This is a genomic window from Enterobacter sp. JBIWA008 (genome assembly GCF_019968765.1).
Classification (GTDB): domain Bacteria; phylum Pseudomonadota; class Gammaproteobacteria; order Enterobacterales; family Enterobacteriaceae; genus Enterobacter.
The window spans coordinates 3,546,871-3,772,822 of sequence record NZ_CP074149.1; the positions used below are offsets into that span (position 1 = coordinate 3,546,871).

General features: G+C 54.2%; 234 protein-coding genes, 6 tRNA genes, 3 rRNA genes, 1 other RNA gene, 7 pseudogenes and 1 other annotated feature (2 of these 252 running past the window's edge). Of the genes and pseudogenes, 76 read left to right on the top strand and 175 right to left on the bottom strand.

Going from position 1 to position 225,952, the window contains the following annotated elements; genetic code table 11:
- From pepB to trmJ, 10 genes are all read right to left on the bottom strand, one after another.
- Positions 1 to 151, bottom strand: partial view of an aminopeptidase PepB gene (pepB, locus tag KGP24_RS16950; protein WP_223561218.1) — the 5' portion only. 1,136 nt of this gene lie to the left of the window's left edge; the window shows 151 of its 1,287 coding nt (coding positions 1-151); it begins with the start codon at positions 149 to 151; its stop codon lies off the left edge, out of view.
- A gap of 53 nt (positions 152 to 204) precedes the next feature.
- The gene (iscX, locus tag KGP24_RS16955) at positions 205 to 405 is read right to left on the bottom strand and encodes a Fe-S cluster assembly protein IscX (protein WP_003860650.1); all 201 of its coding nucleotides are present in this window, start codon (positions 403 to 405) and stop codon (positions 205 to 207) included.
- Between the two features lies 1 nt (position 406).
- Positions 407 to 742: an ISC system 2Fe-2S type ferredoxin gene (gene fdx / locus KGP24_RS16960; RefSeq protein WP_003860652.1), complete on the bottom strand. Its 336-nt coding sequence runs from the start codon at positions 740 to 742 to the stop codon at positions 407 to 409.
- Between the two features lies 1 nt (position 743).
- Entirely contained in the window at positions 744 to 2,594 is a 1,851-nt protein-coding gene (gene hscA, locus KGP24_RS16965; protein ID WP_223561219.1) for a Fe-S protein assembly chaperone HscA, read from the bottom strand.
- A gap of 14 nt (positions 2,595 to 2,608) precedes the next feature.
- Entirely contained in the window at positions 2,609 to 3,124 is a 516-nt protein-coding gene (gene hscB / locus KGP24_RS16970; RefSeq protein WP_223561220.1) for a co-chaperone HscB, read from the bottom strand.
- 79 nt (positions 3,125 to 3,203) lie between these two features.
- A complete protein-coding gene (gene iscA / locus KGP24_RS16975) occupies positions 3,204 to 3,527 on the bottom strand; it encodes an iron-sulfur cluster assembly protein IscA (RefSeq protein ID WP_003860659.1) in 324 nt (107 codons plus the stop codon).
- 13 nt (positions 3,528 to 3,540) lie between these two features.
- Positions 3,541 to 3,927, bottom strand: a complete 387-nt coding sequence (gene iscU, locus KGP24_RS16980) for a Fe-S cluster assembly scaffold IscU (RefSeq protein WP_003860661.1) — start codon at positions 3,925 to 3,927, stop codon at positions 3,541 to 3,543.
- A gap of 24 nt (positions 3,928 to 3,951) precedes the next feature.
- Positions 3,952 to 5,166: a cysteine desulfurase gene (gene iscS / locus KGP24_RS16985; RefSeq protein WP_223561221.1), complete on the bottom strand. Its 1,215-nt coding sequence runs from the start codon at positions 5,164 to 5,166 to the stop codon at positions 3,952 to 3,954.
- Positions 5,167 to 5,283: 117 nt separating this feature from the next.
- Complete coding sequence (iscR, locus tag KGP24_RS16990) at positions 5,284 to 5,775, bottom strand: Fe-S cluster assembly transcriptional regulator IscR (protein WP_023308826.1); 492 nt, start codon at positions 5,773 to 5,775, stop codon at positions 5,284 to 5,286.
- Between the two features lie 215 nt (positions 5,776 to 5,990).
- A complete protein-coding gene (gene trmJ / locus KGP24_RS16995; RefSeq protein WP_223561222.1) occupies positions 5,991 to 6,716 on the bottom strand; it encodes a tRNA (cytosine(32)/uridine(32)-2'-O)-methyltransferase TrmJ in 726 nt (241 codons plus the stop codon).
- A gap of 131 nt (positions 6,717 to 6,847) precedes the next feature.
- Between trmJ and suhB the strand changes: the two genes are divergently transcribed.
- Positions 6,848 to 7,651, top strand: coding sequence for an inositol-1-monophosphatase (gene suhB, locus KGP24_RS17000; protein ID WP_003860668.1), 804 nt, complete (start codon positions 6,848 to 6,850; stop codon positions 7,649 to 7,651).
- A 5-nt stretch (positions 7,652 to 7,656) separates the two neighbouring features.
- On the opposite strand, the gene KGP24_RS17005 is transcribed toward suhB, so the two are convergent.
- Together KGP24_RS17005 and KGP24_RS17010 are read right to left on the bottom strand one after the other, a co-directional pair.
- Positions 7,657 to 8,649: a nickel/cobalt transporter gene (locus KGP24_RS17005; RefSeq protein WP_223561223.1), complete on the bottom strand. Its 993-nt coding sequence runs from the start codon at positions 8,647 to 8,649 to the stop codon at positions 7,657 to 7,659.
- Positions 8,640 to 9,278, bottom strand: coding sequence for a DUF1007 family protein (locus KGP24_RS17010; protein ID WP_223561224.1), 639 nt, complete (start codon positions 9,276 to 9,278; stop codon positions 8,640 to 8,642). The genes KGP24_RS17005 and KGP24_RS17010 overlap by 10 nt, the downstream gene beginning before the upstream one ends.
- A gap of 125 nt (positions 9,279 to 9,403) precedes the next feature.
- Here KGP24_RS17010 and csiE point away from each other — a divergent pair, with 125 nt between their 5' ends.
- Positions 9,404 to 10,681, top strand: a complete 1,278-nt coding sequence (csiE, locus tag KGP24_RS17015; protein ID WP_223561225.1) for a stationary phase inducible protein CsiE — start codon at positions 9,404 to 9,406, stop codon at positions 10,679 to 10,681.
- On the opposite strand, the gene KGP24_RS17020 is transcribed toward csiE, so the two are convergent.
- Positions 10,676 to 11,821, bottom strand: coding sequence for a 3-phenylpropionate MFS transporter (locus KGP24_RS17020; protein WP_223561226.1), 1,146 nt, complete (start codon positions 11,819 to 11,821; stop codon positions 10,676 to 10,678). The two genes, csiE and KGP24_RS17020, sit on opposite strands and share 6 nt — an antisense overlap.
- Before the next feature lie 173 nt (positions 11,822 to 11,994).
- On the opposite strand from KGP24_RS17020, the gene KGP24_RS17025 reads away from it, so the two are divergent.
- Positions 11,995 to 12,417 carry a DoxX family protein gene (locus tag KGP24_RS17025; RefSeq protein WP_029741147.1) on the top strand — a complete coding sequence of 141 codons (423 nt, stop codon included), beginning with the start codon at positions 11,995 to 11,997 and terminating at the stop codon, positions 12,415 to 12,417.
- Between the two features lie 54 nt (positions 12,418 to 12,471).
- On the opposite strand, the gene glyA is transcribed toward KGP24_RS17025, so the two are convergent.
- The gene (gene glyA / locus KGP24_RS17030; protein WP_008502165.1) at positions 12,472 to 13,725 is read right to left on the bottom strand and encodes a serine hydroxymethyltransferase; all 1,254 of its coding nucleotides are present in this window, start codon (positions 13,723 to 13,725) and stop codon (positions 12,472 to 12,474) included.
- A 304-nt stretch (positions 13,726 to 14,029) separates the two neighbouring features.
- Between glyA and hmpA the strand changes: the two genes are divergently transcribed.
- Positions 14,030 to 15,220, top strand: a complete 1,191-nt coding sequence (gene hmpA / locus KGP24_RS17035; protein ID WP_223561227.1) for an NO-inducible flavohemoprotein — start codon at positions 14,030 to 14,032, stop codon at positions 15,218 to 15,220.
- Between the two features lie 81 nt (positions 15,221 to 15,301).
- Here the strand turns inward: hmpA and glnB are convergent, their stop codons facing one another.
- The 5 genes from glnB to purL all read right to left on the bottom strand — a co-directional run bounded on the left by glnB (position 15,302) and on the right by purL (position 23,633).
- Positions 15,302 to 15,640, bottom strand: a complete 339-nt coding sequence (gene glnB, locus KGP24_RS17040; protein ID WP_003860685.1) for a nitrogen regulatory protein P-II — start codon at positions 15,638 to 15,640, stop codon at positions 15,302 to 15,304.
- An 80-nt stretch (positions 15,641 to 15,720) separates the two neighbouring features.
- Positions 15,721 to 17,058 carry a two-component system response regulator GlrR gene (gene glrR / locus KGP24_RS17045; protein ID WP_223561228.1) on the bottom strand — a complete coding sequence of 446 codons (1,338 nt, stop codon included), beginning with the start codon at positions 17,056 to 17,058 and terminating at the stop codon, positions 15,721 to 15,723.
- On the bottom strand, positions 17,045 to 17,782 hold the full coding sequence (qseG, locus tag KGP24_RS17050) for a two-component system QseEF-associated lipoprotein QseG (protein ID WP_223561229.1): 738 nt from the start codon (positions 17,780 to 17,782) through the stop codon (positions 17,045 to 17,047). The genes glrR and qseG overlap by 14 nt, the downstream gene beginning before the upstream one ends.
- Before the next feature lies 1 nt (position 17,783).
- Complete coding sequence (gene qseE, locus KGP24_RS17055; RefSeq protein WP_223561230.1) at positions 17,784 to 19,211, bottom strand: two component system sensor histidine kinase QseE/GlrK; 1,428 nt, start codon at positions 19,209 to 19,211, stop codon at positions 17,784 to 17,786.
- A gap of 534 nt (positions 19,212 to 19,745) precedes the next feature.
- Entirely contained in the window at positions 19,746 to 23,633 is a 3,888-nt protein-coding gene (purL, locus tag KGP24_RS17060) for a phosphoribosylformylglycinamidine synthase (RefSeq protein WP_223561231.1), read from the bottom strand.
- A 267-nt stretch (positions 23,634 to 23,900) separates the two neighbouring features.
- Here purL and mltF point away from each other — a divergent pair, with 267 nt between their 5' ends.
- On the top strand, positions 23,901 to 25,451 hold the full coding sequence (gene mltF / locus KGP24_RS17065) for a membrane-bound lytic murein transglycosylase MltF (protein WP_223561232.1): 1,551 nt from the start codon (positions 23,901 to 23,903) through the stop codon (positions 25,449 to 25,451).
- On the opposite strand, the gene tadA is transcribed toward mltF, so the two are convergent.
- The 4 genes from tadA to murQ are packed head-to-tail and all read right to left on the bottom strand — an operon-like array spanning position 25,339 to position 28,808.
- Complete coding sequence (gene tadA, locus KGP24_RS17070; RefSeq protein WP_223561233.1) at positions 25,339 to 25,878, bottom strand: tRNA adenosine(34) deaminase TadA; 540 nt, start codon at positions 25,876 to 25,878, stop codon at positions 25,339 to 25,341. The genes mltF and tadA overlap by 113 nt on opposite strands.
- Positions 25,879 to 25,902: 24 nt before the next feature.
- Complete coding sequence (gene yfhb, locus KGP24_RS17075; protein WP_090420230.1) at positions 25,903 to 26,538, bottom strand: phosphatidylglycerophosphatase C; 636 nt, start codon at positions 26,536 to 26,538, stop codon at positions 25,903 to 25,905.
- Positions 26,539 to 26,541: 3 nt separating this feature from the next.
- Positions 26,542 to 27,903, bottom strand: coding sequence for a PTS transporter subunit EIIC (locus tag KGP24_RS17080; RefSeq protein ID WP_223561234.1), 1,362 nt, complete (start codon positions 27,901 to 27,903; stop codon positions 26,542 to 26,544).
- Positions 27,904 to 27,914: 11 nt separating this feature from the next.
- Positions 27,915 to 28,808: an N-acetylmuramic acid 6-phosphate etherase gene (gene murQ, locus KGP24_RS17085; protein WP_223561235.1), complete on the bottom strand. Its 894-nt coding sequence runs from the start codon at positions 28,806 to 28,808 to the stop codon at positions 27,915 to 27,917.
- 117 nt (positions 28,809 to 28,925) lie between these two features.
- On the opposite strand from murQ, the gene KGP24_RS17090 reads away from it, so the two are divergent.
- Positions 28,926 to 29,774 carry a MurR/RpiR family transcriptional regulator gene (locus KGP24_RS17090; protein WP_058841745.1) on the top strand — a complete coding sequence of 283 codons (849 nt, stop codon included), beginning with the start codon at positions 28,926 to 28,928 and terminating at the stop codon, positions 29,772 to 29,774.
- 46 nt (positions 29,775 to 29,820) lie between these two features.
- Positions 29,821 to 30,081 carry a YfhL family 4Fe-4S dicluster ferredoxin gene (locus KGP24_RS17095; protein ID WP_008502177.1) on the top strand — a complete coding sequence of 87 codons (261 nt, stop codon included), beginning with the start codon at positions 29,821 to 29,823 and terminating at the stop codon, positions 30,079 to 30,081.
- Here the strand turns inward: KGP24_RS17095 and acpS are convergent.
- The 11 genes from acpS to rpoE form a co-directional block, all read right to left on the bottom strand.
- Entirely contained in the window at positions 30,078 to 30,458 is a 381-nt protein-coding gene (gene acpS, locus KGP24_RS17100; protein WP_080328395.1) for a holo-ACP synthase, read from the bottom strand. The genes KGP24_RS17095 and acpS overlap by 4 nt on opposite strands.
- Positions 30,458 to 31,189: a pyridoxine 5'-phosphate synthase gene (pdxJ, locus tag KGP24_RS17105; RefSeq protein ID WP_032659491.1), complete on the bottom strand. Its 732-nt coding sequence runs from the start codon at positions 31,187 to 31,189 to the stop codon at positions 30,458 to 30,460. Before pdxJ ends, acpS begins: the two co-directional genes overlap by 1 nt.
- Before the next feature lie 33 nt (positions 31,190 to 31,222).
- Entirely contained in the window at positions 31,223 to 31,930 is a 708-nt protein-coding gene (gene recO, locus KGP24_RS17110) for a DNA repair protein RecO (RefSeq protein WP_223561236.1), read from the bottom strand.
- A 17-nt stretch (positions 31,931 to 31,947) separates the two neighbouring features.
- Positions 31,948 to 32,853 (bottom strand): GTPase Era, encoded by a 906-nt coding sequence (gene era / locus KGP24_RS17115; RefSeq protein WP_006176722.1) that lies wholly within the window; start codon positions 32,851 to 32,853, stop codon positions 31,948 to 31,950.
- On the bottom strand, positions 32,850 to 33,530 hold the full coding sequence (gene rnc, locus KGP24_RS17120) for a ribonuclease III (protein ID WP_003860711.1): 681 nt from the start codon (positions 33,528 to 33,530) through the stop codon (positions 32,850 to 32,852). Before rnc ends, era begins: the two co-directional genes overlap by 4 nt.
- A gap of 222 nt (positions 33,531 to 33,752) precedes the next feature.
- Positions 33,753 to 34,727 carry a signal peptidase I gene (lepB, locus tag KGP24_RS17125; RefSeq protein ID WP_223561237.1) on the bottom strand — a complete coding sequence of 325 codons (975 nt, stop codon included), beginning with the start codon at positions 34,725 to 34,727 and terminating at the stop codon, positions 33,753 to 33,755.
- Between the two features lie 15 nt (positions 34,728 to 34,742).
- Entirely contained in the window at positions 34,743 to 36,542 is a 1,800-nt protein-coding gene (gene lepA / locus KGP24_RS17130; RefSeq protein WP_032659499.1) for a translation elongation factor 4, read from the bottom strand.
- A gap of 185 nt (positions 36,543 to 36,727) precedes the next feature.
- Entirely contained in the window at positions 36,728 to 37,204 is a 477-nt protein-coding gene (rseC, locus tag KGP24_RS17135) for a SoxR-reducing system protein RseC (RefSeq protein ID WP_223561238.1), read from the bottom strand.
- Entirely contained in the window at positions 37,201 to 38,154 is a 954-nt protein-coding gene (gene rseB / locus KGP24_RS17140) for a sigma-E factor regulatory protein RseB (RefSeq protein ID WP_023308851.1), read from the bottom strand. Before rseB ends, rseC begins: the two co-directional genes overlap by 4 nt.
- Entirely contained in the window at positions 38,154 to 38,804 is a 651-nt protein-coding gene (gene rseA / locus KGP24_RS17145; protein ID WP_008502186.1) for an anti-sigma-E factor RseA, read from the bottom strand. The genes rseB and rseA overlap by 1 nt, the downstream gene beginning before the upstream one ends.
- A gap of 31 nt (positions 38,805 to 38,835) precedes the next feature.
- Positions 38,836 to 39,411, bottom strand: coding sequence for an RNA polymerase sigma factor RpoE (gene rpoE / locus KGP24_RS17150; RefSeq protein WP_006176728.1), 576 nt, complete (start codon positions 39,409 to 39,411; stop codon positions 38,836 to 38,838).
- A gap of 423 nt (positions 39,412 to 39,834) precedes the next feature.
- Here rpoE and nadB point away from each other — a divergent pair, with 423 nt between their 5' ends.
- Positions 39,835 to 41,454, top strand: a complete 1,620-nt coding sequence (gene nadB, locus KGP24_RS17160) for an L-aspartate oxidase (protein WP_223561240.1) — start codon at positions 39,835 to 39,837, stop codon at positions 41,452 to 41,454.
- Here the strand turns inward: nadB and KGP24_RS17165 are convergent.
- Positions 41,439 to 42,176, bottom strand: a complete 738-nt coding sequence (locus KGP24_RS17165; protein ID WP_023308853.1) for a tRNA1(Val) (adenine(37)-N6)-methyltransferase — start codon at positions 42,174 to 42,176, stop codon at positions 41,439 to 41,441. The genes nadB and KGP24_RS17165 overlap by 16 nt on opposite strands.
- A 132-nt stretch (positions 42,177 to 42,308) precedes the next feature.
- Here KGP24_RS17165 and srmB point away from each other — a divergent pair, with 132 nt between their 5' ends.
- Positions 42,309 to 43,637, top strand: coding sequence for an ATP-dependent RNA helicase SrmB (gene srmB / locus KGP24_RS17170; protein ID WP_023308854.1), 1,329 nt, complete (start codon positions 42,309 to 42,311; stop codon positions 43,635 to 43,637).
- A gap of 50 nt (positions 43,638 to 43,687) precedes the next feature.
- Here srmB and grcA read toward each other — a convergent pair whose 3' ends face one another.
- Positions 43,688 to 44,071, bottom strand: coding sequence for an autonomous glycyl radical cofactor GrcA (gene grcA / locus KGP24_RS17175; protein WP_008502190.1), 384 nt, complete (start codon positions 44,069 to 44,071; stop codon positions 43,688 to 43,690).
- Between the two features lie 313 nt (positions 44,072 to 44,384).
- Between grcA and ung the strand changes: the two genes are divergently transcribed.
- Complete coding sequence (ung, locus tag KGP24_RS17180; protein ID WP_223561241.1) at positions 44,385 to 45,074, top strand: uracil-DNA glycosylase; 690 nt, start codon at positions 44,385 to 44,387, stop codon at positions 45,072 to 45,074.
- A gap of 38 nt (positions 45,075 to 45,112) precedes the next feature.
- Here the strand turns inward: ung and KGP24_RS17185 are convergent, their stop codons facing one another.
- Entirely contained in the window at positions 45,113 to 46,243 is a 1,131-nt protein-coding gene (locus KGP24_RS17185) for a tRNA/rRNA methyltransferase (RefSeq protein ID WP_023308857.1), read from the bottom strand.
- A gap of 204 nt (positions 46,244 to 46,447) precedes the next feature.
- On the opposite strand from KGP24_RS17185, the gene trxC reads away from it, so the two are divergent.
- The 5 genes from trxC (at position 46,448) to KGP24_RS17215 (ending at position 52,169) form a co-directional block, all read left to right on the top strand.
- Complete coding sequence (gene trxC / locus KGP24_RS17190) at positions 46,448 to 46,867, top strand: thioredoxin TrxC (protein ID WP_023308858.1); 420 nt, start codon at positions 46,448 to 46,450, stop codon at positions 46,865 to 46,867.
- 69 nt (positions 46,868 to 46,936) lie between these two features.
- Entirely contained in the window at positions 46,937 to 47,635 is a 699-nt protein-coding gene (tapT, locus tag KGP24_RS17195; RefSeq protein ID WP_223561242.1) for a tRNA-uridine aminocarboxypropyltransferase, read from the top strand.
- Positions 47,636 to 47,670: 35 nt separating this feature from the next.
- On the top strand, positions 47,671 to 50,334 hold the full coding sequence (gene pat, locus KGP24_RS17200) for a protein lysine acetyltransferase (protein WP_223561243.1): 2,664 nt from the start codon (positions 47,671 to 47,673) through the stop codon (positions 50,332 to 50,334).
- A gap of 110 nt (positions 50,335 to 50,444) precedes the next feature.
- Positions 50,445 to 51,800 (top strand): CDP-diacylglycerol--serine O-phosphatidyltransferase, encoded by a 1,356-nt coding sequence (pssA, locus tag KGP24_RS17210; RefSeq protein WP_223563517.1) that lies wholly within the window; start codon positions 50,445 to 50,447, stop codon positions 51,798 to 51,800.
- A gap of 45 nt (positions 51,801 to 51,845) precedes the next feature.
- Positions 51,846 to 52,169 carry a YfiM family lipoprotein gene (locus KGP24_RS17215; RefSeq protein ID WP_223561244.1) on the top strand — a complete coding sequence of 108 codons (324 nt, stop codon included), beginning with the start codon at positions 51,846 to 51,848 and terminating at the stop codon, positions 52,167 to 52,169.
- Here KGP24_RS17215 and KGP24_RS17220 read toward each other — a convergent pair.
- From KGP24_RS17220 to rluD, 8 genes are all read right to left on the bottom strand, one after another.
- On the bottom strand, positions 52,166 to 53,461 hold the full coding sequence (locus KGP24_RS17220; protein ID WP_223561245.1) for an MFS transporter: 1,296 nt from the start codon (positions 53,459 to 53,461) through the stop codon (positions 52,166 to 52,168). The two genes, KGP24_RS17215 and KGP24_RS17220, sit on opposite strands and share 4 nt — an antisense overlap.
- Positions 53,462 to 53,671: 210 nt before the next feature.
- Positions 53,672 to 53,787: ribosomal RNA gene (gene rrf / locus KGP24_RS17225) — 5S ribosomal RNA — on the bottom strand.
- Positions 53,788 to 53,858: 71 nt separating this feature from the next.
- Positions 53,859 to 56,764: ribosomal RNA gene (locus tag KGP24_RS17230) — 23S ribosomal RNA — on the bottom strand.
- A 191-nt stretch (positions 56,765 to 56,955) separates the two neighbouring features.
- Positions 56,956 to 57,031: transfer RNA gene (locus tag KGP24_RS17235), tRNA-Glu, on the bottom strand.
- Positions 57,032 to 57,116: 85 nt separating this feature from the next.
- Positions 57,117 to 58,656: ribosomal RNA gene (locus KGP24_RS17240) — 16S ribosomal RNA — on the bottom strand.
- The 16S, 23S and 5S rRNA genes sit together here with 1 tRNA gene alongside, the layout of an rRNA operon.
- A gap of 430 nt (positions 58,657 to 59,086) precedes the next feature.
- The gene (gene clpB, locus KGP24_RS17245; protein WP_223561246.1) at positions 59,087 to 61,660 is read right to left on the bottom strand and encodes an ATP-dependent chaperone ClpB; all 2,574 of its coding nucleotides are present in this window, start codon (positions 61,658 to 61,660) and stop codon (positions 59,087 to 59,089) included.
- A 129-nt stretch (positions 61,661 to 61,789) separates the two neighbouring features.
- On the bottom strand, positions 61,790 to 62,521 hold the full coding sequence (gene yfiH, locus KGP24_RS17250) for a purine nucleoside phosphorylase YfiH (protein WP_223561247.1): 732 nt from the start codon (positions 62,519 to 62,521) through the stop codon (positions 61,790 to 61,792).
- The gene (rluD, locus tag KGP24_RS17255; RefSeq protein WP_023308866.1) at positions 62,518 to 63,498 is read right to left on the bottom strand and encodes a 23S rRNA pseudouridine(1911/1915/1917) synthase RluD; all 981 of its coding nucleotides are present in this window, start codon (positions 63,496 to 63,498) and stop codon (positions 62,518 to 62,520) included. Before rluD ends, yfiH begins: the two co-directional genes overlap by 4 nt.
- A gap of 131 nt (positions 63,499 to 63,629) precedes the next feature.
- Between rluD and bamD the strand changes: the two genes are divergently transcribed.
- The 4 genes from bamD to pheA all read left to right on the top strand — a co-directional run bounded on the left by bamD (position 63,630) and on the right by pheA (position 66,403).
- Positions 63,630 to 64,367 carry an outer membrane protein assembly factor BamD gene (gene bamD, locus KGP24_RS17260; protein WP_023308867.1) on the top strand — a complete coding sequence of 246 codons (738 nt, stop codon included), beginning with the start codon at positions 63,630 to 63,632 and terminating at the stop codon, positions 64,365 to 64,367.
- A 268-nt stretch (positions 64,368 to 64,635) separates the two neighbouring features.
- Positions 64,636 to 64,977, top strand: coding sequence for a ribosome-associated translation inhibitor RaiA (raiA, locus tag KGP24_RS17265; protein ID WP_003863162.1), 342 nt, complete (start codon positions 64,636 to 64,638; stop codon positions 64,975 to 64,977).
- A 110-nt stretch (positions 64,978 to 65,087) separates the two neighbouring features.
- Positions 65,088 to 65,213, top strand: a sequence feature (Phe leader region).
- Complete coding sequence (gene pheL, locus KGP24_RS17270; RefSeq protein WP_100249759.1) at positions 65,089 to 65,136, top strand: pheA operon leader peptide PheL; 48 nt, start codon at positions 65,089 to 65,091, stop codon at positions 65,134 to 65,136. (Overlaps the previous feature by 48 nt.)
- A gap of 29 nt (positions 65,214 to 65,242) precedes the next feature.
- Entirely contained in the window at positions 65,243 to 66,403 is a 1,161-nt protein-coding gene (gene pheA / locus KGP24_RS17275) for a bifunctional chorismate mutase/prephenate dehydratase (RefSeq protein WP_223561248.1), read from the top strand.
- On the opposite strand, the gene KGP24_RS17280 is transcribed toward pheA, so the two are convergent.
- The 3 genes from KGP24_RS17280 to aroF are packed head-to-tail and all read right to left on the bottom strand — an operon-like array spanning position 66,400 to position 69,535.
- The gene (locus KGP24_RS17280; protein ID WP_223561249.1) at positions 66,400 to 67,272 is read right to left on the bottom strand and encodes an SMP-30/gluconolactonase/LRE family protein; all 873 of its coding nucleotides are present in this window, start codon (positions 67,270 to 67,272) and stop codon (positions 66,400 to 66,402) included. The two genes, pheA and KGP24_RS17280, sit on opposite strands and share 4 nt — an antisense overlap.
- A gap of 60 nt (positions 67,273 to 67,332) precedes the next feature.
- On the bottom strand, positions 67,333 to 68,454 hold the full coding sequence (gene tyrA / locus KGP24_RS17285) for a bifunctional chorismate mutase/prephenate dehydrogenase (protein ID WP_223561250.1): 1,122 nt from the start codon (positions 68,452 to 68,454) through the stop codon (positions 67,333 to 67,335).
- Positions 68,455 to 68,464: 10 nt separating this feature from the next.
- Positions 68,465 to 69,535 (bottom strand): 3-deoxy-7-phosphoheptulonate synthase AroF, encoded by a 1,071-nt coding sequence (gene aroF / locus KGP24_RS17290; RefSeq protein ID WP_223561251.1) that lies wholly within the window; start codon positions 69,533 to 69,535, stop codon positions 68,465 to 68,467.
- A gap of 213 nt (positions 69,536 to 69,748) precedes the next feature.
- Between aroF and KGP24_RS17295 the strand changes: the two genes are divergently transcribed.
- From KGP24_RS17295 to KGP24_RS17310, 4 genes are all read left to right on the top strand, one after another.
- On the top strand, positions 69,749 to 70,123 hold the full coding sequence (locus tag KGP24_RS17295) for a DUF2799 domain-containing protein (protein WP_223561252.1): 375 nt from the start codon (positions 69,749 to 69,751) through the stop codon (positions 70,121 to 70,123).
- Between the two features lie 138 nt (positions 70,124 to 70,261).
- Positions 70,262 to 70,813: a YfiR family protein gene (locus KGP24_RS17300; protein ID WP_223561253.1), complete on the top strand. Its 552-nt coding sequence runs from the start codon at positions 70,262 to 70,264 to the stop codon at positions 70,811 to 70,813.
- On the top strand, positions 70,806 to 72,026 hold the full coding sequence (dgcN, locus tag KGP24_RS17305) for a diguanylate cyclase DgcN (protein ID WP_223561254.1): 1,221 nt from the start codon (positions 70,806 to 70,808) through the stop codon (positions 72,024 to 72,026). The genes KGP24_RS17300 and dgcN overlap by 8 nt, the downstream gene beginning before the upstream one ends.
- Before the next feature lie 12 nt (positions 72,027 to 72,038).
- Positions 72,039 to 72,524 carry an OmpA family protein gene (locus KGP24_RS17310; RefSeq protein WP_223561255.1) on the top strand — a complete coding sequence of 162 codons (486 nt, stop codon included), beginning with the start codon at positions 72,039 to 72,041 and terminating at the stop codon, positions 72,522 to 72,524.
- A 2-nt stretch (positions 72,525 to 72,526) separates the two neighbouring features.
- Here KGP24_RS17310 and KGP24_RS17315 read toward each other — a convergent pair whose 3' ends face one another.
- The 7 genes from KGP24_RS17315 to ffh all read right to left on the bottom strand — a co-directional run bounded on the left by KGP24_RS17315 (position 72,527) and on the right by ffh (position 77,963).
- Positions 72,527 to 73,897 carry a PepSY-associated TM helix domain-containing protein gene (locus tag KGP24_RS17315; RefSeq protein WP_223561256.1) on the bottom strand — a complete coding sequence of 457 codons (1,371 nt, stop codon included), beginning with the start codon at positions 73,895 to 73,897 and terminating at the stop codon, positions 72,527 to 72,529.
- Positions 73,898 to 73,934: 37 nt separating this feature from the next.
- Entirely contained in the window at positions 73,935 to 74,339 is a 405-nt protein-coding gene (locus KGP24_RS17320) for a DUF2946 domain-containing protein (RefSeq protein WP_223561257.1), read from the bottom strand.
- A gap of 132 nt (positions 74,340 to 74,471) precedes the next feature.
- The gene (rplS, locus tag KGP24_RS17325; RefSeq protein WP_002914145.1) at positions 74,472 to 74,819 is read right to left on the bottom strand and encodes a 50S ribosomal protein L19; all 348 of its coding nucleotides are present in this window, start codon (positions 74,817 to 74,819) and stop codon (positions 74,472 to 74,474) included.
- A gap of 43 nt (positions 74,820 to 74,862) precedes the next feature.
- Entirely contained in the window at positions 74,863 to 75,630 is a 768-nt protein-coding gene (trmD, locus tag KGP24_RS17330) for a tRNA (guanosine(37)-N1)-methyltransferase TrmD (RefSeq protein ID WP_014832949.1), read from the bottom strand.
- Positions 75,631 to 75,661: 31 nt separating this feature from the next.
- A complete protein-coding gene (rimM, locus tag KGP24_RS17335; RefSeq protein ID WP_223561258.1) occupies positions 75,662 to 76,201 on the bottom strand; it encodes a ribosome maturation factor RimM in 540 nt (179 codons plus the stop codon).
- A 15-nt stretch (positions 76,202 to 76,216) separates the two neighbouring features.
- Positions 76,217 to 76,465, bottom strand: a complete 249-nt coding sequence (rpsP, locus tag KGP24_RS17340; protein WP_003863133.1) for a 30S ribosomal protein S16 — start codon at positions 76,463 to 76,465, stop codon at positions 76,217 to 76,219.
- A 136-nt stretch (positions 76,466 to 76,601) separates the two neighbouring features.
- Entirely contained in the window at positions 76,602 to 77,963 is a 1,362-nt protein-coding gene (gene ffh, locus KGP24_RS17345; RefSeq protein ID WP_223561259.1) for a signal recognition particle protein, read from the bottom strand.
- Positions 77,964 to 78,129: 166 nt separating this feature from the next.
- Here ffh and KGP24_RS17350 point away from each other — a divergent pair, with 166 nt between their 5' ends.
- Both KGP24_RS17350 and KGP24_RS17355 read left to right on the top strand, forming a co-directional pair.
- Complete coding sequence (locus tag KGP24_RS17350; protein ID WP_032623031.1) at positions 78,130 to 78,921, top strand: inner membrane protein YpjD; 792 nt, start codon at positions 78,130 to 78,132, stop codon at positions 78,919 to 78,921.
- 19 nt (positions 78,922 to 78,940) lie between these two features.
- Positions 78,941 to 80,227 (top strand): HlyC/CorC family transporter, encoded by a 1,287-nt coding sequence (locus KGP24_RS17355; RefSeq protein WP_039263458.1) that lies wholly within the window; start codon positions 78,941 to 78,943, stop codon positions 80,225 to 80,227.
- A 52-nt stretch (positions 80,228 to 80,279) separates the two neighbouring features.
- On the opposite strand, the gene grpE is transcribed toward KGP24_RS17355, so the two are convergent.
- A complete protein-coding gene (gene grpE / locus KGP24_RS17360) occupies positions 80,280 to 80,873 on the bottom strand; it encodes a nucleotide exchange factor GrpE (protein WP_223561260.1) in 594 nt (197 codons plus the stop codon).
- Positions 80,874 to 80,995: 122 nt separating this feature from the next.
- Here grpE and nadK point away from each other — a divergent pair, with 122 nt between their 5' ends.
- The 3 genes from nadK to bamE all read left to right on the top strand — a co-directional run bounded on the left by nadK (position 80,996) and on the right by bamE (position 84,099).
- Entirely contained in the window at positions 80,996 to 81,874 is an 879-nt protein-coding gene (gene nadK / locus KGP24_RS17365; protein ID WP_223561261.1) for an NAD(+) kinase, read from the top strand.
- An 86-nt stretch (positions 81,875 to 81,960) separates the two neighbouring features.
- On the top strand, positions 81,961 to 83,622 hold the full coding sequence (gene recN, locus KGP24_RS17370; RefSeq protein WP_223561262.1) for a DNA repair protein RecN: 1,662 nt from the start codon (positions 81,961 to 81,963) through the stop codon (positions 83,620 to 83,622).
- Positions 83,623 to 83,760: 138 nt separating this feature from the next.
- On the top strand, positions 83,761 to 84,099 hold the full coding sequence (bamE, locus tag KGP24_RS17375; protein ID WP_008502502.1) for an outer membrane protein assembly factor BamE: 339 nt from the start codon (positions 83,761 to 83,763) through the stop codon (positions 84,097 to 84,099).
- Between the two features lie 102 nt (positions 84,100 to 84,201).
- On the opposite strand, the gene KGP24_RS17380 is transcribed toward bamE, so the two are convergent.
- The gene (locus tag KGP24_RS17380; RefSeq protein WP_023333124.1) at positions 84,202 to 84,489 is read right to left on the bottom strand and encodes an RnfH family protein; all 288 of its coding nucleotides are present in this window, start codon (positions 84,487 to 84,489) and stop codon (positions 84,202 to 84,204) included.
- On the bottom strand, positions 84,479 to 84,916 hold the full coding sequence (locus KGP24_RS17385; RefSeq protein ID WP_024908332.1) for a type II toxin-antitoxin system RatA family toxin: 438 nt from the start codon (positions 84,914 to 84,916) through the stop codon (positions 84,479 to 84,481). Before KGP24_RS17385 ends, KGP24_RS17380 begins: the two co-directional genes overlap by 11 nt.
- Positions 84,917 to 85,072: 156 nt before the next feature.
- Here KGP24_RS17385 and smpB point away from each other — a divergent pair, with 156 nt between their 5' ends.
- The 4 genes from smpB to KGP24_RS17405 all read left to right on the top strand — a co-directional run bounded on the left by smpB (position 85,073) and on the right by KGP24_RS17405 (position 87,495).
- Positions 85,073 to 85,555 carry an SsrA-binding protein SmpB gene (gene smpB / locus KGP24_RS17390; RefSeq protein WP_008502505.1) on the top strand — a complete coding sequence of 161 codons (483 nt, stop codon included), beginning with the start codon at positions 85,073 to 85,075 and terminating at the stop codon, positions 85,553 to 85,555.
- Between the two features lie 89 nt (positions 85,556 to 85,644).
- Positions 85,645 to 86,008: a transfer-messenger RNA gene (gene ssrA / locus KGP24_RS17395) on the top strand.
- A gap of 270 nt (positions 86,009 to 86,278) precedes the next feature.
- Positions 86,279 to 86,545, top strand: a complete 267-nt coding sequence (locus KGP24_RS17400) for a DinI family protein (protein ID WP_223561263.1) — start codon at positions 86,279 to 86,281, stop codon at positions 86,543 to 86,545.
- A 263-nt stretch (positions 86,546 to 86,808) separates the two neighbouring features.
- Positions 86,809 to 87,495, top strand: a complete 687-nt coding sequence (locus KGP24_RS17405) for a hypothetical protein (protein ID WP_223561264.1) — start codon at positions 86,809 to 86,811, stop codon at positions 87,493 to 87,495.
- A gap of 49 nt (positions 87,496 to 87,544) precedes the next feature.
- Here the strand turns inward: KGP24_RS17405 and KGP24_RS17410 are convergent, their stop codons facing one another.
- The 63 genes and pseudogenes from KGP24_RS17410 to KGP24_RS17720 all read right to left on the bottom strand — a co-directional run bounded on the left by KGP24_RS17410 (position 87,545) and on the right by KGP24_RS17720 (position 133,252).
- Entirely contained in the window at positions 87,545 to 87,970 is a 426-nt protein-coding gene (locus KGP24_RS17410) for a tail fiber assembly protein (protein WP_223561265.1), read from the bottom strand.
- Between the two features lies 1 nt (position 87,971).
- Positions 87,972 to 88,886: a phage tail protein gene (locus KGP24_RS17415; protein ID WP_223561266.1), complete on the bottom strand. Its 915-nt coding sequence runs from the start codon at positions 88,884 to 88,886 to the stop codon at positions 87,972 to 87,974.
- On the bottom strand, positions 88,886 to 89,566 hold the full coding sequence (locus KGP24_RS17420; RefSeq protein ID WP_223561267.1) for a DUF2612 domain-containing protein: 681 nt from the start codon (positions 89,564 to 89,566) through the stop codon (positions 88,886 to 88,888). Before KGP24_RS17420 ends, KGP24_RS17415 begins: the two co-directional genes overlap by 1 nt.
- A complete protein-coding gene (locus KGP24_RS17425; protein WP_223563518.1) occupies positions 89,563 to 90,708 on the bottom strand; it encodes a baseplate J/gp47 family protein in 1,146 nt (381 codons plus the stop codon). The genes KGP24_RS17420 and KGP24_RS17425 overlap by 4 nt, the downstream gene beginning before the upstream one ends.
- Positions 90,709 to 90,801: 93 nt before the next feature.
- Positions 90,802 to 90,990, bottom strand: a complete 189-nt coding sequence (locus KGP24_RS17430; protein ID WP_072025531.1) for a hypothetical protein — start codon at positions 90,988 to 90,990, stop codon at positions 90,802 to 90,804.
- 52 nt (positions 90,991 to 91,042) lie between these two features.
- Positions 91,043 to 91,567, bottom strand: coding sequence for a hypothetical protein (locus KGP24_RS17435; RefSeq protein ID WP_223539412.1), 525 nt, complete (start codon positions 91,565 to 91,567; stop codon positions 91,043 to 91,045).
- Between the two features lie 270 nt (positions 91,568 to 91,837).
- Positions 91,838 to 92,863 (bottom strand): tyrosine-type recombinase/integrase, encoded by a 1,026-nt coding sequence (locus KGP24_RS17440; protein WP_223561268.1) that lies wholly within the window; start codon positions 92,861 to 92,863, stop codon positions 91,838 to 91,840.
- Positions 92,864 to 92,871: 8 nt separating this feature from the next.
- Positions 92,872 to 93,456, bottom strand: a complete 585-nt coding sequence (locus tag KGP24_RS17445) for a hypothetical protein (protein WP_223561269.1) — start codon at positions 93,454 to 93,456, stop codon at positions 92,872 to 92,874.
- A 321-nt stretch (positions 93,457 to 93,777) separates the two neighbouring features.
- Positions 93,778 to 93,942, bottom strand: a complete 165-nt coding sequence (locus KGP24_RS17450) for a hypothetical protein (protein ID WP_181884090.1) — start codon at positions 93,940 to 93,942, stop codon at positions 93,778 to 93,780.
- A complete protein-coding gene (locus KGP24_RS17455) occupies positions 93,939 to 94,601 on the bottom strand; it encodes a Gp138 family membrane-puncturing spike protein (RefSeq protein WP_115455386.1) in 663 nt (220 codons plus the stop codon). The genes KGP24_RS17450 and KGP24_RS17455 overlap by 4 nt, the downstream gene beginning before the upstream one ends.
- 8 nt (positions 94,602 to 94,609) lie before the next feature.
- A complete protein-coding gene (locus KGP24_RS17460) occupies positions 94,610 to 94,954 on the bottom strand; it encodes a hypothetical protein (protein WP_115455387.1) in 345 nt (114 codons plus the stop codon).
- Positions 94,951 to 96,018 carry a hypothetical protein gene (locus tag KGP24_RS17465; RefSeq protein ID WP_223561270.1) on the bottom strand — a complete coding sequence of 356 codons (1,068 nt, stop codon included), beginning with the start codon at positions 96,016 to 96,018 and terminating at the stop codon, positions 94,951 to 94,953. The genes KGP24_RS17460 and KGP24_RS17465 overlap by 4 nt, the downstream gene beginning before the upstream one ends.
- A gap of 237 nt (positions 96,019 to 96,255) precedes the next feature.
- Positions 96,256 to 96,810, bottom strand: a complete 555-nt coding sequence (locus KGP24_RS17470; RefSeq protein WP_003826355.1) for a hypothetical protein — start codon at positions 96,808 to 96,810, stop codon at positions 96,256 to 96,258.
- Between the two features lie 217 nt (positions 96,811 to 97,027).
- Positions 97,028 to 99,370, bottom strand: coding sequence for a toprim domain-containing protein (locus KGP24_RS17475; RefSeq protein WP_223561271.1), 2,343 nt, complete (start codon positions 99,368 to 99,370; stop codon positions 97,028 to 97,030).
- Positions 99,367 to 99,585 (bottom strand): DUF4222 domain-containing protein, encoded by a 219-nt coding sequence (locus tag KGP24_RS17480; protein WP_223561272.1) that lies wholly within the window; start codon positions 99,583 to 99,585, stop codon positions 99,367 to 99,369. Before KGP24_RS17480 ends, KGP24_RS17475 begins: the two co-directional genes overlap by 4 nt.
- 3 nt (positions 99,586 to 99,588) lie before the next feature.
- Positions 99,589 to 99,810, bottom strand: a complete 222-nt coding sequence (locus tag KGP24_RS17485) for a hypothetical protein (protein ID WP_223561273.1) — start codon at positions 99,808 to 99,810, stop codon at positions 99,589 to 99,591.
- Positions 99,807 to 100,001, bottom strand: coding sequence for a hypothetical protein (locus KGP24_RS17490; RefSeq protein ID WP_223561274.1), 195 nt, complete (start codon positions 99,999 to 100,001; stop codon positions 99,807 to 99,809). Before KGP24_RS17490 ends, KGP24_RS17485 begins: the two co-directional genes overlap by 4 nt.
- On the bottom strand, positions 99,994 to 100,176 hold the full coding sequence (locus KGP24_RS17495; protein WP_223561275.1) for a hypothetical protein: 183 nt from the start codon (positions 100,174 to 100,176) through the stop codon (positions 99,994 to 99,996). The genes KGP24_RS17490 and KGP24_RS17495 overlap by 8 nt, the downstream gene beginning before the upstream one ends.
- Entirely contained in the window at positions 100,169 to 101,047 is an 879-nt protein-coding gene (locus KGP24_RS17500) for a tyrosine-type recombinase/integrase (RefSeq protein WP_063157400.1), read from the bottom strand. The genes KGP24_RS17495 and KGP24_RS17500 overlap by 8 nt, the downstream gene beginning before the upstream one ends.
- On the bottom strand, positions 101,040 to 101,285 hold the full coding sequence (locus KGP24_RS17505; protein WP_151571662.1) for a host cell division inhibitor Icd-like protein: 246 nt from the start codon (positions 101,283 to 101,285) through the stop codon (positions 101,040 to 101,042). The genes KGP24_RS17500 and KGP24_RS17505 overlap by 8 nt, the downstream gene beginning before the upstream one ends.
- Positions 101,286 to 101,856: 571 nt before the next feature.
- A complete protein-coding gene (locus KGP24_RS17510; RefSeq protein ID WP_151571663.1) occupies positions 101,857 to 102,069 on the bottom strand; it encodes an AlpA family phage regulatory protein in 213 nt (70 codons plus the stop codon).
- 120 nt (positions 102,070 to 102,189) lie between these two features.
- A complete protein-coding gene (locus KGP24_RS17515; RefSeq protein WP_223561276.1) occupies positions 102,190 to 103,422 on the bottom strand; it encodes an integrase arm-type DNA-binding domain-containing protein in 1,233 nt (410 codons plus the stop codon).
- Between the two features lie 148 nt (positions 103,423 to 103,570).
- Positions 103,571 to 103,663, bottom strand: a pseudogene (locus tag KGP24_RS17520) (hypothetical protein); the annotation flags it as partial.
- Complete coding sequence (locus tag KGP24_RS17525; protein ID WP_223561277.1) at positions 103,664 to 104,017, bottom strand: hypothetical protein; 354 nt, start codon at positions 104,015 to 104,017, stop codon at positions 103,664 to 103,666.
- Positions 104,017 to 104,769 carry a Gp138 family membrane-puncturing spike protein gene (locus tag KGP24_RS17530; RefSeq protein ID WP_223561278.1) on the bottom strand — a complete coding sequence of 251 codons (753 nt, stop codon included), beginning with the start codon at positions 104,767 to 104,769 and terminating at the stop codon, positions 104,017 to 104,019. Before KGP24_RS17530 ends, KGP24_RS17525 begins: the two co-directional genes overlap by 1 nt.
- 54 nt (positions 104,770 to 104,823) lie before the next feature.
- The gene (locus KGP24_RS17535; protein ID WP_047748147.1) at positions 104,824 to 105,201 is read right to left on the bottom strand and encodes a hypothetical protein; all 378 of its coding nucleotides are present in this window, start codon (positions 105,199 to 105,201) and stop codon (positions 104,824 to 104,826) included.
- A 2-nt stretch (positions 105,202 to 105,203) separates the two neighbouring features.
- Complete coding sequence (locus KGP24_RS17540; RefSeq protein ID WP_223561279.1) at positions 105,204 to 105,818, bottom strand: hypothetical protein; 615 nt, start codon at positions 105,816 to 105,818, stop codon at positions 105,204 to 105,206.
- A 72-nt stretch (positions 105,819 to 105,890) separates the two neighbouring features.
- On the bottom strand, positions 105,891 to 106,244 hold the full coding sequence (locus tag KGP24_RS17545) for a hypothetical protein (RefSeq protein WP_048214524.1): 354 nt from the start codon (positions 106,242 to 106,244) through the stop codon (positions 105,891 to 105,893).
- A 2-nt stretch (positions 106,245 to 106,246) separates the two neighbouring features.
- A complete protein-coding gene (locus KGP24_RS17550) occupies positions 106,247 to 107,311 on the bottom strand; it encodes a hypothetical protein (protein WP_223561280.1) in 1,065 nt (354 codons plus the stop codon).
- A gap of 2 nt (positions 107,312 to 107,313) precedes the next feature.
- Positions 107,314 to 107,616 carry a hypothetical protein gene (locus KGP24_RS17555; RefSeq protein WP_223561281.1) on the bottom strand — a complete coding sequence of 101 codons (303 nt, stop codon included), beginning with the start codon at positions 107,614 to 107,616 and terminating at the stop codon, positions 107,314 to 107,316.
- Positions 107,616 to 108,203: a phage baseplate protein gene (locus tag KGP24_RS17560; RefSeq protein ID WP_032625709.1), complete on the bottom strand. Its 588-nt coding sequence runs from the start codon at positions 108,201 to 108,203 to the stop codon at positions 107,616 to 107,618. Before KGP24_RS17560 ends, KGP24_RS17555 begins: the two co-directional genes overlap by 1 nt.
- Positions 108,203 to 110,212, bottom strand: coding sequence for a transglycosylase SLT domain-containing protein (locus tag KGP24_RS17565; protein ID WP_223561282.1), 2,010 nt, complete (start codon positions 110,210 to 110,212; stop codon positions 108,203 to 108,205). Before KGP24_RS17565 ends, KGP24_RS17560 begins: the two co-directional genes overlap by 1 nt.
- Positions 110,202 to 110,378 (bottom strand): NTP pyrophosphohydrolase, encoded by a 177-nt coding sequence (locus KGP24_RS17570; protein ID WP_223563519.1) that lies wholly within the window; start codon positions 110,376 to 110,378, stop codon positions 110,202 to 110,204. Before KGP24_RS17570 ends, KGP24_RS17565 begins: the two co-directional genes overlap by 11 nt.
- An 11-nt stretch (positions 110,379 to 110,389) precedes the next feature.
- Complete coding sequence (locus KGP24_RS17575; RefSeq protein ID WP_223561283.1) at positions 110,390 to 110,842, bottom strand: phage tail assembly chaperone; 453 nt, start codon at positions 110,840 to 110,842, stop codon at positions 110,390 to 110,392.
- Between the two features lie 3 nt (positions 110,843 to 110,845).
- Entirely contained in the window at positions 110,846 to 111,286 is a 441-nt protein-coding gene (locus KGP24_RS17580) for a DUF3277 family protein (protein WP_223561284.1), read from the bottom strand.
- Positions 111,287 to 111,297: 11 nt separating this feature from the next.
- The gene (locus KGP24_RS17585; protein ID WP_023344726.1) at positions 111,298 to 112,443 is read right to left on the bottom strand and encodes a DUF3383 family protein; all 1,146 of its coding nucleotides are present in this window, start codon (positions 112,441 to 112,443) and stop codon (positions 111,298 to 111,300) included.
- A gap of 3 nt (positions 112,444 to 112,446) precedes the next feature.
- On the bottom strand, positions 112,447 to 112,992 hold the full coding sequence (locus KGP24_RS17590; protein WP_223561285.1) for a hypothetical protein: 546 nt from the start codon (positions 112,990 to 112,992) through the stop codon (positions 112,447 to 112,449).
- The gene (locus KGP24_RS17595) at positions 112,985 to 113,389 is read right to left on the bottom strand and encodes a hypothetical protein (protein ID WP_032625723.1); all 405 of its coding nucleotides are present in this window, start codon (positions 113,387 to 113,389) and stop codon (positions 112,985 to 112,987) included. Before KGP24_RS17595 ends, KGP24_RS17590 begins: the two co-directional genes overlap by 8 nt.
- Positions 113,389 to 113,895 (bottom strand): hypothetical protein, encoded by a 507-nt coding sequence (locus KGP24_RS17600; protein WP_223561286.1) that lies wholly within the window; start codon positions 113,893 to 113,895, stop codon positions 113,389 to 113,391. The genes KGP24_RS17595 and KGP24_RS17600 overlap by 1 nt, the downstream gene beginning before the upstream one ends.
- Positions 113,892 to 114,323 carry an HNH endonuclease gene (locus tag KGP24_RS17605; RefSeq protein ID WP_223561287.1) on the bottom strand — a complete coding sequence of 144 codons (432 nt, stop codon included), beginning with the start codon at positions 114,321 to 114,323 and terminating at the stop codon, positions 113,892 to 113,894. Before KGP24_RS17605 ends, KGP24_RS17600 begins: the two co-directional genes overlap by 4 nt.
- 10 nt (positions 114,324 to 114,333) lie before the next feature.
- Positions 114,334 to 114,744, bottom strand: a complete 411-nt coding sequence (locus KGP24_RS17610; protein WP_223561288.1) for a DUF4054 domain-containing protein — start codon at positions 114,742 to 114,744, stop codon at positions 114,334 to 114,336.
- The gene (locus KGP24_RS17615) at positions 114,716 to 115,126 is read right to left on the bottom strand and encodes a hypothetical protein (RefSeq protein WP_223561289.1); all 411 of its coding nucleotides are present in this window, start codon (positions 115,124 to 115,126) and stop codon (positions 114,716 to 114,718) included. The genes KGP24_RS17610 and KGP24_RS17615 overlap by 29 nt, the downstream gene beginning before the upstream one ends.
- Positions 115,127 to 115,172: 46 nt before the next feature.
- Positions 115,173 to 116,120, bottom strand: a complete 948-nt coding sequence (locus KGP24_RS17620; RefSeq protein ID WP_061069928.1) for a DUF2184 domain-containing protein — start codon at positions 116,118 to 116,120, stop codon at positions 115,173 to 115,175.
- Positions 116,121 to 116,131: 11 nt separating this feature from the next.
- Positions 116,132 to 116,635 carry a hypothetical protein gene (locus KGP24_RS17625; protein ID WP_088127192.1) on the bottom strand — a complete coding sequence of 168 codons (504 nt, stop codon included), beginning with the start codon at positions 116,633 to 116,635 and terminating at the stop codon, positions 116,132 to 116,134.
- Between the two features lie 11 nt (positions 116,636 to 116,646).
- Positions 116,647 to 117,918 carry a DUF2213 domain-containing protein gene (locus KGP24_RS17630; protein ID WP_223561290.1) on the bottom strand — a complete coding sequence of 424 codons (1,272 nt, stop codon included), beginning with the start codon at positions 117,916 to 117,918 and terminating at the stop codon, positions 116,647 to 116,649.
- 261 nt (positions 117,919 to 118,179) lie between these two features.
- Entirely contained in the window at positions 118,180 to 118,713 is a 534-nt protein-coding gene (locus KGP24_RS17635; protein WP_316045617.1) for a phage minor head protein, read from the bottom strand.
- Between the two features lie 70 nt (positions 118,714 to 118,783).
- A complete protein-coding gene (locus tag KGP24_RS17640; RefSeq protein WP_172751141.1) occupies positions 118,784 to 120,253 on the bottom strand; it encodes a DUF1073 domain-containing protein in 1,470 nt (489 codons plus the stop codon).
- A gap of 1 nt (position 120,254) precedes the next feature.
- Positions 120,255 to 121,871: a TerL protein gene (locus KGP24_RS17645; RefSeq protein ID WP_223561291.1), complete on the bottom strand. Its 1,617-nt coding sequence runs from the start codon at positions 121,869 to 121,871 to the stop codon at positions 120,255 to 120,257.
- Between the two features lie 198 nt (positions 121,872 to 122,069).
- On the bottom strand, positions 122,070 to 122,672 hold the full coding sequence (locus KGP24_RS17650; protein WP_032625746.1) for a hypothetical protein: 603 nt from the start codon (positions 122,670 to 122,672) through the stop codon (positions 122,070 to 122,072).
- Between the two features lie 244 nt (positions 122,673 to 122,916).
- Positions 122,917 to 123,921: a tyrosine-type recombinase/integrase gene (locus tag KGP24_RS17655; RefSeq protein ID WP_048214540.1), complete on the bottom strand. Its 1,005-nt coding sequence runs from the start codon at positions 123,919 to 123,921 to the stop codon at positions 122,917 to 122,919.
- Between the two features lie 76 nt (positions 123,922 to 123,997).
- A complete protein-coding gene (locus KGP24_RS17660) occupies positions 123,998 to 124,543 on the bottom strand; it encodes a hypothetical protein (RefSeq protein WP_223561292.1) in 546 nt (181 codons plus the stop codon).
- Positions 124,540 to 124,980, bottom strand: coding sequence for a lysozyme (locus KGP24_RS17665; RefSeq protein ID WP_223561293.1), 441 nt, complete (start codon positions 124,978 to 124,980; stop codon positions 124,540 to 124,542). Before KGP24_RS17665 ends, KGP24_RS17660 begins: the two co-directional genes overlap by 4 nt.
- Positions 124,980 to 125,255 (bottom strand): phage holin family protein, encoded by a 276-nt coding sequence (locus tag KGP24_RS17670; protein ID WP_223561294.1) that lies wholly within the window; start codon positions 125,253 to 125,255, stop codon positions 124,980 to 124,982. The genes KGP24_RS17665 and KGP24_RS17670 overlap by 1 nt, the downstream gene beginning before the upstream one ends.
- A complete protein-coding gene (locus tag KGP24_RS17675) occupies positions 125,252 to 125,650 on the bottom strand; it encodes a putative holin (RefSeq protein WP_032666047.1) in 399 nt (132 codons plus the stop codon). Before KGP24_RS17675 ends, KGP24_RS17670 begins: the two co-directional genes overlap by 4 nt.
- A 116-nt stretch (positions 125,651 to 125,766) precedes the next feature.
- Positions 125,767 to 126,381: a methyltransferase domain-containing protein gene (locus tag KGP24_RS17680; RefSeq protein WP_223561295.1), complete on the bottom strand. Its 615-nt coding sequence runs from the start codon at positions 126,379 to 126,381 to the stop codon at positions 125,767 to 125,769.
- Positions 126,287 to 127,228 (bottom strand): hypothetical protein, encoded by a 942-nt coding sequence (locus KGP24_RS17685; protein WP_223561296.1) that lies wholly within the window; start codon positions 127,226 to 127,228, stop codon positions 126,287 to 126,289. Before KGP24_RS17685 ends, KGP24_RS17680 begins: the two co-directional genes overlap by 95 nt.
- The gene (locus KGP24_RS17690; RefSeq protein WP_103142039.1) at positions 127,222 to 127,773 is read right to left on the bottom strand and encodes a hypothetical protein; all 552 of its coding nucleotides are present in this window, start codon (positions 127,771 to 127,773) and stop codon (positions 127,222 to 127,224) included. The genes KGP24_RS17685 and KGP24_RS17690 overlap by 7 nt, the downstream gene beginning before the upstream one ends.
- Positions 127,774 to 128,076: 303 nt before the next feature.
- Positions 128,077 to 128,880, bottom strand: a complete 804-nt coding sequence (locus tag KGP24_RS17695; RefSeq protein WP_060569209.1) for an antitermination protein — start codon at positions 128,878 to 128,880, stop codon at positions 128,077 to 128,079.
- Positions 128,877 to 129,737, bottom strand: coding sequence for a helix-turn-helix domain-containing protein (locus KGP24_RS17700; RefSeq protein WP_223561297.1), 861 nt, complete (start codon positions 129,735 to 129,737; stop codon positions 128,877 to 128,879). The genes KGP24_RS17695 and KGP24_RS17700 overlap by 4 nt, the downstream gene beginning before the upstream one ends.
- Positions 129,737 to 130,711, bottom strand: a complete 975-nt coding sequence (locus KGP24_RS17705; protein WP_223539445.1) for a toprim domain-containing protein — start codon at positions 130,709 to 130,711, stop codon at positions 129,737 to 129,739. Before KGP24_RS17705 ends, KGP24_RS17700 begins: the two co-directional genes overlap by 1 nt.
- Positions 130,708 to 132,324 carry a DEAD/DEAH box helicase gene (locus KGP24_RS17710; RefSeq protein WP_223561298.1) on the bottom strand — a complete coding sequence of 539 codons (1,617 nt, stop codon included), beginning with the start codon at positions 132,322 to 132,324 and terminating at the stop codon, positions 130,708 to 130,710. The genes KGP24_RS17705 and KGP24_RS17710 overlap by 4 nt, the downstream gene beginning before the upstream one ends.
- 414 nt (positions 132,325 to 132,738) lie before the next feature.
- Positions 132,739 to 133,056 carry a hypothetical protein gene (locus KGP24_RS17715; RefSeq protein ID WP_135942630.1) on the bottom strand — a complete coding sequence of 106 codons (318 nt, stop codon included), beginning with the start codon at positions 133,054 to 133,056 and terminating at the stop codon, positions 132,739 to 132,741.
- Positions 133,028 to 133,252 carry a helix-turn-helix transcriptional regulator gene (locus KGP24_RS17720; RefSeq protein WP_032625779.1) on the bottom strand — a complete coding sequence of 75 codons (225 nt, stop codon included), beginning with the start codon at positions 133,250 to 133,252 and terminating at the stop codon, positions 133,028 to 133,030. The genes KGP24_RS17715 and KGP24_RS17720 overlap by 29 nt, the downstream gene beginning before the upstream one ends.
- Before the next feature lie 98 nt (positions 133,253 to 133,350).
- On the opposite strand from KGP24_RS17720, the gene KGP24_RS17725 reads away from it, so the two are divergent.
- The 13 genes and pseudogenes from KGP24_RS17725 to KGP24_RS17785 all read left to right on the top strand — a co-directional run.
- Complete coding sequence (locus KGP24_RS17725) at positions 133,351 to 134,019, top strand: LexA family transcriptional regulator (protein WP_032625781.1); 669 nt, start codon at positions 133,351 to 133,353, stop codon at positions 134,017 to 134,019.
- A gap of 171 nt (positions 134,020 to 134,190) precedes the next feature.
- The gene (locus KGP24_RS17730) at positions 134,191 to 134,406 is read left to right on the top strand and encodes a hypothetical protein (protein WP_063927978.1); all 216 of its coding nucleotides are present in this window, start codon (positions 134,191 to 134,193) and stop codon (positions 134,404 to 134,406) included.
- Positions 134,403 to 134,621 carry a hypothetical protein gene (locus KGP24_RS17735; protein WP_047667549.1) on the top strand — a complete coding sequence of 73 codons (219 nt, stop codon included), beginning with the start codon at positions 134,403 to 134,405 and terminating at the stop codon, positions 134,619 to 134,621. The genes KGP24_RS17730 and KGP24_RS17735 overlap by 4 nt, the downstream gene beginning before the upstream one ends.
- Positions 134,622 to 134,682: 61 nt before the next feature.
- Entirely contained in the window at positions 134,683 to 135,069 is a 387-nt protein-coding gene (locus tag KGP24_RS17740; RefSeq protein ID WP_223561299.1) for a S24 family peptidase, read from the top strand.
- A gap of 107 nt (positions 135,070 to 135,176) precedes the next feature.
- Complete coding sequence (locus KGP24_RS17745; protein ID WP_223561300.1) at positions 135,177 to 135,401, top strand: hypothetical protein; 225 nt, start codon at positions 135,177 to 135,179, stop codon at positions 135,399 to 135,401.
- Positions 135,402 to 135,767, top strand: coding sequence for a hypothetical protein (locus KGP24_RS17750; RefSeq protein ID WP_182384039.1), 366 nt, complete (start codon positions 135,402 to 135,404; stop codon positions 135,765 to 135,767).
- Positions 135,760 to 135,972 carry a hypothetical protein gene (locus KGP24_RS17755; RefSeq protein WP_223561301.1) on the top strand — a complete coding sequence of 71 codons (213 nt, stop codon included), beginning with the start codon at positions 135,760 to 135,762 and terminating at the stop codon, positions 135,970 to 135,972. The genes KGP24_RS17750 and KGP24_RS17755 overlap by 8 nt, the downstream gene beginning before the upstream one ends.
- Entirely contained in the window at positions 135,944 to 136,165 is a 222-nt protein-coding gene (locus tag KGP24_RS17760; RefSeq protein ID WP_023325729.1) for a hypothetical protein, read from the top strand. The genes KGP24_RS17755 and KGP24_RS17760 overlap by 29 nt, the downstream gene beginning before the upstream one ends.
- A complete protein-coding gene (locus KGP24_RS17765; RefSeq protein WP_023325730.1) occupies positions 136,162 to 136,386 on the top strand; it encodes a hypothetical protein in 225 nt (74 codons plus the stop codon). The genes KGP24_RS17760 and KGP24_RS17765 overlap by 4 nt, the downstream gene beginning before the upstream one ends.
- 100 nt (positions 136,387 to 136,486) lie before the next feature.
- Positions 136,487 to 136,798, top strand: a complete 312-nt coding sequence (locus KGP24_RS17770; RefSeq protein WP_223561302.1) for a hypothetical protein — start codon at positions 136,487 to 136,489, stop codon at positions 136,796 to 136,798.
- Positions 136,788 to 136,997 (top strand): hypothetical protein, encoded by a 210-nt coding sequence (locus KGP24_RS17775; RefSeq protein WP_000050710.1) that lies wholly within the window; start codon positions 136,788 to 136,790, stop codon positions 136,995 to 136,997. Before KGP24_RS17770 ends, KGP24_RS17775 begins: the two co-directional genes overlap by 11 nt.
- The gene (locus KGP24_RS17780) at positions 136,952 to 138,124 is read left to right on the top strand and encodes a DUF3596 domain-containing protein (protein ID WP_223561303.1); all 1,173 of its coding nucleotides are present in this window, start codon (positions 136,952 to 136,954) and stop codon (positions 138,122 to 138,124) included. The genes KGP24_RS17775 and KGP24_RS17780 overlap by 46 nt, the downstream gene beginning before the upstream one ends.
- A gap of 361 nt (positions 138,125 to 138,485) precedes the next feature.
- Positions 138,486 to 139,226 (top strand): annotated as a pseudogene (locus KGP24_RS17785) (integrase domain-containing protein); the annotation flags it as partial.
- A 29-nt stretch (positions 139,227 to 139,255) separates the two neighbouring features.
- On the opposite strand, the pseudogene KGP24_RS17790 reads toward KGP24_RS17785, so the two are convergent.
- From KGP24_RS17790 to KGP24_RS17815, 6 genes and pseudogenes are all read right to left on the bottom strand, one after another.
- Positions 139,256 to 139,560: pseudogene (locus tag KGP24_RS17790) on the bottom strand (transposase); the annotation flags it as partial.
- Positions 139,561 to 139,596: 36 nt separating this feature from the next.
- Positions 139,597 to 141,135, bottom strand: coding sequence for an IS66 family transposase (locus tag KGP24_RS17795; protein WP_112920514.1), 1,539 nt, complete (start codon positions 141,133 to 141,135; stop codon positions 139,597 to 139,599).
- Between the two features lie 49 nt (positions 141,136 to 141,184).
- Positions 141,185 to 141,532, bottom strand: a complete 348-nt coding sequence (tnpB, locus tag KGP24_RS17800) for an IS66 family insertion sequence element accessory protein TnpB (protein ID WP_112920513.1) — start codon at positions 141,530 to 141,532, stop codon at positions 141,185 to 141,187.
- A complete protein-coding gene (locus KGP24_RS17805) occupies positions 141,529 to 141,909 on the bottom strand; it encodes a transposase (RefSeq protein ID WP_112920520.1) in 381 nt (126 codons plus the stop codon). The genes tnpB and KGP24_RS17805 overlap by 4 nt, the downstream gene beginning before the upstream one ends.
- 92 nt (positions 141,910 to 142,001) lie before the next feature.
- Positions 142,002 to 142,825: pseudogene (locus KGP24_RS17810) on the bottom strand (IS3 family transposase); the annotation flags it as partial.
- A 77-nt stretch (positions 142,826 to 142,902) separates the two neighbouring features.
- Positions 142,903 to 143,127 (bottom strand): hypothetical protein, encoded by a 225-nt coding sequence (locus KGP24_RS17815; protein WP_060683392.1) that lies wholly within the window; start codon positions 143,125 to 143,127, stop codon positions 142,903 to 142,905.
- A gap of 368 nt (positions 143,128 to 143,495) precedes the next feature.
- Here KGP24_RS17815 and KGP24_RS17820 point away from each other — a divergent pair, with 368 nt between their 5' ends.
- Positions 143,496 to 143,993: a hypothetical protein gene (locus KGP24_RS17820; RefSeq protein ID WP_223561304.1), complete on the top strand. Its 498-nt coding sequence runs from the start codon at positions 143,496 to 143,498 to the stop codon at positions 143,991 to 143,993.
- A gap of 463 nt (positions 143,994 to 144,456) precedes the next feature.
- On the opposite strand, the gene KGP24_RS17825 is transcribed toward KGP24_RS17820, so the two are convergent.
- The 17 genes and pseudogenes from KGP24_RS17825 to KGP24_RS17905 all read right to left on the bottom strand — a co-directional run.
- Positions 144,457 to 145,599 carry a hypothetical protein gene (locus tag KGP24_RS17825; RefSeq protein WP_050862390.1) on the bottom strand — a complete coding sequence of 381 codons (1,143 nt, stop codon included), beginning with the start codon at positions 145,597 to 145,599 and terminating at the stop codon, positions 144,457 to 144,459.
- 612 nt (positions 145,600 to 146,211) lie between these two features.
- A complete protein-coding gene (locus KGP24_RS17830; RefSeq protein ID WP_223561305.1) occupies positions 146,212 to 147,246 on the bottom strand; it encodes a hypothetical protein in 1,035 nt (344 codons plus the stop codon).
- Between the two features lie 10 nt (positions 147,247 to 147,256).
- On the bottom strand, positions 147,257 to 148,795 hold the full coding sequence (locus tag KGP24_RS17835) for a hypothetical protein (protein ID WP_223561306.1): 1,539 nt from the start codon (positions 148,793 to 148,795) through the stop codon (positions 147,257 to 147,259).
- 37 nt (positions 148,796 to 148,832) lie between these two features.
- Positions 148,833 to 149,336, bottom strand: a complete 504-nt coding sequence (locus tag KGP24_RS17840) for an SMI1/KNR4 family protein (protein WP_032636512.1) — start codon at positions 149,334 to 149,336, stop codon at positions 148,833 to 148,835.
- A 930-nt stretch (positions 149,337 to 150,266) separates the two neighbouring features.
- Positions 150,267 to 151,293: pseudogene (locus KGP24_RS17845) on the bottom strand (IS3 family transposase).
- A gap of 273 nt (positions 151,294 to 151,566) precedes the next feature.
- Positions 151,567 to 152,211: a helix-turn-helix domain-containing protein gene (locus tag KGP24_RS17850; RefSeq protein WP_223561307.1), complete on the bottom strand. Its 645-nt coding sequence runs from the start codon at positions 152,209 to 152,211 to the stop codon at positions 151,567 to 151,569.
- Positions 152,212 to 152,633: 422 nt separating this feature from the next.
- Positions 152,634 to 154,379 carry a PglL family O-oligosaccharyltransferase gene (locus KGP24_RS17855; RefSeq protein WP_223561308.1) on the bottom strand — a complete coding sequence of 582 codons (1,746 nt, stop codon included), beginning with the start codon at positions 154,377 to 154,379 and terminating at the stop codon, positions 152,634 to 152,636.
- A 71-nt stretch (positions 154,380 to 154,450) separates the two neighbouring features.
- Entirely contained in the window at positions 154,451 to 155,374 is a 924-nt protein-coding gene (locus KGP24_RS17860; protein WP_223561309.1) for a fimbrial protein, read from the bottom strand.
- A gap of 19 nt (positions 155,375 to 155,393) precedes the next feature.
- Complete coding sequence (locus tag KGP24_RS17865) at positions 155,394 to 155,921, bottom strand: fimbrial protein (RefSeq protein WP_223561310.1); 528 nt, start codon at positions 155,919 to 155,921, stop codon at positions 155,394 to 155,396.
- A complete protein-coding gene (locus KGP24_RS17870) occupies positions 155,918 to 156,421 on the bottom strand; it encodes a fimbrial protein (RefSeq protein ID WP_223561311.1) in 504 nt (167 codons plus the stop codon). Before KGP24_RS17870 ends, KGP24_RS17865 begins: the two co-directional genes overlap by 4 nt.
- A 12-nt stretch (positions 156,422 to 156,433) precedes the next feature.
- Entirely contained in the window at positions 156,434 to 156,994 is a 561-nt protein-coding gene (locus tag KGP24_RS17875) for an MrfF (protein WP_223561312.1), read from the bottom strand.
- Between the two features lie 151 nt (positions 156,995 to 157,145).
- A complete protein-coding gene (locus KGP24_RS17880) occupies positions 157,146 to 157,883 on the bottom strand; it encodes a fimbria/pilus periplasmic chaperone (RefSeq protein WP_223561313.1) in 738 nt (245 codons plus the stop codon).
- 116 nt (positions 157,884 to 157,999) lie between these two features.
- On the bottom strand, positions 158,000 to 160,543 hold the full coding sequence (locus KGP24_RS17885; RefSeq protein ID WP_223561314.1) for an outer membrane usher protein: 2,544 nt from the start codon (positions 160,541 to 160,543) through the stop codon (positions 158,000 to 158,002).
- A gap of 11 nt (positions 160,544 to 160,554) precedes the next feature.
- On the bottom strand, positions 160,555 to 161,103 hold the full coding sequence (locus tag KGP24_RS17890; protein ID WP_223561315.1) for a fimbrial protein: 549 nt from the start codon (positions 161,101 to 161,103) through the stop codon (positions 160,555 to 160,557).
- A 119-nt stretch (positions 161,104 to 161,222) separates the two neighbouring features.
- Complete coding sequence (locus KGP24_RS17895; RefSeq protein ID WP_223561316.1) at positions 161,223 to 161,753, bottom strand: fimbrial protein; 531 nt, start codon at positions 161,751 to 161,753, stop codon at positions 161,223 to 161,225.
- A gap of 1,514 nt (positions 161,754 to 163,267) precedes the next feature.
- Positions 163,268 to 163,990: a hypothetical protein gene (locus tag KGP24_RS17900; protein ID WP_223561317.1), complete on the bottom strand. Its 723-nt coding sequence runs from the start codon at positions 163,988 to 163,990 to the stop codon at positions 163,268 to 163,270.
- Between the two features lie 459 nt (positions 163,991 to 164,449).
- A pseudogene (locus KGP24_RS17905) lies at positions 164,450 to 164,572 on the bottom strand (IS3 family transposase); the annotation flags it as partial.
- Between the two features lie 241 nt (positions 164,573 to 164,813).
- Between KGP24_RS17905 and KGP24_RS17910 the strand changes: the two are divergent.
- Positions 164,814 to 165,170: a hypothetical protein gene (locus tag KGP24_RS17910; RefSeq protein ID WP_023333137.1), complete on the top strand. Its 357-nt coding sequence runs from the start codon at positions 164,814 to 164,816 to the stop codon at positions 165,168 to 165,170.
- Between the two features lie 193 nt (positions 165,171 to 165,363).
- Complete coding sequence (locus KGP24_RS17915; RefSeq protein ID WP_223561318.1) at positions 165,364 to 165,921, top strand: YceI family protein; 558 nt, start codon at positions 165,364 to 165,366, stop codon at positions 165,919 to 165,921.
- Here the strand turns inward: KGP24_RS17915 and KGP24_RS17920 are convergent.
- Genes KGP24_RS17920 through KGP24_RS17930 form a run of 3 tightly spaced genes read right to left on the bottom strand, consistent with a single transcriptional unit; the run spans position 165,913 to position 167,766 of the window.
- On the bottom strand, positions 165,913 to 166,704 hold the full coding sequence (locus KGP24_RS17920) for a hypothetical protein (protein WP_223561319.1): 792 nt from the start codon (positions 166,702 to 166,704) through the stop codon (positions 165,913 to 165,915). The genes KGP24_RS17915 and KGP24_RS17920 overlap by 9 nt on opposite strands.
- On the bottom strand, positions 166,701 to 167,231 hold the full coding sequence (locus KGP24_RS17925; RefSeq protein WP_223561320.1) for a sigma-70 family RNA polymerase sigma factor: 531 nt from the start codon (positions 167,229 to 167,231) through the stop codon (positions 166,701 to 166,703). Before KGP24_RS17925 ends, KGP24_RS17920 begins: the two co-directional genes overlap by 4 nt.
- Positions 167,232 to 167,238: 7 nt before the next feature.
- On the bottom strand, positions 167,239 to 167,766 hold the full coding sequence (locus tag KGP24_RS17930) for a tetratricopeptide repeat protein (RefSeq protein WP_223561321.1): 528 nt from the start codon (positions 167,764 to 167,766) through the stop codon (positions 167,239 to 167,241).
- Positions 167,767 to 168,525: 759 nt separating this feature from the next.
- On the opposite strand from KGP24_RS17930, the gene KGP24_RS17935 reads away from it, so the two are divergent.
- From KGP24_RS17935 to nudI, 7 genes are all read left to right on the top strand, one after another.
- On the top strand, positions 168,526 to 178,626 hold the full coding sequence (locus tag KGP24_RS17935; protein WP_223561322.1) for a BapA/Bap/LapF family large adhesin: 10,101 nt from the start codon (positions 168,526 to 168,528) through the stop codon (positions 178,624 to 178,626).
- A gap of 80 nt (positions 178,627 to 178,706) precedes the next feature.
- Complete coding sequence (locus tag KGP24_RS17940) at positions 178,707 to 180,110, top strand: TolC family outer membrane protein (protein ID WP_223561323.1); 1,404 nt, start codon at positions 178,707 to 178,709, stop codon at positions 180,108 to 180,110.
- Positions 180,107 to 182,305: a type I secretion system permease/ATPase gene (locus KGP24_RS17945; RefSeq protein WP_223561324.1), complete on the top strand. Its 2,199-nt coding sequence runs from the start codon at positions 180,107 to 180,109 to the stop codon at positions 182,303 to 182,305. Before KGP24_RS17940 ends, KGP24_RS17945 begins: the two co-directional genes overlap by 4 nt.
- A 10-nt stretch (positions 182,306 to 182,315) precedes the next feature.
- Positions 182,316 to 183,485 (top strand): HlyD family efflux transporter periplasmic adaptor subunit, encoded by a 1,170-nt coding sequence (locus KGP24_RS17950; protein ID WP_086374946.1) that lies wholly within the window; start codon positions 182,316 to 182,318, stop codon positions 183,483 to 183,485.
- A 250-nt stretch (positions 183,486 to 183,735) separates the two neighbouring features.
- Positions 183,736 to 184,035, top strand: coding sequence for a type II toxin-antitoxin system RelE/ParE family toxin (locus KGP24_RS17955; RefSeq protein WP_063408809.1), 300 nt, complete (start codon positions 183,736 to 183,738; stop codon positions 184,033 to 184,035).
- 10 nt (positions 184,036 to 184,045) lie between these two features.
- Positions 184,046 to 184,393, top strand: a complete 348-nt coding sequence (locus tag KGP24_RS17960; protein ID WP_214577165.1) for a HigA family addiction module antitoxin — start codon at positions 184,046 to 184,048, stop codon at positions 184,391 to 184,393.
- A 44-nt stretch (positions 184,394 to 184,437) separates the two neighbouring features.
- Complete coding sequence (gene nudI, locus KGP24_RS17965; RefSeq protein ID WP_223561325.1) at positions 184,438 to 184,863, top strand: nucleoside triphosphatase NudI; 426 nt, start codon at positions 184,438 to 184,440, stop codon at positions 184,861 to 184,863.
- Here nudI and KGP24_RS17970 read toward each other — a convergent pair.
- A complete protein-coding gene (locus tag KGP24_RS17970; RefSeq protein ID WP_223561326.1) occupies positions 184,835 to 185,566 on the bottom strand; it encodes a helix-turn-helix transcriptional regulator in 732 nt (243 codons plus the stop codon). The genes nudI and KGP24_RS17970 overlap by 29 nt on opposite strands.
- Positions 185,567 to 185,663: 97 nt before the next feature.
- Here KGP24_RS17970 and KGP24_RS17975 point away from each other — a divergent pair, with 97 nt between their 5' ends.
- Complete coding sequence (locus KGP24_RS17975) at positions 185,664 to 186,083, top strand: nuclear transport factor 2 family protein (protein WP_223561327.1); 420 nt, start codon at positions 185,664 to 185,666, stop codon at positions 186,081 to 186,083.
- A 106-nt stretch (positions 186,084 to 186,189) separates the two neighbouring features.
- Here the strand turns inward: KGP24_RS17975 and KGP24_RS17980 are convergent, their stop codons facing one another.
- Positions 186,190 to 187,371 (bottom strand): PLP-dependent aminotransferase family protein, encoded by a 1,182-nt coding sequence (locus KGP24_RS17980; RefSeq protein ID WP_223561328.1) that lies wholly within the window; start codon positions 187,369 to 187,371, stop codon positions 186,190 to 186,192.
- Between the two features lie 20 nt (positions 187,372 to 187,391).
- Positions 187,392 to 188,279, bottom strand: a complete 888-nt coding sequence (locus tag KGP24_RS17985) for a LysR family transcriptional regulator (protein ID WP_223561329.1) — start codon at positions 188,277 to 188,279, stop codon at positions 187,392 to 187,394.
- Positions 188,280 to 188,376: 97 nt separating this feature from the next.
- Here KGP24_RS17985 and KGP24_RS17990 point away from each other — a divergent pair, with 97 nt between their 5' ends.
- Positions 188,377 to 188,979, top strand: a complete 603-nt coding sequence (locus KGP24_RS17990; RefSeq protein ID WP_223561330.1) for a short chain dehydrogenase — start codon at positions 188,377 to 188,379, stop codon at positions 188,977 to 188,979.
- Here KGP24_RS17990 and KGP24_RS17995 read toward each other — a convergent pair.
- From KGP24_RS17995 to KGP24_RS18015, 5 genes are all read right to left on the bottom strand, one after another.
- Positions 188,973 to 189,707, bottom strand: a complete 735-nt coding sequence (locus KGP24_RS17995; protein WP_223561331.1) for a class I SAM-dependent methyltransferase — start codon at positions 189,705 to 189,707, stop codon at positions 188,973 to 188,975. The two genes, KGP24_RS17990 and KGP24_RS17995, sit on opposite strands and share 7 nt — an antisense overlap.
- A 74-nt stretch (positions 189,708 to 189,781) precedes the next feature.
- The gene (locus tag KGP24_RS18000; protein ID WP_223561332.1) at positions 189,782 to 190,780 is read right to left on the bottom strand and encodes a transketolase family protein; all 999 of its coding nucleotides are present in this window, start codon (positions 190,778 to 190,780) and stop codon (positions 189,782 to 189,784) included.
- The gene (locus KGP24_RS18005; RefSeq protein WP_223561333.1) at positions 190,780 to 191,625 is read right to left on the bottom strand and encodes a transketolase; all 846 of its coding nucleotides are present in this window, start codon (positions 191,623 to 191,625) and stop codon (positions 190,780 to 190,782) included. Before KGP24_RS18005 ends, KGP24_RS18000 begins: the two co-directional genes overlap by 1 nt.
- A gap of 12 nt (positions 191,626 to 191,637) precedes the next feature.
- Positions 191,638 to 192,387: a glucose 1-dehydrogenase gene (locus KGP24_RS18010; RefSeq protein WP_223561334.1), complete on the bottom strand. Its 750-nt coding sequence runs from the start codon at positions 192,385 to 192,387 to the stop codon at positions 191,638 to 191,640.
- A 36-nt stretch (positions 192,388 to 192,423) separates the two neighbouring features.
- On the bottom strand, positions 192,424 to 193,755 hold the full coding sequence (locus tag KGP24_RS18015; RefSeq protein ID WP_223561335.1) for an MFS transporter: 1,332 nt from the start codon (positions 193,753 to 193,755) through the stop codon (positions 192,424 to 192,426).
- A gap of 216 nt (positions 193,756 to 193,971) precedes the next feature.
- Between KGP24_RS18015 and KGP24_RS18020 the strand changes: the two genes are divergently transcribed.
- A complete protein-coding gene (locus tag KGP24_RS18020; RefSeq protein WP_223561336.1) occupies positions 193,972 to 194,892 on the top strand; it encodes a LysR substrate-binding domain-containing protein in 921 nt (306 codons plus the stop codon).
- 18 nt (positions 194,893 to 194,910) lie between these two features.
- Here the strand turns inward: KGP24_RS18020 and KGP24_RS18025 are convergent, their stop codons facing one another.
- From KGP24_RS18025 to KGP24_RS18050, 6 genes are all read right to left on the bottom strand, one after another.
- Positions 194,911 to 196,290 carry an amidohydrolase family protein gene (locus KGP24_RS18025; RefSeq protein WP_223561337.1) on the bottom strand — a complete coding sequence of 460 codons (1,380 nt, stop codon included), beginning with the start codon at positions 196,288 to 196,290 and terminating at the stop codon, positions 194,911 to 194,913.
- A gap of 1 nt (position 196,291) precedes the next feature.
- Positions 196,292 to 197,248 (bottom strand): carbamate kinase family protein, encoded by a 957-nt coding sequence (locus KGP24_RS18030; RefSeq protein WP_223561338.1) that lies wholly within the window; start codon positions 197,246 to 197,248, stop codon positions 196,292 to 196,294.
- Positions 197,245 to 198,795, bottom strand: a complete 1,551-nt coding sequence (locus tag KGP24_RS18035; RefSeq protein ID WP_223561339.1) for a xanthine permease — start codon at positions 198,793 to 198,795, stop codon at positions 197,245 to 197,247. The genes KGP24_RS18030 and KGP24_RS18035 overlap by 4 nt, the downstream gene beginning before the upstream one ends.
- 11 nt (positions 198,796 to 198,806) lie before the next feature.
- On the bottom strand, positions 198,807 to 200,222 hold the full coding sequence (locus tag KGP24_RS18040; protein WP_223561340.1) for a DUF1116 domain-containing protein: 1,416 nt from the start codon (positions 200,220 to 200,222) through the stop codon (positions 198,807 to 198,809).
- Positions 200,222 to 201,763, bottom strand: coding sequence for an acyl-CoA synthetase FdrA (gene fdrA, locus KGP24_RS18045; protein ID WP_223561341.1), 1,542 nt, complete (start codon positions 201,761 to 201,763; stop codon positions 200,222 to 200,224). The genes KGP24_RS18040 and fdrA overlap by 1 nt, the downstream gene beginning before the upstream one ends.
- Positions 201,764 to 201,871: 108 nt before the next feature.
- Positions 201,872 to 202,477 (bottom strand): ankyrin repeat domain-containing protein, encoded by a 606-nt coding sequence (locus tag KGP24_RS18050; protein ID WP_223561342.1) that lies wholly within the window; start codon positions 202,475 to 202,477, stop codon positions 201,872 to 201,874.
- Between the two features lie 320 nt (positions 202,478 to 202,797).
- Here KGP24_RS18050 and KGP24_RS18055 point away from each other — a divergent pair, with 320 nt between their 5' ends.
- Positions 202,798 to 203,727 (top strand): LysR substrate-binding domain-containing protein, encoded by a 930-nt coding sequence (locus KGP24_RS18055; RefSeq protein WP_223561343.1) that lies wholly within the window; start codon positions 202,798 to 202,800, stop codon positions 203,725 to 203,727.
- Here the strand turns inward: KGP24_RS18055 and KGP24_RS18060 are convergent.
- A complete protein-coding gene (locus tag KGP24_RS18060; protein ID WP_032645235.1) occupies positions 203,724 to 203,882 on the bottom strand; it encodes a YqaE/Pmp3 family membrane protein in 159 nt (52 codons plus the stop codon). The genes KGP24_RS18055 and KGP24_RS18060 overlap by 4 nt on opposite strands.
- A 181-nt stretch (positions 203,883 to 204,063) precedes the next feature.
- On the opposite strand from KGP24_RS18060, the gene KGP24_RS18065 reads away from it, so the two are divergent.
- From KGP24_RS18065 to KGP24_RS18075, 3 genes are all read left to right on the top strand, one after another.
- A complete protein-coding gene (locus KGP24_RS18065; protein WP_121424485.1) occupies positions 204,064 to 204,363 on the top strand; it encodes a metalloregulator ArsR/SmtB family transcription factor in 300 nt (99 codons plus the stop codon).
- Positions 204,364 to 204,372: 9 nt separating this feature from the next.
- Positions 204,373 to 204,894 carry a rhodanese family protein gene (locus tag KGP24_RS18070; RefSeq protein ID WP_223561344.1) on the top strand — a complete coding sequence of 174 codons (522 nt, stop codon included), beginning with the start codon at positions 204,373 to 204,375 and terminating at the stop codon, positions 204,892 to 204,894.
- Positions 204,895 to 204,973: 79 nt separating this feature from the next.
- Positions 204,974 to 205,153, top strand: coding sequence for a hypothetical protein (locus KGP24_RS18075; RefSeq protein ID WP_223561345.1), 180 nt, complete (start codon positions 204,974 to 204,976; stop codon positions 205,151 to 205,153).
- Positions 205,154 to 205,191: 38 nt separating this feature from the next.
- On the opposite strand, the gene stpA is transcribed toward KGP24_RS18075, so the two are convergent.
- Entirely contained in the window at positions 205,192 to 205,596 is a 405-nt protein-coding gene (stpA, locus tag KGP24_RS18080; protein WP_223561346.1) for a DNA-binding protein StpA, read from the bottom strand.
- Between the two features lie 495 nt (positions 205,597 to 206,091).
- Here stpA and alaE point away from each other — a divergent pair, with 495 nt between their 5' ends.
- Positions 206,092 to 206,541 carry an L-alanine exporter AlaE gene (alaE, locus tag KGP24_RS18085; protein ID WP_008502567.1) on the top strand — a complete coding sequence of 150 codons (450 nt, stop codon included), beginning with the start codon at positions 206,092 to 206,094 and terminating at the stop codon, positions 206,539 to 206,541.
- 32 nt (positions 206,542 to 206,573) lie between these two features.
- Here alaE and KGP24_RS18090 read toward each other — a convergent pair whose 3' ends face one another.
- Positions 206,574 to 206,918 (bottom strand): DUF2002 family protein, encoded by a 345-nt coding sequence (locus KGP24_RS18090; RefSeq protein ID WP_223561347.1) that lies wholly within the window; start codon positions 206,916 to 206,918, stop codon positions 206,574 to 206,576.
- Between the two features lie 160 nt (positions 206,919 to 207,078).
- Between KGP24_RS18090 and KGP24_RS18095 the strand changes: the two genes are divergently transcribed.
- From KGP24_RS18095 to KGP24_RS18155, 13 genes and pseudogenes are all read left to right on the top strand, one after another.
- A complete protein-coding gene (locus KGP24_RS18095; protein ID WP_223561348.1) occupies positions 207,079 to 207,405 on the top strand; it encodes a DUF883 domain-containing protein in 327 nt (108 codons plus the stop codon).
- Positions 207,406 to 207,644: 239 nt separating this feature from the next.
- Positions 207,645 to 207,884: a glutaredoxin-like protein NrdH gene (gene nrdH / locus KGP24_RS18100; protein WP_223561349.1), complete on the top strand. Its 240-nt coding sequence runs from the start codon at positions 207,645 to 207,647 to the stop codon at positions 207,882 to 207,884.
- Positions 207,881 to 208,291, top strand: coding sequence for a class Ib ribonucleoside-diphosphate reductase assembly flavoprotein NrdI (nrdI, locus tag KGP24_RS18105; RefSeq protein ID WP_223561350.1), 411 nt, complete (start codon positions 207,881 to 207,883; stop codon positions 208,289 to 208,291). The genes nrdH and nrdI overlap by 4 nt, the downstream gene beginning before the upstream one ends.
- Complete coding sequence (nrdE, locus tag KGP24_RS18110; protein WP_223561351.1) at positions 208,264 to 210,408, top strand: class 1b ribonucleoside-diphosphate reductase subunit alpha; 2,145 nt, start codon at positions 208,264 to 208,266, stop codon at positions 210,406 to 210,408. Before nrdI ends, nrdE begins: the two co-directional genes overlap by 28 nt.
- A gap of 9 nt (positions 210,409 to 210,417) precedes the next feature.
- Positions 210,418 to 211,377 carry a class 1b ribonucleoside-diphosphate reductase subunit beta gene (gene nrdF / locus KGP24_RS18115; RefSeq protein WP_223561352.1) on the top strand — a complete coding sequence of 320 codons (960 nt, stop codon included), beginning with the start codon at positions 210,418 to 210,420 and terminating at the stop codon, positions 211,375 to 211,377.
- Between the two features lie 331 nt (positions 211,378 to 211,708).
- The gene (gene proV / locus KGP24_RS18120; RefSeq protein WP_223561353.1) at positions 211,709 to 212,920 is read left to right on the top strand and encodes a glycine betaine/L-proline ABC transporter ATP-binding protein ProV; all 1,212 of its coding nucleotides are present in this window, start codon (positions 211,709 to 211,711) and stop codon (positions 212,918 to 212,920) included.
- Positions 212,904 to 213,974: a glycine betaine/L-proline ABC transporter permease ProW gene (gene proW / locus KGP24_RS18125; protein WP_223561354.1), complete on the top strand. Its 1,071-nt coding sequence runs from the start codon at positions 212,904 to 212,906 to the stop codon at positions 213,972 to 213,974. Before proV ends, proW begins: the two co-directional genes overlap by 17 nt.
- Positions 213,975 to 213,983: 9 nt before the next feature.
- Positions 213,984 to 214,979 carry a glycine betaine/L-proline ABC transporter substrate-binding protein ProX gene (proX, locus tag KGP24_RS18130; RefSeq protein ID WP_223561355.1) on the top strand — a complete coding sequence of 332 codons (996 nt, stop codon included), beginning with the start codon at positions 213,984 to 213,986 and terminating at the stop codon, positions 214,977 to 214,979.
- A gap of 178 nt (positions 214,980 to 215,157) precedes the next feature.
- Entirely contained in the window at positions 215,158 to 216,342 is a 1,185-nt protein-coding gene (locus tag KGP24_RS18135) for an MFS transporter (RefSeq protein WP_223561356.1), read from the top strand.
- Positions 216,343 to 216,655: 313 nt separating this feature from the next.
- Positions 216,656 to 217,186: a transcriptional repressor MprA gene (gene mprA, locus KGP24_RS18140; protein ID WP_023308933.1), complete on the top strand. Its 531-nt coding sequence runs from the start codon at positions 216,656 to 216,658 to the stop codon at positions 217,184 to 217,186.
- 126 nt (positions 217,187 to 217,312) lie between these two features.
- Positions 217,313 to 218,485: a multidrug efflux MFS transporter periplasmic adaptor subunit EmrA gene (gene emrA / locus KGP24_RS18145; protein WP_223561357.1), complete on the top strand. Its 1,173-nt coding sequence runs from the start codon at positions 217,313 to 217,315 to the stop codon at positions 218,483 to 218,485.
- Positions 218,486 to 218,501: 16 nt separating this feature from the next.
- Positions 218,502 to 220,049 (top strand): multidrug efflux MFS transporter permease subunit EmrB, encoded by a 1,548-nt coding sequence (gene emrB / locus KGP24_RS18150; protein WP_223561358.1) that lies wholly within the window; start codon positions 218,502 to 218,504, stop codon positions 220,047 to 220,049.
- An 85-nt stretch (positions 220,050 to 220,134) separates the two neighbouring features.
- A pseudogene (locus KGP24_RS18155) lies at positions 220,135 to 220,331 on the top strand (2-isopropylmalate synthase); the annotation flags it as partial.
- A gap of 34 nt (positions 220,332 to 220,365) precedes the next feature.
- On the opposite strand, the gene luxS reads toward KGP24_RS18155, so the two are convergent.
- The 11 genes from luxS to alaS form a co-directional block, all read right to left on the bottom strand.
- The gene (luxS, locus tag KGP24_RS18160) at positions 220,366 to 220,881 is read right to left on the bottom strand and encodes an S-ribosylhomocysteine lyase (protein ID WP_008499539.1); all 516 of its coding nucleotides are present in this window, start codon (positions 220,879 to 220,881) and stop codon (positions 220,366 to 220,368) included.
- 153 nt (positions 220,882 to 221,034) lie between these two features.
- Complete coding sequence (gshA, locus tag KGP24_RS18165; RefSeq protein ID WP_223561359.1) at positions 221,035 to 222,579, bottom strand: glutamate--cysteine ligase; 1,545 nt, start codon at positions 222,577 to 222,579, stop codon at positions 221,035 to 221,037.
- Between the two features lie 83 nt (positions 222,580 to 222,662).
- Positions 222,663 to 223,091, bottom strand: coding sequence for a YqaA family protein (locus KGP24_RS18170; protein WP_008499541.1), 429 nt, complete (start codon positions 223,089 to 223,091; stop codon positions 222,663 to 222,665).
- Complete coding sequence (yqaB, locus tag KGP24_RS18175) at positions 223,088 to 223,654, bottom strand: fructose-1-phosphate/6-phosphogluconate phosphatase (protein ID WP_223561360.1); 567 nt, start codon at positions 223,652 to 223,654, stop codon at positions 223,088 to 223,090. Before yqaB ends, KGP24_RS18170 begins: the two co-directional genes overlap by 4 nt.
- Positions 223,655 to 223,780: 126 nt before the next feature.
- Positions 223,781 to 223,857, bottom strand: a tRNA-Arg gene (locus tag KGP24_RS18180).
- Between the two features lie 28 nt (positions 223,858 to 223,885).
- Positions 223,886 to 223,962: transfer RNA gene (locus tag KGP24_RS18185), tRNA-Arg, on the bottom strand.
- A gap of 29 nt (positions 223,963 to 223,991) precedes the next feature.
- Positions 223,992 to 224,068: transfer RNA gene (locus KGP24_RS18190), tRNA-Arg, on the bottom strand.
- A 64-nt stretch (positions 224,069 to 224,132) separates the two neighbouring features.
- Positions 224,133 to 224,209: transfer RNA gene (locus tag KGP24_RS18195), tRNA-Arg, on the bottom strand.
- A gap of 4 nt (positions 224,210 to 224,213) precedes the next feature.
- A tRNA-Ser gene (locus KGP24_RS18200) sits at positions 224,214 to 224,306 on the bottom strand.
- A 342-nt stretch (positions 224,307 to 224,648) separates the two neighbouring features.
- Complete coding sequence (csrA, locus tag KGP24_RS18205) at positions 224,649 to 224,834, bottom strand: carbon storage regulator CsrA (RefSeq protein ID WP_000906486.1); 186 nt, start codon at positions 224,832 to 224,834, stop codon at positions 224,649 to 224,651.
- A 241-nt stretch (positions 224,835 to 225,075) separates the two neighbouring features.
- Positions 225,076 to 225,952, bottom strand: the final stretch of a protein-coding gene (gene alaS / locus KGP24_RS18210) for an alanine--tRNA ligase (protein ID WP_223561361.1). The gene runs 1,751 nt beyond the window's last position; only the last 877 of its 2,628 coding nucleotides appear in the window; its start codon lies beyond the right edge, outside the window; the stop codon is at positions 225,076 to 225,078.

Consider the following 225,952-nt stretch of genomic DNA (forward strand, 5'->3'; position numbering starts at 1 on the left):
TTTTACGCGCGGCGCGCTGGATCAGGCCCAAATCATCGTTGCCCGTCAGGTGCAGGGTAATACCGTCGTTGTTGATGCTGTACGTGGCTTTCTCGCCCCAGCGCGCATCGGCTGGCTGCGTAGAGAGCGTAATCTTCATCGCTTCGGTCATTTTATTTATCCTTATTAGCAAACGGGCCGCCAGAAGGCAGCCCGTTAAGTGATTTACTCTGCTTCATCTAACCAGACTAACAGAATCGCCTCCAGAATTTTTTCATTGGATGCGTTTGGATCGTCATCGAAATCCTCTAAATCGCAGATCCACTGATGCATGTCGGTGAATCGTACGGTCTTAGGATCGAGATCCGGGTTCGCGTCGTAGAGCGCTTCGCCAATTTCACGGCTGTCTGTCCACTTCAGTCCCATATCAATGCTCGCGTGCGTGGTTGATGGTGTAGCGGGGGAATTCCACGACCAGATCTTCATCGGTCACCGCGGCCTGGCAGCTCAGGCGGCTGTCTGGCTCCAGACCCCATGCTTTATCCAGCATGTCGTCTTCGTCTTCGGTGCTCTCGGCGAGAGAGTCAAAACCTTCACGCACGATGCAGTGGCAGGTGGTGCAGGCACAGGATTTTTCACAGGCGTGTTCCACTTCGATACCTGCACGCAGGGCAACATCGAGAATGGTTTCACCGGTCTTCGCTTCCAGAACAGCGCCATCCGGACAGAGGTCCGCATGAGGCAAAATTACAATCTTTGGCATATTAAACCTCGTCCACGGACTGGCCTTTCAGCGCGACGCGGACAGATTTGTCCATGCGGCGAGCAGCAAAGTCCTGGGTTTGTTTATCAACGTTTTTAATGGCTTCTTCTATTGCGTCAGCGTCATCGCCTACTGCCACAGCGCTTAAGTGCGCGGCAGCATCGTCAATCACCTGGCGCTCAGCGGCGCTTAACAGCGCGGCATCGGCAGCAAGCGCGCCGTTCAGGCTTTCCAGCACGCGGGCGGCTTCAACTTTCTGTTCAGCCAGCATACGCGCCTTCACATCCTGCTCGGCGTAGCTCATTGAGTCCTGAATCATGGAGGCGATTTCGCCATCGGTCAGGCCGTAGGACGGCTTCACCTGAATAGACGATTCCACGCCGGTGGATTTTTCCATCGCCGTGACGCTCAGCAGGCCGTCCGCATCCACCTGGAAGGTGACGCGAATATGCGCCCCGCCCGCAGGCAGCGCTGGAATTCCGCGCAGCGCAAAGCGCGCCAGCGAGCGGCAGTCCTGCACCAGCTCGCGTTCGCCCTGCATCACGTGAATAGACATCGCGGTCTGGCCGTCTTTGAAGGTGGTGAACTCCTGCGCGCGCGCCACCGGAATGGTGGTGTTACGCGGGATCACTTTCTCCACCAGGCCGCCCATGGTTTCTAAACCCAGCGACAGCGGGATGACGTCCAGCAGCAGCATTTCGCTGTCCGGCTTGTTGCCGACCAGGATATCGGCCTGGATTGCGGCGCCAACGGCAACCACTTTGTCCGGGTCGATGGAGGTCAGCGGCGTGCGGCCAAAGAATTCACCCACGCGCTCGCGCACCAGCGGCACGCGGGTCGAACCGCCCACCATGACCACTTCCAGCACCTCGCTGGCCTCTACGCCCGCATCTTTCAATGCGCGACGGCAGGCCAGAAGCGTGCGCTTCACCAGCGGGGCAATCAGATCGCTGAACTGGTCGCGGGTGATCTCACCCTGCCAGCCCGCAACGTTGACGGTAACCGTCTGCGCGTCGCTCAGGGCGATTTTGGCGTCAATGGCCGCATCCAGCAGCTCACGCTGCACGCGCGCGTCGCTGCGATCGCTGATGCCCGCCTGCTCGCGGATGTAATCCGCCAGCAGATGGTCGAAGTCATCGCCGCCCAGCGCGGAATCCCCGCCGGTCGCCAGCACTTCAAACACCCCGCGGCTTAAGCGCAGGATCGAGATATCAAAGGTACCGCCGCCGAGATCGTAAACCGCAATGACCCCTTCCTGACCGGAGTCGAGGCCGTAGGCAATCGCCGCCGCCGTAGGTTCGTTCAGCAGGCGTAGCACGTGCAGGCCCGCCAGACGCGCGGCGTCTTTGGTGCCCTGGCGCTGTGCATCATCAAAATAGGCCGGAACGGTGATGACTACGCCGTCCAGATCGCCGCCGAGCGTCGCCGTGGCGCGCGCCGCCAGCGCTTTGAGGATGTCGGAGGAAACGCGAATCGGGTTCAGCAGTCCGGCCGCAGTCGCGATCATCGGCAGGCCGTTTTCACTTGCCTGCAGCTGATACGGCAGATGCGGATAGCGGGTCTGAATATCGGTCAGCGAGCGGCCCATCATGCGCTTCACGGAGCTGATGGTATTGGCCGGATCGCGCGAGGCGTTAGCGCGGGCATCAAACCCGACAGCGTGACCCTGCTGCTGGTAGTGGACTACGGAAGGCAGCAGATGGCGGCCCTGCTCGTCGGCCAGCGTTTCCGCCTGGCCGCTGCGCACGGTCGCCACGAGGGAATTGGTGGTGCCCAGATCGATACCCACCGCCAGACGACGCTGGTGCGGTGCGGCACTTAAGCCAGGCTCACTAATTTGTAATAAGGCCATAATTGCTTCCGAAATTAAAAATCGAGCAGCTTTTCTTCGAGTTGTTCAGCACTGCTTCGCAGTTTATCGAGAAAACGGAGTTTGCGCACAGTGTCTGCCGCCACGTCCCAGGTCTCGTTGTTCAGTTGCTCCACCATCTGCTGATGGCGTGTATCGAACATGCCCTTCACGCGCGTGATAAAGCTTTCCAGACGCGCTTCGTCTTTGGCCTGTTCAATCTCATCCAGCTCTTCACGAAGCTCCAGCTGCTCCATCAGAAACGCGGTGTCGCGCACGGTGTGCTGTTCGCTCGCCAGATCGAAACCGTGGAGCGAGAGCAGATATTCTGCACGCGCCAGCGGGTGACGCAGCGTCTGCCAGGCCTGGTTGATGGTCGCAGAATGCGATACCGCAGCCAGCTGTTCTGCCTGAGTACCACTCGCGAATTTATCCGGATGATACTGACGCTGAAGATCCTGAAAACGGATCGTCAGCACCTGCAGATCGATCGGGTATTGAGCGGGTAGTCCGAAGAGAGTGAAGTAATCCATAACAATCTCAGGGGTAGCCTGTTAGAACAAACCCCACGCGCAGCAGGTAAGCCACGGTGGGGTTTCGGATGACGCGCGGTTAAACGTGGAAGCTTTCGCCGCAACCACACTCGTCTTTGACGTTCGGGTTCGTGAACTTGAACCCTTCGTTCAGGCCTTCTTTAACGAAGTCCAGCTGAGTGCCGTTGAGGAATTGCAGGCTTTTGCCATCGACCACCACCTTCACGCCCTTGTCTTCAAACACGGTGTCGTCAGACGCCGGCTCGTCAACAAACTCCAGTACGTAAGCCATACCAGAACAGCCGGAGGTACGTACGCCCAGTCGCAGGCCAAAGCCTTTACCACGGTTCGCCAGAAAAGAGCTTACTCGCGCGGCAGCGCTGTCGCTAAGGGTAATCGACATACTCAAACCTCAATTATTTTGCTTCACGTTTGCTTTTGTAATCCGCAATGGCGGCTTTGATCGCGTCTTCTGCCAGAATTGAACAGTGAATTTTCACCGGTGGCAGTTCGAGTTCTTCAGCAATATCCGTGTTCTTGATTGCCTGTGCTTCGTCCAGAGACTTGCCCTTCACCCATTCGGTAACCAGGGAGCTGGACGCGATAGCAGAACCGCAGCCGTAGGTCTTGAAGCGCGCGTCTTCAATGATACCTTCATTGTTGACTTTAATCTGCAACTTCATCACGTCGCCACACGCCGGTGCACCGACCATGCCGCTACCGACAGATTCGTCGCTGTTGTCAAAAGAGCCAACGTTGCGCGGGTTCTCGTAATGATCGATGACTTTTTCGCTGTATGCCATGATTGAATTCTCCTTATGTACCGATTAGTGATGTGACCATTCAATGCTGTTCAGATCCACGCCCTGCTTGAACATTTCCCACAGTGGAGAAAGGTCGCGCAGACGGCCAATGGAGTTGCGAACCAGCTTGATGGTGTAGTCAATCTCTTCTTCGGTAGTGAAACGACCTAAAGAGAAACGGATAGAGCTGTGTGCCAGCTCGTCGGTCATACCCAGCGCGCGCAGCACGTAGGATGGCTCCAGGCTAGCAGACGTACAGGCAGAACCGGAAGAAACGGCCAGGTCTTTCAGGGCCATGATCAGCGATTCGCCTTCAACATAGTTGAAGCTAACGTTGAGAATGTTTGGTGCGCCCTGCTCGAGATCGCCGTTCAGATACACTTCTTCCATATCCTTCACGCCGTCCCACAGACGGTTACGCAGCGTACGCAGGCGTGCCATCTCGGTTTCCATCTCTTCTTTTGCAATGCGGTACGCTTCGCCCATGCCCACGATCTGGTGAACAGGCAGCGTACCGGAACGCATGCCGCGCTCGTGACCGCCGCCGTGCATCTGAGCTTCGATACGGATACGTGGCTTACGACGAACGTACAGCGCGCCGATCCCTTTCGGGCCATAGATTTTGTGGCCGGAGAAGGACATCAGGTCCACTTTCAGCTGGCTCAGGTCGATAGGCAGTTTGCCCACGCTCTGGGTCGCGTCCACGTGGTAGATGATACCGCGCGCACGGCACATTTCGCCGATGGTCGCGATGTCCTGAACGACGCCGATTTCGTTGTTAACGTGCATGATGGAAACCAGAATGGTGTCATCGCGCATGGCCGCTTCGAGCTCTTTCAGGGCGATGATCCCGTTACTCTGTGGGGCCAGATAGGTTACTTCGAACCCTTCACGCTCCAGCTGACGACAGGTGTCCAGCACGGCTTTGTGTTCGGTTTTGCTGGTGATAATGTGCTTGCCTTTTTTCTGATAAAAGTTGGCTGCACCTTTGATCGCCAGGTTGTCGGATTCGGTCGCACCGGAGGTGAAAACAATCTCACGCGGATCGGCACCCACCAGGTCAGCAATCTGATTACGGGCGATATCAACCGCCTCTTCAGCATGCCAGCCAAAACGGTGTGAACGGGAAGCTGGGTTACCAAAGTTTCCGTCCAGAGTCAGACACTGCATCATTTTCTCGGCAACACGCGGGTCCACCGGCGTGGTTGCGGAGTAATCGAGATAAATCGGTAATTTCATTGCTCTTTAAACTCCGTACATCGCTTCAATGCAAGGAATCAGGCAACCGGCTGGATGTACGACCGAGTACGCGGGGCGTGACCGCCCCGGCCTGATTCTGAAATCTTTATCGTTTTATTACGCGCGCAGTTTGACGTCGATAGCGTCCTGCGCGCGGGTGCTGCGTTGGGAATCCTGACCGTGCTGACGACCAGAGACATCCAGAACTTCCTGGTTATTGACCAGTTCACCCAGGGTGATGTTGTTCAGGAAGCCGGTGAGACGGTCGCTCAGATCGCGCCACAGCGCATGGGTCAGGCATTTATCGCCGCCCTGGCAGCCGCCTTTACCCTGGCAACGGGTCGCGTCAACGGATTCGTCAACTGCGCTAATCACTTCACCAACTGCAATACTGCCCGCGTCTTTACCCAGCAGATAACCGCCGCCTGGGCCACGAACGCTGGAAACCAGTCCATTTTTACGCAGTCTGGAGAACAGCTGTTCCAGATAAGAGAGGGAGATCCCTTGTCGTTCAGAAATATCAGCCAACGGAACCGGGCCCGCTTCGGAGTTGAGCGCAACGTCCAGCATCGCGGTCACGGCATAACGCCCTTTAGATGTCAGTCTCATGTCTTACTTAACCTCAAACTCGCCCCTGCCCGGGGTTTTTTATAGTAAAATGGGGTATTGCATAGCAGGGCCAAGTCTGACATTCCTGACTAAAATGGTCAACTATTTACTTGACTGTTTTAGTCAGGTATTTAACCTTCTGTGCCTTCATAATACAGGTGCGGCCTGACGCCTTCACCCCAGCCCTCTCCCACGGGGAGAGGGGAAAATCGACACTATCCTTTATTTTTCTGCTCAATCGACGCCAGAATCCCGCGCAGGATGTTCAGCTCCTGGCTTTCCGGTCGCGCGCGGGTAAACATACGGCGCAGCTTGTTCATTACCTGGCCCGGGTGGCCTTCGCGGATAAAGCCGGTTGAGAGCAGCGTCTGCTCCAGGTGACCGTAGAAGCGCTCAAGATCGTCCACCAGCGGGTAGGTCGTTTCTTCTTTTGGTTCGACCGGTTTCTCCTGCGTCGCCAGCCACGCCATACGCACTTCGTAGGCGATAACCTGCACCGCCATCGCCAGATTCAGCGAGCTGTATTCCGGGTTCGCCGCGATGGCTACGTGATAGTGGCACTTCTGCAGCTCGTCGTTGGTGAGGCCAACGCGCTCGCGGCCAAATACCAGCGCAACCGGTGCCTGCTCCGCTTCTGAGACGCTTTTCAGGCCGCATTCGCGCGGGTCCAGCATCGGCCACGGCAGCGTGCGGGAGCGCGCGCTCGTGCCGACAACGAGGCTGCAGCCGGCCAGCGCTTCGTCAAGGGTATCGACGATCTGAGCGTTGCCGATCACGTCGCTGGCACCGGCCGCCAGGGCGATGGCCTGCGAGTCAGGTTTCACCAGCGGGTTAACCAGCCACAGGTTCGTTAAGCCCATGGTTTTCATAGCGCGGGCAACGGAGCCCATGTTGCCGGTGTGCGATGTTTCGACCAGCACGATTCGAATGTTTTGCAGCATAATTTTTAATGTCTGAATTCAGCGTCTGAAGAATATTCCGGCATATTATCATAAACGGGAGACATAATCCGATCCCACTGCTATACTCTGCGCCGATTTTCCTGTTCTTTAACATCCAGTGAGAGAGACCGATGCATCCGATGCTGACCATCGCCGTGCGCGCAGCGCGCAAGGCGGGTAATGTAATTGCCAAACACTACGAAACGCCAGACTCCGTAGAAACCAGCCAGAAAGGCAGCAATGATTTCGTGACTAACGTCGATAAAGCCGCAGAAGCGATTATTATCGAAACGATCCGCAAATCTTACCCGCAGCACACCATCATCACCGAAGAAAGCGGTGAACATGAAGGTACCGATCAGGATGTTCAATGGGTTATCGATCCACTGGATGGCACCACCAACTTCGTCAAACGTCTGCCACACTTCTCTGTGTCTATCGCAGTACGCATTAAAGGCCGTACTGAAGTTGCCGTTGTTTACGATCCAATGCGTAACGAACTGTTCACCGCAACCCGCGGTCAGGGCGCACAGCTGAACGGCTACCGTCTGCGCTGCAGCAACGCGCGCGATCTGGACGGCACCATTCTGGCGACCGGTTTCCCGTTCAAGGCGAAACAGCACGCGACCACCTATATGAATATCCTGGGCAAACTGTTCACCGAATGCGCGGACTTCCGCCGCACCGGTTCTGCCGCGCTGGATCTGGCCTACGTGGCGACAGGCCGCGTTGACGGTTACTTCGAGCTGTCACTGAAGCCATGGGACTTTGCTGCGGGCGAGCTGATCGCACGTGAAGCAGGCGCCATCGTGTGTGATTTCACCGGCGGCCATAACTATATGTCTACCGGCAACATCGTTGCGGGTAACCCACGCGTTGTTAAAGCCATGCTGGCAAACATGCGTGATGAACTGAGCGATGCGCTGAAGCGTTAATCCCCTCAGCCCAGCCCTCTCCCCAAAGGGGAGAGGGTGTTAGATGGCACCGCGCTCATCCACATCATCACCGTAGCCACCAGCAGAATGACCCCACCCGCCAGCGCAAGCGTTGTCCACCCTACCTGTCGCCACAGCACCGGCGTTTTATTGCCGCTGAGTTTGACCGCCAGCTGACGGAAGCTGTGCACCAGCAGCGCTAAAGACGAAATGGTGAGAGACGTTCCTGCCGCCATCGCCAGCGCGGAAAGCATTCCCCAGCCAAACACGCCTATCACCTTGCTGAACAGCAGCACCATGATTGCCCCCGAACACGGGCGCATGCCCATCGAGAGAACAATCATCAGCCGCGCGCGCCAGTCGTCGCCGCTCTGCAATTGTTCCTGCGTGGGCAAATGCTGATGTCCGCAGCCGCAGCGTTCATCATGAACGTGGTGCGGCGTAAAGGTTTTGAATTTCGGCTTTTGCAGCAGCACGCGCAGCTTTTTCAGCGCCCGCCAGCAGAGGATCAGCCCCAGCACGCCAACCAGCGCGTAGCTTCCCTTCTCCAGCCAGAAGCTGCTCATGTGCAGCTGGCGTGCGGGAAGCTGTAACAGCGAAAGCACTATCACGACGAGCGCAATCGCCACGCAGCCCTGAAGCAGCGAGGAGGCCAGCGTCAGGCCGATACTCGATTTCAGCTTCGACGGATGTGTGGCGAGCCAGGTTGTGATGACAATTTTGCCGTGCCCCGGCCCCAGCGCGTGCAGAACGCCATAGATAAAGCTGAACGCCAGCAGGGAACCGCCCGCTTTGGTCGGGTTCTCAGCCACCGCCTTTAGCAGACCGCTCATCTGCTGGTTGACCTCACGCTGCCAGACGATGCTTTTCATCATGACCTGCGGCCAGGCCTGCCATAGCCAGACCGAACCGCAAACGGCGAACAGCAAAAAGAGCGCAAGCGGCCAGAGGTGAAGCCAGCGGCGCGGTTTCCGGACCGGAGAAGAGATCACTGACATTGTAACGTCACCTCCTGCGCGAACTGTTTACCCAACTCCATATCCTCAGGCGGTGCATCTTCCTTGTCGAGAGAGACCGCAAAGTTCAGCGTCTCCTCGCTGGGTTTCGGGGTGTGCACGCCAATTTTGCAGCTTTTTTGCAGGGCGTCCGGCAGCCGTACGTCGCTGTCTTTGTCATAGCGCATGTCGACATAGTAGGTAGGGTCAAAGGTGGAAAAACGGTACGTTTGCCCCGCCAGCGGCTGCGGATGCGCCAGAGGAAGCACGAACGTCAGCACCGCCTGGTGCCCGTCACGCGTCATACCGTATTCCGTGGGTCGGTTCAGAAATTTGACCTTTTGCCCGTTGTGCCAGAACTCCGTGAAGTAGTGCTGGCCGAGCACGTTGGCCATCACTTCCGCCGCCAGCTCTTTCCAGATTTCATCGCCGGGCTTCGCGTTTCCCGCATCGTAGAGCAGATCGGCCGAGGTGATTTCATCCATCGTCCAGCGCATCTTCAGGCCGCTCAGCTGCGTGCCGTCGGTGACCAGCTCGGTTTGAAGGTCAATAAAACTGTGAGGATGTGCGCTGGCGGTGAAGCTGATAACCGCCAAAAATAACGCCATCGCACTTTGTTTAACTGTTTGCATCAATTCCTCACGTCAAAAATTCTGTGATGTTCCCCAGCAATCCTGAGTGAAAGGCCTGCCGGCGCGCTTTTCAGCGCTCATCCTTTAGCTATTCTTATCAAACATTCACACTGGATACCCGACAGATGATGACGACGCTTGAAATTCCATCTGTGCTTTCCAGTTCGCAGCGCCGCTGCCAGGTGCTTTTGATGCTTTACCTGCCCGATGCTGCCGTCACCGCACAGAGCATAATTGCTGCCAACGGGGTGGACGACGCGATGGCACGGCAAGATATAGCCGAGACGCGCGATGAAATCCAGCGCTATCACCGGCTGGACATCGTCACGCACCACGACGGCAGCTACCGAATTGAAGGCTCAGCCCTGAATCAGCGTTTATGCCTGCTGCACTGGCTGCGTCGGGCGCTGCGGCTTTGCCCACAGTTTGTCTCGCACCAGTTTACCCCCGCATTAAAAACCGCGCTTAAACAACACGGCATTGCGCGGCCGCTATACGACGATGCGAACCTGCGGGCGCTGATCGGCTTCTGCTCACGCAAGCTTCAGCGCCAGTTTGAATGCCGCGACGTCCAGTTTTTACAGCTTTATTTACAATACTGCCTTATTCAGCACCAGCTCGGGAATACGCCGCAGTTTTCTCACGTTCAGCGCAGCTGGACCCAGTCGAGAGGGGAGTATTTTACGGCCCAGGAGATCGTGCGTCACTGGAGACGGCGCGTGCCGCAGGGTGCGCACGGCGATGAACAGCTGTTTCTGGCGCTGCTGTTTATGATGCTCCGCACGCCCGATCCGGTGCTCGATAAACACCAGCAGGATCAGCGCTTGCGCCGGGCCATCGTGCGCATGGTCGCCCGTTTTCGCTCGCAGACCGGAATGAACTTCAGCGACGAGCAAGGGCTGACCGATCAGCTGTATATCCATCTTGCTCAGGCGCTGGACCGCTCGCTGTTTGAGATTGGCATCGACACTAGCCTGCCGGAGGAGATCCATCGTCTCTATCCCCGGCTGTTACGCACCACGAAGGAAGCGCTGTTTGAGCTGGAAACGGAATTTGGGCTGCGTTTTTCTGATGAAGAAATGAGCCTTGTCGCGGTGATTTTCGGCGCCTGGCTGATGCAGGAGAGCGATCTGCACGAAAAACAGGTGATCCTGCTGACGGGAGACGATAAAGCCAGTGAGGATCTGATTGAACAGCAGCTTCGCGAGCTGACGCTGCTGCCGCTCAACATTCGCTATCTGACGCTGCAGGCTTTCCAGAAAGAGGGGGCGCCGCGCGAAGCCGCGCTGGTTATCACCCCCTACCCTACCGTCCTGCCGCTGTTCTCGCCGCCGCTGATTCATGCCGTTGAGACATTGAACCCGCAGCAGCAAGAACATATTCGCGTCATGCTTGAATCATAGCGACGCGCGAGCGGCCACTTTAGGGCGAACAACGATTGCGGGTAAGGCGACCAGCGCCATCACCCAAAAGACGCCATGCCCCAGGTGCTGGTAGAGGAACCCCGCAAAGACCGTCATGATCGCAATACTGCCCCCCATCGCAACCGCCGAATAGACGGCCTGCAGACGAATAACATCTCCACCCTCGCGCGCAGCGATATAGCGCATCGCCGCCAGATGACATACGGTAAAGGTGCCGCAGTGAAGGATTTGCGCCACTATCAGCCATGGCAGATCGGTCGTCCAGCCCATAATGCCCCAGCGCGCCACGCCGCACACGGCGGAAAGCAGCAGCAGGTCTCGCGCGCCAAAGCGACGGAACAGCTTCTTGCTCAGGGCGAAAATAATGACTTCGGCCACCACGCCCAGCGACCACAGATAGCCCACTGCGGAAGCAGAGTATCCCGCCCCCTGCCAGTAGATGGCGCTGAAGCCATAGTACGCCGCATGCGCCCCCTGAAGCAGACAAACACACGCCAGAAAACGCCAGCTCTGGGCCACCAGGCTGCGCCAGGCGGGCCAGCCGGCGCTCTCCTGATGGCGGCTTTCCCCCTGCGGCATCACCGACGGACGCAGCAGCATGCCCAGCAGCATAGAGGCAATACCGATACTCAGCAGGGCGAGAATGGCGCGGTAATCGTAAAGGCTGACCAGTTTGCCCACCAGCGCAGAGCCGATCACAAAGGCAATTGAGCCCCACAGGCGCACGCGGCCGTAGTCCATGGTGATCTGCTTTTGCCAGGTGTTCGCCAGGGCATCCGTCAGCGGTACCAGCGGTGAGAAGAACAGATTAAAGCCGACCATCACCACCATCAGCCAGGCAAACTGGTGGCTGACCCAGAAGCAGGCAACAAAGACCAGCGTCAGCAGAGCAAGAATGCGCACGGCCCTAATCAGCAAGGAGGGATCGCTGACGCGCGGGGCAATCAGCAGGCTACCGAGGAAACGCGCCACCAGCCCGGCCCCCAGCAGGACACCGATGGTCTCGGGCGACAGGCCGATACCCTTGAGCCAGACGCTCCAGAAGGGCAGAAAAATACCGTAGCTAAAGAAATAGGTGAAATAGCTGAGCGCCAGCCAGCGCGTGGAATGCAAGACCATGAATCCCTCCCGAAATCGAGGCCATAGTCTGGCGAGAATATAAAAATTAAGCAAGTCGATAGCCTGCTATAAATTAACGAAAAATTAACATATTGTGCAGTCGTCTGGCTTATGGCAGGGAATGAAAATATGTATTACGTTTAAATTACTCCACTTGCAGAGGTTTTTCTGCCATGAACTCACTACGTTATTTCGATTTCGGTCAGTCACGTCACCTGCTGCTGCTGATTGGCCGCATCGCGCTTGTCGTGCTGTTTATTATCTTTGGTTATCCAAAACTGACGGGGTTTAGCGGCACCGTGCAATATATGACCTCGCTGGGTACGCCGATGCCCATGCTGGCGGCTATTATTGCGGTGGTGATGGAAGTGCCTGCCGCCATCCTGATCGTGCTGGGCTTTTTCACCCGTCCTCTCGCGGTACTGTTTGTATTCTATACGCTGGGCACGGCGATTATCGGTCACCATTACTGGGATATGACCGGTGATGCGGTCGTGCCGAACATGATTAATTTCTATAAGAACGTCAGTATTGCTGGCGCCTTTATTTTGCTGGCCATTGTTGGTCCGGGAGCCATTTCCCTCGACCGGCGTTAAGCCATAAAAAAAGGCCGCAAGCGCGGCCTTTTTTATTTCTGCAAAGCAGAGGAATTATGCGTATACCGGGAAGCGTGCGCAGATATCCAGAACTTTACCTTTGACGCGCTCGATAACCGCTTCGTCATTGATGTTGTCCAGAACGTCACACATCCAGCCAGCCAGCTCTTTCACTTCCGCTTCTTTGAAGCCGCGGCGAGTCACGGCCGGAGAACCGATACGGATACCGGACGTCACGAACGGGCTCTTCGGATCGTTTGGAACGCTGTTTTTGTTCACGGTGATGTTGGCACGGCCCAGGGCTGCGTCAGCTTCTTTACCGGTCAGGTTCTTATCAACCAGATCCAGCAGGAACAGGTGGTTTTCAGTACCGCCGGAGACCACTTTGTAGCCACGGTTCAGGAACACTTCCACCATCGCTTTGGCGTTCTTAGCAACCTGCTGCTGATAAACCTTGAACTCAGGCTCCATCGCTTCTTTCAGCGCGACCGCTTTAGCCGCGATAACGTGCATCAGCGGGCCGCCCTGCGCGCTTGGGAATACGGCGGAGTTCAGTTTTTTGTACAGCTCTTCGTCACCGCCTTTCGCCAGGATCAGGCCACCGCGTGGACCCGCCAGGGTTTTGTGGGTGGTGGTGGTCACAACGTGAGCGTGTGGAACCGGGTTCGGGTAAACGCCAGCGGCAATCAGGCCCGCAACGTGCGCCATGTCGACGAACAGGTAAGCACCGATGCTGTCTGCGATTTCACGCATTTTTGCCCAGTCAACGATACCGGAGTAAGCAGAGAAGCCACCGATGATCATCTTCGGCTTGTGCTCTTTAGCCTGCTTAGCCATATCTTCGTAGTCAATTTTACCGGACTCATCAATACCGTAAGGGATGATGTTGTACAGTTTGCCGGAGAAGTTAACCGGGGAGCCGTGAGTCAGGTGGCCGCCCTGCGCCAGGTTCATACCCAGAACGGTATCGCCCGGCTGCAGCAGCGCGGTGTAGACCGCGAAGTTAGCCTGAGAGCCAGAGTGCGGCTGCACGTTTGCGTAGTCAGCGCCAAAAAGTTCTTTCGCACGGTCGATAGCCAGCTGCTCAACGATATCAACGTACTCGCAACCGCCGTAATAGCGCTTGCCCGGATAACCTTCAGCGTATTTGTTGGTCAGCTGAGAACCCTGCGCCTGCATAACGCGCGGGCTGGTGTAGTTTTCGGAGGCGATCAGTTCGATGTGCTCTTCCTGACGTACTTTTTCCTGCTCCATAGCCTGCCACAGTTCGGCATCATAATCGGCAATGTTCATTTCACGCTTTAACATCCGCATCTCCTGACTCAGCTAACAAGTAAATTTTGGCCTGAAAAGGCAGTCCTGTTGGACGACGGGCAACAGTATAACTGATTAGTTCTGTGATAACAGGTCTTGACAAACGATTTTACGCAAACGTTTTCCTGCGCGCCACGCAAGGGTTTGAGGAATAAAGCTCTCGCCCTTTCCAGCGGATTTCTTTTCAGGTTTGTGATGCATATTTTTCATCTTGCAAAGAACCATTTACAACGCAGGGGTATTTTTTATAAGATGCATTTAAAATACATCATTAAAGTCACATCAGAAGGATGCGCTCATGCTCGACGCTCAAACCATCGCTACCGTTAAAGCCACCATCCCCCTGCTGGTGGAAACCGGCCCTAAACTCACCGCCCATTTCTACGATCGCATGTTCACGCACAACCCGGAGCTCAAAGAAATTTTCAACATGAGCAACCAGCGTAACGGCGATCAGCGCGAAGCGCTTTTCAACGCCATCGCGGCCTACGCCAGCAATATTGAAAACCTGGCGGCACTGCTGCCCGCGGTGGAAAAAATCGCGCAGAAGCACACCAGCTTCCAGATCCAACCCGAGCAGTACAACATTGTGGGTGGCCACCTGCTGGCAACGCTGGACGAGATGTTCAGCCCGGGCCAGGAGGTGCTGGACGCGTGGGGTAAAGCCTACGGCGTGCTGGCAAACGTGTTTATCAACCGCGAAGCGCAGATCTACAGCGAAAACGCCAGCAAGAACGGCGGCTGGGAAGGCACGCGCGCCTTCCGCATCGTTGAGAAAACCCCGCGCAGCGCGCTGATTACCAGCTTTGAATTTGAGCCGGTGGACGGACAGCCGGTTGCCGATTACCAGCCGGGCCAGTATCTGGGCGTGTGGCTGAAGCCTGAAGGTTTCCCGCACCAGGAGATCCGCCAGTATTCTCTTACCCGCAAGCCAAACGGCAAAGGCTACCGCATTGCGGTGAAGCGTGAGAACGGCGGTCAAGTCTCCAACTGGCTACATAACGAAGCTAGCGTGGGCGACGTGGTCCACCTGGCCGCGCCGGCGGGCGATTTCTTCATGGCGGTTGCAGCACACACCCCGGTTACGCTGATCTCTGCAGGCGTCGGCCAAACGCCAATGCTGGCGATGCTCGATACGCTGGCGAAAGCAAACCACGGTGCGCAGGTAAACTGGTTCCACGCTGCGGAAAACGGCGACGTGCACGCCTTTGCGGATGAAGTGAAAACGCTCGGGGCGTCCCTGCCGCGTTTCACCGCGCACACCTGGTATCGCCTGCCGACGGATGAAGACCGCGCGGCAGCACGGTTTGACAGCGAAGGTCTGATGAATTTAAGCCAGATGGAAGGTGCGTTTAGCGCGCCGGACATGCAGTTCTACCTCTGTGGGCCGGTGGCGTTTATGCAGTATGCCGCAAAACAGCTGCTTGATCTGGGGGTGAACAAAGACAACATTCATTACGAATGCTTCGGGCCGCATAAGGTGCTGTAATGAAAAAGCCCCTCGTTCGAGGGGCTTTTTTTCACCGGGTGGCGGCTACGCCTTACCCGGCCTGCAAGACCGTTGGCAATGTTAAATCGCGGCGTCGTCTTCTTCGCCGGTACGGATACGGATCACGCGCGCCACGTCAAAGACGAAGATTTTACCGTCGCCGATTTTGCCCGTCTGCGCCGTGCGGATAATGGTATCCACGCAGGTATCGACGATATCGTCGCTGACCACGATTTCAATTTTCACTTTCGGCAGAAAGTCGACCATGTACTCTGCGCCACGGTAAAGCTCGGTGTGGCCCTTCTGACGACCAAAACCTTTCACTTCCGTCACGGTCATCCCGGTGATGCCGACTTCCGCCAGCGCTTCACGTACATCATCCAGTTTGAAAGGTTTAATAATCGCATCAATCTTTTTCATGGTGGGTCCTTAAACTCTTGCCTGTAAGCTGCCTCGTAATCGATTGCTCACAGTATCATATTCAGGCGAATTTTGCGGTACTACTCTTTAAAATCGTTTGCTTCAAGCTCGTGGCGTGACAGCAGCTTGTAGAACTCGGTGCGGTTGCGTCCGGCCATGCGCGCCGCGTGGGTCACATTGCCTTTGGTGATCTGCAATAGCTTGCGCAGATAGTTAAGCTCGAACTGATTCCGCGCTTCCGCAAACGTCGGCAGGGCCGTGTTTTCCCCTTCCAGCGCCTGCTCCACCAGCGCGTCGCTGATAACCGGTGAAGAGGTCAGCGCCACGCACTGCTCAATCACGTTCACCAGCTGACGCACGTTACCCGGCCAGCCTGCGGCCATCAGCCGCTTCATCGCATCGGTGGAAAACGCGCGCACGAACGGTTTATGGCGATCGGCCGCCTGGCGCAAAAGATGGTTCGCCAGCAGCGGAATGTCTTCCGCCCGTTCCGCCAGCGCAGGGATCTTCAGATTCACCACGTTCAGACGGTAGTAGAGATCTTCGCGGAACTCGTTACGGGCCATCACTTTTGGCAGGTCGCGGTGGGTGGCGGAGATAATTCGCACATTAATATCAATGTCGCGGTTGCTGCCCAGCGGGCGAACTTTTCGCTCCTGCAACACGCGCAGCAGTTTGACCTGCAGCGGCGCGGGCATGTCGCCAATCTCGTCCAGGAACAGCGTGCCGCCTTCCGCTGCCTGGAACAGCCCTTCCCGGCTGCTCACCGCGCCGGTGAATGCGCCGCGGGCGTGACCAAACAGTTCAGATTCGAGCAGCTGTTCCGGAAGCGCGCCGCAGTTAATGGCGATAAAGGCGTTTTTACTGCGCTGGCTGGCGTTATGGATCGCCTGGGCCAGGATCTCTTTCCCGGTTCCGCTCTGGCCGTTGATGAGCACGCTGACGTCGGACTGCGCCACCATCCGGGCCTGTTCAAGCAGACGCAGCATAATGGGGCTGCGGGTGACGATAGACTCCCGCCACGCTTCATCCCCCGCCGGGGCGGCATGTTCCAGCGCGCTGTCGATAGCCTTATAAAGCGCGTCTTTGTCCACCGGCTTGGTCAGGAAGCTGAATACCCCCTGCTGCGTCGCGGCAACCGCATCCGGGATCGACCCGTGCGCCGTCAGGATGATCACAGGCATACCCGGCTGCTGCTTCTGGATCTCCGCGAACAGCTGCAGGCCATCCATTTCGTCCATCCGCAGGTCGCTTATCACCAGATCGATTTTCTCGCGGCTGAGGATCTTCAGCCCCTCCAGCCCGCTTTCAGCGGTCACGACGCTGTAGCCTTCACTCACCAGACGCATCCCCAGCAGCTTTAACAGCCCGGGATCGTCATCTACCAGTAAAAGATGGGCAGGTTTACGGCTCGTCATGCTTCACATCCTCTTGTTTCGGCGTATCGCTGTCCGGTGCCGCGGATGAACTCCCCGGCTGATATTTACGCGACGAGAGCTGTCTTTCGATATCGGTCAGGTTCTCCAGCTTACGCGTCGTGGTATCCAGCTGAGTGCGTAAATGTTGCTGCTGTTGACGCAGCGTATCAAGCTCGCTGTCTGTTGACTGCTGCAGCTTGCTGTAGCGGGAGCGCTCTTCAGACAGCTGAAGCTGTAATGTCTGCCCATCGCGCCAGAGCTGGTATACCGGGCGTACCTGCACAGGAAGATTGACCACAAACGTGTCCAGTCGGGTCACATTGACGCGGCGTTCAACGGGTGTGATTTTCGCATCTGCGAGTAAAATCCCACGCTTGAAAGCGTCCTGCCAGGTGTCTTCATCCAGCATCGCCGCCTTCGAGCGGGCGTCTACCGGTGCCAGACGCTGGGCGCAATCTATTCCACGCAGCCAGAACAGCGGGTTGCTTTCAACGTCATGTCCTGACAGGTTCCAGATGTCGTCACAGCGGGTTGAGAGGAAGTCTGCCAGCTGGTTATCGGGCCATTTATCTTCCTGTTTATCGCTAATGGCACTTTGTGGCGCATGGGAAACACACCCTGCCAGAAATAAACAGGGCAGGCTCAGGCGAAGCGTTTTGCAGGAAAACACCGCGCGTACGGCGCGGAAAAAGACGTGTGACATACTCACCAGACATAGATTCATTTTATTGATTTTTCCGGCTCACGGGCAGTTCGATACGGAAGCAAACATCTGAACGTTCGTCCGCGACAATGTTTAGCTCACCCTGCATGCGTCGTATGCAGTCCCGGGCGATGCTCAGGCCTAAACCGCTTCCTTTCACCGCGCCTTTCCGCTGATGACTCCCCTGGAAAAAGGGTTCGAAGATCATGGTTTTTTCGTCATCTGGGATCGGAGTGCCGGTGTTTGCGACGTCAATAAACACCCGTGAACCATTCGTATTACTTCGGATATAAATGTTACCGGATTCAGTACCATAGTGCACCGCATTGGAGTAAAGATTATCCAGAACGCTCATCAGCAGCATGGGTTCAGCCAGGCACGCAGGCGCATTCAGTTCGACGCCGGTATGCATCATTTTAGCTCTTGCCGGCAAGCTGTGGGCGGAGATCACCATATCCACCAGCGGCTCAATTTCAACGTTTTCCAGTACGACCGCACCATCAGCCAGCTTGCGGTTGTAATCCAGCAGTTGCTCAATCAGCTTTTGCAAATTGCGGCTACTGTTATCCAGAATCTCGACAATTTCTTTCTGTTCTGGCGTAAGGGGCCCGGCCACTTCGTCGGCCAGCAGCTCCGTTCCTTCACGCATGCTGGCCAGCGGCGTTTTAAGCTCATGAGAGATATGGCGCAGGAACTGATGGCGCTGTGATTCGAGCCACGCCAGGCGCTCGGACAGCCAGATAATACGCTGGCCTACGGATCGCAGCTCGCGGGGACCTTTAAAGGCGACCGTATCCCCGAGCGATTTCCCCTCACCCAGGCGGTTGATCATACGCTGGATGCCCTTCACCGGGCCGATGATCATGCGGGTAAAGAGCAGTACCAGCCCGAGGCTCACCAGGAACAGCACCAGCGCCTGCCAGCCGAAGAACTGGCCGCGCTCGGCAATCTCCTGCTGGAGCTGCTGGCCGCGAGAGAAAATCACCGTGCGCGTTGACTGCACCATCTCGGTATTCGCGCTGGCAAAAGCTTCAAGACGCGCGGCGGCAGCGGCATCCGGGCCGCTGTTGCTGCACTGCAGCTGCGCAAGATCGTTCAAATCCTGACGTAACGCCTGATACAGCTTGTCGTCAGGCAAAACCCCCGCATGAGCGTCCAGCATTTCGCTGTAGCGTTTACGCTGACTCTGATAAACCTTTTCCAGCGTCCGATCGTCAAGCACGCAATACTGACGATAGCTACGCTCCATCTCCAGCGCGGCGTTGGTCATCGCTTCACTGCGTCTGGCGTCGATGAGTGTCGTACGGTTGGTCAAAGCCGCCTGCGCGCTCAGCGCGTTCAGACTTTGCCACGCCTGCCAGGCAAGGATCAGCAGCGGCAGCAGGATCAGCAGGAAGGCCATCATGACGAGCTGCCGCAGGGAGCGGGGGAAAACGGGCCAGCGTTTCAACGCATTACTCTCTTAACGGGGGTTTACGCAGAGCGTAACTGAGTCTGCCCTTCAGATACAACAAAGCCGGGTAAAAACCCGGCTTTGTCATGGAATGAGGCGGTGCCTAACTCGACGTTTCGCCCTGGCCTGATAAAGCATCGCTATGATCAGTAGTTGGACGGCAGGCACCTTTTTGTGCGTCATTCGAAGTTTATGTAGCGCGTCCCGGAGGGGCTGACATAAGAAGGTGAATGAGCCACTGGTTAATATTATGCAACACCCGTGCCAGAATGCAAAACAATAAATTAACATGATGAATTAAAAAGGTTTTATACATTCAAACTATTACTTGTTGGCAGAATGATTTCCAGGCTAAGTGTCGCTATTTAACAACACCTTTAGACCACGATTTTTCTACCTATATAGATCAACAAGTTAAGTGTCACCTTTTGGAGACACCCGCGAGGCGGGATTGTCGCAATTTTGCGACACGCATAAAAAAGCCCGGTGGAGCTTTCGCTTACCGGGCCTGGAAGGGTGTGGAGCTAAAACTTAACCCAGCTGCTTACGCGCGTTGCGGAAGATTCGCATCCACGGGCTGTCCTCGCCCCAGTTTTCCGGGTGCCAGGAGTTGCTCACGGTACGGAACACGCGTTCCGGGTGCGGCATCATGATGGTCGCGCGACCACTTTCGCTGGTCACTGCCGTAATACCGTTGGCGGAGCCGTTCGGGTTAGCCGGGTAGGTTTCTGTCACCTTGCCGAAGTTATCGACAAAGCGCAGCGCCACCAGGCCTTTGCTCTCCAGCTGAGCCAGATGCGCAGCATCACGTACTTCTACCTGACCTTCACCATGGGAAACGGCGATTGGCATCTGTGAACCGACCATCCCCTGCAGAAGCAGAGACGGGCTTTGGGTCACTTCCACCAGGCTGAAGCGCGCTTCGAAGCGGTCAGACTGGTTGCGCACAAAGCGCGGCCAGGCTTCGCTGCCCGGAATCAGTTCGCGCAGGTTAGACATCATCTGGCAGCCGTTACACACGCCCATCGCCAGGGTCTGCGGACGGTGGAAGAAGGTTTCGAACTCGTCACGCACGCGACTGTTGAACAGGATAGATTTCGCCCAGCCTTCGCCCGCGCCCAGCACGTCGCCGTAGGAGAAGCCGCCGCACGCCACCAGCGCCTGGAAATCTTCCAGACCGGTACGTCCGGCCAGCAGGTCGCTCATGTGGACGTCGATAGCGTCAAAGCCCGCGCGGTGGAAGGCAGCAGCCATCTCAACGTGGGAGTTAACGCCCTGCTCGCGCAGAACCGCCACTTTCGGACGCGCGCCGGTCGCAATGTATGGCGCAGCGATATCGTCGTTGATGTCGAAGGAGAGCTTCACGTTCAGGCCAGGATCCTGGTCATTAGCCTTCGCGTTATGCTCCTGATCGGCACACTCCGGGTTATCACGCAGGCGCTGCATCTGCCAGGTGGTTTCCGCCCACCACATGCGCAGCGTGGTGCGACTTTCGCTGAACACGGCGTGACCGTCGGCTTCAATGACGAAGCGATCGCCCTGAACGGCTTTACCCAGATAGTGCACGCAGTCTGCCAGACCGTGCTTCGCAAGAATCGCTTCAACCGCGTCGCGATCTGCTGCACGCACCTGAATCACGGCACCCAGCTCTTCATTGAACAGCGCCGCCAGACGGTCTTCGCCAAGCGTCGCAATGTTCGCTTCCACGCCGCAGTGGCCGGTGAAGGCCATCTCTGCCAGCGTCACCAGCAGGCCGCCGTCGGAACGGTCGTGGTAGGCCAGCAGCTTACGCTGCGCCACCAGCGCCTGAATCGCGTCGTAGAAGCCTTTCAGCTGCGTCACGTCGCGCACGTCGGCTGGCTTGTCGCCGAGCTGGCGGTAAACCTGCGCCAGCGCCGTGGCACCCAGCGCGTTATGCCCTTTGCCCAGGTCAATCAGCATCAGGGCGTTATCTTCGGTCACGAGCTGTGGCGTTACGGTATGACGCACGTCTTCCACGCGCGCAAACGCGGTAATCACCAGCGACAGCGGAGAGGTCATCTCGCGCTGCTCGCTGCCCTCCTGCCAGCGGGTTTTCATCGACATGGAGTCTTTGCCCACCGGAATGGTCAGGCCGAGAGCAGGACACAGCTCCTCGCCCACCGCTTTCACGGCTTCATACAGGCCAGCATCTTCGCCAGGGTGACCGGCAGCTGCCATCCAGTTGGCGGAAAGCTTGATACGTTTGATATCGCCAATCTGCGTCGCGGCGATGTTGGTCAGCGCTTCACCCACTGCCAGACGGGCAGAGGCCGCGAAGTCCAGCAGCGCCACCGGGGTGCGTTCGCCCAGGGCCATCGCTTCGCCGTAGTAGCTGTCGAGGCTCGCGGTGGTCACGGCGCAGTTAGCGACCGGGATCTGCCACGGGCCGACCATCTGATCGCGCGATACCATACCGGTCACGGTACGGTCGCCGATGGTCACGAGGAAGGTTTTCTCTGCCACAGCAGGCAGGTGCAGCACGCGGTTTACCGCTTCTGCCACGGTGATGCCCTGGCGATCCAGCGCTTTGCCCGCCGCTTTACGGGTCGTTACGTCGCGGGTCATCTTCGGCGTTTTACCGAGCAGAACGTCGAGCGGCAGATCGATCGGCTGGTTGTCAAAGTGTGTGTCGCTTAAGGAAAGGTGCTGCTCTTCGGTCGCTTCACCGATGACGGCATACGGCGCGCGCTCGCGGCGGCACAGCTCGTCAAACAGCGGCAGCTGGTCGGCAGCAACCGCCAGCACGTAGCGCTCCTGGGATTCATTACACCAGATTTCCAGCGGGCTCATGCCCGGCTCATCGCTCAGGATATCGCGCAGGTTGAAACGGCCGCCGCGACCGCCGTCGCTCACCAGCTCCGGCATGGCGTTGGACAAACCGCCCGCGCCCACGTCGTGGATGAAGAGGATCGGGTTGGCATCGCCCAGCTGCCAGCAGCGATCGATCACTTCCTGGCAGCGACGCTCCATCTCAGGGTTATCACGCTGCACGGAGGCGAAGTCGAGATCCGCATCAGACTGGCCGGAGGCCATAGAAGAGGCCGCGCCGCCGCCCAGACCGATATTCATCGCCGGGCCACCGAGCACGATCAGCTTCGCGCCAACGACGATCTCGCCTTTCTGCACGTGATCGGCACGGATGTTGCCGATCCCGCCCGCCAGCATGATCGGTTTGTGGTAGCCGCGCAGCTCTTCGCCGTTGTGGCTGTCCACTTTCTCTTCATAGGTACGGAAGTAACCGTTCAGCGCCGGACGACCAAACTCGTTGTTAAACGCCGCGCCGCCCAGCGGGCCTTCGGTCATGATATCCAGGGCGGTTACAATGCGCTCTGGCTTGCCGAAATCTTCTTCCCACGGCTGTTCAAAGCCCGGTATACGCAGGTTGGAAACGGAGAAACCGACCAGACCCGCTTTGGGTTTAGCGCCACGACCGGTCGCACCTTCGTCACGGATTTCACCGCCGGAGCCGGTCGCCGCACCCGGCCACGGGGAGATCGCCGTCGGGTGGTTGTGGGTTTCAACCTTCATCAGGATATGCGCAGGTTCCTGATGGAAGTCATAGCGCCCTGCTTCGCGATCGGCGAAGAAGCGGCCCACCTCGGAACCTTCCATTACCGCGGCGTTGTCTTTATAGGCAGACAGCACGTGGTCAGGGGTTTGCTCCATGGTGTTTTTGATCATTTTGAACAGCGACTTCGGCTGCTGTTCGCCGTCAATAATCCAGTCGGCGTTGAAAATCTTGTGGCGGCAGTGCTCAGAGTTAGCCTGCGCGAACATGTAGAGTTCGATGTCGTTCGGGTTACGGTTGAGCTTAACAAACGCATCCTGCAGGTAGTCGATTTCGTCTTCTGCCAGCGCCAGGCCGAGACGCAGGTTGGCGTCAATCAGCGCCTGACGGCCCTGCCCCAGCAGGTCTACGCTCTGTACCGGCGCAGGCTGATGGTGAGAGAAAAGCTTCTGCGCGTCATCGAGAGAGGCAAATACGCTCTCCATCATGCGATCGTGCAGTTCAGCCGCAACCGCCTGCCACTGCGCCTCGCTCAGGGTAGAGGCTTCCACGTAGTACGCCACGCCGCGTTCCAGACGGTTAATCTGGCTCAGGCCACAGTTGTGGGCGATGTCGGTGGCTTTGGAAGACCAGGGGGAGATGGTACCCGGACGAGGCGTCGCAAGGATCAGTTTGCCGGTTGGCGTATGGCTGCTCAGGCTTGGGCCATACTTGAGCAGGCGTTCCAGCTGTACGCGCTCCTCTGCATTCAGGGGGGCATTCAGGTCAGCAAAATGGACATACTCAGCGTAAATATTGCTTACCGGAAGGTCGGCCGCCTGAAAACGTGCCAGCAGTTTAGTGATACGGAAGGCAGACAGTGCAGGCGAACCACGCAGAATTTCCATCATAAGTCTCTCGTCTTCGAAGCGCCGGGGCGCTTACAGTGTGCGCAAGGGGGGAAAACGGGCGTCATTATAGAGAATCCTGAGCGCCGACGAAACCGTTTGCGTCGAAATAAAATTTGCACAGAGATTTAACAATAGATGTGACCTGTCTCTCTAATTGGTTGCCAAGTGGCGCAAGTTTACGCAAAATGCCGCTCATTCAATGGCAAACCTTATGATTAACATGGCTACAGCAAACTGAGGCAACCGGCGTCGCAGAGAATTAACTAATTGAAAAAATTAAAGATTAATTATCTGCTCATCGGCATTGTAACGTTGCTGCTGGCAGTGGCCCTCTGGCCTTCCATCCCCTGGTTCGGCAAAGCCGAAAACCGTATCGCCGCTATTCAGGAGCGGGGGGAATTGCGCGTCAGTACCCTCAACTCTCCGCTGATTTACAGCGACATCAACGGCAAAATCATTGGTCTGGATTATGAGCTGGCACAACAGTTCGCCGATTATCTTGGCGTGAAGCTTAAAATCACCGTCCGCCAGAATATCAACCAGCTGTTTGACGACCTCGATAACGACGATGCCGATATGCTTGCCGCCGGGCTGGTGTATAACAGCGAGCGCAGCAAAAACTACCAGCCAGGCCCGACCTACTACTCCGTTTCGCAGCAGCTGGTTTACCGCGTCGGGAGCCTGCGCCCACGCTCGCTGGCCTCGATTAACGATCGACAGCTGACGATTGCGCCCGGCCACGTGGTGATTGACGATCTGCGGGAGCTCAAGGAGAAGAAATATCCCGACCTGAGCTGGACGGTTGATCTGAAACTCGGTACGACCGAGCTGCTGGAGCAGGTAAAAGACCAGAAAGTGCCCTACACCATCGCCGATTCGGTCGCGATCAGTCTTTTCCAGCGCGTTCATCCTGAAATTGCCGTGGCGCTGGACGTCACCGACGAGCAGCCCGTGACCTGGTTTAGCCAGCTTGATGACGATCAGACCTTCTCTGCCGCGATGCTTGATTTCTTCAACACCATCAATGAGGACGGTACCCTGGCGCGTCTGGAGGAGAAGTATCTCGGGCACGGCGATGACTTTGACTACGTTGACACCCGCAGCTTCCTGCGTGCGGTGGACAGCGTCCTCCCGGACCTGCAGCCGTTGTTCGAAAAATATGCCCAGGAGATTGACTGGAAGCTGCTGGCGGCTATTTCGTATCAGGAATCCCACTGGGATACCCAGGCCACCTCTCCCACCGGCGTACGCGGTTTGATGATGTTAACCAAAAATACCGCGCTGAGCCTGGGCGTGAATGACCGGACCGATGCCGAGCAGAGCATCAGCGGCGGTGCGCGCTATCTGCAGGATATGATGGCCAAAGTACCGGAAACAGTGCCGGAAGAAGAGCGGATCTGGTTTGCGCTGGCGGCCTACAATATGGGCTACGCACATATGCTTGATGCGCGAGCGTTGACGGCCAAAACGAAAGGTAACCCGGACAGCTGGTCAGACGTTAAACAGCGCCTGCCGCTGCTGAGCCAGAAGCCATGGTATAACAAGCTGACATACGGCTACGCTCGCGGACATGAAGCCTACGCCTACGTGGAAAATATCCGTAAATATCAGATTAGCCTGGTTGGGTATCTGCTGGAGAAAGAGAAAGAGGCGACGGAGGCCAAACAGCTGGCTCAAAGTTACCCGGTCGTGGCGCCGGACGAGCTTAATCGTCCGACGGCTTCAATTCTGCCTTTTGCTGCTTTTTCTGCTGACGGCGCATTCGAAAGAAATCGCTTAATAGCCCCGAACACTCTGGTGCAAGCACCCCACCGATAGTCTTCACCTGATGGTTCATCCCCGGGTGACCCAGCACGTCCATCAGCGAACCGGCCGCACCGGTTTTTTCATCCCGCGCACCAAAGACCAACGTCCCAATCCGGCTGTGCACCATCGCGCCGGAGCACATCACGCACGGCTCCAGCGTCACATACAGCGTGGTATCAAGCAGGCGATAGTTTTGCAGCACCAGACCGCCCTGGCGAAGCGCCATGATTTCGGCGTGTGCAGTAGGATCGTGGCGGCCTATAGGACGGTTCCACCCTTCACCAATCACCTGGTTGTTATGAACCAGCACCGCACCCACGGGCACTTCACCCTCTTCCCAGGCGCGTTGAGCCAGCGTCAGCGCATGGCGCATCCAGTATTCATGATTGTGTTCAGGATTGGACAACGTTTGATACTCCAGTCGAAAAGCGGGCGGCATTATACACAGCCCATATAGATAAGACTATTCGAGTTGCTGAAGTTCGCCCGATGGCGTGACGCGCCAGCGGTGCTGGCAAAAATAGAGCAACGGGTTGTCCTGCTTGCTGTCGCTGTAGCCGCTGTACAGGCGCAGCGGAGTGCCGATGCGTTTCTCCAGCTGGACCACTTTTTCATGCCCCAGGCAGCGCATAGTCAGCACCCAGCCGCCGTAGCCGCGGGCAATTTGCGTGGCGATAAGATTGACGCGCGGTAGCCATGGGGTATCAAAATAGACCTGCTCCACCAGCGTCTGTGGGGAGCCGGTAATCAGCCAGATGTCGGCATCGTTCGCGTCGAGATAGCCTGTAAGGCGCGCCTGCACCACCGGGAAGGCGGCAACGTGGCCGCGAAACCAGTGCGCAAAATCCTTTTCGAGCTGTTTGAGCCGCGCTTCGCTGTGCCCAAAGGTACATCCCCACAGCAGCAGGCTCATCGGCCATCGCGCCGCCCGGCCTTTCACCAGCAGCGCGATACCGATAACCGGTAAGAGCGGCAGCACGAGCAGCGCATTCAAAGGCTGACGCCGCAGCAGGTAACGCATAAATGTACCAAACATATCCTGCTGATGCAGCGTTCCATCCAGGTCGAAAAAGACAACGCGACGCGCGTGATTTGCCAAACCTTACTCCTCTGGGTCGTTGAATCCTAACAGCCAGGTAAACAGGAACCCGGCGATCACCGCTACTAAATAGCCTAACAGATAGAGCATCACTTTTCCGGTCACGATGGTTAATGCCAGCGGTAAACCTGAAAGCCCGAAGGTGATCACGGTGGTGACTTTCCAGTAGCTGATAAGCGCCCCGCCTACCGCGCCCCCCAGACAGGCGGCAAGGAACGGTTTACCCAGCGGCAGCGTAACGCCGAAAATCAGCGGCTCGCCGATGCCGAGCAGTCCGACCGGGAGCGCACCTTTAATCATTTTTTTCAGTCGCGCGTTGCGGGTTTTCATCAGTACGGCAATCGCCGCGCCGACCTGCCCCACCCCCGCCATCGACAGGATAGGCAGAAGCGCGTTATAGCCGTGCGCCTGCACCAGCTCGACGTGGATCGGCACCAGCCCCTGATGCAGACCGGTCAGCACCAGCGGCAGGAAGGTACCTGACAGCACTGCCCCCACCAGCAGGCCACCGCGATCGATCGCCAGAGACGCACCGTGGGCGATGGCTTCAGAGATCCACCCGCCTAGCGGCTGGAGGGCCACAATCGCAATGCTACCGGTAATCAGCGTGGTGAGCAGCGGGTTGAGGATAAGCTCGATCGAGCCAGGCAGAACCGCGCGCAGCCTTTTCTCGATCCAGCACATCAGGATGACCACCAGCAGCACGGCAATCACCCCACCGCGCCCGGGCTGGAGCGCCTCACCAAACAGCGTGATCTGCGCCAGCTGAGGGCTGGACAAGATGCCCGCCATCACGCCGCCCATGGCCAGCGATCCGCCAAACACCTTCGCGGTGTTAACCCCGACCAGAATGTTCATGATAGCGAACACCGCGCTGCCGAAGATCCCGAGAATCCCCAACAGGTTCGGATACTGCGTGGCGAAATCCCCCACTATATCCGGTCGCTTGAGGATATTGATGATCCCGGTGATCAGGCCCGAGGCAATAAACGCCGGGATCAGCGGAATAAAGACGTTTGCCAGCTGTCGCAGCGCGTCGCTCATGGGGGCTTTGTATTTGGCTTTCGCCTGTGCTTTGGTGCGTTCCGCATCGTCAATCGACGCGCTCGCGCTAACGCCCATCAGCGCGCGCATGGCATCGACAACCTGCGCCGCTTTCCCCGGCCCGACGATCAGCTGATGCTGCTGGCCCTGTTTCACGTAGCCGCTGACCCCGGACAGTTGCTTCAGACGCGCTACGTCAAGCTGGTCGTCGCTATGCACCTCGACGCGCACGCGCGTCATGCAGTTTTCGAGACGCTGAATATTTTTTTCCCCGCCAATCCCCTGCAGGATATCGCTGGCGAGCGCTGCTGTTTTGTCCATAGACGCCTCTGTTAGTTTTCTAATGCCGCCCGTAAGAAGCCGTTATGCGCAGCGAGTTTGGCTCTCGCGGTCGCTGCATCCAGCCCGCTTAAGATCATCAGAATGGCCGGTTTAACATCGTGATCGGTCTGCTTGAGTACCGCTTCTGCCTCTTCACGGCCTGCGCCTGTTGCCTCCATCACCATGCGGCAGGCTCTATCTACCAGCTTGACGTTAGTGGCCTGCATATCCACCATCAGGTTCTGATACACCTTGCCGAACTTCACCATCGCGCCGGTGGAGATCATATTGAGCACCAGCTTTTGCGCGGTCCCGGATTTCAGGCGCGTGGAGCCGGTGAGCGCTTCCGGTCCGACAACCGGAGAGATGGCGATAGCGGCCACCTGCGCAATCGGGGAGCCCGGATTACAGGAGATGGCCACCGTCGTGCAGCCGGTCCGGTTGGCGTATTCCAGGCCGCCAATGACGTACGGCGTGCGCCCGGATGCCGCCAGCCCGACCACCAGATCCTTCGCGGTCAGATTCAGCCCCTTCAGATCATCCTCACCCAGCTGTTTGTTATCTTCGGCCCCTTCAACGGCTTTCAGCAGCGCACCGGGTCCACCGGCAATCAACCCAACGACCAGACCGTGCGGAACCCCAAAGGTTGGCGGACATTCTGACGCATCCAGAACCCCAAGACGCCCGCTGGTGCCCGCCCCCATGTAGATAATGCGACCGCCGGCCTTAAGGGCTTCCGCCGCCGCATCGACCGCTTTCGCCACCTCGGGTAATGTCTCTTTCACTGCCTGCGCGACCAGCGTATCCTGTTGATTAAAGCGGTTAACCAGCTCCAGGGTGGAGAGAGCATCCAGATCCATGGTTTGCGGGTTACGCGTTTCAGAAACAAGTGAGCCAAGATTCATTTTTTTACCTCAAGAATTTTTAATTCATAATAATCACACTATAATGGAATATAAAATTCATTCAGGCGAGCAAAATTCGTATTTGCGCAGATAATCACATTTTCGCCAGGAGACCGTATGAACTGTTTAATTCGCATTCGCCAGCGCTACGCAGGCTTTGCCCAAAGCGACAAGAAGCTGGCGGATTTTCTGCTTTCTCAACCCGACCATGCGCGCCATCTGAGCTCGCAGCAGCTGGCGAGTGAAGCCGGCGTGAGCCAGTCCAGCGTGGTGAAATTTGCCCAGAAGATTGGCTTTAAGGGGTTCCCCGCCCTCAAGCTGGCGATCAGTGAAGCGCTGGTGAGCAACCCCAACCCGCAGTCAATGCCGGTGCATAATCAGATCCGCGGTGATGACCCGATGCGGCTGGTTGGCGAAAAGCTGATCAAAGAGAACGTGGCGGCCATGCATGCGACGCTCGATGTGAATACGGAAGAGAAGCTGCTGGAGAGCGTGGCGATGCTTCGCGGCGCGCGGCGGATCGTTCTGACCGGTATCGGCGCGTCCGGACTTGTAGCGCGTAACTTTGGCTGGAAGCTGACGAAAATTGGGCTTAACGCCATCGTCGAGCAGGATATGCACGCCCTGCTGGCAACCGTACAGGCGATGGATCCTGACGATCTGCTGCTGGCCATCTCTTACTCCGGCGAGCGCCGTGAAATCAACATGGCGACCGATGAGGCGCTGCGCGTCGGCGGAAAAATTCTGGCGATCACCGGTTTTACGCCAAATGCTCTGCAGCAGCGGGCAACGCGCTGTTTATACACCATTGCCGAAGAGCAGGCCACGCGCAGCGCGGCTATCTCGTCCACCAGCGCGCAAATGATGCTGACGGACCTGCTGTTTATGGCGCTGGTGCAGCAGGATCTGGAGCGCGCGCCCGAGCGCATTCGTCACAGCGAAGAACTGGTAAAGAAACTGGTTTGACGCGTATAATGCCCGCCCAGTTTGTGTTGTTTCTGAGAATTTCCTGATGGCGCTGTTAATTACCAAAAAATGCATTAATTGCGATATGTGCGAGCCCGAATGCCCAAACCAGGCGATTTCGATGGGCGACAGCATCTATGAGATTAACAGCGACCGCTGCACGGAATGCATCGGCCACTATGAAACGCCGACCTGTCAGAAAGTGTGCCCGATCCCGAATACCATCCTGAAGGATCCGGCCCACGTCGAGAGCGAAGAGCAGCTATGGGATAAGTTTGTCCTGATGCATCACGCGGACAAACTTTAACTTTCGATAATCACCGTTGCGCTGGCATAGTGGCGTTCATCAGCGATCGTCACGTGCATGTGATTCACCCCAAGCTTCTCCGCCAGCTTTTGCGCTTCTCCCCACAGACGCAGGCTCGGTTTGCCCAGCTCATCGTTAAACACTTCGAACTGGTTAAACGCCAGACCGTTACGAATGCCGGTGCCAAAGGCTTTGGCCGCCGCCTCTTTTACCGCAAAGCGCTTTGCCAGAAAGCGCACCGGCTGCTGATGCGTTTCCCAGATAGCCCATTCGTTATCGCTCAGCACGCGTCTTGCGAGGCGATCGCCGCTACGGGCGATCACCGCTTCAATGCGGGCTATTTCAACGATATCGGTGCCTAAGCCCAGAATGGCCATTACTGACGCGCTTCCTGCATCAGGCGTTTCATTTCTGAAACCGCCTCTTTCAGACCGCTCATCACCGCGCGGCCAATGATGGCGTGGCCGATGTTCAGCTCGTGCATTTCAGGCAGAGCGGCAATGGCCTTCACGTTGTGGTAGGTCAGGCCGTGACCGGCGTTGACCTTCAGGCCCAGGCTTGAGGCATACGTGGCCGCTTTGGCGATACGCTCCAGCTCTTTAGCCTGTTCAGCATCATTTTTGGCATCGGCATAGCAGCCGGTGTGGATTTCGATATACGGCGCGCCCACGTCGGCCGCCGCTTTAATCTGGGCGAAATCGGCGTCGATAAACAGAGAAACCAGGATACCGGCATCCGCCAGGCGCTTGCAGGCATCGCGCATTTTGTCGAGCTGCCCGGCCACATCCAGACCGCCTTCGGTGGTCACTTCCTGGCGTTTTTCCGGCACCAGGCAGCAGAAATGCGGCTGGGTCTCGCAGGCAATGGCCAGCATCTCTTCGGTGACCGCCATCTCCAGATTCATACGGGTGTCCAGCGTCTGACGCAGAATGCGCACGTCGCGGTCAGTAATGTGGCGACGGTCTTCGCGCAGGTGAACGGTAATGCCGTCGGCGCCAGCCTGTTCAGCGATAAACGCCGCCTGAACCGGATCGGGATACGCCGTGCCGCGCGCATTACGCAGCGTGGCGATGTGATCGATGTTGACGCCTAACAGTAATTCAGCCATGACAATCCTCGGTTTTCTTTTCGATTCTGTGGTCTAACGTTTCGGCACAAACTGCCTGAATAATTCGCGGCTCTTTAAGGGCTTGCCGCCAAGATACGGCTTGAGGGCAATCCGGGTAAAGCGTTTTGCCGCGCGCAGGGTGTCCTGGTCGGGAAACTCGCGCTCATACAGCGCCCGGAGCTGGCGCCCGGTAAAGGTGCTATTGTCAATAACGATACTGGCAATGAAGCCTTTTTCTTCGCGGTAGCGGTAGGTCATGGTGTCTTCCACTTCGTCACCGCTGCCCGCACAGTGCAGAAAATCTACGCCGTACCCGAGGTGGCCCAGCAGCGCCAGTTCGAAACGGCGCAGCGCAGGTTCGGGCGCGCCGGTTGCGCCAGCAAGCGCCTGGATACAGTGCAGATAATCGAAGAAAAGTTCCGAGAAGCGAGTCTCATGTTCAAGGACGCGGGAGATGAGCTCGTTGACATACAGACCGCTGTAGAGCGTGATGCCAGAAAGGGGAAGCGCCAGGGAGACGGCTTCGGCGCTGCGCAGGGTTTTGACTTCCCCTCGCCCGCCAAAGCGAACCAGCAACGGCGTAAAAGGCTGTAAGGCACCTTTCAGATTAGAACGTTTGGAACGTGCGCCTTTCGCAACAAGGCGCACGCGGCCCGACTCTTCCGTGAAGACGTCCAGCATGAGGCTGGTTTCGCTCCAGGGACGACTATGCAGGACAAAGGCGCGCTGCCATCCATCCATATGCTCGTCGTCTTAAGTTACTGGTCTTCGCCGTAACCGAGGCTGCGCAGAGCACGCTCATCATCGGCCCAGCCAGATTTCACTTTCACCCACAGTTCGAGGTGAACCGGCGCTTCGAACATCTCCATCATGTCCTTACGGGCTTCGATACCGATGGTTTTGATCTTGGCCCCTTTGTTGCCGATCACCATCTTCTTCTGCCCCTCGCGCTCAACGAGGATCAGGCCGTTGATGTCGTAGCCACCGCGCTCGTTGGTCTGGAAACGCTCGATCTCCACCGTCACAGAGTACGGCAGTTCAGCGCCCAGGAAACGCATCAGCTTTTCACGGATGATTTCAGAGGCCATAAAGCGCTGAGAGCGATCGGTGATGTAGTCTTCCGGGAAGTGATGAATCGCTTCCGGCAGATGCTTACGCACGATGCCCGCGATGGTATCAACGTTCAGGCCGGTCTCAGCAGACAGCGGAACGATATCGAGGAAGTTCATCTGGCTACCCAGCCACTGCAGATGCGGCAGCAGGTCGGCCTTTTCCTGCACGTTATCAACCTTGTTGACCGCGAGGATGACCGGCGTTTTGCCGTCACGCAGCTTGTTCAGCACCATCTCGTCGTCCGGCGTCCAGCGGGTGCCTTCCACAACGAAAATCACCAGCTCTACGTCGCCGATCGAGCTGCTCGCCGCCTTGTTCATCAGGCGGTTGATGGCACGCTTCTCTTCCATGTGCAGGCCCGGGGTATCGACGTAGATCGCCTGATACGCGCCTTCAGTATGGATGCCGACGATGCGGTGACGCGTGGTCTGCGCCTTACGCGAGGTGATTGAAATCTTCTGCCCAAGCAGATTATTCAGCAGGGTGGATTTGCCAACGTTCGGACGTCCGACGATGGCAATAAATCCGCAATAGGTTTTCTCTTCGCTCATTCCAGCTCCAGCATTTTTAACGCCTGTTCGGCGGCAGCCTGTTCAGCCTTACGACGGCTTGAACCTGTGCCCACCACCGGTTCACTCAGGCCACTGACCTGGCAATGGATGGTAAATTCCTGATCGTGCGCTTCGCCACGTACCTGCACCACCAGATAAGACGGCAGCGGCAGATGACGGCCCTGCAAATATTCCTGCAGACGCGTTTTCGGATCTTTTTGTTTATCGCCTGGGCTGATTTCGTCCAGACGAGTCTGATACCAGTTCAGGATCAGCTTTTCTACGGTCTGGATATCGCTGTCCAGGAACACACCACCAATTAATGCTTCGACCGTATCGGCAAGAATAGATTCACGACGGAAGCCGCCGCTTTTCAGTTCACCCGGTCCAAGACGCAGACATTCGCCCAGTTCAAACTCGCGCGCGATTTCCGCAAGGGTATTACCCCGAACCAGAGTGGCACGCATGCGGCTCATATCACCCTCGTCCACACGCGGGAAACGGTGATAAAGCGCATTCGCAATCACGAAACTTAAAATAGAGTCGCCTAAAAACTCGAGACGCTCATTATGTTTGCTGCTGGCACTGCGGTGGGTTAATGCCTGTTGCAACAGCTCCTGATGATGAAAAGTGTAGCCCAGCTTCCGTTGAAGCCGATTAATTACGATGGGGTTCATGCGATACCAGTAAATGAATGCGTCAAAAATGCAGCACACGAAACCGACCTGAGAAAACCAACGCGGTTTCGTGTGCCGTGGCACCCTTGCAGGGCCAACCTTAAACTTCGGGGGAATATTCTATACACAACGGCAGGGGATGTCGTTAGTTCGAAGAGATTTATCGTGGAAATAATTCACGTAGCCGCTAATTAAAGCGGCTACGCGTTCATTTATTGAGAATTAATGGATTCCGCCAATACGATTCAGGCGTACACCGGTCGGCCATTCGCCTTCCTGTTTCTCAAAACTCATCCAGATGGCGGTGGCTTTACCGACCAGATTCGCTTCCGGCACAAAGCCCCAGTAACGGCTGTCCGCGGAATTATCGCGGTTGTCACCCATCATGAAGTAATGTCCTGGCGGTACAATCCAGCTCGCCAGCTGCTGGCCCGGCTGGCGATAGTACATACCCAGCTGATCCTGCGCGATTGGCACAGTGAGGATTCGGTGCGTCACATCGCCCAGCGTCTCTTTGCGCTCAACCAGACGGATGCCGTCCTCTTTGGTTTCACCTTTCGGTACCTGGAAGAACCCGCTGCTCGCTTCGCCGCCGTTACGACGGGCAAAGGTCTGCACAAAATCACTTGGCTCAACGTTTGAGTAGGTGATTGGCAGCGCGTTTTCACAGGCGGTACCGGAGCTGCAGCCCGGCTGAACGGTGACTTCTTTCGCAACCGGATCGTAAGTTACTTTATCACCCGGCAGACCTACCGCGCGCTTGATGTAGTCCAGGCGCGGATCTTCTGGATATTTAAACACCACGATGTCGCCACGTTTCGGGTGGCCGGTTTCGATCAGCGTTTTCTGGTAGATAGGATCTTTAATGCCGTAGGCAAACTTCTCTACCAGAATAAAATCACCAATCAGCAGCGTTGGCATCATTGAACCTGATGGGATTTGGAACGGCTCGTAAATAAACGAACGTACCACCAGCACAATCGCCAGCACCGGAAATACCGAGGCGCCCGTTTCCAGCCAGCCCGGTTTCGGGCCAACTTTCTTCAGCGTTTTCGCATCAATCCCATCGCCAGTGGCTGCCTGTGCGGCAGCCTGACGTTCACGACGTTTTGGGGCGAAGATAAACTTATCCAGACACCACAGCAGACCCGTCACCAGGGTAGCAATGACCAGGATCAGGGCAAACATGTTCGCCATGCCAACTCCTTAGGGTTATTTGCCGTCTTTACCAACATGAAGGATGGCAAGGAATGCTTCCTGCGGCAGCTCGACGTTACCGACCTGCTTCATACGCTTCTTACCTTCTTTCTGCTTCTGCAGCAGCTTTTTCTTACGGCTGACGTCACCGCCATAGCACTTCGCCAGAACGTTTTTACGCAGCTGTTTCACGGTTGAACGCGCGATAATGTGATTGCCAATGGCCGCCTGAATCGCGATATCGAACTGCTGACGCGGGATCAGATCTTTCATCTTCTCAACCAGCTCGCGACCACGGTACGGCGCATTGTCGTTGTGGGTGATCAGCGCCAGCGCATCCACACGCTCGCCGTTGATCAGCACGTCCACACGCACCATGTTGGAGGCCTGGAAGCGTTTGAAGTTGTAATCCAGTGACGCATAGCCACGGGAAGTCGACTTCAGACGGTCGAAGAAGTCGAGTACCACTTCCGCCATTGGGATCTCATAGGTCAGCGCTACCTGGTTACCGTGGTAAACCATGTTGGTCTGCACGCCACGCTTCTCAATACACAGCGTAATGACGTTACCCAGGAATTCCTGCGGCAGCAGCATGTGACACTCTGCAATAGGCTCACGCAACTCCTGAATGTTGTTCAGCGGAGGCAGCTTGGACGGGCTATCAACGTAGATCACTTCTTTCGAGGTGGTTTCAACTTCATAGACTACGGTCGGCGCCGTGGTGATCAGATCCAGATCGTATTCACGCTCCAGACGCTCCTGAATGATCTCCATGTGCAGCAGACCGAGGAAGCCACAGCGGAAGCCGAAGCCCAGCGCCGTTGAGCTTTCTGGCTCGTAGAACAGGGAAGCATCGTTCAGGCTCAGTTTACCGAGCGCGTCACGGAAGTTTTCGTAGTCGTCAGAGCTGACCGGGAACAGACCCGCGTAAACCTGCGGTTTCACCTTTTTAAAGCCTGGCAGCGCTTTATCTGCCGGGTTACGCGCACCGGTCAGGGTATCGCCCACCGGCGCACCGAGGATGTCTTTAATGGCGCAGACCAGCCAGCCTACCTCGCCGCATCTCAGCTCGGTACGGTCAACCTGTTTTGGCGTGAAAATGCCCAGACGGTCGGCGTTGTAGACCTGTCCGGTACTCATTACCTTGATTTTGTCGCCTTTACGCATGGTGCCGTTTTTAATACGCACCAGTGAGACAACGCCCAGATAGTTATCGAACCAGGAGTCGATAATCAGCGCCTGCAGCGGGCCATCCGGATCGCCTTCCGGGGCCGGAATGTCACGTACCAGACGTTCCAGCACGTCGGTTACGCCCACACCGGTTTTCGCGGAGCAGCGCACGGCATCGGTCGCGTCAATGCCGACAATATCTTCAATCTCTTCCGCTACGCGCTCAGGATCGGCGGCTGGCAGGTCGATTTTGTTCAGAACCGGCACAACTTCGAGATCCATTTCCATCGCGGTGTAGCAGTTTGCCAGGGTCTGGGCTTCAACGCCCTGCCCGGCATCCACCACCAGCAGCGCGCCTTCACAGGCCGCGAGCGAGCGTGAAACCTCATAGGAGAAGTCAACGTGGCCTGGGGTGTCGATAAAGTTCAGTTGATAGGTTTCACCATCAGCCGCTTTGTAATCAAGCGTAACGCTCTGCGCTTTAATGGTGATACCGCGTTCGCGTTCCAGGTCCATGGAGTCCAGAACCTGGGCTTCCATTTCACGATCAGACAGGCCACCGCAAATCTGGATAATACGGTCAGACAGCGTCGACTTACCGTGGTCAATGTGAGCAATGATCGAAAAGTTACGTATGTTCTTCATATAGTTAAATAATTATGCCTTACGAATTCCTGGAGGCCGCTGTTCTTAGCCTGACGTTTTTCAGTGCGAAAACGCAGCATTCTACACTACATCCTCGCTACCTGGAAATGCACTTAGAAGCAGGTATAGCGTGAAGAAAGGCCGTTTTCTGTTTTAGGGTGTAAAAAATGATAAAGCCCGATGGATCACCGGGCCTCAGAAGAGAGCGTTTCAACACGAAGCTGGTCTGGCGCCAGCCCAACGCTGAGAATGACAGGCTGCCATTCCTCGCGCGCGGCGAGCGTCGGAGAGAGCCCTTTGGCAAGCCAGAATCCTCCCATACCACCTAATGCGGCACCGCACATGGCGGCCACATCGGTACCAAAGAACATCTGAAACAGGCCGCCCATGATAAACAGGCCAACCAGAGGAGAGAGATACACCAGCATAGCGGAGCTGAGCAGGCTGCCTTCCGCGATGCCCAGTTCCACCTTTTGTCCCGCCATCAGCGGCTGTTCGCTTGGCACAGAAATCGTGTGCGATGTTTGTGGCCCGAGCTTATTCAGCACGCGGCTGCCGCAGCCGGCGCGAGATGCGCAGCTATTACATGAGGCTTTTACATCGCAGCTCACCAGCGCTATGCCGTTCTGCCACGAGACAACCGTCGCCCACTCTTTGATCATTGTGCGGCCCTGAATTTAATGCTGTCGGAGATGCGCTTCGCAGTTTGCGGAGGAAGTTCACCCACAATGGTGATCTCTGCATTATCACGTACCGTTGTACTCACCGTACGGCGCCCGGTACGCAGCATTTGTTCAGCGCTGTTTGCCGTTGCACGATTGATATTCACCGAGAAGCTGAACAAACCATCCGAATAAAGGCGCGATTCCACCGGCGTTTCAATCGTTGGCAGCTGACGACGGCTGCTGGACACTTCACTAAACCCTTGCGGGATCCAGGCAGGTACCCAGTTGAAATTAACGGAATCCCCGGCAGGAACAGAAAGCAGCGGCGGCAGGCTGGCCTTAGCCAGATTCTGCATGCTGTTGCCAACCTGATTGTTCACGCTGAAGGAGATAACCCGGAACTGTTCCAGCGTTTCACCGTCACGGTCGAGCAGGTCTACACGCATGGGGAGTTTGGTTTCGGCATCAATCCAGACAATATAGCTGTAGCGCGTTCCATCACGGGCAACAACGCGAATTACCTCGCACAGTCTGTCCGCGATGCGGGTACGCCCTACCGAAATAAAATCGTAGTAAGGGGCAAGCCGTTTGAAGTCGGTGTAAATGAGTGACGGCAGGGAATCAACGATATAGTCGCCATTCAGCGTGAAAGGCTCCAGGCCTGGCTCGAAATAGCTGATCTCGTTACCACGCTGGACAACTTCCCGGCGCGGGCCATCCATCTGTAAAAGCTGGGCGAGCGGCTGGTTATCAAGACGGGCATGACGATAGCGTAACGACTCGACGCCCTGCTTATTGATGCTGATAAATGCCAACTCATAATTGAGTGACTGGCTGGCCAGATTCATTTGCTGCAACAACGCCCCGGATGAAACATCAGCCGAGGCGTTGGCAGAGAAGAACAGGCTACCCGCCATCAAAGACATGGCGAACCAAAGTTGCTTCATTACTGCGATTGCGTTCCTAAAGTTTGGTTTCCGGGCACCTGCACAGCAGCTTGCTGTGTCTGCGCCTGCTCAAACTGAAGCTGTTCAGAGTGCAGACGACGCTGCAACTCGTAATCCTGCAACATCGCATTAATGCGACGGCGCTGCTCCTGAACCTGCTGTTGCTGACCGCCGCTGGCGGATGCATCAGCCGGTACGCCCAGGCTTACCGGGCTGGCTTTGCCCATCATCGGCAGTGTGTTAAACACTGGCGCTTCTGGCTGCTGATTAGTTTCAGACTGAGTATTATAGTGCTGGACGCCAACAATAACTGCAAGCGATACGCATGCAGCCACACCCATTTGGGTAAGCTGGCTGGCCCACGGACGCACCTTTTGCCAGAACGGCATTTTCTGCCACTGGTGAGGCGCGGGTTGAGCTTCAGGAATCAGCGGAGTGGTCTGATGAACAGGCTCATTCTCAATCGCCGCCATGACGCGGGCTGAGATATCGAAATGGAGAACCTCGCCGGTGTCACCGCGAAGGGTGTCACGGATGAGATGGTAACTCTCCCAGGTCTCTTGCATTTCGGGAGAATGAGAAAGCTCGTTGAGCAGCTCACTATCTACCGTTTCACCATCCATTAAAGCGGAAAGTTTTTCTTTCTGCATGCCTAATACCTTTTCCAGTATCCCGCTATCGTCAACGCCTGATAAGCGGTTGAACTTTATTATCAATAGCTTCTCGCGCACGGAAAATTCGTGAACGTACCGTGCCGACCGGACAATCCATGATAGCGGCTATCTCTTCATAGCTCAGACCATCCAGCTCCCGTAACGTAATTGCCATGCGTAAATCTTCCGGGAGCGACTCGATCGTGCGAAAAACGATTTGTCTCAGTTCTTCTGACAACATTAAGTTCTCAGGGTTCGAAATTTCTTTCAAAGCGCCGCCACTTTCGAAGTTTTCGGCGTCAATTGCGTCCACATCACTTGACGGCGGACGACGGCCCTGAGCGACCAGATAATTCTTTGCCGTATTGACCGCAATACGGTACAGCCAGGTATAAAAAGCACTATCTCCCCGGAAAGAATCCAGCGCGCGATAGGCCTTAATAAAAGACTCTTGCACCACATCAGGCACATCGCCTGACGGTACATAGCGGGAAACCAGGCTCGCCACCTTATGCTGGTAGCGGACCACCAGTAGGTTAAAGGCTTTCTGATCTCCCTTCTGGACCCGTTCAACCAGGACCTGGTCCGTTAACTGCTCGCTCATCCGAGGTAATGTCTCCCCAAACCTAAATTCCACGCGTTATCGAAACGCCACTCTAAAAATACCGCACTTTGAGCAAGCACCAGATTAGAGTGTCTGATCTTCAATAAGTTCCTTAACGCCTTTGTTTTTGTTCATCGCGCCGCAGACTGTTCATTTTCTCTCATTATAAGTCTGTTCACGATACGCACCACTTTCTGACAAGAAACATCTTTTTCCCGCCAGAAGAGTAACGCAACACAGGCTTTATTTCACCACAAAATCTGACGCTAACGATCTGCTTCGCAAAATAATTTCACTCATTTACCCTCCGTTTACCCCCGCTTACGAGTTTAGCCTTTGCGACAGCCTCTAAAAAATACGTGCGATACATCGCATTCAGGTGCTATTCTGACCCAACAATGTTTAGTAAATTAAACAATAATCATGAACACAACACCTGAACTCCATTGTGATGTACTGATCATCGGCAGCGGCGCTGCCGGTCTCTCTCTGGCGCTGCGCCTGGCCGAGCATCAAAACGTTATCGTTCTGAGTAAAGGACCGATAAGTGAAGGTTCCACGTTTTATGCTCAGGGTGGCATTGCCGCCGTGTTTGATGAGACAGACAGCATTGCATCCCACGTTGACGATACGCTAATTGCCGGAGCCGGGATCGTGGATGCGCACGCCGCAGAGTTTGTCGCCAGCAACGCCCGTCACTGCGTTCAGTGGCTCATCGACCAGGGCGTTTTATTCGATACCCAGGTTCAACCTAACGGTGAAGAGAGCTACCACCTGACTCGCGAAGGCGGCCATAGCCACCGCCGCATCCTGCACGCAGCGGATGCCACCGGAAAAGAAGTGGAAACCACGCTGGTCAGCAAAGCGCTGAACCATCCTAATATTCGCGTTCTCGAGCGAAGTAATGCCGTTGACCTGATTATCTCAGACAAAATTGGCCTGCCCGGCACGCGTCGCGTGGTGGGTGCCTGGGTCTGGAACCGTAATAAAGAGAAGGTGGAGACCTGCCAGGCGAAGGCTGTGGTACTGGCGACGGGCGGCGCTTCAAAAGTGTATCAGTACACCACGAACCCGGACATTGCCTCCGGAGACGGTATCGCTATGGCCTGGCGCGCAGGCTGCCGGGTGGCAAACCTCGAGTTTAATCAGTTTCACCCAACCGCCCTGTTCCATCCTCAGGCGCGCAACTTCCTTCTGACGGAAGCCCTGCGCGGTGAAGGCGCTTATCTGAAGCGCCCTGATGGGTCCCGCTTTATGCCCGACTTTGACGCCCGGGGTGAACTGGCCCCGCGTGATATCGTTGCCCGCGCCATCGACCACGAAATGAAGCGCCTTGGCGTGGACTGCATGTATCTCGATATCAGCCATAAGCCAGCAGAGTTCATTCGCCAGCATTTCCCGATGATTTACGAAAAGCTGCTCAGTCTTGGCATTGATTTAACGCGCGACCCGGTGCCAATTGTGCCAGCAGCACACTATACCTGCGGTGGCGTAATGGTTGACGATCATGGACGTACCGATGTGGATGGTCTGTATGCTATCGGTGAGGTCAGCTATACCGGACTGCACGGCGCGAACCGTATGGCCTCTAACTCGCTGCTTGAGTGTCTGGTGTACGGCTGGTCGGCGGCGGAAGACATCACGAAGCGCATGCCTTACGCCCGCGAGACAGAGCACCTGCCAGCCTGGGATGAAAGTCGAGTGGATAACCCGGACGAGCTGGTCGTGATCCAGCACAACTGGCATGAGCTGCGGCTGTTTATGTGGGACTACGTAGGGATTGTGCGCACCACGAAACGTCTGGAACGCGCCTTGCGCCGCATCACCATGCTGCAGCAGGAAATTGATGAGTATTATGCCAATTTCCGCGTATCCAATAATCTGCTGGAGCTGCGCAATCTGGTGCAGGTTGCCGAGCTGATTGTTCGCTGCGCGATGATGCGTAAAGAGAGCCGCGGGCTGCACTATACCCTGGACTACCCGGATCAGCTTGCTGAGTCCGGCCCGTCGATACTCGCCCCGCAGGTTTACATAAACAGATAAAACGCCTGGGTCAGAGCAGTGTAATCTTCGGAATAACGCTGGTCTGGCCCACGGATCACCATTCGGTCATTAAAGCATTCACCCTCTTTTGGCGAGAGCGCCAGCAGAACGCGGTGCGGCAGTCGACCTTCCGTATCCGAAATATCGGTACGCAGACGTAACGTCCAGCCGATCTCCTGCGCGATACCGATAAACGTGTTGCCGGTACTCTCTGGCAGGACCACACAGAAAAAACCTTCTTCGGAGATGAGTTCTGCCGCACTGGTAAGCAGCGCTTTATGATCGAGAGAGCCGGTATAACGCGCCTGTTCACGCTCGGGTGTCCCGCACTCAACGCCGGGCTCGTAATAGGGAGGGTTGCTGACGATCAGATCGTAACGCGCGGTTTGTTCAGGCGCCCAGGCGAGCACGTCTGCGCATTCCACCTTCATTCGGGCTGCCCAGGGGGATTCGGCCATATTGTCACTCGCCTGCTCTGCGGCCTGCGCGTCCAGTTCGACGGCGTCAATGATGACATGTTCTTCCGTACGCTGCGCCAGCATCAACGCCACCAGCCCGCTGCCGGTACCAATATCAAGAATACGCTTAACACCTGCGACAGGCGCCCACGCTCCCAGTAAAATACCGTCTGTACCGACCTTCATGGCACAGCGATCGTGGGCGACAAAAAATTGTTTAAACGTAAAACCATCGCGGCGCAGCTGCGCTTTGAGTTGAGACATGTCAGGCCAACCTTCTAAGTGAAACTGGAGTAGCATAGGGGAAAGCGAAGTGGCCGAAAAGCGATATCCATACAAACAGATGAAGATTACAGCCGTAACGTCTATAATCAGCGCCCCACACAGAGGTAGAACATGACTGTAACGACTTTTTCCGAACTTGAACTCGATGAAAGCCTGCTCAATGCACTTGAGAGCAAAGGCTTTACACGCCCGACCGCCATTCAGGCAGCGGCCATTCCGCCTGCGCTTGAGGGCCGCGATGTGCTCGGTTCTGCGCCAACCGGCACGGGGAAGACAGCAGCCTATTTGCTGCCTGTGTTGCAGCATCTGCTCGACTTTCCGCGTAAAAAATCTGGCCCGCCGCGTATTTTAATCCTGACGCCTACGCGCGAACTGGCAATGCAGGTTGCCGATCACGCACGTGAACTCGCGGCAAATACTCATCTGGATATCGCCACCATCACCGGCGGCGTCGCGTACATGAACCACGCCGAAGTGTTCAGCGAAAACCAGGACATCGTCGTTGCTACGACGGGCCGCCTGCTGCAGTACATTAAAGAAGAGAACTTCGACTGCCGCGCGGTTGAAACGCTGATCCTCGACGAAGCTGACCGTATGCTGGACATGGGCTTCGCACAGGATATCGAACACATTGCAGGGGAAACGCGCTGGCGTAACCAGACGATGCTGTTCTCTGCCACCCTCGAAGGGGAAGCGATCAAAGACTTCGCAGAGCGTCTGCTGGAAGATCCGGTGGAAGTCTCGGCGACGCCGTCCACCCGTGAGCGTAAGAAAATCCACCAGTGGTACTACCGCGCGGACAACCTTGAGCACAAGGTCGAATTGCTGAAACACCTGCTGAAGCAGGAAGATGCTCTTCGCACAATCGTATTTGTGCGTAAGCGCGAGCGCGTGCACGAGCTGGCTGAGATGTTGCGTAACGCCGGGATCAACAACTGCTATCTTGAAGGCGAGATGGCGCAGATCAAGCGTACCGAAGGCATCAAGCGCCTGACCGACGGTCGCGTTAACGTGCTAGTTGCGACTGACGTTGCCGCTCGCGGGATCGACATCCCGGACGTCAGCCACGTCATTAACTTCGATATGCCGCGCAGCGGAGATACGTACCTGCACCGTATTGGCCGTACCGGCCGTGCGGGCCGCAAAGGGATTGCGATTTCACTGGTCGAAGCGCATGACTACCTGCTGCTGCAGAAAATTGGCCGCTATGTTGATGAGCCGCTGAAAGCGCGCGTTATTGACGAACTCCGCCCGACCACGCGCGCCCCGAGTGAAAAGATGACGGGTAAACCGTCCAAGAAAGCGCTCGCGAAACGTGCTGAGAGAAAAGAGAAAGAAAAAGAGAAACCGCGCGTGAAGCAGCGCCACCGCGATACCAAAAATATTGGTAAGCGCCGAAAGCCAAGCTCTGCCGCACCAGAGACGAAAACTGAAGAGTAAAAAAAAGCCGGGGATTTCCCCGGCTTTTTTATTCCCCCCTGCTGAAGCCGTTACAGGCTTTCAGTAAAGGTACGGGCGATAACGTCGCGCTGCTGTTCTGGAGTCAGTGAGTTAAAGCGAACCGCATAGCCGGACACACGGATGGTCAGCTGTGGGTATTTTTCTGGGTGCTCAACCGCGTCCATCAGCGTTTCTCGGCGCAGTACGTTAACGTTCAGGTGCTGACCACCTTCGACACGCACTTCCGGTTTCACTTCCATTGGAATTTCACGGTATTCGATTTCGCCCAGTTTGCTCACCGGCACGATTTCATCTTCAGCAAAACCCGCTTTGGCTACGACACAGCGCGCTTCGTTTTTCTCGCTGTCCAGCAGCCAGAAAGAATTGAGCAGATCGTCATTTGCAGCTTTAGTAATCTGGATACCTGTAATCATGTGTTGCCTCCCTAGGCTACATTAACTGATGTCGGCCTCTAGCGGCCAATTGGTAAAACCATTGTTTCTTGTGTGTATATATATCATTCACACCCCGGCGATTTATTGATTTAAATCAACAAAAACACCAACCACATAAAGAGTGTGGTTTGAATTTATTGTTTTAAATCAATTTCACAACCTTACCAATTCAACTTACAGTGCATCTTTTCAAAATAAATTTAGCCACTTAGCGCACGTCTCAGCGTGTAATTTTGCTCACCGGGATTAAACAGGTAAGCTAGTCACAGATTGAGATTCGCAGGAGAGCGAGATGACGACACCTTTAACCTGGCATGACGTGCTGGCAGAAGAAAAGCAGCAGCCTTATTTTATCAATACGCTCAGCACCGTTGCGGCTGAGCGTCAGTCCGGACAGACGATTTACCCGCCGCAGAAGGATGTGTTCAACGCCTTTCGCTACACCGAACTGAGCGATGTAAAAGTGGTTATTTTGGGTCAGGATCCCTATCACGGCCCAGGGCAGGCGCATGGGCTGGCGTTTTCTGTTCGTCCGGGCGTGGCTATCCCCCCTTCTCTGCTCAACATGTATAAAGAGCTTGAGGGAACCGTGCCCGGGTTTACCCGGCCAAACCACGGCTACCTGGAAAGCTGGGCGCATCAAGGAGTGCTGCTACTGAATACCGTCCTGACCGTGCGCGCGGGCCAGGCGCACTCGCACGCCAGCCTTGGATGGGAAACCTTTACCGATAAAGTGATCGGTCTGATCAACGAGCATCGTGAAGGGGTAGTGTTTTTACTCTGGGGTTCTCACGCGCAGAAAAAAGGGGCGATTATTGACCGTCAGCGTCATCACGTGTTGAAAGCACCGCACCCGTCACCGCTGTCTGCACATCGCGGTTTCTTTGGCAGTAATCATTTTGTTCTGGCGAATGAATGGCTGGAAAAACGTGGCGAAAAACCAATTGACTGGATGCCTGTGTTACCGGCAGAGAGCGAGTAGAATATGAATGTGCCGGGCTGCCCCGGCACATAAAAAGCTTATGCTTTATTCTGACGCCACCATTCCGCCAGCAGTACGCCGGTCGCAACGGATACATTCAAACTTTCCACATTGCCTGTTCCGTCGATAGAGACGCTCAGATCCGCACTGGAGAGCGCCGCATCAGACAGACCATCGCGTTCCTGACCTAATACCAGCACCATTTTGCGCGGCAGCGTCGCTTTAAACAGCGGCGTACCGGCATGGCTTGAGGTGGTCACGATGGAATAGCCCGCTTTACGGAACTGCTCAAGGGCGTCCAGAACGCTGTCGCCGGTGATCGGCTGTACGTGCTCGGCTCCACCTTCCGCAGTACGGATCGCGGCGCCGGATTCCAACAGCGCGGCATCCTGCAACAGCACGCCTTTCACGCCAAAGTGCGCGCAGCTGCGCATCATTGCGCCCAGGTTGTGCGGGTTGCCCACGTCTTCCAGCGCCAGCACGCAGTCATCGGCATCCGCCTGGCTGACCCACTGCTGAACGGTCGTACCGTTACGTTTTTTGATCAGGAAGCAGACGCCGCCGTGGTGTTCGGTACCGGACGCTTTGGTCAGCTCGGCATCATCAACCACGTGGTAGGCTTTACGGTTCGCGGCCATCCAGCGCAGCGCTTCTTTAAAGCGCGGGGTCACACTCTGGATGAACCAGGCGCGGACGATACATTCAGGACGGCTCTGGAACAGCGCCTGGCAGGCGTTCTCGCCGTACACGCGGGTCTCTTCCGCACGCTGACGGCGCAGCACTTCCGGATCGATAAAGCTTTTACCGCTGATACCGCCGTGATCGGCTTTTTCCGGCGTCTCATCGCCAGGGGCACGAGAAACGGTGCGCCACGGGGAGGCATTATCACGTGAGAAGTCATCACGCGGACGATCGTCGCGTGGACGGTCACTACGTGGGCGATCGGAACGCGGACGGTCATCGCGTTTGCGATCGTCACGTTTGCGGTCATCACCTCGGTTATTTCTGTCATCGCGGGCGGGGCGACGGCCACCGTCTGCACGAGAAGACGCCGGACGCCCGCCACCTTTTCCGGTACGCGGATTTTGGGTGCGTTTATCAGAATCATCATCACTGCGGACATACATCACTTTGACCTTGCCGCTTTTGTTTTTCATTTCGTCGTTCATGCTTTTCTCCACCAGCGCTGCGCGAAGCGCGCAGATTACCCGATGTGCCAGCGCATAGCCATAATTTCGTACAAAAGCCTGTGACTATTGTTCCCATTGAATAAAACGCATTGTTGTTTCAAACAGGCTCATTGATAATGTGTAACATATTAGAAACATTATGGGCGTTTTGCCGCTGTTCCACGGCTCTATCAGAGGTTAGTTATGAATACCGTATGTGCCAACTGTCAGGCTCTTAATCGCATTCCGGACGATCGGATGGAAGATGGTGCGAAATGCGGACGTTGTGGCCATGAATTATTTGATGGCGATGTCATTAACGCGACGGGTGCTACGCTGGACAAACTCCTCAAGGACGATCTTCCTGTCGTGATCGATTTTTGGGCGCCATGGTGCGGCCCATGCCGTAGCTTCGCGCCGATCTTCGAAGATGTGGCCGAAGAGCGCAGCGGAAAAATGCGGTTCGTTAAGGTCAATACGGAAGCCGAACCCGAACTGAGCGCACGCTTTCGTATTCGCAGCATCCCGACCATTATGATTTTCAAAAATGGCGAAGTGATCGATATGCTCAACGGTGCGGTTCCAAAAGCACCTTTTGAAAGCTGGTTAAACGAGTCGCTGTAACATTCACGGGGCACATCTTGTGCCCCACTCCTGCCTCTGCGAAAATAGCGTTTTTCCTGCATTTCGCCCATGACTGATAACGCCGTTCTTAAATTACGCGCCGAACGCCTTGCGCGCGCCACCCGACCGTTCCTCGCCCGAGGCAACCGTATTCGCCGCTGTCAGCGCTGCCTGCTGCCGCTGAAGGTTTGTCTGTGTGAGACGCTGGCACCGAGTACGGCAAAAAGCCGTTTTTGTCTGGTCATGTTCGATACCGAGCCGATGAAACCCAGCAATACGGGACGTCTTATCGCCGATATTCTGCCGGATACGGCCGCGTTTCAGTGGTCCCGTACGGAGCCGCCTCAGGCCCTGCTCGACTTAGTGACCAGCCCGGACTATCAGCCGATGGTCGTTTTCCCCGCGTCTTATGCAGGCGTGGATCGCCAGGTGCTTTCAGCGCCGCCATCCGGTAAACCACCGCTGTTTATTATGCTGGACGGCACCTGGACCGAAGCGCGAAAAATGTTTCGCAAAAGCCCCTATCTCGACGCACTGCCGGTGATTTCTGTCGATCTTTCCCGCGTCTCCGCCTACCGCCTGCGTGAAGCGCATGCTGACGGGCAATACTGCACCGCCGAAGTGGCCATTGCGCTTCTGGATTTAGCGGGTGATACCGCTGCGGCTGGCGCCCTGGGCAACCATTTCTCATGCTTCCGGGAGCGCTATCTGGCGGGAAAAACCGTTCATAAGGGCAGCGTCACAGCGCCCGAGCCAGAAAGCGTTTAAAATCATCAGGTCGCTTGCATTCACAGGAGGCCTGCATGAGCCAGCGAGGGTTAGAAGCGCTACTTCGTCCTAAATCCATTGCCGTCATCGGCGCATCAATGAAACCGGATCGTGCTGGCTATCTGATGATGCGAAACCTGCTGGCCGGGGGATTTAATGGCCCCGTCATGCCCGTCACGCCGTCTTATAAGGCCGTTCAGGGAGTGCTTGCATGGCCGGATGTACAAAGCCTGCCTTTCGTGCCGGATCTTGCCGTACTCTGTACAAACGCGAAGCGCAACCCGGAACTGCTGGAGTCACTCGGCAAGAAGGGGTGTAAAACCTGCATTATTCTCTCGTCTCCCCCTGAACAGAAAGCCGAGCTTCTGGCCTGCGCCAGCCGCTATCAAATGCGCATTTTAGGGCCAAACAGTCTGGGCCTGCTCGCCCCCTGGCAGGGTCTGAATGCCAGTTTCTCCCCGGTTCCAATCCGCAAAGGCAAACTGGCGTTTATCTCGCAGTCGGCTGCGGTATCGAACACCATCCTCGACTGGGCGCAGCAGCGTGAAATGGGATTCTCCTACTTCATTGCCCTGGGCGACAGCCTGGATATCGATGTTGATGAGCTACTGGATTTTCTGGCGCGTGACGGCAAAACCAGTGCGATCCTGCTTTATCTTGAGCACCTCAGCGACGCGCGTCGTTTTGTCTCGGCTTCTCGAAGCGCTTCGCGCAATAAGCCGATCCTGGTGATCAAAAGCGGACGAAGCCCTGCGGCACAGCGTTTGCTGCATTCGCATTCCGGCATGGATCCCGCCTGGGACGCCGCCATTCAGCGCGCGGGTTTGCTGCGGGTACAGGATACGCACGAGCTTTTTTCTGCCGTTGAGACGTTAAGCCATATGCGCCCGTTGCGCGGTGAGAAGCTAATGATTGTCAGTAACGGTGCGGCCCCTGCCGCGCTCGCGCTGGACGAGCTGTGGCGGCGCTTCGGCAAGCTGGCAACGCTGAGTGAAGAGACGCTGCAGCGCCTGAAAGAAGCGCTTCCGACAAGCGTAACGCCCGGCAATCCGCTTGATTTGCGCGATGACGCCAGCAGCGATCGCTACATCAGGGCGATCTCCATTTTGCTGGATAGCCAGGATTTCGATGCGCTGATGATTATCCACTCCCCCAGCGCGGTCGCACCGGGCAGTGAAAGCGCGCGCGCGCTCATTGATGCCGTGCGCAACCATCCGCGAGGTAAATACGTTACCCTGCTCACCAACTGGTGCGGTGAGTTTTCCTCTCAGGAGGCGCGGCGCTTGTTCAGCGAGGCCGGGCTGCCAACCTACCGCACACCGGAAGGTACCATCACCGCGTTTATGCATATGGTGGAATATCGCCGCAACCAGAAACAGCTGCGTGAGACACCGGCTTTGCCGGGTAATCTGACGGCGAACACCGTCGACGTTCACCGACTGTTGCAGCAGGCTATCGAAGAGGGCGCGACCTCGCTTGATACTCATGAGGTCCAGCCCATTCTCGGCAGCTACGGCATGCAAACCCTGCCAACCTGGATCGCCAGCGACAGCGCTGAGGCCGTGCATATTGCCGAACAGATTGGCTATCCGGTTGCCCTGAAGCTGCGTTCCCCGGATATCCCGCATAAGTCGGATGTGCAGGGGGTTATGTTATATCTGCGAACGGCAACTGAGGTGCAGCAGGCCGCCGATGCCATCTTCGATCGGGTCAAAATGGCCTGGCCGCAGGCGCGGATCCACGGATTGCTGGTGCAAAGCATGGCCAACCGCGCTGGAGCTCAGGAATTACGGGTGGTGGTTGAACACGATCCCGTCTTCGGCCCGCTCATCATGCTGGGAGAAGGCGGCGTTGAGTGGCGGCCGGAGGAGCAGGCGGTGGTGGCTTTACCGCCGCTGAACATGAACCTGGCGCGTTATCTGATCATTCAGGCAATTAAAAGTAAAAAGATCCGTGGCCGGAGTGCGCTGCGCCCGCTTGATATTGCCGGGTTAAGTCAGTTCCTGGTGCAGGTGTCTAACCTGATTGTGGATTGTGCCGAGATCCAGCGCCTGGATATTCATCCGCTGCTCGCCTCCGGCAATGAGTTTACGGCGCTGGACGTGACCCTGGATATCGCGCCATTCGAAGGTGACAAAGAGAGCCGTCTGGCAATCCGTCCATATCCCCTGCAGCTGGAGGAGTGGGTTGAGATGAAGAATGGGGAACGCGCCTTGTTCCGCCCTATTCTGCCGGAAGATGAGCCCCAGCTGCGGACCTTTATCTCTCAGGTCACGAAAGAGGATCTTTATTATCGCTATTTTAGCGAAATCAACGAATTTACCCACGATGATTTAGCCAATATGACCCAGATCGACTACGATCGAGAAATGGCGTTTGTTGCCGTTCGTCGCTCCGATAAGGGGGATGAGATCCTCGGCGTCACGCGTGCTATTTCTGACCCGGATAACGTCGATGCGGAGTTTGCGGTGCTGGTACGCTCCGATCTTAAAGGTCTGGGTCTGGGAAGACGGCTGCTGGAAAAACTCATCAGTTATACGCGAGATCACGGATTGTTACGCCTTAATGGCATTACTATGCCTAACAATCGCGGTATGGTGACCCTGGCGCGAAAACTTGGGTTTGACGTTGATATTCAGCTGGACGAAGGTATTGTGGCCTTGTCCCTCAGTCTGACATCAGCAGACAAACGCGAGTAAGCTACTGGAAATGTTACCCACTTTGGACGGGACTGGTGGTATCATTGTCCGCTTATGTTGTTTGCATGGTACAGACAACCCTTCAATGAACAGAGAAGAAACGCACTGTGATGTTGTCAAAATTTAAGCGTAATAAACATCAACAACACCTTGCTCAACTACCGAAGATTTCTCAGTCAGTTGATGATGTAGAGTTCTTTTACGCTCCCGCTCATTTTCGGGAGACGCTTCTGGAAAAGATTGCCAGCGCCACGCGACGCATCTGCATTGTGGCGCTTTATCTTGAACAGGATGAAGGCGGGCGCGCGATCCTGAACGCGCTCTATGAAGCCAAACGTCAGCGCCCGGAACTTGATGTTCGTGTGCTGGTAGACTGGCATCGCGCTCAGCGCGGCCGTATTGGCGCTGCCGCCTCAAACACCAATGCTGACTGGTATTGCCGCACGGCACAGGAAAATCCTGGCGTCGATGTGCCTGTTTATGGCGTCCCGGTAAACACCCGTGAAGCGCTCGGCGTCCTTCATTTCAAGGGGTTCATCATTGATGACAGCGTGCTTTACAGCGGCGCAAGTCTGAATGATGTTTACCTCCATCAGCTCGATAAATATCGCTACGACCGCTACCATCTGATCCGTAATCCGCAAATGGCCGATATCATGTTCAACTGGGTTGATAAAAACCTGGTCCATGGACGCGGTGTTAATCGCCTTGACGATCCCGAGCGTCCTAAAAGCCCGGAAATCAAAAACGATGTTCGCGCCTTCCGTCAGGAGCTGCGTGATGCGGTCTATCATTTCCAGGGCGATGCAAACAACGAAGAGTTATCCGTTACCCCTCTGGTAGGGCTCGGCAAATCAAGCCTGCTGAACAAAACGATCTTCCATCTGATGCCGTGCGCGGAGCAGAAACTCACCATCTGTACGCCGTACTTCAACCTTCCTGCCGTGCTGGTGCGTAATATCATTCAGCTGCTGCGCGACGGTAAAAAAGTGGAAATCATCGTTGGTGATAAAACGGCAAACGACTTCTTTATTCCTGAAGATCAGCCCTTCAAAATCATCGGTGCCCTGCCTTATCTCTATGAGATTAACTTGCGACGTTTCCTGAGCCGTTTACAGTATTACGTAAACACTGACCAGCTGGTCGTGCGCCTCTGGAAAGATGAAGATAACACTTACCATCTGAAAGGAATGTGGGTCGACGATGAGTGGATGCTGCTGACCGGTAACAACCTGAACCCGCGCGCGTGGCGACTGGATCTGGAAAACGCTATCCTGATCCATGACCCGCAGCATGAGTTAGCCGCAAAACGTGAACGTGAGCTGGACCTGATTCGCACACATACCACTGTGGTGAATCATTACCGCGAACTGCAGAGCATTGCCGATTACCCGGTGAAAGTCCGCAAGCTTATCCGCCGCTTACGTCGTATCCGTATCGACCGACTTATCAGCCGTATTCTGTAATGTTCAGGCCCTGTCATCCGCAGGGCTTTTTTATGGAGCCCGTTGATGCATATTCCATTATTTCTGAGCGTCTTCTTTCTGAGTGGCTGTAGCCATATGGCCAACGATAACTGGTCCGGACAGGATAAAGCACAGCATTTCCTCGCTTCAGCTATGTTGTCCGCAGCCGGCAATGAATATGCGCAGCATCAGGGATACAGCCGGGATCGTAGCGCGGCGATAGGGTTGATGTTCTCAGTCGGTCTTGGGGCATCAAAAGAACTGTGGGATAGCCGCCCTGCAGGGAGCGGCTGGAGCTGGAAAGATTTCGCCTGGGATGTCGCCGGCGCAACGACCGGCTATGCCGTGTGGCAGATGGCACGCTATTAAAGTCGAATGCCTTTCCCTTTGCGATGCAGCAGCAGGGAAACAATAAAGGCCAGTGCGCCCATTATTGTTACGTACCAGAAGAATGTCGTTTCACTTCCCCATGATTTAAGCGACAACGCAACGTACTCCGCCGATCCCCCAAACAACGCATTAGCTACCGCATAAGAGAGGCCTACCCCTAAAGCACGTACCTGCGCCGGGAACATTTCAGCTTTCAGTATCCCACTGATAGAGGTATAGAAACTGACAATCACCATCGCCAGCATCACCAGCGCAAACGCGGCATACGGCGAAGTCACATGCTGAAGAGCAGACAAAATAGGTACGGTACATAACGCCGACAGACCGCCAAAAATCAGCATCGACGTACGTCGACCGATTTTATCCGAGAGCGCACCGATAATGGGTTGTATGAGCATAAAGACAAACAGCGCCACGGTCATGACTACGCTGGCGACGTTTGCGTGCATGCCGGTGGTGTTCACCAGATATTTTTGCATATAGGTGGTGAACGTGTAGAAACTAAGAGAGCCGCCCGCAGTAAAGCCCAGCACCATAAGGAAAGCTTTGCGGTTACGCCATAATCCTTTGAATGTTCCCGCCTCCTTCAGCGTTCTGACCTCCTTCTGAGAGGTTTCGTCTAACTGCCGACGTAGCCAAAGTGCGACAACCGCCAGTACAGCGCCCATCGCGAAAGGAATTCGCCATCCCCAGGCATGAAGTTGTTCGTCGGTCAGAATCTGCTGCAGGATCACCACCACAAGAATGGCCAGCAGTTGACCACCAATAAGCGTGACGTACTGGAATGAGGCGTAAAAACCTTTACGGCCTTCCAGGGCAATCTCGCTCATGTAGGTCGCACTGGTACCGTATTCACCGCCCACCGATAATCCCTGGAATAAGCGGGCCAGTAATAGTAGCGCCGGTGCCCAGGTACCAATCGATTCATATCCCGGTAAGCAGGCGATCACCAGAGAGCCAAAGCACATCATGCACACCGAGATCAGCATAGAAGCCTTACGGCCGCGACGATCCGCAATGCGGCCAAACAGCCAGCCCCCAATGGGTCGCATTAAAAACCCTGCGGCAAAAACCCCCGTCGTTTGTAGTAGCTGCGTTGTGGTGTTTCCGGATGGGAAGAAAATATGGGCAAAGTAGAGTGAACAGAATGAGTAGACGTAAAAGTCGAACCATTCAACCAGATTCCCTGAAGAGGCGCTAACGATTGCCCATACCCTTCTTCGGGTATCACTGTTAGCCAGCGTCCCGTTTGATGTAATGCTTTCTGTCATTGTGATTATACTCCTGCCATAAACAGCGGCGTATTGAGCCAGGAGACTCAATTCCCTCGTAAATGAAATGTTATAATTTTGTTATAAATAACATTGAGACAGAGATCACACATTCCATTAGCAGGATAAGGGATTAAGAGAAAGGCCAAAGAGGGAAAGCACAAAGCAAAAAACCCCGCACCTTACGGTACGGGGTTCTTCTTAATTGATGCCTGGCAGTTCCCTACTCTCGCATGGGGAGACCCCACACTACCATCGGCGCTACGGCGTTTCACTTCTGAGTTCGGCATGGGGTCAGGTGGGACCACCGCGCTAAAGCCGCCAGGCAAATTCTGTTAATCTGTATCAGGCTGAAATTTGATTGTCTCTCTCACCGCCAAAACACCTTCGGCGTTGTAAGGTTAAGCCTCACGGTTCATTAGTATCGGTTAGCTCAACGCATCGCTGCGCTTACACACCCGACCTATCAACGTCGTAGTCTTCAACGTTCCTTCAGGACTCTCAGGGAGTCAGGGAGAACTCATCTCGGGGCAAGTTTCGTGCTTAGATGCTTTCAGCACTTATCTTTTCCGCATTTAGCTACCGGGCAGTGCCATTGGCATGACAACCCGAACACCAGTGATGCGTCCACTCCGGTCCTCTCGTACTAGGAGCAGCCCCCCTCAATTCTCCAGCGCCCACGGCAGATAGGGACCGAACTGTCTCACGACGTTCTAAACCCAGCTCGCGTACCACTTTAAATGGCGAACAGCCATACCCTTGGGACCTACTTCAGCCCCAGGATGTGATGAGCCGACATCGAGGTGCCAAACACCGCCGTCGATATGAACTCTTGGGCGGTATCAGCCTGTTATCCCCGGAGTACCTTTTATCCGTTGAGCGATGGCCCTTCCATTCAGAACCACCGGATCACTATGACCTGCTTTCGCACCTGCTCGAGCCGTCACTCTCGCAGTCAAGCTAGCTTATGCCATTGCACTAACCTCCTGATGTCCGACCAGGATTAGCTAACCTTCGTGCTCCTCCGTTACTCTTTGGGAGGAGACCGCCCCAGTCAAACTACCCACCAGACACTGTCCGCAACCCGGATCACGGGTCTACGTTAGAACACCAGCCATTAAAGGGTGGTATTTCAAGGATGGCTCCACGCAGACTGGCGTCCACGCTTCAAAGCCTCCCACCTATCCTACACATCAAGGACCAGTGTTCAGTGTCAAGCTATAGTAAAGGTTCACGGGGTCTTTCCGTCTTGCCGCGGGTACACTGCATCTTCACAGCGAGTTCAATTTCACTGAGTCTCGGGTGGAGACAGCCTGGCCATCATTACGCCATTCGTGCAGGTCGGAACTTACCCGACAAGGAATTTCGCTACCTTAGGACCGTTATAGTTACGGCCGCCGTTTACCGGGGCTTCGATCAAGAGCTTCGCGTTGCCGCTAACCCCATCAATTAACCTTCCGGCACCGGGCAGGCGTCACACCGTATACGTCCACTTTCGTGTTTGCACAGTGCTGTGTTTTTAATAAACAGTTGCAGCCAGCTGGTATCTTCGACTGATTTCAGCTCCACCCGCAGGGGCTTCACCTACATATCAGCGTGCCTTCTCCCGAAGTTACGGCACCATTTTGCCTAGTTCCTTCACCCGAGTTCTCTCAAGCGCCTTGGTATTCTCTACCTGACCACCTGTGTCGGTTTGGGGTACGATTTCGTGTTACCTGATGCTTAGAGGCTTTTCCTGGAAGCAGGGCATTTGTTACTTCAGCACCGTAGTGCCTCGTCATCACACCTCAGCGTTAATAAACGACCGGATTTACCTAATCGTTCCGCCTACATGCTTAAACCGGGACAACCGTCGCCCGGCTAACATAGCCTTCTCCGTCCCCCCTTCGCAGTAACACCAAGTACAGGAATATTAACCTGTTTCCCATCGACTACGCCTTTCGGCCTCGCCTTAGGGGTCGACTCACCCTGCCCCGATTAACGTTGGACAGGAACCCTTGGTCTTCCGGCGAGCGGGCTTTTCACCCGCTTTATCGTTACTTATGTCAGCATTCGCACTTCTGATACCTCCAGCATGCCTCACAGCACACCTTCAACGGCTTACAGAACGCTCCCCTACCCAACAACGCATAAGCGTCGCTGCCGCAGCTTCGGTGCATGGTTTAGCCCCGTTACATCTTCCGCGCAGGCCGACTCGACCAGTGAGCTATTACGCTTTCTTTAAATGATGGCTGCTTCTAAGCCAACATCCTGGCTGTCTGTGCCTTCCCACATCGTTTCCCACTTAACCATGACTTTGGGACCTTAGCTGGCGGTCTGGGTTGTTTCCCTCTTCACGACGGACGTTAGCACCCGCCGTGTGTCTCCCGTGATAACATTCTTCGGTATTCGTAGTTTGCATCGGGTTGGTAAGCCGGGATGGCCCCCTAGCCGAAACAGTGCTCTACCCCCGAAGATGAGTTCACGAGGCGCTACCTAAATAGCTTTCGGGGAGAACCAGCTATCTCCCGGTTTGATTGGCCTTTCACCCCCAGCCACAAGTCATCCGCTAATTTTTCAACATTAGTCGGTTCGGTCCTCCAGTTAGTGTTACCCAACCTTCAACCTGCCCATGGCTAGATCACCGGGTTTCGGGTCTATACCCTGCAACTTAACGCCCAGTTAAGACTCGGTTTCCCTTCGGCTCCCCTATACGGTTAACCTTGCTACAGAATATAAGTCGCTGACCCATTATACAAAAGGTACGCAGTCACACCACAAAGGTGCTCCCACTGCTTGTACGTACACGGTTTCAGGTTCTTTTTCACTCCCCTCGCCGGGGTTCTTTTCGCCTTTCCCTCACGGTACTGGTTCACTATCGGTCAGTCAGGAGTATTTAGCCTTGGAGGATGGTCCCCCCATATTCAGACAGGATACCACGTGTCCCGCCCTACTCTTCGAGTTCACAACCTGTGTGCTTTCGTGTACGGGACTGTCACCCTGTACCGTGCGACTTTCCAGACGCTTCCACTAACACACAAGCTGATTCAGACTCTGGGCTGCTCCCCGTTCGCTCGCCGCTACTGGGGGAATCTCGGTTGATTTCTTTTCCTCGGGGTACTTAGATGTTTCAGTTCCCCCGGTTCGCCTCGTTAACCTATGTATTCAGTTAACGATAGTGCAACGAATTGCACTGGGTTTCCCCATTCGGACATCGCCGGGTCAAAGGTTCATATCACCTCGCCGGCGCTTTTCGCAGATTAGCACGTCCTTCATCGCCTCTGACTGCCAGGGCATCCACCGTGTACGCTTAGTCGCTTAACCTCACAACCCGAAGATGTTTCTTTCGATTCATCATCGACTTGCGAAAATTTGAGAGACTCGAACACACATAACATGTGTGTCGTTTCAATTTTCAGCTTGATCCAGATTTTTAAAGAGCAAATATCTCAAACATGACTCGCAAGTCAGTTTTGAGATATGAGGCAGGTGACTTTCACTCACGAACCAGCAAGTGGCGTCCCCTAGGGGATTCGAACCCCTGTTACCGCCGTGAAAGGGCGGTGTCCTGGGCCTCTAGACGAAGGGGACACTGAAGTCTCAATCGCAAGACGCCTTGCTATTTACTTTTCATCAGACAATCTGTGTGAGCACTACAAAGGCAGGTTCTTTAAGGTAAGGAGGTGATCCAACCGCAGGTTCCCCTACGGTTACCTTGTTACGACTTCACCCCAGTCATGAATCACAAAGTGGTAAGCGCCCTCCCGAAGGTTAAGCTACCTACTTCTTTTGCAACCCACTCCCATGGTGTGACGGGCGGTGTGTACAAGGCCCGGGAACGTATTCACCGTAGCATTCTGATCTACGATTACTAGCGATTCCGACTTCATGGAGTCGAGTTGCAGACTCCAATCCGGACTACGACGCACTTTATGAGGTCCGCTTGCTCTCGCGAGGTCGCTTCTCTTTGTATGCGCCATTGTAGCACGTGTGTAGCCCTACTCGTAAGGGCCATGATGACTTGACGTCATCCCCACCTTCCTCCAGTTTATCACTGGCAGTCTCCTTTGAGTTCCCGGCCTAACCGCTGGCAACAAAGGATAAGGGTTGCGCTCGTTGCGGGACTTAACCCAACATTTCACAACACGAGCTGACGACAGCCATGCAGCACCTGTCTCAGAGTTCCCGAAGGCACCAATCCATCTCTGGAAAGTTCTCTGGATGTCAAGAGTAGGTAAGGTTCTTCGCGTTGCATCGAATTAAACCACATGCTCCACCGCTTGTGCGGGCCCCCGTCAATTCATTTGAGTTTTAACCTTGCGGCCGTACTCCCCAGGCGGTCGACTTAACGCGTTAGCTCCGGAAGCCACGCCTCAAGGGCACAACCTCCAAGTCGACATCGTTTACGGCGTGGACTACCAGGGTATCTAATCCTGTTTGCTCCCCACGCTTTCGCACCTGAGCGTCAGTCTTTGTCCAGGGGGCCGCCTTCGCCACCGGTATTCCTCCAGATCTCTACGCATTTCACCGCTACACCTGGAATTCTACCCCCCTCTACAAGACTCTAGCCTGCCAGTTTCGAATGCAGTTCCCAGGTTGAGCCCGGGGATTTCACATCCGACTTGACAGACCGCCTGCGTGCGCTTTACGCCCAGTAATTCCGATTAACGCTTGCACCCTCCGTATTACCGCGGCTGCTGGCACGGAGTTAGCCGGTGCTTCTTCTGCGGGTAACGTCAATTGCTGAGGTTATTAACCTCAACACCTTCCTCCCCGCTGAAAGTACTTTACAACCCGAAGGCCTTCTTCATACACGCGGCATGGCTGCATCAGGCTTGCGCCCATTGTGCAATATTCCCCACTGCTGCCTCCCGTAGGAGTCTGGACCGTGTCTCAGTTCCAGTGTGGCTGGTCATCCTCTCAGACCAGCTAGGGATCGTCGCCTAGGTGAGCCGTTACCCCACCTACTAGCTAATCCCATCTGGGCACATCTGATGGCAAGAGGCCCGAAGGTCCCCCTCTTTGGTCTTGCGACGTTATGCGGTATTAGCTACCGTTTCCAGTAGTTATCCCCCTCCATCAGGCAGTTTCCCAGACATTACTCACCCGTCCGCCGCTCGTCACCCAGGAGCAAGCTCCCTGTGTTACCGCTCGACTTGCATGTGTTAGGCCTGCCGCCAGCGTTCAATCTGAGCCATGATCAAACTCTTCAATTTAAGTTTGATGCTCGTGAATTAAACTTCGTAATGAATTACGTATGTTCACTCAGAGACTTGGTATTCATTTATTGTCCGAAGACATTAAGAATCCATGTCACTTTGAGTGCCCACACAGATTGTCTGATAAATTGTTAAAGAGCAGTGCAACGCGGCTTTCGCTCACCGTTGCGAGGTGGAGTATATTACGCTTTCCTCTTTCAGAGTCAAGCGTTTATTTTCGCTTTTCTCTGCTGACCCGGCGGCGTGCGTGCCGTTGTTCCGTGTCAGTGGAGGCGCATTATAGGGAGTAATTCCGAACCTGCAAGGATAAAGTGAAATTTATTTACTGACTGCTCACTTTCCAGGCAAATCAGACTCCAGACCTCAATTTTCGCCTGGTTTTTATACAAAAACGAGCCGCTCGCGGCTCGTTTTTGCGTTTTGCGACTTACTGCACTGCCACAATGCGATCGTCGTTGGCTTCCAGCCGGATAACTTTGCCTGGAATCAGCTCTCCGGAAAGGATCTGCTGCGCCAGCGGGTTTTCGATCTGCTGCTGAATAGCGCGTTTCAATGGACGCGCTCCGTACACCGGATCGTAACCATTCTCGCTCAGCAGCTTCAGCGCATCGTCGGAAATGTGGATTTCATATCCACGCTCTTCCAGACGCTTGTATAGACGCTGCAGCTGGATCTGCGCAATCGACGCAATGTGTTTCTCACCCAGAGGATGGAATACCACCACTTCATCAATACGGTTAATGAACTCAGGACGGAAGTTATGGCTCACGACACCGAGCACCAGATCCTTCATATGGCTATAGTCCAGTTCACCGAAACGTTCCTGAATCAGATCGGAACCCAGGTTCGAGGTCATGATGACAACCGTATTACGGAAGTCGACCGTTCTCCCCTGTCCGTCGGTCAGACGGCCATCATCCAGAACCTGAAGCAGGATGTTGAACACATCAGGGTGTGCTTTTTCCACCTCATCCAGCAGGATGACGGAATAAGGGCGACGGCGAACTGCTTCCGTCAGATACCCCCCTTCTTCATAACCAACGTATCCCGGAGGCGCACCGACCAGACGTGATACGGAGTGTTTCTCCATAAACTCGGACATGTCGATACGCACCATCGCATCGTCGCTGTCGAACATAAAGTTAGCCAGCGCTTTACACAGCTCGGTTTTACCGACCCCAGTCGGCCCCAGGAACAGGAACGAACCAATCGGACGGTTTGGATCGGACAGCCCAGCACGACTACGACGAATAGCGTTCGAAACCGCCTCAACCGCTTCGTTCTGGCCAATCACCCGATTATGAAGATCTTGCTCCATGCGCAGCAGTTTTTCACGCTCACCTTCCAGCATGCGCGCCACCGGAATACCGGTCCAGCGGGCAAGTACTTCCGCGATCTCTGCATCCGTCACTTTATTACGTAACAGACGCATCGTTTTCCCCTCTGACTGCGTCGCTATCTCAAGCTGTTTTTCCAGCTCAGGAATTTTGCCGTACTGCAGTTCAGACATCCGCGCCAGGTCGCCCACTCGTCGCGCCTGCTCAATGGCAATTTTTGCCTGTTCGAGTTCAGCTTTAATGGTCTGCGTACCGGAAAGGGATGCTTTCTCGGCTTTCCACTCTTCTTCCAGCTCAGAGTACTGGCGCTCTTTATCGTCCAGTTCTTCATTGAGCATATCCAGGCGTTTCTTACTGGCTTCATCAGACTCTTTCTTCAGCGCCTGCTGTTCCAGCTTGAGCTGAATAATGCGTCGGTCGAGTCGGTCAAGCTCTTCCGGTTTCGAGTCAATCTGCATACGAATGCTTGAAGCCGCTTCATCAATCAGGTCGATCGCTTTATCCGGCAACTGACGGTCAGCGATATAACGATGAGAAAGCGTCGCCGCCGCAACGATGGCCGGGTCAGTGATCTGCACATGGTGGTGCAGTTCATAGCGCTCTTTAAGACCACGCAGGATCGCGATGGTATCTTCAACGCTTGGCTCAGCAACGAACACTTTCTGGAAACGACGTTCCAGCGCAGCATCTTTCTCAATGTACTGACGATACTCGTCAAGCGTAGTGGCGCCGACGCAGTGAAGTTCACCACGCGCAAGCGCAGGTTTCAGCATATTCCCGGCATCCATAGCGCCGTCCGCTTTACCCGCACCGACCATGGTGTGCAGTTCGTCGATAAACAGGATAACGTTCCCTTCCTGCTTCGCCAGGTCGTTAAGCACGCCTTTGAGACGCTCTTCGAACTCGCCGCGGTATTTCGCACCGGCCACCAGCGCGCCCATATCCAGCGCCAGTACGCGACGGCCTTTCAGGCCTTCCGGCACTTCACCGTTGACGATACGCTGCGCCAGCCCTTCAACAATGGCGGTTTTACCGACACCCGGTTCACCAATCAGCACCGGGTTGTTCTTGGTACGACGCTGCAGCACCTGAATCGTACGGCGGATTTCTTCATCACGGCCGATAACCGGGTCAAGTTTGCCCTGTTCAGCACGCTCGGTTAGATCAACCGTAAATTTCTTCAAAGCCTGACGTTGGTCTTCGGCTCCCTGATCGTTCACGCTTTCACCTCCGCGCATTTTCTCAATCGCCTGAGTCACATTGGCGGTGGTTGCACCGGCAGATTTCAGCAGGTCGGTCAAGGTACCACGTGATTCAAGCGCCGCCAGAACAAACAGCTCTGACGAAATAAAGTTGTCCCCACGTTTTTGCGCCAGCTTGTCGCAAAGGTTAAGCACGCGTACAAGATCCTGCGACGGCTGAACGTCGCCGCCGGTACCTTCTACCTGCGGCAAACGGCTCAGCGCCTGATCGATAGCGGTGCGTAACTGGCCAGCATTAATGCCAGCGGACGTTAATAAAGGACGTACCGATCCCCCTTCCTGATTCAGCAAGGCGCTCATTAAATGAAGAGGTTCGATAAATTGGTTGTCGTGCCCCAGTGCAAGGGACTGGGCATCGGCGAGAGCAAGCTGGAATTTATTAGTAAGACGATCCAGACGCATAACTCCTCCCATAACAGGTCAAATTTGCTACTGGAGATTAAATGAGGTCATCCCTCAATTATTCAAGGTTAATGACCTGAATTATGTGAAAAGAAAACAGCACGAGCCGGATCGTCTTGATTCTTTAGGTTATATCAGCCAAATGAAACTTGCCATACGCCCCGTAGTCTTGTCGCGGCGATAAGAGAAAAAATCACCCTGTTCGGTGAAGGTGCAGCGATCGCCGCCGAAGATCTGCGTCACGCCGACATTATTCAAACGCTGGCGGGCGAGCTGGTAAATATCGGCCAAATATTTATCCCCGAAAGGCAGGAAGGCTTCCACCGCATGCGGATCTTTTCCCATAAAGGCTTCGCGAACCTCTGGCCCCACTTCAAAAGCGCGAGGACCAATGGCCGGGCCAAGCCAGGCCATAATATTGGCTGGCTCATCGTTAAAACAAGCGACTGTTTCTTCGAGCACACCTTCACACAGGCCACGCCAGCCCGCATGTGCTGCTGCCACCTCGGTACCTGCACGGTTACAGAACAGAACCGGCAGACAATCGGCGGTCATCACGGCACAAACGGTTCCCGGAGTATTACTGTAAGAGGCATCAGCACGTTTAGAAGCATAGGGTTCCCCCGTCAGCTTCAGCACCGCGTTACCATGAACCTGTTCCAGCCAGATCGGTTTCGACGGCAAGTTGCCCGCAGCAAACAAACGCCTACGGTTCTCTTCAACGTGTTCCAGGTTGTCGCCACAGTGCGCACCAAGGTTCAAAGACTCCCACGCGCCCAGGCTAACACCGCCAATACGGGTTGAACTACAGGCGGCCACCCCGTCCGGCAATGGCCACTCCGGGACAATCAGTTTGGTCATAACCAGTCCACTTGATCCTTATGTTCTTCGAAATCAGCACGCATGGCGTCGATAAGATCCACCATATCCTGCGGGATAGGCGCATGCCACTCCATCTGAATGCCGGTGATAGGATGGTAAAGACGCAGCATGGTCGCGTGCAGCGCCTGACGATCGAATTTACGCAATACGCTAATGAACTCATCCGATGCGCCTTTAGGCGGGCGCGGACGACCACCGTAGACCTGATCCCCCACCAGCGGATGGGTAATGTGGGCCATATGCACGCGGATCTGGTGGGTACGCCCGGTTTCCAGACGCAGACGCAGACGCGTATGAATACGGAAGTGTTCCATAATGCGATAGTGCGTCACCGCCGGTTTACCCATCGGATGCACCGACATATGGGTACGTTTGGTTGGATGACGGCTGATTGGCTCTTCCACCGTTCCGCCAGAGGTCATATGCCCAATGGCTACCGCTTCATACTCGCGGGTGATTTCGCGCAGCTGCAGCGATTCCACCAGACGGGTCTGAGCAGGAACGGTCTTCGCCACCACCATCAAACCGGTGGTGTCTTTATCCAGACGGTGCACGATGCCAGCGCGCGGGACATCCGCGATCGGCGGATAATAATGGAGAAGTGCGTTAAGTACCGTACCGTCAGGGTTCCCCGCGCCCGGATGAACAACCAGATCGCGCGGCTTGTTGATCACCAGAATGTCATCATCTTCATAGACGATGTCCAGTGGAATATCCTGCGGCTCGAAGCGGATTTCCTCTTCGATTTCAGCATTGATGGCGACAGCTTCCCCACCTAACACTTTCTCTTTTGGTTTGTCCCAGATCTTGCCGTTTACCAGCACGCGCTGGTCCAGGATCCATTCTTTTATGCGTGAACGCGAATAATCAGGGAACAATTCGGCCAAAGCCTGATCTAAGCGTTGACCGAGCTGATTTTCGGAGACTGTTGCGGTGAGTTCTACTCGTTGTGCCATAAACTGCTTCTTCGTTTAACGTTGGGTTTTACGGCTTTGCCGTTTAATATAGTGTGCTATTGTAGCTGGTCTTAATCGGGAGCAGGAACAGAGTTTCTCCCGGACAAACATTTGAGGAAAGTCAAAACGTCATGACGCGCATGAAATATCTGGTGGCAGCGGCCACGTTGAGCCTGGCTTTGGTGGGCTGCTCCGGTTCAAATGAACAGGTCCCTGACAATCCGCCGAATGAAATCTATGCGACTGCACAACAAAAGTTGCAGGACGGTAACTGGAAACAGGCGATAACGCAACTGGAAGCGTTGGATAATCGCTATCCATTTGGTCCGTATTCGCAGCAGGTACAGTTAGATCTCATCTACGCCTACTATAAAAATGCCGATCTGCCACTGGCTCAGGCAACAATCGATCGTTTCATGCGTCTGAACCCGACTCATCCTAACATCGACTATGTGATGTACATGCGCGGCCTCACCAACATGGCACTGGACGACAGTGCGCTGCAGGGATTCTTCGGCGTGGATCGTTCCGACCGTGACCCGCAGCATGCGCGTGATGCCTTCAATGACTTCTCCAAGCTGGTGCGCGGCTATCCGAACAGTCAGTACGTGACTGACGCCACCAAACGTCTGGTGTTCCTGAAAGATCGTCTGGCGAAATATGAATACTCCGTAGCGGAATACTATACCCGTCGTGGCGCATGGGTTGCCGTGGTTAACCGCGTAGAAGGTATGCTGCGTGATTATCCGGATACTCAGGCAACGCGCGACGGCCTGAAGCTGATGGAAAATGCTTACCGTCAGATGCAGATGACCGCTCAGGCTGAAAAAGTGGCGAAAATTATCGCCGCGAACAGCAGCAACACCTGATATTGCCTCAATGCAAAACGGCAGCCCGAAGGCTGCCGTTTTTTTATTCATTTTAGGCGGTCGCTGAAGCGCTTAAGCCCCAACACATCCAGTCAACTATGGCCCCAATTTTTGCCTTCGACAAGGTAAATCTCACCTCTTCCTGCCCTGCCTCACAAAAAAGATTCCCTGACAAAAACCGACAAAATAACGTGATCTAAATCACACATTTTGACATTAGGTCGGGTATGCTGGAATCACCAAGACGGAAAGACAAGAGGTAAAATTTATGACAATGAACATTACCAGTAAACAAATGGAAATTACTCCGGCAATCCGCCAGCACGTCGCAGACCGTCTCGCCAAACTGGATAAATGGCAAACTCATTTGATTAATCCACATATCATCCTGTCCAAAGAGCCGCAGGGTTTCATCGCTGACGCAACTATCAATACTCCAAACGGCCATCTGGTCGCCAGCGCAAAACACGAGGATATGTACACCGCTATTAACGATTTGATCAACAAGCTGGAACGGCAGCTCAATAAAGTGCAACACAAAGGTGAAGCCCGTCGCGCCGCAACATCGGTGAAAGACGCCAGCTTCGCGGAAGAAGTTGAAGAAGAGTAATCCTTTAAATTGAGTGTACCGCCAACGCGCCTTCGGGCGCGTTTTTTGTTTTTTATTGACAGGGTGAAAACAGTACGAGTACTTTAACGGTATCAATCACAGGATGACTTTATGAAACTTACGCCGTTCTTCTTCGCATTCTTTTTTACCTTCCCCTGAACGGGAGGCGTTTCGTCGTGTGATAAAGAATGCGAAGACGAACAACAAGGCCTCCCACACCGGGGGGCCTTTTTATTGATAACGATAAAATAAGACAGGCAACACTATGACACCGGAAAACCCGTTACTGGATCTGCGAGTAAAAATCAGCGCGCTGGATGAGAAACTGCTGGCGCTGCTGGCCGAACGCCGCGCCCTGGCCGTTGAAGTGGGCAAAGCCAAGCTGGACTCCCATCGCCCGGTACGTGATATCGACCGCGAGCGCGATCTGCTGGAACGTCTCATTCAGCTCGGCAAAGCGCATCACCTCGATGCCCACTACATTACCCGGTTGTTCCAGCTCATCATCGAAGACTCCGTTCTCACCCAGCAAGCGCTGCTCCAGCAGCATCTGAACAAAACCAATCCGCACTCTGCACGCGTCTCCTTCCTCGGACCAAAAGGCTCCTACTCCCATCTGGCAGCACGTCAGTACGCAGCCCGCCATTTTGAAGAGTTTATTGAGAGCGGCTGTGCGAAGTTTGCTGATATTTTCAATCAGGTAGAAACCGGCCAGGCGGATTACGCCGTGGTGCCGATTGAAAACACCAGCTCCGGTGCCATTAACGACGTCTACGATTTGCTGCAGCACACCAGCCTGTCGCTGGTAGGTGAGCTGACGATCCCTATCGATCACTGCGTGCTGGTCTCCAGCTCAACCGACCTGAGCACGATCGAAACGGTCTACAGTCATCCACAGCCGTTCCAGCAGTGCAGCCAGTTCCTGAACCGCTATCCGAACTGGAAAATTGAGTACACCGAAAGCACCTCGGCGGCGATGGAAAAAGTGGCGCAGGCTAACTCCCCAACCGTCGCTGCGCTCGGCAGCGAAGCGGGCGGCGCGCTGTATGGTTTACAGGTGCTGGAACGCAACCTGGCGAACCAGACGCAAAACATCACTCGCTTCGTGGTGCTGGCGCGTAAAGCTATTGATGTCTCGGATCAGGTTCCGGCTAAAACGACCCTGCTGATGGCCACCGGCCAACAGGCCGGTGCGCTGGTTGAAGCCCTGCTGGTGCTGCGTAACCACAACCTGATCATGACCAGGCTGGAATCACGCCCAATCCACGGTAACCCGTGGGAAGAGATGTTTTACCTGGATATCCAGGCCAACCTGGAGTCTGCTTCCATGCAGAAGGCCCTGCGCGAACTGGGCGAGATCACGCGTTCCATGAAAGTGCTAGGCTGCTATCCTAGCGAAAACGTCGTCCCGGTCGATCCGACCTAACGTTCGATAAAGCGGCTTTTCTTCATCCCTGCCACGCTCACCGGCAGGGTGAAGATGGCGCCGGAGAGCGGATACTTTGCCACCTCCTCTGCGTCCATATTTTCCCGCGTGGTGGTAATAAACAGCGTTTTCATATCATCGCCGCCAAAGCAAACCATCGTCGGGCAACGCACCGGCATGCGATATTCTTCCAGCTGCTCCCCTTGCGGAGAAAAACGCGCAATACGCCAGCCGTCAAATAGCGCGCTCCAGTAGCAGCCTTCCACATCCATTGCCGCGCCGTCCGGTATCCCTTCGCCCTCTTTAAACTGACGAAACACCTCACGCCTGCCGGGTTCGCCCTGCTCATCAAGCGGCGTACGGTAAATAACGCCGTTTGGCGTGTCGGAGGTAAACATCCATTGATTATCCGGGCTAAACGCTAAGCCGTTGTGGCCGTGAATATCGCACTGGATCACTCTCGGCGTCAGGTCGTTGTCGATGCGCATCAGCAGGGCGCCGTTGTAATCTCCCGGCCCCCAGAACGTGCCCGCATAGAACCGGCCCTGATGATCGGTACCCCCATCGTTAAAACGTGCCAGCTGCGGGTTAGAGGGGTTGTCGCACACCTTGCGCTGCAGAAGGCCATGCTTATCGGCAAGCCAGATGCCATTACGCATGGCGACGATAAACCCGCCGCGCTCGCGCAGCGCGAAACAGCCCACCTCCTCGTGGAAAGAAAGCACGGTGTGTTCCGCCGTCGGCAGATGGTAGCGGTGGATCTCTCCTTCCAGAATATCGGCCCAGTAGAGCGCGTGCTCTTCTGCGCTCCACGTCGGGCATTCAGGCAGATGCCCGGTGTAATTCAACAGCTGCTGCGGTTCGGCCATGACAGTTCCCCAAAATAAAAAAAGCCAGCATTGCTGGCTTTCAGTATATACATCATCAGATTACTGGCGACTGTCATTTGCCTGACGCAACAGCGTCCGGCTCTCACTCTGGAAACGCTGCGCGTAATCGCCAAACCAGTGCTCGACCTTGCGGAAGCTGTCGATAAATGCCTGCTTGTCTCCGTGCTCCAGTAGCGTAATGGCTTCACCAAAGCGCTGATAGTAGCGCTTGATGAGCGCCAGGTTGTTCTCTGAGGACATAATAATGTCCGCGTAAAGCTGCGGATCCTGAGCAAACAGGCGCCCGACCATCGCCAGCTCCAGACGATAGATAGGTGAAGAGAGCGCCAGCAGCTGTTCTAGCTGCACGTTCTCTTCCGCCAGATGCAGACCGTAGGCAAACGTCGCAAAGTGGCGCAGCGCCTGAATAAACGCCATGTTCTGATCGTGCTCGACCGCGCTGATGCGGTGCAGTCGCGCGCCCCATACCTGAATTTGTTCCAGGAACCACTGATAGGCTTCCGGCTGGCGGCCGTCGCAGTAAACCACCACCTGCTTTGCCAGGCTGCCGCTGTCCGGGCCAAACATCGGGTGCAGACCCAGCACCGGACCCGTATGCGCAGCCAGCATGGCCTGCAGCGGACCATTTTTGACGGAGGCCAGATCCACCAGGATGCAATCTTTCGGTAAAGTAGGCAGCTTTTCGATGATCTGCTCCGTCACGTGGATCGGCACGCTGACGATCACCATTCCGGCATCTTTCATAAGTTCCGGAGCATGCGCCCAGTCCTCTTTTTCCAGAATGCGCACCTGATAGCCAGAAAGGGTCAGCATTTTTTCAAACAGGCGCCCCATCTGTCCTGCACCGCCAACAATCACCACCGGCCGCAGGGACGGGCAGAGGGTTTTAAAGCCCTTGTCGTTTTCACTGGAATAGGATTCCCGCATTACGCGACGCAGAACATCCTCAATCAAGTCCGGCGAAACACCCAGCGCCTGGGCCTCTTTGCGACGGGAGGCCAGCATGGACGCCTCGCGCTCCGGGACGTAAATCGGCAGGCCGTATTTGCTTTTCACCTCACCGACTTCGGCAACCAGCGCCATGCGGCGCGCCAGCAGGTCCAGAAGCGCCTTGTCCACTTCATCAATTTGATCGCGCAGTGCGGTCAATTCAGCAACCATAACTAACCTCTTAAGCCAGACGCGTCGCCAGCTGGCCGTTCAAATCTTTGTGGATCTCACGCAGCAGCGCATCGGTGGTTTCCCAGCTGATGCAGGCATCCGTCACGGAAACGCCGTGCTTCATTGCACTGCGCGGTTGTTCAGATGATTGATTGCCTTCATTAATATTGCTCTCAATCATCAGACCGATAATAGAACGGTTGCCGTCTTTGATCTGTGCGACCACGGACTCCGCAACCGCAGGCTGGCGACGGTAATCTTTATTCGAATTACCATGACTGCAATCTACCATCAGTGCCGGGCGCAGTCCCGCCTGCTCCATCTCTTTTTCACACTGCGCCACGTCTGCCGGGCTGTAGTTTGGCGCTTTACCGCCGCGCAGGATCACATGGCCGTCCGGGTTGCCCTGCGTTTGCAGGAGGCATACCTGGCCCGCCTGGTTGATACCGACGAAACGGTGCGGCATGGCGGCAGCGCGCATGGCGTTGATCGCCGTCGCCAGGCTGCCGTCGGTACCGTTTTTAAAGCCAACCGGCATTGACAGGCCAGACGCCATCTCGCGGTGGGTTTGCGATTCCGTCGTACGCGCACCAATCGCGGACCAGCTGAACAGATCGCCCAGGTACTGCGGGCTGTTCGGGTCCAGCGCTTCGGTTGCCAGCGGCAGCCCCATGCTGACCAGCTCCACCAGCAGGCGACGCGCAATCTTCAGGCCTGCTTCCACATCAAACGAGCCATCCATGTGCGGATCGTTAATCAACCCTTTCCAGCCGACGGTCGTACGTGGCTTCTCAAAATAGACGCGCATCACCAGATAGAGGCTATCGCTGACCTCCTCCGCTAACGCTTTAAATCGACGAGCATATTCAATGGCGGTTTCAGGATCGTGAATGGAGCAAGGACCGCATACCACCAGCAGGCGCGGATCGCGGCCGGCGATAATGTCAGAAATGGTCTGGCGAGAGTGCTCGATCTGAGCCTCCTGCGCGACGCTCAGCGGAAATTCCGCTTTCAGCTGGTCCGGAGTGATTAACACCTGTTCGTCAGTGATATGTACGTTGTTCAGCGCGTCTTTTTGCATGATGGCGATCCTGTAAAGCTCGTTTGCGATAGTTGTTTTCCTCAATGAGGTGAAAACACGATACCATAAAAAGTAAACTTTTCAATCCAAAATACGTACACATAAGTTTACATGCATCAATTTATTGCAAAAATAAGCCGATAAAAACGTAAACTTTAAATTACATACAATTTTCTTTAGCCAGGCTATGCTGAAGAAAAAAGGAGAATGGCTATGCGTTCAATTGCTCTCGCGCTGTTGTCGCTGTTTTTAACGGGCTGTCAGATCAATCCTTACACCTTCCAGCCCGACTGGACCAGTCCATCCTGGTTTGATGCTGGTAAAGAAGACGCCATGAATGGCCTGCCGGTTAAAGATAACCAGACCCTGGCCGATAGTTTTAACGACACCCACGTTGATCGTAGTGAATATCTTCGCGGCTATGCCGATGGTCAGAAGAAAGTCTGTGAAGAGGGGTTTATTCATGCCTGGGGATTAGCCGGCAAATCGTTCCCTGCCAGTTGCGATACAACCGAAAACGCGGCAAAACTGCGCGCGTCATGGCAGAAAGGAATGGATGAAAGTATGCGTTCCAGCAGACTGAATTAAGTCTATTTTTATCCACCGAAAAATAAACAACTGTAGGATTTAGCTTAGGTCGGCCTCATGCTATTTCTGACATAATGACGGCCCTGATAAACAATGGTATTCTGCCCGCAACTCTTAAGGACATCTATTTCCGGAGCGATGTGGCGGATTCTGGTGAGAAATTTATTCTTGATCTCTTTTTTCCGACTCACTCTGGTGCTAACGCTGTTCCTTATGATGGGCCCTGCGGCGGCAGGCACGCTTACGGAGACGGATAAATCGGTACGCTCGATTGTCTCAGGCATTGTGAGCTATACGCGATGGCCGTCACTATCCGGGCAGCCCAGACTTTGCGTCTATGCCACTTCTCACTATACGCACGCGCTCAGCGGCGACGAAGGGCACAACGAGTTACCCTATACTCCCGTTATTGTACGTAACGATCGGGAAGCCCTGGCCGCTACGTGCGATGCGATTTATTTCGGGTCTGAATCACCGGCAAAACAACTTGAATTAATAAGTCAATATCAGGGCAGAGCGTTGCTATTAATCTCAGAGCAAAATCCGGAATGTGTAATTGGCAGTGCCTTTTGCCTGATAATCGATCGCGGCCAGGTACGGTTCTCCGTCAACCTGGATGCGTTGACGCGCAGTGGCGTAAGAGTCAATCCGGATGTATTAATGCTGGCACGGAATAAGCAGCATGGATAAAGATTTCACTTCAACGCCGCGTCCGACGTTTAAAAGAACGTTGAGGCGAAACAGCATGATAAGCGTCATTATCACAATGACGTTAATATGGCTGTTACTCTGTTTTGCATCCGTCGTGACGTTAAAACAATATGCGCAAAAGAATCTAGAATTAACCGGCGCCACAATGAGTCACAGCCTGGAAGCCTCGCTGGTATTCAACGACTCGCTGGCGGCCAACGAAACGCTTGCAGCCCTGGGCAAACAGGGGCAGTTTGCCGTGGCCGAGGTTATCAACGCGCATAAAAAGCGGTTTGCCTACTGGTCCTGGAACCCGGAGGATAACAACGATACGCTGGGCGCACTGGTCAGCCGCTGGCTTTTCCCCGTACCGATTGCGCAGCCTGTCATGCATAACGGCGCAACGATCGGCGAAATTCGCCTTACCGCGCGTGACAGTTTGATCGGCCACTTCATCTGGACGTCGTTTGCCGTACTTACCGGCTGTATTCTCTTTGCCGCTGTCGTTGCGCTCATCATTACCCAGTCTTTGCATCACGGGATGGTCACGGCCCTGCAAAACATTACAGACGTCGTGCATGACGTTCGCACTAACCGCAACTTCTCCCGCCGGGTGAAAGACGGGCGTATCGAAGAGTTTCACCAGTTTGGTGAAGACTTCAACAGCCTTCTGGATGAAATGGAAGAGTGGCAGCTGAAGCTCCAGGCGAAAAACGCTCAGCTGTTGCGTACCGCCATGCATGACCCGCTCACCGGTCTTGCCAACCGCGCTGCGTTTCGTAACAGCATTTCGGCCTTAATGAACGACCCTTCGGCCAAAACAAACTCGGCCCTGCTCTTCCTCGACGGTGATAATTTTAAGTTTATTAACGACACCTGGGGTCACGCGGCAGGAGACTGCGTGCTGATCGAAGTCGCCAGCAGGATGATGGAGTTTGGCGACAAACGTCATCAGTCCTATCGCCTCGGCGGTGATGAATTTGCCATGGTGCTGTACGGCGTGCACTCCGAGCTTGAGGTTCAACACATTTGTGCTGCGCTATCGCAGCAGTTTATCCGTCCGTTTGATCTTCATAACGGACAAAAAGCATCAATGTCACTCAGCATTGGCTTTGCTCTGGCGTGGGAAAATGCTTCTGTGGAAGCATTACTGGAGAGGGCTGACCGCAATATGTACCAGGTTAAAAACCAGCGTACGAAAACAATAAGTTAGAAAGGATACACTATGTTAAAACGTTACTTCGCGCCGTTAGTACTGGCCTCACTGGTTCTGGCAGGCTGCCAGTCGCCGCCGGAAGGCAAATTCACTCCTGAGCAAATTGCGGCGATGAAGTCTTACGGTTTTAACGAACTGAACGGTGACTGGTCGCTTGGCATGTCGGACACCATCCTGTTTGCTAAAAATGACGCCAGACTGCGTTCTGAGAGTGAAACGCAGATCCAGTCCATGGCCTCTCGCCTGGCGGAAACAGGCCTGACCCATGCGCGAATGGACGGTCACACGGATAATTACGGTGAAGAAAGCTACAACGAAGCGCTGTCGTTAAAACGCGCCAATGCCGTGGCCGAAGCCTGGTCGAAGGGTGCAAATATCCCACGCAGCAATCTCACCACGCGGGGGTTAGGTCAAAAATACCCGGTTGCGAGCAACAGCACCCCGCAAGGGCGCGCTGAAAACCGCCGCGTCGCGGTGGTGATCAGCACGCCATAGGATTATTTAGCGGATGATTCGGCGAGCGTCACCCTGGCTGCCGCTCGCCAGCGCAGCCAGTCCACCAGAACAAACAGCGCCAGGCTCACGCCCATGACCGGCAGGGCCAGCCCCAGCAGTACGCTGATTATCAGCGTAACCCCTCTTCCCCACCCTGACAGCGCCAGCCAGCTCTGACAAAGCGTCTGTACCGGACTTACTGCCGACTGTGCCGGACGACGCATCCACCACATCCGGTAACCCCATATGATGAGCACGCACAGGGCGAGGCCGAACGCCACGAGCAGCAGCTGATTCACCAGCCCGAATAAGATCCCCATATGGAAATCCACGCCCCAGCGGGTCAGTTTTGCCATTAACGGAAAATCCTCGAATCGGGTTCTGTCCAGGACCTGCATCGTATGTGGATCAACCGCCACGGCGTCCACCTGGGTCGGCCAGCTGCGATCGATTTCCGTCACCGTCCAGCCGCGATCCGCCGTTTTCGCCGGGCGGATCTCCAGCCTGTTGGCATCAATCCCTGCGTTACGCGCAGCGCTTAACACCCCATCAAACCGCGTCAAATCCATCGCCATTTCCGGCATCATCATTCCGCCGTGATGACCTCTATGTTCGGCATGTTCATCCACAATCTCATGTTGGCCGGAAAGCGTCGTGTTCACCTGCGGGGTTAGCCAGTTCATCTCAGCCCGCAGCTTATCAACGTTCCCCCCAGCCCACTGAGACCAGGTCAGGCCGGTTGCTGAGAACAGCAGCATTCCACCCAGCAGACTCCAGCCCAGCGTCACGTGCACCCGACGCCGGTTCTGGAAGCGATTGTTGATCCGCCGCTTGGGTCGGGTATAAAACCACAGGACAATACCGCCCAGCGCGGCTACCCACATCCACGAGGCCGCAAGCTCGCTGTAAAGGCGCCCAATGTCGCCCAGCATCAGGGACGTATGCAGGTAATCAATGGTCTGACGCAGGGGTAAAATCCCGCTGGTGCCGTATACCGTCAGATCTCCCAGCACCGCCAGGCTTACCGGATCAATAAAGATAGCCCGGTTCTCCGATGGCCCAAGTTTCGGGTCAGCAAACATCACGCGGGTGGTTTCACCTTCAACCAGCGCCGGGCGAACGGCATGCAAACGTAAATCTGATCCAACGGTTTTTTCCGCCACGGCGATTTGTTCCGCCAGAGGCTGTGGCTCGCCCACTGAATCCGTGTGGAGCGCGTGCCGGTAGAGTGCGTTTTCCAGCTGTGGGGTCGCCACATACAGCGTTCCGGTCAGCGCGGCGAAGAAGATAAACGGGCCGACAAACAGCCCAACGTAGAAATGAAGGCGACGCAGCAGGTTTCCCCATGCCGCGCGCGAGGTGCAGGTAGTCATACTTTTCCTTTTTAAGGCAAAAAGTTATCGATATTTTTTAAAGGGATAAAGCAGACTGCCGCGGCGGCGCGCGGGTATCAGGGTAAAGCCAGGGGAAAAAGTGCCAGTGGCTGACCGCCTGGCGCGGCGGCTTAACGCGAAGCCTTTGCAGCACCACGCTGAGCAGGACGATGAGCGCCAGCATCACGCCAGGGACATGCGCTAACAGCACGCAGTAGCCGCACGCTTCTGCATGGTCGACAGGCATCGCGTGCGGCATATCGCCGTGATGCTCGTCCATCGACATCATGCTCATGTCATGATGCATGCCCGGCATGGTGCTCATGGGATCTTTCTGCAAGGAGACGGAGATAAGCGGCGCCACCACGATCAGCAGGATCGCAAACAGCGCGGTCAATGCCGCTGCGCGTTTCCGGTTAGGCTGATGCTGTAAGTTATCCACTTCCCCTCCATTCAAGAGGCGAGCATTGTAAATGATTTATGACGAAAGGGTTAACGCGAGAGGTGCGCAGGGATAAAAAAAGGGCCAGCCTTTCGGCCAGCCCTTTCTAACAGGATGTCGCTTAAGCGAATCTTAGTTAAGACGCTCTTTAATACGAGCAGACTTACCGGTACGCTCACGCAGGTAGTACAGTTTAGCTTTACGTACAGCACCACGACGTTTAACAGCAATGCTGTCAACTACCGGAGAGTGAGTCTGGAAGACACGCTCAACGCCTTCGCCGTTGGAAATTTTACGAACAGTGAATGCAGAGTGCAGACCGCGGTTACGAATAGCGATAACCACGCCCTCGAATGCCTGCAGACGTTTTTTGGAACCTTCAACAACCCATACTTTCACTTCCACGGTGTCACCTGGACGGAAGGAAGGTACGTCCTGCTTCATCTGCTCTTGTTCAAGTTGCTTAATAATGTTGCTCATAATTTAATCTCTTATCCTGGGTAAACTGATATTCGGGAGCGTATTACGCATTCCCATCATGTTCATGCTGCTGGTGCGCGTGTTCAGTTTTGAACTCGGCCAGCAACTTTGCTTGCTCTTCAGTCAGAGCCAGGTTTTCCAGAAGTTCAGGTCTTCTAAGCCAGGTTCGGCCCAGCGACTGCTTCAAACGCCAGCGACGTATCTCGGCATGGTTTCCAGACAGTAACACCGCCGGTACTTCCATCCCTTCTAACACTTCAGGACGAGTATAGTGTGGACAATCCAGCAACCCATCGGCAAAGGAATCTTCCGTTGCCGAAGCTTCATGGCCCAGAACCCCCGGAATGAACCGGGCAACGGAGTCAATCAGCGTCATTGCGGGTAACTCACCACCGCTGAGAACGTAATCGCCGATAGACCATTCTTCGTCAATCTCGGTTTGAATTACGCGCTCATCTATCCCTTCGTAGCGTCCACAGACCAGAATCAGTTTTTGATTCGTCGCCAGTTCGCTCACGCCCGCTTGATCAAGCTTGCGTCCCTGAGGTGACAGATAAATCACCTTTGCGCCTTCACCTGCCGCGGCTTTTGCTGTGTGAATGGCGTCCCGTAAGGGTTGCACCATCATTAGCATCCCCGGTCCGCCGCCGTAAGGACGATCGTCCACGGTACGGTGCCGGTCATGAGTAAAGTCACGAGGACTCCAGCTCTGGATGCTCAGCAGGCCATTCTTTACTGCCCGGCCAGTTACCCCGTAATCGGTAATCGCGCGGAACATTTCAGGAAACAGGCTAATTATGCCAATCCACATAGCGCCGTCTTTTACCGTTTATCCGGAGAATTTAAAAACCAGGATCCCAATCTACTTCAATGGTTTGAGTAGTGAGATCGACTTTCTTGATAACCTGTCCATCGAGGAACGGAACCAGCCGCTCCTTGATGCCAAATGCATCTTTCAGGTTTGCCTTAATGACGAGAACGTCATTTGACCCGGTTTCCATCATATCGATGACTTTCCCCAGGCTGTAGCCTTCGGTAGTGACTACCTGGCAACCCATAAGGTCTTTCCAGTAGTAGTCGCCCTCTTCCAGCTGTGGCAACTGCGACGAATCCACGACAATTTCACAATTAGTCAGCGCATTCGCAGCATCACGATCGTCAACGCCTTTCAGCTTGATGATGATGTCCTGATTGTGGTGACGCCAGCTTTCCAGCTCGACCTCTTCCCACTTACCGCCTTTCTGGATAAACCAGGGCTGGTAATCAAAAATGCTATCAGCGTCTTCAGTGGAGGAAAACACTCTGAGCCAACCACGGATACCGTAGCAAGAACCCATTTTTCCCAATACGATCGGTTCAACAGGTGCTTTACTGCTCATCATGACCACCGTGACAGATTAAGCTGCTTTGTTTGCTGCTTTGATCAGCGTAGCAACGCGATCGGAAACAGTAGCGCCCTGGCCAACCCAGTGAGCGATACGATCCAGATCCAGACGAGTTTCTTCTTCTGCGCCAGCGGCCAGTGGGTTGAAGAAACCAACGCGCTCGATGAAGCGACCGTTGCGTGCATTACGGCTGTCAGTCACAACAACCTGGTAGAACGGACGCTTTTTAGCGCCGTGACGTGCTAAACGAATAGTTACCATAACATCCTCTTGTGTGAATAAAACAACCGGGCCCCATCGAGGAACGGAGCCCGGGTGTCATATTAAAAGCCCGAAAATTTTACTGATTTCTGGGGAAAATGCAATCAGCATCTTGATACTGAGCATTAAACACGATTTATCTGCCAGGGAATCCTGGGGGCATCATCCCTTTCATGCCTCGCATCATCTTCGCCATACCGCCTTTCTTCATTTTCTTCATCATGCGCTGCATGTCGTCGAATTGTTTCAGAAGGCGGTTAACGTCCTGCACCTGCATGCCGCAACCGGCTGCGATACGGCGTTTACGGGAACCTTTGATGATGTCCGGGTTAGCGCGTTCTTTAAGGGTCATGGAGTTGATGATCGCCTCCATACGCACCAGCACCTTGTCATCCATCTGCGCTTTCACGTTGTCAGGGATCTGCCCCATGCCCGGCAGTTTGCCCATCAGGCTGGCCATGCCGCCCATGTTTTTCATCTGGCGCAGCTGCTCAAGGAAGTCGGTGAGATCGAAACCGTCGCCTTTTTTCAGCTTGCTGGCCAGCTTCTCGGCCTGCGCGCGGTCAACCTTGCTCTCGATATCTTCAATCAGCGACAGCACGTCGCCCATGCCGAGGATACGGGAGGCAATACGATCCGGGTGGAACGGCTCCAGCGCTTCAGTTTTTTCGCCCACGCCGAGGAATTTAATCGGCTTACCGGTGATATGACGAATCGAGAGCGCCGCACCGCCGCGGGCGTCACCGTCCACTTTGGTCAGCACCACGCCGGTTAACGGCAGCGCTTCGTTAAACGCTTTCGCGGTATTCGCCGCATCCTGACCGGTCATGGCGTCGACAACAAACAGGGTCTCTACCGGGTTGATAGAGGCATGCACCTGCTTGATCTCGTCCATCATCGCGTCGTCAACGTGCAGACGACCAGCGGTATCCACCAGCAGCACGTCGTAGAATTTCAGCTTCGCCTCTTTCAGCGCCGCGTTAACGATGTCGACGGGCTTCTGCGCCACGTCTGACGGGAAGAAATCCACGCCAACCTGCTCGGCCAGGGTTTCCAGCTGTTTGATCGCCGCCGGACGATAGACGTCCGCAGAGACCACCAGCACTTTCTTCTTGTGTTTTTCACGCAGGAATTTACCCAGCTTACCGACGCTGGTCGTTTTACCCGCACCCTGCAGGCCCGCCATCAGCACCACGGCCGGAGGCTGAGCGGCCAGGTTAAGCACCTGGTTCTCTTCACCCATCGCCGAAACCAGTTCATTACGAACGATTTTGACGAACTCCTGACCCGGGGTCAGGCTCTTGTTAACTTCATGACCAACCGCATTCTCTTTTACGCGGTTGATAAATTCACGAACCACTGGCAACGCGACGTCTGCTTCCAGCAGCGCCATGCGCACTTCGCGCAGCGTTTCCTTGATGTTCTCTTCAGTAAGGCGTCCGCGGCCGCTGATGTTGCGCAGCGTGCGCGACAAACGATCGGTTAAATTATCAAACATTGTCTCTCGCCTGAGTAGAAACGTTGGGCCGCCATGAGCGACACATACACAGAATTTTGCCGGAGTATAACATGAAGGCGCCTTTGTTGTTATGCAACGGTTGGAGCAGGCGTCACGTAACGTTATACTGCTTCTCTTTCTTATTAAGACAACTGTCGATGCCTATATGCCTGTTTTCGCACTGATCGCCCTTGTTGCCTACTCTGTCAGCCTCGCGCTGATTATTCCCGGACTGCTGCAAAAAAACAGCGGCTGGCGGCGCATGGCTATTCTCTCGGCGGTGATCGCACTGATTAGCCACGCCTTTGCGCTGGAATCACGCATTATCCCCGGCGACGGCAGCGTGCAAAACCTGAGCGTCCTCAACGTCGGCTCGCTGGTTAGCCTGATGATATGTACGGTAATGACCATCGTTGCGTCTAAAAATCGCGGCTGGCTGCTGCTGCCGATTGTCTACACCTTTGCGCTGATCAATCTGGCCCTCGCCACCTTTATGCCTAATGAATTTATTACGCACCTGGAGGCCACCCCGGGGATGCTGGTGCATATCGGCCTGTCACTCTTTGCCTACGCGACGCTTATCATCGCCGCGCTTTACGCCATGCAGCTCGCCTGGATTGACTACCAGCTGAAAAACAAAAAGCTGGCGTTTAACCATGAGATGCCGCCGCTGATGGTCATTGAGCGTAAGATGTTCCACATCACCCAGGTGGGCGTGGTGCTGCTGACGCTGACGCTCTGCACAGGTCTGTTTTACATGAAGAACCTGTTCAGCGTGGAGAATATCGATAAAGCGGTGCTCTCCATCATCGCGTGGTTTGTCTATATTGTCCTGTTATGGGGCCATTATCATGAAGGCTGGCGCGGTCGTCGCGTGGTCTGGTTCAACGTCGCGGGTGCGGGCATTCTCACCCTTGCCTATTTTGGCAGCCGCTTCATACAGCAATTTGCTGGCTAAGTAACAAAAGGAGTTCCCCCTGGAACACATCTCTACCACCACGCTGATCGTTATTCTGATCGTCATGGTGGTCATCTCCGCCTATTTCTCCGGCTCGGAAACCGGCATGATGACCTTAAACCGCTACCGGTTACGGCATCGTGCTAAACAGGGTAACCGTGCCGCTCGTCGCGTTGAAAAACTGCTCCGCAAGCCGGATCGCCTGATAAGCCTGGTGCTCATCGGCAACAACCTCGTCAACATTCTGGCCTCCGCCCTCGGCACCATCGTCGGGATGCGCCTTTACGGCAACGCCGGGGTCGCAATTGCCACCGGCGTGCTGACGTTCGTGGTGCTGGTGTTTGCCGAAGTGCTGCCCAAAACCATTGCCGCGCTTTACCCTGAGAAAGTCGCCTATCCGAGCAGCTTCCTGCTGGCGCCGCTGCTGATCCTGATGATGCCGCTGGTCTGGCTGCTGAACATGGTGACGCGCGTACTGATGCGCATGGTGGGGATCAAAGCCGATGTCACCATCAGCAGCGCGCTCAGCAAAGAGGAGCTGCGCACTATAGTGAATGAATCCCGCTCGCAGATCTCCCGCCGCAATCAGGACATGCTCCTGTCGGTGCTGGATCTGGAAAAAGTAAGCGTGAACGACATCATGGTGCCGCGTAACGAAATTGTCGGTATTGACATCAACGACGACTGGAAAGCCATTGTCCGCCAGCTGACGCACTCCCCGCACGGGCGCATTGTGCTGTACCGCGACTCGCTTGATGACGCCATCAGCATGCTGCGTGTGCGCGAAGCCTACCGTCTGATGACCGAGAAAAAAGAGTTCACCAAAGAGGTGATGCTGCGCGCCGCCGACGAGATTTACTACGTGCCGGAAGGAACCCCGCTCAGCACGCAGCTGGTGAAATTCCAGCGCAACAAGAAGAAGGTCGGCCTGGTGGTCAATGAGTACGGCGATATTCAGGGGCTGGTGACGGTCGAAGATATTCTGGAAGAGATTGTCGGGGACTTTACCACGTCGATGTCGCCTTCCCTCGCGGAAGAGGTCACCCCGCAAAACGACGGCTCGGTGCTGATTGACGGTAGCGCGAACATTCGCGAACTCAATAAAGCCTTTAACTGGCATTTACCGGAAGATGAGGCTCGCACGATTAACGGGATGATTCTGGAAGCGCTGGAAGAGATCCCGGCAGCGGGCACGCGGGTGCGCATTGAGCAGTACGATATTGATATCCTGGACGTGCAGGACAACATGATTAAGCAGGTGAAAGTCCTGCCCGTAAAACCCCTACGCGAAAGCATCGCTGAGTAAGGCTGCAGGCCGGGTGAGGCGAACGCCGCCACCCGGCACTAAGAATGGCAAATTACGCTTTCGCTTTCGCCACGGTCACCATCGCCGCGCGAATGGTACGGCCGTTCAGGGTGTAACCTTTCTGCATCACACCCAGCACTTTACCGGCTTCGACCTCTTCTGACTCCACCATTGCAATCGCCTGGTGAACGTTTGGATCCAGCGGTACGTCGGTATCGGCAATCACTTCCACGCCAAACTTACGCACCACGTCGAGCATGGATTTCAGCGTCAGTTCGATACCTTCAATCATTGCCGCGTTGTCCGGATTCGCTTTGTCAGCCACTTCCAGCGCGCGATCGAGGCTATCGATTACCGGCAGCAGTTCGTTGACAAATTTCTCCAGCGCAAATTTATGCGCCTTCTCAACGTCCTGCTCGGTACGGCGACGCAGGTTTTCCATTTCCGCCTTGATGCGCAGAACACCATCGCGTTCACGATTCTGTGCTTCTACCAGCTGGGCTTCCAGATTCGCAATTTTTTCATCGCGCGGGTCCACCTGCTCAGCAGATGCGTCTGGCTCTACAGCCTCAACTTCATCGTGCTGTTCCATGATAATTTCTTCAGGGGCTTGCCCCTCAGGCGTTTTCTGTTCTTTACTACTCATGAATTTCTCCGCGTTTTTCTGCATTCATCTCGCTAACTTCGCTTATTATGGGGATCAGTTTCCGGGATTCAAGGGAACAAGACAGATTGTCATCATACATCAGGCACAAGGACCTCCAGAAAATGAATAATCATTTCAGGTGTATTGGGATCGTCGGGCATCCGCGTCACCCTACCGCACTAACGACACATGAAATGTTGTATCGCTGGTTGTGTAGCAAAGGCTATGAAGTGATGGTCGAGCAGCAGATTGCGCAGGAGCTGCACTTGAAGAGCGTCAAAACCGGCACGCTGGCGGAAATAGGCCAACAGGCCGATCTCGCCGTGGTGGTGGGCGGCGACGGGAACATGCTCGGCGCGGCCCGTACGCTGGCGCGTTATGACATTAAGGTGATCGGCATCAACCGTGGAAATCTCGGCTTTTTAACCGACCTCGACCCGGACAATGCGCAACAGCAGCTGGCCGACGTGCTGGAAGGCCACTATATCAGTGAAAAACGCTTTTTGCTGGAAGCGCAGGTGTGTCAACAGGACTGCCAGAAGCGCATCAGCACCGCGATTAACGAGGTGGTTCTTCACCCCGGTAAAGTGGCGCACATGATCGAGTTCGAAGTTTATATCGACGAGATTTTTGCCTTCTCACAGCGTTCTGATGGGCTGATTATTTCCACCCCGACCGGCTCAACCGCCTATTCGCTTTCTGCCGGCGGCCCGATCCTGACTCCCTCGCTGGATGCCATAACCCTGGTGCCGATGTTCCCGCACACGCTCTCCGCCCGCCCGCTGGTTATCAACGGTGACAGCACGATACGTCTGCGCTTCTCGCACCGCCGTAATGACCTGGAGATCAGCTGCGACAGCCAAATAGCGCTGCCGATCCAGGAAGGTGAAGATGTTCTCATTCGTCGGTGTGATTACCATCTGAATTTGATTCACCCTAAAGATTACAGCTATTTCAATACATTAAGCTCGAAGCTTGGCTGGTCAAAAAAATTATTCTGATTTTGCATCCAGTACTTTACTGTATAAAAAACCAGTTTATACTGTATGAAAACACAGTTATGGTTTTTTCATACAGGAAAACAATTATGCTGGCACAACTGACCATCAGCAACTTTGCCATTGTTCGTGAGCTTGAGATCGATTTCCACAGCGGCATGACGGCGATCACCGGGGAAACCGGTGCAGGTAAATCTATTGCCATTGATGCCCTCGGCTTGTGCCTTGGCGGTCGAGCAGAGGGCGATATGGTGCGCATGGGCGCAAACCGTGCCGACCTGTGCGCCCGCTTCTCCCTGAAAGATACCCCTGCAGCTCAGCGCTGGCTGGAACAAAACCAGCTTGAAGATGGACCTGAGTGTTTACTTCGCCGCGTGATCAGCAGCGACGGGCGTTCACGTGGCTTTATCAACGGCACGGCGGTTCCGCTCTCCCAGCTTCGCGAACTCGGCCAGCTGCTTATCCAGATCCACGGTCAGCACGCGCATCAGCAACTTGTCAAACCAGAACAGCAGAAAGCGCTGCTCGATGGCTATGCGGGTGAGTACGCGCTTACTCAGCTTATGGCGGAGCACTATCGCCAGTGGCATCAGAGCTGCCGAGAGCTTGCCCAGCATCAGCAGCAAAGCCAGGAGCGCGCCGCACGTGCGGAGCTGCTGGCCTACCAGCTTAAAGAGCTAAACGAATTCAACCCACAACCGGGTGAGTTTGAGCAAATCGACGAAGAGTACAAACGTCTGGCGAACAGCGGGCATCTGCTCTCAACCAGCCAGAATGCGCTCAACCTGCTGGCGGATGGTGAAGACGTCAACCTGCAGAGCCAGCTGTATAACGTCCGCCAGCTGATTACCGAACTGGTCGGCATGGACAGCAAGCTTTCTGGCGTTCTGGATATGCTGGAAGAAGCGGCGATTCAGATCTCCGAAGCCAGTGACGAACTGCGCCATTACTGTGAACGTCTGGATCTCGACCCGAACCGTCTGTTTGAGCTGGAGCAGCGCATTTCCCGTCAGATCTCGCTGGCGCGCAAGCACCACGTCACGCCGGAAGAACTGCCGGGCTACTATCAGTCTCTGCTGGAAGAACAGCAGCAGCTTGACGATCAGGCTGACTCGCAGGAAACCCTCTCTCTCGCGGTGAGCCTGCACCATGAACAGGCTCTGGCGACAGCACAAAAGCTGCATGAAATCCGTCAGCATTACGCCCAGGAGCTAAGCCAGCACATCACCGACAGCATGCATACGCTGGCGATGCCGCACGGCGTATTCACCATTGATGTCCGCTTTGAAGAAAACCACCTGACGGCGGAAGGTGCAGATCGCATTGAGTTCCGCGTCACCACCAACCCGGGGCAACCGCTGCAGGCTATCTCCAAAGTGGCCTCCGGTGGTGAACTGTCGCGTATTGCACTGGCGATTCAGGTGATTACCGCGCGTAAAATGGAAACCCCGGCGCTGATTTTCGATGAAGTGGATGTCGGCATCAGCGGCCCAACGGCAGCGGTGGTGGGTAAACTGCTGCGACAGTTAGGCGAATCAACGCAGGTGATGTGCGTCACCCACCTGCCGCAGGTCGCGGGCTGTGGTCATCATCACTTTATCGTCAGCAAAGAAACCGACGGTGAAATGACAGAAACGCATATGAAGCCGCTGGATAAACGTGCGCGCCTGCAGGAGTTGGCACGCCTCCTCGGCGGCAGTGAAGTCACCCGTAATACACTCGCGAACGCGAAAGAACTGCTGGCGGCATAAACTTTTTCGAGATCTCAGGGTCATACAGAACAACAAAAACGCCGCCAGACCGGTTTCAAAGTGGGGCAAGGTCTATTATCATCGGCATATTACATATGAGCCGCGTTCTGCTCGGGCCCGAAAAGGAATCAAATCACTATGCGTTGTAAAATGCTGACCGCTGCCGCAGCGGTTCTTCTGATGTTGACCGCAGGCTGTTCCACTCTGGAGAAAGTGGTTTACCGTCCTGATATCAACCAGGGGAACTACCTTACCCCTAACGATGTGTCAAAAATCCGCGTGGGGATGACACAACAGCAGGTCGCTTATGCACTGGGAACCCCGATGATGTCCGATCCGTTCGGCACTAACACCTGGTTCTATGTATTCCGTCAGAAGCCGGGCCACGAAGATGCGACCCAGCAGACCCTGACGCTGACCTTCAGCAGCGCCGGTGTGTTGACCAACATCGACAACAAGCCTGCCCTGACCAAATAATCAGAAGTCAGAAAAACAAAAAGGTGCTCATTGAGCACCTTTTTGTTTTTCTTTTATCCCCTCGCCCCTTTTGGGAGAGGTACAGGGTGAGGGGGAAACACGCTACTTAGCCGATTTCTCCGCACGCTGACGTCGCAGCTCTTTCGGGTCGGCAATCAGCGGACGATAAATCTCCACTCTGTCGCCCTCTTTCAGCACATCACCCAGCTTCACCGGACGGCTGTAAATTCCGACCTTATTCTTCGCCAGGTCGATATCGCTGCGAAGCTCGAGTATGCCGGACGCACGTATAGCCGCCTCAACGGTTGCACCCTCTTCCAGCGTCACGCGCTGCAGATACTGCTTCTCCGGCAACGCATACACCACTTCTACAGCAATCTTATGCGACACTGTAAACCTCTTTAGCGCGGGTGGTGAACGCCTGAACCATATTTGAGGCCAGCTCTTTAAAGATGCGGCCAAACGCCAGCTCAATCAGCTTATTGGTAAACTCAAAATCCAGCTGGAACTCAATGCGGCAGGCGTCAGCGCTAAGCGGCGTAAATTTCCACCCCCCCATCAGGGTTTTAAACGGACCATCCACCAGATGCATCAAAATACTCTGATTGCTCGTCAGCGTATTGCGGGTGGTGAACGTTTTGCTGATCCCCGCTTTGGAGACATCCACCGCCGCGGTCATCTGCGTCGGGCCAGACTCCAGAACGCGGCTCCCGGTGCATCCCGGAATGAACTCTGGGTAAGACTGAACATCGTTCACTAACTGATACATTTGTTCCGCGCTGTAAGGCACAAGCGCAGTACGGCTAATCTGAGGCATAGCTTTTCCCATGGTCACACAACGGACAAATAATAACATTTATCACCTGTTAAAAAAACGCTAAGCCTCATCTCGTGCTAAGATAGCGCGTTAGACCTCACAGGACGCAATGAGGTGACTTTTTGAAATCAGATTACCGACGGCTTTACGACACTTATGACGAAGAAAAAAGCACATAAACCAGGCTCGGCGACCATTGCGCTCAACAAGCGTGCTCGCCACGAGTATTTCATTGAAGAAGAATTCGAAGCTGGCCTTGCGTTGCAGGGCTGGGAAGTAAAATCGCTGCGCGCCGGGAAAGCCAACATCGGTGATAGCTACGTGATCCTGAAAGATGGCGAAGCATTCCTGTTTGGCGCGAACTTTACGCCACTGACCGTCGCCTCCTCACACTACGTGTGTGACCCAACGCGTACCCGTAAATTGCTGCTGAACAAGCGTGAGCTGGAATCCCTCTACGGACGCATCAACCGCGAAGGTTTCACCGTGGTCGCCCTATCGCTGTACTGGAAAAACGCCTGGTGCAAAGTTAAAGTTGGCGTCGCGAAAGGTAAAAAACAGCACGACAAACGTACTGACCTGAAAGAGCGCGAGTGGCAGTTGGACAAAGCGCGCATTATGAAAAACGCAGGACGTTGATTCTGCACACTTATTGTACTATTCAATAAGTTAGCGTTCCGGGCTGGTATCCAGGAAGTTAAATCTGGTATACTCAGTTCAACACTATTGGGGCTGATTCTGGATTCGACGGGATTTGCGAAACCCAAGGTGCATGCCGAGGGGCGGTTTGCCTCGTTAAAAGCCGCAAAAAAATAGTCGCAAACGACGAAAACTACGCTTTAGCAGCTTAATAACCTGCTCTGAGCCCTCTCTCCCTAGCTTCCGCTCTTAAGACGGGGATCAAAGAGAGGTCAAACCCAAAAGAGATCGCGTGGAAGCCCTGCCTGGGGTTGAAGCGTTAAAACTAATCAGGCTAGTTCGTTAGTGGCGTGTCTGTCCGCAGCTGGCGTGCGAATGTAAAGACAAACTAAGCATGTAGTACCGAGGATGTAGAAATTTCGGACGCGGGTTCAACTCCCGCCAGCTCCACCACTTTTGATAGGACTGCAACCGGACAGCGGCAATAAAAACAGCCACTTACGGACACTGACCAGACAGCAGGCAGACCGAGAAAAGACAAAAATATGCACGTGAAATGCACGTGCACTTTAAAAGAACCCCAGATCTCACGGTCTGGGGTATTTCTATTTGTAAATAAGGGTAACAAAACCCCTCCCCCTTTCGCGTCCCGCTCGCCTTGACACTGTTTATTTTTACAGTAAAAATACTGTATACAACCACAGCGGTTTTCCGGAGGCTTTTATGTTCGTTGAACTGGTTTATGACAAACGCAATGTAGAGGGGCTCGAAGGAGCCAGAGAAATTATTCTGGCCGAGCTGACGAAGCGGGTGCACCAGATTTTCCCTGATGCCGAAGTGAAGGTGAAGCCGATGCAGGCAAACGGCCTGAATAGCGATGCCAGCAAAAGCGATCGGGAAAAACTGAACCGCATGCTGGAAGATATGTTTGAAGAGGCCGATATGTGGCTGGTATCTGAGTTCCCGACAGTTCGCCAGGTTGGGCTGTAAAAATTGTGCCGGCTGCCAGCTACATTATCACCGGCGGCCTGCATCAGGTCTAACAGCTTTCAACCAAAACTACCTGAAATCTGTTCCTTGTTCTTGTTACTCGACAGTCATTTTGCCATTATCGCGACAGCGATTCTTTCAAAAATGTAGAAACTTGATAAAGTAAACATTCAAAATCGTTTTCTTACTCTAATAGCTTAAATTAACCATTGTTCCGAAGGGTTGAACTAAAAATATCTAAACAACAATAAGGAAATTTATCAATGCACCTCTATAAATTTTTACCAACCGTTTATATGGAAAGCTTTTTCGAAACCGGATGTCTTCTATTGGGAACAGTTCATGATTTTAAAGATGTTGTTCGTCATGTCGGTTCCAGGGGGGATGATAAAGAAGGGCAGCATAGTATAAGGCGAGTCATAGACGAACCAGTGATTATTACTGAGGGTAGCAATGAGCCAATTGCATCTGAAATGTTTATTGTTAAATCAGGCGGTCGAATAATAATAAATACAGGCACGAAATTAACCCTTTTTAGACGCGCCCCTGATTCATTCTTATTTTGCACAAGTAATAAGTATACAGAGGAACTTTTCTTTAGATGGAATGAAGAAGACAGCAATAAGGACTCTTGCTATGTCATACATGATCCATTAGCCTTTACATCTGCTGTAAGCAGAGTAATAAATAAATATGCACAACTAATTTATGACGGACCAGTTGCCTACACTGATGATCCCATACCGTATGATTCTCTTACATCAAAACTTGACCCACGCATAACTAAAAGCAAAACAGATTTCTCTTGGCACCATGAGCATCGAACAATGTGGGATCCTGTTTTAGCCCCAAATGTAAAACTTTCGCCGTGGTTAATTCATGCACCGGAAGCAAGAAAATTTTGTTGCCGTTATTCATCCTTACATGATGGGGAGATAACTTATTATTAAGTTATATGAATGGCGAAACTGTTAATTTCGCCATTCATAAGCTATTTTGTTATGGTTTATCAGGCCATTTGATATCAGGAGCGGTAGAAGTATCAACCGCTTCCAGTTCATCCAGATAATCAAGCCACGCGTTATACTGTTCCTTCTCTGAATCTTTCAGTCGCCCCATTGCAGCCTTCCCGGGCCACTGCTTACTGTTCATATAGTCGTTAGCCTGGTCAATCCTCTTTTGTTTTTCAGCATTGGCAGAGGCAACAAGTTCTTCATGCGTTGGCGGAGGAATATCAGCCCACGACGGCACTCCGTCTTTTGCCACCCTAACCTTACCCTCAGGCGGCGTTGCTGAGTATTCAAGATAAACAGAATCATCAACCTCTACGCCATCCTCAGGCCAGGAGTTTGCAGCGCGATAGGCATCCTCCAGAGACACAGGGTAAAACGCGTTTTTCTTTGCACTATAAAAGTAATTTCCCATTTCAATATCCTATTGCGATCCATTGTACATATGCTGAGATAACAGGTTGCAACCCTGAAGGAGCGCTCCGGTTCAGTTGACCAAGGTTATATGCCGAAAAACCAGTTGTGGTTACATATCCTAACTGAACCATGGTCATGGTTGCGGCATTATTGAGGTCGTGCTCGGTGATGAATAAGCATTCATTCGGGAACGAAATATTAAAGCTGACGGTGTTATCTGGAGCTGCGGGGGTTAACGGCCCTCCTCTTCCCCATTGAATAATTAGACCATTCGGTAGTTTGCACCATCCGTTCGCTGATGTGGATATCCCAAATGATGACATATCTGGTATCTGATTCGCCCCGGTTCCTACATCGCGCACGCTCGCAGACTTAACACCGATATTCGTTCTGAATGTTGCTGTATCAGGTATATCAGCACCGTTCTGGCTTTTTGCTAATTTCCCTGACATGGCAGTATTAACAGATGAATAAAACGAAGGGTCATTATTAATTGCTGCTGCCAGTTCTCTTAATGTATTCAGTCCGCTTGGGGCATTATCAATAAGTTCATTCACCACATCACGAACAAATTTTGTGTTTGCAGCTTGCTCACCATAATTTCCGGTATGAGTATCTGGTACTGTTGGCACACCTGTAAAGTTAGGGCTTTCTGCAAGTGCTGCGATAAGCTGATTTATAAAGCCGTTAACATTCCCGTTATCAAGGACATCCTGATTCGTTTTGTTAACCACATACTGAGCAACTGCCGCAGCGATAAAACTGGACTGACGAATTGCCTTGTTTACCTGTGCACTGGATGCTTTGCCCGCCGTGAACCCAGAGAGCAGAGCGGGAAGTGATTCCCAGTCAGCCTGTGGTGTGACGTTAGCGTTAGGATCAAGAGCAAACGCTTTGAAGTTATTTGTTGCCATTAGAGTATTGTCCCCCATGCTCCAACATCGAACCCGCCGATGTATTCGTTATCCATATCAAAACCAAAGAATTTAGAACCCTCGGATGGTGCTTCTACCGAGGGCGTTTCAACGTCACCGGCCCATACGCCAGCAGCTTTAACGGTGAGATAGCCCTGTTTGATAGCGGCGATCAGTTCGAGGGACACATTTGAAATATCAGTCTCGGGAAATACCCAGACCGAGATCGTCATGTCCTGGTTGTCGACGATCTGCATCTTCAGGCCAGAGCCTGCAGTTGCAGCGTCAAGGATGGGTGGCAGCGAATCATTGCGGCCGTCCCAGTTGTTGATGGCGATTTTTGCTTTAAGAACGATGCGGTATGTCTCATCACTCAGAGTGGTGTAGCCCGCATCTGGATCATACGGGCCTTGCCACACGCCCTGGTCATATCCAAGGCCGTCAGTGTCCCAACTGAAATACACTCCGCTTATCGGCTGGCTGACTATGCGACTGCGGCCAATCCAGAGGCCGAGCGTATCGAGCTGGACGCCGACGGCGGTATCGATGTCGAAAGCGGTTACCAGTCCCCTGGTGGCACCGGTGATATCAATCAGTGGCCGAGTGCTCAGGTCGACGTGATCAAAAAATTTCGGCTTCGTGGCGTGATAGTTGGTGATTAAGTCCGTGTACTTGCTCATGACGTCACCGTTAGAACAATGTTTTCGGGTTTACACGACGCGGATTCGTTGTAGGCGATGATGATGTTTGCCGCCGCCACGCTACCAGCTGATTTGCCAATCAGCAGCTCCTGTATGTCGTAGTAGCGCGCATTGCCTCCACTCACTACACCGAGGTTCGCCGGAGAATAAATCCTGCTCAGCAGCACATCGTCGCCGATCGTCAGCCCGTTGATGTAATCCGCGACGGCCTGCTGAATCTGTACCCCAATTTGCGACGTGTAGCCGGTGAATGCTTTCAGGGTGATATGCCCGTAAATCGGGACATCAGTAGATCGCGAGAAGCTGATCACGTGTGGATTGCCGTAGGTGTCCGGTACCGTGACAGAAGTTGTCCCATAGGTGGCCGTTCCCTGTCCTTTATTACCCCGGATAGTCTGGGCAATGTCGGTCACGTCCCCGCCGTCCACGATGGCCGAGATAGAGTGTGGCGGCAGCCCGTTACTATCAGTAACGCCAGTATCATTCTCGTAGAGCTTGTGTCGTGTCACGCCTGCAACGTTGGCGATCGCACCGTCGACACCTTCAAACGGTGTAAGGGATGGTAGCGCTACGCTTTGTCCCTGCCTGATGCGCAGCTCTGCGTCGGTTTCCGCTGGTGCGCCTACGGTGGCCGCTGCTGGGTTGGTTACTGAAGCCCAGCCACGGGTCGGCGTGTTGATAGTGGTAATCGCCCCGGCCAGCGCCGCAACCGCTCCGCTGTTTGAACAGGTTGCAGTTACCGTCGCGGAACCGCCGACACCGATCGTCACCGAGGCAGGAAGTCGCCAGATCACGTTATTCGTGTCTTTCACGGTACCGTTTGTGATGGATGTCCCGGCGGTACCGGTCAGAAGCAGATCCACGGTAGAGTTCGTCGCCCCTCGGCGCGCGATACCGTTAATTTTTACGTTACTCGTCAGCGCTGCACCGTAACCCGTAGCAGGTGAGAAGCAGTTATAAACGGAGATGGCCGTGTTGTTGGCATCGTGAATAGCCAGCGCCACCAGCGCCACCATTTGGCCGTCTTTGCTGTCTGGCTCCAGATAAGCGTCGCTGCCATAAATCTGCTGAAAATAGCTCGTCAGGGTATCGAGTATCGTCTGGTAATCAGGCGCACTGATTCAATAACAATGATAATGCTATTGATATATATGGCTTTTATTTTATTTGTAGTGGGAATCTAGTCCGTTAACTGCTCTTAGGTGTGCAAATTACTATCTGCGGGGTGCAGGCTTGTTCCAGCGATATTCCGGGGCTGTCATGCGCTGGCGGTGCCTTTCCTTTGCGGCGAGCGATCCAGCTACCCTACGGCGTATCTCCAGCATGTCAGTAGCGTCTAAATCTCGCCCTTGCTTTGTTAACATCTCTGCTATTGCAGACTCAATCACATCAGATTTCAGCATGTAAGTTACTCATTACCAGAAGTGAAACTTAACGGCTACGGTCGCTCAACATTCACCAGTACCGCCGGACAGTGCTCAGCGAACATGACAGGCTTTCTGCTGCCAGCACCTGAGTTAATCCTGACCGTTTACAGCATTGTACCGCCTCACGCCGCTGCGCTCTAATCCGCTCAAGACGTACAGCGCCATCAGTAACCCGGCGCGTTCTCTGCTTTCGCTGCTCATGTCGAACCACCCGCTGCCTTTCCCTTTCCTCCTCTGCGGCTATCAGTATTTTTCTGGCCTCGATGTCTTCCGGGTAATTGTTGTACCAGTTGCGTTCGCGATACTGTGCTGGCCTGCTCCTGCTGAGTTTCGCTTCTTCCATCAGGCGCAGTATCACCCCATTGGCGGTATCGCTGCGTGCTCTCAATTTCCTGACGGCTTTTTCAGAAACTCCAAAGTGAAAAGCCACCCGGTGATTACTCATAGCACGGTGCAGGTTCAGTACCGTGCGTAATACGTCAGTAAAGGTCTCCTCCGTCCACCAGATCCCCTTAAACCGGAAGCCATTTTCAGCGGCTGCTAAAACGTTCATTTTTCCTCACTTTGTCCACCATCGGCAAAAAACGGGACGTGCTCACGAACCCTCAAAAAGTCCGCGGCGTATCGATAACGGTAGAATGCGGCCTGCGCTCATGTGATATGCCGCACTTTGTCGGGCTACAGGCCGCGTCATTCCTCATTTCTCCGCATTTTGTTGCTCACCCGTCCGGAAAGCGTGAAAAAGTGCGGTATTATCCAAAAATGGCTGGATCGTCGCTTACAGTCGATGAACCCGCATCACACCGGGAAAGTAAGGAGTTTACTATATTCTCCTTACCCCTCCTCTCAGAGCGTTCTTGAGTGACGGTTTTTCGCGGAAAAGATGCCCGTAAATATTCAACGTCACCGACGGCCGGGAGTGGCCCACCATGTCCGACACGTCCAGAATATCAACGCCGTTTTTTACCAGGCTGGACACCGCAAAATGCCTCAGGTCATGAAAGCGCGCTATCCCGAATTCAGAGAGCAGGCGTTTCATCACGCCGGATGTGCTGTAGTTCAGGCTCAGCCTCTGTCCGTTGCTCCCGGCAATCAGCGGTGTATCCGTTCCCAGCAGCGTTTTATCCAGGCACTCATACAGGCCAACCGGCATATCGACGGAACGGCCCCTGCCGCGCTTTCTGCCCCGGATAATCCCGCGTGAAGTCAGATGGCAGCGAACCTGTATTTCGTCAGCGCTCACATCCCGATACGTTAACGCCAGCACTTCGCTGATACGCAGGCCGCAAGCCGCGCCCAGCCAGATAGCAATCCTTTCGCGCCGCTCTGCGCGATCCAGCATGGCTAATACGGTATCTTCATCCGGGATTTGCCACGGCCTGTCTGCCGGTGATCGGCTCTGGCGAACCGGATTATGCGCAATCATCCCGGACCGCATGAGATAAGCAAAAGCCGCGCCGATGTACACAAGCGACTGTCGGTTAAGCCGCTCGCTAAGCTGGCGTGAAGTGATTTTATTCAGGTTTTTATTCAGCAGGTCAGACGGGAGGTTTAGCAGGCAATAGCGGTAGCGGTCGTAACTGGTTGCCCTGATCCTGTTCCGGTTCAGCCTGTCACGCTGATACCCCAGCCAGAACCAGGACAGTTTCTGCAGCGTCCAGCGTTTTACCGCCTCCGCATTGTCTGCCGTTCGCCAGTCAAGGGCTGCCACTTCCAGTTGATACAGCAGCGCCGCCGCATCGTCGATGCTGTGAAAGGTATTGCGTCGCCCGGTACGGGTTTCTTTATCCAGCCAGTTAACGACATAACGCAGGCGCTTTCCGGTGCCAATCTCACGGATAGATGCCATGTTTCCCCCTACACACCCTGCAAAGGTAATTCCATAGGACACCAGCTAAACACTGCTGCCGGATGCTTATCGTTTCGCTGGCGGATCATGTTGATGAGAATATCCGCACGGGGTGATGACCTCATAATCGCGGCCAGCGTGGCTATTTTTGACGCCTCCGGGTTTCTCGCCTGATATTCGCCAATTTCAGCGCCCACAAGAGTTTTCAGCAATACATCGCCCTCCATGTCCGGTTTTTCCCGCCGCATCTGGTCAAACTCTGCAGCGGCCGTCTGGCGTATAGGTATGTAAATCCGATCCTCTAAATCGCGTAATTTTCGGTGCGCATGCATCAGTACAGTGCCTCGTTTACCGCCCTCCTTCACTTCCCCGAGTAATCCGGCGATGCGGCCACGAAATGCGGCCACCTCGTCTTGTGGTACAGGCGAATCAGGAATATAGCTCTCCAGAAGCGCTAACCTTGCCCGTATACGTTCTACAGCAGACACATTATTACTTACTGCTTCATCGGCCAGTGCCTGCCTGTATGCAGGTACACTTTCAATTTCCTGCGTATCAGAGCAGGAGTTTGCATTAGTAACGCTATTTTTCATTTTAAGTTACCGTTCCTCTCGTCTGACATTTAATACGGCTAACTCGATGGTTATTTTTTGCTCGCAAAACGCCATGAATCACCCAAATTAAAATGATAATAAATTGTTAACGCATATTCTCCTTAGGACTATAAAAATGATTCTTATGCCTTTTTCGTTGCGTTTAGGACGTGTTTTAGAGAACTTGCTCTCAAGGTGTTCATGGTATTCATATTCGCGAGATTAATCATAATATTCATATAGATAAAGCATGAACACCAGTATTCATAACCCTTCATAAGTGTACATAGGTGTTCATACTCGCCGATTTTAATTTAACATTTAAACAACATTTACCCCGGGAGCATTTCTTTGCAATTGTCTTTCTACAATGGCGCTATCGCTGTCAAGGTGGGGCTGGCTGGTCAGATCGTCCTGCCATGTACGAACGTTCTCTTTTTCTTCTGCCTCACGCTTTTGAGGCTTAATCTTTTCGATGTTACTCATTGTGGTTTTCCTGTATTGCTTCCACCGGACTGTACGCCGCCGTGAGTATGATTAACCTGGCTAATTCCGTTAGCTGTCTGGTCGCCAGTGGAAGTTATCGAGCCGTTTACCTGTACTGGTCCGTTGATGGTGATCTGTGAGCTGGTAATAGTAATAGCGCCACCAGCGGCCACTTCAACGAATGCCGTACCATCATCAGTACGAAGTTGTGCAGCGCTGGTGCTGATGCCGCTGATTTTCTGTGCCTGCGACTGCGGGCCCGGAATAACGAACGCATCTGACAGATCCAAAACTCTCCCGTCAGCCCTTTCCTGTACCCCACCGTTCTGCCACCAGAAATCAATGCTACGCGACGAAAACACAATCAGGCATTCATCACCTTCTTTAATCGGGAAAGTCAGCGTAACGCCGCCACCGCGCGGGAAAACTACTGGCAAATCATTAAGGATCGGATAACGGACGGATTCATACTGGAAATCTTCGTCCATTGTGCCGGCCTTCGTCATTCTTGCCGTAATGGCTATATCAACGTCGCAGGTGACAGTTTTCGGGTCGAATGAACGAATAACGCCGGGTAACGCATTGGTCACTGCTGCTTTGGCGTTATCCTGAACAAGCTGTGCTACATCCTGCTCATCTGCAGGTCTAATGAATGGCATGAGTCCCCCTACCCGTTCACGCGCTTACAATCAAACGAGCCAATGATCCGCGCCTGATTCATATTGGTGCGGATAAGCTCAACATTCAGCCAGCGCTTTTTGCTACCGTCAGGATGGATGTATTCAAACCCATACAGATTCCCATCGCTGGCAGGCATAAGCGTCATTTCTACTTTTGCCCCGTTCTGTCCGAACTCTGTAATTTTCTGAGATGTTACATACTCACCATTAATTCTCGCCATCGAGTTTTCTATCATCTCAAAGCGAAAGTTTCCGCACTGCATGGTAATAACCTGCGCAGCATGACTTCCAGATGCGCCCAATAAACCAATCAGTAAAATAATCTTCTTCATTCTTCACTCTGCTTATTCATAAATGAACTTGAAAATAAATCAGAATTCCCGCGAGCCTCACACGCCAGATCCATATACCACGCTTGACCGCGCGTGTCGCCCGTGTAACTGATATACCGAACCTTATAGATACCATCGGTAGCAATGCTCGCCGGACTCTGCGTTAATCCAGTAGTGACAAGGTTTCCGTTTTGGCTTTCCACCGAAATTGGCCCACCAGCCTGGGCAATTTGATCAGCAGATAAGGCGCTACGATATACCGAAGCCTGATCCAGTTGAATAAGTCCGTTCAGGTGAATCCGTGAGTTAATCAGGCATTTGACATTCACACCCGCACCGATGGTCTGCTGAGGCATACCGATAAGCCCGGTATTAGCGTTGAGAACCACAGCTTCATGAGTCGCCTTGTCTCTGGGAACAATATCGACTTTTCCATAGTTGAATTGCCAAGTGGCTTTGCACTGCGCGGCTACTTCATCGAGATAGTTATGGACATAGCCAAAGAGGGCTCGACCGCGAGGAAATACCGTTGCCGGGAACTCAGGAACAATACCGCGAGAAATGCCGTAAGGTTCCAGTCTTTTCATAAGCTCAACATAAATATCTTCTGTGGTGTAGCCTTTACTGATAGTGGTGTTGATAAATGCGCTGGTAAACGCCTCCACAGAGTCACAAGCCTGCACCTGTACCCATGAATCGACAGGGTTGTCTTTTCCGGTCACAGTGAAGCGAATATCACCGCTGAAAATTACGCCGTAATTTGTGCCGTTAGCTTGCCCTACTTCGCTGGCCGGTATCTCACGAACAACACCAACTTCACTCGCAGGCACATCAGATGCAAGGCCATCATAGCCGGCAATCATAATTATTTTTGCAAACTCGCGTTGCATGATACGGTTTTGCGTCTGTGCGGACAGGTTATAAATTTTTACCGTGCCTACAGCAGGCCATTTGTTATCGTTACGCTCTATTTGAAAAGTAACTTTGAAGTCACTCAGGGTGATCCCTTGCCCGTTCTCTCCCACAAGTTGTAGTTCGAAATGCCTCATCCAGTTTTGTGACATATTCATGCTCCTTAAAAAAGCAAACCCGGACTAATCTCCGGGCTGTGGGGTTAAAATTTACCGTAGGGAAAAAGGTGTCTGTTAATCACGGCCAACCTATCTTTTTCTTCCGTTTTTTTCTGTTCCCAAAAATCTTTATTGGCCTGATTGATATTCTGAATGTTTGCTCGTTCACTATCAGTCGTTCTACGCGCTCGCATTGCTTCTCGTTCTGATCGGGTAATGAATCGTGACATATTATTTTTTACTCCAGAATTTTTTAGCAGAATCGCCGATAGCCCTAATCGTATCGGCTGACGTATATGGCTTCGGATCAATGCCGTTGGCTTTCATGTAATCACCCACCTGCTCAAGAATTTCTATCGCCCGATTAGGTTGCAAATCAGCCAGTGATTCATTGCATACCGCACTGAACGCAGTTACTGGCGCATAACGCAGCACATCAAGGGCGACCAACCGTGGATCATCTCCTTGGCTGGCCTCGTCATAACGCGGGCATACAGCACGAACCAGTCGCATAAACTGAGGGTCTATTTTTGTTGGCAGTCCATCTTCGGATGAATCTACGGTCCGCTTGTACATGCGATCAGCCGTGCGATTTGCCGCCGCCGCGCGATTTTCAGCAGCAATGATACGGTCATTAGCTGAGGCCAGCGCCTGCACAATAGATGTCATAAAATCGGATGATTGTTTATCAGTAGGAAAGGAAATAGTGCTGCCGTCGTCGTAGTTCGCCGTGATTACGACACCGTTAGCGACGGGCTGAGCATTGAACTGCTTGAGATTTGGCATGGTCAGATTGTCCTGTTACCTCGACGGGATTGTCGGTACAGATATTATACTTCATTACCATAAAAACAGGTAATAAACACAACAATCAATTTATAAAAGTGGTATTCAGTGTTAAATATCTGCTATCCTAAGTTTGTGAGGGCAGGCATACCCTCTCCGATTGCACAATGTGATACTAAGCAAAGCCCGCGCCTCCTTTCGCGGGCTTTTTATTTGCTTACTTCTTGGCGGGATTGGGATAAGGCTGTGGAAGCCAGTCCTCAGCACTTCCTGAGAGTTCCACGTTGGTTACAACTCCTCGCGTCTTTCTCTCTTTCCGGTATTCGTGGTTAAATTCGCGCATTGCGCTTTCCATGCCCTCAGCAAATTTATTGAGTGTTAAAGGCTTATCGAATCCGTTAGCCTCCAGAAAGGCCAGATACGCATGATAGAGATACACGCGTGGGTAGAGAGGCGGATTGCGGTTCCCTACCAGCATTCCCGTACACTCTGACAGCTTTTCAAGGTATGCGCAGAAAGCATAAAGCGGGTCTGTTTTCTGTTTAACCTCCAGCGCTTCTTCACTGTTCCTCTGTTCCAACAAAAGCGCCCTTGCTTTCTCTGGATCAGAAAAGTTAGCCAGGAGCCGGCGGACAATAACCGGGATTTCTGCGGATATCTTTTCCGACAAATCGGGGTCTTTGTCTTCCTCTCGAACCCGGTTATTAAACTGAAAAATAACCCTACGGCGGGCAACGCCTCCGGCCCGTTCGGTGAAAATCATCGGCGTGTTGTTTGTAGCGACTACAACAGCCCTCAGAACGGCGGTGTACTGGTGTTCATGCTTCGGGTCAATCTCTACGGCATCGCCGCCCGTAATCGCTTTTATACCCGTTCCCTCGCCTGAATATTTTGGCTGGTCTGGTAGGGTTATCATACTTTTGCCTACGAACTGCGCCCGACCTCTGGCGCTATCCAGTGCGGCCATATTTCCGCTGGCCGTGTTGTGTTCGCCAGCCAGCATAGTAGCAATGTGAGTGAAAACGCTTTTGCCGCTACCTCCCTCCCCGGTTATCTCAAGAAAAAGCTGCCAGTCGTAGCGGTTAGCCAGCACCATAAAAAGCCCAGCGGCGATCCGCTTCATTTTAAGTGCGTCTCTTCCTGCTGTGTAACTTAGCCATTTATGGAAGTTTGGCGCATGGTCGTGAAGATTTTCGCCAGGCTCCGGCGGCGTATAGATCACACCGTTATCGTTAGTAAGCCAGTTATCTAATGAATGCTGCGAGAAAGTCCCGGTTTCCATGTCGTACACGCCATTTTTGAACGGGATCAGGCTCCGGCGAGGCTGGCCCATAACAGGAATGACAATCTTCAATGCTTCAATTACGTTATTTACTGAGCGTTTGCTGAAATTAGTCTGATTTTCGTTGTAGATAGCCACCATTTCGCGGCTTAATTCTAATGGCGCTGCTTTTACCCATACTCCTTCACGGTACAGATAAACAGCCTCGCTCTCTGCGTGAATGGCTATTCCCTCGTAACGGTCTGCCAGCATCAGCGCTTTTTCATTATCTGCCATCTGGATCAGGTTGATTTCTCCGCGCCCGCGCTTTTTACCGCCATCGACTACTTTAAGTTTTACGCCCACAGTTTCCCCCTCCGGCTGATACATCGAATCGTTAAATGCTGCTATAGCGGCTTCCAGTCCGTTTTGTCGGTGGTAGTCGTTCCAGTCCGCCTTGTAGTCCACAGGGGGCAAAGAAACCCAGCCAGCAACGGCTTTAGCGGCTTTCTCTGCACACTCCTTACCTGTGTTAACTTTCACTTCTCCGCTTCTGTCACTTTCGGCGCACTGGTCATTATCTGCAGCAATGATGATCCGCGCGTTCGGGTATTTTTTGCGCATCACCTGAGCAACGGGCAGCAGGTTCCCGGCGTCAATAGCTGCGATAATTGTCGCATCAGGGCGGAACTGCTGAACCGAAAGCGCAGTTGCCAGTCCTTCGGCGATAATCACCGTTTCCGACGTTGCGCCGGAATTAACCACGCAAAAAGAGCCTTTCTTCACCGTTCCGGCCACCAGCCGCTTACTGCCATCTGGTTTAATCACCTGTGCGCCAGTCGCCGCACCAGCACCGTTTTTCAGCACCAGCAGCAGCGATCCGTCGGACAGCATCGGGAAGGGGCATTGAAGCCCCTTTGATGTAAGGTAAGCAGACTGCCCCGGAGAGGCTTTCGCGGCCAGCGCCGCAACTTTCCCGGCGATATCCGTTTGAGGCTTATCTCTGGCTTGCTTCGGTTCCGGCATAGGCAGCGTCATAGCTTCGGCCACCAGCTCAGCCGCTTCTCTCGGGCCGCACTGGTTGACCTTCATCACCAGATCCAGCCCAGTACCCGCACCACAGTGCGAACAGAAATAAGTTCCCCGGTTATCTTTATTGTCGAACCGGTAGCGAGTGTTGCCACCACACGCCGGACATGGCCCTTCTGCGCTGTTTGTAGGAATGGCAAGGCGCTCCATAATTGCAGGCCAGTTATTATTAGCCCTGCTACGAATTTCATTAATGAAATTATCTTTCACGGCATCACCTCGCCTACCAGATTAAATTCTTTGATAAATCGTGATTCATTCAGAGTGCATGGAGATAAATAACCATCACGAATAAATGTCACTCTGTTGAATCGGTAACTTTCGACCGTCACAATATCTCCCCATCCATCACGCCATTTATCGCCCTGCCTGATTTCAGGATGAGATAATCCGCTGGCAATTAAGCCAGTATTTTTCTTTTTCATCGGTTATATCCCGCTATTTGGCTTGTAAGCGTCCCGCGCCTTTATCAGTTCGCCGATAGATTTATTCAGTAGAGACATAATCGCGCCTACACGGTGCGCTTCTTCGCGGTGTTCTTCACCGTTCGGAATGCTGTCAATCCACATACTCAGCACAGACATTGCGCACTCACTTTCTGAAAGTGCATTTTCAGCGTGCATCAGGACTTCAAAAGGAACCTGTCTCATTTCGATTCTCCCATGCGCAGCTCGGCGATTAATGCCCGGTGAATTTCATGATTAAAATCACAAGCAATGGAGAGCAGATTAATCATAGCCTCAGAGCATTCAGCGGTGGCTTTCTCCATAATTACTTCGTAAAGCGATGCTGCCAGTGCTGATTTATATTCAGCCTGGTCTAAGCTGATTGACTTACGCATTTTTCGCCTCCCGGATAAAGTTAATTCGGATGTGTTTATAGCCGCCTTTCTGTGCCAGTAATTGCGCTGTAGCTTTCGCTGTCTCAGGGCTGGTGCTGGTCATGGTGTAGTGAATGCCAACGGTAAGACCGCGTTTGTTAACAGCGTAGCCGTCAATCTGGAAGGTTTTACGCATTGCATACCTCCATTGCCAAGCGGGACTGGATCGCAGCCGCTTTACTGCCTAGCTGCAGGTATGTACGGGTTATTGCCGGGTTGCTATGCCCCAGCATTTCAGAGGCCACCAGCAAGCCTTGTTCGCCGCCGGCTGACATGAGGTTAAAGGCTGCAATCTTACGGCTTGAATAAGCGCTCAGACGCAGTTTGGCGTTGATAACGCGGGTAAACCACGCCATCACATCATGGAGTTTTCGCCATATGGTCTGGCGGGTCACGCTACCTTCCAGACGTTGACAACGGTTACTTTCAATTTGAGAGCGGGAAAATATCAGGTCGTCCTCTACCAGATTCCGATCCTGACGTTCGCGCAGCCGCTTGATGATGCCCGGCGGTAACTGTTTGGTGTCGTGCTTAACGTCAGCTTTAGCCACCAGCCCGAATACTATCGCCTGTTCTTCGTCGGTCATATCCGCTGCCAGCGCGTCACAGTTGATGCTGTCCCATTTCATGTAGGCGATATGGTCAGCGGCAAGCCTTGCTGCGTCCTTGCGCTGCTGGCGCACGATTTCAATGCCTTTGCGGGTTGCCCGCGCTTCGGCGGCTTTGGTCTGTTTGGAAACGATAATTGTCGCCTGTCCCGTTTCCCAATTGATGCAGGAATAGCGCAGGTTGCAAACGTCACTGGTACGCCAGCCGGTTACGGTCGCAATGTCCCACCAGAGAAGCAGCCAATCCGGTTGCGTCTGCTGTATGCGCTCGCGCAGCTTACGCTGTTCGTCGCGGTCATAGACTGGCGTCATTGTGCGACTGCCCTTAGTGCTAACTGCTTTAACCACGTTGCCGCGCAATTCGCGGGCTTTGGCTGTCAGTGTCTGGAGATTAAACATTGTGCACCTCCAGCATTGCAGGAGTCAGGAGGTTCAGGCCATAAGATCCACAGCCAGAATCACGCAGGCTGCTTTCAGTGCGGATTTTTGCGGCAAAAGTCAGATTCCAGCATGGGAAAGTATCGCGGGCTTCTTCTTCGGTATCAGCCATTGTGCGCAATACGATTGGTGTGCAGTCGTGTTTTTTCGGTGTGGCCAGAAACAGCCAGGTATATTTGGGGCAGGTTGATTTAGCCATTTTAGCGGCTCCTTGAACATTTTTCAGGAGTCTCGCCAGATGCTGTCAAACATGGGTGGCGAGACGTAGCAGGGTTGACAGACTGGCGTTCAAGAAACCAGCAGGCGTAAGCCTCCCCACCACGCCCCGCCATAAATCGGGGTATAGGTGAAATACGGGCGTAAAAATACCGCTATACGGAAATTAGCGGCTACCCGCTTGAACGTTCAGGCTGTCAAACCCGGCACCCGTTTTATGAGGTGCGAAATAATCATAACCATGCCCGCCATGATGACGCAAGCGCTTTATAACATCCGGCGAATTTTTCCGGGGAAAGATCCACGCTTTATGAACACTATGAATACCCTATGAATACCTTAGATAAAGGTGTTCATAGTCTATCTATCTGATTTTTAATACCTATATTCAAATCATGAACACTATGAATACCTTTGTTCATTTTTCTGCAAACATTCCACCGCCGCCCGACGAAATGCCTTTCTCTGGCTGGCGTAAGTTACCGTTGCTGGCAACGGACAATAAAAAAGGCTTGCCCCTATTCGGTAACAAGCCTTGTCTATTTGCTTGGCTTTCATGCGGTACAGATCCCGCGCTTCTCGCTTTGTTTGCCGATCCACGCTTCAACCTCGTCACGATACCAGCAGTTACGGCCACCCACTTTAAAAGGCATCGGAAAACCGTTCTCCTCATCTTTCAGGAAATCATAGAAAGCAGAATCAGAACGGTATCGGAGCCGTGCTTTAACCTCGCCTTTAAGAAGTATTTCGCTATTCGATTCAGACATAAAAACCTCCATACATATTCGAATCAATTATAACAAATTTGGATAAAAAAGATACATTCAGGTATCCATTGGTAATAAAAAAGCTGCCATAAATCAGCTCTGAATGCCGATTATTGAGGGCTAACCAATAAGCCTTAAACCTTTATCACCTTTTGTCTGAAGCAGTTCTCCACGCTCTGCACTATCGATATAATCCCCCCACCACTGCATGAGCATACGCCGCTGCTCAAAGTAATCAGTGCGATTGTAGATGTTGCGGATCGCATTCCTGCTTCTGTGAGCGAGGGCTGCCTCAATAACATCAGGGTTAAACCCTTCTTCATTCAGCACAGTTGATGCAAGCGACCTTAGCCCGTGAGTAACGACCTCTCCGCTTAGCGATGTTTTATGAATAGCGATCTGCCCGGTACATTTCCCAATCGGCTTATCTCCTTTTTTGCCGGAAGGAAAAATAAACGCCCCGCGTCGCCATTTTTCAGCATTGCGTAAAACTGCTATTGCTTGCGTGGACAGCGGTACAGCGTGTGGCCTTTTCCCCTTCATTCTTTCAGCCGGAATTTTCCAGACAGCACTGTCTAAATCAATTTCGTCCCAAACTGCCAGGCGAGCCTCAGAGGGCCTTACCATAGTTAAAAGCTGGAAGTAGACACACAGCCTTATCGGCTCCCACATACTCAGCCCCAGCCATTCAGAAAGGAACACAGGCAATCTGCCTTTATCCATCACGGGCATTGGTACGCTTCTTTTGGCTGGGAAAGCCTTGCCGATTTTTAGCAGGCAATTATGGTCAATGACTCCGGTGTTTACCGCATAATCCATTACCGAATTGAGCACAACTATCATCTTTTCCACAGAGGCGGGACGATCGGCAAACTCTCTCATTGCCTGAATTGTTGAGGCGGCATTCATTTTATGTACCGGCTCGTCACCAAGAACACTATTCAGCGTTTTTAAAGCCCCCTCGTAGCCTCGAATTGTATTGCTGCGGATGCCCTCCGTGATTTTTATTTTCAGCCAGTTATCAGCGATAACAGAAAACTGCTGCGCATGTTTTTTCCGTCTGTCGCTGAGTTCTTCTTTTTTAACCTCGTTTGGATCTATCCCTCGGGCAACTTTCCTTCTGGCTTCTTCTCTCGCCTCCCTCGCTTCTGCGAGACTAAATTCTGGATATCGGCCAATAGTGAATGTCTGCCTTTTCCCGGTTATGGGGTGCGCATAGCGGAATCGCCACGATTTACCGCCTGACTTAGTAACGTACAGAAGAAGTCCAAACCCATCATGAAGACTGTAATCTTTAAGCTGTGGCTTCGCGTTCTTAACTTCTGCATTGGTGAGTGGTTTAACAAGCATCATCAGCTCCTATCACTGCTTCCGCTGTGGTTTCTTTCGTAGTCCCACTTATGGCGAATTGAACCCCAGATAGACGAAAGTAATCGAATGGATTCAAACACCATAAGCAGGGACTAAACCCAGCCACACCGCGCTTTATTGAACGTTAACGTATTGATTCATAGATATTAAAATAATCAGGCGCACTGATCCCCTCAGCGGTTACCGTTGCCGATAAGCCGAGTGTGTCCAAATTGAGGGCCATTTATGCCTCGCTGGTTACTGTCGTTGTTCCGTAGATGGTGTCGATTTCAGCGAAGAACTGGACGCGGCGCGTCGTCGTGTTCACTGTCGTGTTGAAAGAGAGAATGGATCTAACGCCCCGCGTTTCGAGGATGCGCTTACGGATCGCCAGGTTGTAGGTTTCCGGCTTCTGCTTACCGAGTACGGACTGAATCCACGGAGTCCCCTCTGTGGTGTCGAGGAACCATTGCCCGTACCATAATTCGAACCGCGTTTTCACCGCCTGCGCCACGGCCTCAGGTGAGTTAATCAGCCAGGTATCATCGCCGCTGCCAAAGGTGTAATCGCCGTCGGCGTCTTCACGTCTGTATCGCATCAGTTCACCCCGTCTGTGTTGCTGGTGCCGTGCTGCACGCCGCCGTGAGTGTGCGTATCATCGATTGTCTTGCCGTTAGCTTTGACGGTACCGATAAACTCGACAGCGCCGGTGATTTTGGATGCAACGCCAGAAGCAACAGAACCCACCATTCCACCCAGCCAGGACAGGAGCCCGTGAATGGTAACTTTCGCCGAGAAGTCGGCCCGCGGGGTAACTACATCCAGACCGCCAGGCGCTACGATTTTAATTTTCTGCGTAGTGGGGTTGAGCTCAAAGAACGTGCTTCCGTCGTCGCTGCGCAGCTGAGCGGCACCCGTGCTGATTCCGCTGATTTTCTGCGCCTGAGACTGCGGCCCGACGATACAGAACGCATCCGATAAGTCATGCACCCGGTCGTCGACAGGCTCCTGCACCCCGCCGTTCTGCCACCAGAAATCGATGCAGCGATCGGCGAAAATAACCAAGCATTCATCACCGGCTTTCACCGGGAACGTTAACGTGCAGCCGCCACCGCGCGGAAATACCACCGGCACATCCACCAGCAGCGGGTAATTTTTGGTAACGCGGTTGCCGTCGTTATCGGTTTCAACAGAGCGGATAGCAGGCTGCACAACCGCCGTAACCGCGTCAGGGTCGAATGACTGGACAATGCCAGGCAAAGCAACACGGATCTGGTTCTTTGTTGTTTCCCGCTCAGATTTGAATGTTTCGGCAAGGTCGCCGCTGCGGGTCTGGTCAGATACGGCCATTTGGTAGGCTCCAGAAAGCAAAAAACCCGCCGGGTGGCGGGTTCGATTATTAAGTTAATCCAGTGACTCTGGGGGCGGTAGTTTAAATGGTGGATGTGGGTCGTAACTCACGAAACGGGCTTCTTTGAAATTGTTATTCTGGTATTGGACCACATACTCGGATGTCCAATCGCCAAAACTTCTGTTTTTATCATATTCAACATGCCCAATATGATAATGCCACAGCCGATTTTGTATTGCGTACTGAATCAGTTTTTCACGTTGCGCGTGCCTTTTGCTGACACCCGTAGAAGGTTTATTTCTGCCTGGCAACCCATCAAAACCAGAACTTTTCAAAGAAACCGCAAAATCACCGATTAGTTTCAGTTCATCATCAGATAGGGTAGCTATGTCATTAAGAAATTTTTTTGAATATAAAACCGTGACTTGCATCCCTAGCCCTTCATTCCTTTAATCCATTTGGCAAAATCCTCTCCTGTATTAACCCAGGAAGGATGTTCCACCATCGGCTCAGATAAAGCGTTGTCTATTTTCTCTAAGTCAAAATCTACGGGGCAATTTGATTCAAGAAAATATGGCAATGTATCTGCAAGGCCTTTAACAGCGCTGTGATAGTCACCAAAGGCTTTTAGTGTTTTTGATTCAAGATGTTTTAACGTTGCCATATGCGGACGCCAGGCCGGAGATGTTGAAGCAATGAAAAAAGCATACTTAAGTCTTTTAACACCAATATCCAGCTTTTCAGCAATTTCTCTTAAATCCTCAGGCTTAGTTTCTTCTATCCTCAACTCCAGCATTTCTTCTGCCGATCCGTGCAACAACACCTGAAGATAGGCGTTACCTTCTTCAGCCTTAGTGGCGGCAAGGTCGATACGCTGGTAAACCATTCTGGTAATCTCTCTGACCTGTTTTTTTGTCAGAGAATCTTCTTGAGCACGGTCAAGCTCTCCAAAAGATCGCTCGATCTTCCTGGAGAAGGATTCCATAAATTTATCGACTGTAGGGGCTTTTGGCGGTGTAAAGGCCAATGCAGCACTCAAGCCAATCATTTTGCTCACCTATACAAAGATTACTGGTTTAATGGTAACAGAAGAATCAGGGTTTCTGTAGTTCTGAGGACATCACCCAGCGACTTTCTTACACGGGAAAGATCCGATAATTTTCGGCGCGTCCATGCTGTTCTGCAGCAGTTGGACGTTCAGGAAGCGCGTTTCGGTACCCGGTCGGCGAATGTATTCAAAGCCGTAGTTGTTACCGTCTTTGGCAGGCATAAGCCCCATGTCTGCCTTCATACCGTTTCCATTACCGAGAGTTTTGATTTTCTGGGAGGTAACAGTCTCACCATTAATCCTGAACAATGAGTCAGGAACCAACTCCAATTTGTAACCACCACATTGCAATGTGATGCCGCCGGGATTTGCAGCAAAAGCTAACCCAGGCAGGAAACAGAGTCCGATAACAATCAACTTTTTCATTCTTATCCTTCCCGCTGTAAAGACGACGACGAACGGAGGTCCGCCGCGCCACGCGCTTCGCACATCATATCCATGTACCACGCCTGGCCCCTTGTGTCGCCAGTGTACATAATCCCGCGCACAATATAAACGCCATCCGTTGCGATGCTGGCAGGCTGCGCCGTGGTGCCGCTGAGCGTGATATTTCCGTCCGTGTTCTGGTCGGTGATCTGCCCACCGGCCATAGCGATATCGTTGTTCGACAGCGCGGTGCGATACACGGAAGCCTGATCCAGCTGAATAAGCCCGTTAACCCGGATATTAGGGTTAATCAGCGCGCGAACGTTTACGCCGTTGCCGATGGTCTGCTGCGGCATACCGATAAGCCCGGTGGCGCTGTTGAGCACAATCGCGTCGTGAACATACTCGTTATTCGCCACCATCTGGCGCTGCCCGTCAACGAACTGCCATGTTGCGCCACATTGTCCGGCCACGTTATCCATAAGATGCCGTGTCATGCCGAACAGCACCCGGCCCCGGGGGAAAACGGTAGCAGGCATTTCAGGCGTCAGGCCTTCGGTCGCGCCTTTGGCCTCGAAGTCTTTCATCAGCGCGCGGTTCACGTCTGCGACCGTGTAACCGGCCGCCAGCGTCTGCGAGGTTATACTGGTGGCAAACGCCAGATCCGTATCGGCAGCCTGAATCAGGACATAGGAATCGATGGGGCTGTCTTTACCGGTGACCGAGTAGCGAATTTCACCGCTGAAAATCAGCCCGTAGTTGCGGCCATCGCTCTGGCCCACGTCCGCCGCGTCGACTTCGCGCACGGTCCCGACATCGCTTGCCGACACCTCCGGCGCGATACCGTCGTAACCTGCAATCAGCCGCACTTTCGAAAATTCCTGCCCGGTGATGCGGTTTACCGTATCAGCTGACAGGTTGTAGATTTTGAACGTACCCATCCGCGACGCGCTGCTGATGTTGAACCAGTCGATCGTAAAGGTCACTTTAAAATCGCTGAGCTCAATCCCCTGCCCGTTCTCGTCCACGAGCTGCAGCTCGAAATGTCTCATCCAGTTCTGTGACATGCTTACTCCGTTGATACCAGTAAATGACTGCGGCCGCCCAGGTCGGTTTTCGTCGGATAATCCTGTGTACTGTCGCCACAGACCACCACCAGCTTAAAGCCGAGCCCCATATAGGCGTACTGCGCCAGCAGGTCAGCGCCCGTGACGAGAGGAATACCGGAGATTACCGGCTCCCCTCTGTCGTTCTGCAGGTCCATAATCCAGTACAGATCGCGCCATATGATGCTAATCCGCCAGGTGGTCCCCGCCAGGATGATGCTGAATTGCTGGTTATCCGCTGTCAGCGGGATTTCCTGAATTGCCATTAGCCGAGCCCCAGTAATGACGCCGCATTACCCGTGATGCTTTTCAGCAGCGAGGTATTTGGCGGCTTTGTGGTTTTGTTGCCGGTGTTAAGTACCGCCGACGTGCTGGCCCCGTCCTTCATGTTGGTTTTATCCGCAACGGTGATCTGCTGCGTCTGCGAGATAAGAACCTCTCTCAGAGTGAGGACGGCAGACAGGACGTTTTCGGTTGTCTTGTCTGTCGTCACTTCCAGCGCGCGGATCAGCATGTTGCTGTACAGCCGTTTGCCGGTCACCACATCGAAAGGAATACGGCTCGCCTGCAGGTCGAGTATCTCCTGATACGTCTGCTGGGGACTCAGCCCGAGCAGGCTGGTAGCCGTCAGGTTACTGGCAAAATCCAGCAACGATCCGCCACCTGCGAAACCGACCTCCATCACCACTTCAGACGGTTTTTTGTAGGCATGGTCGGCGATGGCGGCCCCGACCTCGACAGGGTGCTCTGTTATCTCCAGCGTGTCGGTATGCTTCTCAGAAACAACCACGCTGGGGACAATCATCCCTATTTTCCGGGTCTGCTGCTGAAAGAGCGTAGAGAGAATATCCATTAGCCCACCTTCGTTTGATTACCGCGCATGACCTGGGCGTTTGCCGACTGCTGCCGACGCTCGACCTCGGTACCGACAGAACGCGGGTCACCACCACCGTAGATGTGATAGGTGTTCTGTTGCTGTACCTGAGCCCCTGGCGCGGGCATGTTGCTTAACACTTTCGGAATGTAATTGCGCGTTTCCTGAGGCATAAGAGCCATCCCGTGCTTCTGCACGTTCCCGATCCCCCAGTTATAAGAGGCCAGCGCCTTGCTCAGGTCACCGCCGTTCGCCTGCAGCAGTTGTGAAAGATACTTTGCGGCTGCCTGCGCGGCCTTCTCCGGGTCGAAAACATCATTCCCGCGCAGTCCCATGTCGCGCGCCGTGCCGTCCATAAACTGAAACAGACCTTTAGCGCCAGCGCCTGAAACGGCGAACTGATTACCGCCCGATTCCGTGATGGCCACACTGCGCAGCAAACCTTCCGGAAGCCGGTAGAGCTGTTCCAGGTTGGTAAGCATCGGCTGCATCCATCCCAACAACTCAGAGCCCGCTTTGGTTGGCTGTGGCCGCTTTACTGACTGGCCGAGCTGTTCAGGGTCATCCTCACCAAACCAGCCGCGCACCGTTCGGCCCACGCTGCGAGGATCGAATCCCCAGTGCTCTTTAATCCAGTCGGCGGTACCGTTGGCGCTGTCTGTTACCATCGGCATCGCTGACGGATTTTCGCTGCCCTGATTGAGCATCTGTTTGCCGATGCTGGCGGCATCAGCCCAGCGGCCATCTTTAATGGCGTTGAGCAGGTCGGCGATCATGTTCAGCATTTTGCTGAACTCGCCCATCTGGTCGATGAAGTTGCTGAAATCCCACTTCAGGGACCATGATTTGGGGTCAATATTGAGCAGCTTCGCCAGCGCTTTCGCCAGGTCGTTAACGGTCGTTTTAAGGTCACGAACCATTTTCAGCGCGGCGTCGACTTCCGGCTTCCACTTGCCCCAGTCAATCAGGCTGTCCCCGCCTTCCTTCCAGGTCTGATAGTCTTCCCACAGGAGAGCAATCCCCGCCGCCAGTGCGGTGATGAGGCCAATCGGCGACATCCAGAACGTACTGTTCAGAATGCGCAGCGCAATCGTCAGCGCGCCAAACAGCGAGATCAGCTCCCGGGTTTGCTTATCCAGCGATTGCCACCAGGTGATAAGGCTGGATGTTCCCTCAATTAGCCTGAAGAACAGCCGCCCGATGATGTCTCCGAGCGCCAAAATGCCTTTTATGGCTTTCGTCAGGGTCTGCTCGATGCGCGGGAAGTTATCGAGGATGTGGCGGCGCAGCGTGTCCAGCGAACCCGCCAGACCACCAGCAAGATTAGAGCCGATTTTGTCACGGGCCATGCCTGCCATCGCGCCGAACTCGCGCAGGGAGGTCATGAATTTGTTGGAGATTCTGGCCGCCTCGTCAGCATTGAAGCCGATAGCTTTCGCCATTGCGCTGTACTGCCCGGAGAAACCGCCCACACCCCGACGCATCGCCATCAGGGTATTTTCGTCAATGCCCAGCATCTGCGCATACTGGTTAGCCCGGTAATACGGCATGCTGCTGAGCTTCTGGCCGACGCCCGTAAAGATAGCGGCCATGTCGCGCATGTTGCCGCTGGCGTCACGGGTCTGTACGCCCAGGCGATTCAGGAAACCTTCCGCGCCGGGATTGTTACGAACAAACCGGGAGAGGCTTTCCAGAGAGGATCGCGCCGCGTCCACGCTGCCGCCCACCTGCGAAACCGCATAGCCAATAGACTGAATCCCCTGTACCGTCGCGCCGGTGCGCTGTGACGCCCAGTAGAGATTATCCAGCCCCGAGGCGATCTTAGCCGTGAAGGCCACCACGGTAAGCGCGGCACCTTCGACAGCCAGCCCCATTTTGATGGCGTTTGCGGTCGTACCGGCGAGAACTGAGTCGAACTTTGACGCGCCTGCTTCATCGATATCGAATCCGAGCGAGACGAGGAAATCTTTAATAGTCTCAGCGTTCATTATTCTCTCTCCATTTCTCAATACGGCGCTGGTTGTCTGCCTTAACGGCCAAGTGGTCATTCATCAGCGCGATATCGCACAGATCTACTGATCCATCCTTCAGCGCGTAATAAGGGATTAACCCGGCGTCAACCGGGTCAAGGAGATAAGACAGCCCGTCAGGCAGGCTGTTGAGGGTTAACCCTGAGGCTGGCCCGGCGTCGCGCTGGTAGGGCTCACGGGCAAAAAATTTCCCAGCGAATCGGCGACCACCCGCGCCACCAGCTGCAGCATGGTTAGCAGGTCGATATCATCGAACATCAGCTGACCGCTGTTAAATACCGGAGTCCATCCGTCCATGTGCTTACGTGACACTACGGCCAGGCACGGATGAATAATCGCGTTGGTGTCTTCTTCGGTCAGGGAAGACAGTTCCTCAGCGATACGCGGGAGCAGGGTTTCAAACACCGGCTTCAGCTGATCGAATTTCACTGTGTCGATTTTGCCATCAGCAGGCATAAGGGAGCGAATGCTCCCGAAATCTGACATCATGCCCGCCAGCACCGGCAGCAGTTTGCGGGTCACTTTCAGCTGGTCAAAAACGCTGAGTTTTGCCACGCGGTAATCGTGGCCTTTGATTGAGCATTCCATCTGTTAAAACTCTCCGAGAACCTGGTCGATTTTGCCGCAGTCAAACACCCAGGGCATCGTATTACCGGCTTTAGCGTTGGCGTTATCCGGCTGTTTCTGGAACGCCACGCTGCGCGCCGTGATGATGTCTCCGCTCACCTTGTTGCGGATCACAATGACGTTGTTTCCCCAGGTACCTGAGGACTGACTCTGCGTGTTGTACGCCAGCGACAGCTTTTTGTTTGTCGGCGAGGTCTTCAGCAAGTTGACGGTTACCGTGCCGCTTTTATCCGCGTGCAGGCTGTGCATCACTTCGCCGTCAGCGCCGATGGTCATGGTATTTTTGGGGCCGCCCATTGCAACGGTGATCCCCTCCTCTGAACTGGCGGAACCGTAGCCCAGATCAATCTCGCCGGTCGGGCCGGAGAGGGACGCCGTGACGTCCATAAAAGAATAAGTAGCCATTCATGTTCTCCTTAGCGAACGACGTTGATCTGCACATCAGCGAAATGAACCGCACCCGCCAGCTTACAGGCCACCTGAATAACCGGTGCCTTACGTGCTTCACGGTCTGCCTGCGCCTGCTCGGAAATCGGCTGCGCGTAGACGTAATAGCCTTTTGTCAGCGTATCGCCGGAATCCAGCTGCCCAATCGGGCCACCGTTCCATACACCGGCAGCCACCAGCCCGTTTGTGACAGACTGATCCATCGACTGCTCAACATTGGAAAGGAGGCGCGTAACACCCGCATCGGTCTGTGGGACTTTGGTTGTGCTGGTATAGAGTAGGTTGTACAAGTTGGTCTGAACGTAGTTCTGCAGCCAGTCGAGCCCGTGGCGTTCGTCGAAGAAATCCCCACTGGACATGACGCCCTGCTGCAGGATGGCCGTATCGTTCTGGTAGTACACAAATACGTTGCAGTTTTTGGCATCCAGCGCCGCCGCCTGATTGGTGGTCAGAGTTTCATAGGTGATCCCCGGCTCCTGCTTGAATTTCAGGGTAATGGTGGTGTTGCTGCCGTTGAAATTCACCGTGAACGCGCGACCAAATGCAGACAGTGCGGCGTACTTGCTGCTGGTGGAATACTGCACAAACGTGCGAGCGTATTTTGCCGCCTTCAGCTTATAAGCCAGGTCGGTAGTGGAGGTCGCGTTTACCGTCTCAGGCTCTGCAGTGGTAATCGCCAGAATTCGGCTGAGACTGGAGGCCTCGATCGCAGCGGCCACGCTCAGCCAGTCGGCATCGTCGATATCTTCATCGTCAGCCACGGCCAGACCGTACCAGTTCGTGTAATTCAGAACGGCGTTCACCGCCTGCAGCAGCGTTTCCGTCGAACCGCTTTCAGCCGATACCAGCGTTTTAGCCCAGCGACCGACATACACCTGCTGAGGTTTCGGTGACTGTGAGAAATACACGGTCGCGGCTTCATATTCCGGGCTATCCACGCCGAAATCAGAGCCGATATCTTCAGGGGATGAGTAGAGGCGAATACGCTCAGAAACAGGGATAACCGTCGAGCTCCCGAGAATGAGCAGTGAACCAAAGTTTCGACCAGTAGCCGCACGCGGCCCAATGATCACGTCGACATTAACGACGTTAGATACAGGTAATCCCTGCGGCATAATTTAGTCTCCGAAAAATGAGACGGGCGCATCTTGCAGCGTCCGGACGTTGTAGGTACGAATGTTTTTGCGGGACAGCGTGATGGTGAGGTCGTAGCGCCTCACCCACTGATTATTAATGAGCTCTGGCAGGTTGTAGATAGTCCCGGTCTCCACCAGCGAAAGCCCCGAGCGATTCAGCTCAGCGTTGTTTTGCTCGACGAATATTCCCGCGCGGAAAGTTGATGCAGTGTTGGCCCCCAGAGGGCCATAGAAGCAGCAAATCACCGTTACCTGTTCCCATGTCCATTGCTCGGACTGTTCTTCCGAAACCTGAACATCGGACTGGCTTAACGGCTGGGGAACGGTAGTGATACCGAAGGCGCACCACGTCACCCCGTTGTTTGGGATCTGCGGCTGCGGGTCAGTCCATCGGGGGAAAACAAGCGAGGCCGGCAAGCCAGAAACGCCACGAATCCACCGGCTGATTTCACGCTCCAGCGCCTCGTCATACTGGGGACTATCCCCGACAGGCGTCAGATAACCGCGCGCGGTGCTGTCATTACTCAACTGGCGTCCCTCCGTTAAAGTCCACCAGCTCACAATGCGCCTGGACGAATCCGGCGCCGTAACTGGTGTACGGATCGACAAATGTCACCCGGTAAGCGCGCCCGTTATAGCTCACGATATCGGCATCAAGTCGCGGGGCGCTGTCTGTACCGGGCTGGCCCTGGGTTAATCTGAACTGCGTCACGATGAGGATCGCGCCGCTAATGTTCTGGCCTGCCGCCATTCGCCTGGCTTCCAGAGAACGGTCAACCGTCACCACGCCAGAGAATGGGATATCCTGAGCTGTGTTTTTCGTGAAATTGTCCTCATCCACCGTCTGAACCTGCCGGTGACACACCAGACTGGTGTCCATGAAGTCGGGATCGAGAAGAACATCGCTCACATCGAGAAGAGGCATTATTTTTTCCTCACGACGTAGTTAATTGAACGCAGCAGGTATCCGTGGGCATACAGCGGCTTTTCGCCGGGAATGCCCTCTGCCCTTCTGCGTTCGAGGGTTTTCTCAGAAAGCGGGTGCAATCGGTCGCCAGCACCGATAACGGCTTTTGTAGCGTCACGGGCAATCTGTCCGGCGCTCTCCAGCTCACGCACTGCTGCTTCAGTCTGCCCCTCCAGCGCGGCGGTTGCCGCTGCCTTCAGGTGCGCAGTGGTTCGGGGTTTTGAATCCTCGATCCCCATATCCAGAAAAGGACGCGGGGGAAGCGTGACCGTTGTACCGTCGATTTCCACCGTTGCGCCCGTCGAGTGGAGGTAGCCCAGTTCCGCGTTATTAATCGGAGAGCCATCCTCACGCCCTGCCTTGTCCTCAGGTATTCCCACCAGCACATCCATTCCGGATAGCTGCCGGAGGGATTCCAGAACAGCCACGGCGTTATCAGCGCGAACCGTTAACCCGCTTTTCATATGTGCCCCCACGTTTTCCCCTGAACCACGAAGCGGATCGTGCCTCTGGCTACATCGAACATCGAGGCAAGCGCGTTAACACCGTGAGAGGTGGAGCCTTTCACATAGTTTTCACGAATCCATTTAACATCGTTCTCTGTGAGCTTTGCCGCAGCGTGTTTTTCACCTTTTGGCTCGTAGCATCGTCCGCGAGCGACTTTATCCCGCATGTTTTCCGCATGGGTTCCAATAACAAGGTGTTCAGGGTTGATGCACTTCGGGTTGTCGCAGGTATGACGAACTGAGAAGCCTTTGATGTCATTCAGACTGATACCTTTGCTTTCACAGTAGACCAGCCGATGCAACCGGCAGTGCACCCCATTGCGGGTTACACCTGCATAGCCATGCTTTGTATTCTGGTTATGCTCGATACATTCACTTACCGACATAAATCCTCCATCAAAGCAGCTGCCTGCCACCAGCGCCGAACATCGACCACCACCAGTAGAACTCGCGCCCGTAGGCGGTGCTGTTCCAGAAACCGGCATCCGGATTGATTACCCCGGACACGTCATAGCTCACTGAAACCTTATCCACGGACTTAGAGGACACGACACCTGCTGCGCCGTTGCTGTTCACACCGCCAGCGGCAGCGGCGGCCAGCGTGCGGCCGCGCAGCTCCGTATAGTGAGCCGTGAATAGTTCGGCCAGGTAGACGAACTGATCGCCCTGTACGTCCTGATTCAGGAGTGAATCAGCCTGCCCCAGATAGAAATTCACTGAGGGGTCAGGGTAGCGGGTTTTATTGGCGAACTCGGGAAAGTCGGTGCGGAACTGATCGTTAGTCGGAAGCCTGCTGTTTTTTGGCATTTTTCGCGTCCCCGCCGGTGTTATCGGTTTTGTCCGTACTGTCTGCAGGTTTACCGCCTGCTGGTGCCTGAGCAGCGGCCAGCTGCGCTTTCAGGTCTGTGTTTTCATTCCCCAGCGTGGTGATGGTTTTTTCATGCTCAGCCAGCTGCGCTTTCAGGGTGTTATTTTCTTCTGCCAGGAGAACAAGGCTCGCGGCAAGGTCTTCATTGCTCTGCTCGTTCGCCAGGTCGGCTTCGTCAATCGGGCGCGCATAGGCTTTAAAGGCCCAGTGGTCCTTAACTTCTTTCGGGAAAGAGGAACTGTCGTGAATGCCCTGAGACAGCTCAAATTTAGAACCGTCGGAAAAGCTGAGAGTCGCGCCACCGGAAACAACGTATTTCATGTTTTTTGCTCCATAAAAAAAGGCGGGTTTCCCCGCCTGTTTCAGGTTAAGACGCCGGAACGTCCAGGTAAGAGATCGTATTGGAATACGGGGTTTCCACCTGGCCCAGCTTGCCGTAGTAAGTGGTCAACTGCTGCAGGCCGCGATATTCCAGCGGAGTGTTCAGCAGAGGAACCATCGGGAAGCGAACATATTTTTCGTCCTGGGTGTAAGCAACGATACGATGCGCACCACCAGCGCCACGCTTGGAGGCCCACTTCATGGAGACGATCTCCAGTGGTGTGCCGTTTTCCTGAAACGCGATGGTGTTAATCTTCACGTATTCCAGCACGGAGATATTCCCTGCAGAGGAAACCTTTTTGCTCGCCAGCAGGCCGAACAGCTCCGGCGCAAGGCCGATTTTTGCCGGACAGACAGCATAACCAGAACGAACCCAGCCATCAGACAGCACCAGGTTGATATCCTGAACAATCACATCCGGATCGGTGGTTGCGGTCCATGCTGCAGCTGCAGCGACAGGGGTAACATCCGGCAGGTTCAGCAGGCCAGGAACGTCGAGTTCGCTATCACCGATATAAACCTGTTCGTCGGTGTCCATGTTCCACTTCAGTTTCATGCCTTCGTATTTCTGGACATCAACCGGACGGCCCAGTTTCTGGGCAGAAGCCAGTTCCGGCACCGTCCAGCTGATTTCCTGCCCCCACAAGGTGAGGTTGTTACGGGTAGGCTGAATATCGAGTTCGATACCAGGAATGGCAGTAGCTTTTTTACCGATCCAGTTTTTACCATTAGGGTTTGGACCACCAACGCCGACGAAATCGGTATTCGTGAAGGATGACACTTCATCAGCGATAGAAATGTCGCTGCGCAGCGGCATGTCGCGTGACCATTTGTAGGACACTAAAGGCATGTTCAGCGTCTGATCCATGCGCTCCAGTTCGCCGACGAGAAACGCGCCGGTGGAGTCGATGGTCGCTCTGTCAATTGTAAACATTAATTATTCCCTCAGATGTTATAAGCGATTTCAATACGGCCGTCGGCTTCACCCGGCCCCATGACCTCTGCATTTGGCAGCTGAGGTGTATTTGATGCGGTAGAGTCCGGAGACAGCACAAAGGAGCCAACCGGGCTTTGAGTGGTGCCACCAGCCACGCGAACGTAAACCGGATCGCCCTTTTTCGCGGTCGCCGCGTTGCCTGCAGTAGCAGTTACGCAGATGTAACCACGTTTCAGGTTGTCACCAACCTGATTAGCCGTCACTCCGATGTAAGCAAGGTCCAGAGCAGAGGTGATCGGGAACGGACGAACCAGAATCCCTTTCACTTTGCTGATGGTGTCGCCAGATTCCAGCGGAACGAATTTATCGTTCACGTATTTACCAACCAGCCCGTAGGACGCGAACTGCTTCGTGTGGTCCAGGCTAACCGGCTCGATGGTGAGATCACGAGGACGGGTAACGCCCCCGGAAATGCCCAGGGGCATGCGCGTTAAATATGCAGTACCTGCCATGATGATTTACCTTATTTGTTTTTTGCCCAGAATTCGGCGTTGACCTTGTTCAGTTCTGCCGGGGAAAGGTGCTTAGTGCTGATTCCGCTGTCCGTGGTGCGGGTAATGTTGTTCAGCGGGGTCAGCTGATTTTTCGCCTTATGCAGCGCCACAGCGGCAGTAAACACCGCGTCGACCGTAGCCTTTGGCGCTTTGTAGAAATCATCCACACCGAACGATTTCAGGCTGTCGCCGGTGCGCATTGCATGATTCAGCACCTGACGCTTCAGACTCTTATCACCAGCAGGCTGGAAGCCAGGGCAGATAATTTCCGCATCGGCGATCAGGTTGCGCTTAAAGGCTGCATCACCCGTCACTTTGCGGTTTTCTTCCTCGTCTTCATCAGTGGTCATATTGCCCGGGTCCGGATCGCCGTCGGTGGTTTTACCCTCCAGCTTTTCCAGACGAGCCAGCAACGCTTTCGCCCAGGCCGGAATTTCTTCATCGCCGGTGCCGGTTTTGTCTTTGTTCGGATCGCCTTCGTCCGTAGTGGTGCGATTGCCTTCAGGTAAGGCTGTGGCCTGTGAAGGAATGTTGATGGTGATAGAGGAACCGGGGATTGAAGGCATGCCATCAGACGGCATATCCGGCGCTTCGTCGATGAGTTTTGCCAGTGCATCCTCATCTTTCGTCTTAATGGCCTGAGCCAGTTTTTTAAGCCATGACATTACAGGCTTCTCCTTTGTTGTTGATGGGATGGAATCCCCGATTGCACAGCGGCCACCAGCACGCCCCCGGTCGATGCCGACAGCGAGGTGGTTACCTGTGATTTGGTATTGCTTGCCTTTGCCGGGTGCCAGCTGCTTGTACTGCGCGTCATAGCCACAGCTGACATCGGTCAGGCCTGAATTCACCGCGTCGATTGCTTCCTGGCGTTTAATCAGCACGTCAGCAATGAGCAGATCCGATTTATCGCCGGTGCCGCGCCGGACGTTCTGAATGTGTCCGTGTGCCAGCTCTGCGAAGTTAGAAGGGTTCACGAAAACGATGTTGCCCAGGCTGTCCTCTGGATGCCCCAGCGTGACGGCTACGCCCTCAAAGCTCGCCATCGTCTCCGGGGAAAACACCTCGTCTTCTGTTCGCCAGACTGTCACCGTGCCGGTGCCGTCCGGTTCGAGGTCGATTTCCTCAGGTAAATAGACCTGCGTCCCTGTGCGTGCGATCGGCACGTCCTTACACAGCAGCGAGCCGTCCGCCTGTAGATAGCGCGTTTCGCCCAGGCGTGTAGTGAAGAAATATTTCATGGGTTACCTGCTCGATTACGGGCAACAAAAAGGCCGCCCAGTGGCGACCTTGTGAGATGGGAAAAATGTTCGAAATAATGGTCTATTTAACATAAGGGTTCTTACCCGCACCGACGAAAATGGACTCGATTAAAATGTCCCCTTAAAGCCGTAAAAGTAGCGATTAACTGGGCTGAAAATCGGCCTTTTCGAATACAACATTTTCTTAACATTTCGCGGGTATTGCAGTTCGCATGAAATGAATGCTCAAAGCCGTATTTTTCATTTTCTCGGTGCGGGAATCTGTACTTCAGGCCAGCATTTGCAGTTCGGCAAACATCCGGCGTGTCCGGTCATACCGTCCAGCGTCGGCGGGTTATCCCAGCGCACAAATTTATCTTTCATCTTGTGGTGAGAATCGCGCGTTCCTACCCCCTCGATACGCCACCAGTAGCCCTCTGATCCAACCGAAAGGGCTCTGGCTTGCGTCAGCGCGCCGGTAGCTCGTCCAATCTCTGTACGGGCAATCAGCTGCGCCCTGCTGGCGGCCACGTCACCGGAGGCCATGATCATCTCGTAGAGCTCGTCCGGACGTTCACCAGTGATAACCGCCTGCATTGCGCGCCGTTGTATGTCCATCACGCGATCGGCTGCTTCCAGCGGCAGGGACTTCATCTGCTGAATCTGGCGGTACACGATATCCTGCGCCACCTGCCCGACGGGGGTATTACCCACCACATCGCGTAGGCCAGCGCCAATTTCCTCTGATACCGATTTCCACAGATTCCATTCCTCCTGCTCGACCTGGGCAAACATCCTTCGCCCGACCTGCTCTGCCCAGTCGCTGATTACCTCGGAATAGTCCACCAGCGTTTTCGAAATGCTGTCAGCGCTGGCCTGTGAACCATCGTAGGTACCATCGACGATCTGCCCTATCTGGTTTGCTATCGCCAACAGGCTTTTTCGATACTGGATCTCCGAACGGCGGCGGAGGGATGGTTTCAGGTTCATCCTCCTCCCACTGGGCCTTCGCATCTTCTATGTCCTCGTCAGTGATAGAACCACCGATGCCAATCACATCAGAAATGTTCCTGAGGTCGTTAAGCGCTGCTGCAGGTGGCATCCCGAGGTCACGAACTGCAGTTCCGAGTGCAGTAACCACATTGTTCGCCATCGTTGCGCGGTCCACGTCTGACATCTCCCATAGCTTGTTAAACTCGAAAGTAAAATCGTCAGGTAGGGGTTCACCGAACAGAGAGCGCCAGGAGATATCGAGCAGCCAACGGATATGGCGGCGTAAGCGTCTCTCCTGCAGCGAGTTAACCCGGCTGTAGTAGTTTTCCAGATCGCCGTCGCCAGTGTTGAAACCTGCTGGGGACTGCCCGAACAGTCGGACGAGAGGAATTCCCGTCGCGCCGGAAACCTGCTCAGCAAAGCGCAGAAGAACATCAGCGATACCAGCGAACGTGTAGCTGTGCGTTTCGAACTTGTCCGCAGCGTCCATGATGGTCATACCTTCGATGGTCTGAAACTGTCGGATCATGTCCATGTGCTTCATCAGTGCTTTTTCAAGGTCTCCGCCTGCAGCAAGTATTTTTCGAAGTTCAGCAATGCTGTATGTCCGCAGATGCGCTTTGTGGATCAGCTGTGTGGTGCCGACCGTCGCAGTATCAAACGCCTCGATACGCTCGAAAATACGCTCCACAACAGACATCCCCCAGCCGTTTTCCGTCTGGGCCTGCTGGAAAGGAAGCGTATCGCCCTCCATGCGGATAACGCGGCTATGGTGGATCTTCCAGGGGGGAATCCCCTGCTGGTTCGTGATTACCTTGTAATATTTCGGTTTCCCAAAATCGGGACCGTAATCGGTAACGAGATCGTAATAACTCGGGTTAACCATCCAGCGGTCAAGGCTCATCACGCCCTTAAACTGCCCCTCTTTGATGCGATCCAGTTTCAGCGGGGAGGACATATCCTGCCCTTCAAGCAGGACCACCAGCACCGCGCCACCGTACAATCGTGACCATTTGAGGTTATCGTTAAGCCCATCCCATATAGCGAGCTCATCCCAGAAGGTTTCGAGCTTGCCCTTTTGTCCGGGTTTCAGCTTTGAGCTGATGTTAATCCCCTTGCGGGTCATATCATCGGCCATCGCATCCACACCGGCCCCCACAAGGAACGATGAACGATACGCAAACTCCAGCATCACCCTGTTACGGCTGATGTACCCGGGCATGTACATTCCGCCCGTCTGTATGTTTCTGGTGTCGCTGCCAAGTTTGGCCGTGAAATTGTTGTACCCGTCAGCTGTCGCAACGGGCTTTTGTGCGCCGTTCTGGCGTTTCTTACGGGACATGTCACGCTCCGGCCAGTTTGGCCCAATTATCAAGAGAGGAATCCATCGGCGCGTAGTTAATCATCACGGCGTCGGCGAGGTTCGGCGATTTTGTACCTTCCGGCTGTTTATCCACGAGGATTTTACCGACGGCGTTTTTCGACCACGTAGGCTGTGAAAGCTCCATCAGCAGGCGGTCAATATTTTCTATCTCGCTGCTTATCGAAATGATTTCGTCGGGGTTGTAGTCCATCCCGTTCAGCGCGCGGAAGGTGTTACGAAACAGCTTGCGGAGATGCCACCAGCTCTGTGCTTTCGCGTTCGCGAAGAAGTCTTTATTCAGGCGCGCCGCTTTACCGTTATCACCAGGAACGGCTTCATCTTCCGGATCGAATACGCTACCGCTACCACGGAAAGGCGTAGCTGTGATTGTTCCCCGGCCTTCAGCCTGCCTGAGCTCGTTTATCACGCGGGCATCGCCACGCGCACCGGCGCCCAGACCGTCCTCATCGAAACGGAACTCATCCAGACCGTAATCGTCACAATATCCAAACGATTTAACGACAGAGGCGTAGATGTCACTGCCAATACCAGACCATTCGTGAACGTTCTGCAGAAGGAAGCCATAGCGGCAAGAAAAGCCGTTTTTGTCTTTCCCTTCGTCTGCGATATCCATTGCGCCGAGGCGCTGGCCGCTGGGCTGAATACCCAGCTTGATATGCGCGTCGACGGCAGCCTGTACCCATTCAGAAGGAATGAGAATCCCCTCTGTGGATGCGCTGTAGTTCAGGTCCAGTTCCTGAGCAACGATAATCGGATCATCAATTTTCAGACATTCTTTGCGGTACCACTCATCATCCTTGCGCGGGTCGCTGCGCCAGTGGAACGTAAACACCGGGATATTTCCGCTGTGGCGCTTACGGGCAAACGGGTTATTCATGCCGTTGACGGATGAGAGGTCTATACGGCAGCGGGTCGTCTGAGAGAGCGCAGCGTCGATGAGTAATGGCCGTTTAAGGAATGCCGACTCATCCACGAAATAAAGTGTGGTACGGTCACCACGGCCAATGTTATCGCCAGCCTCTCCCTTGATGATCGCCCCTGATTCCGGAAATTCCACCTCCATGAATCTGGAGTGTTTTTTTTCATTCCAGCCACCGCGAAACTCTACCGGGAGCAATTCAATAAATTTTCTTGCTTTCCAGAAAAGTGATTTTGGGTCGCTCGTGGAATCCACGTACATCTCTTTACGGCTACCAAAACCAATCACCATATCTTTGTTAAACAGACACAGGGAGCAGGCAAGGCCGACAGAAGTCCAGCTCAGCCCCATTTCACGGCTTTTCTCTGTAAGCCCGTTTTCACGATTTCCGCGTCTGTCCATGATCCAGTTAATCCATTCCTCCTGGCGGGGGAACAACAAAAACGGGATGGTGGCAGGCAGGCCATAATCGAGGTTACGCGGGTCCGTCGTCATGCCCCAGTCGATGATGAACTGGGCCGGGTTAGTGCGGTAAAACTCACGGAGTGCCGGAAGCATTTCAGGCGCTTTCCTGATCCGCTCCAGCCTCTCCATTCTCCACTCAAACACGGCGGTATAGTCCGGTTTGCGGAAGTCAAAGGGGAACGGGATCGGCACAGAAAAATTCCTCAAAAACGCCCCGATTTAACATAATGGTCGTTACCCGCACTGGCGCAACAGCACCCATCACGCAAACGGCGTGAAGCCTCTGTTTTGAACAAAAAAGTGGTCAAATCGGGATGAATAAAACGTGCATAAAACGGGTCAAAAAGTGCATAGCGTTTTTACGGTTCGAAACGCCTGTTTTTGCAATTTTCAGCCCAGGTATTTTTTGTAGATATCGGCTGCTTCCTGCGGGGTCAGGTTCGCCGCGTCGGCTTTGGCTGCCTCGTCCATATTGTTGAACGGTTCGAAAATTTTCGGTGCTCCCAGCTCCATAAGCAGGGTTGCCGGAACTTTTACCCCCTCAGCCTCAAGCAGCTGCGCCGCCTCCAGCGCGGAGTATTTCCCGGCCACCTTGTGTTTCATCACCTCGCGAAGCACATCGCGCTGACGTTCTTCCTCGCTATAGACGCTGGTACCAAGACCGAGCACTTTTGAGAAAACAGCAATATCGTTGTGCGTGGGCAGCACATCTTCGATCGTGGTTTTCACACCATCCGGCGATGTGGTGACAACCTTCCGTTTGCGAACGTCCAGGCTCTTACCAGCGACGCGGTTTATTTTCTCTCTGAGAGCTTCGCGAGCCTCAGTGAAAGCGCGCTCAAACTCGATATTCTCTTTACGCCAGCGACGGATCGTCGTCTCGTCCACACCTAAGCGCTGAGCAACCATCCGATTGCTGATTTTGCTACGGGCTAATGCCATGTCCATAACGATACCGACGTAGGCTTTTCTGAAGCTTTTTTTAGGAGCCATACTTCCGCCTAAGTCAATGTGATTATTTTTTGTTCAAAATCCAATTTCTCAGATCCGGGTGCGGCGTATCACGCGGTAAATTCTGGCGTGCAAGCCGCGTCCTCTCTGGTGCCAAGTGCGGCATATCAGAGGGGGTAAAAATGCGGCATATCCTTTTTTTTGGGAAAACTGCGATTTGATGCCCGGAGGCCGCGCAGAATGGGGAGATAGTGGATCGCCCTAATATTTCCACTATGTGGATAACTCAGTCCAAATCCATCTCCACCACTTCACCGAAAAGGTGACCGTAAACGTCCATTGTGGTTTTGATGTTCGAATGCCCAATAAGTCGGGAAACCTTCAGAATATCGACGCCTTTGTTTGCCAGGCGAGATACAGCAAAGTGGCGAAGATGATGGAATCGCTTAATGCCATAGTCGTTCAGGGTTCTGACGAGAACGCCCTGAGTGCCGTAACTGGTAGCAAGGCATGCGCCGGTAAACTGATTGCAGATAAGAGGCTCAGAGGAACCCAGCTTATTTTTATCCAGCAACGCGAAAAGCTCACGCGGCATCCGTACCCGGCGCTCCACTCCTCTTTTCAGCCCCTCATGTATAACGCCGTCAACAACATGCCCCCGGATGTCGATCCAGTCGGCTGACACGTCGTTATAAGTAACCGCCAGAGCCTCACCGATACGCAGGCCACAAATCCCGAGCCAGCACGCGATACGCTCACGAACTGGCGCGTTATTCAGTAGCTCCCTGACCGATGATGATGGCGGTATGGTGATGGGTCGACGCTTCCGGCGCGCGGGACGGTCAACAGGGTTAAAAGTGATGAGCCGCTTTTCCACCAGCAGGAAGAAAGCCGAACGAATCCAGCGATGGCAGCCGGTGCGAACCGAATCAACGATATCGCGATGGCTGATATGGAGAATATTTTTTTCCAGTATCGGCCCGTCTACAGCGAGAAGATCGTGACGGCATTTCGTATATGACGACAGCCGTATGATATTTTTTTCCAGCTTGCCGGCCTGATACCCCAGATAAAACAGAATTAACTTTCGGAAAGTCCAGGAATGGTCTATTCCGGTCCAGCTGGCGGTTCGACAATCCAGCTCGATATTCTGTTTTTGCCAGAAAAGATGTGCGGCATCATCAATATTCTTAAAAATGCGGCGGCGTCCATGACCGGATTTTTCATCCTTCCAGTGGACGTAATATTTTGATTGTCCATTGGCATCAGTGGATTCTTTTATCGAAGCCATACTGAACAATCCCCACTCAAAAAACATTATCAAAGCCACTCAGGGAATGACTTTTGTAATGTCACGCTGGCAATAGTCATTGCCTGCCCTTCTCAATTTCACGTATTCCAGCCAGCTGGTTATTCGCTTTTTCGATGGCGGCCAGTAGTGGCTTGACCCAGAGAACAGCTTGGCAATAAGTCAGCGCGCTGGTGGTAGTGGTGCTATCACCGGCTGCGTCAGCGTTCCCGGAATCGGTGTGCATTGCGCTGGCACGTAAACTGTTCGCGTAGCTGAGCAGCCCACCAGCGACATCAGCAGGAACAGGCAGATCACATGTTTTTTCACGGCGGAGGATCTCCCGATATTCGATAACAGTTTTATCGGAGCTGGCGTCAATCAGTGAATTTAGTCGGCTGGCGTTTTCGGCCACCTGGTTAAACCGGTTAAAGTTGAAAGCCTGAGCAGCGATAACCGTCCCCTGCAGGGTGTTGTCATTGCGCAGAACAGCATTATCGCTTTTCAGTGTAGCGACGTCAGAACGGCTAATTGCCAGCAGAGCGCAAAGTACGGCTACAACGATAACCACGGCCACCAGCAATATCAGACGCCATGAGGCTTTAATATCAGCAAGGGTAATCACGACAGGAACAGAGCACGCTCCGCCTCACGCCGACGGGTCAGCCCATTCAGGACTTTGCCACCGGCTTTATTCCAGCGCAGGAACTCATCGGCAGCGCCGGCGTAATCACCGGCGTTGAGTTTTCGCAGGAGAGTCGATGTCGATAAAGATCGGGCGCCGAGGTTATACGTGAACGACACCAGAGCATCGAATTGCCCCTGAGTCAGGCCGACTTTAACCAGTCGTGAAACGTCACTTTCGTAGCTGACTAGTCCAGTCTTCAGCAGACGCTCTGCTGTTTCCTGTTTAATGGTCATCCCGGCACGAATTGGCTTTCCATCGACAGGCTGAGTCCACCCGTAACCAATCGTCCAGACGCCTACGCTGTCCTGGTAAGCGGCAAGTTTGCATCCTTCAAAATCTTTAATCAGGGAAATCCCTTTATCGCTGGTTTGCATTACGTTGCCCTCACAAATTTTGCCAGGTTCCCACCGGCAACCCATACCGCAACGCAAACCGTCGCATTCAGCATGAATTCACCAGGATCAACCTGCATGTAATCGCCGTGGATGATCCGGAATGCGGTATACCCGGCTGACAGAATTATCAGATACGCGAAAAATGAGACGCCACGCCGGTATGATTTTCCCGTCTTGTTGAAGAACATCAGACGGAACATTATCAGCAGGCAAACCACCGCGTTTGCGTGAAGAATCAGCGAATCCCATATCATTCGTCACCCCCATCCAGTCCGGGAAGGCTCCCGTTTTTGGATTTGGACAAAATGCGAAGAAGGATAGCGACCGAAATGGATGCAGCCACCAGCGCGCCGATATTTGGTGATACTTCGATGGTCACTGGTGGTGTCAGCAAACTCAGTGCTGAGTTAATAACGCCAGCCATAATTGTCGCCATAGGCACCGCGAACGAGACGCCGCCAAGAAACGAAATAATCGCGAATACCGCCTGTTTCCATATCTGGTGCGGCTCAGACGTCAACACATAGAGCGCAGCACCTCCCAGGGAGAAAAGCATTACGCCGGGAGTGGCTTCGGGAAAGAGGGTAGCAAGCGTCACCCCCACAGTCCCGGCAGCAAACCCACCAGCTACAGTTAATGGATCAGACATATGATTTCCGTGTGTAGGGTTCAGGCTATCGGGCTGGATTTAACACAAAGCACGTCGAGGATGATTCCCGTAGCCTGAAAAAGAGGCCCGCCGAAGCGGGCAAAATGAGGGTTAACTCAAGTACGCCTGAAAGCGTAAGTGCCAACACCTTTGCGCCCGAGCTCACACTCGATATTGTTGTGTTCCACGCATTCAAATCCCTGCTCTGCAAACCAGCGCCTGATACCTTCATCAGTGAAATACCAGATGTGCTCGTTCTTTCTGAAATGATGGGAGCGGAGAATGTCTCCTGCATCAGTGAAAATCGGGATCGACACGAACACATATTCACTGGCCTGCTGTACCGCCAGCTCCGGCTCGTCGATGTGTTCCAGTACATCCCACATCGTCAGTGCTCGCCACTTATTGGCGTAGAGATCTGCGAATGCGCCCCGCTCGTTCAGCCAGGCAATACCAGCCGGATTAACGTCATACCCAAGCGTTCCCGGTCGGGTAGAGACGAACTGACCGGCACCGATACCAACGTCGAGAACAGGGCCGTGAAAATGGCGCTCCACCAGCTCAATACGGGATTGCGTTAAAGCTCTGCCCGTTTCGGTGTCGGCCAGCTGCTGATACTTCGCAAAATACTGCTCGTCATACGGGCGTGACGCCGGAACCGGATAACGTCCGATCCCCAGCTCCGGTAAAAATACCAGCCCGTTTTCCAGTTCCTGATAAAACGACTTCATGGAGCCAGGCCTCGAATTTATCGGAGAAATTTGAAATCCGCTTGTCGCAGTGGTGATCCCATGCTTCACAGCGGCAGTAATTGTCGGGAATTGCCCAGCCAACCCGGGAGAGGTCCATCGCCGGATCGGTTACGATTTCCGGTGCATTGTGGCCGCCTCTCCCACCAGCGACGACGTACACTGGCGTTTTATAGGCAATAGCAGCAGGAAGCGCCCAGCCCACCGGCGTAACCACCACGGCGGCATGCTCAATCAGGCGCATCAGCGATTTGAAGTTGAGCTGGCCGGAGTGCGTGCGCAGATCTGCTTCGGGAAGTTCGCCGACGGTCCACTCCTCCCCCTCCTGCAGGTCAGCCACGCTGATTACACAGAAATGCTTTCTCAGTAGCCGGGATGCCTGCAACAGGTAATCCGGATCAGGATTACGGGAATCACTGCGCCATTCACTGCGAACAGTAGCCGGACGAATTACCGCGATCGGCTTTTCAGACGTAAATTCAGCGGGTCCGTAAGAGGGCAAGTCGAGTTCTGACGGCTCGGTGCCAAACTGCTGGCGCATCGCGTCAAATATTGAACCGCGCCGTAGATGATCCGGACCGTAGAAAATCCGTTTTGTCTGTCGCATATCTGGCGGCAGGTGAAAAGCGGCCTGCGTCCGGTACTCGTTTTTTCGCTGCGTGCGGAGCGTTGTAAAACTGCGAACGGGCAGAACGGGCAAATCTTCATACAGTTCGGGCCAGGCGGTCCGGATATAAGTACCGGCGGGCAACTGCTTAACGAAAGCGCGCTGATAGATGTTGTCACCCATGCCCAGCATGCCTTCAATGAATAGAGGAACGTTTAACATGCTACCTCGCGTAAAGCCTCATTGAGGCCGAGACGCCGGAAGCACTTAAGCGCTGTCTGGCGGCTACTGTTGATGATATTCACCTTACCGGCCAGCGCTCTGGCGGTATTGGCAAACTCCCCGCGCCATCGCGTAACACTCTCTGCTGTAGGATTATCCAGCCCGACGTGATCACCATGCCAGTGACTACCGCCATTAATGGAGCAGTCAAACCCTAACAGGATGATGTTTTTCGCCCCCTGGCTGGCAGCAAACAGAATCGAGCGCTGCCCGGAGTTGAAGGCCCACCGGGTATCTGTATCAAACAGATTTAGCCCATAGCGTTTATGAGCCCGGTAATTACAGGTCCAGCGAGAGGCTGAGGACGGCAGAACATCGATGTTTGCATCCCACCAGCGCAGATCACCCGCGTAAATGTATTCACAATCAGGCACGGCTCGCCAGGTGGAGTTAACAGCAATAACCGGCAGCCCCGATCCGGAGATCAGTTCGCAATCTGATTTATTGAGAGACGGGCCGGATGCACAAATGATGAATGTATTCATTCGTGTTGACCTGGTTCGGGAGTAATTGGTTACGGTTGCCGATGCTTATCTTCGGCTTGTCTCTGGGGACTGCAATTAACCGTAACGGGGAGAGCACTGAGCCTACTGTGACGGGTTATCGTCACTCTTTCCCCCGAAGGGTGGCCCTCGACGCAGAACGCCCATAAGCCCAATGCTCTTCCCTGTTACGGCCATAAAAAAACCCGCTCGGAGGCGGGTTTGATTTCGTGCAGGCGCAATAACCTACGATTTGAAGCATACACGACAAGTTCGGACAAAATCAAGTTTTAAGTCGCTAATATGCTAAATTTTGTTCACATCATCACGAAAGCTCGTTGCGTCCTGAAACGCCGAGTCTGCTTTTTGTTCTTCCCTGTGGCAGACGTCGACAAGCACCTCCAGAAACGGTTTCCAGTTACGGGTCCACGTTCTGACGTGCAGATCCGGGACTCGCTTCAGTATCGCTTTATAGGCTGCAGTAGACGGCACCCCAGAAAATCCGTTTCCGCTGCAGCGCTCGCAGGTTTTGAACACCGGCGCGCCGCGCTCGCTTGTGGCTTTGCGGTCGAGCACCTCACCTTTGCCGCCGCAACGGCATCGGGCCAGCAGCTCACCTTTACCGTTACATGCCGCGCATTTACGCTTGACCAGTTCGTGCTTGATTTTCGGCGGTACGATTTCCATTCCGTCAGAGTTGAAGACTCCAGGATGTTTGATCACATCCTCATACTGAGAGGTTAATCCGCTGCCGCTGCAGCTGTGACACGTCACGCTGGTTTCCGCTGAACGGGAGTATTCGGCAAAGGCGAATTGTGCGAGCACCAGCATGCACCAGCCAAACTCGCCTGCTGCTGCTTTACGTACATTCCTAGGCGCTGATTCCATTGCATGACGCGCCAGAGCCTGTACAGCCAGTTGCTCATCGCTTTTGCTGATCCCGGTCTTACCAAAGAAGGCAGCCAGACCAAACCGCGCTCGGCTGCTGGTGGTACCAATCGCCGCCATAACATCGGTGCCGGTGATTCTATCCGGAGAGGTTCCTTTCACGTCGTCGCTGATGTGCATACCCTGAGGGCTAAAGTGTTTTAGTGATGCCTCCAGTTTCATTCTTCACACTCCCCTACAAGGTTAAGAATCACCGCCGCGCCGTGGTTTTCCATAAATTCGTCCTTTCCACTGTCAAGAAACCAGCGACATACCTCCACGGCTTCGACGCGCGTTACGGGTTTGATGGTTGCCAGCAACTTTTCAAGGTAGCGCTCGCGGTCATATACGGATTCGTGATGCTCGGAGTAACCAAATTCATCGCCCAGCTCCTGGCTTGAAGTGTGGCGAACGCTATAGAGCCAGTCCCAGTAAATAAATTCACGAACAACATCGGACAGCGTAAAAGGCTCAGGCAACACATCGCGATATCCATCAACAAATGCCCGTCGCTGTTCATCAATTTCGTTCATACGGCTGCCGTTAATGCTGCCAGCTTTCTTCTCGGCCGGAGTCCATCCCCAACGGTGATCGTCGATAAATTTCGGGGAAGACTTGATTACTCGCTCGGCCTCCACATCTTCGAGAGCTGCCTCATAGCTGCCGAACGTGGCCCTGACTGATGCTGCTTTTTTGATGTTCTCCCGGGCGTTCTTGATTACCCGGGCCGGGTTATCCATGCCGATGGTACCGAAGGCAACCTGGAAAGGATCGCCACCATTCGCCAGCAAATAACGCGCATAACGTTCCTCGGCCTCTTTTGGGGAGATTTCAATTTTCTCCAGCGCGGCTTCGGCTGCGTCCAGATGTGCTGGTTCGTTCAGACGGATCACCTCCAGCACCCAAAGATAAGCGTCAGTCTGCTTATGCCCGGTGATTCTCCGTTGCTCGGGCAGAGGCTTGATGTTTGCGAGGGCGGAGCTGTGCGCTGCCGTCGGGATGGTGAATAGTGCTTTATGTTCGTTGTTATCAGTACGCATTACGCAGCCGCCTTTTTCTTGAAGAAAACCACCTCACGAACCTGATCGCCGTTCATGAGCATGTCGTTAAAATCCCCGTGATCCGGGTAGTAGATGCTGATTTTTTCCAGGTCATTTTTTGCCAGTAAGTTGGCATGGGCGCATTCCGTGGCCGCAGCCAATCCGGTGGCGCTGTTTACGTCTCGATCTGCGAAAATAATCAAATTTTTCACACCTGCAGGAACACGGAATTTCTTCATGAATCCGCTGGTCATGGTGGCCCAGGTGTTAACGTTGTACAGCTGCTTGCAGGAAAGAGCCGTTTCGATACCCTCGGCAATTCCGAGGGTCGTCGCTACCGGGAACATGCGAATAGCGACTGAACGGGCATGATCCAGATAGCTTTCGTCCTGAAGAGATTTCTGGCGCTTCGCTCCGGCAGAATCCCTTAGTTGGGCTTTCTGATTGCCGTCCAGTAAGGTTCTGTGCAGATAGCAAAGCTCGCCTTTGTCGTCAGTTGCGAGTGAATACAGACACTGGTAAACCTTACCGCCGTAGCGTTGTTTATCATTGAACTTCACCGCCTCTTGTGGGAGCTGATAAATTCCCCTGGCCTGCAGATAATCCGCCCCGGTAGTTCCTTTCAGGTTGACCAGTTTCGAAAATTTGGACAGAACCCGATCACGGGCACTTACTGCATCTGAAGTGCGCGGGAACGCTTCGCGGGTAAAGTTATTACCAATCAGCTGGTCTATTTCCCTGCAAATTTCATTGAATGGCTTCCCTTGTGTCAGAGTGACAAGCTTCATTCCGTCACCGCTGCCGCAGGTACAGATCCATGTTCCCCGGCCGTCCCGGTCATCAATACGCAGCTTTCCCCGCGCACCACATACCGGACATTCGCCTTTAAAGTGATTTCTGGCATTAATGGGAGGTAACCCGAAGTGCTCAAAAATCATTGCCCATTGACCTTTTGCCGCTTCTGCCGTCTTCATGCTCGTTTTCCTAACTGCTGTTTGATATCGCTAATCGCTTTCTGTGCTTGCTGTACTGAGGATGGAGCTACCGTTCCTGATGCCTCCTGCAGGCGCTTTGCCTTCTCCTGCCCTTTCGCATACGCAATCAATTTGTGCCGGATGAAATTAGAGACGGTCGGCGTGATCTCCATCGGGAAATCGCTCAACCCGTTAGGCCACTCGTCAAACCGTTCGCGAAAGGTGTTTGCGCACCAGCCATCGCTGACGGGCTTTTTCCCCTGCGATACGCGCTGGCGCTGATAGAATTTGATCTGACTCCACCAGGCCTGTTTCTCTGCCTTCGTGGGGTGATGCTGGTTTTTACCCAGCTTTTTGAGTTTGCGGCCCGTGTCGGTATCGACGTCCTCACCGCCCAGCGGCTTATGCCCACATTTCGGGCATACATAGACGCCAGCTGGCTTCATGTAATGGCATTGAGAGCATTCGTGTGGCAGTTTTTCGGCCCGTTCCTCAGCTGCGCGGCGAACGCTTTCTTCCATGCCGTCAGATTTACCGGGAAGATCGTCGTACTCAATTGAATCCGGATAACCCAGACGGTGCACGGTGCCACTGTGATCGAAGATGAGGCAGGACTCTTTACCCGGCGCGGTGCGCAAGCCACGCCCGAGCGCCTGCAGCCAGCGAATTTCGCTTTTTGTTGGCCTAGCGTAGATGATGCAACGAACGTCACTATCGAAGCCGGCCACCAGAACACCCACACTAACGATGATTTTCGTTGCACCGGTTTCAAAGCGGTGAATGATGGTCTGCCGCTCATCCACTGGAGTGTCGGCGGTCATTACCTCAGCGTTAACACCCGCCAGGTTAAACTGGATTGTCAGGTAATTGGCGTGGGCTACGTTGACACAGAAAGCGATGGTAGGCAGATCCCGGCCATTCTCCAGCCAGTTCTGTACGATGTCGCCCACCAGCGTAGAGCCGCACATGATTTCAGCCAGCTGCGTTTCGTTGTAATCGCTGCCGTACTCGAGTGATGCTTTTGTTTTAACGCCTTTCAGATCCGGCTTAGTTGGCGCGTAAAATTCGTATTTACTCAGATCGCCACGCTGGATTAACTCGCCGATGGTGGTCGGTTTAATCAGTCGGTCATAGTATTTGCCCAGGAATGGGGAAAACGGAGTACCCGACAGGCCAATCACCTTTACGCCTTTGCCGCGCAGACGCTCAATATCCTTCAGGATGCGTTTTTTACGCAGGTGTGCTTCGTCGATAATCAGCAGATCGATATTTTCAGGAAAAACACGACGAATAAGCGTGTCGGCGCTGGCAATCTGAATTTTCCGGTCCGGATCGTAGTTCGGGTGATCCGCCCAGATATAACCGATTTCATCCCCCGGTAATCCATACTCCACGAACCGATTAGCCGTCTGACCGATCAGGATGGTGTACGGTGCACAGAACAGGACGCGCATACCACGGCTGACAAACCCGGCAACGATGAAGGCGGCCAAACCAGTTTTGCCGCTACCAGTTGGCGAGTACACCATGAAGGTGTCGTTTGCCTTCCAGTCACGGCGCAACATGTTTAGCGCTCGTTCCTGTGCAAAATTCGGCGTGATCGTCAGCTCCATTGTGCAGCTCCCGTGCTGATGAGATAATAATTTTGTGATGTGGTTTTCATGGATTCCCCCTCACATGGCTGGTGGCCTCCCCAAAGGCTGCCAGCCTCCCTTCTGATTCAGCTCCTCTGAAAAAATCACTCTTCCAGGAAGAACCCTTTTCGTTTCTCAGCGCCTGAGCGCTTTGTACTACCTTGCTGATACGGGCGTTTTTTTAAATTGCGCCCTTAAGACAGTGATCTACTTAACCAATGGATCTCTCCTGTTGGAAAAGACCCTATTCCTGCCCCTACACCCAATCCCCCCTTACCCCCCTTTCCCTCTTCCCCATAAAAACGTACTATTTCCCTAGTACATATGAGGAATTGGGTCAGTTGGTTGCCAACCTGAACAGGCACCTTTAAGCCTGCTTCTGTTCGGGTACCTTTAAACCCGAAACAATGAGGAGCGCGATTGCGTTCCAGCCAGGGGAGGTTCGGCGGTATACCCCTGTAAAGCTCTGCCCTGATTTCTTACAAACAGGCGAAGCCTTGTGTTTGCTTCATGCCTTGCCCGGTTCTCCTTACGGTAGGAAACGGGTTCAGCCTCGAACGTCTCCTGATACACAGCTGCATAACGCTGGATAGCTTTTTGTCGTGCAGTTGGTGTCAGGCTAAGTAACTGCTGCTTAATCCACTCGGCATCAGCTTGTGAGTGGGTATCTGGCAGTAGTGCGTTATCGAAGTTGCTCTCCGGTATGTTCATCGGAAAAAACCTCATCCAGACTGGTTTCATATCCGAGCTGCTTAAAGGCGCTCACAATGCGTTTCCCAACTTCAATATCTGGGATTCGACGACCAGTTTCGTAGTGGCTAACGGCCCCTTGAGAGCTAGCGATCAACGCTGCCAGCTCACCCTGGGTCACTTTTGCTTTCAGCCTTAGGCTCTTAATACCGCTCATTCGGATAGTTCCTATCTAAATAATACATAACGTACTATACACACATAAAACAATAATACAAAATGGAAGTTGTTCAAAAAATACGGATTGTAATAATCATGTCTATGAAACAGAGATGGCAGGACCTGGCCAAATCCAGGATGAAAGAAGTCGGAATGACTCAAGAACAGCTAGCTGAAGCACTCGGTATGACACAGGGTGGGCTAGGCCATTGGCTGAACGGAAGACGTGAACCAAACCTGGAGGTCATAGCAAAAATTTTTAAAATTCTACAAATGCCAGGTTTTGTGGTTGACGCTGACGGCGCAGTGAGCGACGCAAGAGCTGATCACAATGTGTCATTTCACGCCATGAATGAATCGAAAGGAAGCTACCCCGTAATCAGTTGGGTCAGCGCAGGGGATTGGATGGAAGCAGTGGAGCCGTATCATAGGCGCGCGATCGACCGCTGGTATGATACAACCGTGGAATGTTCAGAAGACTCATTCTGGTTAGATGTCAGAGGGGATTCGATGACATCGCCAGCTGGGCTTAGCATTCCTGAAGGCATGGTTATACTGGTCGATCCTCAGGTTGAACCCATCAACGGAAAGTTAGTTGTCGCTAAGCTCGATGGGGATAACGAGGCCACTTTCAAAAAGCTGGTTATCGATGCTGGTCAACGATTCCTCAAGCCGTTAAACCCTCAATACCCGATCATTCCCATAAATGGTAATTGCCGTATTATCGGCGTCGTGGTCGATGCAAAAATAACCAACCTACCATAGTGCACAAGCCGCGAAAGCGGCTTTTTTTATTCCCTACGTCACGAAATCAAACAAAAAAACCTTAACAAACATCGAGATAAAAATTAATACATCAGATTAATCCGTTTTGTATTGACGATGGTTAATACGTTATGTATTGTTTAATCATCAACAAGCAAACGGAGCAGGAAGATGAGCACTCAACAATTGGTATCTGAAAATGGTCCCATCCACCAGCTAGCTATGGATATTGATCGCGTGGTAAACGTGCTTGAATATGCCGAATCTGATCCAGATACTGGCTATAAGCCAGCAGCCCTCATTCAAATTTGCATTAACCAATTAAAGAAAAATCTTTCAGTTATAAATCGCGAAATCGGGCATGACTGGCCGGAGAACAAACAATGATAACTGATACTGTAGTTCTCAATAAAGATGAAACAAGCTCTATGGTTATGAGTTGGGCGCACGATATAACTTGTTGTTCATCTTCATTATGGTTACTCCTTGAAAAAATGACCTCCGAGGAAGAAATAAGAGAACACGCATTAATTACTTTAGTTGTAAAAACATTAGAAGAAGTAAACGAACAAATAAATAACTTCGAAATTAAATCACTATAAATAAAAACAATTAATAAAACACCTTAAATGGTGTGAACAAACTCACCTCGAGGAAATGAAAATGCAAAATTCATTTTCTTTTAACGAGCCAATAAAAAAACCACAAATGCTGTTCGGCTCTGACAATATTAATGATTTTGGAAACAGAGTTAAGAGCTGCAGGATGGAAGGTGATTCAATGCAGCCGACTATCGAACCCTGTGAGGTTGTAGCTTTCGTTGATTGTGGAGGCCGCGTTCTTACACCCGGCATCTATGTTTTTACGGGCGATGTTTTTGGCCGTAACTGCCTCTTCATCAAGCGAATTGAACCCTTACCGGGCGGGGCATTAAAGATTATTTCTGACAATCTCCATTACCAAACTTTCACCCTTAATTCGGGTGAGCAAAAAGACATGCGTATCCACGGAAGAGTTGTCGCTTCTTTGGCTGTGAGGCACTTCATATGACTTTCATCAAAGACAAAACAGCATATAGAACAGCGTGCCTTTATGCGGCGTGTGGTTACGAAGTAATCGCCAGGCTTTATCTTAAAAAAGCATATGGGAGGTAAACAATGCCAATTCAAGAACGCCAAGATATACAAGGCGTGAATGTTAAAGCTGAACAGTTAAATGCCTTAATGCAAACAATTCACGCACACCACGAACAATTTGACCGCCACCAACTGGATGGACTTTTAGGTCTGGCTTATGACCTAGCCAGTTTAATTTATAGCTGGACAGAGAAGGAAGAAACAATCGTTTTAGCGAATGAAGATACGCAAAGTGAGATTAAATAAATGGATAACTTAATCACTACGTATCGCCGACGAATTTTAAAGGCTGCGTTATTACGCCACCAGCGTAAAACCGGAAGCACCTGCATCATTATTAATATGCCTAAGGGGGGAATAAACACCGTCGAATTAACAGAAATACTGCTTGATGGTCTGTTGAGGCGATTCGAAAAACTGGCTCTCAGTGAATACGGGAATATTGACGGCGTAAAAGCCATCAGAGGAATTTACAGCAACGCCGTAGATGTGAATGGCAGCGGTGAGTTCCTGACAGAAAGCGGAAAGGCATTAATCGACGAGCTCATTTCTGAGCTGGTCGAGTTTGCCAAGAAACAAAAATCAGTCACAGCGGAGACAAGCCATGAGTGATCAGACACCAATTATCACGCACGAACCAGTAAATATCGTGCTGACAATCGAGAACGGGAAAGTTATCCACGCGCGCCCGTTTCAGAACGGCGAGGTGACAGCATCGCTGGAGACTTTTTTATGGATGGCTGAACGCGCCGGTTACACGATCACCCCACCAGCAGGAGAGAAGGACAATGGCCCTGACAGCGATACGAATTCCTGAGTGGGTGCACCTGCAGGCGGTCCATGTCCTCCGCCAGTTCAGAGCCAGGCGGATTCATCCCTGCCGTATGCACGGCTCCGGAAACCTGAGCCTGAGGGTTAATCGCCGCTGGCGGCTGCTGTCCCGAGACGGCGGTCAGAACTGGGAAGTAATGAGCCATGAACGATACAGCAAACTGAAGGACAGAAAATGAAAATTCAACATCAGGACTATGGCGCCGTGGCGAACATCGTTATCACAAGCACTCTGTTTGAGTTCCGCAAACATAACAGAGTGGTAGATGTCACGCTGCTACACACACCCGGAATCGTAGCAACCCGTAGCGGGATGTTCTTCATGAGAACTGTTTTATCCGGCAAGTCTCGGGACATGCTGCGTGCGTACAGAGCTGTTTTTCGGGAGGCATCACGATGAAGTATTTCCTCCTCTCTATGCTGTTTGGCCTGTTGCTGGTGGCCGTCGTTTTCGGCGCGCTGATTGAGTATAAATTTTTGATAGGTTCCTGAGGTATGCCATGAAAAAAGGTACCACTGAAATTATTGAACGCTGGACCCGTTTAGCGGTGGAGGCCAAAGAGTTGGGGCTCGCCACCATTCCCATCGACCCGGAAAACATGTTGATGGTGCTGGGGGAGCTGCCGGTCAGTTCGGCTGACTTTTCAGCCGATTGCCAGAATGACTATCAGGCTGCGATCGACATCTTGCGCGACAGAGCTGCGCGCGAACTCGATGGTGGTTTTCGCGCTCATCACAATGCCCTGATTTATGCCGCTAATGAACTGGAAAATGCCCAGGCTTTCGGGCGGGAGGTCAGCCATGAGTCTTGACTGTGTACCCCTTTCTACGTACTGCAGGGACGCGGGGGAAACGGTAGAAGCCGTTAACAAACGGATACAAAGGGGGTTATGGAAGGAGGGAGTACATGTATTAAAAGTCGATGGCGTTAAAGAACGCTGGATTGACTTAACGGAGGTTTCAAAGTGGGCAAGAAAGAACAAGGATCATTATCTCTCCCAAGAGGAGTAACCATCCGCCAGCATAAAACTGGCGACACTCTGGTTATCACTTTCACATACAAAGGGGTTCTGTGCCGGGAGCCCCTCTCCAAAATGGAAGCAAACGCGCGCGGTGTGAAGTACGCCGAGCGCCTGCTCGGGGAGATACAAAACCAGATAGTCAGTGGCACCTTTGAATATGCGAAATATTTCCCCAACTCCAAAAAGCTGGAGCTGTTCGGGGTGGTGAAGAAAACCAAAAACATAAAGTCCTACCTGGACGAGTACCTGAAAATCTGCCAGAACCGCAACCTGTCCCCGTCGACTATCAACGGTTATGAAAAATGTCTGTCGGCGCTGTCAGCTCTGCATAAACTCCACGTGTCAGAGCTGACGCCAGCGGTCCTTAAAAACTGGATAGCCAGCCGGAAAACAAAGCTGAAAACGACCAGGAATAACCTTTCGTTTCTGCGCAGCGCCATCGATGAAGCTGTTACGGATGGCCTGCTGACCATTAACCCGGTAACCCTCGTCAGCGCCAGCCGGTACCACGTGATCGACAGCAGCCCGAGCGCCGACGATTACGAGGTTGACCCGTTCACTCCAGCGGAGACCCTCGCCATTTACCAGAGCTGCAGGTACCCGGAATGGGAAAACCTGTTCCGCTTTGCTTTCAATACCGGTCTGCGGAGCTCCGAACTGTGCGCGCTGCGCTGGCCTGATCTCGACACCATTGCGAACACAGCCCACGTTCAAGCGGCCAGTGTCGTAGGGGTACTTAAAGGCACCAAGACAAAAGCCGGTACCCGTAAGGTGGAGCTGAACAGTGATGCGCTGGCGGCCCTGCAGGCGCAGAAGCAATACACCTTTATGAAAAGTGAGTTCATATTCAGCGACCCGAAAACGGGAGAACCCTGGGCGAACGCCGACGCTATCCGTAAAAAAGCATGGGTGCCGACCCTGAAAAAAGCTGGCGTGCGCTATCGTAACCCGTACCAGACGCGGCACACATTCGCCACCAAGCATATTAGCCAGGGCGTTAACCTCTTCTGGCTTGCAGGACAAATGGGCCACAAAGGGCCGGAAATGATATTCCGCAACTACGGTAAATACCTGGCTGAATATGACGGTAAAACCGCGATTTCAGCCGCGCTGTAGCGGGGGAAATATTTCAAAATGTTGGAAAGAATCAGGACGTTAGACAGACCTCAATATGCACGTAAAATGCACTTGAGGCCTGTCACAGTGACAGAATTGTTTATTTTCAATGATTTAAATACTGTTCGGACGCGAGTTCAACTCCCGCCAGCCCACCAAAATTCTCCATCGGTGATTACCAGAGTCATCCGATGAAGTCCTAAGAGCCCGCACAGCGCAAGCCTTGCGGGCTTTTTTGTGTCTGCAATTTGTCCCGCGAAGTCTGATGCTAACTAATTAAATCCGAACCTTTTAGGCCCATTGATAGGCCCAACGAAATGCTCTATTGTTTTCGTTGGGCCTAAACGCATGGAGACTCCCCATGGCAAGAAAAACCAAGCCGTTAACCGATACGGAAATCAAAGCCGCCAAACCTAAAGATGCCGATCACCAGTTGTATGATGGTGACGGACTTACTCTGTTAATCAAGTCCAGTGGTAGTAAGCTCTGGCAATTCCGTTACTATCGACCTCTAACCAAGCAGCGAACCAAACAGAGCTTTGGTGCCTACCCCGCCGTCTCACTTTCTGATGCGCGTAAACTCAGAGCTGAATCTCGAGTTTTGTTGGCGAAAGACATTGATCCTCAGGAACATCAGAAAGAACAGTTAAGAAATTCTCAAGAGGCTAAAACCAACACTTTCCTGGTAGTTGCCGAGCGTTGGTGGAATGTGAAGAAAGCCAGCGTAACAGAAGACTATGCCGACGATATCTGGCGCTCACTTGAGAGAGATATTTTTCCAGTAATCGGTGATATCAGTGTCACTGAGATTAAGGCTCATACTCTGGTTAAAGCAGTGCAGCCGGTTCAGGCCAGAGGCGCATTAGAGACAGTCCGACGCCTTTGTCAGCGTATTAACGAAGTCATGATTTATGCGCAGAACACAGGTCTGATTGATGCGGTTCCCAGCGTAAACATCGGGAAAGCATTCGAGAAACCGCAAAAGAAAAACATGCCCAGCATCCGCCCGGATCAACTTCCACAGCTAATGCAGACTATGCGTACGGCAAGTATCAGCCTGTCCACACGATGCCTGTTCATGTGGCAGCTTCTCACCATTACCTGACCTGCCCCCAGGATTAGATACAACCTTCAGTTAGTAATGTCGGTTGGTTTTTCTTCATATTTCCTGTTTCGCCAGTCCGTTGCGAATTCAGCTGGTGTCTGGTAATCCAGCGATGAATGGGGACGGCACTCGTTATAATCCTGCCGCCAGTCATTAATCTTTTCCGGGCATGAAGAATATCGCTGAACCAGTGTTCATTCAGACACTCATCGCGAAAGCGTCCGTTAAAACTCTCAATAAATCCGTTCTGCGTTGGCTTACCTGGCTGGATAAGCCGTAGTTCCACACCATGCTCAAAGGCCCATTGATCGAGCGCGCGGCAGGTAAATTGTAAGCGTCCAGCGAGAGCCGTATTGACGGGGATGTGCTATTCAGTTGGCAGTATGATGCGCCAGGGAAGTAGTTCGTTGACCTGGTTGACCGGCCAGTCGGCTATCACGTCAAGCACGTGGCGAAGGTAGCTCTCTGGATCCACGCTGTTCAGTTTGCACGTTCCGATCAGGCTGTACAGCAGTGCTCCCCGCTCACCACCATGGTCAGAGCCGAAGAACAGGAAGTTTTTACGACCCAGACTGACCGTCCGCAGCGCATTTTCAGCGATGTTATTATCGGCTTCGGCCCAGCCGTCCTCCGCATAGTACGCCAGCGCCGGCCACTGGTTCAGCGCATACGTGAACGCCTTCGCCAGCTCTGAGTGCCTTGAGAGCGTTTTCATCTTTTCACGCAGCCAGCTTTCCAGGGATTTCAGCAGCGGTTTAGCTTTTTGCTGACGTACTGCAAGACGCTGCTCCGCCGGCATTCCTCTTATATTCCCCTCGATGGCGTATAGCTCGCCGATCCGTTTCAGGGCCTCTTCCGTCAGCGCTGACGATGTGCGGACGTGCACATCGTGGATCTTTCGGCGGGCATGAGCCCAGCAGGCGGCTTCCGTTATCCGGCCATCCCTGTACAGCTCGTTGAACCCGGCGTACGCATCCGCCTGCAGCACACCGCTGAAGCCAGCAAGATGGGTCTGCGGATGGATGCCTTTTCTGTCCGGGCTGTAAGCGAACCACACCGCCGGTGCGACTGCTGATCCAGCGTTGCGGTCATCACGAACATACGTCCACAACCGCCCGGTCTTCGTCTTCTTATTACCCGGCAGCAGCACCTGGACGGGGGTATCATCGGCATGGAGTTTGCCATCAGTCAGGACATAGTCCTGAAGCGCCTCCTCCAGCGGGGACAGCAGCCGGCAGCATGCATCCACCCAGCCCGACAACAGTGAACGGCTCAGTTCCACACCCTGGCGGCTGTATATTTCTGACTGGCGGTACAGCGGGGTATGCTCTGCATACTTTGAGCTCAGCACGCGGGCCAGCAGTCCCGGTCCAGCGATGCCCCGCTCGATGGGGCGTGAAGGCGCGGGGGCCTGCACGATGGCATCACATTTTGTGCAGGCGTGTTTTTCCCGCACGGTCCGGATAACCCGGAAGGCGCTGCGCATCAGCTCCAGCTGTTCGGCGGTATCTTCACCCAGGTAGCTCAGCACACCACCGCAGTCCGGGCAGCATGGCTCTGCCGGCAGCAGCCGTTTTTCGTCACGGGGAAGTGATTCAGGGAAAGGTTTGCGGGTACGGGTCTGACGCAACGGGCGCTGCACGGCCGGGTCATCCACCCGACCGGTAAGGGTATCGCTTTCTTTCTGCAGCCGGTTCAGGTCAGCTTCCATCTGTGCGATACGGCGGGAGACCTTTTCGGAACGGCTGCCGAAATTCATCCGGCGGAGTTTATCCAGTTGTGCCTGCAGGTGGTCTATTTCACGCTCCCGGTTGCTCAGCTTTTCCTGCAGGGCGTGGATCAACGCTTCCTGCTCAGCCAGGCGCTGTTTCAGCAGTAGGATATCGTCAGAAGAGGTGTCGTTCATAAGCCATCATTTTACCAGGCTTATTCTGCGACAACCAGGATAAAGAGACCTACAGCATGGTCAGGGAGGTCAGCAACCGCTTCGGCTGTCGCCAGTCGATGCCCTCGAGCAACATTGCCAGCTGCGCCGGGGTCAGGAACACTTTGCCATCACGGGCTGACGGCCAGGCGAAGCGGCCTCGCTCCAGCCGTTTGGTCAGCAGGCACAGTCCGTCACCGGTAGACCACAGTAGTTTGACCTGAGTGCCGCTGCGGCCCCGGAAGATGAAGACGTGGCCGGACATCGGATCGTCTTTCAGCATCGTCTGCACCTTTGCGGCGAGACCATTGAAGCCGTTGCGCATGTCAGTGATACCGGCAACCAGCCAGATTTTGGTGCCTGTTGGTAACGGGATCACCGTTTGAGCTCCTGTATCAGCAGGGTCAGGAGCTTTTCGCTGACAGAGCCATTGAGGCGAAGCGTCCCGTGCCGGAACGTTACCTCACAGCTGATACTGAGGGTTTCCGGGTCCTCTGCGGGCTGCTCTGACTGTACGACAGCTGCATCCAGAGTCACAGGAAGTAGCTGAGGGCTCTCTGAAGAAGGTAACAGCAGCTTTCCCTCGCGCCATTGTTGGCGCCATTTGAACAACAGATTGGCGTTGATGCCATTTTCGAGCGCCAGTTTTGAGATGGATATCCCGGGTTCGCAGGAGGCAGTAACGAGCTGCTGCTTAAACTCAGGAGAATAATTAGGGCAGCCTTTACGCCTGCCGGGAGTCATATTTTTCTGCATATCTGACACTTTGGTTCCCACTACTTATTTGGTGGACACCACTTTGTCGGATGCTTCAGATTATGACCAGACGGCTTTCGCTGGACGCTTACGGTAAATTCCGGGCCCTGATCGGTTCTTATTGTCGCCGGATAGCCCCTAAACAGCGCGATGCTGTCCAGAATACGCGTGACCTGAACGCCTGAAATACCGAAAGCAGCGGTGATCGTCAGACACTCCTTCGTGAAATCATCCACACAGGTCAGGCACTTGATTCTCCGACCGTTGGCCAGTGCGTCCATAACGAAATCCATCGACCATGTCAGGTTCGGCGCATCCGGGCGCAGAAGCGGAAACCGTTCGGTTGCCAGCCCTTTACGGCGTCGTCTGCGTTTTACGCTCAGTCCATTAAGGTGGTAAATACGGTATACCCGCTTGTGATTGACGTGAAGGCCCTCCCGACGCAGCAGCTGCCAGATGCGGCGGTAGCCAAAACGCCTGCGCTCCAGTGCCAGCTCAGTGATGCGCCCTGATAAATGCGCATCAGCCGCCGGACGCTGAGCCTCGTAGCGGCAGGTCGACAGAGACAAAGCAGTAAGCCTGCAGGCACGACGTTGCGACAGACCGGTCGCATCACACATAAACTTAACGGCTTCCCGCTTGTGGTCTGTCGTCAGTACTTTCGCCCCAGAGCCACCTGAAGCGCCTCCTTATCCAGCATGGCTTCGGCAAGCAGCTTCTTGAGGCGGGCGTTCTCCTCTTCAAGAGATTTAAGCCGCTTCACCTCAGGAACTTCCATGCCACCAAACTTCTTGCGCCAGGTGTAGAAAGTGGCATCGGAAATGGCGTGCTTACGGCAGAGCTCACGGGCAGAAACCCCGGCTTCCGCTTCGCGAAGAATACTGATGATCTGTTCGTCGGAAAAACGCTTCTTCATGGGTATGTCCTCATGTGGCTTATGAAGACATTACTAACATCGGGGTGTGTTAATCAACGGGGAGCAGGTCAGTGCATTTATCTCAGTAATACCTGAATCAGCTGAACGAAGATATACACTGTTGCGGCCACTTGTATAGTCCGGAACCCCCATCTGAGATAGCGCCATTCATGACGTTCTCTGGCATCAGCTACTTCAATAGCAGGGTCAGAACATTTTCTTTTCCTAGCCCTGAATTCATCGATTACCCACAGGATGAGAATAAAGATGATGATAGTTTTCTGAAGGATAGGATTATCCACAAAGAGTGACTCCGGCCTTACCGCTGATGCAAGCAGAATAGATGAACAATCTGCACGTAGCCATCACTAAATGTAGGGGGAGTATTCGTTTTGTTCTGGTGGATTTTGCGGTGATTCTGTCCATGGCAGTTTGCTCCCCTGCTATCTGGCCGGCAGCGATGAGCGAAGAGCGTACATTGGCCTTGGAGGATATCTGAACTATTCTCCGGAAATTATCTAATAAGCGAATGGTATGGATTACAGGCATGCTTGCAATTCCCGACAAACTATAAACAGCATGAAGTCGCGATTTTTTCTACTATTGGATAAAGTTTTCAACTTTTTGGTCGTTAATTATTTTTTAGATAGATTTTTTCAGGAGAAGAGCAATGGCATTTACCGTCGGTGAAAACTATGCGTTCAGGGACATACAGAAGCGTTATAAATTCCTGAAACCGGGCGAAAAGGGACTGTCGCAGGGCGGTTTTTTAAATCCATCGCGTGGCAATTCCTCCACATTAATTCGCGCCATCTTTGCGCGCAGAGAGGTCAATGGACCTCTGGATAATCTATTGTTCGTTTCTGGCGATAATGAGTACCGAAACTACTTCACCCGTCTTGAGAAAGTGCAAAAGGAATGTAGCCCATTCCTCTATTTTAAAGAAAAGAATGGCGAGTGGTCTTATATGGGGCACAGTAAGGTGGATCGTTTACTGGAGCCTGACTCAAAAGAATTACCCCTCTTGCTTGATGAAATGGGTTGCACGCTGGAAACGGTTGATGAGGTGGATGGCAAACCATTGTGGCAGCTTACAGCATTTGGAGTGCAAAGTTTTATCAGACCGCGTAGACTGGAATTTATAGTGGTCTTAGAGCAGGATGCGTAGCTAACTGTCTTTGTAATCAAATATGTCTGTGAGGCGTTCAGTAACGTCATTTTCAGTATGCTATATCAAGAAGAAACATCACCGTTGTTCGTCGTTTGACGCGACATCACTATAACGAGATGTTCCGCAGATCAACGATGGATTGCTGAGGCCGGTACAGAGACACCTATCGCCAGTAAGATCGAAATAACATCTCGAAAAAAGTGATGCGTTATTATCTGGCTCTATACTAATTCGCCCCTATCGGCCTGACTTAGCCTTGCTCCGAGATTTCCTTCGTCATTTATAGAGGGTGATTTCAGAACAACGCGTCTTTATAGGGATGCCCTACGTTTCTGAAGAAGAAATGCCAAAGATCACAACGTATTAATTAACAGTGAGCAGGTCAGCATCATATAACATATGTTGAGCCCTTATAGTGAAATAGTAAAAGCCCCTTGCGAAGGGGCCTGATTAAGAAAAATTATAGAGAGCTTTTTTTAGCCCCATCGATCTCAGCCTGGCAAACATCATCATTTGTAAATGTATACTGAAGGTAAACATACCCCTGCGCAGAACTGTTCGCTCTTGCTTCAATAGAAATAGCACCAATGTTATTTTTCAGCGGCGTTTCCTGCGTTCCCTTCCAGGTAGCTGAAAGGAATCGTTCCTTTTTGTTAAGCCCCATCATCCAGTCCTGAGGTTCTTTCCAGATAGAACCTGACAGTAAAAGGTCTGTGGTTTCAGCCTTTCCATAAAGCGAGCTTAACGAGCTACTCAACTCTTCAAAGCGAGATTTCAAGGCAAGCCCATAACTATCAGTATCAATGTTTTTACCGACAGCTCTGATTTGGCATAAGCCTGCTTTAGGCGAGATCAACAAACCATACATTTCAAAATCAGCGTTGGGCTTCGGTAACTTATCGGAAGTATAGAGATTTACGCTGTCAGGAAGTGGTTTTAGCTTTGCCCCGATCATATCTTCGATATTCTTTTGAGTCAGGCCAGCCTCGAGTCCGAACGGACCATCAGCTGGTGGCAGCAGAGGGGGCTGTTCATGTCTTGTTTCAGCGGTTGTGTCCTTCTTACTGCTGGCGGTTGCAACATTATCCTGAACCGGTGCAAGCTTAACTTCAGCAAGCCCATATTTAGCCGTGAGATATTTTTGCTGCAACATCGCCATGCTTTGCTCTTCAGTAGCAACCGTTGACAGTTTTAAGACCTGTATTAAACCACCACTGTACTGGCTGGCATCTGTTTTTGCTTCGTTTATTTTTACTGCCAGGTCCTCCATCTCAGCTTTAATAGAAGCAGCAAGTTCAGGGTCTGGCTTGACACCTGAAACAACGACGTCAATTTTGGCTCCTGACTCAATTGCATTTATACGCTGTTCTAAAAGAGCCTTATTCGTTCCTAAAACTTCCAATCTTGCGGTGATTAAATTCTTGATCAGTCCACCTGAAAATTGTTGATCAATATGTTTCGCTGCAGAGATTTCTCCCTCCGTTTGGGACAGCTCAGCCTTAAGTGCCGCCACTTCCTGCTTTTGCTCTGGAGTTAACTCTTTAGGCCCACACCCGGTTAACATCGTTATGCTTACTAATGTTGCAATCAACGTTTTTTTCATATCCCTGTCCCAGTGGAAAATATTCAGATTAATCCTATCAGGAAGTGAACTGCAACAGAATATTTGAATCGTCACAGGTATGAGAGACGACTCCGGAGTCGTTAAGTTGGCTTTAAGAAAGATGCCTATGAGTGCTCAGTATTAACCCTATGCGTTTAAAATCGAAGTAGTCATACCGGTTGTTGAACGCTGTCATTCCGTATCCAGCATTGCAACACGATCCCATATCCCCCTTACGCCGAATAAAGAAATACGGGCCAGACTCCTTAACTAACATAGGCAATCAGAAGCTCAGGCTGGGTTCCGCCAACTTCAGAAGGAGCTAACGAAGCAGATCATGATCCAATAAGCATCCGTTCGCCATAAATGTGTTGCTCCCGGCGGCGGATTGTGGCGTATGGCATAGTCAAAGGCGTTTCGGAACGTGGCTTTAAGCCAGCGAAATCACGGCTGCATCGCAGCTGACAGAACCTTGTACAAGTTATATGCACCGAGCGTCTCTGGGAAATCAGTCCGGAGGACATCGAAAATGCTTCGTCGTGAGAACAGGAATTGTTTTCTGTGTGGGGTCAGTCCAAACCGCATCCATTATGCAGATGCGGTTTAACACAATCAGAAGATCATAAAGTGCTGCGCAATTTGCCAACCGACAGAAAGCCCAATAATGCAACCCATCACCGTCAGTACAAAGCGATGACGAAATCGGGATTTGAGAAAATTCACCTGTAACTCAGCAATAGCATGATCAATGCCTGTTTGCCTATCAGCTTGTTGCGCCACAACAACGGATATTTCATGCTGGAGCGCATCACACTGGTTTACGGTTGATTTAACCGAATTAACTAAATCCATCCGGTTTCGCTCAAGTTCGCCGAGCAGTTGCTGATGAGACAACTGCTGTTCCTGCAACAAGGACTGCTGCATCTTCTCAACGAAACTCTTTTGAACAGCCTGATTGTCCACCATTGTCTGTTCGAGCATGCTATGCCGTCCTACCTGGTCATCAAGGCCACTTTGCAATTTTTGCGCAAGATCAGAAGAAAAGTTAGCAATACGCTGTTCAAGTTCTGCCAGCAAGGTGGCGTTTGCCTCGCCAATTTTGTTTTCCGCCTCTGTCACCCTTTTTACGCAGCCAATTAGCTGCTTAGCCTGATCTTGCGTTACCCCTTTTGAATCCATTAATCCCTGGTTGGCCTTATTAATCTCTTTTTGCTGTTCTTCCAGTAGCACCTGTTGTTTCAGGATTTGTTCATTTTGTTCAGCAAGGGAGCGTGTTTGGCCTTCCAGAATGTTTTGCTGATTCAATAAAATATGTTGTTGCTCGTTCAGTAGCTTGGATAGCGCCGTATTGACAATCAATAACTGAGAAGATTTTTGCGTCAGGCGACCAATGGCTTTATTGAGATCAATCTGCGCATCCTGTAACAAATCGTCGCGATCATTCCACCAGTTAGTTATAAAGTTTCCGTCCCTCTGTTCCCTGCGCAGGCGGTCAAGATCCTTCGCGCTCTTCTGAACCGTTTGCTGCTCCTCCGTCATACTGCTAATCAATTCTTTAATGTTGCTGTCGCGAAAGACACGTTCCGGCAAATCTGCGGACGAAAACGCCTGGATAACCTGAAGTTCCTGCTTGTTTAACAAACCCATCTTACTGTTCTCAAATATTTTTTAGAAAGTCATCAATTTCGGCCTGGCTTTCATTAATAAACACAATTGCAGCAGTACTCCGCGCCACTTGCACAGCTGTCTCGGCAGTAGTTCTCTCAAGACATGCCAGTGTTGCTTTAGTCGAAATCGTTGCAGTAGCCAGGTTTTCCCCAATAGCTTGATACTGGGTTATAGCAGTCGCGTAATTTTCAATATTACCCAGCGAACGTTCTGAAAGTGTCACCAGCTCACTGGCAAACGCTTCACGACGTATACCGTCTGCGAGCATCTCATCCATGAATTTTTCGCTTAACGTAAAACGGGAGCGATCAAAAAACGTATCAATCTGATACGAGAGAAAGGCAGAAAGCAATCCGGTGGCAATGCCTATGAGAACTGGGGTTAACATATCTGCAAAAGGTTTCAGAAACGGTACAGTCGCCATAAACGTCGCGATGCTTTCGTTCAACAACATACCGACCGAAGTCACGATGACAGCAGTGAGCATTTTCAGTCCTTCCTGTAACGCTTGCTGTGCCGTCATATGTGCCGGTGGGAAGAAAATCATTTTAAATGCCCGGAAAAGTCCCAACAGCCCTTCCCGAATCATGGTCACGAAACGCTTTGCGGTAGAGAGAAAATTATTAAGCAAGAAGGTGAGTAAATTACTCATGAATCCACTCACTCCACCCTGGAACATTTGTCCCAGCGCATCGGGAATTTTTTTGGTCACGGAAGCAACTACGCGCATTAAGCGCTGTCGGACCTCCTCAAACAATGTTTTTCCCACTTCAACACCATGTTGAATAAGCACTTTGAACTCGTTAAACAAGCCATTTACCAGTTCAGTGAGCAATAGCCCAAGAGCTTGTCTGAGCCCCATCTGCAACGCTTTTTGGCCGCCTGTCTGCAACAACTCTGCGCTTTGTTTTTTCATTAGCGCCGAGTTAAGCGTTGTCGAAATATGGTCCTTAGATTGTTTCTTCGCTGCTGCTACTCGTTCTGGGTCCAGCTCAAATCTTTCACCATTTTTTTCTGCAAAAGTATCGAGTTCAGCAGCGCCTTTTGAACGGTTAATCGACTTATGTGTGGTTACCAGGTTTTCGTCAGAATTGGCCATTTTGACGACTTTTTCAACGCCTTTTCCGGTTTCAAGAGCAAGATGCACTTTCTTATTTTTGGACAATGTATTTAGTGAAGTGACATGATCGAGATCCATATCCGCCGCGTTGGTCGTTTTTCCCGTATAACCATCAATACCACCGGCCCGGAGTTTCACGCTTTTTTTTGTAAAATCTTTACTTTCATATTCTTTGCGCTGGTAATCCTCACGCGATTTCGCATGACTGGACATGTCTTTATCAGCGATGAAATCCGACTCTTCACGCTCGAAATTATGCATAGTCGTTACATTGCCGCCATTGCGATCCTCAAACATGGCCGTTGAAAGCCCAAAAGGCCCAATAATTTGTGACAACACTTGCTGCTGGCAATCGTGGAAGAGTTTTTGCAGGCGCTGTTGTTTTAAGTCTTCATATGTTAAATCCATTTACCCTCCTGGCTAATCGAATCAATTGCAAAAAAGCCTACATTTGCTCTACATACTGTCTGAGCCAATCACTGAAACTGTCCGCTTGTTTTCTACGCTCCCCATCATCATGCCAGAGCGTGATAATCTGCCCGCGAATCCCAGCGTCAGTCGGGGCAAGGTCAAGACAAAGATGATCGCCCGCTCCATTGTAAGTAAACGGGATCCAGGAGGGATTCCACCATTCCGAACGAATACCACTTTGCGGACACGACTCAGCTCCATCAAAATCGCCACCATCAAGTAAATCTTTCCAGACACGCCACTCCTGCAAAATGCGTGAAGTGGATAAGAATTCGCAATCATCAAATAATCCATGGCTCATACCACGCTGACCATTGTGAATTTTCATGAAGGCTACAAAATCGGCTGGCAAAATTACACTCAGGGCCTGCTCTAACGCGACGATTTCTTCATCTGTGGCCGGAGGTGCAAGATCTATTAATACCTCAGGGTCGCGGTCTTGCAGAATGACTTCCAGTTTTTCCCATAGTTGCTTCATTGTTTCTGTTCCTTTCAATCCATATGATTATTAACGGCAGTTTTCGCTGAGAATTGAGTAATATTTTATACGTATGACGGTCAGCTAATGAGTTAATCACAACCCGCTGTCAAACTGTGTCAGCCGTTCTCAGTTTTTTGCGGCAAGGCTCATTTGGCCCGCCAGAATCAAGAATGAGATATACCTCATGTGATTGCACGAAGGTCGCCGACGCGGTCGCTCCCAAATGCGCCGATAACCGAGGCGTCTGTGTTCAATTACCAGCTCTTGAATGCGTAGAGTCAGTCCGGTAGGGACAAACTCGTAACTCTACTGCAGCGACGTCGCGAAAGATCGGCCGCATCACACTTCATCATCTCGGCTTCTTGCTTCTGGCCTGTCAACGTAGTTTCGCCCAAGTACTAACTGAAGCGCTCACTTATCCAGCATGGCTTTGGCAAGCATCTTTATGAGTCGGGCGTTTCCGCTTCTGTCGACTTAAGCCACTTCATCTCAATGGCCTCCGTGCCCCAGATTTCTTGCAGCCGATATAGAGCGGGAAGTATAAAAATGTATGCTTGCGGAAGCGTTCATGGCTTCGGCTTCGTGGAGCATACTGATGCTCTTTTAGCAGGAAAGAAGCTTAGTCATAGGAATTGATACCCATCCTCGTTTATATCTGAATATATTAATCTACTTTATTAACTTCTCTGATTAACATTCCGCTTGAGGTCAAAGCATCAGATCCTTTAATTTCATTTCGGTGCGATTTCGATAAAGCCGATTTAATGATAACTTTCTCAAATAAAGAATTGAATTCATTAAGTATTTCATCAAGTTTCAGATACTGACGACAACGTAAAATAAAGGAGGTGGATTCATCAACTTCATTAAGTTCTGAAATAAAGTTCAAAAATTTCTCTGACCTGCCCCCAGGATTAGATACAACCGTCAGTTAGTAATGTCGGTTGGTTTTTCTTCATATTTCCTGTTTCGCCAGTTCGTTGCGAATTCAGCTGGTGTCTGGTAATCCAGCGATGAATGGGGACGGCACTCGTTATAATCCTGCCGCCAGTCATTAATCTTTTCCGGGCATGAAGAATATCGCTGAACCAGTGTTCATTCAGACTCTCATCTCGAAAGCGTCCGTTAAAACTCTCAATAAATCCGTTCTGTGTCAGCTTTCCCGGCTGGATAAGCCGCAGCTCCCCACCATGCTCAAAAGCCCATTGCTCGAGCATGCGGCAGGTAAATTCCGGGCCCTGATCGGTTCTTATTGTCGCCGGATAGCCCCTAAACAGGACGATGCTGTCCAGAATACGCGTGACCTGAACGCCTGAAATACCGAAAGCAGCGGTGATTGTCAGACACTCCTTCGTGAAATCATCCACACAGGTCAGGCACTTGATCCTCCGACCGTTGGCCAGTGCGTCCATAACGAAATCCATCGACCATGTCAGGTTCGGTGCATCCGGGCGCAGAAGCGGAAACCGTTCGGTTGCCAGCCCTTTACGGCGTCGTCTGCGTTTTACGCTCAGTCCATTAAGTTGGTAAATACGGTATACCGCTTGTGATTGACGTGAAGGCCCTCCCGACGCAGCAGCTGCCAGATGCGGCGGTAGCCATAACGCCTGCGCTCCAGTGCCGGCTAAGTGATGCGCCCTGATAAATGCGCATCAGCCGCCGGACGTTGCGACAGACCGGTCGCATCACACCTAAACTCAACGGCTTCCCGCTTCTGGTCTGTCGTCAGTACTTTCGCCCCAGAGCCACCTGAAGTGCCTCCTTATCCAGCATGGCTTCGGCAAGTAGCTTCTTGAGGCGGGCGTTCTCTTCCTCAAGCGACTTCAGGCGCTTAACCTCGGGCACTTCCATACTTCTTACGCCCGGTGTAAAAGGTAGCGTCTGAAGTAGCATGCTTGCGTCAGAGTTCCCGAGCAGAAACCCCGGCTTCGGGCTCGCGAAGGATATTAATGATCTGTTCGCCGGAAAAAAGCTAATTTATGGGGATGTCCTCACATGACTTATTAAGACATTACTAACATCACGATGTATTAATCAACGGGAAGCTGGTTATCTCATCTTTCTCCCCCAGGTTGCGAACATATCAATCTGAGTGATGATTACGTCTGGCGTAATAATATTAAGCCAGGGTCCGGAAAATAGCGCTCATTACGCACTGTCGATACCGCATTGTACAAAAACAGTCTTAGCTGGGGATATTTTCCGTTTTCCAAGCGAACTTCGCAAATTACTCTTCTGCCGGTAACTGATTAATTTTTTTAAGAATACCGCGTTGCATACTGATAGCTCCCCTGGTTTTTAACTCTCCCAGGATTCTCATCACCGTGCTACGGGAAAGCTGTGTTTTGCTACAGATATACTGCTCTGCTGCCATGGACTCGCGAATATGCTCTGGTTTACTCATTAATTCAAACAGTTGCATCCGCACGATGTCATAGCTGGATGGCATCGTGAGCTTCAGAAAGACTTCCATCATCATGCTGGCTACGGTCACAATGTGTTGAGAAAAAGTGTCCCAAAGCTGGTAGCGGGTTAGGAGTTCATACATGCGTTCTCTATTAATAATCGCAATTTCAGCCGGCTCGATAACTTTCAAGATGTAACTTGACCTGGATTCTGGATGAAGCGGAACTAATCCCCTTATTGTTGGCGCTTCCAGAATTTCAAAGAGAACATTTCCCTCTGCCCGAGACAGGGAAACGACACCACTGCGAACAAAGTAACATTCATTATTTCGCGCTACCGTCATCGTAAAACGCCGTCCGGTCGAGAAGGTTTTATACTCAAGGTCCTGGGACAGCGCGTTTAATAATATATTGATGTAGGTTAAGTCAATTTTACTTGATTTAGGTCCGTATATATTTTTGTTCATCTTCTTTTCTGCAAATGAAGAGATATTGTGAAATGTATCAAATTATGACAAAAACCCCTCCTCTCATGCAAGCTTGCATCATAACCATATGTAAAGTAGGTTATTCTGCATGAGTGGTGTTCTCAAGGTTCATATCAGTAGTTTAAACGTCCAGTTTCAAAATAGTTCGATATTTAGACCACCGCCAATTCACGCATGACTTTTGTTGAAACGTCGTATCTCGTTTTAATTCTGCTTCCGAGCCGGAATGTGGATGAAACAGGAGTTTAAGCTCGTTAACTAAGCTTTTAATTCTGTTAAATGTGTGAAAATCATCACTGAAAAAAGATATATTTTTCATGGAACATCCTTGTCGATAAAAAAGCCGGGATTAACCGGCTGTCCGTTGAGCGAAAATGAGAATGAGCTTCTCCTGAAGTAGATTATTCAGCTGTTTCCGGGCAGATGAACCGGGGGTCTTCAAGCCACATCCTTTGAGCCCTTATACAAAGTTCATTTAATTCAGGCCGATGCTGCGCGCGCATGATGGTTATCAGGCTGTAGTAAACCGAGGGATCGTTATGCACCCGCAGGTAGTCTTCGCCCCACTCGCGGAACCTGTCCAGCAACGCTGGGTCATGCGTAAAGTTAAAACGTACCAGCAAGGCGACATGCCTGTCGAAATCCAGTCGGGTAAACTGGCTATAGGGGTTAAGCAGCGAGCTGACCGTATGTTGTTCATCTCCCACCAGTGGGAGAAGATTTTGTTCTTCAATTGCAGTTAACCGCGCCTGAGTCTGCACGCCGGTCAGCATAAAAACGAGGATGGCTAACACCGGTGCGCCGAGCGCAATGCGCCACAGCCATCCGTAAGGTTTTTGTCTTTCCCCACACACTTTTTCTTTGATGACCCTGGGACCGTTCACTACCAACAGCATGATCAGCATCAGGCCATGCGTCGCGGACTGGTAGAGCGGATATTCCAGGTTCATATGCACCGCCAGGGGCACCAGCAGCGCCGCGCCAGCGAACTTCGTGCCGCCCCTGGACCACAGGCGCCGGAAGACGCCTGCTACCATCAGCAAAATACCCAGCACTGCAGCCAGGCCACCTTCAGCCCAGGCGTATAAAAATTCATTGTGGGGATAGGGGATGGTGTCGTTATCAAGCCCCAGGGGCAACAGCCGGGCCTGCTGGCCATAAAGTACTTCGAAACTGCCGTAGCCGTTCCCTGCGACAGGATGATGTTGGATAAGCTGCCAGGTCAGCTTGAGCATAGTCAAACGGGACAGGGTGGAGCTTGGTTTGAGCGATGGGGTTATGTCTGGAAAGAGCAAGGGCCCCGCATACAGCCAAAAAAGTCCCATCGCGGTTCCCGCGGCCATAATTGTAATGGCTAACACCGCATGATTTTTTTTATGCTTTATCACCAGTAAAAGAAGCATTAGCACGGAGGCAATGGCGCCAATATTCCCCGCACGGCTTTGCAAAATAACCATAACGAGCGGAATAACAAAAAGCACGGTACCGCTAATATAGCGGCGAAAGCGTTCACGTTTTTGCACAAAGATCCACAGCGCGCATGCAAGCCCGGTCGCCAAAAAAGAGGCAAGAACGTTCGTTTGCTGGAAGCTGCCGTAGGGACGACCGCGAGGAAGTTCCGCCAGATTTTGTACCTGCCAAAGCGCGTAGGCCGCCTGCATAAGCGCAGCGCAGACGATGATGAGCAGCCAGCGTGAACGCAGTCGCGAGCATGAAGTCATACAAAGTAGCAGGATATAAAACCCCACCATGCCCCACAGCGCGGCTACTTTTGGGATGGCGTTGAACTGCCAGTCCGTTCGGGGTGACCAGAGCAGAGGCAGGGACCAGAACACCGCACCGGCAATGATCAGGGCAGAACCGGGCGGAAGCACGGGCTCTGCTTTACCCTGCCAGGAGAAAAGATAGATACACCATAGTGCGGCCAGTGACATTACCGACCAGGCCAGCAGATTTTGCGGCAGCGCAAGGCCCGCCCCACCATGATTCGGCAGGACAAACATCAACCCACAGCACATCCAGAGAAATAACAAAAGTGTCACACCTTTATTAATCTGTTTTATCATATCAGTCCGCTGATTAAAAATACGAACGGGATATTTATTCTTTTTTTTATTATTTAAAACAGATAATACTGGCGAGAACATATTTCACTCTACAATATAAGAAATGAAGATTCTGACGCAATAATTACGTCAGGGTTTATGTTGATGAATAATTATTGCTGAGTCATAACCAACACGGCGCTTGCGGTAAATGCCCCGGTAGGGACATCGCCAACATCAACCGTTGGGTCACGCACGGCCTGGAAAGATAAATCAAGCGTATTCGAACCGGAAAGAAAAGTAACCGGCGTAACATCCGTGGAGGCAAGCGTTTTGCCATTATAAATAATTGCCACACCAAGTCCGTTAGCGGTGGATTTCACTATCTGAGTTCCCGTTATGGATATTGGAGTATAGTTCAACTGCATATTTACCGTCACATCAACGCCGCCGGTACAGTTAACATTAACCAGAATATGCTTGACTGAACCGACTCCAGGTGTGGTGGTTAACTGAGAACGATCGACTGTCCCCAGGTTTACATTCAGTGCGTTCCCGCTGTTGAGGGTGCAGGCTGTGTCTGGCGTTGGTGTAGGCGGAAGAGGGGTATCACCACGACAAGTTACGCTATTTAAACTATAGTAATTCCCTGCATCATCCTTTAATGAGTAGCAATTATAAACGGTCTTATTGTAAAGATAAGCACTTGTGTTTCTATCAGAAGTGCTTACATAAAGACTTTGTTCGCTTATAGATTTATCTGACGAAATATATACTCTGGAGCTTTCATTAAACATGGCTTGCGACCAGTTTCCTGGAGGATAAGCATATAATATGACTGTATAATATCCTGAATGCGGTACGTAGTTACCCACGCCGTGTATGTAACATGCACCTCCTTTAAAGACAGCAATTTGTGTTGTAACGTTGCCAGTTCCGCAAACAAAACCTGAACTATTCATGTCAGGTCGAAATCCGGCGGCTCCGCTTATGCCGGCCTCGGCTTGGTTTACAAAAAAAATAGTAATGGCGCACATGAGCCCAATGAGTAACTTGACTGTTTTCTGTGATTTTTTAAAAAAATCATAAGTACCCATGAATTATTTCCTCTTAATATTACGGATAAGCCATTTCAAAAGTCGCCGTCGCGGAAAAATCTCCCGGCGTTATCGACTGTTTCTCCATGGCCTCCGGCTCTCCGGTGACATAGGCCTTAAAGATAAAGCTGTTGCTACCGTTGGCCAATGTAAGTGCTGACGTGGCCTGGTTCAGCGGGACCGGTACCCCCTGTGCGGTTTCAAGGCCAACGGCAATGCCCGCCGCCGTACCTGTTACCGCCAGATAACCCGGCAGCGCCGTATTTTGCGTTCCCTTAAAGGTAAAGGTGACACTATTACCTAATGTGGTATCACAGCCCGTCAGGCTGATTGTGAACGGTACGCTTGCCGAACGGGTATAGAGATAAATGTCTTTTTCTATCACCGATTTAAAATCAACGGTGAGATCGCTGGTCTGCGGGTCCAGCTCGCATGGATCGCTGACCAGCGTGCCGCTGAATTTCATATTGCTATCCGTGGCCTGTGCGCAGCCCAGGCTGACATAAGCTATTGCCAGGCTGGCAATAAAAATTAATATAGGTTTCACTGGTACTCCGCCGTTAAGGTTGCCGTGGCGCTAAAAGTCTGGGCCGTCAGCTCTTTAGTCGGGTCTTTCACCGGAACCGCTTTTAATGTCAGGGTCCGCAAACCGCTCAGGGTGGTTTTTAGCGGCTGATTAAGCTTCATGGCCTGACCGTTGGCCTGGATCTCAATACCCAGCCCTTCTGCTGAAGTGGTGAGCGCTGCGTCATCGTAGGTTGTTGTCGTGCCGCTTACCGTCAGGTTTATCAGGGTGCTGTCCTGTGCTCCCTGGCAGTCAACCGTGTAGGGGATGGTTTGCATAAAGTTGACGCCGTCCACTTTTTTGACCCCAACGTTGCCAAAGGTAATATCCATAATCTGGTCATTATTGACCTTACAGGGAGTATTGATTAAAAAACGGCCCTGAAAGTCGAAGGTTACCGAGTCTCCAGTCTGCTCAGCCTGCGCTACGCTAACCAGCATGCTTACGGCGGCGAATAAGGTTACGGCTGGCTTAATGTGCATTGTTCAGGAGCCTCAGTTAAATGCCAGCGTCAGAGTTGCGGAGGCGGAAAACGTATCCCCGCTGACGAGGTTATGGTCGTTGGTGGTGCCTGTCTGTACCAGCTGCACCTGAAGTTTTGGCTGCGCGTTTTCATTGACGGTGAACCATTCCCCCATATTCTTCGCGACGCCATCGACCAACAGCTCGATGCCTACAATCCCGTTGCCGGTACTCAGCACTTGGGTGCTGTTATAGGTTTCATAGCTGCCGGTAGCGGAAGTTAATTTCATCTGTAACAGGCCTTTGCTATCCCCGGTACAGGAAAAGCTGCTGATCAGCGGCATTAGATAACTTCCGTCTAGTTCAACGGTATTGGTGCCGCTGCCTTTGAGCTTTACCTCTTTAAAATCCACGCGCAGCGTGCCACCCTGGTCGAAGGTGCATGACCCATTGGCGACCACCGTGCCGGACATATTGATATCCATAGAATACTTATCGCCCGTGTTAGCGAGTGCAACTGGCCCTTTTAACAACAGGGCTGGCATCATAATAGCCATGACAAGGGCAGAAATACGCATTGGGCGCTTACTCATAACTCATTCCAAAATCAACGGTTGCTTTGAACTCGCCCCAGGAGAGCGGCGCTTTAGTACGCACGGGAACCACTCGGCAAATGACCAGCAGGGCTGGCCAGCAGAGTGCATTCCGGGCGTATCCGTTCTCCATTGAACGACAATCGAGTCGTTAACCCGCTTTGACGCTGCTGACTGAACAGGTGTTGCCACTGCAGGAAAAGTTAAGCTGCGGGCGACCGCCAAAATCATTTATAAAGGTCAGCACCGGCTGGCTGCCGAGCGCAGAGGCGCTAACCCCCAGTGAAGAGGAGCTTTTCGGGGCGATCATGATTGGCTTAAAGCTGGTAAGGTTTGCTCCCTTCGGTGAAGTGGACGCCGCCACAATTGTCACGTAGTACGGCGTGGGGTTATTGATCTGGTAGCTGTCGCCCTGACGGCTTAGCGTCAGTCTCTTCTGAGCTTCGTTGTCATCGCCCCGGGGAATTTCGATTCCCTGCGGACGGTAGAACATTTTCACACGCGTCTGCAACGCCAGCTGGAGCGTATTAGGTTTGTCGCTTTTCGGCGGAATTTCACGCACGTTGAAGTAGAACAGGGATTCGCGATCTTTCGGCAGAACGTCAAGCGCGCCGGTGGTCTGAATTTTAACCTGGCCCTTCGCGCCGGGCTCAACGCGCTGTAGCGGAGGGAGTGCCGTTATCGGTGACTCAATTTTGTTTCCCTTTTCATCCTCAATCCACGACTGCGCAAGGTAAGGCAGGGCTTTATTCTGGTTTGTGATGTTGAGGGACAGCGAGTTTTGCGCCCCGTTATAAATGACGCGGGTCCGATCCAGCGCGATGGCGGCATGCGCCTGCTGAGCTAAGATAATTAGCGTGACGGCACTCAGGGTTAATTTCATTCGCATGGCTATTGTCTTCATGGAAGTTTCACTTTTTCACTGAAAAAAACATTAGGGTTAAGCGCATCCATTCCAGATATCACTGTGCATTTCCTCTGCCACAGATACGTTATTTCTTACCACTACAATGCCGTGCAGGGCAGTAGCAGGCCCTTGCCCAGCGCCGGTAATGGAGAAGGCAGATCGATACGGCACTGCACGCCATCGTTCCAGCTCACTTTCATCTGCTCGCCTGCCCGAATGCCTGACAGCCAGACGCTACCTTCTTCACCGATAATGCCTGTTTGCGAGCCCTGCAGATTGCGAATTTCAGCCCCGAACGGCGGTGAACTGCCATCTGCCAGTTTCACCACTGCCATGGATTTTTCTCCGGCCAGGATGCCAAATTTACGGTACCCGATGGCCCCTTCGGTGAGCGTACCTTCTACTACCGAACGGGTGGCATCTACGTTTTCTGGCAGCTTATCGAGATCCACGTTGACGCTGTTGTGGTAGTAGCTGCTGATGTCGCTCACCACCGCTTTACCAAAGTAATTGGCATGTGACACGCCCCCCCCGGAGGTGCGGACAGGCACGCCGCTTACACCGCCGGTATCAACCATCATTCTTGTGCCGCCAATAGTATTGGTGCGATGCAGTGCCGCGCCTTGCGCGGTAGCGGTCATCCCCCCCTGAAGCGACAGTCCCGCGGCGCTGTAATCGTTACCCGTAAAACTGGCGTTGGCCGTCATGCTGGCTAAGTCTCCGTCGTGAGTGTAATAGCCGCTGCCCGTTCCCAGCCCATCGGAGGTCGTACCTGCGTTAATTCGGTAATTATTGTTATCATCAATGCGATTATAGTATCCCAACGTATTGCTGGTTTTACCCCCGCTGGACTGTCCGCTGTAGCTGAGCGTACCGTTATTCCCCCATGGGACGGACAGACTCAGATACATACCGTCGTCGTTTGAATTTTCATACTGCGTGCGGTAGGCCGACAGGCTAAGGCTAACGTTCTTAAAACTTCCTACATCGAAATAGTTCGAAACGGACAGGTTCCAGGTATCGCTCGGTTTACGGTCCCAGTAGGTCTGGTGGCTATAGTTGAGATAAGCGCTGGCATTCAACGAGCGGAACTGTTTGTTCATGGTGATGGTATACAGCTCTTTATCATCGCCATCGCTGTTGTTTTCGTGGTAGCGCTTGTCGAGATATTCGGTCATGTTCATAAATTCACGCTGGGAGAAGCGATACCCTGCGAAGGTCACCTGACTGTCATATTCATCAAAGCGTTTTGAATAGCTGACGCGGAAAGATTTGCCGCTCAAAGTCTCCTCATGCGGAAGCTTTGCCTGCGACTGGGTGACGTCTATAGAGATCGCGCCAAAAGCCAGCAGGTCGCGCCCAAGGCCAATCGACAGAGCGTTGTAGTCCCCGGCAAACAGGCCGCCGCCGTACAGAGACCAGCCGTTATTGATGCCCCAGGAAAACTCGCTGGCTGCAAATTCCGGGCCCTGTGCGTGATGGTCATTTTCCGAGGGCTTGCCCGCTGCGAATTTGTAGCGCACCAGCCCCGGACGGGTCAGGTAGGGTATGCTCGCGGTGTCCACCTGGAAGGTGTGCACGGCACCATCCTGTTCTTCAACTTTGACATCCAGCTTACCGGTTACGGCAGAATTCAGGTCCTGAATCCGGAACGGACCGGAGGCGACGGTAGTTTCATAGATCACGCGGCCCTGTTGGCTAACTGTGACTTTTGCATTGGTTTTTGCCACGCCGACCACCTCCGGCGCATAGCCGCGCAGGTTAGAAGGCAGCTGATTATCATCGGTGTTCAGGCTTGCCCCGCGAAACTGGAAGCTGTCGAACATGGCAGAATCCAGCGACGTTTCGCCGAGAATCAGTTTTGCACGTAGGGAGGTAATGGCACGGTACGCGTAGTAGCGGCTCCAGTCCCAGTTTTTCTGCGTGCTGCTGTTTTGCCCATTGGCCTGGGTGTACTGAGCCTGCCAGTCTGCACGCAGACGCCACGGCCCGGCGTTCACGCCCGTTGTGCCGTTGCCGCTAACCGCACGTGTATGACCCTGATCCTTCTGCTTACTGGTCATGGCATTAACATTGTAGTCAAACAGCATGCCCGGAATACCGTTATCCCAGCGCGAAGGGGGATCCCAGGTTTCAGAAGTGTATTCCATATAGGCCTGTGGCACGTTGATATAGAGCACTCCGCTGCCCAGATCGGGCGTAGCCGTTACGCCGTCGAGAGAGTGAAGTTCAAGGCATTCTCCTTTGTGCCACCAGGTCGTTTTTTTCAGCGCGTCTTCTTTGAAGCCAAACTGTTTCACTAATTCCGGCGTCAGGCAGGCCTCGCTCCCCTTGGGGTTATCCTCAGGAGCGAAAAATTCGACCTGCTGGTCCGGCAAGTCAGATTTATTCACACGCACGGTCAGCTGATATTTCCCTGGCATCAGATAACCTGCCTTTGAGAATTGGCTGAGGTCTATACTGGTGCGATCTTTGACATCCAGCACATCGGTGTTGAACTGCACGTCATCTCCGGCTTGCGCGCCACGCATCACAAACAGGGCCAGAAGGATACTTACCGTAACCGGGTGTAATGCGCCCCAGAACGGAAGCGGATGATGATCGCTTGCGACCGATGACATGATTTTTAAATGCTTTCTCATTTTAGCCATCCTCACAGGTAATCCGTTTTGAAACGCAAAACGGCGTTATAAATACCCGTTTTAAACGGCGCATGATTTCTGACCAGGCGTAGCGTGTAGTCCAGATGCTGTGAACCACGTTTCAGAATGCCTGCGGGTAACGGCTTACCGGGTTGGGCAATGTTTCCAACGGCATCGGCCATCTGCAAGCCAACACCTGCCGCACCGTTCACCATGAACAACCCGTCTTCAGACGCACCGTCAAAGGCTGTACTAAAATAGCTTTCATGTGATGAAGAGGAGTCGAGTGAGCAATTCACCAGCATGATGGAAAAGCGGTTAGATTGCCCAAAGCCGTTATCAATCACTTCACCCACAGTGGTCACCTTCATTTCGATGGTCTGATTGAGATCGGCAGTGGCAATGGAACAAGGGGTATTAATAATACTTCCCTGCATGCTGACGCGGCCAAATTCCTGAGTAGACTCAGTGGCGCTGGCAGCGCCGCATACCATAATCAAGGAACACAGCATCAGCAGGCAGGGCAGCACTTTCGCTTTAAATTCGTTCAGCTCAGACATACACCAGTCTCGTTTACACCTTTACTCGGTAATATCGTGTTGGCGGTAGCATCATGAGGCGCGGGCAGCCGCATGATGCAACACCTTAGGGAGACCGAAAGGAATCCCTTACGGGAGGCTTATGGGTAGTCCAGGGTGAAGTTAGCAACGGACTTGAAGGTACCCGGGACGATGGTTGCGGAAGCACCATCACCCTGCAGGTAGGCGGAGAATTCCAGATTATTATCGCCAGTCAGCAGAGTTTGTGCAGCGGAAGGGGTGCCCAATGGGATAACCGTACCAGTAGCTGAAACAATCGCGATTGAGGCTCCTTTTGCTGTACCCGTCAATGCCAACAGACCGGTTTGCGCGGTAGATTCGGTGCCTGCAAAGGTGGTTTTCACGGTTTTCTTGGTTGTCACGTCACACTGGGTCAGCTTGATGGTGAAAGTCTGCGGAACGGATTTGCCGCCATCTTTCAGAGTCAGGTTGGAAACCTGGCCCAGGTCAACGGTCTGATCTGAACTCTCTGGAGTAATAGAGCAAGGCGCGTCGATAATAGAACCGGTAAAGGTCACTGTACCGTGGCCCTGGTCTGTAGCAGCATTGGCTGCACCCATAGCAAAGACTGAAGCCATTGCAATGGTTAAAGCAATTTTTTTTGCGTTCATAGTTATGTCTCGATAAAAATTATATATAAATAAATTTATAGAATGATTAAAAAATATCGATACCTTAAAAGTGTCCCCCCCACACTTTATATTTAGCGTGAACAGATGAACGTCTTCTTTTAAAGATGATATTAACAACCATCATTTCATTTGGTAACGAACAAGTAACAATGTGCTTTGTCAGCAACTGCTACAAAACAGATAATAATAAAAAAATAATTTGCAGTAAAATTAATGTTGTGTCATTTGATACTATTAAACTGAATGCGTAAATGAGAATTAATTTCCTTTTAATAGACTGAAAATATTATCAATTTTTATTACCAGGGAATAGTAGCATTAAACGTAACAGCTTATTGGATGTTATTTGCATGTTGCTCTCACCATCCGGGCGTGAAGAATATTTGTTATTATAATATTGCATACCATCGAATATCGAACACTCCCCGGCCCACTCATCCTTAGATACTTAGACCGTCCATGGTTAAAATCACATATTTTCCTGAACGATAGACAGGTTGAGTTGACCACTATTCTTTTTGTGTAGTGAAGTATGTGTTGGTTCGTATCGTTTGGGCTTGCTGGATTTGTCTGGATAAGGATAGATGTCTATATCATGAGAACACACCGTGATCTGGGGTTATTACATTCTCATTAATCTGATACTAACGGTATCGATACTTTTGAGTATGCCTGCCATTTGCAATCATTTCGCTATCTGCATAGGTATAGACAATAGTGTATTAGATGAATTGAATGCATCCTTGCCGGGGATTATCTTTGGAGGGTGTTAAATAACTTATAAAGATGTAACAATCATATTTTAAAATGATTAAATTGCTTGTTCGATTCACTTTATCTGCTGATCTGACTTCCTTGTCTCATTCCTGTGAAACTATGTGATTTAGTGTACTGCTACGCTGAGTAACTTAATGAGATTCAGACAAAAGTAACAAACGTCGTCGTAGTTCTCGGTTATGTAGGGAATACAGGGATAGCTGTCGGGTTGTTCATCCTTAAGCAGGGCATCAATTTCATCTGGCGCGAATATGCTCAGGTCATGGCGTGATAAATACCATTCTCTATATTCGGAATAAGTATTTAAGATCATCACTTTCCCTGAGCTATTATATGTCAGAGAGTTACCAACTGTAAAATTTTTCATATAAATACCATTTTATATTGCATCTTGAAGGGACTATTCCTTTAGACGCTATTAGTATTACATTAAAATATTATTTTTATAACTACTTTGTAGTCCAGGATGATACTGGAATAAATAAATTATTATTAAATGGGGATATTTATTTTTTAAATGTTAGGGTATCACCTAATCTGAAGACTCTCAGGGTACCATGGTCGCGATAGTTCTTGCGTTAGCAAAGCCATGGCTGATGTTATGCTGCTCCAGAACCGTCTTGCAACCGGGAACATTTTTTGCGTCCCTGGCATTAATGAGGCTCGCATTGAAACCCGCTGTATCTGCAGTCTGAATATTCTCTTTATCAGGCATTTCAGAAAGCCAGTTTTTCTAAAACATGTGCACGCTGGGTGTACAACGTTTTTACCCCGACAGCATGCCGATAAGATGCTGTTCTAATAACCTCCCCCGACAACAGAATATTCATCGCCCGTATATCATTAGGTGTAAAATATTCTTTGTTTTTTTTCATTGGTTCTGCTGCACCGTTTCCCTTTAGATACCTTATAAACGTGTTTTTTGCTGCTTCAATATTCATTTTAGAAAAATCACTGACCACAACTATGGGAGCCAAAGGATTACGTTTGACCATATAGTGTGTAATAATCGCATTCATGTACAGTTGCGGGCGACGTTTACTGACCAGCAGAAGAAGATCGTCCGTTTTGTTGGAGGATTTTACATTCCCCTCATAACTTTTTAAATGTTCCGGCACCCCACTGTAATAATATAGCTGCGTTATCTCATTAAAATGCTTAAGAAACTCCACAACATCCCAGCTGTAGTAGGCCTCTGATGTTGCGTTAAAAATGATATATTTTTTACCTGATGCTTTGCCGGCGGAATGAAACCACAATTTATAATCGGTAAAACACTCAAAGGAGACTATATTTCCCCTATGCGTAATATCCGAAATAATCTCTTCGCATGCTATGCGGCTGTAGGAACAGCTGTCTATAATAACAACCAATTCATCTGATAGCTCCGCGGAGTCAGGCTCTGCCTTATCTGTTAAACATTGTTTTAACATTTTCACGTCTCAGCTTATTTTCCACTAATTCCGGTTGCTACCGCGTTAGCTACAACCATTGCAGAAGAAGAAATCACCGCAATTTTTTGCGTTCATGGTTAATTCTCGATAGAAATCACATATACAAATAAATTTATAGAAAATATATAAGACATCAAGCTTTTTAAAGTGTTTCGCCTCACTTTAAATTTAGATAAACCAAGAATTATCTTCTTTTAAAGAAAATATTAATAACCTTTAGTTCCGCTATTAACGGATAACAGAGCTCTGACAGGTGCATCACCGTGAAACGGCATCATATTACCGGTAACACTGTCGAAACAGATAATAATAAAAAATGATTTTGCAGTAAAATTACTTTTGTATCATTTGACACTGTTGTATTGAATGCGAAGATGCAGGAACTGAAAAGATTATCAATTTTTCTTGTCATGCAATCGATTGATCTCGCACTGATTTTCGGCTGACCGGGCTGAACTTCCGGCTGGCTTTCGCCCGCTCTCCCTGACGATTCAGGCTGGCAGCAATGGTTTGGATGTTGTATTCCGGCATTTAGCCAGCGAGACGAAGCGCGCCATAACGATTTCTGCCACACCGGCGTCGGAAAACGTTAGCTGAAGTCATTATTTAACAGAATGAAAAGGCTTTCTGCTAAGCTGGATAAATGCTCCTGAGAATTATGCAGACCCAGATAGACAATCAGAATATCCATCGGTAATAACCTCATCAGGGCCCTATGATCTCATTACAGTTTTTTCCTAAAGCCATCCCGCTTCGCCTGTGCCATGCTGAATCACGCTCATAACCGATAACGTTAAATGAGGATATTATGAAAAAAACAATTATCGCATTATCTGCCGTTCTGCTGGCTTCCCCAGTATTTGCTGCGACCACACATGCAACTGACGATACCGTCGCTGCGGCGAACGCAAACGCCAACGAGGCGAAGCAAAAACTGCACGAAGAGCAGAACAAAGGTGAAGAGCTGAAGCTGAAACAGAAGCATGCTGCGGAAGGCAAAAGCGAGAGCCTGGGCAGCAAGGTCAGCGAAGATTCTCAGAAAGCCTGGCATAAAACTAAAGAAGGCACCGAGAAAGGGTGGGATGCCACCAAAGAAGGCGCTGAGAAAGGCTGGAACAAAACCAAAGAAGGTGCCAGCGAGCTGGAAAAGAAAGTCACTGAGTAATCCCTTCGAAAGGCCGCAAAAGCGGCCTTTTTTATTACCCAACGCTCTGCTTCCCGACGTCTACACTTCTCTCAAGGCTCATCCGATGACGGCTTCGCCGTCGCGATCGAAAAGATTCACCCCTGGCGCATAAAAGCCGAATAAATCCCGGGGATGACGCGTTTACTCCCGGCCCCCAAAAAGAGATCCTGAGATGCTGCGACGCCTGGTAATAGTGCTTGTCCTGGTTTGTCCATGGGCGCTGGCCGCCCCGAAGAGCTACATTATAGACACCGATAACACCGCCATTCGGCTGTCGTGGCATGCCTTCGGTGGCATCCTCTCCTGGGCGACATTCAGCGGCGTGACGGGTGCCGTGACGCTCAATCCGGATAACGACGTTGACGACCATATCCACGTCACCATTCCTGTGGCAACCCTGGTGGCCTCAAACAAGCTGCTCACCTGGCAGCTCAAAAGCGACATGTTTTTTGATTCTGAGCGCTACCCGACTATCGAGTTCATCAGCTCTCGCGTGGTCGCCCAGGGCGACGGGAGGTTCAGGGTTTTCGGCACGTTGACCGTGCGAAACATTGCCCGCCCGGTGATCCTGGAGGCCGTCGTGAAAGACCCGCATGCGCAGACACCCACGCTGGATGCCACAACGGCGATCTCGCGCGCGTCCTATGGGATGGATAAGTTTGCGCTGGTCGTGGACGATCGTATCGCCATCGCCATTGCGATTCAGACGAACGACGTGCCGTCATCCTGAGATAAGGCGCCGCAGCTGCTCCGCGTTTCCCCGCAGGTGAGACGGCGGATTGCGGCCAATCAGGACAAACTGGTAGCCCGCCTCCTGCCACCACGCCAGGTTCATGCTGTACCGCTGCTCCTGGCGAAGAGAGGCCGTCGTCTTCTCATCAACCGGAGAGATACAGAGCGCCATCGGGCCGTAGTCGGCGTTGATCCAGGCAATCTGCGCGATCGAGGTCGTTTCATAGCGCAGCATGCGCACCATTTTGAGCTCAGCCCCCTTCAGGACAAGCTGCGACATGTCTAGCTTAATGCCGATGTCCTGCGCGGCCCGTTCCAGCCCGCGCTGCAGGACCGGCGTTGCGCTGTCCATATCCAACAGCGTCTCGACGCTGTACAGAGACATATATTGCGCTTCGAGATCGCGAATATGGGCACTCTCATCCGAGGGCGCAGAAGCGGGCCGCAGCAGGTAGCCCAGCCCGGAGCCAACCATCAAAAAGCTTACCGACGCGGCAATAAGCGCCCTTCTGCTGACGCCAACCGGCGTGGAGGATTGTGGATCGGGAATCGCTGCCAGACGCGCCTGCATCTTCTCCAGTGGCGCATCATCCAGCAGGGAGGCAAACGCCCCGGCGAAATCCTGACTGCCTTTCATCAGTTCGGCGGTTCTCCCGGAGAGGCGTTCGTCACTTTTCAACTGTTCTTCAAATAGCTGCGCGTCGTCGCGGCACATCTCGCCATCTATCCATGCCACGATAGCGTCGTCGTTATAGGGAGGTGCAAAACGGTGCGAGTTCAAGAGCGTTTCTCCTTTACCGGAGGCAGTGCGTCAGCGGATCTGGCAAGCCGAGCCCGTGCTGTCGCCAGCCGGCTCATCACGGTACCGATCGGCACCGCCAGAGTGTCCGCAGCCTCCTGGTAGGTAAAGCCTTCGACATAAACTAAAAAAACCGCGTTACGCTGGGCTTCGGGCAGCGCGCTAACGCGCTGCATCACCTTCAGGTAATGCAGCCGAGTCTCATCCTGTTCGCGGGTGTCCGGCGCCAGAAGCTCGTCGCTGGCCACAAATCCCTGCCCCTGACGCACGTGTCGTGCCCGAAGCTCTGAGATCCAGATGGAGTGCAGTATCGCGAACAGCCACCTGTCGATGCGTGTGCCCGGCATATACTGGCTGCTCCTTTCAAGCGCACGCACGCAGGTGGACTGAACCAGCTCTTCGGCGATATCGCTGTTTCGCGACAACACTAGCCCATAGCGCCAGAGACGCGGCAGGTGTGCGGCTAACTGCTGACGAACCTCACTGGTAGCGATGTGTTTTCCCTCCACCAGAAAATCAGGATTCCGGATGTCCGTTGATGGCAGCCTGCAGGTCGCGGTACTCCTCGCAGGACTGGCCACAAATACCGGCAATCACCTTCAGCTGCTCTTTTGCGAGGTCAGGACGTCCTTTTACCATCCACGCTTCACCGAGATACTCCCGGGCCCTGGCATAATCTGGTGCAATAGCCAGCGCGCGCTGGTAGTAACCAATGCCTTCGTCCGTGCGGCCAAGCTTACGCGTGGCGAACCCGCGATAGTTCCACGCTTCAGCCGTATTGCCATTTTTCAGCGAATCAAGCAGGTTCAGCGCCGCCTGGTACTCGCCTTTCTTCGCGAGATGGTACGCATAGTTGGTTTTGTCCCGATCGCTGAGGCTGCTGCTCTTGTCCGGCACGCATTTCTGGGTGGCGCTGTCATATACCTGTCCGGAAGGACAATCGGGCGTTTTGCTCTCGGTACTATTATTGCCCATTGCCAGCGCCAGGGGGGACAGCAGGGAAAAAATCAGCGCCGGGATCAAACGAAACGAGGTCGTGTTCATATAAAGCTCCAGGGTAAGAAGGGAGTGACCTCAGTAAACGCCCGACTGACGATTTTTATTCATTCTCCCCGTGAATTTTTTGCTGTCCCAGAACCATGCTGACGTCGTAGCCCAATGGAAATGAATCAGCTTATTTAACCCTTGCCTTAACGTTATTATTTTCGCGTGATAGCAGAATTTTAACCCCGCATAAGAATATATTTCATTATGCAAGTGATATAATATATCTTATATCAAAAACGTTAACCTAACTTAAATGCTTATTAAGCGCAATTAAACAATAACGTTTTGAGTTATATTTAAAATGCCCCCTACCAATTATCACACTGCGTAAATCACACTAAAAAACAACAGCGCTATTTTAAATCAAACCCATATAAAACATAACGTTGCATCAGGTAAGTTTTAACCACACCCATATATCAATGTCCTCTTCATTGTTTTTGCATTTATTTACGAAAGCTAAATTTGCACAACTATCGTTTTCTGTCTATATCCTTTTTATATTCTAAAAAATAATTCCTTCATTAATTACAGGGTTTTATAAGACACAAAACACCCATAAAAATTGTTCTCTTTTATAAGTCATTAGATTCGCTCTGATGTTGCCACTCTGAATTCTGGCGGGCATCGTGCGCGCTAAAAACGACGGTGAGTGCTGCGTTATAACAGCGACTGCGCCGGGGGCGCCCTTTACCTTCAGCAGAGATGGCTCGTCTTGCTCGCCGTTCATGATACATCTGCTGGAGTAATACCTAAATGAGCCAAATCTCTGTTATATCGAAACTTACTGGCGTGGAAACGACCACGGAAGGCACTCAGGTTACGCTGAGCCGTTCCTCTATCGTTGAGCTTCATGTCGAGCGAGCGAACATCTCCCACTTCGCGCGAAATGGTAACGATCTCCTGGTTACGCTTAACTCCGGCGAGGTGATCACCCTTAAAAATTTCTACGTCACGGACGCGCAGGGCGTTAGCCAGCTGGTACTGCAGGACAGCGAAGGCGCATTATGGTGGATTGAAGATCCAACCGGAGCCGCAACGTACGAATCCATCGCGTCTACGGACGTGCTGCTTGCAGCCTCCGGGAGCGATACCGGTGGTGCCGCCATCTGGCCATGGGCTCTGGGCGGTATTGCCGCTGCAGGCGGCATCGCGGCCGCGGCAAGTACCGGTGGCGGTGGTGGCGGTGGTGGCGATGGCGGCAATAACAATAGCCCCAACCCCAACACACCCGTCGATCCTGCCGATCCAGATACAACGCCGCCGAATGCGCCTTCCGGCCTTAAGTTCTCTTCAGATGGCAAATCCGTCACCGGTACCGCCGAACCCGGCAGTACTATCACGCTGAAAGACGCGAACGGCAATGTCATTGGCACGGGAAAAACGGGCAGCGATGGCAATTTTACCGTCTCTCTCGACAAACCGTTGACCAACGGCGAGCAGGTGACCGCCACCGCGACGGATAACGCCGGGAATACCAGCCCGGGCACAACGCTCAACGCGCCGGACACCACCGCGCCCGATGCGCCAGCAATCACCAGCGTAACGGACGATATTGCCCCGCAGACGGGGGCAGTCAGCAACGGCGGCAGCACCAACGATCGGCGCCCGCAGCTTACCGGCACCGGCGAAGCGGGCTCGACCGTGACGATTTATGACGGTGGAGTCGCCATTGGTACGGCGGTCGTCGCCAGCAACGGCACCTGGACCTTTACCCCGTCGGTTGACCTGAGTGAAAGCACTCACCAGATTACCGTGCGGGCAACCGACGCCGCCGGCAACACCGGGCCTGCCTCACCTGCGTTTACCCTGACGGTGGATCTTACTCCGCCGGACGCGCCGACCGCGATTGTGCTGACCGACGATACGGGCGCTATCAGGGGAACCATCACGTCGGGCGCGCTTACCGATGCTTCACTGCCGATCCTGGCGGGGACCGGCGAACCCGGCGGAACCATCACCATTTACGATAACGGCGTGGTGGTTGGTACCACAAAGGTGCAGCCCAACGGCACCTGGAGCGTCACGCCGAACGGCCCGCTCCCGGACGGGACACACTCCATAACCGTCACTGAAACCGATGCAGCCGGAAACCTGAGCGCGAGCTCAGAGCCTGTCATCTTCACCGTGGACACCACGCCGCCGTCTGCCCCTGGAAATCTCGTGGTTTCGAATGATGGCGGCACCATCAGCGGCATCGCGGAAGCTGGCAGCACGGTGACCATCCGTGAAGGCGATGTCACCCTTGGCACTGTTGTTGCCGACAGCCAGGGCAACTTCAGCCTGACGCTGACCCCGCCGAAGCTCAACGGCGAAATCCTGACCGCTGACGCCACCGACACGGCAGGCAACACGGGGCCAGCCACCTCCGCTGCGTCACCGGATAATACCCCACCGCAGACGCCAATTATCGTGTCGGTGATTGATGACGTGCAGGCCACCACCGGCCCCGTGGGCCCGAACGGGATTACCAACGACCGGGCGCCGACCGTGAACGGAACGGGCGAGGCGGGCTCGACCATCACGATTTATAACGGCAGCGATGTCCTCGGTACGGTGGTTGTTCCCTCCTCCGGCCTGTGGAGCTTTACGCCGCCCTCACCGCTGACCGATGGCACGTACGTGCTGACGGCAACGGCGACGGATCCCGCCGGTAACCCGAGCGGAATATCAACCGCGTGGACAATTAACGTCGACGGGACGGCACCTGGCGCCCCGGTGATTTCACAAGTCGTGGATGATGTCCCCGGTGGAATTGTTGGCTTACTCGGCCCAAATGCCACGACCAATGACGGTACCCCAACGCTGAGCGGTACCGCCGAACCAAACGCGACGGTCACCCTGCGCGTGGACGGTGTTGCTATTGGTACGACCGTCGCCAATGGCCTCGGCGTATGGATCTTTACGCCTTCCTCGCCGATCGGCGAGGGTCCGCACGCCCTGACCGCCGTCGCGACCGACGCGGCTGGCAACACCAGCAGCGTCTCCAACACCTGGACTCTGACAATTGACAGCGTCGCACCAGCTGCCCCGGTCATTACCCAGGTGCTGGATGATGTGCCGGAGCGCCTCGGTGCGCTCAACCCCAACGACAGCACCAACGACACCACGCCGACGCTCAACGGCACGGCTGAACCCGGCTCAACCGTCACCATCCGCCTGGATGGCGCCGATCTTTTCACGGTCCAGGCCGACAACAATGGCGCGTGGACCTATACCCTCACGACGCCTCTTACCAGCGGGCCTCATAGCTTTACCGTTGTCGCCACCGACACGGCGGGTAACACCAGCCAGCCGTCAAGCGGCTTCACCCTGATCGTCGATACCACGCCGCCAGCGGCAGCCACCATCGCCACCGTGACCGATGACGTCGGCGGCGTTCAGGGCACGCTCAGCAGCGGCGATACCACGGATGACACCACACCGCTGCTGCAGGGCACCGCCCCGGCTGATGCGACGATCACCGTCTATGACGGCACCACGCTGCTCGGCACAGCCACCCTCGACGGCAGCGGCGGCTGGAGCTTTACGCCCGTTACCCCGCTCACCGACGGTCCGCATTCGCTGACGGTTCACGCCACGGATGCCGCAGGCAATACCACGATTTCCAGTCCGTTTGTATTGACGGTAGATACCGTCGCGCCTGCCACGCCGGACGTCCCGGAAATCACCGTCAATCCTGACGGAACAGACACACCGCTGAACCCGGGCGAAACCACCCGCGACACCACGCCAACCCTGAGCGGTACCGGCACGGCGGGCGATACCGTGACGATCTACAACAACGGCGTCAAGCTTGATGATGTCATCGTGGACGGTACCGGCAACTGGAGCTGGACACCATCAACCCCGCTGCCTAACGGCACCTATGACATTACCCTGACCGTCACCAGCATGGACGGCGCGGGCAACGAAAGCGCCCCGTCGCAGCCGGTAACCATCACCATTGATACCGACGCGCCGGCTACGCCTGTGGCACCAGTCGTCACCGACAGCGTTACCCAGATCACCGGCCCCGTTCCCGATGGCGGAACCACCAACGATCCGCGCCCGGTCCTGAGCGGCACCGGCACGCCGAACGACGTAATCAACATCACTGATACCGTCAACGGCATATCGACCGTCGTGGGCACCGTCACGGTAGACAGCAACGGTAACTGGAGCTGGCGCCCTGACAGCAACATTGCCGAGGGCAACCATACCTATACCGCCACCGCCACCGATGAAGCGGGTAACGAATCTGACGCTTCGCCAGCGATTACGATCGTCGTGGATACCGTAGCGCCGGCTACGCCGGTATTTGATGCCGTCGGGGGACAGCCGAATGGTGGCTTTATCACCGACGCGACGCCAACCGTCGGAGGAACCGGCGTTAACGGTGAGACGGTCATCGTTTACAACAACGGCGTCGAGGTAGGACGTGTCGATGTCGTTAACGGAGAATGGAGCCTTGTACTGCCACAACAAACGGACGGCCTGCTGAACATCACCGTTGCAGGAGTCGATGCCGCCGGTAACGTCAGCGCGCTGAGCCCGGTCGTTTCCGTCACCCTCGATACCGTAGCGCCAGAGATCCCCGTCATTAGCGCCGTAGCTGACAGCCAGCTGTCCAATAACGTGCTCTACACGAAAGATGGCACCCCGACGCTCACCGGGACCAGCGAACCCGGCACTACCGTTATCGTCTCCGTCGACGGTAACCCGTCTGGCGTGCCGGTGACGATACAGCCGGACGGCAGCTGGAGCTGGACTGCCGGTACAACGCTGCCGGATGGCCCTCATACCTTCACCGTCTCGTCTGTCGATCCTGCCGGTAACACCTCAGGGAGTTCAGCACCGCTAAGCGTGACGGTAGATACCGCAGCGCCTGCCGACCCGATCAACATGGCTCTGGCTCAGGAGGGAACACCGCTGACCGGTAACGCCGAGTCAGGAAGTACCATTACCGTCAAAGACAGCGGTGGTACCGTCATTGGTACCGGCGTTGTAAGCAGCGACGGCAGCTTCTCCATTGCGCTGAGTCCGGCACAGCTGGATCCGACCACGCTTACCGTGAACGCTACGGACGCCGCAGGGAATGCCAGCGCGGGCGTGCCTTTTGTCGTCACCGACTCGTCGCTTGAGCTGCCGCAGGTGCCTGTCATCACGGCGATCGTCGATGACGTGGACCCGGTCACTGGCGATGTGAAAGGCAAAACCACCAACGACACTACGCCAACGCTTACCGGTACGGCCGAAGCGGGCAGCCTGATCACCATTTATCAGGACGGTAGCGCGACCCCATTGACGACGGTGACCGCCGACGGCAGCGGCAACTGGAGCTATACGCCAGCCGCGCTTGGCGAGGGGCTGCACACCTTTGAGGTGACCGCGACCCTCAACGGTGCCACCAGCGGCCGCTCTCCGGCGGCCAGCGTCACCGTCGACCTCACCGCACCGGGCACTCCAGCTATCGGCGCGGTGATTGACGACGTCGGCCCGGGCACCGGTCCGCTGACCAGCGGCCAGACCACCAACGACAACCAGCCGACCCTCACCGGCACCGGTGCGGTGGGTGATACCATCTCCATCTACAACAACGGGACGCTGCTGGGCAGTGTGGTGGTCGGCAATACCGGCACCTGGAGCTACACCACGCCCACCCTGGCAGAGGGCAACCATGTCCTGACCATCCGTGAGACCGATCCGGCGGGGAATCAGAGCGGTCCTTCGGCGGGCTTCACCGTCGTGGTGGATTCCGTTTCCGCCACGCCGGTCATCACCAACGTCACGGATAATGTCGGTAACGCCGCTACCACGGTGGTCAGCGGCACAGAGACGAACGACGCCACGCCAACCCTTTCGGGGACAGCGGACGCAAACAGCGTGGTGACCATTTTCGACGGCGGCACCCAGATTGCCGTGGTGACGGCTGACGGCACCGGCGCGTGGACATTTACCCCTGATACCGCACTCGGCGAAGGCTCGCACAGCTTCACCGTCCGGGCGACCGATCCGCTGGGCAACGTCAGCGCGGTCTCTGCTCCCTGGAGCGTGGTGGTTGACCTGACGGCACCGACGGTTCCGACGCTGGATAATGTGAACGACAACGCCCCTGGCGGCGTCACGGGCAATCTCGCCAGCGGCCAGGTGACCAACGACAGCACCCCTACCATCAGCGGCACCGGGCAGGCGGGCAGCACCATTCACATCATGAACAACGGCACGCAGATTGGTACTGCGGTTGTTGACGGCAGCGGCAACTGGTCCTTTACGCCGGCCGCACCGCTGGGCGACGGCAGCTACTCCCTGCGCGCGTATGCAACGGATACTGCAGGCAACGCCTCGGCTAACTCATCGGTCTTCGCCTTTATCATTGATACCGCAGCTCCCGGCGTACCGGTGGTGACCAGCGTGATTGACGACGTCGGCCCGGTCACCGGGGCGCTCACGTCGGGTAACAGCACCAACGACGCGCGCCCAACCTTCAACGGTACGGGCGAGGTGGGTTCTACCGTGCACGTGATCGTTGATGGCAACGAAATTGGCACTGCGGTGGTGAATGCCCTGGGCGGCTGGACCTTCACGCCGGGTACCGATCTGCCCGACGGGGCGCACGTCATCACCTTTAATGCCACCGATGCGGCAGGCAACGTGGGCACAGCAACAGCACCGTTTAACCTGACGGTAGATACGGGCGTGCCGTCGGCGCCGGTCATTTCGACCGCGGGTGACAACGCGGGCAGCATTCAAACCCCGCTCTCTTCCGGTCAGAGTACCGACGACACCACGCCGACGCTGAACGGCACCGCGGCTGCCAACGCCACGGTCACCGTTTATGAGAACGGGCAGCCGGTCGGCACCGTTCAGGCGGACGGTACCGGCGCATGGAGCTTTACGCCGTCAACGCCGCTGGCCAACGGCAGCCATACCTGGAGCGCCACGGTCACCGATGCGGCGGGCAACGTCAGCCCGAGCTCGCCGGACTTTACCCTGATAGTTGATACCGCAGCACCGAACGCGCCGGTTATCAGCCAGGCGATAGACGACGTGGGCAGCATCACCGGCCCGCTCACGTCCGGGCAAACAACCGACGATACCGTACCGCGGCTTGTCGGAACCAGCGAACCGTTTGCCACCGTGAAGATCTATGAGGGGACAACGCTTGTCGGAACCGGCACCGCGGATGGCAGCGGGAACTGGAGTATCTTGCTCAACACCACGCTGACGGCGGGCGCGCACAGCTTCACCGCGCAGGCGACAGATGCGGCAGGCAACACCAGCGTGTCGTCCATCAGCTTCAGTCTCACCGTCGACACCACGCCGCCTGCGCTGCCGGTGCTGACCAGCATTCTGGATGACGTGGGCAATGCGGCGACGCCGGTTGCGAACGGCGGATTCACCAACGACGCGCAGCCAACCCTCAGCGGTACAGCGGAAGCCGGGTCGACGGTGAAAATCTTTGATAACGGCGTACAAATCGGCAGCGTGACGGCGACCGGCGGGGCGTGGAGCTTTACGCCTTCTCCGGCGCTGGGCAATGGCGCGCACACGTTGACTTTTACCGCCACCGATGCGGTGGGCAACGCCAGCGCGCCGACCGCCGGATATGTGATTAACGTCGATACCCTCGCGCCGGGCGCGCCGGTCATCAGTTCGGTGATTGATGATGTTGGCAGCGTTACCGGTCCGGTGACCGGTACGAATCCGACCAACGATACGCGTCCAACGCTAAGCGGGACCGCCGAAGCGAATGCCACGGTGCGGATCTACGATGGTATTACGCTGGTGGGCACGGTAACCGCAGATGGCAGCGGCAACTGGACCCTGCCGCAAACCACAACGCTGACGCAGGGAACGCATAACTTCACCGCCACGGCCACCGATGCGGCGGGCAACACCAGCGTGGCGTCAGCCGTGACGACGATTATCGTCGATACGACCGCTCCAACGGTGCCGACCGGGACCTTCAACGCCGACGGTAGCGTCCTGACCGGGACTGCGGAAGCCGGCAGCACCGTCGCTATCCGCCTTGCGGACGGCTCAACGGTGACCGCCACTGCGGGCAGCAACGGCACCTATAGCTACACCTTCATTAACAAACAGACCGAAGGCCAGACGCTGCAGATCACCGCCACCGACGCTGCTGGCAACACTTCGCTGCCTGGCTCCGCCCTTGCGCCGGTGGTGCCGCTTTCTGCCAGCAATAACGTCGAAGAGCTGAACCTCAGCACCACGGCGACCGTGACCAACAGCCAGTACAGCGACTACGGCTTCCTGCTGGTCGGTGCCGTGGGCAACGTCCTGACGCTGCTGGGCAATGACACCGCGCAGGTGAACTTCACGGTTGGCAGCGGCGGCAGCGCGGATATCGTGGTGAACGCCAACGCTACGGGAGCGGTCCTCTCTCTGCTCAACACCCTTGAGCTGGTAGTTCAGCACTACGTCAACGGTGCCTGGACCACGGTGGTGGACACCGGCCAGCCGCAGTTTGCCGATCTCCTGACCCTCGGCGCAACCGGCGTATCGCTGAACCTGACCGGGCTGGCTGACGGCGACTATCGCGTGCTCAGCTACAACACCAACCTGCTGGCGACCGGCTCCTACACCAGCCTCGACGTGGCGGTGAAAGAGACCGGTCCGGGTACGGTCACCGGCGATACCAGCCTCAACGGCAACGTGATCCTCGATACGGATCCTACCGCCGGCAGCGACAACGCTCCGGCCGGAACCACCATTTCCGCGGTCACTAACGCGCAGGGCGTCACCACCAGCGTGAACGCCGACGGCACGGTAATCCAGGGTCAGTACGGTACGCTGACCATCAACCGCGACGGCAGCTACACCTACAACCTGACCGATACCAGCGCAGCGGTCATTGGCCGGACGGAGAGCTTCACCTACACCATTACCCATAACGGCGTCAGCGCGTCGGCGCAGCTGGTGCTGTCTCTGGGGGCCGGTACGGTAATCAACGGCATTGTGGCGGTGGACGACACGGCCTCGCTGACCTTTGACACCACCGTGAGCGAGACTAATAACGGCACCTCGTCTCAGGGCGGCTTTACCCTGGTGGGCATTAATCTCGGCAGCACGCTGGGGCTGAACCTGCTGGACGACATGACCAACCCGATTATTTATAACGTGGAGGAAGGCACGACCCGCACCATGACCATTCAGGCCTCCGTGGGCGGCGTGGCGCTGGCGTCGGTATTCGATCTGTACGTCTATAAGTTCAACAACGCGACCCAGACCTTCGAGCAGGTTCGCGTCGAGTCGGGCTGGCTGCGCGCCCCGTTGCTGGGGGGAACGTCACCGCAGCTGACCCTGAACCTGCCTGCGGGGGAGTACCTGTTCTTGCTGAATACCGCGTCCGGGATCACCGCCCTGACGGCCTACACGCTGAGCGTCCTGCAGGACCATGTCTACAGCGTGGCGAGCATCAGCGAAACAACTACGGGCGACGTGCTGGCGAATGACCCGGTTCCAACAGGCACGCTGGTTACCGAAGTGAACGGCGTAGCGGTCAACAGCAGTGGAACCACCACCATTCAGGGAGAATACGGCACGCTGACCATTAATTCGTCCGGTCAGTACACCTATACCCTGAGGAGCGGCGTAGGGGCAGACCATATCAGCACGCCGGACACCTTCGTCTATACCGTTACCGCGCCTGACGGCTCGAAGGATACGGCATCGCTCAACATCACCCCCACCGCGCGGGCGATGGATGCGGTCAACGATGTCAGCGCCACGATGGACCTCACCTCGGTGCACCACACGTCGGTCTATTCGGATACTACCGTGGGCACCGCCAGCTGGACGACGGCCCTGCTCTCGTCAACCCAGGGATCCGGTAGCGGAAACTTTGTGGTCGACCCGAACACCGCGCTGCACAACGCGTCGCTGCACTTTAGCGTGGCCTCGCTGCTGGCGCTGGGCGGGCTGACGGTGAACTGGTCCATCAGCGACGGTTCGGGCGTTATCCGCAGCGGCTCCTTCAGCGGCGCCTCGCTGCTGGGCGGCAGTATCGACGTCCCGCTCACCGGGCTGGATCTCAACGCCGGGACCTATACGCTGAACTTTACCGGTAGCGTACCGGGGCTGAGCGTGGGGAACATCACCATCACCCCTAGCGTGAACGGCACCACCTACTCGCTGAGTAATTTCGACGTCACCGGTACCCACACCGTTAACGGCAACATCTTTGACGGCACCGACTCTGGCGGCGTGCTGGATCAGCTCCACTCGGTGGATACCCGTCTGAGCGTGACCGGTTACAACGGCGTGACCACCACGCTGGATCCGTATACCGGCAGCGCAACGGTGAACATCACCGGCCATTACGGCATTCTGGCGATCGGCGCAGACGGTCATTACACCTATACCCTCAACAGCGGGGTATCGCTCTCAGCCATGACGTCGAAGGAGACCTTCAACTACACCCTGACCGACTCTACCGGGAGAACGGACAGCGCCACGCTGACCATCAATATGGCGCCGCAGTTCATCAGCTCTGAGCATAACGACGCCATCACCGGTACGGCCTACGGCGATACGCTGATTTACCAGGTGCTGAACAGTACGGTGGGGAATGCCACGGCGGGTAACACCAGCAGTGCCGCGGGCGATCACTGGACCGGCTTCTCGCTGGCGCAGGGGGACAAGATCGACATCGGCGATCTGCTGGTGGGATGGAACGGTAGCGCCGCGACGCTGGGGAATTATCTCCATGTCACTAATAGTAATGGCAATACCGTGATCTCCATCGACCGTGATGGTACAGGGAGCACCTACACTAATACCACACTTGTTACGCTTGATGGCGTTCAGACCACCTACGACGAGCTTGTGAACCAGCAACACATCATTACCTGATAGCACCTGCAAGAGATGACCCGGGCGCACAGCGCCCGGGCATAAATAATAAAGCTGTACATATTTATTAGGGACATGACATGGGAATGAAGATGCCTTACTGGTGGCTCTCGTGCTGCCTGATATCTGTGCCCGCTCTCAGCGCGAACCCGGCGGCAACAATCAATACCGGGCAGCTTCGCGAAACGCAGGAACTCCCCTCGCTCAACGGTCGCGTCGCCCCTGCGGCCGGCAAAGCCGCTCCCGGCTCGTTACAGCTTGGCGAGGCCGTCAACCGCGCCGTCACCTGGCACCCGGCCATCAGCGAAGCCGTGGGGAAACTCTACCAGCAGAGCGAAGAGGTGGACGTCGCTAAATCAAAATACTATCCGCAGATTAATGCCGGCGTGGACAACGGTTATTCCCATGACGGCGACCAGAACGGCTTTACGCCGTCGCTGGTGCTCTCTCTTTCACAAATGCTCTACGACTTTGGCAAAGTGGACAGCCAGGTGCGGGCCGAGAGCGCGGGCGTTGCCCAGCAGCAGGCCAACGTGCTGGTGAGTATCGACACCATTGCCCACGATACCGCTATCGCCATGGTACAGGTACAAACCTTGCAGCAGATGGTCGAGACCGCTAAAGAGCAGCTTGAAGCCCTCTCCTCGATTGGCAAACTGACCCGTCTTCGTAATGACGAAGGGGCCACGTCGCTCTCTGACGTGGTGCAGACCGATGCCCGTATCGAAGGCGCGCGCGCCCAGCTGATGCAGTACCAGGCAAGCCTCGACAGCGCCCGCGCCACGCTGATGAGCTTTCTCGGCTGGAACAGCCTGAACGCGATAAGCAATGACTTTCCACAGAAGCTGGGCCGGAGCTGCGACATCGCCGAGCCGGACGACCGTCTGGTGCCCGCGGTACTTGCCGCCTGGGCGCAGGCTAACGTTGCCCAGGCTAACCTCGACTACGCCGACGCGCAGATGACGCCAACCGTCTCGCTGGAGCCGGAGGTGCGTCACTACATGAACGATCGCTATGCGGGGAGCGAAACCCGGGATCGCACCCAGTATTCCGCATGGGTGAAAGTGCAGATGCCGCTCTATCAGGGCGGCGGCCTCACCGCCCGGCGTAACGCTGCCGGACACGCGGTGGAGGCGGCGCAGTCCACCATTCAGCGTACGCGTCTTGACGTCCGCCAGAAACTGCTGGAAGCCCGCAGCCAGGTGATGAGCCTGCAAAGCACGCTGCAAATTCAGGGCCGCCAGGAGGCGCTCAGCGCCCGCACCCGCGAACTGTACCAGCAGCAGTATCTTGACCTCGGCTCGCGCCCGCTGCTCGACGTGCTCAACGCCGAACAGGAGGTTTACCAGGCGCGCTTCACCCAGCAGCAGACCCTCGGTCAGCTGCACCAGCTCCAGCTCAACTGCCTGTATAACACCGGGCAGTTGCGTCACGCGTTCGATCTTGATAACCGCACCATCCAGACCGTGGAGATCCAGCCATGAAGCAGCGCGAAATCCCGCAGGGTGAAAACATGACGGATGAGGCTCTGGGGCAGTGGGCGAAGGCCTTTGGTTTTGTTGCCACGCGCTATCGCGTCGCCTGCTCGCCCGGCGCGCTGATCGCAGGCGCACCGTGGCTGAAAGGCAAACCGATGGTGCCCGCCCTCACCCAGCTGGCCCGGGAAGCAGGGCTGTCGTTTCAGCTCCTTACCGACGATCGTCAGGCGATCAACAGCTGGCGTCTGCCGGTTGTCGTAGCGATGAATGACGGCAGGATCGGCGTGATCGAGCATTTCGACGGGGACGATACGCTGGAGGTCAGCTTTTTCGACGATGAGACCTACACCAACCGGCTGTCGATGACGGCGATGCTGCCCGCGATCCGCCACGTTATTGCCCTGCGTCCACTCGCCGCGCTGAAGGACAGCCGCGTGGACGCCTATATTTCAAAATATCGACCGGACTGGCTCTACCGGCTGGTGATGCGCGACCTGCGCCCCTACAGCTGGGTCATGCTGGCCGCCCTCTTTATCAACGTGCTGTCGCTCTCCGGGATCGTCTTTTCCATGCAGGTCTATGACCGGGTGATCCCCGCCCAGTCCTACCCGACGCTGTACGTCCTGACCATCGGGGTGCTGATTGCCACCCTGTTTGGCTTCGTGCTGCGCGTGGCGCGCGGGCACATTATGGATCTGCTGGGCAAGCGCTCGGATATGCGCGTTTCGGATCGCGTGTTCGGCCACGCGCTGCGGCTGCGCAACAGCGCGATTCCCCGCTCCACCGGCAGCTTTATCTCTCAGCTGCGCGAGCTGGAGCAGATCCGCGAGATGGTGACCTCGTCTACCATCTCGACGATTGTCGACCTGCCGTTCTTCCTGTTGTTTGTGGTGGTGCTGGCAATTATCGCCCCGCAGCTGGCGTGGATCGCCCCGGTCGCGGCGGTGATCATGGTCCTGCCCGGCCTGCTGCTGCAGAAGAAGCTGGCGGAGCTGGCAAAGCAGTCGGCCCATGAATCGACCCTGCGCAACGCGGTACTGGTGGAGAGTGTGCAGGGGCTGGAGGACATCAAGCTGATGCAGGCGGAAAATCGCTTTTTGCAGCAGTGGAACAGCTATATCCAGATCACCGCCGAATCCGGCCTGCGCACCCGCGAGCTGACGCAGAACCTGATCAGCTGGGGGATGACCATTCAGAGCCTGGTATACGCCGCCGTGATTGTGGTCGGCGCGCCGATGGTGATTGACGGCACCCTGACCACCGGCTCGGTGGTCGCCGCGTCGATGCTGGCCTCGCGCATGATCGCCCCGATGGCGACGCTGTGCGGCGTGCTGGCGCGCTGGCAGCAGGTCAAAGCGGCAAAAGAGGGGCTGGACAGCATCATGCAGCTTCCCACCGAAAACCAGCGCGAAGAGACGCCGATCCGCCAGGACGTGCTGCGCGGACACTATCTTTTCGAGCAGGCGCAGTTCCGCTATCAGCCGGACGATCCGCGCATGGCGCTGCGCATTAACCGGCTGGAGATCCGGCCGGGCGAAAAAGTGGCGATCCTCGGGCGCAACGGCGCGGGCAAATCGACCCTGCTGCAGGCCATGGCGGGCGGGATGGATCTGGCGGCGGGCGAGCTGCGGCTCGACGGCTTCAGCCTGCCGCATCTCGACGTCGCCGATGTCCGGCGCAACGTCGGCTTTATGACCCAGAACGCCCGGCTGTTTTACGGCACCCTGCGCGAAAACATCACCCTCGGCATGCCGCGCGCCACCGACGAAGAGATCTTTGAGGCGCTGGAGCTGACCGGCGCGGCAGGCTTTGTACAGAAACTTCCCAAAGGCCTGGACTACCCGATCATGGAAAACGGCGTGGGACTCTCCGGCGGGCAACGCCAGTCGATTCTGCTGGCGCGGATGCTCCTGCGCGATCCGAATATTGTGCTGATGGATGAACCCACCGCCTCGCTGGACGAGCACACCGAGCGGGAATTCATCCAGCGTCTGGGCGACTGGCTCGGGCATCGCACCCTGATTGTTGCCACGCATCGCGTACCGGTGCTGGAACTGGTGGAGCGCGTAGTGGTGTTGAAAGAAGGGATGCTGGTGATGGACGCGCCAAAAGCCCAGGCGCTGAACAACAGCCGCATGCAGCAACAGCAGCAGCAGGCAGCAACCGGACGGGAGTGGAAAAATGAAAATCAGTCAGCGTGACGTGGCGGCAATGGACGATCTGGATAACGCCCTCGACTCCGAAAGCGGCTACACCGGCGCGCGCCGGATCGTGATCTTCTCGCTGCTGATGTTTGTGGTGCTGGGCGTCTGGGCGTGGTTTGGCGTGCTGGACGAGGTGTCAACCGGCTCGGGGAAAGTGATCCCCAGCTCGCGCGAGCAGGTCTTACAGTCTCTCGACGGCGGGATCCTCACCGAGCTGAACGTCCACGAGGGCGATCAGGTGCAGGCCGGACAGGTGCTGGCGCGGCTCGATCCGACGCGTTCCGAATCGAACGTCGGCGAAAGCGCGGCGCGCTACCGGGCTTCACTGGCCTCCAGCGCCCGCCTGTACGCCGAGGTGAACGATCTGCCGCTGAAGTTCCCCCCTTCGCTGGCAAAATGGCCAGACCTGATTGCTGACGAAACGCGCCTCTACAACTCCCGCCGCGCGCAGCTGGAGGATACCCAGCGGGAGCTGCGCGCCGCGTTAGATCTCGCCAATAAGGAGCTGGCCATCACCCAGCGGCTGGTCAAAACCGGCGCCGCCAGCCACGTGGAGGTTCTGCGCCTGCAGCGGCAGAAAAGCGATCTGGAGCTGAAGCTCACCGACGTACGCTCGCAGTATTACGTTCAGGCGCGCGAGGCGCTCTCCAAAGCCAACGCTGAGGTGGATATGGTTTCGGCGATCCTCAAGGGCCGCCAGGATTCCGTCACCCGTCTGACGGTAAAATCCCCGGTGCGCGGGATCGTGAAAAACATCAAGGTCACCACCATCGGCGGCGTGATCCCGCCCAACGGCGAGCTGATGGAAATTGTGCCGGTGGACGATCACCTGCTGATTGAAACCCGCCTGTCGCCGCGCGATATCGCCTTTATCCACCCGAACCAGGAGGCGCTGGTCAAAATCACCGCCTACGATTACGCCATTTACGGCGGCCTGCACGGGGTGGTGGAGACGATTTCTCCGGATACCATCCAGGACGAAGCCAAGCCGGAAGTGTTCTATTACCGGGTGTTTATCCGCACCAGCCAGGATTACCTGGTGAATAAGGCGGGCAGGCACTTCTCGATTGTGCCGGGGATGATTGCGACGGTGGACATTAAGACCGGCGAGAAAACGGTGCTGGATTATCTGATCAAGCCGTTTAACCGTGCGAAAGAGGCGCTGCGGGAGCGGTAGTCAATCGCCGGGTGACGGCTCCGCCTTACCCGGCCTGAATTCCCGGAGGCCCTTGCAAGCGCAGCACCGCCGGGCATTGACCGCACGCCAGAACTGGAACCTACCTCGGCGTATTAATCTTTAGTCAGGCATACCACTTCCCTTCAGCCATCGCCCAGGTAATATTAACCGCAGACAAAAACGCACTTGCACACAGTGCAGGAGTGCATTACCATTCAATCAGCTTCATGGACTGGAGCTCGCCAGCATTATGATTAGTTATTTTCGGGATCAATGGCTTGAGGATTTTTTTCTTTACGGCAGATCGAGCAACGTTATTCCTTCAAATCTGGAAACAGCGCTTGCGAGAAAGCTCGATATCATCAGGGCAGCAACCTCGCACAGGGATTTGCGATCGCCACCCGGCAATATGTATGAAGCATTGAATCCTCCGCTGAAGGGCTATTCCTCAATCCGGGTTAACAGGCAATACAGGCTCGTATTTCGCTGGACAGAGGGTAAAGCAGAAGATCTCTACCTCTCTCCACACAAGTACACGCAACACAAATGAGGCATCATCTATGACACTTCAACAGGCACTCCGCAAACCCACCACGCCGGGCGACGTGTTGCAGTATGAGTATCTTGAACCGCTCAATCTGAAAATCAGCGATCTGGCGGAGATGCTCAATGTTCACCGCAACACCATCAGCGCGCTGGTCAATAACAATCGCAAGCTTACTGCCGATATGGCGATCAAACTGGCAAAAGCCTTTGATACCACGATTGAATTTTGGCTGAACTTACAGCTGAACGTCGATATCTGGGAAGCACAATCTAACTCCAGGACGCAGGAGGAGCTAAGCCGTATAAAGACCGTTGCGGACGTCATGGCTAAGCGAAAATCTGGCCAGCCGGATGTAGCCTGATTCGGTAAACAATTCACCTATCAATACTTTTTCAGGAAGAAATCATGCGCCAACGAACCATTGTCTGCCCCATCATCCAGAACGACGGTGCCTATCTGCTGTGTAAAATGGCCGACGATCGCGGCGTGTTCCCCGGCCAGTGGGCTCTCTCCGGTGGTGGAATGGAGCCGGGCGAAACCATGGAACAGGCGTTGCGCCGTGAGATCCGCGAAGAGCTGGGCGAAGCGCTGGAGATTATCTCGGTTACGCCATGGGCTTTTCGCGATGATATTAGGGTGAAAACCTACGCCGATGGCACCACTGAGGAGATTTACATGATCTATCTGATCTTCGACTGCATCAGCGCGAACCGGGAAGTCACGTTTAATGAAGAGTTTCAGGAGACCGCCTGGGTTAATCCGGAATCGTTAAAAGAGCTGGATCTCAACGCAGCCACGCGCATTACCTTCGCCCAAAAGGGCCTTCTTTAATCACCCACTGCCCCGGCGTTTTACCGGTCCATGCTCTGAAAACATCAATAAATGCGCTGACGCTGCTGTAGCCGCAGGACAGCGCAATCCACCCTACCGGCTTCCCCGCCGCCAGCCACTCCATTGCCCGCATGACGCGTGCCAGCTGCCGCCAGTTAACAAAGTTCATTCCGGTCTGGGCGCTAAACCGACGATTGAACGTACGCACGCTCATCCCAGCATGAATAGCATGGCTCTCGACCGTCTGGTTATCATCGACAAACTGCAGCAAATGTCTGACCACGTTCTTCAGACGCGGATCCGTCGGCACGGGCAGAGAAAAGCGAGCCTGGGGCGTCAGGGCAAGCTCATCCAGCAGCAAAGTAAGCTTTCGCGGATCGTACTCGCTCTCGGCATCGCATAAACGGGAAAACAGTGCATGGGTGAGATCGTCGGGCTCAAACAGCGCGGGCGCATCGGGAAGCATTGCGCACCCGGCGGGGTCAAGATAGATAGCGCAGCCTTCTACCGCACTTTCGGAAAAAGCGGCGTGCTGCCGATCCGGAGGGATCCAGCCGATGTGTTTTGCCGGTACGACCGAGCGCGCCTGCTGCGTCTCAATGACCAGCAGCCCAGTTGCAATGCGCCACAGCTGGCCGGTGCGATGACTGTGCCAGGGCGTTCGGTAACCACCGGGATGAAGGAGCGCTTCAATACTGACCATTTCATTTTGACCGAAAATCGTTATTCTTCGGCGTATTACAGAAACTGCGACTTCGGCTGTCAAGGATAATGGTGATTCAACCACACAAGGAGCCCAAATGAGCATTATCACGTCCCTGATAGCCCACACAGACAACGCCGCGCAGCGCGAAAAAATGGCGTGCCTGTTAACCCGCTTATTCAACGGCGATATCGATCCGGCAGAAGTATTTACGCCAGATTATCAGCAGTTTACGGACGGTCACGCGCTTGACTACCGGGGTTTTGTCCAGCATCTGAGCCACGTCAGCTCACAGATCCGCGCGATCGCCTTTACCGTGGTGGAGATAGCCTGTCATGACGAACTTCTGGCTGACCGGCATATCGTGACGGTCACGTATCCCAATGGTCGTCAGGCAGAGATCGAGGTTTACCTGTTTGCCGCGCTGCGTGAAGGGAAAATCTGGCGGATCAATGAAGTCACGCGAGGACTCAGCGGCGATGCTGCAGATCGCACGCTGGCACACGCGACAGAATAACCTCACTCCGCCGGAGACGATCGCCAGCATCATGAACGATCGCGGCCCGTGCCGCCCTGAACGCGTATTGCGCATAACGGCAGAAACGCCATTATGCGCAGGTCTTTTACAGCGATTTTTTCAGGCGTTGAACCGCTTCCTTCAGCTCTTCATCCGTTGGCGTGACAAACGACATGCGCAGCGTCGAATGGTCTGGCTCGTTGCAGTAGAAAAATTCGCCCGGCACAAATACTACGCCGTTACTTAACGTTTTTTCCAGCCAGCGAGTGGTATTACTACCATTTTTCATATTCGCCCACAGGAACATGCCGCCCTTCGGCTTGTGGAATGACATCACATCGCCCAGCTCGGCTTCCAGCTCGGTTGCGAACGTCTGGTATTTCTGGCGATAGGCTTCGCGGATCGTTTTAATCTGATCGGGCAGGCGACCGGTTTTCAGGTACTCATACGTCATCAGCTGCGACAGCGTGCTGGTGTGCAGATCGGTTGTTTGCTTAAGGTTCACCACCGCGCGCTTCAGCCATTCCGGCACCAGCACCCAGCCTACGCGAGTGCCCGGCGCGAGAATCTTCGAGAAGGTTGAGGTATACACCACGTTCTCTTCGTTGCCGATATCTTTAGCATGGGCAATTAACGGGCGGAAGACTTCATCGGTGTAGTTAATTTCGCTGTACGGATCGTCCTCGATAATCACGAAGTCATGGCGCTTCGATAATTCCACCAGCTTTTTACGACGCGTCTCAGACATCGTCACGCCGCCAGGGTTACCAAAGGTTGGAACGATATAAACCGCTTTGATGGCTTTTTTCGCCACCAGCGCTTCGAGCTCGTCGACGTTCATTCCGTCGCCATCGGTGCCAACGGATTCAAAATTCGCCTGCGCCAGGCCAAATACCTGCAGCGCAGCAAGATAGGTTGGACGCTCAACCACCACGGTGTCACCCGGGTTGATTAACGCACGCGCCAGCACGTCGAGCGATTGTTGTGAACCGGAGGTCACGACCACATCATCCGCCTTGCAGCGGATCCCGCGCCCTTCACAGATGCGCTGAATTTCTTCACGCAGCCCCGGAACACCTTCGGTCAGACCGTACTGAAAGGCCTCACCAAAATGCTGTGATAAAACGGCATCAGCGGCAATTTTCAGGCCTTCGTGATCGAACAAGGCCGGGTTAGGGATCCCCCCGCCCAGCGAAATGACGCCAGCCATTTTGCTATGTTTTAATAATTCACGGATGGCAGATGATTGCAGGCCCTGCGCGCTGCTGGCGAGTTTATTCACAGACATTCTTTGCTTACCTTCTTTTTTTATAGTGTGCCCAATCTTAGCAGAATATGGGCGATAAATTCCGTTAGCTTAGGGAGCGGTCGTAAATCCTGGCGCCACAGCAGGTGCACCGGTCTCGGCGCAGGAATGTACTCCTCCAGCACCCGCACCAGCCTGCCGTTTTCCAGATCTTCCGCCACCAGCACTTCCGGCTGCAGCAGCAGTCCCGCCCCTGCTCTGGCGGCCATCCGCAGCCCGTAGCCGTCGTTGCATCTTAAGACCGCATCCCGCTTCCAGCGCACCTCCCCTTCGACGCCCGGCAGCCGCCACTCGTTACGTGCGGTCCACACGCTGTGGGACAGGCAAAGATGATCCACCAGATCGGCAGGCGTTTGCGGCGTACCGTAGCGCGCCAGATAGTCCGGCGCGGCGCAGATCACCATCCGGTAAGGACAGAGGTATTTCGCCACCAGATCGTCGTTGTGGATGTCGCCAATACGAATGGCCAGATCGATGCCCTCCTCCACCAGATCCACCATCCGGTTGGTGAGATCCAGCTCGATGCGCACCTCCGGATAGCGTTGTAAAAAAGAGGCCGTGAGCGGCGCGATCGCGCTGCCGCCAAACGAGGTGGGCGCCGTCACGCGCAGGGTACCAGACGGTGCGGCACGCAGGCGTTCCACCGCGCTTTCGGCGATCGCGACCTGCTCCAGCACCCGCTTCGCCTCGTCGTAATAGACCCGTCCGGCGTCGGTCAGGCTCTGGCGTCGCGTGTTACGCTCCAGCAGGCGGGAACCGAGCTGTGATTCCAGCAGCGCAACGTATTTCCCCACCATTACCGCCGACATCTCCAGCCGTGCCGCCGCACCGGTAAAACTGCCGCTTTCAACCACGGCAATAAAGGTCTCCATGCTGCGAAGCTTATCCATATTCCAAACCCCTGGTTAGCAATCTTCTAACTTTAGCCCAGTTTATCTCCATTTTTATTTATTAAAGAATGAAGGCTCACAACATAAGGAGTCGGCTATGAAAATCGTCATTATTGGTGCCAGCGGTACGGTTGGTCGTGCGGTAACGGAAGAGTTGAGTCGTCGCCACGAGGTCATCCGAGTCGGCCGCACGCAGGGCGACTATCAGGTGGATATCACCTCGCAGGCGAGCGTCCAGGCGCTGTTTGAGAAAATCGGCCCGGTGGATGCGATTGTCTCCGCCAGCGGTGGCCTTTACTTTGGCCCGCTCGCGACCATGAAGGACAGCGACTTCAACCTGGGCCTGCAGGACAAGCTGCTCGGGCAGGTGCGCCTGGCGCTGACCGGCCAGCACTATCTGAACGAAGGCGGCTCAATCACCCTGATTAGCGGCATCGTGGCGCACGAGCCGATTGCGCAGGGCGTGAATGCCACCACGGTGAATGCGGCGCTGGAAGGGTTTGTGCGCGCCGCAGCCTGCGAGCTGCCGCGCGGGATCCGCATCAACCTCATTAGCCCAACGGTGCTCACCGAATCCGTCGCAACGTACGACGGCTTCTTCCCGGGCTTTGAGAGCGTTCCCGCCGCGACCGTGGCGCAGGCCTACCGCCGCAGCGTGGAAGGCGTGCAGAGCGGGCGGGTGTATAAGGTGGGTTACTGAGCCTTACGGGCGGCGATCAGCACCAGCATCGGGCGTTCTGCCTCTTCGGCCAGCGCGGGCCAGGCGTCAATCTGCGCCTGCGTTGGCCCCCACTCGTTGACGTCGCTTATCGTTAATCCGGCCCCGATCAGCGCGTTAAGCGTGGTGCCCAGCGTGCGGTGGTATTTCACCACTCCGTCCGCCAGCCAGTTGCTGACGCGCCTGCCTTCGTCCTGATAATGGTTCACGCCCCAGAACCGCTCGCCGTTATCGTCGGTCAGCCAGCCCTGACGGGAGGCGCAGGTGTAGATCGGGTGCTCCATTGAAAAGACCAGGCTGCCGCCGGGCTTGAGCGCGCGCTGAACCCTGGCGAATAGCGTGTCCAGCTCCGGCAGGTAGTGCAGCGCCAGCGAGCTGTAGACCAGATCGAGGCTGTTCTCATTGAGCTCGAGTGATTCCAGATCGCTACGCTGATAGTGAATCTGTGGGTCAGCGGTAAGCTCCGCCGCGCGGGCGAGCATCTTTTCTGAGATATCCACGCCGGTCACCCTAGAAGCGCCCAGCTCGCGCGCTGCGCGGCAGAACCAGCCGTAGCCGCAGCCGAGATCGACAACCGATTTGCCGGTTAAATCCGGCAGCATGCTTTTTAGCGCGGGCCACTCCGGCGCGCCGCCCAGACCCTGCACCGAGCGTGGAAGCTGGGCGTAGCCTTCGAAAAATGCCGGGTTGTCGTAGATGTTTTGTGCCATGACGGACTCCTTTATCGTAACTGGGGCGAGGGTAAAACACCCCTCGCCCATTGACAACGTATCCGTCTGATAAATCAGAGCCTGCGTCGGATTTTCTCCACCATGGCGGTGGTTGAGATCCCGTAGCGGTCATGCAGGGTGGGCAGCGCCCCCGCATCAAGGAATGCGTCCGGCAGTGCGACGGTATCGAAATCCACGCTCACGCGGTTGCGCATTAGCAGCGACGCGACAGCCTCACACAGCCCGCCAACGCTGCTGTGGTTTTCCGCCACAATGACCAGCCGTCCCGGCTTCGCGGCCTGCGCCAGGATCGTCTCTTCATCCAGCGGCTTAATCGTGGGCGAGTGCAGTACCGCCACGCTGACATTATCCTTACGCAGCTGCTTCGCCGCCTCCAGCGCGCGCATAGTCATCAATCCTGAGGCGATGATCAGCACGTCGCGCCCCTCTTCCAGCAGCGCGGCTTTGCCAATCCTGAACTGATAGTTGTACCGATCCAGCACCACCGGCACCTTGCCGCGCAGCAGGCGCATATAGACCGGACCATCGTGCGCCGCCATCGCCGGCACCGCCTGCTCGGTGTCTATCGCGTCACAGGGATCGATAATCGTCATGCCCGGAATACCGCGCATAATCGCAACATCTTCCGTTGCCTGGTGGCTCGGCCCGTAGCCGGTGGTCAGCCCCGGCAGCGCCGCGCAGATCTTCACGTTCAGGTGCTCTTCAGCAATCACCTGATGGATAAAGTCGTAGGCGCGGCGGGTGGCGAAGACGGCATAGGTGGTAGCGAAAGGAATAAAGCCCTCTTTCGCCATGCCGCCCGCAGCCCCCATCAGCAGCTGCTCAGCCATGCCCATCTGGAAGAAGCGTTCCGGGTAAGCCTGAGCAAAGATATGCAGATCGGTGTATTTCGACAGATCCGCCGTCATGCCAACTACCTCCGGGCGCTGTTCCGCCAGCTTTACCAGCGCGTGGCCAAACGGCGCGGCGCGCGTCTCCTGCCCTTCTTCCGCGATAGAGGCAATCATGGCCGACGTGGTTAAACGCGGTTTTTTCTCCGTGGTCTGGCTCATTACTGCACTCCTTCTGGTTTGTTCGCATCCAGCACGGCGAGAGCCTTTTGCCACTCGTCAGCATCCACGCGAATAAAATGGTTTTTATCTCGCTGTTCGAGGAAAGGCACGCCTTTGCCCATCAGGGTGTCGCACAAAATGACGCGCGGCTGGTTTTCCGGGTAGCGTTTGGCGTTGTCAAACGCCGTCACCAGCGCCGGGACATCGTTGCCGTTTACACGCTGCACGTACCAGCCGAAGGAGGTCCATTTATCCTCCAGCGGCTCAAAGCCGAGGATGGTGTGCGAATTGCCGTCAGCCTGCTGGCGGTTGATATCCACCAGTACGATCAGGTTCGACAGGCCATGGTGCGCCGCAGACATCGCCGCTTCCCAGGTGGACCCTTCGTCAAGCTCACCGTCCGACATGGAGTTGACGACCCATGCCGCGCTCTGCTTGTGCTTCAGCCCCAGCGCCATGCCGACACCAATGCTTAACCCCTGCCCCAGCGAACCGCCGGATATCTCCATGCCCGGCGTGTAGGTCGCCATACCGGACATCGGCAGGCGGCTGTCATCCGAACCGTAGGTTTCGAGTTCTTCTTCCGGAATAATTCGCGCTTCGATCAGCGCGGCATAACAGGCAATGGCGTAGTGGCCATGGGAGAGCAGAAAGCGATCTCGCCCTTCCCACTCCGGCTCGCCCGGCTTGACGTTCATACTGTGGGCAAACGCGGTGGCCAGCACGTCGGCATAGCCCAGCGCCTGACCGATGTAGCCCTGTCCCTGTACTTCGCCCATTCGCAACGCGTAGCGGCGAATGCGCCAGGCGGCTGCGGCGACCTGTTGAACTGTCGTATCCGTCATCTTCGTGTCTCCTTAATGGATCAGCATGCCGCCGTTCACGTCGAGCGTGATGCCGGTGGAGTAAGACGAGAGTTCGCTGCCGAGAAACAGCGCGGCGCGGGCTATATCCTGCGCGTCGCCGAGGCGATTAAGCGGGATCCCCGCCAGGATGGCGGTTTTCATCTCATCGCTCAGCTTGCCTGCGGTAATATCCGTCTGGATAAGCCCCGGCGTGATGCAATTTACGCGCACGTTATCCGGCCCCAGCTCGCGGGCCATCGCTTTCGCCAGCCCCAGCACCCCCGCTTTAGCCGCGCTGTAGTGGGGTCCGCCAAAAATGCCGCCGCCGCGCTGGGCGGACACCGAAGAGATGCAGACAATACTGCCCGACTTCTGCGCGCGCATCGTCGGGATTACCGCCTGGGACATCAGCAGCGTACCGCGCAGGCTCACGTCCAGCACCGCATCGTAATTCTCGCGCTTAATCTCCATCAGCTTGATCGGCTGAGTAATACCTGCGTTATTCACCAGAATGTCGATGCGCCCGTATTTTCCCAGTACCTGTTCAATGGCGGCGTTGACCTGAAGCTCGTTGCAGACGTTCGCCGCAAGGCCCAGATGTTCGTCCCCCAGGCTCGCTGCCGCTGTCCGGCTGGCTTCGGCATCTAAATCAATAATCACCACCTTCGCGCCCTGCCCGGCATATAATTTTGCCGTGGCGAAACCCAACCCGCGTACGGAAGCCGCGCCGGTAATAACGGCGACTTTATCTTTCAGAAGCATATCGTTACTCCATTCTTTTAAGAGGGATTTAATTTATTATTTCGGTTCTTCCAGAAGCATAATCAGAACTAAGCCAATCGCTGCGCAAATACCGAAATAAATAAAGACAGAATTAAAGCTGCCTGTTTTATCCAGCAGATACCCCGCCAGCATCGGTGAAACAAATCCGCCGAGATTACCGCCGCTATTGATAATTGATGCAGCAATCGGATAGGTTTTACTGTCCGCGACGGCCATGCCGTAAGCCGTAAAAGCGGGCCAGCCAATATTCAGACAAAGACCGACAAAAAATAGGCCGATGCAGACCGCTACAGTGCTTTGCGGAATATTCAGCATAATGACCATCATTAAGACGGTGCTGACGGCGGTAAACATCATGGTCGGTTTGCGACGACGGCCGAGCAGCTTATCGGAGACGTAACCGCCAAAAATTGCCCCGATAAATCCGCCAATGCACGGCATACTGGCGACCAGCCCCATGCTCATAAACGTAAAGCCTTTCTCTTTCACCAGATAGAGCGGGATCCAGGTCAACAGGCCGTACAGCACGCTGACCATCATGAAATAGGCCAGGCAATCACCGAGAATATTCTTTGAGGTAAACAGGCCTTTAACCGTGCTTACCGGGGCTAAGTCCCGTACGCGGATCAGGCGATCCAGGCGCGTAAAGCCCGGTGAAATAACGATATTTTCCCGTCTGGCATCCGGCGTCTCCTGACCGGCGGAAATGGTCTCCAGCTCCGCTTTAGAGACGAAAGCACTCTCGGACGGCTTTGTACGCACCAGCAGATACCACAGGACGGCGATGACCAGCCCGGGGATCGCGAAGGAGAAAAAGACCCAGCGCCAGCCCCAGGTCATGGCGATCCACACCGCCAGCGGCGGCACGAGGATGGGCGCAAACATGGTGGCCGCGATGTAGACGCCCGTGGCCGTGGCCTTCTCCTTTGGCGGAAACCAGTTATTGATGGTGGAGGCCAGTCCGACGGGACACGGTCCCTCCGTTAACCCCAGCCCCAGACGAATGCACTTCAGCCCCAGAACAGAGGTCGCCGTGCCCATCAGCCAGGTAAACGCGGAGAAGCCGAATATCGACAGTGCCACCATGCCGCGAATACCCTTTTTGGCGATAAAAAAGCCTGCCGGAATTTGGCTCAGGGCATACCCCAAAAAGAACATACTGGCAATGGCGCCAGCTTCGAAATTATTGATATGAAATTCGTCAATGATAAACGGCAATACCGCACCAATATTTGTTCTGTCGGCATAGTTAATGGCATAGACAATAAAAATTAATGCCAGCACAACGAAACGATAATTGGTTTTTTTTGTGTTTATGTAGGGGACAGCTTGTTCTATACGAGACATATTTTACCTCATCATTCGAACAACGTGAGTCGTTTTATTTTTATGTTCAACGTCAATATATCGGCTCACGAATGAAACGCCATGCAATAAAACTCATTTATTGCTGAGATAAATTTTATTCGCGATACAGCTCAAAAAAAATAACATCGGGATAAAATTGCCCGCGGGTAGGCTCAATGTTATGTTTTTTATCAGTAATCATATAAGGAGTAGGCCATGTCCGCGCCGGACCGCCAGACGTTATCTCTGCCCTCGCTCAGAAATCTACAGGCTTTCATCGCCGTCTCTAACGCATTGAGCATCCATCAGGCCGCTGAACAGCTCAACGTCACGCCCTCGGCGGTGAGCCATCAGATCGCGTCGCTGGAATCCTGGATGGGCAAGAAATTGTTCATCCGCAGCGGCAAAGGCGTTCAGCTAACGCCGACGGGAGAAAAATATCTGCGGGAAGTCTCAGCGGCAATGAGCGCCATCGGCCGTGCCACCGATCAGATCGTCAAAGAGAAAGATAACGCCGTGCTTCGCGTGCACTCCTCGCCCACCTTCGGGTTGTCATGGCTGTTGCGTCGCCTGGGTAAGTTTCGCGCCGAGTATCCCGATATCACCATCAATCTCACCTGCTCGTATGAAAACCTGCAGTTCGCCAGAGACAATATCGACATTGATATCCGCCACGGCATTCCGGACTGGGATGCCTATCGGGTGATGACCATTAAAAACGACACGCTGGTGGTGCTGGCCTCACCGGAGTATGCGGAAAAACATCCTATCGTCACGCCCGCCGATCTACTACAACAGTCGCTCATCTCGTCCACCAGCACCCTGGTAAACTGGGAAAAATGGTTTGCCTGGCACAATATTGACCGACCGTGGCTGAACTTTAGCCTGAGCTTTGACCGCTCTTATATGAGCTTTGAAGCCGCGCGCATGGGGCTGGGGTTTATTCTGGAGAGTAAAATGATGGCAACCGATCACCTGAAAGATGGCTCGCTGGTGCAGGTGCTGCCGGATGAGATGGGGATCGCCATCAACGCGCACCATCTGGTGATGCCGCACATGAACGAACGCGCGTGGAAGATCCAGCAGTTTGTCGAGTGGATGGACCGGGAGTTGCGATTGTCGGGGTATCACCTGTAGCGATACCCCATCGTGGCGTCAGGCGACCGTGCCCCAGACGAGATTCCCTTTGTGGAACGTCGCTGTGCGCGGAGAAATGCGCGCCACGGCCTCGGCGGAGCAGGAGGCGTCCACCAGCACAAAGCTGGCGTCGTCCTGCGCTTTCGGCCACACGCGTTCGCCCTTATCGTTCAGCGGCAGCACGTCGCCGGTGGCGATACCGAGCGCGCGGGAAAGCGTCTGCTCGTTGGGACGAATATAGAGCTGCGCATAGAGATTCGCTTTCTCCAGCATGTCCCCCAGACCGTACGGCGACCAGTGGTCGATCACGCTGTCGGTCCCCGTCATCACAAATACTCCCTTCTCGCGCAGCTGCTTTAGCGGCATATGCAGCGTGCCAATCGGCACGGTGGAGGCGATGGTTACCTGCTGCGCCGCCATGCGGGTGGCAATCTCATCCACCTGCTGCTCGTTAAGCGTCGCCAGCGCGAAGGCGTGGCTGATGGTCAGCTTGCCCTTCAGCTCCGGCGTTTTTTCCACGGTTTCAACCATATAGTTCACCGCCGCCACGCCCGCCGGGCTGGTCTCGTGCAGGTGAATGTCCACCCCTTTGCCGTAGTCCAGCGCAATCTGGAACATGGTGTCGAGGGACTTCTCCATCGCGCCGTCGACGCTGGTTGGGTCCAGCCCGCCCACGTAGTGCGCCCCGGCCTGCATCGCCTCGCGCATCAGCTTTTCGGAATTCGACAGCAGCAGGCCGTGCTGCGGGAAGGCGACAATTTCGCAGTCAAAACCTGCGCCCCGGCGCGCCAGCACCGCCTGCAGATTTTCCAGGTTTTTCAGGCCAGAAACCGGCTCAATGTTGCAGTGGCTGCGGGCGATGGTGGAGCCTTTCGACTGGATCAGATCGATCAGCTTTTCCGCGCGCTCCTGGGTGTAGGGCTGTAGCTCGGGCAGCAGCTTCTGCTCAAGACGGATCATATCCTGAATGGTGGTGCCTGCCGGGCGGTTGAGGGAGCGCCAAGGGCCGCCGTAAAAGGTTTTATCCAGGTGGATGTGCATGTCGCGCATCGCCGGAAGCATCAGCTTGTTGCCCGCATCATAGTGCGGCAGCGTGGCGTCGGCGTGGCTCTTGTTATCGCGCAGGGCGACGATCTTCCCGTCTTTAATCTCCAGCGTTTTCAGCTCGGTGCGGGTGCTCGTCGCCACGCTGCCGTCAAAATTGAACCCGGCCTCCAGCAGCACGTTGTCCAGATAGTAATGTTTCGCGGTGATGCTCATCGGTTTGCCCGTCTCGCAGGTTGGCTTCGCGGAGTCAGCAGCATACGCGACGGGGCCGGTCGCGCCAAACAGCGCGCAGGCGGTGACCATTTTGCCGCTCTGGCTGATAAACTCGCGGCGGCTTTTATTTTCACTCATCTTATCTTCCTTCATTAACAATATGGGTGCCGGTTTCTCCGCGCAGCGCGGCGGGCAGGCAGTCCGGCGAGGTGATGATTACGCGCCTGCCGCCGTGGTGTAAAAATTCCAGCGAGGCGACGATTTTGGGGAGCATGCTGCCCGCCGGGAAATGGCCTTCCTCCCTGTAGCGCGTCATCTGCGCCACGCTGACGGTGTCCAGCGCCTGCTGGTCGGGCTTGCCGAAGTTGACGCACACCTTTTCCACGCCGGTGGTGATCGCCAGCACGTCGGCACCGATCTCCCGCGCCAGCAGCGCGGTGGAGAGATCTTTATCAATCACCGCGTCGACGCTCTGGTAATCCCCCTGCTCGTCGCGCACGACCGGGATCCCGCCGCCGCCCGCGCCGATCACCACGTATCCTTTTTGGGTGAGCGTCTTAATGGCATCCGCCTCGACAATACGCCGCGGCTGCGGGGAGGCCACCACGCGCCGGTAGCCACGGCCTGAGTCCTCGACAAAATGCCAGTCCGGATGAGCCTGCTGCAGCTCATCGCGCTGCACCTCGCTGAAGAACGCACCAATAGGCTTCGTCGGATGCGTAAAACCGGGATCGTTTTTATCCACCTCTACCTGCGTGACGACCGTGACCGCTTTTTGCTCCCCGCGCGCGGCCAGACGATTGTTCAGCGCCTGCTGGATGAGGTAGCCAATGCCGCCCTGGGTATCCGCCACGCAGTTTGCCAGCGGGGTCAGGGGAAGCCCCTCCCGTTCGTGGGCGATTTCAGCCCGGCGCAGATCCAGCCCCACCTGGGGGCCGTTGCCGTGGGTGAGCACGATGTCATAGTCGGAGGCCAGCATCTCCAGCACCGACTCTGCCACCGCTTTCACCGCCTGCGCCTGATGTTCAACCGACTGGCTGGCGTTGTCTTTGATAATGCTGTTGCCGCCGATGGCGACGACCATAAGCTCTTTCATACGTGTTCCTTCGCAACAGTAATTTCAGCGCTCGCCGCTTCCCGGCTGTCGAGAACATGCTTCACCACAAACATGCCGCCCATCATCAGGTAGGCCGTAACGAACATCAGCGAGCTGCCTTCGGCAAAGCCCACCACCGGCGCGTGGATCACCCCAAACAGCGCCAGCAGCGCCCCACCCGCGGCCGCAACGGCCCCGCGCAACGGCTTGTTGATGATGGCGAAGATGGCGATACAGCCCCACAGCATGCTGGCGAGCGGTGCGCCGTTGCCGAGATGCATCAGGCCTTCATAGTAGATCCCCTTGCTGTGCAGCACGTCGGTGCCGATTTTGGCCGCGCTGGTGCCCGCCGCGCCCATCACGCTGTTCATCATGGTCAGCGCCCAGTTGGCGATCCACGGGAACAGGCAGATGAAGATCACAGGCACCTCCACTTTGGGCGTTTCCCTCACCACCTGGTTGGCCGTCACGACGCCGATAAACACCAGAATCGGCACGATGGCGGTCATCGGTATGATGGCGAGCATAAACGCCCCCAGCCCGAACAGCGGCACGATGAACATGGTCACGCCGGAGGCCAGCGTATAGCCAATACTGGCCCCCATCGCTTTCCAGCCAGGATGGCCGACGTAGACCGTCACCGGGAACGGGTTCCCCATCAGGCAGCCGAGCATCGACGCCAGACCGTTCGCCAGCATCACCTTGCGGGTCGGGTACGCATCCCCCGCCGCGTGGGCGCTTTCAATGTTCTCCAGGTCAAAAATGTAGTTTGCCAGCCCCAGCGGCACGGCAGACGCCAGGTACGGCAGCGCGTGCGGCAATCCCTGCATGAAGCTGTCCACGTGCACTTCCGGCGGGTTAAAGCCGAAGGATGTCATGGATGCTTTAATCGCTTCCGGGCTTTGCAGGCCGGAGATCCACGCCAGCGCCGTACCGGCAATCAACAGCAGCAGGCCGGTCGGGATACGGGCGAAAATCGGCTTCTTTCCGAACCAGTTGATGAAGATCAGCAGCAGGACGATGAACGACACGGTCGGCGCTTCGAACGCCTGCAGCATCGGGTTCATCGCCAGCAGCAGCAGACCCAAACCGGAGAGGCACGACAGCAGCACGGTACGCGGGATCATCTTGCGGATGGTTTCCCCTAAAAACGAACCGCCCGCCAGGATCATCGCCTCAACAAAGCACCACACCAGGCCAATCTGGATCGCGAAGTCCGCATCGCCGGTCTGCTGATACACCGGCATCAGGACCAGGAAGGTCACGGTAAAAATCGACGGCGCGCTCGGGCCGGACGGCAGCGCGGTGACGTCCGTGCGCCCGGTCTGGCGCGCCATCTGCATGCCGAACCAGGCGTAGCAAATACTCGCGACCAGCACCGCCAGCCCGAAGGCCGGCGCGATGCGTCCATAAACAATCTCCTTCGGGATGCCGACGACAAAAATGAGCAGCCCCATCATGGTCAGCAAATTGGTCAGGTTGTTGGTCATCAACCCGAAATAGGCCGCCCAGTCACCTCTTTTCCACTCCAGTTTCATGTTTTTCATGGATGCTTGCCTTATAAAAAGTAGCGATCGCGGAAGGTCAACAGCGCCTTTTCAAAACAGCTAAACGGCGGGTGAACGATGCCCGCCCCAATCATGCCGATGCCCGCGTCTTTATGGGCAATGGCGGTGTTAATCACAGGCAGAATGCCGCTGCCCGCGACTTTGGTAATGTCGATAGCGGTCGGAATGCCCATAAACGAGAGCAGCGGAATGGTAACGTTCGGGTTTTCACCGAGGGTGATTTCGCGCATCTGACGGGAGAAGTCGATGGCTTCATCAACCGTCCCGCCCACCAGGGCGACAATCGCCGGGGCCGTCGCCATCGCAAAGCCGCCGATGCCGTAGGTTTCGGTGATGGCGCTGTCGCCGATATCCAGCCCGGAGTCTTCCGGCTTATAGCCCGCGAACATCGGGCCGATCACCTGCTGCGCCGGGCCGGTGAACCACTGCCCCGGCAGGCCGGAAACGCGCAGGCCAAACTCGTAGCCGTTACGCGCCATGGTGGTGACGACGGTGCTGTACTCAATGCCGTGAGCGGCGTCCAGCGCGGCCTTACACATCGCCATCCACGTCGGGCCGGAGAAGTAGTCGCTGCTGGCGACAAACTCGAACACCTCGCGCTGCTGCTCCACCGGATAGCCCGCCTGAATTAGCCCCGGCGTCAGCGCCTGGATCAGCAGCGTGGTGCCAGCGTTGTTGCGGTTGTGGCACTCGTCGCCCATGTGCAGCGCCTGGGCCAGCATCAGGCGCAGGTCGATTTCGCCGATAATCTTCATCGCGTCGCGCAGCATCGGGCCGAGCACGTCGCGCATCCAGTTCAGGCGGTCGATCACGCTCTGGTCGTTGGCCCCCATGCGCAGGATCTTCGCCATCTGCTCGCTGAGGTTGGTGAACGCGCGGTTGCCGTAGGTTTTGTTTTCAACGATGTGCATAAACATCGACGCGGAGGTGACGCCCGCCATCGAGCCCACGCAGTCGTGCTCGTGGCACGGCGAGAAGGTGATGTCGCCTGAAGCCGCCAGCCTGGCCGCGTCCTCCAGATCCGTCGCCAGCCCTTCAAATACCAGCGCCCCGGTGACCGCGCCCTTCATCGCCCCGCACATGTTCTCCCAGGAGACGGGCGGACCGGCGTGCAGAATAGTGGTGCGGGTCATGCCCGGCACAACGTTAATGGCCTGGTCATAGCCCACCAGCACCGGATGGGACTGAATGATGCGCTCAAGGGCGATGTGGTTAGCGGCGGCGATTTTCTCCGCCAGCGGTTTTTCCGCCAGCTGGTCAAGCGCTTCAACGACCTGCATATTGCCCTGCCCCGGCGGCGTCCAGTCGAGCTGGGTCACGGGAACGTGCTGTTTTTTGAGATCGTCGCTGAACATCGCAATGCCGACGTTAATCACGTTCAGCGGCTGGTTGAATAAGGTCGTCATTATGCTTTCTCCCCTTTGCAAACAAATTCGCGTGCAAGTAATCCGGTGTTGGTACTGCTGCTGGCCCAGATGACGCCTGCGTCGGTCAGCAGCTGGCACTGCTGTGCCAGCGACTGCGGATCCTGGTCGGTGCCGAGCACGTAGCCGAGGATCTCCAGCGGACGGTTATCGGCCTTCGCGATCGCCTGCGCCTCTTTGATAGCGTCGATCATCACGCCGACCGGATCCTCGTGCGCGCCGAAGCCCAGCACGAAGTCCATCACGATGACGCCTACCTCCGGATCGCGCGCCTCCTGCAGCAGTCGGCTGATGCGGTTGGTCGGGTCGATCATCGGGTGCGGCTTGCCGTTGGTGAAATCGTCATCGCCAAAGTCGAGGAAGGTGTGGGCTTTACTGACGCTGATGTCGCTCAGGCGCTTAGCCGGATCCGGCTGGATGTTGCTGTAAACGTCGTCGAATTTCGCAAGCGCCGCGAACATCGCCTCGTCGCACAGGGTGCCGCCGCAGAACAGGCCGCGAATGTACTTCTGCTGCAGGGCCAGGCGGGCGCGCACCTCTTCAATCAAAGGCCAGTTGAGCGGGTGCAGATCGAGGGACGCTTTTTTGATGCCGGTGAGCAGGACCGCCTTCAGGGCCGCCTCTTTGGTGCCGCGCGCGAACTGCAGTCCGTCCTCATCGGCAGGCGGTTCATTGCGACCGAGGAAGCACGCGATCACAGGCTTGCGGCAGGCGCGCGCCCGGGCCAGCACTTTTTCGGCCACGGCTGGCGCTGGCGGCTTGGAGATCAGCGCAATCACCTCTGTACCCTCGTCGGCTTCCAGCATGTCGATGGCGTCGAGCATCATCAGGCCGCCGATTTTCTCGCTGAGATCGCGCCCGCCGGTGCCAATCAGCTGCGACACGCCGCCGCCGAATTCGTGAATGCGCACGCTCAGCTCCTGGCTGCCGGTGCCGGATGCGCCGACGATGCCAATCGATCCGCGGCGCACCGCGTTGGCGAAGCACAATCCCGCGCCGTTGATAATGGCGGTGCCGCAGTCCGGCCCCATCATCAGCAGTCCTTTCTGATGCGCAAGCTGCTTCAGCTCCAGCTCGTCGTCGAGCGAGACGTTATCGGAAAACAGCATCACGTTAAGATCGTTTTCCAGCGCCTGGCGCGCTTCGCGGGCGGCGAAGGTGCCGTTGACGGAAATCACCGCCAGGTTACTGTCCGGGCGATGGGTTTTAGCGCTGGCAATCGTCGCGTAGCGCGCTTCATGAGAGCCCGCGCTCTCTTTACGCGCGAACAGCGCTTCGATGGCCGCCAGCGTTTCATCATTCGCCGCGTCGCCTTTAATAACGATCATCAGATCGCCGTTTTTGGCCTCATTTAATTCCGGCGTTAATAGCCCGAGGTTTTTTAATACGCCTTTGTTCATTTCCGTCGCCATCGCGACAAACGCCTGCTCGACGCCCGGCAGTTTATTGGCTTTGGTGGAAACGGACATTAATGAGACGGAGTCAAAATAAGTGTTCTTTTTTATGACGATTTTCGTGGGCATTATTTTCTCCTGAACGCGGATAAAAGGGGGCCGCCGTCGTGCAAAATGCACGTCGGTAAAAATGCTTTTTTTAATTAGCGACCAGCCGGGAAAGGCTGGCCGAATGCGTTATGCGCCCGCCGCCAGCAGCAGGTCTGCAATCTCAGTGAAGCCTTTCTCCCTCGCCAGCTCGAGCGGGGTTTTGCCGTATTTGTCGGTCATGTGCGGGTTCGCGCCGTGATCCAGCAGCAGCTTCACGATCTCCTGCTGCTTTGCGCCGCCGTCGTTTAGCACGATCGCTTCCAGCAAAGGCGTCCAGCCGACAAAGTTGGTGTGGTTGACGTTGATATCGGTTTTTTCCAGCAGCTCGCGTACGATCTCCACGTGCCCTTTTTCACTGGCAGGGGTAATGCCCACGCCGCCAAAGCGCGTCAGGCGGTCGAGATCCGGATTTGCCGGAAGGACAATGCGCAGCAGGGTGATATCGTTGGTCAGGCAGCTAATCAGGAAGGGGTTAAAGCAGGTCTGATCCTGTTTATCAATATCCGCCCCGGCGGCAATTAATAACGCCACGCAGTCATAATGCTTTTTCAGGCTGGCAATAATAACGGCGGTTCTTTTCTGGCGGTTGGTGGCGTTAATATCCACGCCTTTCTCCAGGCAGGCTTTTAGCGCATCGCTATTGCCCTCTTCTGCCGCCAGCAGAAATTCAGTAACGAGTTCGTTCGCAGACATATTCAGACTCCCGATGTTTTTATTTCTGTTGACCTGAGAATAGCAACAGCCTGGTCATAAAAGAATCCGCTTAAAAATGATTCATCGACAGTCAATTCATTGTTGAGGTAAATTCAACAAACCGGTCAAAACGTGCGTCTGTGCAACCTTTTTCTTATGTTTCACCGCGTTTTAGCCGTCGAGGCTGCATTATGCTTATGTCTGACGAAGCCTTACTGTGTGGGGCTTTCAGCAAATGATCAGAACTGTGATCGGCTTCAAATGCGTTGTAACAACGCTGTTAAAATATGTTCAAAACTGATGGCTGAAGGGAGTGAAATATGAATTCCATCTTTACCGAGGAGAACCTGCTGGCCTTTACTACCGCCGCACGCTTCGGCAGCTTCAGCAAAGCCGCCGCCGAGCTGGGCGTGACGACCTCCGCCATCAGTTACACCATCAAACGCATGGAGACCGGTCTGGACGTGGTGCTGTTTGTACGAAGCACGCGCAGCATCGAGCTGACCGAGTCCGGCTTTTACTTTTACCGTAAGGCCACCGACCTGCTAAACGACTTTCACGCCATCAAGCGCGGCATAGATACCATTTCTCAGGGCATTGAGGCGCGGGTGCGCATCTGTATCAACCAGCTTTTGTATACCCCACGCCACACCGCCAGGCTGCTGCAGGTGCTAAAAAAGCAGTTTCCCACCTGCCAGATCACCGTGACCACCGAGGTGTATAACGGCGTCTGGGATTCGATCATTAATAATCAGGCCAACATCGCGATTGGCGCGCCGGACACGCTGCTCGACGGCGGCGGGATTGATTACACCGAGATCGGCGCCATCCGCTGGGTCTTTGCCATCGCGCCGGAACACCCGCTGGCGTTCACTCCGGAGCCGATAGCGGAGAGCCAGCTGCGCCTGTACCCCAACATCATGGTGGAAGATACCGCGCACACCATTAACAAGAAGGTGGGCTGGCTGCTGCACGGGCAGGAGGCGATTCTGGTGCCGGACTTTAATACCAAATGCCAGTGTCAAATCCTGGGTGAAGGGATAGGTTTTTTACCGGAGTATATGGCGCGGGAAGCGGTGGAAGACGGGCTGCTGGTGACGCGACGTATTAATAACCCACGTCAGGACTCGCGCATGCTGCTCGCCACGCAGCATGCCGCAACCGGCCAGGTCACGCGCTGGATAAAACAGCAGTTTGGCCCTCAGGGCGTGCTGACCGGGATCTACAGTGACTTACTCTGGCGTGCTTAGTTCTTACTTTGAACCCAAAAGGCATGGATAAGACCCGGGATGTAGCCCAGCAGCGTCAGAATAATGTTGATAATAAACGCCCAGCCGAAACCTTTGCCCAACAGCACGCCCAGCGGCGGCAACAGGATGGTAAAAACAATACGCCAAAAACCCATATCAAAACTCCGTGCAAGCTAATCCATTGAAAATAATAAAGAGAACTTCCTCTAAGCGTAGCCAGTTTACCTGTCGGCGCCAGTTCCCTGTCCTCCTTTTACCCTCTTTTACGCTTTTGACGCTGGCTTAATGTGCACAATTACTTTAGCATTACCTTAATTAAGTAAAATCTAAACTATCATGACCGAACTCGAACAGCTTCAGGCCAGCGCAGAGCAGGCTGCAACCCTTTTAAAAGCGATGAGCAACCCGCGTCGGCTGCTGATCCTCTGCACCCTGTGCGGAGCGCCCGGCACCAGCGCGGGGGAACTGGCCCGCGCCACGGGGCTAAGTCCTTCCGCCACGTCGCAGCATCTGGCGCGTATGCGTGAGGAAGGGCTTATCGACAGCACCCGCGACGCGCAGCGCATTCTCTATTTCATTAAAAACGATGCGGTGCATCAGCTTATCAGCACCCTGAAAACCCTTTATTGCCCGTAAGGAGCCGCCATGTCACTTCCCCTTCTTTCGCCGCGCGAGGCCAGCGCCCGCATCGCTGAAGGCGCAAAACTGATTGATATTCGTGATGCCGACGAGTACGCCCGCGAGCATATTCCCGCCGCGCGGTCCATGCCGCTGGCTACCTTACCCGGCGGACTTAGCGCGCAGGCGGGTGATACGGTGATTTTTCACTGCCAGTCTGGCGTCCGCACCTCTGGCAATGCCGATCGCCTTGCTCAGGCCGCCGCGCCCGCCCAGGCCTTTGTTGTCGAGGGGGGCATTCAGGGCTGGAAGCAGGCCGGGCTGCCGACCGTTGAAGATAAATCCCAGCCGCTGCCGCTGATGCGTCAGGTGCAAATTGCCGCCGGGCTGTTGATACTCTGCGGCGTTGTGCTGGGCTATAGCGTCTCCAGCGGCTTTTTCCTTCTCAGCGGTTTTGTCGGAGCCGGGCTGCTGTTTGCCGGTGTGACGGGCTTTTGCGGCATGGCGCGACTGCTCATGGTAATGCCCTGGAACCGGCGTACCTCATAAGCAGTAATGGGTGAAATACGCTGTACCGGGCGTCATGCGTGGGCTAAGGTGAAGATCGCTAAAACGATGAGGAGGTAATATGTTTTCTGTCGGTGATTATGTGCAACCGCGTAAAGGCGGCCCGAAACTGAAAGTGCTAGAAGTGAACGGTGACAACATTGTGGCGGTCCAGGCCAGCAATGAGCAAGGCGAGAAATATACGCTGAAAGCCGCCGATGTGGCGCCTTATAGCGAAGAAGGCGATTTCGGCGTCTGCTGAAGAGTCAGCCGGGCGGCATATTCCGCCCGGCTCATTCGTTAGATCAGAAAATCATCCAGTGATTTACCGTCTGCCAGCGCGCTGGCAATAGGCTTCGGCGTGCGGCCCTGACCGGTCCACGTTTTCTCTTCACCGTTCTGGTCAATAAAGCGATATTTTGCTTCACGCGGCTTACGCTTTTTCGCTGGCTTACTCGCCTGCGCCAGTTCAGAGCCCAGCAGATCGGTCGGGGAAATACCATCAGCTTTCATCAGCTCCAGCAGGGCATTAATTTTTTCCTGCTGCTCAGCACGCTGCTGCTCTAATTCCGTCAGCTCGCTGCGTTTCTCTTCAGTAACGACCCTGACCTTTTCCAGCATTTCCTCAAGAACGTCCAGGGATAATTCACGCGCCATGGCGCGCAGGGTTCGGATATTATTAAGATTCTGTAACGTCAAAGACATATTATTTGAAAACCTTTTCTTTTGGGTAAATAGATAAATCGTCGACAGAATAATTCATTTGAGCTGAAATATCTACCCAAGGGTCTACATGGGCATCAGTGTAAATAAATTTAGATCTCACGCTTAATAATAGCGCAGGGTGCTGGCAGGACACAGGTAGCGCCAATCACTGCATTAATATAAATGGTCAACTTTAATCCAAATTACAGCATAATGCGCCACCAGCAGGAGGGAGCCCCCTCACCCACGCCACCAACACAATCAAAAAATTGATTTTGTTGCAAAAAACACCATGAAAGACAGATTATAACGATCGGAACAAAAAACGAACAACTTAAGAGAATTTTGTGGACAAAAGGCGATTAAATAAAAATTAATCACTAGTTGTTAGTTTAAACATAGAGAGATACGCTATACACGTCAAACAAACCAACCTAAAGCACTAACAGCTGAAGGAAAATCGTTTTTTTTGTGTTCTTCTCAAGGAGTTCAGACATGTTCTCGCCGCAATCTCGCCTGCGCCACGCGGTGGCAGATACTTTCGCGATGGTTGTTTACTGTTCCGTCGTGAACATGCTGATCGAAATATTCCTCTCCGGAATGTCCTTCGAGCAGTCACTTTCATCTCGTCTGGTGGCGATCCCGGTCAATATTATTATTGCATGGCCTTACGGGTTATACCGCGATGCGGTAATGCGTTTCGCGCGTCGTATCAGCCCCGCAGGCTGGGTGAAAAACCTGGCGGACGTTCTGGCGTATGTAACGTTCCAGTCGCCGGTTTACGTGGCCATTCTCCTGACAGTCGGTGCAGACTGGCACCAGATCGCTGCGGCGGTTAGTTCGAATATTGTCATTTCGATGTTGATGGGAGCCGTTTACGGCTATTTCCTCGACTACTGCCGCCGCCTGTTTAAGGTCAGCCAGTACAGCCAGGCAAAAGCGTGATATGAAGCGACTGGCGCACGCCAGTCGCAAATTTACTGTACGTCGCCAAACAGTCCCTTCAAAAACCGCTCCAGCGCCATACGCGAACTAAAACCGTGCGGAATACCATAATGCTCATGCCGTTCACCGCCTAAATAGAGCGGAAATTGCTGATAATGATCGCAGGTTTTAATATCCGAGGCAGGCTCAGCAAATGACTGGCTTCTGTCTTTCAGCGTCGGGTGAATAATGAGAGCGGTACGTCCCATTCTGGCTTCGCGATTAACGTAAACATAATTCTCGCCGCGGCGATATCCATACGCTTTTGGCGTCACCTCATCCATGGTGAATCCCTCTTTTTCAAGAACGCGTGCCACCTCGTCAGGTCGTAAATACATATCTTTTCCTCGTTATCTTTTCCTGCCCGGCAACCTTACAGTATTCAGCAATAGCAGGGCTTTCAGAATAGTCCATAAACTGCCGGATAACGCGTGATGCGCTTCAGATATTAAATTTCTGAACTAAACTGAACGGGAACGCAAAATTACGGAGGATCGTATGTTTAACAGACCGAACCGAAACGATATTAATGACGACGCGCAGGATATTCGTAATGATGTCAGCCAATTAGCGGACACGCTGGAAGAGGTGCTGAAATCCTGGGGAACTGACGCGAAGGACGAAGCGGATGCCGCAAAGCGTAAGGCTCAGTCTCTGCTCCGTGAAACCCGCGCGCGTATGAACGGACGTTCACGCGCCACGCAGGCTGCCTGCGATGCGGTCAGCTGCGCAACGACCTTCGTGCGGGAAAAACCGCTATGTACTCTGGGAACCGTCGCGGCGGTTGGTATCTTCGTCGGTGCCCTGCTCAGCCTGCGTAAATAAGCCCGAGTTCTCAGCCCCGGTAGCCTAATGCCGGGGCTTTTTTATGCCCGTAGCCTGAAAAACCCGTACAGCCTGCCCTGCCCCGCTGTGCTCATCACAGGGGCAACTTCAATCTAAATTTCCCATATCTTGTATGGTTGAAACTTTGGATAACTACATCTAGTATTCCTTTAGCAAGAGACACACAACCTGACGCGATGATTCGCGCCGAACCCTCATTCTAAATGGAAATACGAATCATGAGCATTATTATTTACACTCGTAACGATTGTGTTCAGTGCCACGCAACAAAACGGGCAATGGAAAATCGGGGCGTGGCGTTTGAGATGGTGAATATTGACCTGGTCCCCGACGCCGCCGATACCCTGCGCAAGCAGGGTTTTCGTCAGCTTCCGGTAGTGGTTGCCGGGGAGACAAGCTGGTCTGGCTTTCGCCCGGACATGATTAACCGCCTCGCCGCGCAGGCCGCCCGGGCATGAGTGGGCTGGTTTTCTTCTCCAGCAGCTCGGAAAACACGCTCCGCTTTATTGAGCGCGTCGGGCTGCCTGCGGTGCGCATTCCGCTGAACGAGCGGGAGCGGATCCGGGTAGAGGAACCGTACATTCTGGTAGTGCCCAGCTATGGCGGCGGCGGTACGGCGGGCGCCGTGCCTCGCCAGGTGATCCGCTTTCTCAACGATTCTCATAATCGCGGGCTAATCCGCGGCGTGATCGCGGCGGGGAATCGCAATTTCGGCGATGCCTTTGGCCGCGCCGGGGATGTCATCTCTCAAAAATGCGGCGTGCCGTATCTCTATCGTTTTGAGCTGATGGGGACACAGCAGGACGTCGAAAACGTGCGTAAAGGAGTGAACGAATTTTGGCAACGACAACCGCAGAACGGGTAATTCAGGCAACGCCGGACTACCACGCATTAAACGCGATGCTTAACCTCTATGACCGGGAGGGACGCATTCAGTTCGATAAAGATCGTGAGGCGGTGGATGCCTTTTTTGCCGCGCACGTGCGGCCCAACAGCGTGACTTTTGCAAGCCAGAATGAACGTCTCGACTATCTGGTTAACGAGGGTTACTACGACGCGCGCACGCTCACCCGCTACGACCGTGCCTTTGTGGTGAAGCTGTTTGAGCGCGCGCACGCCAGCGGTTTTCGTTTCCAGACCTTCCTCGGCGCGTGGAAGTACTACACCAGCTATACCCTGAAGACCTTTGACGGCAAGCGCTACTTAGAGAGCTTTGAAGATCGCGTAGTGATGGTGGCGCTGACGCTGGCGCAGGGCGATGAAGCGCTGGCGGAGCAGCTAACCGACGAGATCCTCTCCGGACGCTTCCAGCCCGCCACGCCAACCTTTCTCAACTGCGGCAAAGCCCAGCGCGGCGAGCTGGTTTCCTGCTTCCTGCTGCGTATCGAAGACAATATGGAGTCGATTGGTCGCGCGGTGAACTCGGCGCTGCAGCTTTCCAAACGCGGCGGCGGCGTGGCGTTTCTGCTCTCTAACCTGCGTGAAGCGGGCGCGCCTATCAAGCGCATCGAAAACCAGTCCTCCGGCGTGATCCCGGTGATGAAGATGCTTGAGGATGCGTTCTCATATGCTAACCAGCTTGGCGCACGCCAGGGCGCCGGGGCGGTTTATCTGCACGCGCATCATCCGGACATTCTGCGGTTTCTGGATACCAAACGCGAAAACGCCGACGAAAAAATCCGCATCAAAACCCTGTCGCTGGGGGTGGTGATCCCGGATATCACCTTTAAGCTCGCCAGAGAGAATGCCGACATGGCGCTCTTCTCGCCGTATGACGTCGAGCGAATCTACGGCAAAGCCTTTGGCGACGTGGTCATCAGCGATCTTTATGACGAACTGGTGGCCGACGATCGCATCCGCAAAAAATATATCAACGCCCGCGACTTCTTCCAGACGCTGGCGGAAATTCAGTTTGAGTCCGGCTATCCGTACATCATGTATGAAGATACGGTGAACCGCGCGAACCCGATTGCCGGACGCATCAACATGAGTAACCTGTGCTCGGAGATTTTGCAGGTCAACAGCGCGTCTACCTACGACGAGAACCTGGACTACGCGGACATCGGCAAGGATATCTCCTGCAACCTCGGGTCGCTGAATATTGCCCACACCATGGATTCCCCAGACTTTGGCCGCACGGTGGAGACCGCCATTCGCGGACTGACGGCGGTGTCGGACATGAGCCACATCCGCAGCGTGCCGTCTATAGAAGCGGGCAACGCCGCGTCGCACGCCGTCGGGCTGGGGCAGATGAACCTGCACGGCTATCTGGCGCGGGAAGGCATCGCCTACGGCAGTCCGGAAGGGCTGGATTTCACCAACCTCTATTTTTACACCATTACCTGGCACGCGCTGCACACCTCGATGATGCTGGCGCGCGAGCGCAACCAGCGTTTCGCGGGCTTTGAGCTGTCGCGCTACGCCAGCGGAGAGTATTTTAGCCAGTATCTTGAAGGCGACTGGCAGCCAAAAACCGAAAAAGTACGCGAGCTGTTTGCCCGCGCCGGAATCGTGTTGCCGACGCGCGAAATGTGGCAACAGCTGCGTGACGACGTGATGCGCTACGGCATTTATAACCAGAACCTGCAGGCCGTCCCGCCGACCGGATCGATTTCCTATATCAACCACGCCACGTCGAGCATTCACCCGATCGTGTCGAAAATTGAAATTCGTAAGGAAGGCAAAACCGGACGCGTTTACTACCCTGCCCCGTTTATGACCAATGAGAACCTGGCGCTGTATCAGGACGCATACGAGATCGGCCCGGAAAAAATCATCGACACCTACGCGGAGGCGACAAAACATGTGGATCAGGGGCTGTCGCTGACGCTGTTCTTCCCGGACACCGCCACCACGCGGGATATCAACAGAGCGCAGATCTACGCCTGGAAGAAAGGCATCAAAACGCTCTACTACATTCGCCTGCGCCAGCTTGCGCTGGAAGGCACCGAAATCGAAGGCTGCGTGTCCTGCGCGCTGTAAGGAGAAAGGATGAAACTGTCACGCGTGAGTGCCGTTAACTGGAACAAGATCCAGGACGACAAAGATCTGGAGGTGTGGAACCGCCTCACCAGCAACTTCTGGCTGCCGGAAAAGGTGCCGCTCTCCAACGATATTCCCGCCTGGCAAACGCTCAGCCAGGGCGAGCAGCAGCTGACAATCCGCGTCTTTACCGGCCTGACGCTGCTGGACACTATTCAGAATACCGTGGGTGCGCCCGCGCTGATGAGTGATGCGCTGACGCCGCACGAAGAGGCGGTGATGTCGAACATCAGCTTTATGGAGGCGGTACATGCCCGCTCCTACAGCTCGATTTTTTCGACGCTCTGCCAGACCAAAGACGTAGACGCAGCCTACGCCTGGAGCGAAGAGAGCGAGTCATTACAGAGAAAGGCGGAACTGGTTCTGGAATATTACCGCGCCGACGAGCCGCTAAAGAAAAAGATCGCCAGCGTGTTTCTGGAATCTTTCCTCTTCTATTCCGGCTTCTGGCTGCCCATGTACTGGTCGAGCCGGGGCAAGCTGACCAACACCGCCGATTTGATCCGGCTTATCATTCGGGATGAAGCGGTTCACGGGTATTACATCGGCTATAAGTATCAAAAAGGTCTTGAGAAAGTCAGCGAGGCGAAGCGCGAGGAGCTAAAAGGCTTTGCGCTCGATTTGCTGATGGATCTGTATGACAACGAGCTGAGCTATACCGAGGAACTCTACGCTGGCACCGGCTGGGAGGAAGACGTAAAGGCCTTCCTCTGCTACAACGCCAACAAGGCGCTGATGAACCTGGGTTACGACGCCCTTTTCCCGCCTGAGATGGCGGAGGTGAACCCGGCGATTCTGGCCGCGCTGTCGCCCAATGCTGACGAAAACCACGATTTCTTTTCCGGATCTGGCTCGTCGTATGTGATGGGCAAAGCGGTGGAAACCGAGGATGAAGACTGGGATTTTTAATGAACGCTAACGTTCGTTAATTTAATATAAACCCAACAACCCCCTCTCTAATATTTACAAAACAACTACACTGTAATTTCCACGTCATATTCGCCTGAATTATTCCGATTCAGGCGAAATTTCTCGATGCAGCAGTAAAAAATTGAGAAAAATTCAAACCGCCCTCAGCCCTTTATTCATGGGAAATTCAGCCGTTTCGCTTGTGTCAAAATTCTGCCCTTAGCCCGACTCAGGGTTGTCTCAGATTCTCAGTATGTTAGGGTTATGCCCGTTAACAATTTACCATGGTAATCATATCGACATAATCAAATAACAGGACACTCTCTATTGCATGGCAATTAAATTAGAAGTGAAAAATCTTTATAAAGTATTTGGCGAGCACCCGCAGCGCGCATTCAAATATATTGAAAAAGGCCTTACGAAAGAGCAAATTCTGGAAAAAACCGGGCTATCACTTGGCGTTAAAGACGCCAGTCTGGCCATTGAAGAAGGCGAGATTTTTGTCATCATGGGATTATCCGGTTCGGGTAAATCCACTATGGTTCGCCTTCTCAATCGCCTGATTGAACCCACCCGCGGACAGGTGCTGATTGACGGCGTGGATATCGCCAGAATATCAGACGCAGAGCTTCGCGAGGTGCGCAGAAAGAAGATTGCAATGGTGTTCCAGTCATTCGCGCTGATGCCGCACATGACGGTGCTGGATAATACCGCCTTCGGTATGGAATTAGCCGGCACGCCGGCCCAGGAGCGTCAGGAAAAAGCCCTTGATGCACTGCGTCAGGTCGGGCTGGAAAATTATGCGCATGCGTACCCGGATGAACTTTCCGGCGGTATGCGTCAGCGCGTGGGATTAGCCCGCGCATTAGCCATTAATCCGGACATTTTATTAATGGACGAAGCCTTCTCCGCGCTCGATCCATTAATTCGCACCGAGATGCAGGATGAGCTGGTAAAATTACAGGCGAAACATCAGCGAACCATTGTCTTTATTTCCCACGATCTGGATGAAGCTATGCGTATTGGCGACCGTATTGCCATTATGCAAAACGGTGAAGTGGTACAGGTCGGCACGCCGGATGAAATTCTCAATAATCCGGCAAATGATTATGTGCGCACCTTCTTCCGCGGCGTGGATATTAGCCAGGTATTTAGCGCCAAAGATATTGCCCGTCGAACGCCAAACGGCATTATTCGAAAAACGCCAGGTTTCGGCCCGCGCTCCGCGCTGAAGCTGCTGCAGGACGAAGACCGTGAATACGGTTATTTGGTTGAACGCGGCAATAAATTTGTTGGCGTTGTCTCCATCGACTCTCTGAAAACCGCCCTTGGCGAAAACCAGGGAATCGATGCGGCGTTAATTGACGCTCCGCTTGCCGTGGACGCCGAAACGCCGCTCAGCGAGTTGCTCTCACACGTGGGTCAGGCACCGTGCGCCGTGCCGGTCGTGGGTGAAGAACAACAATATGTCGGCATCATCTCAAAACGCATGCTGCTGCAGGCTTTAGATCGCGAGGGGGCAAACAATGACCGATCAATCTAACCCGTGGGGCACCACTGAAGCAGCGGACAGCGCTGCGCAATCCGCCGACGCGTGGGGTTCCACGCCCGCCCCTGCCGATGGCGGCGGCGCGGCAGACTGGCTCAATAGCGCACCCGCGCCTGCGCCAGAGCACTTCAACATCATGGATCCGTTCCATAAGACGCTGATCCCGCTGGACAGCTGGGTCACGGAAGGGATCGACTGGGTGGTGACCCACTTCCGTCCGTTATTCCAGGGGATCCGCGTTCCGGTGGATTACATCCTGAACGGCTTCCAGCAGATGATGCTCGGCATGCCCGCGCCCGTCGCTATCGCTCTGTTCGCCCTGATTGCATGGCAGTTCGGCAGCGCAGGAATGGGGATCGCCACGCTGATTTCACTGGTTGTGATTGGCGCGATCGGCGCCTGGTCGCAGGCAATGATCACTCTGGCGCTGGTCCTCACCGCCCTGCTGTTCTGCGTGGCGATCGGCCTGCCGATGGGGATCTGGCTGGCGCGCAGCCCGAGGGCGGCGAAAATTATTCGGCCATTGCTGGATGCGATGCAGACCACACCGGCGTTTGTCTATCTGGTGCCGATTGTCATGCTTTTCGGGATCGGCAACGTGCCGGGCGTGGTGGTGACCATTATCTTCGCCCTGCCGCCGATTATTCGTCTGACCATTCTGGGGATTAACCAGGTGCCCGCCGATCTGATCGAAGCCTCACGCTCGTTCGGCGCCAGCCCGCGCCAGCTGCTGTTTAAGGTGCAGCTCCCGCTCGCGATGCCGACCATCATGGCGGGCGTTAACCAGACGCTGATGCTGGCTCTCTCCATGGTGGTGATTGCCTCAATGATCGCCGTAGGCGGACTGGGCCAGATGGTGCTGCGCGGCATTGGCCGTCTCGACATGGGGCTGGCCACCGTCGGCGGCGTCGGCATTGTGATCCTCGCCATTATTCTTGACCGCCTGACCCAGGCCGTCGGTCGTGATTCACGCAGTCGCGGCAACCGTCGCTGGTATAGCACCGGCCCTGTCGGGTTACTCACCCGCCCTTTCACAAAATCAAAATAAGGAACAACGATGCGACATAACGTACTTTTTGCTACCGCGTTTGCCACCCTTGTCTCCACCAGCGCGTTTGCGGCAGATCTGCCGGGCAAAGGCATTACCGTGCAGCCGGTGCAGAGCACCATTTCGGAAGAGAGCTTCCAGACCCTGATCGTCAGCCGCGCGCTGGAGAAGCTGGGCTATACGGTCAACACGCCGAGCGAAGTGGATTACAACGTGGGCTACACTTCGATTGCCTCCGGTGACGCCACCTTTACCGCGGTAAACTGGCAGCCGCTGCACGACGATATGTATGCCGCCGCCGGTGGCGACAAGAAGTTCTATCGCGAGGGTACCTTCGTGACGGGGGCGGCGCAGGGTTATCTGATCGACAAGAAAACCGCCGATAAGTACCACATCACCAACATTGAACAGCTGAAAGATCCGACGATCGCTAAACTGTTCGACACCAACGGTGACGGCAAGGCCGACATGATGGGCTGCTCGCCGGGCTGGGGCTGTGAGGCGGTGATTAACCACCAGAACAAAGCCTTCGATCTGGAGAAGACCGTCGACGTGAGCCACGGCAACTACTCCGCGATGATGGCCGATACTATCGCCCGCTTTAAAGAAGGCAAACCGGTGATCTACTACACCTGGACGCCGTACTGGGTGAGCGACGTGCTGAAGCCGGGTAAAGACGTGGTGTGGCTGCAGGTGCCATTCTCATCTCTGCCAGGCGAGCAGAAGGACATCGACACCAAATTGCCGAACGGCATGAACTACGGTTTCCCGGTGAACACCATGCATATCGTGGCCAACAAAGCCTGGGCCGAGAAAAACCCGGCGGCGGCGAAGCTGTTCTCGGTGATGAAGCTGCCGCTGGCAGACATCAATGCCCAGAATGCGATGATGCATGCGGGCAAATCGTCTGAAGCGGATGTTAAAGGCCACGTTGACGGCTGGATCAAAGCCCACCAGCAGCAGTTTGACGGCTGGGTGAAAGAGGCGCTTGCAGCGCAGAAGTAAAACATTTTCCCTCACCCCAGCCCTCTCCTACAGGGAGAGGGTTAGGGGGAGGGCACCAGACCGCACAATCCACACCTAAACCGCACAATACATCACCCAACAATCCCCCAACATTCACCATCATTGGTTATTATGGTTTCCGGAAATATAATCACTCAACTAACGATTCCTGAAACTAATGACAAAAACAACTCAAGGGCTTAGCCCGGCACTCATCCTTTTAATGTCCGTGGCAACGGGTCTGGCAGTCGCCAGCAACTATTACGCGCAACCTCTTCTCGACACCATCGCCCGCGCGTTCAATCTTTCTGCCAGCTCCGCTGGCTTTATCGTTACCGCTGCTCAGCTTGGCTACGCCGCCGGGCTGCTGTTCCTGGTGCCGCTCGGCGATATGTTTGAGCGCCGGATGCTGATCGTTTCGATGACGCTGCTGGCCGCCGGTGGGATGCTGATCACCGCCAGCAGCCAGTCGTTAACGATGATGATCGTCGGCACCGCGCTAACGGGGCTGTTCTCCGTGGTGGCGCAAATCCTTGTACCGCTCGCCGCGACCCTCGCTTCCCCGGAAAAACGCGGCAAGGTTGTGGGCACCATCATGAGCGGCCTGCTGCTGGGGATTTTGCTGGCGCGAACCGTCGCCGGGCTGCTGGCAAGCCTCGGCGGCTGGCGCACCGTATACTGGGTGGCGAGCGTGTTGATGGTCGTCATGGCGCTGGCGCTGTGGCGCGGGCTGCCGAAGGTGAAGCAGGAAAATCATCTGAACTATCCGCAGCTGCTGGCCTCCGTTTTCAGCCTGTTCACTCAGGATAAGCTTCTGCGCACCCGCGCCCTGCTGGGCTGTTTCACCTTCGCTAACTTCAGCATCCTGTGGACGTCGATGGCGTTTCTGCTGGCCGCGCCGCCGTTCAATTATTCTGAAGGGGTGATTGGTCTGTTCGGCCTGGCCGGTGCCGCAGGCGCACTGGGCGCGCGTCCCGCAGGCGGGCTGGCCGACAAGGGCAAATCTCACCTGACCACCTCCGCAGGGCTGGTTTTACTTCTGCTCTCCTGGGCGGCGATCTTGTACGGGCACATCTCGGTGCTGGCGCTGATCGTCGGTATCCTGGTGCTCGATCTCACCGTACAGGGCGTTCACATCACCAATCAGACCGTCATCTATCGCGTGAAGCCAGAGGCGCGTAACCGCCTGACGGCCGGATACATGACCAGCTACTTCATTGGCGGCGCTGCGGGTTCGCTAATTTCAGCGTCAGCGTGGCAGCATGCAGGCTGGTCGGGGGTATGTGCGATTGGGGCCATCGTCGCCACCCTTAACCTGCTAGTATGGTGGCGCGGCTACCATCGTCAGGATGCAATTCACTAAGATTTACATTGCGTTGGCCTCTTAGGGTGTTAAGAGGCCCTTCACTCTGCTAATGTAAACGCAATCATTTATCCCAGAAATTTTAATGTGGGTGACATATTTACAATCGGTATGAATAGTTCAGACCCCCGTCCTCACATCCTCTCTTCTACGGGTTCACACCCTATGCTCTCTGTGCTCACCGGGTCACGGACTTACCCGGCGCTTTCTGATAGTGACATAAGCCTGGCGAATACAATCGCGCAAATAATTCATTTACATTATTTGTCACTATCGTTACTATATCGGCTGTAATTAATGAGGTTATGCCCAAATGGATAGTTCGTTTACGCCCATTGAACAAATGCTTAAATTCCGCGCCAGTCGCCATGAGGACTTCCCATATCAGGAAATCCTGCTGACTCGCCTGTGCATGCACATGCAGGGTAAGCTACTGGAAAACCGTAATAAAATGCTGAAAGCTCAAGGGATTAACGAGACGTTGTTTATGGCGTTGATTACGCTGGAGTCTCAGGAAAATCACAGCATTCAGCCTTCCGAACTAAGCTGCGCGCTGGGTTCCTCCCGTACTAATGCGACCCGTATTGCCGATGAACTCGAAAAGCGTGGCTGGATTGAGCGCCGTGAAAGCGATAACGATCGCCGCTGCCTGCATCTGCAACTGACCGATAAAGGTCACCAGTTCCTGCGCGAGGTGCTGCCACCTCAGCACAATTGCTTGCACAAACTCTGGTCCGCTCTCAGCACTGCCGAGCGCGACCAGCTTGAGCACATCACTCGCAAGCTGCTCACCCGTCTGGACCAGATGGATGAAGACGGCGCCGTTCTTGAGGCGCTGCGCTAACGCGACGACACGCTCACCATTCCAGATTCATAAGAAAACCGACAGGCCAGCACGTCACACTGCTGGCCTTTCTGACAACAGGTCGGCTCAGCCGATGTGAAAATAAGAAGATCGTGGAGAACAACAATGAGCGCAAATGCGGAGACAACCCCCCCGCAGCAACCGGCCAACAAGAAAGGCAAACGTAAGAGCGCCCTTCTTCTGTTGACCTTGCTCTTTATCATTATTGCCGTGGCATATGGGATCTATTGGTTTTTAGTACTACGTCATGCTGAAGAGACTGACGACGCGTACGTGGCAGGGAACCAGGTACAAATTATGGCGCAGGTGTCGGGCAGCGTGACGAAAGTCTGGGCTGACAATACCGACTTTGTGCAAAAAGGCGATGTGTTGGTAACCCTCGATCCAACCGACGCCCAGCAGGCGTTTGAAAAAGCGCAGACCGCGCTGGCCTCCAGCGTCCGTCAGACCCGCCAGCTGATGATCAATAGCAAACAGCTGCAGGCCAACATCGACGTGCAGAAAACGGCACTGGCGCAGGCGCAGAGCGACCTGAACCGCCGCGTTCCGCTTGGCACCGCCAACCTGATTGGCCGTGAAGAGCTGCAGCACGCCCGCGACGCGGTTGCCAGCGCGCAGGCCCAGCTGGATGTCGCCATTCAGCAATACAACGCCAACCAGGCGATGGTGCTGGGCACCAGCCTGGAAAACCAGCCTGCCGTACAGCAGGCGGCGACAGAAGTGCGCAACGCGTGGCTTGCCCTGCAGCGTACCAAAATCGTCAGCCCGATGACCGGCTATGTCTCCCGTCGTTCCGTTCAGCCAGGGGCGCAGATTAGCCCAACCACGCCGCTGATGGCGGTCGTGCCGGCAGATAACCTGTGGGTCGATGCCAACTTTAAAGAGACGCAGCTTGCCCATATGCGTATCGGCCAGTCCGCAACGGTTGTCAGCGACATCTACGGCGATGACGTGAAGTACACCGGGAAAGTGGTTGGTCTGGATATGGGGACCGGGAGCGCCTTCTCCCTGTTGCCTGCACAAAACGCCACCGGTAACTGGATCAAAGTGGTTCAGCGTCTGCCTGTGCGTATTGAACTGGATGCCAAACAGCTGGCGGATCACCCGCTGCGTATCGGCCTCTCTACGCTGGTGACGGTCGACACCGCCAACCGCGACGGTCAGATCCTGGCAAGCCAGGTGCGCAGCAGCCCGGCTTATGAAAGCAACGCCCGTGAAATTAGCCTCGATCCGGTCAACAAGCTGATCGATGACATCGTGAAGGCAAACGCCGGTTAATCCGAAGGTGAGCGTTATGCAACAGCAAAAGCCGCAAAAACCGCTGGAAGGCGCGCAGCTGGTCATTATGACCATCGCGCTGTCGCTGGCGACATTCATGCAGGTGCTGGACTCCACCATCGCAAACGTGGCGATCCCGACCATCGCCGGTAACCTTGGCTCGTCGCTGAGCCAGGGGACCTGGGTTATTACCTCCTTTGGGGTGGCAAACGCCATCTCCATTCCGATTACCGGCTGGCTGGCAAAGCGCGTCGGTGAAGTGAAGCTGTTCCTCTGGTCAACGGTGTTGTTCGTTCTTGCCTCCTGGGCGTGCGGCATGTCCAGCAGCCTGACGATGCTGATTTTCTTCCGCGTTATTCAGGGGATTGTGGCCGGGCCGTTGATTCCGCTGTCGCAGAGCTTACTGCTGAACAACTATCCGCCTGCCAAGCGCTCGATTGCGCTGGCGCTGTGGTCGATGACCGTGATTGTTGCGCCGATTTGCGGACCTATCTTAGGCGGCTATATCAGCGACAACTACCACTGGGGCTGGATCTTCTTTATCAACGTACCGATTGGCGCCGTCGTGGTAATGATGACGCTCCAGTCGTTGCGCGGCAGAGAAACCCGGACGGAACAGCGGCGTATCGACGCCATTGGTCTGGCACTGCTGGTTGTCGGCATCGGTAGCCTGCAGGTCATGCTCGACCAGGGCAAAGAGCTGGACTGGTTCAACTCCAGGGAGATCATCATCCTGACGATTGTCGCAGTGGTGTCGCTGAGCTTCCTGATTGTCTGGGAGCTGACGGACGATAACCCGATAGTCGACCTGTCGCTGTTTAAGTCGCGAAACTTCACCATAGGCTGCCTGTGTATCAGCCTCGCCTACATGCTCTACTTCGGCGCGATTGTACTGCTGCCGCAGCTTTTGCAGGAGGTATACGGCTACACCGCAACCTGGGCTGGTTTAGCCTCGGCGCCGGTTGGATTGATTCCAGTTCTGCTGTCGCCGATTATTGGCCGCTTCGCCCACAAGCTCGACATGCGCAGGCTGGTGACGTTCAGCTTTATCATGTACGCCGTGTGCTTCTACTGGCGTGCGTACACGTTCGAACCGGGAATGGACTTTGGCGCGTCCGCGTGGCCGCAGTTTATTCAGGGCTTTGCCGTGGCGTGTTTCTTTATGCCACTGACCACCATCACGCTTTCCGGTTTGCCGCCTGAGCGCATGGCGGCCGCATCAAGCCTGTCGAACTTTACCCGAACGCTGGCGGGTTCGATTGGTACGTCGATCACAACAACCCTGTGGACGAACCGTGAATCGATGCACCATGCCCAGCTGACCGAAGCGGTGAACCCGTTCAACCCGAACGCCCGGGAGATGTACAACCAGCTTCAGGGAATGGGTATGACGGAACAGCAGGCGTCCGGCTGGATTGCCCAGCAGATCACCAATCAGGGCCTGATTATCTCGGCAAATGAGATTTTCTGGATATCGGCGGGGATCTTTATCGTCCTGCTGGGGCTGGTGTGGTTTGCTAAACCCCCGTTTGGCGCCGGTAGCGGCGGCGGTGGCGCGCACTAATTCGCGTTGTCCAGAACGCGAAGTTTCGATAAAGCAGCGCTCCTGAAATCAATTCACGATAGTGAAAAGACAACGGGAGCGCATCATGCTGAACACACCCGCCGACAAGTACCAACCCTATCCCACGCTTCCCTGTCCGCTTGCCGCTGGCCGGAGCAACGCATCACCCGCGCGCCGCGCTGGCTCTCAACCGACTTACGCGACGGCAACCAGGCCCTTGCCGAGCCGATGGACTGCACCCGCAAGCTGCAGTTCTGGGATCTGCTGCTGGGCTGGGGCTTCCTACCCTCTCCCTGAGGGAGAGGGAAAAGGTGCACTAGATGTGCAGTTCCTGCAGTTTTTCTTTTGGCAGGGCCAGCTCTTCGTTGCTGTTCACGCGAACATCACGCTCGATGATGTGACGCGCGATTTCCTGCGCTTCTTCCAGAGAGTGCATCTGGTAAGTACCGCACTGGTAAACGTTCAGCTCAGGGATCTGGTTCTGCTCTTTCACCTTCAGCACGTCTTCCATCGCCGCTTTCCACGCATCAGCGACGCGTTTCTCTTCTGGCTGGCCAATCAGGCTCATGTAGAAACCGGTACGGCAGCCCATCGGAGAGATGTCGATGATCTCAACGCCGTTGCCGTTCAGATGGTCGCGCATGAAACCAGCGAACAGGTGTTCCAGGGTATGAATGCCTTTCTCCGGCATCACTTCTTTATTTGGCACGCAGAAACGCAGATCGAAGACGGTGATCGTGTCGCCGTGCGGGGTGTGCATGGTCTTAGCCACGCGTACTGCAGGTGCTTCCATACGGGTATGGTCGACAGTAAAGCTATCTAATAACGGCATACGTCACCTCCGATAGTGATTTTTTTTAAAATAAACTGAACTCTTCCACAGAATGCACGTCTGAGTATATGAAAGACGCGCATTTGTTATCATCATCCCTGAATTCAGAGATGTATATTTTGGCCACAGCGATGTGGCCTTTTTCTTTTCTGCTTAAGCCTGCTTCGCCAGAAACGCCTCAAACGACTCGGTATCCGCCGCTTCAACCTCTTTCTGACGCACCACGGACGCATCGCGTTCCGCGGCAAAATCTGCTTCACTCAGAATTTCTAACGGCTCCTGCATCAGCATCTCACGGTACTCCGCTGAGAGTGAACGTCCCGTGCCGCCAATGCCCTGATCGATCATAGAACGCAGAATACGCGCTGAGAACGTCAGTTCCGGGTTATCAAAGCACTCCACCAGCTGGTCGCAAATCTGTTGATATGCGTCGCCGCCATCGATGCTGTCCATCGTCCGGGCAACACGCTTCAGGTCACGGAACAGATCTTTGCCGACTTCCTTCAGCGGGAACTGTGCCGTTTCGCAGCCGATACCCAGCGTCAGACCCGGTTTACGTCCTTCCAGAATCACGCGATTCCAGTTTGTACGGGTACAGAGCAGTTCGTCTGAACTCATTTCCGGCGCATCCGCCAGCGCGCACCAGACCATAAATAGATCCAGGAAGCGAACCTGCTGCTCATCAACGCCAATCGGTGAGAACGGGTTAATATCCAGCGAGCGCACTTCAATGTATTCGATCCCGCCGCGCTGCAGCGCATCCGACGGGGTTTCACCGCTGCGCGTTACGCGCTTAGGACGAATAGGCGCATACAGCTCGTTTTCGATCTGCAGTACATTACTGTTGATTTGCAGGCGCTTGCCGTCTTTTTCGAGGCCGATTTTCTCGTACTCTTCCGACGGGGTTTTGATCGCCCGCTTCAATCCTGCCACATATTCGTGCAATTCGTTAAACGTAATACCGAGATTGCTTTGCGATTTATTGGTATAACCGAGATCGCTCAGGCGCAGAGAGGTGGCGTACGGGAGATAGTACATTCCGCACTCGGTTTTCTCGAACGGCAGCGTGGTCGGTTTCCCCTGCAGGAACGAAGAACAGATCGCCGGGGAAGCACCAAACAGATACGGGATCACCCAGCCGAAACGGTAATAGTTTCGGATCAGGCGGAAATAACCTTCAGAGATCGCGTCTTTATCCGTTTCACCGCATTTCGCCTGCCAGAACGCCATTGGCAGCGAGAAGTTGTAATGCAAGCCCGAGATCGTCTGCATCAACGCGCCGTAGCGGTTCTTCAGACCCTCGCGATAAAGCGTTTTCAGTCGACCGATATTCGACGTGCCATACTGCGCCAGCTCAATCTCCTGCCCTTGCTCGATATAGCAGGGCATGCTGAGCGGCCACATACGCTCATCGCCCATATTACGGGCGGTGTAGCGATGGATGTCGCGCAATATCGTCAGCATATGATCAATATCACCGTCCACCGGAGTGATAAACTCCAGCAGTGCTTCAGCGAAATCGGTAGTGATCCATTTATGTGTCAGCGCCGAGCCTAACGTCTTCGGGTGACCCGTCGTCGCTAAGCTACCGTCCGCGTTTACGCGCAGCGTTTCACGCTCAAGGCCACGCTGAATACCCTTCAGTGCCTGAGGGTGGTTTTCCAGCCAGGCCAGCGCCTGTGATACGTCCGGGATCAAATTGACCTCCCGCCTGTCAAAGTAATGTTACTCAGCATAATTGTAATGGTTGACGATTGAAGGTCGCGTATTCATTCCACCAATTAGTGCCACCACGTCATACCCTGTAGTGTTGCCCACGCCACAAGAACATAGCGCAACGCCTTGCCAAGGCACAAAAAAAAGAGCACCGGTCCCCAGGAGATGCGCATCCATCCCGCCAGCAGACACAGTAAATCGCCTATTACAGGCATCCAGCTTAATAACAGCGTGGCAGCGCCATAGCGTTTTAGCCAGCCGACTGCCTTTTCCTGCCAACGCGATTTTTCGCGAAGCGGAAAGAAGCGCCCAAGAATAACGTTAGTCAGCCCTCCAAGGCTATTACCCATTGTTGCTATTAATACAAGTAGCCAGGGCTGACTCACGCCGGACAACAGCATCGCCACCAGCACCACTTCCGAATTTCCCGGTAACAGCGTGGCGCTTAAAAAGCTGCTGGCGAATAATGAGGCGAGTGACAGCGCGTCACTCACAGTAAGCGCACATCCACCGCATCCATTCCCGCAGCACGCGCGGCCTGGATACCGAAATCAGCATCTTCAAACACGACGCATTTTGCCGCCGGGATGCCCATTAATTCTGCGCAGAGCAGGAAGGTATCCGGTGCGGGCTTGTGATTTTTAACATGATCGGCGGCGACCACGGCTGAAAAATAGTGGCGCAGGCCAAGATGGTTGAGTAATGCCTCAGCAATCGCACTTTCGCTGCCTGTTCCTACCGACATCGGGCGGCGCCCGTGCCACTCCTTTACCACATCAATCAACGGCAGAGGACGTACGGTATCTAAAAGCATTGCTTTTACCGCATCGGTTTTTTCGCGCGCGAGCAGATGCGGGTCGAGATCGGCCTGATTCAGTTCAATCACGGCCTGTGCAATACGCCAGGTGGGGGATCCGTTGAGGGCAATCATCGCCTGAAGATCGAAACGCATATCGTAGCGGCCCAGGACGTCAGTCCAGGCTTGACGATGCGTGGGTTCGGTATCCAGGAGAGTGCCGTCCATATCGAAGATCAAACCGTCATACTGTGCGTACATCGTGCTCTCGCTAAACGATTAACAAAGCATTACTTTATCGTAAATGGTGGTTTTTGTCGCTGATTGCGAAGTGATAACAACGAGAGTGATTAAGAACTAAACATTGAGGGGAATGACAAGAAGAGATGGTGCATCCGGGAGGATTCGAACCTCCGACCGCTCGGTTCGTAGCCGAGTACTCTATCCAGCTGAGCTACGGATGCATCGGGAAATGCTTTTAGAAACAGTAAATGGTGCATCCGGGAGGATTCGAACCTCCGACCGCTCGGTTCGTAGCCGAGTACTCTATCCAGCTGAGCTACGGATGCATCAGGGTACTGCTTTCAGAAATAGTAAATGGTGCATCCGGGAGGATTCGAACCTCCGACCGCTCGGTTCGTAGCCGAGTACTCTATCCAGCTGAGCTACGGATGCATCGGGATTTACTACTGTACTGCTCGATATTCATATCACTTCTAAAGCAATATGAAGTAATAGATGGTGCATCCGGGAGGATTCGAACCTCCGACCGCTCGGTTCGTAGCCGAGTACTCTATCCAGCTGAGCTACGGATGCAAAATGGCGGTGAGGCGGGGATTCGAACCCCGGATGCAGCTTTTGACCGCATACTCCCTTAGCAGGGGAGCGCCTTCAGCCTCTCGGCCACCTCACCACACAACGCCTCTTTCGAGTGCTTCGAGCAACTCATTAAGAGCTTCTCGTCGCTGCGTGGCGCATATATTACTTTCTGGGACTTATAAGTCAAACAATTTTCCAAAAGCTTTTATCGTTTGCACAAATCACACGCAATTCGCATGTAAAAGCCACAAAGAGGGTGTTTTATAAGCAGATTTTGCAGACATCTTCACAGAAAACATGTGCAGAAATGGCGGTGTTGAGACGAGTAAAGGGCAAAGGAGTGGTTAAAAAGAGAGCGATTGAAATTAAACGGTAACTTTGAGCAGGAAAAATAGCGGGAGGGTTGCGTCTCGCCCGACAGCGAGACGCAACAATATCAGTAACTGGACTGCTGGGATTTTTCAGCCTGGATACGCTGGTAGATCTCTTCACGGTGGACAGATACTTCTTTAGGGGCGTTAACACCAATACGTACCTGGTTACCCTTTACCCCTAAAACTGTCACGGTGACCTCATCCCCAATCATGAGGGTCTCACCAACTCGACGAGTCAGAATCAGCATTCTTTGCTCCTTGAAAGATTAAAAGAGTCGGGTCTCTTGTATCCCGGCATTATCCATCATATAACGCCAAAAAGTAAGCGATGACAAACACGTAAAGTGTAAGCAGTCACGGCATCACATTCTGTTAAACGTAAGTTTAGCCGATATACACAAACTCAACCTGACTTTATCGTTATCGATAGCACAGTGAACAAGACGCCATAACGTTACCGCTATGGCGTCTGCTTGTGCTTTGTAGTTATTACAGTTTCGCGCTTACCCAGCTTTCAACGCTGGCCAAAGCTTGCGGAAGTGCCGCCGCATCCGTACCACCGGCTTGCGCCATGTCCGGACGACCGCCCCCCTTGCCGCCCACCTGCTGAGCGACCATACCAATCAGTTCCCCTGCTTTTACGCGGTCAGTCACATCCTTAGAGACGCCCGCAATCAGAGAAACCTTACCTTCTGCCACCGTTGCCAGCACGATAACGGTAGAACCAAGCTGGTTCTTGAGATCGTCGACCATAGTACGCAGCATCTTAGGCTCAACGCCCGCCAGATCGCTGACCAGCAGTTTGACGCCCTTAATGTCTACAGCCTTGCTGGAGAGGTTTGCACTCTCCTGCGCCGCAGCCTGCTCTTTCAGCTGCTGCAGCTCTTTTTCCAGCTGACGCGTGCGATCCAGCGCAACGCGTACTTTCTCGCCCAGGTTCTGGCTATCACCTTTCAGCAGCTGCGCGATGTCGTGCAGCTGATCGCTCTGCGCATGCAGGCTGGCAATCGCACCTTCACCGGTCACCGCTTCGATACGACGCACCCCTGCAGCCGTACCGGATTCAGAAACGATGCGGAACAGGCCGATGTCACCGGTGCGCGATGCGTGCGTACCGCCGCACAGTTCAGTAGAGAAGTCGCCCATGCTCAGCACGCGAACGCGGTCGTCATATTTCTCGCCAAACAGCGCCATCGCACCTTTTTTCTTCGCGTCCTCAAGCTCCATGATGTGGGTCTCGATTGGCAGGTTACGACGGATCTGCGCGTTCACCAGATCTTCCACCGCGCGGATTTCAGACGGTTTCATCGCTTCAAAATGCGAGAAGTCGAAACGCAGCACTTTGTCGTTAACCAGAGAACCTTTC

Excerpts from the sequence above, each read along its gene's own strand:
- KGP24_RS17835 (WP_223561306.1), bottom strand. The coding sequence starts at position 148,795 with ATGGATTTAACATATGAAGACTTAAAACAACAGCGCCTGCAAAAACTC.
- KGP24_RS17440 (WP_223561268.1), bottom strand. The coding sequence starts at position 92,863 with ATGGCATCTATCCGTGAGATTGGCACCGGAAAGCGCCTGCGTTATGTC.
- KGP24_RS17610 (WP_223561288.1), bottom strand. The coding sequence starts at position 114,744 with ATGCCAAAAAACAGCAGGCTTCCGACTAACGATCAGTTCCGCACCGAC.
- KGP24_RS18010 (WP_223561334.1), bottom strand. The coding sequence starts at position 192,387 with ATGCTTCTGAAAGATAAAGTCGCCGTTATTACCGGCGCGGCTTCCGTA.
- KGP24_RS17630 (WP_223561290.1), bottom strand. The coding sequence starts at position 117,918 with ATGAAATATTTCTTCACTACACGCCTGGGCGAAACGCGCTATCTACAG.
- rluD (WP_023308866.1), bottom strand. The coding sequence starts at position 63,498 with ATGGCACAACGAGTAGAACTCACCGCAACAGTCTCCGAAAATCAGCTC.
- glnB (WP_003860685.1), bottom strand. The coding sequence starts at position 15,640 with ATGAAAAAGATTGATGCGATTATTAAACCTTTCAAACTGGATGATGTA.
- KGP24_RS18055 (WP_223561343.1), top strand. The coding sequence starts at position 202,798 with ATGAATTCCATCTTTACCGAGGAGAACCTGCTGGCCTTTACTACCGCC.
- KGP24_RS17430 (WP_072025531.1), bottom strand. The coding sequence starts at position 90,990 with ATGCTGAAATCTGATGTGATTGAGTCTGCAATAGCAGAGATGTTAACA.
- KGP24_RS17960 (WP_214577165.1), top strand. The coding sequence starts at position 184,046 with ATGACACTTCAACAGGCACTCCGCAAACCCACCACGCCGGGCGACGTG.
- fdx (WP_003860652.1), bottom strand. The coding sequence starts at position 742 with ATGCCAAAGATTGTAATTTTGCCTCATGCGGACCTCTGTCCGGATGGC.
- KGP24_RS17450 (WP_181884090.1), bottom strand. The coding sequence starts at position 93,942 with ATGAGTAACATCGAAAAGATTAAGCCTCAAAAGCGTGAGGCAGAAGAA.
- nadB (WP_223561240.1), top strand. The coding sequence starts at position 39,835 with ATGAACACAACACCTGAACTCCATTGTGATGTACTGATCATCGGCAGC.
- KGP24_RS17740 (WP_223561299.1), top strand. The coding sequence starts at position 134,683 with ATGCAAAATTCATTTTCTTTTAACGAGCCAATAAAAAAACCACAAATG.
- KGP24_RS17465 (WP_223561270.1), bottom strand. The coding sequence starts at position 96,018 with ATGTCACAAAACTGGATGAGGCATTTCGAACTACAACTTGTGGGAGAG.
- glrR (WP_223561228.1), bottom strand. The coding sequence starts at position 17,058 with ATGACGAGCCGTAAACCTGCCCATCTTTTACTGGTAGATGACGATCCC.
- KGP24_RS17600 (WP_223561286.1), bottom strand. The coding sequence starts at position 113,895 with ATGAAAAGCGGGTTAACGGTTCGCGCTGATAACGCCGTGGCTGTTCTG.
- KGP24_RS17880 (WP_223561313.1), bottom strand. The coding sequence starts at position 157,883 with ATGCGAATGAAATTAACCCTGAGTGCCGTCACGCTAATTATCTTAGCT.
- KGP24_RS17895 (WP_223561316.1), bottom strand. The coding sequence starts at position 161,753 with ATGAACGCAAAAAAAATTGCTTTAACCATTGCAATGGCTTCAGTCTTT.
- hscB (WP_223561220.1), bottom strand. The coding sequence starts at position 3,124 with ATGGATTACTTCACTCTCTTCGGACTACCCGCTCAATACCCGATCGAT.
- ffh (WP_223561259.1), bottom strand. The coding sequence starts at position 77,963 with ATGTTTGATAATTTAACCGATCGTTTGTCGCGCACGCTGCGCAACATC.
- tapT (WP_223561242.1), top strand. The coding sequence starts at position 46,937 with ATGACTGATAACGCCGTTCTTAAATTACGCGCCGAACGCCTTGCGCGC.
- KGP24_RS17090 (WP_058841745.1), top strand. The coding sequence starts at position 28,926 with ATGAACTGTTTAATTCGCATTCGCCAGCGCTACGCAGGCTTTGCCCAA.
- KGP24_RS17720 (WP_032625779.1), bottom strand. The coding sequence starts at position 133,252 with ATGAGCGGTATTAAGAGCCTAAGGCTGAAAGCAAAAGTGACCCAGGGT.
- KGP24_RS17675 (WP_032666047.1), bottom strand. The coding sequence starts at position 125,650 with ATGTCTGATCCATTAACTGTAGCTGGTGGGTTTGCTGCCGGGACTGTG.
- KGP24_RS18015 (WP_223561335.1), bottom strand. The coding sequence starts at position 193,755 with ATGTCTCGTATAGAACAAGCTGTCCCCTACATAAACACAAAAAAAACC.
- recO (WP_223561236.1), bottom strand. The coding sequence starts at position 31,930 with ATGGATGGATGGCAGCGCGCCTTTGTCCTGCATAGTCGTCCCTGGAGC.
- KGP24_RS17555 (WP_223561281.1), bottom strand. The coding sequence starts at position 107,616 with ATGGCAATTCAGGAAATCCCGCTGACAGCGGATAACCAGCAATTCAGC.
- nadK (WP_223561261.1), top strand. The coding sequence starts at position 80,996 with ATGAATAATCATTTCAGGTGTATTGGGATCGTCGGGCATCCGCGTCAC.
- KGP24_RS17505 (WP_151571662.1), bottom strand. The coding sequence starts at position 101,285 with ATGGCTAAATCAACCTGCCCCAAATATACCTGGCTGTTTCTGGCCACA.
- KGP24_RS17410 (WP_223561265.1), bottom strand. The coding sequence starts at position 87,970 with ATGGGAAATTACTTTTATAGTGCAAAGAAAAACGCGTTTTACCCTGTG.
- pssA (WP_223563517.1), top strand. The coding sequence starts at position 50,445 with ATGTTGTCAAAATTTAAGCGTAATAAACATCAACAACACCTTGCTCAA.
- KGP24_RS17710 (WP_223561298.1), bottom strand. The coding sequence starts at position 132,324 with ATGGAGCTGACGATCACGCCGAATTTTGCACAGGAACGAGCGCTAAAC.
- KGP24_RS17295 (WP_223561252.1), top strand. The coding sequence starts at position 69,749 with ATGCGTTCAATTGCTCTCGCGCTGTTGTCGCTGTTTTTAACGGGCTGT.
- KGP24_RS17220 (WP_223561245.1), bottom strand. The coding sequence starts at position 53,461 with ATGACAGAAAGCATTACATCAAACGGGACGCTGGCTAACAGTGATACC.
- smpB (WP_008502505.1), top strand. The coding sequence starts at position 85,073 with ATGACGAAGAAAAAAGCACATAAACCAGGCTCGGCGACCATTGCGCTC.
- nrdI (WP_223561350.1), top strand. The coding sequence starts at position 207,881 with ATGAGTGGGCTGGTTTTCTTCTCCAGCAGCTCGGAAAACACGCTCCGC.
- KGP24_RS17580 (WP_223561284.1), bottom strand. The coding sequence starts at position 111,286 with ATGGCTACTTATTCTTTTATGGACGTCACGGCGTCCCTCTCCGGCCCG.
- KGP24_RS17795 (WP_112920514.1), bottom strand. The coding sequence starts at position 141,135 with ATGAACGACACCTCTTCTGACGATATCCTACTGCTGAAACAGCGCCTG.
- KGP24_RS17695 (WP_060569209.1), bottom strand. The coding sequence starts at position 128,880 with ATGAAACTGGAGGCATCACTAAAACACTTTAGCCCTCAGGGTATGCAC.
- KGP24_RS17575 (WP_223561283.1), bottom strand. The coding sequence starts at position 110,842 with ATGGAATGCTCAATCAAAGGCCACGATTACCGCGTGGCAAAACTCAGC.
- emrB (WP_223561358.1), top strand. The coding sequence starts at position 218,502 with ATGCAACAGCAAAAGCCGCAAAAACCGCTGGAAGGCGCGCAGCTGGTC.
- raiA (WP_003863162.1), top strand. The coding sequence starts at position 64,636 with ATGACAATGAACATTACCAGTAAACAAATGGAAATTACTCCGGCAATC.
- luxS (WP_008499539.1), bottom strand. The coding sequence starts at position 220,881 with ATGCCGTTATTAGATAGCTTTACTGTCGACCATACCCGTATGGAAGCA.
- KGP24_RS17165 (WP_023308853.1), bottom strand. The coding sequence starts at position 42,176 with ATGTCTCAACTCAAAGCGCAGCTGCGCCGCGATGGTTTTACGTTTAAA.
- KGP24_RS17215 (WP_223561244.1), top strand. The coding sequence starts at position 51,846 with ATGCATATTCCATTATTTCTGAGCGTCTTCTTTCTGAGTGGCTGTAGC.
- KGP24_RS18040 (WP_223561340.1), bottom strand. The coding sequence starts at position 200,222 with ATGACGACCTTATTCAACCAGCCGCTGAACGTGATTAACGTCGGCATT.
- rimM (WP_223561258.1), bottom strand. The coding sequence starts at position 76,201 with ATGATGAGCAGTAAAGCACCTGTTGAACCGATCGTATTGGGAAAAATG.
- rseA (WP_008502186.1), bottom strand. The coding sequence starts at position 38,804 with ATGCAGAAAGAAAAACTTTCCGCTTTAATGGATGGTGAAACGGTAGAT.
- KGP24_RS17510 (WP_151571663.1), bottom strand. The coding sequence starts at position 102,069 with ATGTCTGAATCGAATAGCGAAATACTTCTTAAAGGCGAGGTTAAAGCA.
- hmpA (WP_223561227.1), top strand. The coding sequence starts at position 14,030 with ATGCTCGACGCTCAAACCATCGCTACCGTTAAAGCCACCATCCCCCTG.
- KGP24_RS17975 (WP_223561327.1), top strand. The coding sequence starts at position 185,664 with ATGAGCATTATCACGTCCCTGATAGCCCACACAGACAACGCCGCGCAG.
- fdrA (WP_223561341.1), bottom strand. The coding sequence starts at position 201,763 with ATGCCCACGAAAATCGTCATAAAAAAGAACACTTATTTTGACTCCGTC.
- KGP24_RS18135 (WP_223561356.1), top strand. The coding sequence starts at position 215,158 with ATGACAAAAACAACTCAAGGGCTTAGCCCGGCACTCATCCTTTTAATG.
- KGP24_RS17560 (WP_032625709.1), bottom strand. The coding sequence starts at position 108,203 with ATGGATATTCTCTCTACGCTCTTTCAGCAGCAGACCCGGAAAATAGGG.
- KGP24_RS17010 (WP_223561224.1), bottom strand. The coding sequence starts at position 9,278 with ATGCAAACAGTTAAACAAAGTGCGATGGCGTTATTTTTGGCGGTTATC.
- KGP24_RS17870 (WP_223561311.1), bottom strand. The coding sequence starts at position 156,421 with ATGCACATTAAGCCAGCCGTAACCTTATTCGCCGCCGTAAGCATGCTG.
- KGP24_RS17930 (WP_223561321.1), bottom strand. The coding sequence starts at position 167,766 with ATGAACACGACCTCGTTTCGTTTGATCCCGGCGCTGATTTTTTCCCTG.
- KGP24_RS17990 (WP_223561330.1), top strand. The coding sequence starts at position 188,377 with ATGAAAATCGTCATTATTGGTGCCAGCGGTACGGTTGGTCGTGCGGTA.
- KGP24_RS18070 (WP_223561344.1), top strand. The coding sequence starts at position 204,373 with ATGTCACTTCCCCTTCTTTCGCCGCGCGAGGCCAGCGCCCGCATCGCT.
- KGP24_RS17860 (WP_223561309.1), bottom strand. The coding sequence starts at position 155,374 with ATGGGTACTTATGATTTTTTTAAAAAATCACAGAAAACAGTCAAGTTA.
- KGP24_RS17310 (WP_223561255.1), top strand. The coding sequence starts at position 72,039 with ATGTTAAAACGTTACTTCGCGCCGTTAGTACTGGCCTCACTGGTTCTG.
- KGP24_RS17480 (WP_223561272.1), bottom strand. The coding sequence starts at position 99,585 with ATGAAAAAGAAAAATACTGGCTTAATTGCCAGCGGATTATCTCATCCT.
- KGP24_RS17890 (WP_223561315.1), bottom strand. The coding sequence starts at position 161,103 with ATGTCTGAGCTGAACGAATTTAAAGCGAAAGTGCTGCCCTGCCTGCTG.
- aroF (WP_223561251.1), bottom strand. The coding sequence starts at position 69,535 with ATGCAAAAAGACGCGCTGAACAACGTACATATCACTGACGAACAGGTG.
- KGP24_RS17935 (WP_223561322.1), top strand. The coding sequence starts at position 168,526 with ATGAGCCAAATCTCTGTTATATCGAAACTTACTGGCGTGGAAACGACC.
- KGP24_RS17805 (WP_112920520.1), bottom strand. The coding sequence starts at position 141,909 with ATGCAGAAAAATATGACTCCCGGCAGGCGTAAAGGCTGCCCTAATTAT.
- yqaB (WP_223561360.1), bottom strand. The coding sequence starts at position 223,654 with ATGTACGCACAGTATGACGGTTTGATCTTCGATATGGACGGCACTCTC.
- pdxJ (WP_032659491.1), bottom strand. The coding sequence starts at position 31,189 with ATGGCTGAATTACTGTTAGGCGTCAACATCGATCACATCGCCACGCTG.
- KGP24_RS18000 (WP_223561332.1), bottom strand. The coding sequence starts at position 190,780 with ATGAGCCAGACCACGGAGAAAAAACCGCGTTTAACCACGTCGGCCATG.
- grcA (WP_008502190.1), bottom strand. The coding sequence starts at position 44,071 with ATGATTACAGGTATCCAGATTACTAAAGCTGCAAATGACGATCTGCTC.
- KGP24_RS17445 (WP_223561269.1), bottom strand. The coding sequence starts at position 93,456 with ATGAAAAATAGCGTTACTAATGCAAACTCCTGCTCTGATACGCAGGAA.
- iscX (WP_003860650.1), bottom strand. The coding sequence starts at position 405 with ATGGGACTGAAGTGGACAGACAGCCGTGAAATTGGCGAAGCGCTCTAC.
- KGP24_RS17705 (WP_223539445.1), bottom strand. The coding sequence starts at position 130,711 with ATGAAGACGGCAGAAGCGGCAAAAGGTCAATGGGCAATGATTTTTGAG.
- KGP24_RS17670 (WP_223561294.1), bottom strand. The coding sequence starts at position 125,255 with ATGATATGGGATTCGCTGATTCTTCACGCAAACGCGGTGGTTTGCCTG.
- KGP24_RS17915 (WP_223561318.1), top strand. The coding sequence starts at position 165,364 with ATGCTGCGACGCCTGGTAATAGTGCTTGTCCTGGTTTGTCCATGGGCG.
- KGP24_RS17765 (WP_023325730.1), top strand. The coding sequence starts at position 136,162 with ATGAAAATTCAACATCAGGACTATGGCGCCGTGGCGAACATCGTTATC.
- KGP24_RS17840 (WP_032636512.1), bottom strand. The coding sequence starts at position 149,336 with ATGAAGCAACTATGGGAAAAACTGGAAGTCATTCTGCAAGACCGCGAC.
- srmB (WP_023308854.1), top strand. The coding sequence starts at position 42,309 with ATGACTGTAACGACTTTTTCCGAACTTGAACTCGATGAAAGCCTGCTC.
- yfiH (WP_223561247.1), bottom strand. The coding sequence starts at position 62,521 with ATGACCAAACTGATTGTCCCGGAGTGGCCATTGCCGGACGGGGTGGCC.
- KGP24_RS17715 (WP_135942630.1), bottom strand. The coding sequence starts at position 133,056 with ATGAACATACCGGAGAGCAACTTCGATAACGCACTACTGCCAGATACC.
- KGP24_RS17095 (WP_008502177.1), top strand. The coding sequence starts at position 29,821 with ATGGCGCTGTTAATTACCAAAAAATGCATTAATTGCGATATGTGCGAG.
- KGP24_RS18075 (WP_223561345.1), top strand. The coding sequence starts at position 204,974 with ATGTTTTCTGTCGGTGATTATGTGCAACCGCGTAAAGGCGGCCCGAAA.
- pat (WP_223561243.1), top strand. The coding sequence starts at position 47,671 with ATGAGCCAGCGAGGGTTAGAAGCGCTACTTCGTCCTAAATCCATTGCC.
- KGP24_RS17950 (WP_086374946.1), top strand. The coding sequence starts at position 182,316 with ATGGACGATCTGGATAACGCCCTCGACTCCGAAAGCGGCTACACCGGC.
- KGP24_RS17730 (WP_063927978.1), top strand. The coding sequence starts at position 134,191 with ATGAGCACTCAACAATTGGTATCTGAAAATGGTCCCATCCACCAGCTA.
- iscR (WP_023308826.1), bottom strand. The coding sequence starts at position 5,775 with ATGAGACTGACATCTAAAGGGCGTTATGCCGTGACCGCGATGCTGGAC.
- KGP24_RS17655 (WP_048214540.1), bottom strand. The coding sequence starts at position 123,921 with ATGGCTTCGATAAAAGAATCCACTGATGCCAATGGACAATCAAAATAT.
- KGP24_RS18030 (WP_223561338.1), bottom strand. The coding sequence starts at position 197,248 with ATGAAAGAGCTTATGGTCGTCGCCATCGGCGGCAACAGCATTATCAAA.
- KGP24_RS17500 (WP_063157400.1), bottom strand. The coding sequence starts at position 101,047 with ATGTTTAATCTCCAGACACTGACAGCCAAAGCCCGCGAATTGCGCGGC.
- dgcN (WP_223561254.1), top strand. The coding sequence starts at position 70,806 with ATGGATAAAGATTTCACTTCAACGCCGCGTCCGACGTTTAAAAGAACG.
- KGP24_RS17540 (WP_223561279.1), bottom strand. The coding sequence starts at position 105,818 with ATGATTGGCTTGAGTGCTGCATTGGCCTTTACACCGCCAAAAGCCCCT.
- KGP24_RS17680 (WP_223561295.1), bottom strand. The coding sequence starts at position 126,381 with ATGAAGTCGTTTTATCAGGAACTGGAAAACGGGCTGGTATTTTTACCG.
- KGP24_RS17725 (WP_032625781.1), top strand. The coding sequence starts at position 133,351 with ATGTCTATGAAACAGAGATGGCAGGACCTGGCCAAATCCAGGATGAAA.
- KGP24_RS17745 (WP_223561300.1), top strand. The coding sequence starts at position 135,177 with ATGCCAATTCAAGAACGCCAAGATATACAAGGCGTGAATGTTAAAGCT.
- hscA (WP_223561219.1), bottom strand. The coding sequence starts at position 2,594 with ATGGCCTTATTACAAATTAGTGAGCCTGGCTTAAGTGCCGCACCGCAC.
- KGP24_RS17080 (WP_223561234.1), bottom strand. The coding sequence starts at position 27,903 with ATGGACAAAACAGCAGCGCTCGCCAGCGATATCCTGCAGGGGATTGGC.
- KGP24_RS17495 (WP_223561275.1), bottom strand. The coding sequence starts at position 100,176 with ATGCGTAAAACCTTCCAGATTGACGGCTACGCTGTTAACAAACGCGGT.
- KGP24_RS17300 (WP_223561253.1), top strand. The coding sequence starts at position 70,262 with ATGTGGCGGATTCTGGTGAGAAATTTATTCTTGATCTCTTTTTTCCGA.
- KGP24_RS17435 (WP_223539412.1), bottom strand. The coding sequence starts at position 91,567 with ATGAACGTTTTAGCAGCCGCTGAAAATGGCTTCCGGTTTAAGGGGATC.
- KGP24_RS17735 (WP_047667549.1), top strand. The coding sequence starts at position 134,403 with ATGATAACTGATACTGTAGTTCTCAATAAAGATGAAACAAGCTCTATG.
- iscA (WP_003860659.1), bottom strand. The coding sequence starts at position 3,527 with ATGTCGATTACCCTTAGCGACAGCGCTGCCGCGCGAGTAAGCTCTTTT.
- KGP24_RS17595 (WP_032625723.1), bottom strand. The coding sequence starts at position 113,389 with ATGCCTCTTCTCGATGTGAGCGATGTTCTTCTCGATCCCGACTTCATG.
- KGP24_RS18090 (WP_223561347.1), bottom strand. The coding sequence starts at position 206,918 with ATGTATTTACGACCTGACGAGGTGGCACGCGTTCTTGAAAAAGAGGGA.
- bamD (WP_023308867.1), top strand. The coding sequence starts at position 63,630 with ATGACGCGCATGAAATATCTGGTGGCAGCGGCCACGTTGAGCCTGGCT.
- KGP24_RS17530 (WP_223561278.1), bottom strand. The coding sequence starts at position 104,769 with ATGGCCGTATCTGACCAGACCCGCAGCGGCGACCTTGCCGAAACATTC.
- KGP24_RS17650 (WP_032625746.1), bottom strand. The coding sequence starts at position 122,672 with ATGGCTCCTAAAAAAAGCTTCAGAAAAGCCTACGTCGGTATCGTTATG.
- trmD (WP_014832949.1), bottom strand. The coding sequence starts at position 75,630 with ATGTGGATTGGCATAATTAGCCTGTTTCCTGAAATGTTCCGCGCGATT.
- KGP24_RS17280 (WP_223561249.1), bottom strand. The coding sequence starts at position 67,272 with ATGGCCGAACCGCAGCAGCTGTTGAATTACACCGGGCATCTGCCTGAA.
- proW (WP_223561354.1), top strand. The coding sequence starts at position 212,904 with ATGACCGATCAATCTAACCCGTGGGGCACCACTGAAGCAGCGGACAGC.
- rplS (WP_002914145.1), bottom strand. The coding sequence starts at position 74,819 with ATGAGCAACATTATTAAGCAACTTGAACAAGAGCAGATGAAGCAGGAC.
- KGP24_RS17665 (WP_223561293.1), bottom strand. The coding sequence starts at position 124,980 with ATGCAAACCAGCGATAAAGGGATTTCCCTGATTAAAGATTTTGAAGGA.
- KGP24_RS17640 (WP_172751141.1), bottom strand. The coding sequence starts at position 120,253 with ATGTCCCGTAAGAAACGCCAGAACGGCGCACAAAAGCCCGTTGCGACA.
- KGP24_RS17955 (WP_063408809.1), top strand. The coding sequence starts at position 183,736 with ATGATTAGTTATTTTCGGGATCAATGGCTTGAGGATTTTTTTCTTTAC.
- KGP24_RS18050 (WP_223561342.1), bottom strand. The coding sequence starts at position 202,477 with ATGTCTGCGAACGAACTCGTTACTGAATTTCTGCTGGCGGCAGAAGAG.
- suhB (WP_003860668.1), top strand. The coding sequence starts at position 6,848 with ATGCATCCGATGCTGACCATCGCCGTGCGCGCAGCGCGCAAGGCGGGT.
- mprA (WP_023308933.1), top strand. The coding sequence starts at position 216,656 with ATGGATAGTTCGTTTACGCCCATTGAACAAATGCTTAAATTCCGCGCC.
- KGP24_RS17910 (WP_023333137.1), top strand. The coding sequence starts at position 164,814 with ATGAAAAAAACAATTATCGCATTATCTGCCGTTCTGCTGGCTTCCCCA.
- proX (WP_223561355.1), top strand. The coding sequence starts at position 213,984 with ATGCGACATAACGTACTTTTTGCTACCGCGTTTGCCACCCTTGTCTCC.
- KGP24_RS17385 (WP_024908332.1), bottom strand. The coding sequence starts at position 84,916 with ATGCCTCAGATTAGCCGTACTGCGCTTGTGCCTTACAGCGCGGAACAA.
- recN (WP_223561262.1), top strand. The coding sequence starts at position 81,961 with ATGCTGGCACAACTGACCATCAGCAACTTTGCCATTGTTCGTGAGCTT.
- rseC (WP_223561238.1), bottom strand. The coding sequence starts at position 37,204 with ATGATCAAAGAGTGGGCGACGGTTGTCTCGTGGCAGAACGGCATAGCG.
- KGP24_RS17545 (WP_048214524.1), bottom strand. The coding sequence starts at position 106,244 with ATGAAAAAGTTGATTGTTATCGGACTCTGTTTCCTGCCTGGGTTAGCT.
- KGP24_RS17850 (WP_223561307.1), bottom strand. The coding sequence starts at position 152,211 with ATGAACAAAAATATATACGGACCTAAATCAAGTAAAATTGACTTAACC.
- KGP24_RS17315 (WP_223561256.1), bottom strand. The coding sequence starts at position 73,897 with ATGACTACCTGCACCTCGCGCGCGGCATGGGGAAACCTGCTGCGTCGC.
- glyA (WP_008502165.1), bottom strand. The coding sequence starts at position 13,725 with ATGTTAAAGCGTGAAATGAACATTGCCGATTATGATGCCGAACTGTGG.
- KGP24_RS17525 (WP_223561277.1), bottom strand. The coding sequence starts at position 104,017 with ATGCGATACAGACGTGAAGACGCCGACGGCGATTACACCTTTGGCAGC.
- KGP24_RS17585 (WP_023344726.1), bottom strand. The coding sequence starts at position 112,443 with ATGCCGCAGGGATTACCTGTATCTAACGTCGTTAATGTCGACGTGATC.
- KGP24_RS18060 (WP_032645235.1), bottom strand. The coding sequence starts at position 203,882 with ATGGGTTTTTGGCGTATTGTTTTTACCATCCTGTTGCCGCCGCTGGGC.
- KGP24_RS17185 (WP_023308857.1), bottom strand. The coding sequence starts at position 46,243 with ATGAACGACGAAATGAAAAACAAAAGCGGCAAGGTCAAAGTGATGTAT.
- tadA (WP_223561233.1), bottom strand. The coding sequence starts at position 25,878 with ATGCCGCCCGCTTTTCGACTGGAGTATCAAACGTTGTCCAATCCTGAA.
- KGP24_RS17025 (WP_029741147.1), top strand. The coding sequence starts at position 11,995 with ATGAACTCACTACGTTATTTCGATTTCGGTCAGTCACGTCACCTGCTG.
- KGP24_RS17515 (WP_223561276.1), bottom strand. The coding sequence starts at position 103,422 with ATGATGCTTGTTAAACCACTCACCAATGCAGAAGTTAAGAACGCGAAG.
- KGP24_RS17625 (WP_088127192.1), bottom strand. The coding sequence starts at position 116,635 with ATGGCAGGTACTGCATATTTAACGCGCATGCCCCTGGGCATTTCCGGG.
- KGP24_RS17770 (WP_223561302.1), top strand. The coding sequence starts at position 136,487 with ATGAAAAAAGGTACCACTGAAATTATTGAACGCTGGACCCGTTTAGCG.
- KGP24_RS17885 (WP_223561314.1), bottom strand. The coding sequence starts at position 160,543 with ATGAGAAAGCATTTAAAAATCATGTCATCGGTCGCAAGCGATCATCAT.
- KGP24_RS18005 (WP_223561333.1), bottom strand. The coding sequence starts at position 191,625 with ATGACGGATACGACAGTTCAACAGGTCGCCGCAGCCGCCTGGCGCATT.
- KGP24_RS17455 (WP_115455386.1), bottom strand. The coding sequence starts at position 94,601 with ATGCCATTCATTAGACCTGCAGATGAGCAGGATGTAGCACAGCTTGTT.
- KGP24_RS17775 (WP_000050710.1), top strand. The coding sequence starts at position 136,788 with ATGAGTCTTGACTGTGTACCCCTTTCTACGTACTGCAGGGACGCGGGG.
- KGP24_RS17760 (WP_023325729.1), top strand. The coding sequence starts at position 135,944 with ATGGCCCTGACAGCGATACGAATTCCTGAGTGGGTGCACCTGCAGGCG.
- KGP24_RS17605 (WP_223561287.1), bottom strand. The coding sequence starts at position 114,323 with ATGTCGGTAAGTGAATGTATCGAGCATAACCAGAATACAAAGCATGGC.
- alaE (WP_008502567.1), top strand. The coding sequence starts at position 206,092 with ATGTTCTCGCCGCAATCTCGCCTGCGCCACGCGGTGGCAGATACTTTC.
- pheA (WP_223561248.1), top strand. The coding sequence starts at position 65,243 with ATGACACCGGAAAACCCGTTACTGGATCTGCGAGTAAAAATCAGCGCG.
- KGP24_RS17825 (WP_050862390.1), bottom strand. The coding sequence starts at position 145,599 with ATGAAAAAAACGTTGATTGCAACATTAGTAAGCATAACGATGTTAACC.
- KGP24_RS17940 (WP_223561323.1), top strand. The coding sequence starts at position 178,707 with ATGGGAATGAAGATGCCTTACTGGTGGCTCTCGTGCTGCCTGATATCT.
- KGP24_RS17985 (WP_223561329.1), bottom strand. The coding sequence starts at position 188,279 with ATGGATAAGCTTCGCAGCATGGAGACCTTTATTGCCGTGGTTGAAAGC.
- KGP24_RS17020 (WP_223561226.1), bottom strand. The coding sequence starts at position 11,821 with ATGGTCTTGCATTCCACGCGCTGGCTGGCGCTCAGCTATTTCACCTAT.
- grpE (WP_223561260.1), bottom strand. The coding sequence starts at position 80,873 with ATGAGTAGTAAAGAACAGAAAACGCCTGAGGGGCAAGCCCCTGAAGAA.
- KGP24_RS17490 (WP_223561274.1), bottom strand. The coding sequence starts at position 100,001 with ATGCGTAAGTCAATCAGCTTAGACCAGGCTGAATATAAATCAGCACTG.
- KGP24_RS17685 (WP_223561296.1), bottom strand. The coding sequence starts at position 127,228 with ATGTTAAACGTTCCTCTATTCATTGAAGGCATGCTGGGCATGGGTGAC.
- rnc (WP_003860711.1), bottom strand. The coding sequence starts at position 33,530 with ATGAACCCCATCGTAATTAATCGGCTTCAACGGAAGCTGGGCTACACT.
- KGP24_RS17690 (WP_103142039.1), bottom strand. The coding sequence starts at position 127,773 with ATGAATACATTCATCATTTGTGCATCCGGCCCGTCTCTCAATAAATCA.
- KGP24_RS17755 (WP_223561301.1), top strand. The coding sequence starts at position 135,760 with ATGAGTGATCAGACACCAATTATCACGCACGAACCAGTAAATATCGTG.
- rpsP (WP_003863133.1), bottom strand. The coding sequence starts at position 76,465 with ATGGTAACTATTCGTTTAGCACGTCACGGCGCTAAAAAGCGTCCGTTC.
- KGP24_RS18020 (WP_223561336.1), top strand. The coding sequence starts at position 193,972 with ATGTCCGCGCCGGACCGCCAGACGTTATCTCTGCCCTCGCTCAGAAAT.
- KGP24_RS17970 (WP_223561326.1), bottom strand. The coding sequence starts at position 185,566 with ATGGTCAGTATTGAAGCGCTCCTTCATCCCGGTGGTTACCGAACGCCC.
- KGP24_RS17405 (WP_223561264.1), top strand. The coding sequence starts at position 86,809 with ATGCACCTCTATAAATTTTTACCAACCGTTTATATGGAAAGCTTTTTC.
- era (WP_006176722.1), bottom strand. The coding sequence starts at position 32,853 with ATGAGCGAAGAGAAAACCTATTGCGGATTTATTGCCATCGTCGGACGT.
- KGP24_RS17700 (WP_223561297.1), bottom strand. The coding sequence starts at position 129,737 with ATGCGTACTGATAACAACGAACATAAAGCACTATTCACCATCCCGACG.
- KGP24_RS17350 (WP_032623031.1), top strand. The coding sequence starts at position 78,130 with ATGCCTGTTTTCGCACTGATCGCCCTTGTTGCCTACTCTGTCAGCCTC.
- KGP24_RS17535 (WP_047748147.1), bottom strand. The coding sequence starts at position 105,201 with ATGCAAGTCACGGTTTTATATTCAAAAAAATTTCTTAATGACATAGCT.
- KGP24_RS17620 (WP_061069928.1), bottom strand. The coding sequence starts at position 116,120 with ATGTTTACAATTGACAGAGCGACCATCGACTCCACCGGCGCGTTTCTC.
- qseG (WP_223561229.1), bottom strand. The coding sequence starts at position 17,782 with ATGAATCTATGTCTGGTGAGTATGTCACACGTCTTTTTCCGCGCCGTA.
- trmJ (WP_223561222.1), bottom strand. The coding sequence starts at position 6,716 with ATGCTGCAAAACATTCGAATCGTGCTGGTCGAAACATCGCACACCGGC.
- KGP24_RS17485 (WP_223561273.1), bottom strand. The coding sequence starts at position 99,810 with ATGAGACAGGTTCCTTTTGAAGTCCTGATGCACGCTGAAAATGCACTT.
- KGP24_RS18095 (WP_223561348.1), top strand. The coding sequence starts at position 207,079 with ATGTTTAACAGACCGAACCGAAACGATATTAATGACGACGCGCAGGAT.
- KGP24_RS17855 (WP_223561308.1), bottom strand. The coding sequence starts at position 154,379 with ATGTTCTCGCCAGTATTATCTGTTTTAAATAATAAAAAAAAGAATAAA.
- KGP24_RS17415 (WP_223561266.1), bottom strand. The coding sequence starts at position 88,886 with ATGGCAACAAATAACTTCAAAGCGTTTGCTCTTGATCCTAACGCTAAC.
- iscS (WP_223561221.1), bottom strand. The coding sequence starts at position 5,166 with ATGAAATTACCGATTTATCTCGATTACTCCGCAACCACGCCGGTGGAC.
- trxC (WP_023308858.1), top strand. The coding sequence starts at position 46,448 with ATGAATACCGTATGTGCCAACTGTCAGGCTCTTAATCGCATTCCGGAC.
- clpB (WP_223561246.1), bottom strand. The coding sequence starts at position 61,660 with ATGCGTCTGGATCGTCTTACTAATAAATTCCAGCTTGCTCTCGCCGAT.
- KGP24_RS17460 (WP_115455387.1), bottom strand. The coding sequence starts at position 94,954 with ATGAAGAAGATTATTTTACTGATTGGTTTATTGGGCGCATCTGGAAGT.
- proV (WP_223561353.1), top strand. The coding sequence starts at position 211,709 with ATGGCAATTAAATTAGAAGTGAAAAATCTTTATAAAGTATTTGGCGAG.
- KGP24_RS17820 (WP_223561304.1), top strand. The coding sequence starts at position 143,496 with ATGGCATTTACCGTCGGTGAAAACTATGCGTTCAGGGACATACAGAAG.
- acpS (WP_080328395.1), bottom strand. The coding sequence starts at position 30,458 with ATGGCCATTCTGGGCTTAGGCACCGATATCGTTGAAATAGCCCGCATT.
- KGP24_RS17400 (WP_223561263.1), top strand. The coding sequence starts at position 86,279 with ATGTTCGTTGAACTGGTTTATGACAAACGCAATGTAGAGGGGCTCGAA.
- murQ (WP_223561235.1), bottom strand. The coding sequence starts at position 28,808 with ATGAATCTTGGCTCACTTGTTTCTGAAACGCGTAACCCGCAAACCATG.
- KGP24_RS17635 (WP_316045617.1), bottom strand. The coding sequence starts at position 118,713 with ATGTTTGCCCAGGTCGAGCAGGAGGAATGGAATCTGTGGAAATCGGTA.
- KGP24_RS18025 (WP_223561337.1), bottom strand. The coding sequence starts at position 196,290 with ATGAGTGAAAATAAAAGCCGCCGCGAGTTTATCAGCCAGAGCGGCAAA.
- nrdF (WP_223561352.1), top strand. The coding sequence starts at position 210,418 with ATGAAACTGTCACGCGTGAGTGCCGTTAACTGGAACAAGATCCAGGAC.
- KGP24_RS17550 (WP_223561280.1), bottom strand. The coding sequence starts at position 107,311 with ATGTCACAGAACTGGATGAGACATTTCGAGCTGCAGCTCGTGGACGAG.
- purL (WP_223561231.1), bottom strand. The coding sequence starts at position 23,633 with ATGATGGAAATTCTGCGTGGTTCGCCTGCACTGTCTGCCTTCCGTATC.
- KGP24_RS17615 (WP_223561289.1), bottom strand. The coding sequence starts at position 115,126 with ATGAAATACGTTGTTTCCGGTGGCGCGACTCTCAGCTTTTCCGACGGT.
- stpA (WP_223561346.1), bottom strand. The coding sequence starts at position 205,596 with ATGTCTTTGACGTTACAGAATCTTAATAATATCCGAACCCTGCGCGCC.
- KGP24_RS17565 (WP_223561282.1), bottom strand. The coding sequence starts at position 110,212 with ATGAACGCTGAGACTATTAAAGATTTCCTCGTCTCGCTCGGATTCGAT.
- rpoE (WP_006176728.1), bottom strand. The coding sequence starts at position 39,411 with ATGAGCGAGCAGTTAACGGACCAGGTCCTGGTTGAACGGGTCCAGAAG.
- csrA (WP_000906486.1), bottom strand. The coding sequence starts at position 224,834 with ATGCTGATTCTGACTCGTCGAGTTGGTGAGACCCTCATGATTGGGGAT.
- bamE (WP_008502502.1), top strand. The coding sequence starts at position 83,761 with ATGCGTTGTAAAATGCTGACCGCTGCCGCAGCGGTTCTTCTGATGTTG.
- KGP24_RS17830 (WP_223561305.1), bottom strand. The coding sequence starts at position 147,246 with ATGGGTTTGTTAAACAAGCAGGAACTTCAGGTTATCCAGGCGTTTTCG.
- KGP24_RS18065 (WP_121424485.1), top strand. The coding sequence starts at position 204,064 with ATGACCGAACTCGAACAGCTTCAGGCCAGCGCAGAGCAGGCTGCAACC.
- KGP24_RS17005 (WP_223561223.1), bottom strand. The coding sequence starts at position 8,649 with ATGTCAGTGATCTCTTCTCCGGTCCGGAAACCGCGCCGCTGGCTTCAC.
- nrdH (WP_223561349.1), top strand. The coding sequence starts at position 207,645 with ATGAGCATTATTATTTACACTCGTAACGATTGTGTTCAGTGCCACGCA.
- iscU (WP_003860661.1), bottom strand. The coding sequence starts at position 3,927 with ATGGCATACAGCGAAAAAGTCATCGATCATTACGAGAACCCGCGCAAC.
- KGP24_RS17945 (WP_223561324.1), top strand. The coding sequence starts at position 180,107 with ATGAAGCAGCGCGAAATCCCGCAGGGTGAAAACATGACGGATGAGGCT.
- KGP24_RS17420 (WP_223561267.1), bottom strand. The coding sequence starts at position 89,566 with ATGAGCAAGTACACGGACTTAATCACCAACTATCACGCCACGAAGCCG.
- KGP24_RS18035 (WP_223561339.1), bottom strand. The coding sequence starts at position 198,795 with ATGAAAAACATGAAACTGGAGTGGAAAAGAGGTGACTGGGCGGCCTAT.
- KGP24_RS17980 (WP_223561328.1), bottom strand. The coding sequence starts at position 187,371 with ATGTCTGTGAATAAACTCGCCAGCAGCGCGCAGGGCCTGCAATCATCT.
- lepB (WP_223561237.1), bottom strand. The coding sequence starts at position 34,727 with ATGGCGAACATGTTTGCCCTGATCCTGGTCATTGCTACCCTGGTGACG.
- KGP24_RS17470 (WP_003826355.1), bottom strand. The coding sequence starts at position 96,810 with ATGCCAAATCTCAAGCAGTTCAATGCTCAGCCCGTCGCTAACGGTGTC.
- csiE (WP_223561225.1), top strand. The coding sequence starts at position 9,404 with ATGATGACGACGCTTGAAATTCCATCTGTGCTTTCCAGTTCGCAGCGC.
- tyrA (WP_223561250.1), bottom strand. The coding sequence starts at position 68,454 with ATGGTTGCTGAATTGACCGCACTGCGCGATCAAATTGATGAAGTGGAC.
- KGP24_RS17875 (WP_223561312.1), bottom strand. The coding sequence starts at position 156,994 with ATGAGTAAGCGCCCAATGCGTATTTCTGCCCTTGTCATGGCTATTATG.
- KGP24_RS17995 (WP_223561331.1), bottom strand. The coding sequence starts at position 189,707 with ATGGCACAAAACATCTACGACAACCCGGCATTTTTCGAAGGCTACGCC.
- emrA (WP_223561357.1), top strand. The coding sequence starts at position 217,313 with ATGAGCGCAAATGCGGAGACAACCCCCCCGCAGCAACCGGCCAACAAG.
- lepA (WP_032659499.1), bottom strand. The coding sequence starts at position 36,542 with ATGAAGAACATACGTAACTTTTCGATCATTGCTCACATTGACCACGGT.
- ung (WP_223561241.1), top strand. The coding sequence starts at position 44,385 with ATGACGACACCTTTAACCTGGCATGACGTGCTGGCAGAAGAAAAGCAG.
- rseB (WP_023308851.1), bottom strand. The coding sequence starts at position 38,154 with ATGAAGCAACTTTGGTTCGCCATGTCTTTGATGGCGGGTAGCCTGTTC.
- nudI (WP_223561325.1), top strand. The coding sequence starts at position 184,438 with ATGCGCCAACGAACCATTGTCTGCCCCATCATCCAGAACGACGGTGCC.
- KGP24_RS17750 (WP_182384039.1), top strand. The coding sequence starts at position 135,402 with ATGGATAACTTAATCACTACGTATCGCCGACGAATTTTAAAGGCTGCG.